This window comes from Lysobacter yananisis, assembly GCF_031199375.1.
In the GTDB taxonomy this organism is placed as follows: domain Bacteria; phylum Pseudomonadota; class Gammaproteobacteria; order Xanthomonadales; family Xanthomonadaceae; genus Lysobacter; species Lysobacter yananisis.
In genome coordinates this window covers 5,831,598-6,055,130 of sequence record NZ_CP133568.1, presented here as the reverse complement: position 1 = coordinate 6,055,130, position 223,533 = coordinate 5,831,598, and the positions used below count along the sequence as shown (strand labels likewise).

Below are 223,533 nucleotides of genomic sequence, written 5' to 3'. Positions count from 1 at the left end.
GTTGGCGTTGTCGAGCAGGGTGGTGCGGTTCAACGCCGCGGCCAGGCGCGGGATGATCGCCTTGCGCACGTCGCTGGCGCCGCCGAGGCTGAAGGGGCCGCTGTCGCAGCTGAGCACGTCGGCGGTGCTGGGCTTGGCGAAGGCTTCGCCGTTGTTGAAGCGCAGCAGGTTGTCGCCGCCCACGCGCGCGGTCAGCACGCCGAAGCCGGACTGGGTGTCGACGGTGAGGGTGGTGCCGCGGTACTTGTTCCAGCACGCGTCGATGTAGCCGGTCAGGTAGTTCTGGAAGCGCGCGGCCTGGTAGTGCGCGCTCATCGCGCGCAGGTTGCGGCCGTCGGGACCGCGCTGGATCAGCGAGTTCCAGGCCGAGCCCTCCTGCGCGGCCTGCTGCTGCAGCGAGTAGCAGATCGGGTCGAGCGAGGCCGCCGGCAGGCCCGGGATCGTCTCGACCCGGCCCGACAGCGAGCGCAGCGACAGCCCCAGCGGCGCGGCGACGAAGTCGACGTAGCTGATGTTGGAGAACAGCTCGTACTCGTTGAAAGTGAATTCGGCGAAGGTCCAGTTCTTGTTGAAGTTGGTGTCGCTGGTGTTGAGGAAGCTGGGGTGCACCACCGCCGGGCCCGGGTTGACGTAGAAGTTCAGCTTGCTGCCGGTGACCAGATAGATGCGCGCGCCGTACATGCGCGGCACCGACACGCGCACGGTGCTGCCGTTGGCGCCGAGCGGGATCGCGCAGTCGGCGCCCAGCGGCGTCACCGGCGCGGACGGCGAGGGCGGGTAGTAGGCGCTGCCGTCGGCGCGCACGAACACCGGCCGGCCGTTGTCGAAGCCGGTGACGTAGGCATAGGCCGTGTTCTGGCCGGACGCGTTGAGCAAGGCGAGGTTGAAGCGCGCCGGGGTGGCGGCGAGCGCGCCGCGCGGCAACAGCGGGACGGCGAGCGCGGCGGCGCTGGCGCCGAGGAAGGTGCGGCGGGTGACCATCGGGTGCGGCTCCTGGGCTGGGCAAGCGCGGCGGCGCGAGCAGGCGCCGGCGGAGCGCGGCGCACGACCAAGCCGGTGGCCTGCGTGGACGGACGTGGGCGCGGGAAGCGCGCCCACGGGCCGCACCTTGTCCCGTGGCTGACAGCGCTGTCAGTGATCGCGGCCGCAGATCGTCCACGCCGGGGCCGCGCGCGGCGGCGCGGATGCGGAAGAAAGCGATTACCGTCGAACCTGAATGCGCGAAGCCGGGTTTACCGCATCTGCCGGCTTGGCCCGCGCGCGGCGCGGCCTCCGCCAAAAGAGGGTTCAGCGCGGGGCGCGGTTGCGCGATCATCGGCGACCCTGTGGCCGTCGCGTTGTCCGCGCCGGCGCGGGCAGGACAGCACCAGGAATTCAGGATCGCGGCTTCCCCCCGGCCGCGCAGCGCAGGACGAACCGCCGATATGCCAGCCGCCACGACTCCCCACCGCCCCTCGCGCCTGCGCGCGCGCCTGGCCGCCGCGCTCGCGGCGGCAGCGCTGGCCGCGCCGATCGCGGCCGCGGCGCAGGGCGCGGCCGCCGCGCGCGCCGGCGCCAATCTCGACGTGCTGCACTACACCGCGCGGGTCGAGCCGGACATCGCCGGCAAGACCCTGCGCGGGCAGGTCTCGATCCGCCTGGCCCTGCGCGCCGAGGGCGCCCAGCAACTGGAGTTCGACGCCGGCGAGCTGGAGATCGAGAAGGTCTCCGAACGCGGCCGCGCGCTGGTCTTCGAGAAGGTCGAACAGCGCCTGCGCGTGCGTTTGCCGCAGCCCGGCAAGTCCGGCGAGCGCCACGAGATCGACGTGGTCTATCGCGGCGCGCCGCGTTACGGCCTGGAGTTCCATCCCGAGCGCGGCGAGGTCTATACGATCTTCTCCACCAGCCAGTGGCTGGTGTGCATCGACGCGCCGTCCGAGCGCGCCAGCCTGGACCTGACCCTGACCGTGCCCAGCGGCCTCAAGGCGGTCGGCAACGGCCGGCTGGTGTCGAAGTCCGCGCTCGGCGGGCGCCGCGATTCCTACCGCTGGCGCCAGGACCAGCCGATGCCGAGCTACGTCTACGGCTTCGCCGCCGGCCGTTACAACGAAGCCGGCGGCACCGGCGAAAACGGCGAACTGCGTTTCCTGTCGGCCGAGCTGGAGGGTCCGCAGCTGCGCAAGCTGTTCGGCGACAGCGCCGACATGCTGCGCTTCTTCGGCCGCCGCGCCGGCATCCGCTACCGCGGCACCTACAGCCAGGTGCTGGTGGCCAAGACCGTCGGCCAGGAGCTCGACGGCTTCGCCCTGCTGTCGGAGGCCTACGGCCGCGAAGTGCTGGAAAAGCCCGAGGCGCAGGGCCTGATCGCGCACGAGCTGGCCCACCAGTGGTGGGGCAACATGGTCACCAACCGCGACTGGGGCCAGTTCTGGCTCAACGAAGGCTTCGCCAACTTCATGGCCGCGGCCTACCTGGAGCACCGCTTCGGCGAAGCCGCGTACCGCGAGCGCGTGGACAGCTGGAAGCGGCGCGTGGACAAGCTGCGCGAGAGCGGCAAGGACCATGCCCTGGTCTACGCCAACTGGAACAAGCCCACCGCCGACGACCGCGCCGTGGTCTACCAGAAGGGCGCCTACGTCCTGCACCTGTTGCGCGAGGAACTCGGCGAACGCGCGTTCTGGCGCGGCGTGCGCACCTACACCCGCGCCTACTACGGCCACTCGGTGACCAGCGCCGACCTGCGCCAGGTCATGGAGCGCGCCAGCGGCCGCGACCTGTCGGCGTTCTTCGCCCGCTGGGTCGACGGCGCCGAACCCGCCCCCGCGATGCCGTCCAGACCCGACCCCGCGAAGTAACCCGAAGCCCTGTAGGAGCGGCGCAAGCCGCGACCGCGAACGCTGCGGTCGCGCCGCCGCTTTGCGCCCGACGAAAACGCCGCCCGCCCGACCGGCCCTCCAGGCCGCATCCGCGCGCGCCGCCGGCCGCCCCGCGCCAACCCGCCGCCCGTCACGCTTCCGGCTTCACATTTCCAGTCCTCACGCTGTGCGCCAACGGTCGTCTTGGCTTTAGGCTAGGGGATCGCCCCGCCCGCCACCGCCAGGACTCCCGCCATGACCCAGCCCCGCTTCGCCCCCCGCCATGCCCGTCCGCGCCGCGCTCCGCTGTACCGGGCGACGATGTGCGCCCTGTGGCTCGGCGGCAGCCTGTGCGCCGGCGGCGCGCTCGCCCAGGACGCCGGGCCCGCGCAACCGCCGCCGGCGCAGGCCAGCGAAGCGCGCACCCTGGAAACCGTGTCGGTGCTCGGCTCGCGCCGCGCCCAGCGTTCCTCCGACACCACCTCGATCTCGCCGGTCGACGTGCTGCCGATGGCCAAGAACGCCGAGGAAGGCGCGCAGTTCGACCTCGCCCAGTCGCTGCAGTACGCCGCGCCCTCGTTCAACTCGACCCGCCAGAGCGGCGCCGACGGCGCCGACCTGGTCGACTCGGCCGCGCTGCGCGGCCTGGGCTCGGACCAGACCCTGGTGCTGGTCAACGGCAAGCGCCACCACACCACCGCGCTGCTGAACCTGTTCGGCGCGCGCAACCGCGGCAACACCGGCACCGACCTCAACACCATCCCGTTGATGGCGATCGACAGCGTCGAGATCCTGCGCGACGGCGCCGCCGCGCAGTACGGCTCCGACGCGATCGCCGGGGTCATGAACATCTCGCTGAAGAAGCGCAAGGGCTGCGAGGCCGTCGCCGGCTACGGCCAGTATTCCAAGGGCGACGGCGAGAACTGGCTGGCCACCGCGTACTGCGGCTTCGGCCTGGGCAGCGACGGCAGCATCGGCATCACCGGCGAATGGCAGGACCGCGGCCGCTCCGACCGCTCCGAGCCGGCCGGCAGCCCGCGCATCATCGGCGACTCCAAGGTCAAGAATCAGACCCTGTTCCTCAACGGCGACAAGCCGCTCGGCGAGAACCTGGATCTGTACTTCACCCTCGGCGCGCAGCGGCGCGACGCGTCCTCGGCCGCGTTCGCGCGCGAGGGCATCGGTTCGGAGGACATCCCCTCGCGCAACTCCGCGGCGATGTACCCGGACGGCTTCGTGCCGTTCATCGACGGCGACATCGACGACCGCTTCGGCATCCTCGGCCTGCGCTGGTCGCTGGGCGAATGGAACGCCGACCTGTCCTACACCTACGGCTACAGCAAGCTGCGCTACACCATCAACAACACCCTCAACGCCTCGCTGGCGAATCTCGACCTCATCAACGGCGGCAAGGGCGTCAGCCCGCGCAGCTTCGACGCCGGCGGCTTCTCGTTCGAGCAGAACACGGTCAACTTCGACGTCAACCGTTTCTACGACCATATCTTCCGCGGCCTCAACGTCGCCTTCGGCCTGGAGCGGCGCGACGAGCGCTACAAGATCTTCGCCGGCGAGCCGGGTTCCTACCTCGACTACGACGGCGACTCCGACGGCGGCAACGCCGGCAGCCAGGGCTTCCCCGGCTTCCGCCCGGGCGACGCCGGCGGCCACAGCCGCGACAGCTGGGCCGCCTACGCCGACGTCGAAGCCGACTTCACCGAGCGCTTCACCGCCGGCGTGGCGGTGCGCTACGAGGATTACAGCGACTTCGGCAACACCACCACCGGCAAGCTCGCCGCGGGCTTCCGCGCTACCGACACGCTGATGTTCCGCGCCTCGGCCAGCACCGGTTTCCGCGCGCCGTCGCTGCAGCAGAAGTATTTCTCCTCGACCATCACCGACTTCGTCAACGGCCAGCCGGTCGACGTGGTGATCGCGCCGAACGGCGGCGCTCTGGCCAACCAGGCCGGACTGCCGGCGCTGACCAAGGAGAAGTCGCGCAACTACACCCTCGGCCTGACCTGGTCGCCGACCGCCGACACCTCGCTGACGCTGGACGCCTACCGCATCGACATCGACGACCGCATCGTGCTCAGCGGCCGCTTCGGCGACGACGATCCGGTCATCGGCGACGCGCTGCGCGCGCTGCAGGTCGGCCAGGCGCAGTTCTTCGTCAATTCGGTCGATACCCGCACCGAGGGCGTGGACTTCACCTTCAACAACGAGCGCGAACTCGGCAACGACTTCAAGCTCGGCACCTTCTTCGCCCTCAACCTCAACCGCACCAAGGTCCGCGCGATCCGCGCGCCGCCGGCGCTGGTCGGGCGCGAGGACGTGCTGTTGTCCGAGCGCGAACGCTTGTTCATCGAGCAGGGCGCGCCGCGGTCCAAGGCCGTGCTCGGCTTCGACCTCAGCCGCGGTGCCTGGGAAGGCAACTTCAAGGCGATCTACTTCGGCCCGCAGACGCTCGGCACCTTCACCGGCACCGCCGGCGGCGTGCCCAACGCGCGCTACAAGGCCAAGGCCTCGGCCGACCTCAGCGTGACTTACGCCTTCAGCGACAACACCAAGCTCACCGTCGGCGGCTCCAACCTGTTCAACGTCAAGCCGACCCGGCAGGACCCGAACGAGACCGACAACGGCCACATCTTCGACAGCGTCCAGTTCGGCCTGAACGGCACGGCGTATTTCGTGCGCCTTTGGCATAAGTTCTGATCGCCGCGGCGGGTAGGATCGGGTCATGCACGAAGACCTGATCGCCCACCTGCACGACCTGTCCGCCGGCTTCGGCGCGCTCGACGCGCGGCGGATGTTCGGCGGGCACGGCGTGTACCGCGACGGCACGATGATCGGGCTGTTGTCGGACGAGACGTTGTATCTGAAGACCGACGAACACACCCTGCCGCGTTTCCGGGCGGCGGGGTGTTCGCCTTTCCTGTACGCGCGGCGCGGCGAGACTGTGCCGACCAGTTACTGGACGGTGCCGGAACAGGCGATGGAATCGCCGCAGGACATGCGGCCGTGGCTGGCGCTGGCGTGGGAGGCCGCGATGCGGAAGGCGGCGAAGAAGCGTCCGGCCAAGAAGCGCGCGGCCAAGAAGCGCGCGGCCAAGAAAGTCGCGAAGAAAAAGCCGCAGGCCTGATTCGACTGTGGATATCCGACTGTAGGAGCGGCGCGAGCCGCGACTGCGACAACGCAACTACGCCGCAACCTTCGCCGTAGCTGCGTTGTCGCGGTCGCGGCTTGCGCCGCTCCTACAGGTAGCGAACCGAAGCAACGCGGTGGCTTAGTCCTTTTCGACCGCCAGCAGCCAATCCAGGAACGCCCGCGCGGCCGGCCGCAGCCGCCGGTGCGCCGGATAGATCGCGTAGTACGACCAGCGCGCGGTCATCTTCGGCCCCGGCAGGCGCATCAGCTGGCCCGAGCGCAGGTAGGGCACCACGATCTGCTCGCGCGCGAGCGCCGCGCCGAGGCCGTGCGCGGCGGCCATCAGCGCGTCGGTGGTGTCGCTGAAGGTGTAGCGCTCTTCGAGCTTGCGCCCGTGCACGCCGGCGGCGCGGAACCAGTCGTGCCAGCCCTGGCGGGCGTGGTCGGCGATCAGCGGCAGCTCGGCGATTTGCGCCGGCTCGGCGATCGCCTCGACCCCGGGCGTGCGCGGCGAAGTCACCGGGAACAGCGCGTCGGCCATCAGGAAGTGCGAGGTCAGCCCCGGCCAGTGGCCGGCGCCGTGGCGGATGCCGAGGTCCGGGCCGCTGTCGTCGAAACGGGCCAGGGCGATTTCGGTATCGACGCTGAGCTGGATGTGCGGGTGGGCGTGGGCGAACTCGGGCAGGCGCGGCAGCAGCCAAGTGTAGGCCAGCGAGTGCAGGGTGGTGATGCGGACCCGGTCGCGCTCCTCGCGCGCCAGGCGCAGGCTGCGCAGCACGCCGTCGACGTCGGCCAGCGCGGTGCCGGCGGCATCGGCCAGCTGCCGGCCCTGCGGGGTCAGCGCGACCCCGCGCGCATGGCGCTGGAACAGGCTTACCCCGAGCCGGCTTTCCAGCTTGCGCACGTGGTGGCTGACCGCGCTGGCGGTGAGATGCAGTTCTTCGGCGGCATGGGCGAAGTTCTGGTGGCGCGCCGCCGCCTCGAACGCCGCCAGGGCCGGAAGCCAGTCCGCTCGCAGGGCCATCGGAGCCTCAAGTCAGATTTGTGCCTGGGTGCGAAAGTATGCGCTTGCGTCGGATTGGCGGCCAGTCAGAATAAGCCGCAGGGAAAAGCCAGATTATCGTCGCAGCTGCCCGAACCCCGTCGCGCCCGCGCCTTACGACGTCCGCACATGAGCCTCATCGACCTGCTTGCGACCTCCGCCGAACTGCCCGACGCCTGGCGCTCGAGCGTGGTCGGCCGCTTCGGCGGCGCCAACCTCAAGCTGTTGCGCATGGACGCCGGCGCCTACGAGGAAGAGACGCACGATTTCGCCGAAGGCCTGCTGGTGCTCGACGGGACGATGCGCCTGAGCGTCGGCGGCGAGGTGGTCGATGTCGGTGCGGGGCAGCTGTATGTCGTGCCCGCCGGCGTCGCCCACGCGGTCGCGCCGGGCAGCCGCGGCACGCTGGCGATCCTGGACGTCTGAGCGCGCCGTCCGGCGTGCGCGTCGCCGCACTGGCGTGCAGCGAGCCGGCGTGCAGCGAACGGGCGCGGAGTCGGTACGAATCCGGATATCCGCCGACCCGCCGCGTAGCGACACTGCGCATGGAGGCCGCGCGCCGCCGGCTCGGCGTTCCCATCGCGCGCAACGGCGCCCGTCGCCGCTGCGCCGACCGCGTCGCCGCGAGGCCGGCGCGGCCGTGATCCCCCGCGGGCGCCGCATCGCGCGGCCGCCTGTTCCGAACCGATGTCTCCGAGGATCTTGCGCATGCGTTCCCCCGAACTCGCCGCCACCGTGACGCCCAACGGCTCCGCGCCCGCGCCCGTCGCTGCCACGGACTCCGCCCGCGCCGGCTGGCGCACGCCGCTGGAACTGACCGTGCTCGGCGCGATCTGGGGCGGCTCGTTCCTGTTCATGCGCGTGGCCGCCAAGGACTTCGGCGCGCTGCCGCTGGTGGAGATGCGCCTGGGCCTGGGCGCGCTGATCCTGCTGCCGTTCCTGTGGAAAGCGCGCGAGTCGTTTCGCGGCGCGAAGATCTGGGCCAAGCTGGCCTTGATCGGCGTGATCAACTCGGCGCTGCCGTTCGCGTTGTTCGCCTGGGCCGCGCAGCGCGCGCCGGCCGGCGTCGGCGCGATCACCAATTCGATGGCGGTGCTGTTCACCGCCCTGGTCGGGTTCCTGTTCTTCGGCGAGAAGATCGGCGCGCAGCGCGCGATCGCGTTGCTGGCCGGGTTCGCCGGCGTGGTGGTGCTGGCCAGCGGCAAGACCGCCGGCGCCAGCATCGGCTGGGCGGTGGCGGCCGGTTGCGCGGCCGCGTTCCTGTACGGCATCGGCGCCAACCTGGTGCGGCGCCAGCTGACCGGCCTGCCGGCCGCGGCGGTGGCGGCGGCGACGCTGGGCAGCTCGGCCCTGCTGACCCTGCCGTTCGCGATCGCGAGCTGGCCCACCCACGCGATCCCGGCCAAGTCGTGGCTGTCGGCGAGCATGCTCGGCGTGCTGTGCACCGGCATCGCCTTCGTCATGTACTACCGGCTGATCCAGCGCATCGGCGCCGGCCGCGCGGTCGCGGTGACCTACCTGGTGCCGCTGTTCGGCGTGGCCTGGGGCTGGATGCTGCTGGACGAGCCGCTGACCCTGAGCATGCTGATCGCCGGCGCGCTGATCCTGGGCAGCGTGGCGATGAGCCAACGGGCGGCGAAGTAAAGCGCCGCCGCCGGCCGTCGTTCCCGCTTCCGCAGGAATGACGGGCAAAAGCAGAAGCGCCGCAAGCCTCGCGACGTCACCCGCCGTCATTCCCGCGAACGCGGGAATCCAGAGGCTTCAGAGTCATGCTTCGATGAAGCCCTGGATGTTCGGCTCCGCCGAAGTAAAGCGGAGCCCGCGTTCGCGGGAATGACGAGCAAAGGCACAAGCGCCGCCGCCCTCGCGATGCTTCCCACCCCGATTCCCCACGACCGGAGCCCCCGCGTGACCCCGATCCAGCACCGCGTGCAGTTCGACTTCGAAGTGGAATTCACCAACGGCGGCGGCCTGCAAGGCCAGGGCTTCCGCCTCGACATCGACGGCGACGACATCGCCGACGCCGAACTGGCGGCCTACATCGTGCGCGACCTGCGCCTGCTGATGGCCGGGCCGGTGCGCATCCTCAACAAGACCGTCCTGATCGAGGCGCACAAGCGCGCGGCCGGCGCGCTGGAAAGCGGCGCGGTGCGCTACGTCGACCTGAGCCACACCATCGAGGACGGGCTGGTCACCTATCCCGGCCTGCCGCCGGCGCATATCTGCGATTACCTCAGCCGCGAGCAATCGCGCGAGGTCTACGCCGAGGGCACCCAGTTCCAGATCGGCCGCATCGACATGGTCGCCAACACCGGCACCTACATCGATTGCCCCTCGCATCGCTACGCCGACGGCAAGGACCTGTCGCAGATCGGCCCGGAAGACTGCGCCGATCTCGACGCGCTGGTGGTGCGCGTGCCCGAATCGCTGCGCGCGATCGACGATTCGCATTTCCGCGGCCTGGAGCTGCGCGGCCGCGCGGTGCTGGTGCACACCGGCTGGGACCGGCATTTCGCCACCCCGGCCTACGGCGTCGGCCATCCGTTCCTGACCGAAGCCGCGGCGCTGTGGCTGCGCGACTGCGGCGTGCGCCTGGTCGGGATCGACTCGGTCAACATCGACGACACCTCGGGCAAGTCGCGGCCGGTGCATTCGACCCTGCTCGGCGCGGGCATCCTGATCGTCGAGCACCTGCGCAACCTGGCAGCGCTGCCGGACACGGGTTTCAGCTTCAGCGCGGTGCCGCCGAAGGTGAAGGGGATGGGGACGTTTCCGGTGCGGGCGTTGGCGAAGCTGCGGGGGTAGCGCGTCGCGGCGGAGAGGAAAGCATCGGGCCTGAAGGCCCTCCCACAAGAGCCACGGCTTTTGTGGGAGGGCCTTCAGGCCCGACGCCTTTGTCTCGGCCGAAGCCGAACCTCAGCGCTGCAGATAGTCCTGCAACGCCGCGATCGCCAATCGCACCTTCGCCGGCTGCGGTTCGCGCTGCGCGGTCACCGCGAACACGCCCAGCGCCGGCATCCGCCACTGCGGCAGCACCAGCACCGCGCGGCCGTCGGCCACCAGCGGCATCGCGTCGGGCTCGGGCAGGCGCACGATGCCCAGGCCCTGCAGCATCATCTGCCCGACCACGCGCGAGTTGTTGGCGACGATGCGCCCGCTCACCCGCACCCGCCGCGACGGTTCGCCGTCGCGGAACAGTTCGACGTATTCGGGCTGGTTGATCACGCTCAGGATCAGCATCGGGTGCTCGGCCAGTTCCTCGGGCGAACGCGGCAGGCCGTGCTCGCGCGCATATTCGGTCGAGGCCACCAGTAGGTGCCGCCACTCGGCCAGGCGCCGCGCGACCAGGTTCGAATCCAGCAGCCGGCCGACCCGGATCGCCAGGTCGATGCGCTCGCCGATCAGGTCGATCTGGCGGTCGTCGGCGAAGATCCGCAGCGCCAGCGCCGGATGCGCGCGCAGCAGCGGCGCCAGCGCCGGCGCCAGGTGCTGGGCGAAGCCGACCGGCACGGCGATGCGCAGCTCGCCGCGCGGTTCTTCGCGCAGGTCGCCCAGGTGCCGTTCGGCCGCGCGCGCGGCGTGCAGCATCGCCGCGCAGTCCTCGTAGTAGGCCTGGCCGATTTCGGTGGTGCTGAGTTTGCGGGTCGAGCGATGGAGCAGGGCGGCGCCGGTCTCGGCCTCGAGCTGGCGCAGTTGCTGGCTGACCGCCGAGGGGGTCATGTCCAGCTCGCGCGCGGCCGCGCTCATCGAGCCCAACTCGACCACGCGGGCGAACACGGCCATGCGCTTGAGGCGGTCTATCGTGAAGTCCAGCTTCATGGTCCTAGTCTCCGGGGCCGGATTATCGGCGGACCTATTAGCGCACAGACTATATCCCGTCCTCAGACCCACGGGAGTTCCGCATGAACATCGTCCTTATCGGCGCCACCGGCTACGTCGGCCGCGCCGTGCTCGAAGAAGCCCTGAACCGCGGCCACCGCGTCACCGCCGTGGCCCGCAACACCGACTCGCTGCCGGCCCACGCCGGCCTGACCGCGCGCGCCGCGAACGTCGGCGGCGACGACCCGGCCGCGCTGGCCGCGGCGCTGCGCGGCGCCGACGCGGTCATCGCCTCGTTCAACGCCGGCGGCTGGCAGAACCCGAACCTCGGCGCCGACACCGTCGCCGGCTACGGCCAGATCGTCGCCGCGGCCAAGCAGGCCGGGGTGCCGCGCCTGCTGGTGGTCGGCGGCGCCGGCAGCCTGGAGGTGGCGCCGGGCCAGCAGGTGCTCGACCAGCCCGGCTTTCCCGACGAATACCGCGCCGGCGCCGAGGCCATGCGCAGCGTGCTCAAGACCCTGCGCGAGGAGCGCGAACTGGACTGGACCTTCCTGTCGCCGGCCGCGCACCTGGTGCCGGGCGAGCGCACCGGCCGCTTCCGCCTCGGCGGCGACCAGTTGCTGGTCGATGCCGCGGGCGAGAGCAAGATCTCGGTGCAGGACTACGCGGTGGCGCTGATCGACGAACTCGAACAGCCGGCGCATTCGCGTAAGCGGTTCACGCTGGCGTATTGAGCCGGCGCGAGGGGAGGGCGTTCGGGGCCGATGCGGCGGGTTCGTAGCTGCGGATCGAGAAGCGTCGGGCCTGAAGGCCCTCCCACAACGGCAGCGGCAGGGGACAGTGGGAGGGGCTTCAGCCCCGATGCTGCTCGCTCAGGTTGCCGTGTCGCATCGGAACGAAGGGCGTCGGGCCTGAAGGCCCTCCCACAATGGTGGCGACAGGGTGCAGTGGGAGGGGCTTCAGCCCCGACGCTGTTCGCTCAGGTCGCCGTGCCGCATCGGAGCGAAAGGCATCGGGCCTGAAGGCCCTCCCACGGCGGGCTCGGTGGGAGGGCTTCAGCCCCGATGCTGTTCGCTCAGGTCGCCGCGTCGCATCGGAGCGAAGGGCATCGGGCCTGAAGGCCCTCCCACGGCGGATGTGGGAGGGGCTTCAGCCCCGACGCTGTTCGCTCAGGTCGCCGCGCCGCGCCGCATCGCAGCGAAGGGCACCCTCCAGTCGACCGCGTTTCAGTCGCCGCGCAACTTGCCGATCAGCCGCATCGCCGCCGCCGGGTTGCGGTGCTTGGCGGCGCTGATGAAGTACACGAACACCTCGCGCGCCGCGGCCGCCGGCGTCGGTGCGGCGACGTGCGGCAGCTCGGGATTGTCCTCGCCGCGCGCCCACGCCCGCGCGCGCCGCGCCCAGTCGTCGAGTTCGTCGTCGGGATAGCCCGTGGCGACTTCCGCGCGCGAGCGCATCAGCCGCGCGTAGACGAAATCGCCGGTGATGTCGGCCAGCGACGGGTATTCGTCCGAGTCGGTGAACACCGTGGCGATGCGCCGCTCGCGCGCGAACTGCAGGTATTGCGGCGACAGGAAGCTGGGATGGCGCACTTCCAGCACGTGCTTGAGCGCGCGGCCGTCGAGCGTGCGCGGCAGCGCGTCGAGGAACGGCGCGAGGTCGTCGGCATCGAAGCGGCGGCTCGGCGCCAGTTGCCACAGGATCGGGCCGAGCCGTTCGCCGAATTCGGCCAGGCCGCCGTCGATGAAGGCGCGCGCCTGCGCGCTCGCCTTGGCCAGGGCGCCGGCCTGGGTGACCCGGCCCGGCGCCTTGAGCGAGAACGCGAAGGTTTCCGGCGTCTGCGCCGCCCACTTGGCGTAGGTGGCGGGCTTCTGCGCGCTGTAGAAAGTGCCGTTGATCTCGATGCTGCTGAGCTGGCGGCTGGCGTATTCCAGCTCGCGCCGCTGCACCAGCTTGGGCGGGTAGAAGTTGTCGCGCCACGGCGCGTAGGTCCAGCCGCCGATGCCGCAGCGGATGCCGTCGATCGCCTCGACGCCGGCCGCGCCGGCCAGCGGATCGTCGCCGGCGGGCTGGCTCGGCTTGGGCGGCGCTTTCTTCGCCGGCACGGGCGCGCCGAACAGATCGCCGGCGGCGGGCATGGAGTCGTTGCGCTTGCTCATAGGTTCCAGGGGTTGTAGGTGCCGAACCACCACAGCCGGCCTTCCAGGTCGCGGCAGGTATAGGCGCGGCCGCCGTAGTCCTGATCGGCGACATCGACCACGATCTGCGCCCCGGCGGCGCGGGCGCGCGCGGCGTGCTCGTCGGCGTCGCCGACCAACACGCAACAGGCCTGAGTTTCGCGCCCGCCGATCTCATCGGGTTGGACGATGCGCCGCGACCACTCGCTTTCGTTGTCCGGATCGACCGAGCCGAGCATGATCATGCCCGGCCCATAGGTCAGCTGGGCGTGGTGGACGATGGCGCCGTCGGCGTAGACCGCGTGTTTCTCGAACCCGAACGCGCGGCACAGCCAGTCGATGGCGGCGTGCGCATCGCGGTAGCGCAGACACGGAATGATGGTGCTGCCGGCCAAAGCGTTCATCGCAACTCCTGTGCGGCGGGGTGCGCGCGAGGCGCCCGTGACGTGACAAAACGCAGGCGACGAGCATAGCGCGGCGGGACTATCCTGGCATCTTCACGGTGCCGCGCCGCGGCGGGAGGAATCGGATGGCCAGTTATTCCGGCAGTTGCCATTGCGGCGCGATCGCTTACGAAGTGCAGGGCGAACTCAAGGAAGCCTACGACTGCAATTGCTCGATGTGCAGCCGCCGCGGCGGCCTGCTGTGGTTCGTGCCGGCGGACGCGTTCGAGTTGAAGACCGACCGCGCCGACGTCGCCACCTACCGGTTCAACAAGCACGCCATCGACCATCACTTCTGCACCCAGTGCGGCATCGCGCCGTTCAGCGAGGGCAAGATGCCCGACGGCGCGCCGATGGTCGCGATCAATGCGCGTTGCCTGCAGGACGTGGATCTGGGCGAGGTGAAGATCGTCAAGATCGACGGGCGTTCGTTCTGATCCTGCGAACGCGGCGCGCTCGCCGATGCCATGCCGCGGCGCGCCGTTTTGTAGCGGATCGCGCCGATACCGCGCGAGCGCCGCCGAACGCGTCGGTGCCGACGCCGCGGCGCCGCACCTTGCGTTTCCCCAGTGCGCGCGCCGCGCCGCGCGCGCGAGCGTGATTTCGGACATGTCCCAATAGGGCGGCCTCCGCACGGCCGCGTTAGTGATTATCGAGCGCCCAAGAAACGGCGCGGAGGTCGAGGCCGGGCCGCGCGGAACCTCGGAGATGCGCTCCGATATCCGGGCCCCTGGCACGTCGGCCGCATTCGGGATTTCCCGATCATCACATTGGGGTCAATCGCACTATGGGTAATCGTCACCCGCGTTCCAACGCACTTTCCCTGGCCACCGCGCTCGTCCTGGGCGCGTGCGCGTTCGCGCCGGCGTACGCCGGCGGCAAGGCCAATCTGGCCTCGCTCGAGGACGGCAGCCGTTCGTTCGGGCGCTTCGTCGTCACTTATCGCTCCGGGACCGCGCCGCGTCGCGACGCCGCCGCGCTCGAGCGTTCGCTCGGCAACGCCGCCTCGGCGCTCGGGCTGAACACGCTGCAGCGCCTGCGCCGCACCGCCACCGGGTCCGACGTGGTGGTCAGCCCGCGTCCGCTGAGCCGCGCGGAAGCGACCGCGCTGCTGCATACGATCGCCGCCGATCCCAATGTCGAGTCGGTGGAGAACGACATGCGCATGGTGCCGTACTGGACGCCTAACGACTCGCGTTTCCGCGAACAGTTCGGTTTCGGCAGCGGCGCCGGCGGTATCCGCGCGACCACCGCCTGGGACCTCGCGCGCGGCGCCGGCACCGTGGTGGCGGTGATCGACACCGGCATCGCTTCGCACAGCGACCTCAACGGCAATTTGGTCGGCGGTTACGACTTCATCAGCGCCCTGAGCGGGGCCGAAGCGCAGCAGTTCGGCGCGTTCTTCATCGCCGCCGACGGCAACGCCCGCGACGCCAATCCGGCCGATCCGGGCGACTGGAACGACAACCCCAACGCATGCCGGACCGGCAACTCGTCCTGGCACGGCACCCACGTCGCCGGCACCGTGGCAGCGGTCACCAACAACGCCAAGGGCGTGGCGGGCACGGCGCCGGCGGCCAAGGTCGTGCCGGTGCGCGTGCTCGGCCGCTGCGGCGGTTTCTCCTCGGACATCGCCGACGCGATCACCTGGGCCTCCGGCGGCGCGGTGCCGGGCGTCCCCGCCAATCCCAACCCGGCCGACGTCATCAACATGAGCCTGGGCGGCTCGGCGCCGGGAGCCTGTCCGCAGAGCTACAAGAACGCCATCGTCGGCGCGGCCCAGCGCGGCAGCATCGTGATCGTGGCGGCGGGCAACGACGACGCCAACGCGAGCACGGCGGTCAACAGCGACGGCCAGCCGGTCGGCTACACCATGACCAACTGCGGTACGGTCATCTCGGTCGGCGCGACCACCTCGTCCGGCGGCCGTTCCAGCTTCTCCAACTTCGGTCCGGGAGTGGACATCGCCGCGCCCGGCTCGGGCATCCTGTCCACCGTCAACAACGGCTTGCGCGGGCCGACCACCGAAGCCTACAAGGCCTACGACGGCACTTCGATGGCGACGCCGCACGTCGCCGGCGTCGCCGCGCTGGTGCAGTCGGTGGCGCGCACGCCGCTGACTCAGGAACAGATGCGCACCCTGCTGAAGAACACCGCGCGTGCCTTCCCGGTCTCGCCGGGCGCCAAGCCGATCGGCGCGGGCATCGTCAACGCCGACGCCGCGGTGAAGGCGGCCAAGGCGCTGTAAGCGGCGGGCCGGGTCGAACCGGTCTTGCAGCGAGAACCCCGGCGGCGACGCCGGGGTTTTCTTTTGCGCGGTGGCGGGCGAATGCGGCGCGCGTTGCGGCCGCGATCCGCATCGGCTCAGTGCGGGGCTTCGCAAGCCGCGGCCAGCCGCGCGCGCCCCCGTTCGGTCAACACCGCCACGCGGGTCTCGCCGCGTTCTTCCACCCGCACCCAGCCCGGCCCCGGAGTGTCGCCGATGGCCTCCTCGCCGAGCCAGGCCAACTCGCGCAGCAACACGCTCATGCGCAGGCCCAGGCGCTTGCACACGCGCGGCAGCGACAGGCCGTCGGGGTGCTGGGCGAGCAGCGCCAGCAGCGGCTCAGTCGACGCGGACAAGGCCGATGTCCTTGGCCGATTGCAGCTCGCGCCCGCGCGCCGGCACGTGCGGATGCACGATCACCGGGATCGACTTGGAGGTCGGCGTGCGCGCTTCGTCGGCGAAGCTCGACAGCGGCACCAGCGAATTGGTCTCGGGGTAGTACGCGGCCAGGCAGCCGCGCGGGATGTTGTATTCGACCAGCAGAAAGCGCGCGGCGGTGCGCTTGACGCCGTCGTCGCACAGGCTCTCCAGGTCGACCCAGTCGCCGGCCTTCATGCCGAGCGCGGCGATGTCGTCGGCGTGGATGAACAACACCCGGCGCTCGCCGAACACGCCGCGGTAGCGGTCGTTCATGCCGTAGATCGTGGTGTTGTACTGGTCGTGCGAACGGGTGGTGGCCAGGGTGAACACCGGCTGCTCGCGGCTGGCGCGGGCGCGATGCACCGGCAGGTCGGTCGGCACCGCGTGGGCCTTGAACAGCGCCTTGCCCTGCGGGTTGATCCAGCGCCGCTCGGCGGCGGCGTTGGGCAGATGGAAGCCGCCGGGCACGCGCACGCGTGCGTTGAAGTCGTGGAAGTCGTCGAACACCGCGGCGATCAGGTCGCGGATGCGGTCGTAGTCGCCGATCAGGTCGAGCCAGTCGATCCTGCTGCGTTCGCCGAGGGTGGCGTGGGCCAGGCGCGCGACGATCGCCGGTTCCGACAGCAGCTGCGGCGCCGCCGGCGCGTTGATGCCCGACGACAGGTGGACCATGCTCATCGAATCCTCGACCGTCACCCCTTGCGCGCCGGCGGCCTGCAGGTCGATCTCGGTGCGGCCCAGGCACGGCAGGATGTACGCGTCGCGCCCATGCACCAGGTGGCTGCGGTTGAGCTTGGTGGTGACGTGCACGGTGAGGTCGCAGCGGCGCAGCGCGCGATGGGTGGCCTCGGTATCGGGGGTGGCGGTGGCGAAGTTGCCGCCGAGGCCGAAGAAGGTCTTGCAGCGCCCTTCGAGCATGGCCTGGATCGCGCCGACGGTGTCGTGGCCGTGGTGGCGCGGCGGTTCGAAGCCGAACACGTCGCGCAGGCGGTCGAGGAAGGCCGGCGAGGGCTTCTCGTAGATGCCCATGGTGCGGTCGCCCTGCACGTTGCTGTGGCCGCGCACCGGGCAGGCGCCGGCGCCGGGGCGGCCGATATTGCCGCGCAGCAGCAACAGGTTGACGATCATGTGGATCGTCGCGACCGAGTGCTTGTGCTGGGTGATGCCCATGCCCCAGCAGCAGATGACGCTGTCGGATTGCGCGTAGATGTCGCCGGCGCGTTCGATCTCGTCCTGGCTCAGGCCCGACTCGGCGACGATCGTGTCCCAGGATTCGGCCGCCACTTCTGCGGCGAACGCGTCGAAGCCCTGGGTGTGTTCGGCGATGAAGGCGGTGTCGATCACCCGCGCCGCGCCGTCGCGCTGCGCTTGCGCGTCGAGCTCCAGCACCCGCTTGATCATGCCCTTGACCGCGGCGAGGTCGCCGCCGATGCGCAGCTGGAAGTAGTCCGAGGAAATGCGGGTGGAGCCGTTGTGCAGCATCTCCAGCTTGTCCTGCGGATCGGCGAATTTCTCCAGCCCGCGCTCGCGCAGCGGATTGAACGAGACGATCGCGGCGCCGCGCTTGGCGGCCTGGCGCAGCTCGCCGAGCATGCGCGGGTGATTGGTGCCGGGGTTCTGGCCGAAGATGAAGATCGCCTGCGCCAGCTCGAAGTCGCGCAACTGCACCGTGCCCTTGCCGACGCCGATCTGCGCCTTCATGGCGGTGCCCGACGGCTCGTGGCACATGTTCGAGCAGTCGGGGAAGTTGTTGGTGCCGAACTCGCGCACGAACAATTGGTACAGGAACGCGGCCTCGTTGCTGCAGCGGCCGGAGGTGTAGAACAGCGCTTCGTCCGGCGAGGCCAGCGCGCGCAGGTGTTCGCCGATGCGGGCGAAGGCTTCGTCCCAGGCGATCGGCAGGTACTTGTCGCTGGCCGCGTCCCAGCGCATCGGGTGGGTCAGGCGGCCCTGGTTTTCCAGCCAGTAATCGCTGTAGCGCGCCAGTTCGGCGACGGTGTGTTCGGCGAACAGTTCCGGCGTGGCGCGGTGCTTGGTCGCTTCCGCGGCGACGGCCTTGGCGCCGTTCTCGCAGAACTCGAAGGTCGAGGTGTGGTCGCGGTCGGGCCAGGCGCAGCCGGGGCAGTCGAAGCCGTCGGGCTGGTTGGCCGAGAGCAGGGTGCGCGCGCCGCTGACCGGCACGTCCTGCTCGATCAGGTGCTTGGCGACGCTGCGCAGCGCGCCCCAGCCGCCGGCGGGGCCGTCGTAGCGGCGGATCGGGTTCTTGTCGCTCATGAAAGCCGGCTCATCGGTTCGTATCCGTGGCGCGCGGCGCGGCGACGGCGTCGTCGCCGTCTTCCAGCAGCCGCTGCGGATGGGTGTAGACGGCATGCCCGTCGTCGCGGGCGAAGCCGATCAGGGTCAGGCCGGAGGTTTCGGCCAACGCGATCGCCAGCGCGGTCGGCGCCGAGATCGCGGCGAGCACGGCGATGCCGGCCTGGGCGGCCTTCATCGCCATCTCGTAGCTGGCGCGGCTGGTGACCACGCACACGCCGCGCTGCGGATCGGCGCCGGCCAGGGCCATCGCGCCGATCAGCTTGTCGAGCGCGTTGTGGCGGCCGACGTCCTCGCGCACGAAGCGCAGCGCGCCGTCGGCGTCGGCCCAGCCGGCGGCGTGGGTGGCGCCGGTCAGCGCGTTGAGCGGCTGGCTGCGGCGCAGTTCGCGCAGCGCGCGCTGCAGCGCGCTCGCGGCGATGCGCGGGCCGTCGCCGACCCGCGGCGGCGGCCGCAGCACCGCTTCGATGCTTTCGGTGCCGCACACGCCGCAGCCGCTGCGTCCTTGCAGGTTGCGCCGGCGCGACTGCAGCGCGGCGGCGCGCGCGGGCGGCACCCGCAGGCTCACGCTGATGCCTTCCAGCGAGGTGGCGATGTCCTCGATCGCGAGCTCGCCGGGCGCGCCGACGATGCCCTCGCTGAGCGAGAAGCCGAGCGCGAAATCGGCGATGTCCTGCGGCGTGCCCAGCATCACCGCGAACGGTTCGTCGTTGTAGGCCAGTGCCACCGGCACCTCGGCGGCGACCGCGTCCATCGCCACGCGCAGCTCGCCGTCGCGCAGCCGGCGCACGCGCCGGCGCACGGCGCCGTCGCCGGGCGCGGCCTGCGGTTCGGACAAGGACGGTTTCGCGCTCATCGCTCGCTCATCGGTTCGGCCGTCAGTGCAACAGCACGAAGGCTTTCTGCAGCGTCACCCACATGCCCCAGGCCAGCGGCACGCCGACCGCGGCCCAGGCCGCCAGCACCAGCGCCGGGTTGCCGCCGCGGCCGATCAAGGCCATCTGCTCGGCGCTGTAGGCGGCCTCGCCGTTGCGGCCGGTCTTCTCGTGGGCGAGGGCTTTTTCGCGCGCCAGTTCCTCCGGCGTCATGAAGTGCTTCTGCGCGATCGGCCGCACCGCGAGGTTGCACAGCAGCCCCAGCACCAGCATCGCCGCCAGGATATACATGGTGGTGTTGTAGACCTGCGAAGGCGGCAGGCCCAGGCCGAGCTGATAGTCGCGCATATAGTTGACCACCACCGGCCCGAGGATGCCGGCGGTGGCCCAGGCGGTCAGCAGGCGGCCGTGGATCGCGCCGACCATCTGGGTGCCGAACAGGTCGGCCAGATACGCCGGCACGGTCGCGAAGCCGCCGCCGTACATCGACACGATCACGCAGCAGATCGCCACGAACGCGGCGATGCTGCCGGCGCTGCCGGCCGACGGCGCGGAGGCGTACAGCACGAAGCCGAGCACGAAGAACACCACGTAGGTCAGCTTGCGGCCCAGGTAATCCGAGGCCGAGGCCCAGAAGAAGCGGCCGGCGATGTTGAACAGGCTCAGCAGGCCGGTGAAACCCGCGGCGATCGCGGCGATCGCCTTGAGCTGGTCCTCGCCGAGCGACTTGATCCCGCCGTCCACGCCGATCAGCCTGCCGCCGAACACTTCCTGCAGCATCGGCGAGGCCATGCCGATCACGCCGATGCCGGCGGAAACGTTGAGGCACAGCACGCCCCACAGCAGCCAGAACTGCGGGATGCCCCAGACCTTGCTGGCGTGCACGTGCTGTTGGGTGATCATCGCGTTGTCCTTGGCCGGCGGCGGCGTCCAGCCGGCCGGCTGCCAGCCGCTGGGCGGCACCCGGTAGCCGAACGCGCCGGCCATCATGAACACGAAATAGCCCGCGGCCAGGACCAGGAAGGTTTCGAACACGCCGACCGAATCGGGCGTGGCGAAGCGCTTCATCAACGCGTCGGCGAGCGGGCTGCCGATCATCGCGCCGCCGCCGAAGCCCATGATCGCCATGCCGGTGGCCATGCCGCGGCGGTCGGGGAACCACTTGATCAGCGTCGACACCGGCGAGATGTAGCCGAGCCCGAGGCCGATGCCGCCGATCACCCCCGAGCCCAGCCACAGCAGCCAGATCTGGTGGGTCTTGATGCCGATGGCCGAGATCACCAGCCCGCCGCACCAGCACAGCGCCGAGACCACGCCGGCCTTGCGCGGGCCGGCGCGTTCGAGCCAGCCGCCCCACAGCGCCGCCGAGCAGCCCAGCAGGACGAAGAACAAGGTGTACATCCAGCCCAGCGAACTGACTTTCCAGTCGCAACCGGTGGCGACCATGCGCGCGAAGAAGCCCATGTCGGCCGCGCATTCCAGCGGTTGCTCGATGCCGACGGCTTTCGACAGCGGCAGCCAGAACACGCTGAAGCCGTAGGCCATGCCGATGCACAGGTGGATCGCGAGCGCGGCCGGCGGCACCAGCCAGCGGTTGAAACCGGGTTTGGCGACGATGCGTTCTTTCGACAGCAAGCCTTCCGTGGCCGGTTGCGATGCGGCGATCGCCGCGCTTTGGCTGGACATGCGGACCCCTCTGGTATGACCACTGCAAATAGGCTGTCCAGGACATAAAGTGGGGGTGAGGCCCTGGTCGCGGACGCAGGCTAACCCAGTGCGGACGTGGCCGTATATCGATGAGTAGTCTAATAATCGGCTATGAAAAGCCGATTGAGGCTTCCGTGTGATGCCTGAATGGAACAGGCGTGCGCGAAGGCGCCGAAACCGTGCGAGGTCGGTCATGTTCAAGGTCCAGATCCAACCCAGGTGGACGCTGCACGCCGCCGATGGGCAGCCGCTGCCGGGCAAGCTGATCGAGTTGCTGCAGGGCGTGCACGCGACCGGTTCGCTGGCCGCGGCCTGTCGCCGAGCGGGGCTGTCGTACCGCTACGCCTGGGGCCTGTTGCAGCAGTCGCAGGCCTTGTTCGGCGCGCCGCTGCTGCGCATGGCGCGCGGCCGCGGCGCGCGCCTGAGCGCGCTCGGCGAGCGGCTGGTGTGGGCCGAGCAGCGCATCGCCGCGCGGCTGGCGCCGACCCTGGACAGCCTGGCCTCGGAGGTGGAAGTCGAACTCGGCCGCGCGCTCAGCGCGCAGGCCGCGCCGCCGCGCGTGCACGCCGCGCATGGCTTCGCGGTCGAGACCCTGCGCCGTTTCCTCGACGAGGCCGACGCTGCGGTCGACCTGAAATACCGCAGCCCCGGCGAAGCGCTCGATGCGCTGCGCGCCGGCGCCTGCGATCTGGCCGGCGTGCACCTGCCGATCGGCGAATTCGAGCGCGACATCCTCGCCCATTACGCCGGGCGCATCGACCCGCACGGCGACCGCGTGCTGCATCTGGCCACGCGCCGGATCGGCCTGATCCTCGCGCCGGGCAATCCCAAGCGCATCGGGGCCTTGGCCGACCTGCTGCGCAGCGACGTGCGTTTCATCCACCGCCAGCCCGGCTCCGGCGCGCGCCTGCTGCTGGAACGGATGCTGGCGCGGCAGGGCCTGTCGATCCACGAGGTGCGCGGCTGCGGCATCGACGAACTCACCCACGCCGCGGTCGCGGCCTATGTCGCCAGCGGCATGGCCGACGCCGGCTTCGGCCTGGAGACCCCGGCGCGGCGCTACGGGCTGGAGTTCGTGCCGATCGCCAGCGAGCACTACTTCTTCCTGGCGCGCGAAAGCACCCTGGATTCGCCGGCGTTGGGCGAGGTGCTGGCGATCCTGCGCAGCGAACGGTTTCGCGCCGAACTGGGCAAGCTGCCGGGCTACGACGCGGGCGGCTGCGGCGAGGTGCAGGACCTGTTCGAGGCGTTCGGCTCGGCGCGCGCGGTGTTCGGGTGAGCGCTGCGAAGCTGCGTGGTCCCGGCTTTCCACGCGGCTTCGATCCTTCCCTGCAGGAGCGGCGCAAGCCGCGACCGCGACAACGCGGCTGCGGCGGGCCTCGCCTATTGAGACCGCATCCGCCCCCTCTCGCCGTCATTCCGGCGAAAGCCGGAGCCCATTTTGCCGTTGCTCTTGCGGGGGCCTCTTCCGCCTCGGAGCAAGATCAAAATGGATTCCGGCTTTCGCCGGAATGACAGGTTTGAGGGGGGCAGCCTTTGTCGGAATGATGAAGATTGCGCGGAAAGCGCTCGGGCGCGTTCGCGGCGAAACCACCGTCGTGCGCGATGTCTCGTGAGCGGCTGCGGCTTGCGTCGTGGTTGTGTCGGCGCGGTCGCGACTCGCGTCGCTCCTACAGGGGCTTCGGGCGGGGCGCGGAAACGCAAAAAGGCGCGGGGAACCCCGCGCCTTTTGCGTTCGAATCGTAAGCCGCCTTCAGCGAATCGGCTCGTCCAGCATCAGTTCGCGCACGAACCGCACCGGCGGCGCGCCGTAGGACAGCACCTGGTCGTGGTAGGCCTTGATCTCGAACTTCGGGCCGAGCTTTTCCTCCACCGCGCGGCGCATGTCGAAATGCTCCTGCGCGCCGACGAAATAGGTCGGCAGCTGCGCCGAGGTCAACTGCGCGCGCACCCACTTGCCGGCGGCTTCGCGCTCCTGCTGGAAGGTCTGCTTGACCATGAAGTCCATGGCCTGCTCGCGGCTCCAGTCCTCGACCTGCACGCCCTGGTCGAGGATCGCGTTGCCGATGCTGCGCAGGTAGAACTTGAGCTGGACCAGACGGAACAGCGGGTCGTTGTCGAGATAGCCCGAGTCGGCCATCAGGTCCTCGGTGTACACCGCCCAGCCTTCGGCGAACACGCCCGAGCGCAGCACCGCGCGCAGGGTCGACGGCGCCTTGGCCGAGTGCGCGCCTTCCAGGTAATGGCCCGGCATGGCCTCGTGGATCGACAACAGGTGGATCATGCGCGTGTTGTATTCGCGCAGGAACGAATCCACTTGCTGGTCGTTCCAGTCGTCCGGGATCGGCGAGATCGCGTAGTACGTGTCCAGCCCCTTGTCGAGCGGGCCGGGCGAGTCGCAATACGCCAGCGCGACGCCGCGCTGGAATTCCGGCATCAGGATCACCTTGACCGGCGCGTCGGGCACGGTCACCAGGTTCTTGGCGCGGGTGAACTCGGTGGCCTGGGCCAGCGTCTGCTTGGCGAAATCGACGACCTTGTCGCGCGGCGCTTTTTCGGCGTAGGCCAGTTCCAGCGCCGCTTCGATCGCGGTCTGCTGCTGCTCGGGCGTCGGCTTGTCCGGCAGCGCCGGCGCGTTGGGCTTGTCCTTGAGCTGCTGGACCGCGATCGCGTACATCTCGCCGCGCACGCGCGCCAGCTCGGCCTGCGCGCGCTGCATGATCTGCGCGCGCGACAGCGAGGAGTTCAGCGAGAACTTGAGCTTCTCGTCGTACAGGGTCTGGCCGATGCGGAAGTTGCCGCGGGCGTTGGGCACCAGGGTCTTGTCCAGCCAGGCCTGCTGTTCGGCCACGGCCTTGCGCAGGCCGGCGACGGCGGCGTCCAGGCGCTTGCGCTGCGCGCCGCTGAGCTGGCCGGCGTTGGGCGCGATGAAGGTGTCGATCAGGCTCAGCACGCCGGCGTTCTGCTTGGCCACGGTCTCGGCGTGGATCTTCGGCACCCGCGCCGGATCGAGGTTGGCGCGGGCCTGGGCGAACACCTGCGGGATCTTCTCCATGCGCGCGGTCGCCGAGACCAGCCGCTGCGGCATCGGCGCGAAGTCGCGCGCCATCAGGTTGTAGATCGCGTCGCCGGCCAGGCCGCTGTAGACCTGCGGGTCCCAGGCCCAGCTCTGCAGGGTCTGCAGGTTCCACACGTCCGCTTGCAGGCGGTTGCGCAGGATCAGCGCGTCGACCTGGTTCTCGCGCGAGAGCCTGGCCGCGTCGATCGCGTCGAGTTCGCCGAGCAGCTTCTTGTTGAAGTCGAGCTGGGCCTGGCGGCCGGCGGCGCTGAGGTCGTCGATTTCGCCGTCGTAGCGGTGATCGCCGATCTGGGTCGCGCCGACCGGGTTGAGCTTCATGAAGCCGTCGAGCCAGCGCTTGGACAGCGCGGCGAAGGCGGCGTCCACGGCCGGATCGGCGGCGCTGGCGGCGGCCGGCGCGGCGGCGGCGGGCGCGGCCGGGGCGGCGGTGTCGTGCGGCTTGCAGGCGGTCATGGCCAGGGCGAGCAGGGCGGCGGAGAGGGCGAGGACGAGCGGCGAAGGGCGCAGCGGACGCATGGGCATCTCGGGGCAGTAGGACGGCGCGGGGCCGGTTGGCGCGCAGGATAGGGCATGGCCATGACCGGCTGCATGGGTCATTGGTCGGGGCGCGGCGGCGGGGTGGGTGGGGTCAAGGCAACCGGCAGGGGAGGCAAAGCGATGGGGCCGCCTGGGCTTAGGGGGAGCGGCGTGGGCTGTGGCTGCTGCGGGACGAGGCGCGCGGACCTGGCCGGGGGCAGCGCGCCTGGCTAGTGCGTCATTCCGGCGAACGCCGGAACCCATTTTGATCCTGCTTGATCTTTGATCCCGCTGGATCCCGCCGCGGGCGTCCGGGGCTCGGAGCGACAGCAAAATGGGTTCCGGCTTGCGCCGGAATGACGGATCAGGGGGGCGGGTCGGGCGTTCGGGGCGAGTTCGGCGCCTGGGGGCGCGATGACGCAGCGGGAAGCAGGTGGTATGCGTGCTCTTTGCGCAGTTGCCGTGTCGGCAGTCCGGTTTCGCGGCTTCGACGGGCCCAGGTTTCATAACCATACGGAATGCCCTCATGCGCGGCGTGGCGTGGGCGCGTGCCGGCGCGGGCGGCCGCTGCGGCTGCGATCGCCTTGTGCGGCGGGCTTCGCGACTGAACAGGGCGGTTCGCGATGCATGGCCGGCAGTCCCGCCGCTGGCGATATTTTCGCCAATCCGCGCCGCCGCTTCGATTGACATCGCTTTATCGCGATGCAACATAAGCCCCGTCGCCGGCCCCGGCCGCGACCTTCCTCCGCAACCGAATCCGCCGCCGTGAACGCACACCGCCCGACCGTCCTGCCGTCCGCCAGCCGCCGCGTTTCCGGCGGGTGTCGCATGGCGATGTGTCGGCGCTGAGACCGCCGCGCCCCGCGCACGCCGCTCGCCCGTTCCGTTCGCTCCCGCAGATCGTCCAGGTTGCCTCGCCATGTATCGCCGCACGTCCGCACGCCGCCGCCCTTTCCACGCAGCGTTCCGCGCACCGCCCGCTCGAATGCGCGCGGCCTGTAGCGGGCGGGTGAGGCTGGCGCGCTAGACGAGCGACCGCCGGCCGAGCCTGCCGACTCTTTCTACCGACCCGCGCGGCGGGCGACCTGCGGCTTGCGCCGCATTCGTCTCTCTCCCCTCCCAACGACCGCGCTGCGCAGCGCGCAGCGTCGGCGGCCGTGCGCCGTCGCGGGCCGGCTTTTTCTTCGCGCTTTGTCATTCGCTTCGCCTCCCCTCTCCCACGTCTTGCAGGAAACCTCCATGTCCCACGCCGTCCGCAATCCCGAAGCGCGTTACCGACGCCTGCCGCTGGCGCTCGCCCTGGCCCTGGCCGCGCCGCTGGCCCTGGCCGCGCCGCTGGCCCTGGCCGCGCCGCTGGCGCGGGCCGCCGACGCGGCCGCCGCCGACGACGGGGCCGCCGCCGATGCGGCCGATGCCGCCGGCCCCGGCGTCACCCTCGACGCGGTCCAGGTCACCGGCAGCAACCTCAAGCGCAGCGACGAGGCCGGGGTCAATCCGGTGCTGGTGCTCGACCGCGTGCAGATCGAGAAGAGCGGCAAGGTCACCGTGTCCGACCTGCTGCGCAGCCTCACCGTCAACAGCGGCAACAGCTTCAACGAGCAGTACACCGGCAGCTTCGCCAACGGTTCGGCCGGCGTCTCGCTGCGCGGGCTGAGCCAGAAGAACACCCTGGTGCTGGTCAACGGCTACCGCGTGGCCTCGTACGGTTTCGCCCAGGGCACCCAGGACAACTTCGTCGATCTCAACGCGCTGCCGCTGGGCGCGATCGAACGGGTCGAAATCCTCAAGGACGGCGCCTCGGCGCTGTACGGCTCCGACGCCATCGCCGGCGTGGTCAATCTGATCCTGCGCCGCAAGATCGAAGGCGTCGAACTCGACGCGTCCTACGGCGCGGCCACCGAAGGCGGCATCGACCAGCACAGCATCGGCCTGCGCGCCGGCCGCGGCGACCCGGCCAAGGACGGCTACAGCCTGCGTTTCAGCCTGGACGTGTTCCAGCGCGGCCAGCTCAACGCCGACGAGCGCGACCTGACCAAGAGCGGCGACTACCGCTCCGAACCCGGCGGCCGCCTGGCCGGCTGGTCCACCCAGGGCGGCGCGTTCCTGAGCAACCCGCGCGCGCCGGTCGCGTTCGCCTGCCAGCCGGGCACCCAGTCGCGCCCCTACAGCGACTTCGGCAGCCCGCTGCCGGGCAACGCCTGCGCCTTCAACACCCAGCCGTTCCGCACCCTGATCCCGGACGTGGAGCGCTATCAGGCGCTGGTCGCCGGCGACGTGCGCCTCAGCGACAGCGTGCAGGGCTTCGCCGAGATCCTCTACAGCACCAGCCACAACGGCGCCTACTTCAGCGCGCCGATGACGGTCGGCGCCGGCCTGCGCGCGTACGACCGCGGCACCGGCCGCCTGGTCGACATCCCGGCGGTGCTGCCGGTCGGCCATCCGAACAATCCCAACGCGACGCCGACCCCGTTCGAGTATTCCTTCCTCGACCTGGGCGCGCGCTACAAGATCAACAAGTCGCAGTTCTCGCGCGCGCTGGTCGGCCTGCGCGGCAACGGCGAGGTGTGGGACTGGGAGGTCGCCGCCAGCCATTCGGAAAGTCGCCAGCGCGAATACGTGCGCAACTTCCTCGACCGCTATGCGTTCGAGCAGGTGCTGGCCGACGGCAGCTACGACTTCCTCAACCCCTCGCGCACGCCCGGCGCGCTCGACGCGCTGCGCCTGTCCACGCGCCGCCCCGGCACGTACCGGCTCAGCACGCTCAGCGGCAAGATCTCCGGCTTCCCGTTCCAGTGGCGCGCCGGCGACGTCGGCGTGGCCGCGGGCGTGGAGTTCCGCGACGAAGCGCAGGACGCGCGCACCAGCCCGCAGGTGCTGTCGGGCACCGAGCTGCGTCCGGCGATCAACCTCATCGACGGCGACCGCCGCGTCGCCGCCGCGTTCTTCGAGTTCAGCCTCAAGCCGTGGGAGCAAGTGGAAGTGCAGCTCGCCGGCCGCGGCGACCACTACAGCGACTTCGGCAGCGCGTTCTCGCCCAAGCTCGGCGTGCGCTGGCAGCTCAGCGACGACTTCCTGCTGCGGCTGAACGCCTCGCGCGGCTTCCGCGCCCCGTCGCTGCCGGAGATCGCGCAGAGCACCACGATCAGCTACGGCTCGGTGATCGATCCCTTCGATCCGGTCCAGCCCGGCGCCTCGCGCGGCGTGACCATCCTGCGCGCCGGCAATTCCAACCTGAAGGCCGAGCGCTCCAGCAACGTCAACCTCGGCCTGCTGTGGGCGCCGGACGCCGACACCAGCCTGGGCATCGACCTGTACCGCATCCGCCAGGACGACCTGATCGCGCCGGACAACGTGCAGTTCGTGGTCTCCAACCCGGACGCCAACCCGGGCCGCATCACCCGCGACGCGCAGGGCCGCCTGCAACTGGTGGAGAACCGCTATTCCAACCAGGGCACGTTGACCACGACCGGCTTCGACGTGGAAGGGCGCAAGGTCTGGCGCGCCGGCGACGACAGCTGGACCCTGGACGGCACCTGGACCCGCTTGCTGAGCTACGAGCAGCCGCTGGTGGCGGGGCAGGCCAAGCAGGACGGCGCCGGCAACAACCTGTTCGGGGCGCTGCCGAAGTGGCGCGGCATCACCTCGCTGGCCTGGAACCGCGGCGACTGGAACGCGCAGCTGTCGTGGCGCTACATCGGCGGCTACGGCCAGAAGGTGGTCGATGCGCGCAGCAACCCGGGCCTGCGCGGCAAGGTCGACGATTACCACCAGTTCGATCTGTACGTCGGCTTTGAGGGCCTGCGCGACACCACGCTGTACGCCTCGGTGCAGAACCTCGCCGACAAGGCGCCGCCGTTCGATCCGGCCGGCGGCGCGCTGCCGTACGACATCACCCAGTACGACGCGCTCGGCCGCTTCGTCACGGTGGGGGTGAAGTACAAGTTCTGAGCCGCGGCGCGGCGATGTTCGACGAACGGGCGGGGGCTGCGGCTCCCGCCCGTTTTCGTTCGCGCGCGTTGCTCGCCGGCCCGGCTTGGGCGAGCCGGCGAACGCGTTTGGGTGAGCGCGCTCAGGCGCGCGCGCTGACGCCGGCGCGTTTGCGTGGGCACGTTTGCATGGAAACGTTTGGGCGTGCAGGTTTGCGTGTGCAGGTTCCGGCGCGCCTTGGCGACCCCGCGCCGCGAGTTCGCGCGTTCGATGCGGTGCGATCGGCGGATGCGCCGACCCGCGTCGCGATGGCATAGTGCCGCCAGCCAAGACGGCGATGGAGACGGAACATGGAGCAAGCGAAGATGCGGATCCCGGGCAAATCCGCGCCGGCGATGCGCTGGCTGTTGGCGGCGGCGCTGGCCGCGGCGGCGTTGGGCTGCGCCAAGCACGCGCCCGAAGCGGCGGCGACGAGCGACCAGGCCGCGGCGGCATCCGAAGCGCCCGCCGCCGGCGGCGGCGATCAGGCCAAGGCCGACCTCGGCGTGCTGCTGGCCTACGAACACCGAGTGCGCGTGCGCCTGTCCGACGACAAGATCGCCGCCCGCGCCAAGGCGGTGCAGGACGCCTGCACCGGCGGCAAGTTCGGCCCGTGCGCGGTGCTGGGCATGAACCAGAGCGGCGGCGATTCGCCCTCGGCCAGCCTGCAGGTGCGGGTGGTGCCGCAAGGCGTGGAGCCGTTGATCGCGCTGGCCGGGCAGGGCGACCAGATCGCCGAGCGCGGCATCCAGGCCGAGGACTTGGCGACGGCCGTGCGCGACAACTCGATGCGCCGCGACCGCCTGAGCCGCGAACACGCGCGCCTGCTCGAATTCCAGGAGCGGCGCGACCTGAAGATGGCCGACGTGCTGACCTTGTCCGAGCGCATCGCCGAGATCGAATCGCAGCTGCAGGCGGCCGAACAGGAAGCCGCGCAGCAGCAACGCCGCATCTCGACCCAGCTGATCAACTTCGAGTTCGGCAGCACCCTGGGCCAGGAACGCAGCAGCGAGATCGGCGAGGCGGTGCGCGACTTCGGCGGCATCGTCGCGGCGGTGGTCGCCTTCCTGATCCGCGCCCTGGCGGTGCTGCTGCCGCTGGGCATCGTCGGCGGCGCGTTCCTGTGGCTGTTGCTGAAGTTCCTGCGCGCGCGGCGGGCGCGGCGCAAGGCGGCCGGCGGCTGAGCGCGGCCGGGCGCGGGCCGGACGCCGGGCGCGCCCGGCGCCGGCGCGCGCTCAGCGCTCTTCTTCGGCCTCGAACTCGACCAGCACGTCCAGGTCGAACGCCAGCGCTTCCACCGCCTCGCGCACCTTGTTCGCGGTGGCGGCGTTGGGCGCGTCGATCTCCAGCTCGTGCACGCCGGGGCCGGTATCGTCGGGCAGGCCGGCGGAACTGGAGTCGGCATCGTCCATGTGCGGCATCAGGTCGGCGACTTCCTCGACGCGCTCGATGCCGTCGAGGCTGATGAGCAGATTGCCGATCGCGCGCGCGTCGTCGTCGTTGCCGGTGATACGCAATCGAAGCAGTGGCATGGCGGACACCTGGGTCGCGGGGATGCCTGGAGGCTAGGCAGCGGGCGGCTAAATCCGCGTGAATGCAGCGCGACGGCGGCGCTTCCGGCGGCCGTCGCCGAGCGCGCGCACGGCGTCACAGCGCGTTGCGCGAAGTCACACCGGCTGCATCGGGACGGAGTAGGGTAGCGGGCATGACCGGCACCCCCATCGACGAGTCCTCCGCCAGCGCCGCCGCCGCTCCCGGCGGCCTCACCCTGCGCCCGCTGGAACGCGGCGACCTGCATTTCATCCACGTGCTCAACAACAACCGCAGCGTGATGGGCTACTGGTTCGAGGAACCGTACGAGTCCTTCGTCGAGCTCGAAGAGCTGTACCGCAAGCACATCCACGACCAGTCCGAGCGCCGCTTCATCATCCAGGACGGCGCGATGGAGCGGATCGGGCTGGTCGAACTGGTCGAGATCGACCACCTGCACCGGCGCGCCGAATTCCTGATCATGATCTCGCCCGAACACCAGCGCCGCGGCCACGCGCGGCTGGCGACGCGGCTGGCGATCAACTACGCGTTCCGGGTGTTGAACCTGTACAAGCTGTACCTGCTGGTGGACGTGGACAACACCCGCGCGATCCGCATCTACGAGGACGCTGGGTTCCAGCGCGAAGGCGTACTGGTGGACGAGTTCTTCACCGACGGGCGCTATCACGACGTGGTGCGGATGTGTTTGTTCCAGCATCAGGTGCTGGGGCGGGTCGGCAAGTAGCAGGGCTTGCCTGCCCGATGCTGTTGCTGTTGTGTGCGACCTTCAGCCCGAGGCTCTTGTTTTTGCTGGGAGAGCCTTGAAGCTCGATGCTCTTGTTTTGGTGGGAGAGCCTTGAAGCTGGATGCTCTTGTTTTTGTGGGAGGGCCTTCAGGCCCGATGCTCTTGTTTCAGGTCGCCGCGATCTGAGCGAAAGGCATCGGGCCTGAAGGCCCTCCCACAAAAGCGAAGGCATCGGGCTTGAAGGCCCTCCCACAGAAGCGAAAGCATCGGGCCTTAGCCTCTCTCGCAGAGCAAGGCCTCGCTACCAGAGCAAGGCCCTCGCGCTACTGCGTCAGCCCTTCTTCTCGCGTACCGGCAGCGGCATGTTGCACAGGTTGATGTGCCCGGCCGGCTGCAGGTACCAGTCGTCGCGGCGGTTGCGCCGTGCTTCCACCAGCTCGGCGAACAGCGGCGTGTCGGTGCGCAGCACTTCGAGTTTGGCGCGCTGCGCTTCGGGCAGGTCGGCCGCCAGCGCGATCGAGACGATCGGCGCGCGCTCGGAGGGTTTCTCGTAGAAGCCCAGCGCGCCGGTGCCGCGCGGCAGCACCGACAGCAGTTCCATGCCCTGCACGACCCGGCCGACGGTGGTGATGTTGCGGTCCAGGTGGCGCGGCGACTGGCCGATCACCACGTACAGCTCGCTGCCGTTGCTGGAATCGGCGGCCATGTCGCGGCCGGCGCCGACGGTGCCGTAGCAGTGCGCCAGCCAGCTCGAACCGGTGGCGGAATCGCGCGCGGCCGGGAAGCCGTCGACGAAACCGGCCTGCTTCGCCCAGCCGTCGGTGTCGGGCAGCACGGTCATCTTCAGGCCGGCGCTCTTGCGCGCGAACTCGGCCGGCAGCTTGTCCTTGGCGCCGGGGCCGAGCGGCTTGCGTTTGGCCGCGTCCTCTTCCGGGTCGCCCCACTGGACCACGTAGTTGTCCTGCGAGCGGTTGACGCTCAGGCCGTTCCAATAACCGTTGTGCGCCAGCGCGCGGATGTTGGCGACGTGCTCGGGCGCGAACTGCGGCGCGAGTTCGATCACCGCGCGGCCGCGTTCGAGTTCCAGGTAGATCGTGTTGCGCGGGTCGAGCGCGCGCCAGTCGAAGGGCTGGCTGGCATCGAGGATCTGCTGCAGGGTGCGGCCCTTGGCGGCGGGCGTTGCGGGCGTGGCGGCCGCCGCCGCGGCGGTCGCGGCGGCCAGGGCCAGCGACAGGGCGAGCGGGGCGGTGCGGGCGATCGAAGTCATGGGCGTGGTCTGTCCGTCGTCGTGTCGGGCGGGGCGGGGATAGAAGGTAGCGGATAGGAGCCAGGAATTAGCAAGAGCCGGTTCGGCTATCTCCCATCCCCCATGCGCTATCTCCCAATGACTACCGGCACATTCGCTATAGCGAACTTCACAATAGTCTGAGCACCAGACTAGCCCAGGGGCGCCGCCCGTGACCGATCTCGACAGCCATTTGCGCAAGTTCCAGAAGGAGCTCAGCACCGGCACGGTGTCGCTGGCGCTGCTGGCGGTGCTCGGCGCGGCCGGCGAGCCGATGTACGGCTACCAGATCGCCAAGCGCCTGGAGCGCGAGGGCGAGGGCGTGCTCAGCGGCAAGCAGAGCGCGCTGTACCCGGTGCTGCGCAACCTCGGTGCGGCCGGCCTGCTCGACAGCCATGTCGAGCCGTCGGTGACCGGGCCGCCGCGGCGCTACTACCGCATCACCGACAGCGGCCGGGCGGTTCTGCGCGAATGGACGCAGGCCTGGCGCGCCACCCGCGATTCCGTCGATTCCGTCCTGCAGGGGCTCGAACCATGAACGCCATAGCCGGCACCGCCCATTACCCGCCCGAAGCCGACTCCGCGCCGGCCGGCGCGCCCCCCTCCGATCCGGCCGCGGCCGCGGCCGCCAGCGCCGCCGCCGGCCTGCCGAGCTCGATCCCCGAGTACCTGCAGCGCCTGCGCCAGGCCCTGCACGGCGCCGACCCGGCGCTGATCCAGGACGCGCTGTACGACGCCGAGGAGTACCTGCGCGCGGAAATGGCCGAGAACCCGCAGCGCAGCGAGGCGCAGATCATCGCCAGCGTCGCCGGCAGCTACGGCGCGCCGGACGAGGTGGCGGAGATCTACCGCGACACCGAGGCCAAGGTGCAGACCGCGCTGCGCCCGCCCAGGCCGGCGCAGCGTCGCTCGTGGCTGGGCCGATTCTTCGGCGTGGCGCTGGAACCGCGCACCTACGGCGCGCTGTTCTACATGCTGCTGTCGCTGGCCACCGGCACGTTTTACTTCACTTGGGTCGTCACCGGCGCCTCGGTGTCGGCGAGCCTGCTGATCCTGATCGTCGGCCTGCCGCTGCTGATCCTGTTCCTGGGCTCGGTGCGGGTGCTGGCGCTGGTGGAAGGGCGGCTGGTGGAGACCATGCTCGGCGAACGCATGCCGCGCCGGCCGCTGTACAGCGACCGCGAGCGGCCGTGGCTGGAGCGGATCAAGGAGATGTTCACCGACCCGCGCACCTGGGGCACGCTGCTGTACCTGCTGCTGATGCTGCCGCTCGGCACGGCCTACTTCAGCGTCGCGATCACCGCGCTGGCCTTGTCGCTGTCGTTGATCTTCGCCCCGATCGCGCAGTGGACGGGCCTGTTCCACGGCAACATCTGCCTGGATTACGCCTGCACCAACGCCGGTTCCTGGGGCGTGCTGCCCGAGGCGTTGCTGTGGCCGCTGTGCCTGCTGACCGGCGTGCTGCTGCTGTTCGCGACCCTGCACCTGGCCCGCGGCATCGGCTACCTGCACGCGCAGCTGGCGAAGGCGCTGCTGGTGCGCTGGGGCTGAAGTCGAGGGTGGCGCCGCGGATTCGCCGTCGCAGTTGCTTTTTGTAGGAGCGGCGCGAGCCGCGACCGCGCCAATTCGACTACGACGAACCTCTGCGATCCCCGTCCTGGTCGAACGCCGGACTTCCAACGGGCGTCATGGGTGCGGCGGCGCGGTCGCGGCTCGCGCCGCTCCTACAGGGGGCGATCCGGCTTCATCGGGATCCGCAACGAAAAAGCCCGGCGCATGGCCGGGCTTTTCTCGTTGCGGCCGCGCGGCTCAGGCCGAGTAGCGGGCGATGAAGTCGCGTACCTGCGGATACACCTGCTCGCGCCAGCGCCGGCCGCTGAAGATGCCGTAGTGGCCGGCGCCGTCGACGGTGATGTGCTGGCGCTGGGATTCGGCCACGCCGGTGCACAGGGTGTGGGCGGCGCGGGTCTGGCCCTGGCCGGAGATGTCGTCGAGCTCGCCTTCGATGGTCAGCAGCGCGGTGTTGTTGATCGCGCCGGGGTTTACGCGTTCGCCGGCGACGTCCCACAGGCCGCGCGGCAGCAGGTGTTCCTGGAACACGACGCGGATGGTATCGAGGTAGTACTCGGCCGGCATGTCGAGCACGGCGTTGTATTCGTCGTAGAAGCGGCGGTGCGACTCGGCGTCTTCCAGGTCGCCCTTGAGCAGGTCCTGGTAGAAATCCCAGTGCGACTGGAAATGCCGCTCCGGGTTCATCGCCACGAAGCCGCTGTGCTGCAGGAAGCCCGGATAGACGCGGCGGCCGCGGCCGGGGAAGTTGGCCGGCACGTGGTGGATCAGATTGTTCTCGAACCACCACAGCGGCTTGTGCTCGGCCAGGTCGTTGACCTGGGTCGGGCTCTCGCGGGTGTCGATCGGGCCGCCCATCATCACCAGCGAACGCGGCGTGGGTTCGCCGCGCGCGGCCATCAGCGACACCGCCGCCAGCACCGGCACGGTCGGCTGGCAGACGCTGATCACGTGCAGGCTGTCGGCACCGATCTGGCGGATGAAGTCCTGGATGTAGCCGACGTAGTCGTCGAGGGTGAAGGCGCCTTCCTCGTTCGGCACCATGCGCGCGTCGACCCAGTCGGTGATGTAGACCTTGTGGTCGCGCAGCAGGGTGCGCACGGTGTCGCGCAGCAAGGTGGCGTGGTGGCCCGACAGCGGCGCGACCACCAGCACCGGCGGATCGTCCTTGAGCTCGGCGATGTTGCCGGCGTCGTCGGCGTAGCGCTTGAAGCGCAGCAGCCGGCAGAACGGCTTGCGCGCCATCTCGCGCTCGATCACCGGATAGGCGTTGCCGTCGATCTGGATCGAATGGATGCCGAACTCGGGCTTCTCGTAGTCCTTGCCGATGCGGTAGAGCAGCTCGCACCCGGCCGCCACGCGCGAGGCGCCGGGCAGGGTCGACAGCCAACTGCCGGGCGCGGCGAACATCTTGGCGCCGGCATCGGCCCAGTAGGTCATCGGGGCCATCCAGGCGCGGCCGAGTTCGTGCATCTGATAGAGCAGCATTCGGGTCGGACTCTCAGTGGCGGGCAGGGCTGGCGGGAGAGGGTAAACGCAACCGGCGGCAACGATTTGCTGCGGCGCAGCATAACGGATTGCGATGGCCGTCGCGTGAAACCGCGGTTGCGGTCGCTGATAGGTGTGAGATGAGGCCGTTTCGGCACGTTTTCGGCGCGACCGGCTGCGCCGCGGTCGCAGCTTGCGCAGCGCCTGCAGTCAGAACCGAAGCTGCGGCCGCCCCTGTAGGAGCGGCGCGAGCCGCGACCGCGCCATCGCGCTTACGACGCCACCGCTACGCCAGCGACGATCTTCGGTCTCAGCCCGAGGTCTCCAACGCCGCCGTCCCGCCCGCCAGCGCCGGCCCCAGCCACAGGTGCGAACCCAGCGCCTGGAACCCGTGCGCGGCGAAGCGCTCGCGGTAGAACTTCGCCGGCCGGCGCTTGAAGCCGTCGGTGTCGCCTTCGATGCCGTCCTCGCGGGTAAAGGTTTCGAGGAACGCCACCCCGCCGCACAGCTCGGCCACGCCGGCCAGGCCGCGATCGAGCTCGCGCGTGTCCAGGTAGTGCATGACGTCGCTGCAGATCAGCAGGTCGACCGGCGCGCACGGGCGCAGGAATTCGAAATCGCCGAAGCGGGCCAGGTGCAGGTTGCGGGTGCGACCGAAGCGCGCAACCGCGTACTGGCTGGAGTCGAATCCGAGATACTGCAGGCGCGGACGCAGCTTCAGCAGCGGCGCGCGCCACGGGCCTTCGCCGCAGCCGATGTCGAGCACGCTGCGGATCGGGCGTTCCAGGTGGTACTCGGCGGCGGCCACGGCCAGGGCGACCTTGCGCGCCAGCCGCGCGGCGCCGCCGATGGCCTCGTGCTTGAGCGCGGGATCGCGGTACCAGCGCTGGAAGTAGTCGCGGTCGTAGTGTTTGCTCATGCGGTGTCGGCCGTTCGGTGAGGCGTCCGCGCGCCGCCTGCGGAGACGGCGGCCGGGCGCTGGGGCTGCGTGGAACGTGGCATCCTAGCGCGCCAGGGCGCGCCCGAGGCCGCTACGCCGGTTCGCAGCGCTCGCAGCCGGCCAGCGCGGGCGCGGTGCTCGCGGTTGCCGGCCGCGCCGCCAGCGACGTCCGGAGCGATCCGCCCGCGCCCCAGCACCGCCACCTGTTTCGTATCGGGAAGCCAGCGATGAACGCCTATCTGTGGACCAAGACCTTCCATCTCGTGTTCGTGATCGCCTGGATGGCCGCGGTCTTCTACCTGCCGCGGATCCTGGTCAACATCGCCGAGAGCCAAGGCGAGCCGGCGGTGCGCGCGCGGCTGGCGCTGATGGGCCGCAAGCTCTACCGCTTCGGCCACATCATGTTCGGCCTGGCGTTCCTGTGCGGCTTGCTGATGTGGCAGGGCTACCGCGTGTTCGGCGACGGCCTGCCGCAGATGTTCGCGGTCGGCGGCTGGCTGCACGCCAAGCTGACCCTGGTCGTGGCGCTGCTGGTCTACTACAGCTTCACCGGCCGCTGGATCAAGGGCCTGGACAAAGGCCGCGCGCTGCCGTCCTCGCGCACGCTGCGGCTGTTCAACGAACTGCCGCTGCTGGCCCTGATCGCGATCGTGTGGTTGGTGCTGGCCAAGCCGTTCTGAGTCAACCGAAGCCGCGAAGCTCCGCCGTCGCCACCCCGAAACCCGGCCCTCCCAGCCGGGTTTCGCTTTTAAGCCCCAGCAAGAGCGACGGAGCCGCGACCGCGACACCGCGCTCGCGTCGTAGCCGCGGATTCGCGGTCGCGGCTCGCGCCACACCTACAGTCGCTGCGCTGCGATTTCGGCGCGGCGGGAGGGGATCGCTGTGGTTGCTGGCGATGCCGGAACCCGTTTTGCCTTTGCTGTCGCTTCGCGCGCCGCCGCGATTTCCACAGCGCCTGTGGACAAGCATGCGGACAGACGCCGTGGAATCGGGTTCCACGCCTTGCGCCGCAAGCGTTTCGCGAAATTGATCAATTTTTGTCCATGCTTGGGGCAAACGCGCCGACTTGGCTTTGCACGGCAGTTTCACGGGTTCCACGCGCAGGCCGCGTCGGGTTTCTCACTCCGCGCGACGCCGCTGCGCTATCCACACGCGCTGTGGACAACCATGCGGACAGTTGCCGTGGAATCGGGTTTCACGCCTTGTGCGACGGGGCTTTCGCGACTTTGGACAGTTTTTGTCCAGGCTCGGGAAGGCCTGCAAATCCAGGGCGAACCGCGACGCCGTCGGCCGGGCGCGCGCTGCGCAAGCGGATTTCCGGCGCGGCGCTATCCACATTGCCTGTGGACAAACTTGCGGACACTGTCCGTGGAATCGGGTTTCACGCCTTATGCGACAAGGCCTGCGCAAGTTTGGCTAAATTTTGGCCAGTCGCCGGAAACGGCGAAAATCGCGTCGGCTTGACGGATCGCCACGCATCGCCTAGCCGGCGCGTCGCGCGCGGCGCATGAGCCGCGCAGCTGTCCACACCGCCTGTGGACAAGCTTGCGGACACTCGCCGTGGAATCGGGTTCCACGCCTTATGCCGCAAGGGTTCGCAAGGATTGGTCAAATTTTCGCCATCGGTGAGAAGCGCGGCTGGGGGCGGTCGCGGGCCAAAAAAGCCGGGGCAGGGGCCGCCGAACTCGTTCGGCTGTCCACGCAGGCGGCGAACAAGGCTGCGGACACGCGCCATGAGATCGGATCCCACGCGTTGGAGATCGGAGCCGGAGCCTTCGCGAGGGAGGCGGTCGTTTGTCCGGATCATGCGCGTGGCGCCGCACCTCAGATGGGCCGCAGCGGCTCCGCACCGAACGCGGGCAAGCCGCGACCGCGGCACCGCGCCGCGCGGCCGGCGCGATCGGCTGCCGTCCGCCGTCTTCGCCCGCCGCCGGCCGCAAGCGCCGGCCGGACGACGACGCGCCCTACAATGGCCGCCTCGCCGCCCGCGCGCGGCGAACCCGGCTTCAGCGCCGGCCCCATCGCCCTGGCGGATGCGAACAAAGGATGTTGACTTTTACTCCCAAGCAAGAGCGATGGATGATGTTGATCGTCCTGGCGCTCATTGCCATCGCGATGTACGCCGCCGCCTGGCAGTCGCTGTTCGGGCCGTCGGGCCGGAAAGAGGACGTCGAGGTGTGGTGGATCGTGGCCGTGTCGATGGCGTTCACGTACCAAGCCGGTTATCGCAACGTCCTCAAGAACCTGGGGCCGCTGGTGTTCGTGCTGGCGTTGTTGCTGCCGACGACGCTGCAGTTGATCGGCGTGGCGATCAGGTTGGTCCGGATCTATTCCTGATCGGCGATGCGGCGCGCACCGGCGACGCCGATGCGCGCGGCGCCCGCGCGCTGGATCTGGGCCGCGCGGGCGGGCCGGATCGAGGCCGCGGCCGGCGCTGGCTTTCGGCGCGCAAAAAAAACGGCGGCCCGCGCACGGGCCGCCGTAGGTTCTGTCTCGGCGCCGACCGACCGGCCGGCGCCCGCGCGGCTCAGCGCGCGCTCTTGAAGTCGTCGGGCTTGGGCAGGGTCACCGGCACCTGGTGCGTGTCGCAATCGCCCTTGGCGCACAGCGAGGCGCGCAGCTTGGGCATGGACTGCAGCAGGAAGTGGTAGATCGTGTTCTGCTCGACGCTGCCGCGCACCGCCGCGCTGCCGGGGCCGCGCGCCCAGATGCCGACATCGTCGCCGCCGTGGGTCTCGCTGCTGGTCGGCACCAGCGCTTCCTGCATGTAGTCGGGCGCCTCGGTATCGACCTTGGTCAGGTCCGGGCGGCCCTTCTCGATCTCCATCGTGCCGCTGACGGTGTGCGGGAAGGTGTGCGGGCCCTCGGGCTGCTGCGCGCTGGCGCCGGTGTAGCCCGGGCCGTTGCTGTAGTTGAGCGTGGTGTAGGGCTTGCCGAGCGAGTCGCGGGCGTAGTCGTTCGGGTCGCCGTCCTCGCCGCTGGTGCCGCGCACCTTGCCGAGCATCGGGTTGCCGCGGGTCGGATAGCCGACGAAGCTCAGGGTATGCGAGTGGTCGGCGGTGACCAGGATCAGGGTGTCGTCGGCCGAGGTCGCCTGGTTGGCCGCGTCGACCGCCTCGCTCAGGGCGATGGTGTCGGTCAGCGCGCGGTAGGCGTTGCCCATGTGGTGGGCGTGATCGATGCGGCCGCCTTCGACCAGCAGCACGTAGCCGTTGGGATTGCGCTTGAGCCGCTCGATCGCCGCGAGCGTCATGTCCTTCAGCGACGGCTCGCCGGCGCCGTCCTGCGGGCGGTCGTGCTCGAACTGCATGTGGTCGGGCTCGAACAGGGCGAACAGCGGCCGGTCCTTCGGCGCCGCGGCCAGCTGCTTGGCGTTCCACACGTAGCTGCCGCCGGGGTGGCGCTGCTTCCAGGTGGCGATCAGGTCGCGGCCGTCGAGGCGCTGGCCGACCTTGTCGTCGTATTCGGGATCGCGCTGTTCGACGGTCATGAAGTTGGCGCGGCCGCCGCCCATCAGCACGTCCGGGCCGGTGCCGTACGGGCTTTCGATCATCTGCCGGGCGATGTCGACGCAGCCGTCGGCCTTGGCCTTCTCCGGCAGGTCCATGTCGTTTTCCCAGTTGCGGTCGGCCGAGTGGCTGAAGGTCGCGCCCGGGGTGGCGTGGGTGACGCGGGTGGTAGTGACCACGCCGGTGGCCAGGCCGCTGCCGGCGGCGAGTTCCCACAGGGTCAGCATCGGCGCCTTCAAGGCTTCGGCGCAGTCGCCGCGCGCGCCCTTCTGGCCGATGCTGAGCACGCCGGCGCGGGTCTTCACGCCGGTGGCCATGGCGCTCATGGTGCCGGCCGAATCGGGGGTCTGCGAGTCGGTGTTGTAGGTCTTGCTCAGCGCGGTCGCGGGGAAGCGCTCCCAGCTCAGCCGGTTCTCCTCGCCGGGCGCGCCCTTGAGCTGGCCGGCGAGGATGCGCGCGGCGGCGACCGTGGTCAGGCTCATGCCGTCGCCGACGAACAGGATCACGTTGCGGGCCTTGGCCGCCGGCGCGCCGCGCTGCGCGGCCTGGGCGGCGCCGTCGCGGTACCACCAGGCCGGGGTCTCTTCCTGCGGGTGCTTGATCGTCGGCACGTCGATGACGACGCCGGCCGAGGGCGCGTCGGCGCGGGTGGCCGGCGCGGCGGCCGCGCAGGCGGTCAGCAGCGCGGGAACGAGGAGGACGGAGGCGGAACGCAGCTTGGACATGGGCGGGCCGGGCGATGGACGGACAAGCCGGCGATTATGCCTTGGGTGCGTGACGGCGAAAGGACCGCGCCCGGCGCGGGCTTTGCGGATCGTGGCTGGCGGGGCATCGCGGGCGGCGCGACGCGCGTCGCGCGAAAAAGGAAGGCGGCCATCGGCCGCCTTCCGCGTATCGCGAACCGCTCGCGCCGCGTCAGTCGCAAGCGTTCGAAGTCGGCAGCCGGGTGACCGCCTTCACCGAACAGCCCACGCCGTTGTTGCAGGCGCGAAGGCGGGTGTAGGTCTTGATGACGGCGGGATTGGCGATGCGGGTGGCGGTGCGCGCGCCGCGATAGAGCTCGTAAACCGGCTGGCCGATCATGTGGCTGAAATTGGGATCGTCGGAGGTCTGCAACTGGTAGAACTCGTTCAAGCCCGGCGCCGGCGACCAGTTGGCATAGGTGGTGGACGTCACCACCACCTCGCCGCCGGGGCCGTGGCCGATGTTCTGGCAGGTCTGCATGGTCGCCGACTGCGCCACGCCGGGCATGGCGATGTTGCCGCGCTTGCTGTAGTACGACACCGTCGGAAGCATCCAGTGCAGCGCCTCGACCATGTCGGCGGTGGCGTTGCCCAGCGGATGGCCGTTGTAGCTCTGGTACGGCGAGGACCAGCGGTTGATGCGCGCGCAGCCGCCGGTGGTGCAGCCGCCGGGCAGGCCGGCGCCGATCGCCATGATGGTGCGGAAGCCGCCGGCGGCGCTGACGAAGCCTTGCGCGTACTTGGACGGCGGGTGCGCGCCGCCTTCGCCCTCGTGCAGGCCGCCGAGGATGTGGCCGATCTCATGGGTGAAAGTGCGATCGCCGGCGGCGCAGCCGGCGCTGACCACGGCCACCGATTCGCGCCACTGGCTGAAGGCGCTCTGGTGCGCGGGCACGCTGGCGCGGCCGCAGGTCGCGGTCATGCGGTTGCCGTCGACCAGCAGCACCACGGCGTCGGCGTTGTACTGGATGCGCAAGGCGTCGAGGTTGCTGAAGCTGGCGAGGCTGTCGCGCATCTGGTCGTGGGTGGTGTTCCAGATGTCGAAGCCGGCGTCGGCGGGTTCGTTGAAGCTCGAAGGCAGCAGCGCGACCCGCTTGAGCCAGCCCAGGTGCACGGCGCTGCTGGCGAACGACAGGTTGGCGTCGGCGAACAGGCTCTGCACGTAGGCGTCCAGTCCCGGTGCCGGCGGGCCGCCGGCGGCGCCGCCATGGAGTTGGTTGACGCGGCCGGTGTACAGCACCAGCACGTCGACCGGATAGAGCACGTCCTCGGCATCGCTCTTGGCGCCGTCGCCGCCGCGCGCCGACGCCTGCGCGGGCGCGGGCGCGGCCAGCTTCGCCGGGACCAGGCCCGGATGCGGCTGGTGGATGCCTTCGGCGAGGTTGCGCGAAGCGAACGATGCGGGATCGATCTCGCGCACCACGGCGCTGCCCGACAGCGGGCCTTCCAGCACGTACTGGGCGGTGCCGGCGTCGATGCGGCCGTAGACGCGCTCGGCGTTCATGGTCAGCAGCACCTGTCCGCCGCCTTCGCTGTCGGCGATGCGGCCGACCCAGGTCGCCGCGCCGTTGCCGTGTTCGATCCAGCGCACGAACGAGGGCGCGAACCTGGCATCGGCGAACAGCGCCAGTTCCAGCGGCTCGGCGCCGGCGCTGCGCGCGTCGAGTACGGACTTGAGCTGCACTTCGGCGCGGCCGGCGCGGCGGGTGTGTCCGCTCAGCGCGCTGGCCGGCGCGCGTTGCGCGTCGAGTTCGCTTTCGAAACTCACCGCGGCGGCGGCCGCGTTGCAGGCAGGCGCCATCGTCAGCAGGAGCAGGCCTGCGATACAGAGTGATTTCATCTTCCTTCCCTCTTGGAAAACGTCAGGAATGTCCAACGCGGGCCGGTCCGCTGGCCGCTGTGGGCGATCGGTCGTCGGCCGCGCGGGCGCGGCGGGCCCGCGCGGCCGACGACAGCAGCCAGTGTAGGAGCGCGCTTTCTCAGGCGATGAGGCCGGCGACGGAACCGCCGCCGCGGCCGCCGCGGCCGACGCGATTGCGCGAACGCGCCGCCAGACGGACAGCGCGGCGGCGCGAGGGACAGGACGGCGGCGCGGCGCCGGCCGGGTGTGCTAAGTTAGTTCCGATATTTGGAACTATCGAAGCCATGGCGAGCGCGCGCCGCCTGTAGCAAGCTGTGAGCATGAGACCCCTGCATCACCCCGCCACCGCCGACATCGAACTGACCGCCGTGCTGTACGCGCTGGCCGATCCGGTGCGGCTGACCCTGGTGCGCGGGCTCAGCCGCGACAGGCCGGTGTCGTGCATCCGGGTCAGCGAGGAAAAAGAGCTGGGTTTGCCGCGGGCGACGCTGTCGCGCCATTTCGATGTGCTGCGCTCGGCCGGGCTGGTGCATACGGTGAAATCCGGAACGCAGTATCTCAACACCTTGCGCTGCGACGATCTGGAGCAGCGTTTCCCCGGCCTGCTGCGCGCGATCCTGTTCGTCGAAACCGACCCGGCGGCTGCGGCCAAGGGCGCGTCGCGCGCGCCGGCCGGCGCTGCCCGGGCCGCTCCGCAAGGCGCGGCGAAGCCCGCCGCGGCGTCCAAGCGCGCGGCCGCCGCGCCGCGCACGGGCCGGTCGCGCCCGTGATCGCCGCGGCGCGTGCGCGGCGGCGACGGGGCCGATTTGCCGATGCGGCTCACAGTCATGACGTTTGGTTGCGCGCTTATGCACTTGGATTCGTCGGCGCGGCGGCCAAGCTGTTTATCGTGTCGTCCCCCGGGTCCGCCCGGGCGCCCGCCCTCCCGCCCTTGTCGGCCCACAGCCCCGGATAGCCCGCGATGACCGCCTTGTTCTCCGCCTGGTTCCGCATCCCGTTCTGGCAACGCGTGGTCGCCGGCTTCGCGCTCGGCGCGCTGGCCGGCTGGGCGATGGGTCCGGCGGCGGAAACCTGGTTCGGGCCGCTGGGCGATCTCTACGTCACCTTGATCAAGATGATCGCGGTGCCGCTGGTGTTCTTCGCGGTGATCAACGCGGTGGCATCGCTGCACGGGCAGAAATCCATCGCCGCGCTCGGCGGCCGCACCTTCCTGTGGTTCGCGATCACCGCGGTGCTGGCGGTGGCGGTGGGCCTGGCGGTGGGCACGATCCTGCAGCCGGGCAGCGGGGTGATCGGGCTGGCGGCCTCCTCGGACTACAAGCCGCGCGACGTGCCCAGCGTGACCAAGGTGCTGCTCGACGTGGTGCCGAGCAATCCGTTCTACGCCCTGACCGGCATCGGCGCGACCAAGAACGCTGCCGGCGAGACCGTGCTGGCCGCGGGCAAGGGCTCGATCCTGCCGGTGATCTTCTTCGCCGGCCTGCTCGGCTTCGCCATGGTCAAGCTCGGCGAGAAGGTCGCCGGCGTGCGCAAGCTGGTCGGCGAGGCCAGCGAGCTGATGATCCAGGTCACCCGCTTCGTCCTGGAAGTGACCCCGATCGGCACCTTCGGCCTCATCGCCGCGCTGGTCGGCGCCTACGGCTTCGAGAAGCTGCTGCCGCTGGGCAACTTCGTGCTGGCGCTGTACCTGGCCTGCGCGCTGCACATCGTGGTGGTCTACAGCGCGCTGCTGCTGGCGCACGGGCTCAATCCGCTGAAGTTCTTCCGCGGCGCGGCGCCGGGCATGCAGGTGGCGTTCGTGAGCTCGTCGAGCTTCGCCGCGATGCCGGTGGCGATGCGTTCGATCGTGCACAACCTCGGCGTCAACAAGGACTACGCCGCGTTCGCCTCGCCGCTGGGCGCGAGCATCAAGATGGACGGCTGCGGCGCGATTTACCCGGCGCTGTGCGCGGTGTTCATCGCCCAATACACCGGCACGCCGCTGACCGCCGACCAGTATTTCATCGTCCTGATCGCCTCGGTGCTCGGCAGCTTCGGCACCGCCGGCGTTCCCGGCACGGCGGTGATCATGGCGACCGTGGTGCTCAGCGCCGCCAACCTGCCGCTGGAGACCATCGGCTATCTGTACGCCATCGACCGCGTGCTCGACATGATGCGGACCATGACCAACGTGACCGGGCAGATGCTGGTGCCGGTGCTGGTGGCGAAGGAAACCGGCCTGCTCGACCGCGAGGTGTACGAGGCGGCGTCGAGCAACGTGGGATTGGAAGAAGAGGGCAAGGCCTAGCCTCGCGATCCCTTCGCCGGCGCGCTCCGCCGCGCCGGCGCAGATACCTGTGGCCGCTCGTACCCGCAGCGCGCGCGTCGGCATAATGCCGCGCATGGACGCAACGCAGGCACGGCGCAGGCCGAGGACGAACCCCGCGCACACGCACGGCCGGCCGCGGCCGCGCGCTGGGCGCTGACGTGCCGCTGCGGATCGAACGGGTAGCGATGCAGGCGCGCGAGCGCGAACGGCTGCATGCGGCCGGCAGCGCCGGCGCCGCGACGCCTTCGCGGCTCGCCGGCGTGCTCGATTGGCTCGGCACCGCGTCCTTGGCGAGCTTACTGTTCCTGTTCGCGCTCGCCGCCGGCGCCGCGGCGTGGCTGCATGTCGCCGGCCGCAGCGGCCAGGCCGGGCCGGAGCTGGTCTGGATCGCGGTCGCCGCGCCCTTGCTCGGCATCGCCTTGGCCAGCGCGCGGGTCGGCCACGCGGCGCGCCAGCGGCACGCGCGACGCGCGCGCGCCTTCGGGGCGAGCTGGCGCGACGCCGAGGCCGGCGTGGTCGATGAGGAACACTACGACTTCCTCGAAGCCGCCAGCGTGCGCGAAGGCGAGACCGGCGCGCTGATCCATCTGCTGCGCGTGGACGAGCGCCGTTGCCTGGTGGTGTTCGACGAAGAAAGCTTCCGCCTGGCCGAACGCGGCGCCGACCCGTTGGCGACGCGGTCGGGTCCGCGCCGGCGCGCGGTGCTGCGCCGCGCGCCGCAGTCGCGGCGGGTGTTGTCGCTGCGCTTCGAAGGCGAAGCGCTGGCGAGCGAGCCGAGCGATGCGCTCGGCTGGGCGACGCCGGGTTGGGAGTGGGACGGGAGGCTGTGGGATCTGGAGTGGCCGCAGATCGAGCAGCGGTTGGCGCGGGGCGTGGAGTGAGGGCTTGGTCGCGGCGGAGACGAAAGCGTCGGGCCTGAAGGCCCTCCCACAAGAGCGGGCCAGCGCGGCGACTCTTGTGGGAGGGCCTTCAGGCCCGATGCCTTCCGCTCAAATCGCCGCGCTCACACCCGCGAGAAATTCCACGACAACATCCGCCCCTCGCGGTACGGCATCACCCCATGGAACGGCCGCGGATCGCGGTCGAACACCAGCGGCAGGAATTCGCGGTCGCCTTCCCACATCGGCAGTTCGTGCAGGCGGTCGAGGTCGGCCCATTCCAGCGTGCCCTCGGGATTGCTCGCGTACGGCTCGCCTTCGAACGCGGTAATCACGAACACGAAGCCCAGCCAGTCCTCGCCGCGCTTGCCGAAGCCGGGCCAGCTGATGGTGCCGCGCAGTTGCAGCGCGGTGCATTCGATCCCGGCTTCCTCGCGGATCTCGCGGCGCATGCCGGCCAGCACGTCTTCGTCGGGTTCGAGCTTGCCGCCCAGGCCGTTGTACTTGCCGAGCTGGTGGTCGTCGGGGCGGGCGTTGCGGTGGACCATCAGGACCTGGCGGCCATCGGGCGAGAGCACGTAGCCCAGGGTGGCCACGATGGGGGTATACGGCATGGGCGGGGATCGGCGCGGCGAAAGTCAGGCGCACAGTGTCGGCGATCGTGGGCGCAACGGCCAGCGCGGCCGGCCACCCCATGTGACTTCCGGCCCGCACCGGCGGACGCGGCTCGGGTTAATGTGCGCGGACCTGCGTCCGGCGCCGTCCGGCGCGGTTCACCACGACAGGACAGGGAGCCCCTCATGCGCAAGCGTCACCTCTGCGTGCTGCTCGCCGGCCTGACCACGCTCGCCTCCGCTGCGTTCGCGACCGCGTCCGCCGCCGAGAGCGACCGTTGGCAGGTACCGGTGGCGGTCAAGAAACTCGACAACGGATTGACCGTGGTCGTCTCCACCGACCACAGCTCGCCGACCGTCGGCGTCAGCGTGGTCTACCACGTCGGCATGCGCCTGGAGCCGAAGAACCGCACCGGCTTCGCCCACCTGTTCGAACACCTGATGTTCCAGGGCACCCCGGCCGCGCCCAAGGGCGTGTTCGACCAGGTCATCAGCGGTGGTGGCGGCCGCAACAACGGCTCGACCCGCCCGGACTTCACCAACTACATCGAGGTCGCCCCGGTCTCCGCGCTGGAACGCATCCTGTGGCTGGAAGCCGACCGCATGAAGACCCTGGACTTCAACCCGACCACGCTGAAGAACCAGCAGGACGTGGTCAAGGAGGAGATCCGGGTCAACGTGAAGAACCAGCCTTACGGCGGCTTCATGTGGATCGACATCGGCCAGCACGCGTTCAACAAGTGGGAGAACAACCACGACGGCTACGGCAGCTTCCAGGACCTGGAGAACGCCAGCCTGGCCGATGTGCAGTCGTTCCACCGCGATTACTACGGCCCCAACAACGCCGTGCTCGGCATCGCCGGCGACATCTCGCCGGAGGAAGCGTTCAAGCTCGCCGACAAGTACTTCGGCGCGGTCGCAGGGCGGCCGACGCCGGCGGCGCCGGACTACAGCGAAGGCCTCAACACCGCCGAGAAGCGGATCAACCAGACCGACGCGCTGGCGCAGGTGCCGGCGATCGCCGCGGGCTGGAAGATGCCCGCGCGCGGCAGCCGCGACCAGGCGCCGATGGCGGTGCTGGGCAGCGTGCTGGCCGGCGACGACGCCTCGCGCCTGTACCAGTCGCTGGTCAAGCGGCGCCAGATCGCGCTCAACATCGAGCCGCTGTACGGCCTGACCGACCCGTGGAGCTACAACGGCCCCACGCTCTACACCCTGTTCGCGATGTACAAGCCCGACAGCAGCGCCGACGCGGTGCTGGCGGCGATCGACGAGGAAGTGGCGAACATCGCCAAGAACGGCGTCGACGCGGCGACCCTGAAGCGGGTCAAGACCAAGATGCTGGCCGACTGGTACAACGGCCTGGAGCCCTTCATCGACCGCGCCGACGCGCTGGCGGTGCTGCAGACGCTGTGGGGCGACGCCAACGTGGTCAACAAGATCCCGACCTTGATCGAGGGCGTGACCTCCGCCGACCTGCAACGCGTGGCCAAGACCTATCTGACCCAGGCCAACCGCACCGTCATCGACCGTCGTCCGGCCGCATCCGCCCCGGCGCCCGCCGCCGCCGCGCCCGCCGCGGCCAAGAATTGAGGAGAGCGCCATGAGTCTGCTGAAGAACCCACTCGCGCTGTCGCTCGCGCTGATCCTCGGCCTGGGCGCCGGCGCGGCCAGCGCCGGCCCCGCGGCCAAGCTGCCCGAACGCCTGCCGCCGCTGGCGCCCGACAAGGCGCTGCCGGTGCCGCAGATCGCCCGCAAGACCCTGGCCAACGGCCTGGAAGTGTGGGTGGTGCCGCGCCAGGGCCTGCCGCGCGTGGACTACGTGCTGGCGGTGCGCAACGCCGGCTACGCCGCCGACGCGGCCGACGCCTCGGGCTTCGCCTCGCTGTATGCGGGCCTGCTGGTGGAAGGCACCGCCAAGCTCGACGCCAAGGCCATCGCCGAGACCGCGCAGGGCTACGGCGGCGCGATCGGCGCCAACGCGACCAACGACGGCGTGGTCCTCAGCGGCTACGCGCTGCCGTCGCAGGCCGCGCCGATGCTGCAACTGCTGTCGGACGTGGCCGAAGGCGCCAGCTTCCCCGACGACGAGGTCAAGCTGGCCCAGGCCAACGCGCTGCAGGGCCTCAAGGCCGCGCAGGCGCAGCCCGGGTTCAAGGCCACGCGCGCGTTGCTGGCGGCGGTGTACGGCGAGCATCCCTATGCGCGCAGCCAGCCGACCGAGGCGTCGATCAACGCGATCACCGCCGACAAGGTCCGCGCCGAACACGCGCGCCGCTTCCGTCCCGACCGCGCCTTGCTGGTGATCACCGGTCGGGTCGGCGCCGAACAGGCGTTCAAGCTCGCCGAAGCCTCCTTCGGCGACTGGAAGGCCAGCGGCGAACCGGTCGCCGACGTCGCCCCCGCGCCGCGCGCCGCGCCGGCGCAGCGGGTGTTCGTGCAGCGCGACGGCAGTGTGCAGTCGGCGCTGCGCCTGGGCCGCCCGGCCATCGCCGCGACCGATGCGGACTACGTGCCCGCGCAGTTGGCCGGCATCGTCCTGGGCGGCGGTTTCAGCAGCCGCCTGATGCAGAACCTGCGCGAGGACAAGGGCTACACCTACGGCGCCCGCGGCGGCCTCACCGCGCTGCGCGGCGGCGGCATGGTCCAGGTCTCGGCCGACGTGCGCAACGAAGTCACCGGCGCCTCGCTGGGCGAGTTCGTCTACGAGTTCGGCCGCCTCAACGACTACCCGGTGCCGGCGCAGGAGCTCGAAGACACCAAGCGCTACGTCGCCGGCGGTTATCTCATCGGCAACCAGCAGCAGCGCTCGGTCGCCTCCAGCCTGGCCGGCAACTGGCTGATCGGCCTGCCGCCGGAGTTCCTCGGCGAATACGTGCCGAAGATCCGCGCGATCGGCGCCGACCAGGTGCAGGCGATGGCCAAGAAGTACTACGCCGTCAAGGACCAGTCGATCGTGGTGGTCGGCGACTACAAGGCGGTGCAGGCGCAGCTCAAGGAGTACGGCGAGTTCAAGCAGGAGAAGTGAGGCCTGGCGTTGGACCTTCGCGATAAACCCCGGCCAAGGCCGGGGTTTATCGTTGCGCGAGGCGTTGCGCGAGGCGTTGCGCGAGGCGTTGCGCGAGGCGTTATGGCGTGGGCGCGGCGCGCCGTTGCGCGATCCGCGCGCCGAGCCAGCTGGCCAGCAGCGGCAGCAGTATGCCGGCGATCTGCATCCAGCGCGGATGGGTATAGATCGAGGTCACCGCGACCACGCCCAGCGCCACCACCACGCCGACCGTCAGCGCCGCGATGCGCTTGTGCCGGCGCGAGATCAGCGCCGCGACCAGGCCGCCGTCGAGCGCGCCGACCACCCAGCCGCCGAGCACCAGCAACAGCGCCGGCAGCGGCGCGTGGGCGATGTGGGCGTTCATCGTCGCCGGGTCCTGGGCGTTGGCGCCGGCCGGCAGCGGGTGCAGCAGGCCGTAGCCGGCCTCGAACAACAGCATGGTCGCCATGGCCAGCGCCACGCCGACCATCATCGCCAGAATCGTGCGTCCCATCGCCCATCCCCGAGCCGAGCCGGCGGCGCGCCGGCGACGCGGCGAGCATCGCGCCGCCGGCGCCGGCTTGCAAGCGCCGAGCCGCGCGCGCACGGCCCACGCATCGCTCGCGCATAATTGGCCGGCGCCAGCCCAGGAGTCCGTCGATGTCCGCCAGCCCCACCGTTTCGCCCCCGCGCCTGCTCGCCTTCGCCGGCAGCCTGCGTTCGGGTTCCTACAACCGCCGCCTGATCCCGGTGCTCGCCGAAGGCGCGCGCGCCGCCGGCGCCGAGGTCGAGCTGATCGAACTGCGCGACTACGCGCTGCCGGTCTACGACGGCGACATCGAGGCCGAGGCGATGCCGCAGAACGCGCGCCGCCTGCAGGAACTGATGGCGCGGCACGACGGCCTGCTGATCTCCACGCCCGAGTACAACGGCTCGATGCCGGCGCTGGTCAAGAACACGCTGGACTGGATCTCGCGTCCGCTGCCCGACGGCCGCTCGGGCACCACGCTGTTCGCCGACAAGGTCGCCGGCATCGTTTCCGCCTCGCCGGGGCCGCTGGGCGGGCTGCGCTCGCTGCTGGTGCTGCGCGACGCGCTGGCCAAGCTCGGCCTGATCGTGGTGCCGCAGCAGGTCGCGGTCGGCCAGGCCGGCGACAAGCTGCACGATTACGGCGAGCTCTCCGACGAACGCCAGCGCGAGGCCGTGCACCGCGTCGGCGCCGCCGTCGTGCGCCACCTGCGCGTGCAGGGAGCCGCAGCATGAAGGGCCAGCAACGCGAATTGAACCTGCGCTTCCTGGCCCAGCCGACCGACGTCAACTACGGCGGCAAGGTCCACGGCGGCATGGTGATGAAGTGGATCGACCAGGCCGGCTACGCCGCGGCGGTCGGCTGGAGCGGCAAGTACAGCGTCACCGTCGCGGTCGGCGGCATCCGCTTCGTCGCCCCGATCCGGATCAGCGACCTGGTCACCGTCCACACCAAGCTGATCCACACCGGCACCAGCAGCATGCACTTCGCCGTCGACGTCAAGGCGCGCGACCCGGGCCTGGACGACGGCGAACCCGAAGAGCGCCTGTGCACCCACTGCGTGATCGTGTTCGTGGCGATGGACACGGTCGAAGGCAAGCCGACCCCGGTGCCGCCGTGGACCCCGGTCACCGACGACGACAAGCGCCTGGCCGAGTACGCGCTCAAGGTGATGGAGCTGAGCAAGGGCATCGAGGCGACGGTGGAGCGGTACGTGCACGAAGGGTGAGGCCGGCGGGGCGCGCGCTTGGCGAGGCGCAATCCGCCGTTTTGCGAGCGCGCCACTACGCACGAATCGCATCAATCGTGCGCGTAACCTGCTTTCATCGCCGCGCAACGCGCGGCCTGTGTCACATCTTGGCTTTTCCGTGCTGGCCTGCCTCGTAGGTGCTCCATAGGATGGCCACGACTCTCCCTCACGGATGACGGATGTGGACGTGGCGTTTTTCGATCGTTTGTATCGCGGTTATTCGGCCGAACATTGGATCTCCGGCGAACTGTTTGCGCGTTCGTTCGAGGCCTTCAGGCTGCCGGCCGATTTCGGGTTCGATTTGGTGGTCACCAATCAGCTCAAGGCCAGCAAGGGCGAAGTCGAGCATGCGGACGTGTTTCCGTTCGCGTTCCAAGTCAAATCGCGATGGGTGACGGCCGAACAGATCAACACCGGGGCCAACAATCGACCGCAGGCGGAATTCGCCTACCGGCTCAAGCAGTCCGAGCTTGAGTTGCTGGAAGGACATCGCAACTCGGCCATCGCCTTCGTGTTCTATCTGACGCCCCAAATGCAGGCGCCGAGGATGTTCGTCGTGCATTCGCGCGACCTTGGGACGCTCAAGAGCGACGGCTTCCTGCGTGAGGTCAAGGACGGTTTCGAACTGCTGGTGCGCTTTCACGACCTGCCTCTGATCGGCCGGGACGAATTGATCGAAGAACTAGCGAAAGCCGATCACCTAAGCCCCGAGGGCATGAACAAGCTCAGGGCGAAACTACCGGAATGGTTGCCCAGCACCTGGAACGCCCATCCATATTTTTGTCTGGCTAAAGACGCAGAGGATGGCGGCAAACGAGAATGGGAATTCGCCATGTTCTGCACCGATCTGTCGGACTTTCCGAACATTCCCGATGCGCTCACCGGACAGCGCGCCGCAGCCCGGCACAAGGAACTCATCGCTGCAGCTGCCGCCGCAGGGCGTAACCCATAACGCGACAGGCCGCCCGGAGGCGGCCTGTCGGATGCGCGAAGCGGCGGGCGCCGCGGCGCGGAATCAGATCCCGTCGACCCGGCGCGCTTCCATGAACTTGCCGCTCCAGTAGCCGCTGTCCAGGCTCGAGACGGTCACGTCCTTGCCGGTGCGCGGGGCATGCACGAAGCGGCCTTCGCCGAGGTAGATGCCGACGTGGTCGACGCGGCCGCGGCGGCCGAAGAACACCAGGTCGCCTTCGGTCATGGCGTCGCGGTCGATCACTTCGCCGGTCTTGGCCATCTCGCGCGAGACGCGCGGCAGTTCGATGCCCAGGGCGTTGCGGAACACGTAGCCGACCAGGCCCGAGCAATCGAACCCCTGGTCCGGCGAGGTGCCGCCCCAGCGGTAGGGCGTGCCCAGCAGGGCCAGCGCCTTCTGCAGCATGCCCTTGATCCGGCCCTGTTCGGCGACCGGCAGGTCGGTCTTGCTCAGCGGGATGTCCTGGCCCTGGCCGAGCATGCGGTTCAGGTCGGTCGCCAGCATCAGGGCGCGGTCGGAGAGGGTCATCGCCTCCGGCAGCATGTGGCCGCCGCTGGCTTGCGGCGCGTCGGCCGAGTCGTTGCGCAGCGACGGGCCGCCCGGCAGCAGGGACGAGGCCATGCCGGCGGAGGCGGACTGGGCGAAGGCGGGAACGGCGCAGACCGCCAGGGCGGCGGTCAGCAGGAGGCGTTGGCTGGCCCGGCGGCCGGGGCGTCGGCCTTGGGCGGTGTCGCAAGATGCTTGGGGGGTGGCAGTCTGGCGGTTGTGGCGATGGGTCGAAGTCGTCACTTAGTAATCACAGAGTCGTCACCGGACAAGGACAATACCCGCCAGACGAGACAGTGTGGTTCAAATTTCGTTAGAGGATCGTAAACAGGTATGTGATTTTCCTCACATTTCTTGCGTGTACGCGACCGCAATCCTGTTCAGGTTGTCTCAGTACTACCGGAGAATCCGCTTGGCACCGCTGTAGTGATCGCGCCAGTACGGCCCGTCCAGCCGGTCCAGGCGGACGGTGCCGCCGCTGCTGGGGGCGTGCACGAAGCGGCCCTCGCCGACGTAGATGCCGACGTGGCTGACGCTGCCGGAGCTGCCGAAGAACACCAGGTCGCCGGCGGCCAGGCGCAGCGGGTCGATGCGCGGACCCTGGTAGCCGGCCAGGTCGCGCGAGGTGCGCGGCAGGTTCAGCGCCAGCATGTCGCGGTAGACGTAGTTGACCAGGCCGCTGCAGTCGAAGCCGCCTTCCGGGGTGTTGCCGCCGTAGCGGTACGGCGTGCCGACCAGGCTGAAGGCGCGCATCAGCACGGCGTTGGCGGCCTCGGGGTTGTCCGGGTCCACGTGCGGCCAGACCCGGGTCGGCTGGGCCGGCGGCGGGGTGCGGCGCACGGTTTGCTTGCCGCCGCCGCAGGCGGCGAGCAGGCCGCACAGGGCCAGGGCGAGCGCGGCGGCCAACAACGGCCCGCGGCCGCGAACTGGCGCGGGAGCGGTGTTGCCGGGATAATGCGCGGCCTTCGTCACGCCGATAGCTTGGCGGCTCGCGGCGGCGGCGACAAGACAATCCATGTGTCGTTTTGTGGCGGCCGGCGCAGCCCGGCTGTCGATTCCTCTACTTTCCCGGGCGCGCATTGCGCGTCCACCAGCCGGACTAGCCATGAAAATCGAAAAAGATCGCGTCGTGCGTTTCCACTACACCGTAGCCGAGCAGGGCGGCGAGCCCGTGGAGAGCTCGGAAGGCCGCGAACCGCTGGCGATCCTGATCGGCCACAACAACATCATCCCGGGCCTGGAAAAGGCGATGGACGGCCGCGAGGCCGGCGACAAGTTCGAAGCCGACGTGCCGGCGGCCGAGGCCTACGGCGAGCGCCAGGAAGGCCTGACCCAGCGCGTGCCGAAGAAGTACTTCAAGGACGCCAAGCTGGTCCCGGGCATGCAGGCGGTGCTGCCGACCAACTTCGGCCCGCGCGCGGTGACGATCCAGAAGGTCGGCATGAGCGTGGTCGACGTCGACCTGAACCACCCGATGGCGGGCAAGGACCTGCACTTCGCGATCGAGATCGTGGAAGTGCGCGAAGCCGCGGCCGAAGAGATCGAGCACGGCCACGTCCACGGCGACGGCGGCCACGCCCACTGAGCCGCGCGGCCCGTTCGGGCCGCTGGGGCGATACCGGACGGCCCGCGCTTGCGGGCCGTTCGTTTTGTGGGGCGGGTCGATCCGGTGCCGCATCGAGACCTGAGCGAAAGGCGTCGGGGCTGAAGCCCCTCCCACGAGCATGGGTTGAAGCGGCCGGGGCTTTGGTGGGAGGGCCTTCAGGCCCGATGCTTTCCGATCCGATCTGATCCGGCGACCTGAGCGAAAGGCGTCGGGGCTGAAGCCCCTCCCACGAGCATAGGCTGCAGCGGTCGGGGCTTTTGCGAGATGACCTTCGGGGCTGTTGTGGGAGGGCCTTCAGGCCCGACGCTCTCGCAGCCGACCGCCGTATCCATTCCCCTCCCACGCATACTCGCGGCGATTTTCCGCTGCCCGCTCCAGGCCTCTTGCCGATGACCGCATCCGTTCCCGAACTCGCGCCCGTGTCCGTCCCCGAGCGGGTGACCGCGCTCGATGCGCTGCGCGGGCTGGCCTTGCTGGGAATCCTGCTGAGCAACGTCGCCGCGTTCGCCGGGCCGTTGAACGAGTTGCACGACGGCATCGATCCGGCGCTGCGCGGCAGCGACCGGGCGCTGGCGACGTTCGTCTACGTGGCGATCCGCGACAAGGCCTGGACCCTGTTCGCGCTGCTGTTCGGCATGGGCTTCGCCGCCATGCTCGGGCGCGCGCAGGCGGGCGGGCGCGGGTTCGGCGCGGTGTACCTGCGCCGCAGCGCCGGTCTGGCGGCGATCGGCCTGATCCATGCCTGGGCGATCTGGGCCGGCGACATTTTGGTGACCTATGCGTTGTGCGCGTTCGCGTTGCTGGCGCTGCGCCGGCTCTCCGACGAGGCCTGGCTGGCGCTGGGCTGCGCGCTGTACCTGGCGGGCACCGGCTTCATGCTGCTGGTGGCCGCATCGCTGACCTTGCCCGGCGTGCCCCAGGGCGGCGCCAGGGAACTGGCGCGCGCGCAGGCCGAGCGCGCGGCCGAGGTCGCCGCTTATGCCCACGGCGATTACGCCGCCGCCGCCGCGCAGCGCGTGCATTTCTTCTTCGACACCACGATCGCGGGCTGGGCGGTGATGTTGCCGCTGGCGCTGGGCCTGTTCCTGATCGGCGCGGCGCTGATGCGCAGCGGCACGCTCGCCGATCCGGCGCGCCATCGCGCGCGCCTGCAGGCGATGCTGCGCTACGGCGGCGCGCTCGGCGTCGGCCTGACCGCGGCCAGCGTGGCGCTGGAGCCGGCGCCGACGGTGGCGGTGTACACCGCGTCCTCGGTGCTGGCGCAGACCCTGCACATCGCCGGCGGCCTGCCGTTGGCGTTGGCCGCGATCGCCGCGGTGGCGCTGCTGCTCGACGCCGGCGCGCGCTGGCCGTTGCGCTTCGCCGCGGCCGGGCGCATGGCGCTGACCCATTACCTGACCCAGTCGCTGGTCGCGACCTGGCTGTTGTACGGCCACGGCCTGGGCCAATGGGGCCGCTGGTCGTACAGCGCATTGATCCTGGCCGCGCTGCTGTTGTTCGCCGCGCAGATGGCGTTCAGCGCGTGGTGGTTGCGCCGGTTCCGGTTCGGACCGGTGGAATGGCTGTGGCGCGCCTACACCTACCGGCGTTGGCCGCCGCTGCGGGTCGAGCGCGGCCACGCACAACGGGTCTGAGCCGATCCGCGCGCAATACGACGGCCCGCCGAAGCGGGCCGTCGTCGCGCCGCCCCGCGGCGGCGCATGCCACTGCTACGCCGCGGTCAGTTGACGTTGACCGCGCTCCACACCCGCGCCAGCGCGGCGTACTCGGCCGAGTTGGCGCCGTACAGATCGGTCGCCGCCTGCAGGGTCCAGGTGCGCGCCTGCGGATAGGTGGTGCTGGAGACGAAGTAGCGGGTCAGCGCGCGGTACATGATCGCGCCCATCTTGTTGCGGCCGATGCCGGCGATCGCGGTGTCGCCGTTGCAGACCATCTGCGCCTTGGTGTAGTTGAAGCCGGCCGGCACGTTGGCGCCTTCCGAGCCCAGGTAGAACACGCGGTTGAGCACGCCGGAGGTGTAGTGCGGATCGAACGGGCCGCGCGCGTAGGTCTGCGAGGCGGTGAAGCCGCCGCTGGGGTAGCAGACCTTCGACGCGCCGTCGGCGTCCTGCTTGAACATCAGGCGCAGCGCCTTCTTGTCGCCGGGATTGCTGATGTAGACCTCTTCGCCGATCAGGTAGTCGCCCGGATCGTTGGCGTTGGCGACGCTGAACTCGACCAGGGTGCCGAAGATGTCGGAGATGCCCTCGTTGATGCCGCCGCTGTCCTTGATGTTGTAGTAGCCCAGCCGCGCGGTCGCGCCGGTGACGCCGTGGGTCATTTCGTGGCCGGCCACGTCGAGCGCGACCAGCGGACGGTAGGTGGTGCCGTCGCCATCGCCGTACAGCATCGACGAGCCGTCCCAGTAGGCGTTGACCAGGTTGGTCTTGTAGTGGATGTAGCTCTTGACCCCGCGGCCGTCGTTCTTGATGCCGTTGCGGCCGTGCACGTTCTTGTAATAGTCCCAGGTCGCGGCGACGCCGTAGTGGGCGTCGGCGGCGGCCGTGGCGCGGTCGGAGGTGGCGTTGTTGCCCCACACGTTGTCGGCGTCCTTGAACAGCGTGCCGCTGGCGCTGTTGCCGTTGCCGGCGTCGAGGGTCTGGCCGTTGCCGCGGCTGGGGTCGGTCATCTCGAACCCGCCGCTGACCGAGTTGGTGACGATGCCGACGTTGCCCAGGGTCAGGGTCTTGCCGGTGCCGTTGGCGGCCGCGGCGTGGACGTGGTCCTCTTCGTGCAGCAGCGTGCCGTTGCCCGCATCGATGAAGTAGCTGAGGTTGCCCGGCGCCGGGTCGTTGTTGCGCTCGCCGCGCACGTCGACCCGATAGGCCAGGGTCGGCGCGACGCCGCGCGCGAACACCACCAGTTGCGGCTGCGACACCGACGAAGCGGTGCCGTCGAACGCCGCGCCGGCCTCGACGCGGGCGCGGTCGGCGCCGATCGCAGGCTTCAGCGCGGGGCGGGCGAGAGTGCGCATGTCGTCGCCCTGGCTGATCGACAGCAGCTGGCCGTCGCGGCTGTGCACGACGAAGTCGCCGCCGACCACCGGCAGGCCCTGGTAGCTGCGCTCCATGCGCACATGCTCGGTGCCGTCGCGGTCGATCATGACGTCGCGGGCGCGGAAGCCGTCGGCGGCGACGCGATGCAGCTGATCGCCGGCGGCGCCTTCGAGCAAGCCGCGCGCGCGCGCCGCGGCGGGCGAGGCGTCGGCCTGCGCTTCGGAGCTGGACGCGGAGGCCAGTTCGCTGCCCGCGCGCGCGCCGGTGGCGGCGGCGAGCTGGGCGAACGGCGAGGAATGGCGCGCATTCGCCGCGTGCGCGTCGGCGACGGCGGCCTGCGCGCCGGCATTAGGCCGGGCGGCGTCGCGCGCGTCGGCGGTCGCGCCGGCGGTCGCGGCGGCGGTGGCGCCGATGCTGGAGGATTGGCTGGCGAGAACGGCGATGGCGGCCAGGATGGCGCCGCCGAGCAGGGCGATCTTCGGTTGCATATGCGTTTCCCCTTCGATACCAAGATGGAAGTGAGTTGGCCGCGCGCCGTTGCGCCGCGGTGCGCGCGGACGACGGCGGACTGCGCCGGCGCGGCGGATTGGAATAAGGAGCCGTCGCCGGAGCAGCCAGGGCACGTTAGGCCGCTGCGCGAGCTTGTTCGATGCTGAATCCAGTCGTGCGCGTCACACAATCGCGCAGGCCGATTCGCTGCGCGTCACATATCGCGGTTTGGTAATGATGCGAACGCGCCGGCGCGGCAAGGTCGCGCGCGAAGCGCGCGCGAACGCGAACGGCCCGCTTGCGCGGGCCGTTCGTGAGCGTCGCGGCAGCGGCGCGATGCGGCGATGGATCAGTTGACCTTGACCGCCGACCAGGCCCGGGCCACGGTCTGGTGTTCGGCCGAGCCGCTGTCGTACAGGTCGGCCGCCGCCTGCGACGTGACGGCGCTCGAGACGAAGTACTGAGTCAGCGCGCGGTACCGGATCGCGCCGAGCTTGGCCTTGCCGATGCCGATGCCGACGATGGCGGTGTCGCCGTTGCGGGCCAACGGGTTCTTGCGACCGCTGCCGTCGCCGGAGGGGGCGCCGGCCGGAGTCGCTGCGCGTCCGGACAAGCGGCGGGCGAAACGGTTGGCCGCGCCTGAGGCCAAGTGTGGATCGTACTTCGGCGTAGCCGCTGCCGAAGTACACCAGCGCGTCGATGCCCATGCCGTCGTAGCAAGCCGTTGCGGCGTTGCCACGAGTTGGAATCCGCGTCGACCGTGGCGGATCCTGGCGATGCAGGCCTTGGTCGAGGCTTAGAGCGGAAAAGCATGATCTAGATAACAAAAAATTAACGACAGCTCCTGAGCCCGCGTTGGCCTTGGGGGCAAGCAAGCGCGCGAGACAACAGCGGCTGCGGGCCTACCGTCGCCAGCGTCCAGGGCGCGCCGACGGCAGCGGCGGGTACGGACAGGCGCGTCCGTTGCGGCGCCGGATTCGCCATGGCCGACCGCCAACCGGCGCAAAGCCGGGGCCCCGCCGCACGCGGCGAAACGCATCACCGAAACCCTGTATCCGATCCGCATCGCATCTGCATCGCCACGCGCTCGTTACTATGTCGGCGGCGCCGCGCTGAACGCGCGGAGCGGTTCGAACCAAGCGACGGAGCACCATGGGCGCAGCGCAGGTGGATGTGGAATCGGCCGACCCCGTCGGGGCGCGGCGCGAGGACGTGGTGATCGTCGGCGCCGGCGTGATCGGCCTGGCCTGCGCGTTGATCCTGCTCGAGGACGGGCGGCGGGTGCGGGTGATCGACGCCGGCCGCATCGGCGGCGGCAGCTCGCACGGCAACTGCGGCACCATCACCCCGAGCCACGCCACCCCGCTGGCCGCGCCCGGCGTGATCGCGCAGGCGATCAAATGGGTGCTGACTCCGGACGCGCCGCTGTACCTGCATCCGAAGCTCGACCCGCAGCTGTGGGGCTGGCTGCTGCGTTTCGCCGCGCGCTGCAACGCGCGCGACTGGCGCGCCAGCGCCGAAGCGAAGGCGGCGCTGCTCAACGATTCGCGCGAGCGCCTGCAGGAATGGGTGGCGCGGTATGGGTTGGTGTGCGAATTCGACGGCTCCGGCGTCGATTACGTATTCCGTTCCGAGGCCGGCTACGCCCACGGCCAGCACGAACTCGATCTGCTGCGCGAATTCGGCGTCGGCGTGGAACTGATCGACGGCGGCGCCTACGAGGCCCAGGACCCGGCGTTCAAGCCCGGCGTGGTCGGCGCGATCCGCTTCGCCCACGACGCGGTGCTGCGTCCGGACAGCTACGTCGCCGAGCTGGCGCGCGCGGTGCGCGAGCGCGGCGGCGAGCTGCAGGAGTACTGCGCGCTGAAAGACCTGCGCGAAGACGCCGACGGCGTCGCGCTCGACACCAGCCACGGCGTGCTGCTGGCGCGCGAAGCGGTGGTGGCGCTGGGCGCGTGGTCGCCCAAGCTGGCCGAGGCGATCGGCCTGCCGGCGCTGAAGGCCGCGATCCAGCCCGGCAAGGGCTATTCGATCACCTACGACCGGCCCGAACTGCTGCCGCGGCGGCCGGTGGTGCTGAAGGAACCCAAGGTCTGCGTGACCATGTGGGACAGCGGCTACCGGCTCGGCAGCACCATGGAATTCTCGGGTTACGACGAAAGCCTCAACCCGCGCCGGCTGGCGGCGCTGGAGCGCGGCGCGGCGCAGTTCCTGCACCAGCCGCTGGGCCCGGTCGAGCGCGAGCGCTGGTACGGCTGGCGGCCGATGAGCATCGACGACGTGCCGCTGATCGGCCGCGTGCCGGGCCGCCAGCGCCTGTGGATCGCCAACGGCCACGGCATGATGGGCGTGAGCATGAGCGCCGGCACCGGCCAACTGCTGGCCGACCTGATCGGCGGGCGCGCGCCCGCGATCGACCCGCATCCTTACCGACCGGAGCGTTTTGCGTGAGCGAATCCGAGCAAGCACAGTTCGATCTGATCGTCGTCGGCGGCGGCTCCGGCGGCCTGGCCGGCGCGTTCCGCGCGGCCGAGCACGGCGCGCGGGTGGCGCTGCTGGAGCCGAGCCTGCTCGGCGGCACCTGCGTCAACGTCGGCTGCGTGCCGAAGAAGGCGATGTGGCTGGCGGCCGACATCGGCGCCAAGCTGCGCATGGCCCAGTCGCTGGGCTTCGCCGTCGACGCGCCGCCGCAGCAGCCGTGCGAGCTGGACTGGCCGACCTTCATCGTCCACCGCCAGCGCTACATCGCCGGCATCCACGACAGCTACCGCAAGCGCCTGGACAAGGCCGGCATCGTGGTCGCGCCGATGCGCGCGCGCCTGCTCGATGCGCGCACGGTCGAATGCGAGAACGGCGCGCGCATGGGCGCCGCGCGCATCCTCATCGCCACCGGCGGGCACGCGGTCAAGCCGGCGATCCCCGGCGCGGAACTGGGCGGCACCTCCGACGACTTCTTCCAGTGGACCGCCGCGCCCAAGCGCGTGGCCATCGTCGGCGCCGGCTACATCGCGGTCGAACTGGCCGGCGTGCTGCAGGCGCTCGGCAGCCAGGTCGAGCTGTTCGCGCGCGGCCAGCGCTTGCTGGAAGGCTTCGACCACGAGCTCACCGCGCAGCTGGCCGACGACTATTGCCAGAGCGGCGTGCGCCTGCATTTCGGCCACGCCGTGGCCGCGCTGGAAGCCGACGGCGCGCGGGTGCGGGTGCGCGGCGTCGACGGCGCGCTGAGCGAGGCGTTCGACAAGGTGCTGTTCGCGACCGGGCGCAAGCCCAACACCGCCGGCCTGGGCCTGGAAAACGCCGGCGTGGAGCTGGACGCGAACGGCTTCGTCCGCATCGACGAACTCAACGCCACCAGTGTCGCCGGCATCGACGCGGTCGGCGACGTCACCCCCGATCCGCCGCTGACCCCGGTCGCGATCGCCGCCGCGCGCCGGCTGATGGACCGGCTCTACGGCGGCGGCAGCGCCAAGCTGGACCGCAACGACATCCCCACCGTGGTGTTCGCCCATCCGCCGATCGGCAAGGTCGGGCTGACCGAGGACGAGGCGCGGGCGCGATGGGGTGACAATCTGCACATCTATCGCGCCGGCTTTCGGCCGATGCTGTACGCCCTGGCCGAGTCGCCGCAGCGCAGCCTGTTCAAGCTGGTCTGCGTCGGCCAGGAGCGCCGCGTGGTCGGCATCCACCTGCTCGGCGAAGCCGCCGACGAGATGCTGCAGGGCTTCGCGGTGGCGCTCAAGCGCGGCATCACCCTGGACGACCTGCGCGACACGGTCGCCCTGCATCCGACCAGCGCCGAGGAAGTGGTGCTGATGCGCTGAAGTCCGCGCGCCTCGTGCCCGGTCGGCCGACAACCAACACAAGACGGGGCGGGCACATGGGCGAGGGCGGAGCGAAGGGAATGCGGCGCGTTGCGATGCGCGCGCTGGCGGTCGCGGCGATGACGGCGGGGGCGATGACGCCGGCGGGCGCGGCGGCCGCGGCGGCCGCGCAGCCGCGCTTCGACATCGACGACCTGCTCAGCGCGCCGCAGCCCGAGCAACTCGTCGCCGCGGCGAAGGCGCCGACCATCGCCTGGGTCGCCAACGAGCGCGGCGTGCGCAACCTGTGGACCGCGCGCGCGCCGGACTTCGCGCCGCGCAAGCTCAGCGGCTACGACGAGGACGACGGCCAGCTGCTGACCGGCCTGCAGCTCAGCCGCGACGGCCGCTGGCTGGCCTACGTGCGCGGCGGCAGCGCCGATGCGGCCGGCAACAACAGCAATCCCGACTGGAATCCCGACGGCCGCGAGCAGGCGGTGTGGGTGGTCGCCAGCGACGGCAGCGGCAAGCCGCAGCGCATCGCCGCCGGGCGCGCGGCGATGTTCGCGCCGGGCGGCGACGCCGTGCTGGTGCAGGGCCGCGGCCTGGGCTGCTACGCATTGCCGGGCGCCGCCGCGCCGGCATGGTGCAAGGAGGCCTTGCTCAAGACCCGCGGCGCCAACAGCGCGGCCGAGTTCTCGCCCGACGGCAAGTCGCTGGCCTTCGTCAGCAACCGCGGCGACCACGCCTTCATCGGCCTGCTCGAACTGGAGCGGCGCGCGGTGCGCTGGCTCGGCGCGGACTTCAACAACGACGCCAGCCCGGCGTTCTCGCCGGACGGGCGCCGGCTCGCGTTCCTGCGCACCGACGCCAACCGCGCGGGCGAATCGTTCGACCTGACCAAAGCCAATCCTTTCGAAATCTGGGTGGCCGACGTCGATACCGGGCTTGCGAAGAAAGTCTTCCGCTCCAGCGACAGCGCCGGCGGCTACGCCCAGTTCAACGGCGCCGACCCGCTGATGTGGAGCCGCGACGGCCGCCTGATCTTCGCCTCCGAGCAAAGCGGCTGGCTGCACTGGTACGCGCTGTCGCCCGAGGGCGGCGCGCCGCGACCGTTGAGCCGCGGCGAGTGCGAGGCCGAGACGGTCGCGCTGGCCGAGGACGGCGCGTTCGTGTTCAGCGGCAACTGCGCGCAGATCGACCATCGCCAGGTGTTCAGCGTCGATGCGCAAGGCAAGGCGCAGACACTGCTGACGGCGAAGGAGCAGATCGCCGTCGAGCCGCTGCCGCTGGCCGGCGGCCAGTGGATCGCGCTGCGCCACGCCGACGCGCTGCGGCCGACCGCGATCGCGGTGATGCCGCGCGCGGGCGGCGAACCGCGGCGGATCTTCCCGGCACAGCTGCCCGGGCGGTTCCCGCTGGCGCAGTTGGTGCGGCCCAAGACCATCACGCTCACCGCCGGCGACGGCATCGTCTCGCATGCGACCGTGTTCGAGCCGCCGGCGTCGTTCAAGGGCCAGCGCCCGGCGCTGGTCTACGTGCACGGCGGGCCGATCCGGCAGATGCTGCCGGGCTGGCACTACAGCGGCTATTACTACAGCGACTACGCCAGCAACCAGTGGCTGGCCAGCCGCGGTTACGTGGTGCTGGCGCTGAACTACCGCGACGGCACCGGCTACGGACAGAAGTTCCGCCTCGCCGACAAGCAGGGGCCGCGCGGCGCGTCCGAGTACCAGGACGTGCTGGCCGCGCAGGCCTGGTTGGCCGCGCGCGGCGACGTCGACGCGCGCCGCATCGGCATCTACGGCGGCTCCTACGGCGGCTTCCTCACCGCCACCGCGCTGGCGCGCAACTCCGACCTGTTCGCCGCCGGCGTCGACCGCCACGGCGTGCACGACTGGCGCGAGAGCGCCAAGGGCGGCGACAACAGCGGCCTGTGGGGGCTCAAGCCGGACGAACTCGAACTGGCGTTCCAGTCCTCGCCGGTCTCGCGCATCGACGGCTGGCGCTCGCCGGTGCTGATCGTGCACGGCGACGACGACCGCGCGGTCAAGTTCTCCCAGGGCATCGACCTGGTCGAGCGCCTGCGCGAACGCAAGCTGCCGGTGCAGACGCTGGTGATTCCCGACGAAGACCATCTGTTCCTGCGCCACGCGACCTGGCTGCAGGTGCATCGCACCACCGAGGCGTTCTTCCGGCGGCAGCTCAAGCCCGAGGACTGAACGCTCGCGCGGGCGCGCGACCCAGGAGGCGGCATGAAAGGAATCCGCGAACGCGCCCGCATGGCGCGCATCGTCGCCGCCGCGCTGGCGTCGTCGCTGGCCACGGCCTTGGCGGCGCCCGCCTTCGACATCGACGACCTGCTCGCGCCGCCGCAGCCCGAACAACTGGTCGCCGCCGCCGACGCGCCGCTGATCGCCTGGGTCGGCAACGAGCGCGGGGTGCGCAATCTGTGGGCGGCGCGCGCGCCGCGCTTCGAACCGCGGCGCCTGAGCGCCTACGACCGCGACGACGGGCAACTGCTGAGCGGACTGCAGCTCAGCCGCGACGGCCGTTGGCTGGTCTACGTGCGCGGCAACAAGGCCGATCCGTCCGGGCAGCAGGGCAATCCCGACGGCGATCCGGACGGCCGCGAGCAAGCGGTCTGGGCGGTGGCCACCGATGGCGGCGACGCGCCGCGGCGCGTCGCCGCGGGCGGCGCGGCGTTGTTGTCGCCGCGCGGCGACGCGGTGGTGGTGCAACAGTCGCGCGCGCTCGCCTGCCACGGCTTGCCGGGCGTCGCGCCGCCGTGGTGGTGCAGGCCCGCGCTGCTGAACCTGCGCGGCCGCAACCGCGCCGCCGCGTTCTCGCCCGATGGCCGCACGCTGGCCTTCGTCAGCGACCGCGGCGACCGCGCCTTCGTCGGCGCGCTGGATCTGCACGCGCGCGCGGTGCGTTGGATGGGCCCGGACTTCAACCGCGACAGCGAGCCGGCGTTCTCGCCCGACGGCCGCCGCATCGCGTTCCTGCGCATCGCCGCCGGCCGTCCGCAGGCGCCTTACGACCTGAGCCGGGCGACGCCGTTCGAAATATGGACCGCCGATGTCGCCGACGGCCGCGCGCGCCGGGTCTTCGCCAGCGATGCGCGCGCCGGCGGCTACGAGCAGTACAACGATGCGGCCACCTTGCTGTGGGCCGGCGACGGGCGGCTGCTGTTCGCTTCCGAACACGACGGCTGGCGGCGCTGGTACGCGCTGTCGCCCGAAGGCGGCGCGCCGCGCGCGCTGAGCCGCGGCCGCTGCGAAACCGAGACCGTGGCCTTGGCGGCCGACGGCGCCCTGGTGTTCAGCGGCAACTGCGCGCAGCCCGATCATCGGCAACTGTTCGCCGTCGACGCCGGCGGCCGCCAGCGGCAACTGACGCCGACGCGCGGGATCGCCAGCGAACCGGTCGCGGTCGCCGGAGGACAATGGCTGGCCCTGCGCCATGCCGATGCGCAGCTGCCGACCGCGATCGCGGTGTTGCCGCGCGCCGGCGGCGCGCCGCGGCGGATCTTCCCGGCGCGGCTGCCCGAACGCTTCCCGCTGGCGCGGCTGCGCGCGCCGCGCGCGATCGAACTCACCGCCGCCGACGGCCTGCGCACGCGCGCGTTCGTGTTCGAGCCGCCGGGTCCGGCGCGCGCGCGTCGCGCCGCCATCGTCTACGTCCACGGCGGGCCGATCTGGCAGACGCTGCCGGGCTGGCACTACGACAGTTACTTCGCCCACGACTACGCGATGAACCAATGGCTGGCGAGCCAGGGCTACGTGGTGCTGGCGCTGAACTTCCGTTCCGGCACGGGCTACGGCCAGGCGTTCCGGCTGGCGGCGCGGCAGGGCCCGCGCGGCGCTTCGGAGTATCGCGATGTGCTGGCCGCGCAGGCCTGGCTGGCCGCGCGCGCGGATGTCGATCCGCGCCGCATCGGCATCCACGGCGGTTCGTTCGGCGGCTTCCTGACCGCGCTGGCGCTGGCGCGCGATTCCGCCAAGTTCGCCGCCGGCGTCGGCCGCCACGGCGTGCACGACTGGCGCGAGGCGGCCAAGGGCGGCGACAACAGCGCGCTGTGGGGCCTGCGGCCCGATGAGCTGGAGCTGGCCTGGCGTTCCTCGCCGGCCTTCGACGCGCCGCGCTGGCGTTCGCCGCTGCTGCTGATCCATGGCGACGACGACCGCGCGGTGCGCTACGTCCACAGCCTCGCGCTCGCCGCCGAGCTACGCGCCCGCGGCGTGGCCGTGGAAACCCTGGCCCTGCCCGACGAAGACCACGTTTTCGCCCGTCACGCCAGCTGGCTGCGCGCGCATCGCAGTACCATGGCGTTCTTCCGCCGGCACCTGCCGACCGGCGAGGACGCCGCCGAACCATGAACATTCCCGCCCCCGCCTGGCCCGTGTTCCAGCTGCACCGCGGCCACGCGCCGCTGCTGATCAGCCTGCCGCACGACGGCTCGATGATTCCCGACGAATTCTCCGCGCGCATGGTCGAGTCCGCGCGGCATGCGCCGGACACCGACTGGCACGTCTCGCGCCTGTACGATTTCGCCCGCGAGCTCGGCGCCTCGATCCTGGTGCCGCGCTATTCGCGCTATGTGGTCGACCTCAACCGCCCGCCCGACGACACCTCGCTGTACCCGGGCCAGAACACCACCGGCCTGTGTCCGGCGGTGCAGTTCAGCGGCGAGGCGGTCTACCTCGACGGCCAGGCGCCGGACGAAGCGGAAGTGGCGCAGCGCGTGGAGCTGTACTGGCGGCCGTACCACGAGACCTTGGTCGCCGAGCTCGACCGCATCCGCGGCGAGCACGGTCGCGCGCTGCTGTGGGAAGGCCATTCGATCCGCGGCGAAGTGCCGTTCCTGTTCGACGGCCGCCTGCCCGACCTCAACCTCGGCACCGCCGCCGGCCACAGCTGCCAGCCCGCCACCCAGGCGCGCCTGGAAGCGGTGTTGGCGGGGCAGGGCGAGTACGACTGGGTCGCCAACGGCCGCTTCAAGGGCGGCTACATCACCCGCCACTACGGCGATCCGTCCATCGAAGTCGAAGCGGTGCAGTTGGAGCTGAGCCAGCGCAACTACATGGACGAGGATTCCTTCGCCTACGACGACGCCAAGGCGGCGAAGCTGCAACCGTTGTTGCGCGCTTTGCTGCAGGCGGCGCTGGATTCGCAGCGCGGATGAGTTCGGCGCGCGGCGGCGAGGCTCTCGCGGACCCACCCGCGCCGGCGCCGCTGGCGCCGGCCCAGGCGCGCGCGCTGCACCTGCACGCCCAGGGCCTGCTCGCGCGTCCGCGCCGGCGCGCGCGCAAGGCCGACGCGCTGGCGGCGATCGCGCGCATGCAGCTGCTGCAGATCGACACCATCCACGTGGTCGCGCGCAGTCCGTACCTGGTGCTGTTCTCGCGCCTGGGCGCGTACGAGCCGCGCTGGCTGGAAGAGTTGCTGGCGCAGCGGGCGATCTTCGAGGTGTGGGCGCACGAAGCCTGCTTCGCGCCGATGGACGATTACCTCTTGCATCGCAACGCGCTGCACCAGCGCGAACACCACTGGGCGATCCGCAACGCCCAGCGCCATCGCGCCGGCCGCGGCGGCGAGATCGACCGCCTGCTCGCGCACATCCGCGAGCTCGGTCCGGTCAAGTCGTCGGACTTCGAACGCGAGGACAAGGGCCAGGGCGGCGGCTGGTGGGGCTGGAAGGACGAGAAGCGCTGGCTCGAAGCCGGTTTCGCCCTGGGCGAACTGATGGTGGCGCGGCGCGAAAACTTCCAGCGCGTGTACGACCTCGCCGAGCGCGTGGCCGGCGTCGCGGTGCCGGACTGGGACCGCGCCGTGATCGAGCCGGCGCAGGTACGGCGCGACACGATCCTCAAGTCGGTCGCCGCGCTCGGCATCGCCCAGGCGCGCTGGATCGCCGACTACTACCGGACCAAGCCGCGCCTGCGCGACCGCGACCTCGACGCGCTGGTCGCGCAGGGCGCGTTGCTGCGGGTCGCGGTGAAGAGGTGGGACGCGCCGGGTTACGTCCATCCCGAGCATGCCGAGGCGCTGGCCAAGGCCGCCGCCGGCCGCCTGCGCGCGACCCGCAGCGCGCTGCTGTCGCCGTTCGACCCGGTGGTGTGGGACCGCGAACGCGCGCGCGAATTCTTCGGCTTCGACTACACCCTGGAGTGCTACACGCCCGAACCCAAGCGCCGTTACGGCTATTTCGTGCTGCCGATCCTGGCGCGCGGGCGGCTGGTCGGGCGATTGGACGCCAAGGCGCATCGCGCGGCCGGCGTGTTCGAGGTCAAGGCGCTGTACCTGGAAGAGGACGTCGAGGGCGACGACGCCCTGGCCGCGGACATCGCCGCGGCGATCGACGAATGCGCGCGCTGGCACGGCACGCCGAAGGTCAAACTCGGCCGCTGCCGGCCGGCGGCGTTCGCCAAGCCGCTGAAGGCGGCGCTGGCCGCCGCGGCGCGCGCGGAGTAGGCGCGCGCAGGATTGGCGCGCAGGTCAGGCGCGTTCGGCCAGGAACAGGTAGGCGGCCAGCAGCCCCAGCAACGGAATCAGGTTCAACACCAGCGCCGGCACCGCCAGCCCGCGGCGTTCGCCGCGGAACAGCGCGACGATGGCGAGCAGGCTGCCGAACAGCCAACTCGCGGCGCTGTACATGATCGCCTTGCCGGCGCAGTGCAGGCTCCAGTCGCCGCATTCGCCGTCGGGGGTCAAGCCGAACACCACCAGCCAGGCCGCGGCCGGGCCGAGCAGCAACGCGCACCAGGCCAGCGCGCCGAACAAACGGCCGCGCGAGGGTTCGGGATCGATCAGGTCGTCGGGCGCGGACAGGCCGTAACCGGCGCGGCGGTCAACGGCCATGGCGGCGGCCCGCGCGTTCGGCGCTCATCGGCAATCGCCCGCGCGCGGCGGGCAGGGCAATGCGGCATCCTTTCATATCGATCTCCTGGCCGGTTATCGATGCGCGCACCTTGGCGCATCGGGCGGCAGCGCGGCGTGACGGCCGCGGGGGGTGGGCGAGGAGTGAGCGGGGAGAAGTGAGGAGTGAGCGAAAGCAGCGACTCGCTCTTGCTCGCTCCTCACTTCTCCCCGCTCACTCCTGGCTTTCAAACTTCCAGCGTCGCCAGATCGCCCTTCGTCTCCAGCCAATTCTTGCGGTCGCCGGCGCGCTTCTTCGCCAGCAGCATGTCCATCAGCGACAGGGTCTGGGCGTTGTCGTCGACGGTCAGCTGGACCAGGCGGCGGGTGTCGGGGTGGATGGTCGACTCGCGCAGCTGCGAGGCGTTCATCTCGCCCAGGCCCTTGAAGCGGGTGACGTTGACCGCGCCGCTCAGGCCTTTCTTGCGGTCGCCCTTCTCGCGCTCGATCTTCTCCAGCAGCAGGCGCTTTTCCTCTTCGTCGAGGGCGTAGAACACGTTCTTGCCCACGTCGACGCGGAACAGCGGCGGCATCGCCACGAAGATGTGGCCGGCCGCGACCAGCGCCGGGAAGTGGCGCAGGAACAGCGCGCTGAGCAGGGTGGCGATGTGCAGGCCGTCGGAGTCGGCGTCGGCGAGGATCACGACCTTGCCGTAGCGCAGCCCGGCGATGTCTTCCTTGCCCGGATCGCAGCCGATCGCCACCGCCAGGTCGTGCACTTCCTGCGAGGCCAGCACGCTGCCGGACGCGACTTCCCAGGTGTTGAGGATCTTGCCGCGCAGCGGCAGGATCGCCTGGAAGTCCTTGTCGCGCGCCTGCCGCGCGCTGCCGCCGGCCGAGTCGCCTTCCACCAGGAACAGCTCGGTGCGCGAGAGGTCCTGCGAGGTGCAATCGGCGAGCTTGCCGGGCAGGGCCGGGCCCTGGGTGATCTTCTTGCGGACGATCTGCTTTTCGGTCTTGAGTCGCGCGCTGGCGCGCTCGATCGCCAACTGGGCGATCTTCTCTCCCAGTTCGGTGTGCTGGTTCAGCCACAGCGAGAACGCGTCGTGCGCCGCGCCCTCGACGAAGCCGGCGGCCTGGCGCGAGGACAGGCGCTCCTTGGTCTGGCCGCTGAACTGCGGGTCGGTCATCTTGATGCTGAGCACGAACGCGACCCGGTCCCACACGTCTTCCGGCGCCAGCTTGACCCCGCGCGGCAGCAGGTTGCGGAAGTCGCAGAACTCGCGCAGCGCGTCGGTGAAGCCGGTGCGCAGGCCGTTGACGTGGGTGCCGTGCTGGGCGGTCGGGATCAGGTTGACGTAGCTTTCCTGGGTCAGCTCGCCGTCCGGCGCCCAGGCCACCGCCCAGTCGACCACTTCGGTGTCCTTCTTGAGCTGGCCGACGAACAGGTCCGGCGGCAGCAGCTCGCGCTGCGGCTGGCCTTCGCGCAGCGCGCCGGAGAGGTAATCGCGCAGGCCGTCCTCGTAGTACCACTCCAGCCGCTCGCCGGTGGCTTCGTCGAACAGCTTGACGTTGAGGCCCGGGCACAGCACCGCCTTGGCCCGCAGCACGTGCTTGAGCGCGCGCAGGCTGAACTTGGGGCTGTCGAAATACTTGGGGTCGGGCCAGAAGCGCACGCGGGTGCCGGTGTTCTTCTTGCCGACGCTGCCGACGATCTCCAGCGGACTGGCGCGTTCGCCGTCCTTGAAGGCCATGCGGTATTCGTTGCCTTCGCGCTTGATGTAGACGTCCACATGCTTGGACAGCGCGTTGACCACGCTGACGCCGACGCCGTGCAGGCCGCCGGAGAAGGTGTAGTTCTTGTTGCTGAACTTACCGCCGGCGTGCAGGCGGGTCAGGATCAGCTCGACGCCGGGCACCTTCTCTTCCGGATGGATGTCCACCGGCATGCCGCGGCCGTCGTCGGCGACCTCGCAGCTGCCGTCGGCGTAGACGGTGACCTCGATGCTGCGGGCGTGGCCGGCGAGGGCTTCGTCGACCGCGTTGTCGATGACTTCCTGGGCCAGGTGGTTCGGCCGCGCGGTGTCGGTGTACATGCCGGGCCGGCGCTTGACCGGGTCCAGGCCGGAGAGGACTTCGATGTCTGCGGCGTTGTAGCGACTGCTCATGAAACCTGCGTCAGTAGTAAGGAGTGGCGTCCGGGGCGGCGCCGGGGGCGGCGCGGTGCCGGCGGGCGGGCCGGGCCGGCGACGGCGGCGCATCGGCGGGGCCGGGCGCGGGGCGCAGCGAGCATGGCGACCGGGGGCGGCCGGGTCAAGCGATGCCGCGCGGGCCGGCGCGGGCGCACATTCACGCCCGCCGCCGTCTCGCCGGTTGCGACCGCGGCTGCGACGGGCGTTCCAGGGCGCGCAGGTTGCGGTCGCGGGTCAACGACGCGGCCACGCCGCCGGCTTGATCTGGCGCAAGCCGCGCCGGCGCGGGCGCTGTCATCCTGCGCGCCGTTCCCAACCCCATGTCCGAGTCCCACGCCACAGGAGGGCATCGTGTCCGCCCAGGACCAGTACTACGACCTGCAGCAGAGCTACGGCCGCTGCCTCATCCGCAAGGGCTTCATCGAACGTTTCTACGAAATCTTCATGGCCAGCCATCCCGACGTGGCGCCGATGTTCGCCCGCACCGATTTCCAGAAGCAGCGCCTGGCCCTGCGCCGCGGCATCAGCGTGGCGATCTTCTACGCCGCCGGCAGCGCGGTGGTGAAGCGCACCAGCGAGCAGATGGCCGACGTGCACGCGCGCGCCGGCCGCACCCCGGTGCGGCCGGAACTGTATCCGTACTGGATCGACAGCCTGCTGCGGGCGGTGCGCGAGTTCGACGAGCAGGCCGACGAGGCGCTGCTGGCGCGCTGGCGCCAGGCCATGCAGGCGGTGACCGGGATGTTCGGTGCGCGCTATTGACCGCGTCCTGGGCGCCGCCGACGCGGTCCTCAGGCGCCCGCGGCGATTGAAAAACCGGCCCGTCGCCCCCATCCCCTGTACCGTCTACCGCAGTCGTGCGACCCGTGCGGCTGTTCGTTCAGCCCCTGGCGAGGCGGCCGGGGCTAGGGTTCGCGACGTCGCGGCAGGGATGCCCCGGCGCGCCCGCGAGCCGGGTTTCCGCCCAGGTTCCGGTCATTCCACTTTTCGGAGGTATGCCATGAAGATCCGCAAGCTGCTGCTCCCCGCCGCCGTGGTCGCGGCCCTGGCCGTGCTGGTCGCGCCGAGCGCGTTCGCTCAGCAGGGTCCGCAGGCCGACCCGAAGTCCGAGGAGGCCAAGAAGGCCGAAGACGCGAAGAAGGCCGAGGCCAAGAAGAAGGCCGAAGCCGACAAGCGGCAGAAGTCCGGCGACCGCGGGGTCGAGCCGGAGGAAGAGGGCAACAAGTAAGCCTGTCCTTATGGCAGCGTCGAAAGGTCGCCGCCGCCGTGAAATTCATAAACCCCGGCCCGATCGGCCGGGGTTTTCTTTTTCGGCGCCCAGCGTAAGAGGGCGCCGACGTTACGCCGGATTAGGCGATTCAAGCGCGATTCGCTCCTGCCGGGGAGCGCGGCGATCCGCTTGGTATCGATCGGCGCTACTTTTGTTTTTCGGCTTGCCGCGGAAGTTCGTTGCGCCAGGCGCGGCGCTAGGATCGATCTGTCGAACCGGCCTGCCGGGCCGGTGGTATCCGGGCAGATTCGTCATGAAGAACATGGTGATAGCGATATTGCGCGTGGCGGTCGGGCTGGCGCTGGTCTGGGTCGGCTTGTCGTGGGCCGTGCTGTCGATGGTGCCGATAGACGAGGGCGAGACCTTCGGATGGCGATCGCTGGGAGTGTTCACGTTGGTCGTCGCCGCGATCGGTTTCATGTCGGGTTTGATTTCCGGTCGTTATCTGCTCGTGCCGGCGCTTTTGCTGTCCACGGTGGGATGGCTGTTGCTGATCAATGTGCTCCAGTGGCCCGAGATCAAGGGCGGCACCGGCACGTTCATGAGCGGTGTGATCGAACGAGCGCCGCAGGTGCTGTGGTGCAATGCATGCCTGGCGTTGGGCATTTCAATGGGGTACCGGCTTGCGCGCCGATGGAAATGGGTGGCGCCGGCGCGGAACTGAGCCTTTGTGGCTACTGCGGCTAGGATGGTGCCAATCTCACCTGGAATACCGCTCGATGCGCCGCGCCGCCGCCTGCTTCTGCCTCGCCCTGGCCTCGCTGCTCGGCCTGCCCGCGGCTGCGCGCGAGCCGCGCTACACGGTGCTGCGGGTCGACACGCGCAGCCAGCCGCTGGCGCTGTACTGGGACGACGAGCGCGGCCGCCCGTTCCATCGTTTCAAGACGCTCGACGCCTGGCTGCGGGCGCGCGGCCAGCGCCTGCGCTTGGCGATGAACGCGGGCATGTTCGAGCCGGACTATTCGCCGGTCGGCCTGTTCGTCGCCGACGGGCGCGAGCGCGCGCCGCTGAACCTGCGCGCCGGCGAGGGCAATTTCTATCTCAAGCCCAACGGCGTGTTCCTGCTCGACCGCGACGGCAAACCGCGGGTGATCGAAGCCTCGCGCTATCCCAGATTCGCCGACAGCGCGCGGCTGGCGACCCAGTCGGGCCCGTTGCTAGTCGCGGGCGGGCGCATCCATCCGGCGCTGGACCCGCAGTCGCGCTCGCGCCACCGGCGCAACGGCGTCGGGGTGAAGGGCGACGAAGTGATCTGGGCGATCAGCGACGACAAGGTCAGCCTGTACGAATTCGCGCGCTATTTCCGCGAGGAACTCGGTTGCCAGGACGCGCTGTACCTGGACGGCACGCTGTCGTCGCTGTATGCGCCGCAGTTGAAGCGCGCCGACCGGCGCGGCAAGCTCGGGCCGATCCTGGCGGTCACCGAACCGCTGGAGTGATCCGATCCACGGCGGCGCCGAGGCGCCGCGACAGGAGTCCTTCATGGCGATCCGCATCGTTCGACTCGGCACCGTGCGCGGCCCGCGCGAAGGCTTGCGCATCGGCACCGTGCGGCGTCCGCCGCGCGGCGTGCCCAAGTCGGAATTCGCCAAACAGGACTGGTACGACGTGTGGTTTCCGACCCTCGCGCCGAGCCTGGAGACGATGAAGCAGGCCCAGGCCGCGCGGACGCCGGCGCAGTGGAACGCGTTCGTGCGCAAGTACAAGGCCGAAATGAAGGGGCACGACGCGCAGCACGCGCTGGAGCTGCTCGCGGCGATGTCGCACGGCAGCGATTTGTCGGTGGGCTGTTATTGCGAGGACGAATCGCACTGCCACCGCTCGATCCTGCGCGAGTTGCTGGCGGACAAGGGCGCGGCGCTGGCCTGAGCCGTCGCATCCGCGGCGCTCGTCGGCCGGCTCGGCCGGGCGCCGGTAGCGGAATCCTCGACCTTGGGGATGAGGCTGGGGCTACTTGAGCGGCGCTTGCCACAGCGCCCGCCGCGAGACGACGCGCCGGCCTACGATCGGGCCATCTCGACGGATCGGGGAGGGTGGGATGAAGAACGCAATCTTCGCGGTCGCAGGCGCGTTGGCCGGCCTGGCGATCCAGGCCGTGGGCATGCAGCTGACGCTGGCGGCCCTGTTGTCCGGATGGGACGGACCGTTCAGCGGCGGCGGTCTGTTCGCCGCGACGACGCTGCTGCTGCTCTTGCTGCCGACCGGCGTCTGCGCGGGCGCGGTGGCGCGCCGCTACCTGTTCCTGGTCCCGGCGCTGCTGTTGCTGGCGGTCGGTTGGGAGATGTACCTGGGGATCAGCGGCGATGTGGCCGATACGATCGCCGGGAATCTGGACGTGCTCGACCTGGTGGACGGCCTGACCTTGTTCGTGTGGGCGGCCATGGCGCTGGCGGTCGGAATCGTGCAGGGCTGCCGCCTGTCCTGGCGGGCGTGGCCGAAACCCGCCGCCAAGACCGCTTGAGGCTGCGCCGCCGGGACATCGTCCGGGCGCCGGAGCCGACCTTCGGCGCGGGCCGCCGCGACCGGCCGGTTGCGGCCGATGCTGCGCCGCACCGATTCCGCCCGGATTCGCGGAACCCGCGCAAACCCTTGCCGTGCAAGGCTTTGCGCGGCTTCACCACGGCCCGCGCCGGTGTCAAGCAGTCGCGGGTTCACGCGCCAACCTGTAAACTGCGGCTTTCCAGCGGCTGCAAAATCCATGACTCCCCTGATCTTCGTCACCGGCGGCGTGGTGTCCTCGCTTGGCAAGGGCATCGCGGCGGCCTCGTTGGCGGCCATCCTCGAAGCGCGCGGTCTGCGCGTGACGATGATGAAGCTCGACCCCTACATCAACGTCGACCCGGGCACCATGAGCCCGTTCCAGCACGGCGAGGTCTACGTCACCGACGACGGTGCCGAGACCGACCTCGACCTGGGTCACTACGAGCGCTACCTGCGCACGCGGCTGAGCCGCAAGAACTCGATCACCACCGGCCGGATCTACGAGAACGTGATCCGCAAGGAACGCCGCGGCGACTACCTCGGCGGCACCGTGCAGGTAATTCCGCACATCACCGACGAGATCAAGCGCCTGATCGTGGAAGCCACCGAAGGCTTCGACGTGGCCCTGGTCGAGGTCGGCGGCACCGTCGGCGACATCGAGTCGCTGCCGTTCCTCGAGGCGATCCGCCAACTGCGCACCGAGCGGGGCCCCGAGCACGCGTTGTTCATGCACCTGACCCTGGTGCCGTTCATCGCCGCCGCCGGCGAGCTCAAGACCAAGCCGACCCAGCATTCGGTCAAGGAACTGCGCTCGATCGGCATCCAGCCCGACGTGCTGCTGTGCCGCAGCGAGCAGCCGCTGCCCGACAGCGAGCGCCGCAAGATCGCGCTGTTCACCAACGTGCCGGAAAAGGCGGTCATCTCGGCCGTCGACCTGGACAACATCTACAAGCTGCCGCAGTGGTTTCACGAGCAGGGCCTGGACGCGATCGTCCTGGACCGCCTGCGCATCCAGGCCGGCCCGGCCGATCTGGCCGAATGGAACGAAGTCGTCGACGCGACCACCCATCCGGTCGATGAAGTCACCATCGCCGTGGTCGGCAAGTACATCGACCACCAGGACGCGTACAAGTCGCTGGCCGAGGCGCTCAAGCACGGCGGCCTGCGCCAGCGCACCAAGGTCCAGCTGAAGTGGCTGGAATCCAGCGAAGTCGAGCGCCACGGCGTGGACGCGCTGGCCGGCGTCGACGGCATCCTGGTGCCCGGCGGCTTCGGCGACCGCGGCTTCGAGGGCAAGGTCGCCACCGCCAAGTACGCGCGCGAAAACAAGGTGCCGTACTTCGGCATCTGCTACGGCATGCAGGCCGCGGTGGTCGATTACGCCCGCCACGTGGTCGGCCTGGACGGCGCCAACAGCACCGAGAACGACAAGCACAACCCGCATCCGGTGATCGGCCTGATCACCGAATGGCGCACCGCCACCGGCGAAGTCGAGCGCCGCAGCGAAGCCAGCGACCTCGGCGGCACCATGCGCCTGGGCCTGCAGGACCAGCGGATCAAGCCCGGTACCCTGGCGCGCGAGCTGTACGGCAAGGACGTGGTCGGCGAACGCCACCGCCACCGTTACGAGTTCAACAACCGCTACCGTACCCAACTGGAAGACGCCGGCCTGGTGATCGCCGCCAAGTCGATGGACGACCTGCTGGTGGAGATGGTCGAGCTGCCGCGCAGCCAGCACCCGTGGTTCCTGGCCTGCCAGGCGCACCCGGAATTCCTGTCCACGCCGCGCGACGGCCATCCGCTGTTCATCGGCTTCGTCCGCGCCGCGCGCGAGGCCAAGGCCGGCGGCAAGCTGTTGCGCGAGGTCAAGGGTTGAAACCTCCTCCGCCCGGCTCGTCCGATCCGGCGGAGACCGCGCAGGCCGCTCCGGCGTCGGGACGGCCTGCCCGCGACGGCGCGCGCAGCGCCGGCAAGTGGCTGATGCTGCTCGCCCTGGGCGTACTGCTGGCCGGACTGGTGGCGTACCAGCTCATCCTCGGCGATGGCCTGGACAATTACGGCACGGTGTTCTTCCCGCTGGCGCTGGTCGTCGCCTGCATCGCGGTGCCGCTGGCGCTGATCGGCGCGGCCATGTGGCTGGCCGGGGTCGCGCGCGCGCAGCGCGCCGGCAAGCCGCGGCCATGACCTCCATGCTTGTGCCGGCCGCTGGCAGCACCCATTGGATGGCCGTCGGACCCGGATTTCCCCCGCGCACGCGCGAGCGCGCAACCATGAACCTAGGAAACAAGCGATGAAACTCTGCGGCTTCGATGTCGGCCTGGACCAGCCGTTCTTCCTGATCGCCGGCCCCTGCGTGATCGAATCGATGCAGTTGCAGCTCGACGTCGCCGGCCAGCTCAAGGAGATCACCTCCGCGCTCGGCATTCCCTTCATCTTCAAGTCCAGCTTCGACAAGGCCAACCGCACCTCGGCGACGAGCTTCCGCGGCCCGGGCCTGGAGGAAGGCTTGAAGGTGCTGGCCGAGGTCAAGCGCCAGATCGGCGTGCCGGTGCTGACCGACGTGCACGAATACACGCCGATGGCCGAGGTCGCCTCGGTCGTCGACGTGCTGCAGACCCCGGCGTTCCTGTGCCGGCAGACCGACTTCATCCAGAACGTGGCGCGCGCCGGCAAGCCGGTCAACATCAAGAAGGGCCAGTTCCTGTCGCCGTGGGAGATGAAGCACGTCACCGCCAAGGCCAAGGCGACCGGCAACGAGGCGATCATGGCCTGCGAGCGCGGCGCCAGCTTCGGCTACAACAACCTGGTCAGCGACATGCGCTCGCTGAGCGTGATGCGCGACACCGGCTGCCCGGTGGTGTTCGACGCGACCCATTCGGTGCAGCTGCCCGGCGGCATGGACGGCAAGTCCGGCGGCCAGCGCGAGTTCGTGCCGGTGCTGGCGCGCGCGGCGATCGCGGTCGGCGTGTCGGGCGTGTTCATGGAAACCCACCCGAAACCCGAAGAAGCGCTGTCCGACGGCCCCAACGCGGTGCCGCTGCCGAAGATGCGCGGCCTGCTGGAGACCTTGGTCGAGCTCGACCGGATCACCAAGAAGAACGGGTTCCTGGAGCAGGATTTCTGATGCCCGACCCAGCGCGGCCCGATCCGACCGCCGAAGCGGCCGCGGCCCATGCCGCGGCCGCGATTTTCAGTGTTTCCCGCCATTGCAGCCGCCGCCCACGCGCGCGGCGGCGCGCCTGAGCCGGCGCCGATGGCCTTTTCCGAATCCGAACGCCAGCGCCTGCTCGCCCTCAAGGGCGTCGGCGAAACCGTGATCGCGCGCCTGGAGCAGGCGGGCTACGGCTCGCTGAACGCGCTCGCCGGGGCCGACCCGGCGCGCATCTGCGCCGACGTCGCCGGTATGCTGCGCGCCAGTTGCTGGGGCAACAGCCCGCAGGCGCGCGCCGCGATCTCGGCTATCGTTGGCCTGGCCCGCTCCTCGACTCTTCCCACTTCCCACCCTCGCTGACCCCTCCGACATGACCTCGATCACCCAGATCCACGCCCGCGAAATCCTCGACAGCCGCGGCAACCCGACCCTGGAAGCCGAAGTGACCCTGGCCGACGGCAGCTTCGGCCGCGCGATGGTCCCGTCCGGCGCCTCCACCGGCAGCAAGGAAGCCGTGGAACTGCGCGACGGCGACAAGACCCGTTACCTGGGCAAGGGCGTGCGCAAGGCGGTGGAGAACGTCAACACCACCATCGCCCAGGCGCTCAAGGGCCTGGACGCGACCGACCAGGCCGCGCTGGACAAGCGCATGATCGACCTGGACGGCACCGAGAACAAAGGCCGCCTGGGCGCCAACGCGCTGCTCGGCGTGTCGCTGGCCAACGCCCATGCGGTGGCGGCGAGCAAGAAGCTGCCGCTGTGGAAGTACCTCGCCGGCGACCGCGCGCCGGTGCTGCCGGTGCCGATGATGAACATCATCAACGGCGGCGCCCACGCCGACAACAACGTCGACCTGCAGGAATTCATGATCCTGCCGGTCGGCGTGGCGAACTTCGCCGAGGCGCTGCGCGCCGGCGCCGAGGTGTTCCACGCGCTCAAGTCGGTGCTGAAGGGCCGCGGCCTGAGCACCGCGGTCGGCGACGAGGGCGGTTTCGCCCCGGACCTGCGCAGCAATGAAGAGGCGCTGGAAACCATCCTGGAAGCGATCGGCAAGGCCGGCTACAAGGCCGGCGAGGACATCCTGCTGGGCCTGGACGTGGCGTCCACCGAGTTCTACGACAACGGCAAGTACCACTTGGTCGGCGAAGGCAAGCGCCTGACCAGCGAACAGTTCGTCGACTTCCTCGCCAACTGGGCCGCGCAGTACCCGATCGTGACCATCGAGGACGGCATGGCCGAGGACGACTGGAACGGCTGGAAGCTGCTGACCGACAAGATCGGCAACAAGGTGCAACTGGTCGGCGACGACCTGTTCGTGACCAACCCGAAGATCTTCGCCGAAGGCATCGACAAGGGCGTGGCCAACGCGATCCTGATCAAGGTCAACCAGATCGGCACCCTGACCGAGACCCTGGAAGCCATCGCCATGGCCGACCGCGCCAAGTACGCCGCGGTGGTCTCGCACCGCTCCGGCGAAACCGAGGACACCACCATCGCCGACATCTCGGTCGCCACCACCGCGACCCAGATCAAGACCGGCTCGCTGTGCCGCAGCGACCGCGTGGCCAAGTACAACCAGCTGCTGCGCATCGAAGAGCAACTGGGCTCGGCGGCGCGCTACGCCGGCCGCGACGCGTTCGTCTCGCTGCGCCGCTAAGGCGCGGCCGACGGAACCGGTATGGCCGAGAAGTCGCGCAAGGCGTGGCTGGGCGTGGTGGCGCTGGCGCTGCTGGCGCTGCTGGCCGCGTTGCAGTACCGGCTGTGGTGGGCCGGCGGCGGAGGCGGCGGCAGCGTCGCCGCGCTGCAGGCCCAGGTCGACGGGCAGACCCGCGAGAACCAGGGGCTGCAGCAACGCAACGACGCGCTCGCCGCCGAAGTCGAGGACCTCAAGTCCGGCGAGGCGGCGGTGGAGGAGCGCGCGCGCAGCGAGCTGGGCATGATCAAGCCCGGCGAGACCTTCTATCGCGTGGTCGAGGCCAGGCCGCAGCCGCCGGGCCCGAACGCCGCGGCCGCGGTCAACGCGGTGCAGAACGGCGCCGCCGCAGGCCAGGATGCGGCCGACGAGGAGCCGTCGCTGGAAGAGCAGGTCGACGAGCCGCCGACCGAGGTCCCGCCGTCGACGCCCGAACCGCATCCGATGCCGGCGCCGGTGCAGCATTGAGCCGGGCGGCGCGCCGTCGCTGCGCTGCCTGGCCCGCTCGTCGCGATGCCGCGTTCCATCGTCGCGATCGCGCGGCGCGCCGCTGCGGTTCGCGGCCCGAGGCGGCGGTTCGATCCCTCGTCGCGGCGATTGCACGCTCGGTCGTGGCGATCCCATACCCCGATGCGGCGATCCGACACTCCGTCATTCCGGCGAACGCCGGAATCCATTTCGCTTTCGCTTCCGCGACGCGCACGCGCCGTCGGCGGCCCGGGCTTCGATACCACGCGATGAGCACCGCATGATCTGGGCCGTCCTCCCCGCCGCCGGCCGCGGCCAACGCTTCGGCGGCGACACCCCGAAGCAGTACCTGCGCATCGCCGGCAAGCCGCTGATCGAACATGCGCTGACCGCGCTGCTCGCGCACCCGCGCGTGGCCGGGGCGATGGTCGCGCTGTCGGCCGGCGACGAATTGTGGCCGGGCTGGAGCGAACTGCTCGGCAAGCCGGTGCTGCGCTGCACCGGCGGCAACGAGCGCGCCGACTCGGTGCTGGCGGCGCTGCGTGCGCTGCCGCCGCAGGTCGGCGAGGACGCCCTGGTGCTGGTCCACGACGCCGCGCGCCCGAACCTGCGCGGCGAGGACATCGGCCGGCTGATCGCCGCCGCCGAGGCCGCGCCCGACGGCGCCATCCTCGGCGCGCCGCTGCGCGACACGCTCAAGCGCGCCGGCCGCGGCCGCATCGTCGGCACCGAGCCGCGCGAGGGCCTGTGGCGCGCGTTCACCCCGCAGGCGTTCCGCCGCGGCGCGCTGACCGCGGCGCTGGCCGAGGCCGCCCGCGCCGGCGTCGCCGTCACCGACGAAGCCTCGGCGATGGAGCGCAGCGGCGTCCAGCCTTGGCTGGTAGAAGGGCGCGAGGACAATCTCAAGGTCACCACGCCGGCGGATCTGGCGTTGGCCGAGTATCTGATCGGCCGGCATTGAAGGCGAGAAGTGAGCGCGGAGGAGTGAGGAGCGAGCGAAAGCGCGCTCCGCCGCTCCCGCTCCTGCTTTCGCTCACTCCTCACTTCTCTACACTCGCTTCTCGACCGCCGCTCCTGCTTTCGCTCACTCCTCACTCCTCTCCACTCACTTCTCGACAATGAACATCCGCATCGGCCAAGGCTACGACGTCCACGCATTCGGCGACGGCGACCACGTGATGCTCGGCGGCGTGCGCGTGGCGCACGAGCGCGGCGTGATCGCCCATTCCGACGGCGACGTGGTGCTGCACGCGCTGTGCGACGCGATGCTCGGCGCTTTGGCGCTGGGCGACATCGGCAAGCATTTCCCGCCCAGCGACGAGCGCTGGCGCGGGGCGGACAGCCGCGCGTTCCTGCGCCACTGCAACGACTTGATCGCGCAGCGCGGCTACGCGGTCGGCAACTGCGACGTCACCGTGGTGTGCGAGCGGCCCAAGGTCGGCCCGCACGCGCAGGCGATGCGCGAGTCGATCGCCGCGGACCTGGGCATCGCGGTGGACGCGGTCAGCGTCAAGGCCACCACCTCGGAAAAGCTCGGTTTCACCGGGCGCGGCGAGGGCATCGCGGCGACGGCCGTGTGCCTGTTGGTGGGCGCATGAGCGGCGACGACAACGGCCTGGGCGGGCTGCCGCGCGCGCACGGCGCGCCGGCGCTGCGCGCGCGCATCCGCAGCGCGCCGGAGGATTTCCGGGTCGAGGAACTGCCGTCGTTCGCCGCCAGCGGCAGCGGCGAGCACCTGCTGCTGACCGTGGAAAAGCGCGGCATGAACACCGCCTTCGCGGCCAAGCGGCTGGCGCAATGGGCGGGCGTGGGCGAGGTCGCGATCGGCTACGCCGGGCTCAAGGACCGCCACGCGGTGACCGTGCAGCGCTTCAGCGTGCACCTGCCCAAGCGGGTGGCGCCGGCGCTGGCCGAGCTGGAAAGCGACGAACTGCGCGTGCTCGAACATCACTGGCATGCGAAGAAACTGCCGCGCGGCGCGTTGGCGGGCAACCGCTTCGTGCTGGCCTTGCGCGACGTGGACGGCGAGCGCGACGCGGTCGAACGGCGCTTGCGCGCGATCGTCGCCGACGGCGTGCCCAACTATTTCGGCGAACAGCGCTTCGGCCGCGACGGCGACAACGTCGCCAACGCGCTGGCGATGTTCGCCGGCCGCCGCGTGCGCCGCGAGCAGCGCAGCCTGCTGTTGTCGGCCGCGCGTTCGGAACTGTTCAACCGCGCCCTGGCCGCGCGCGTGCGCGACGGCAGCTGGGCCGGCCTGCGCGACGGCGCCGGCCTCGACGGCGAGGTGTGGTCGCTGGCCGGCAGCCGCAGCGTGTTCGGGCCGGAACCGTGGAGCGAGGCCTTGGCCGAGCGCCTGGCGCGCAGCGACATCCATCCCAGCGGCCCGCTGTGGGGCCGCGGCGAACTGCGCAGCGTCGGCGCGGTGCGCGCGCTGGAACTGGCCGCGTTGCAGGACGAGCAGGCGCTGGCGCTGCGCGCCGGCCTGGAAGCGGCCGGGCTGGAGCAGGAGCGGCGCGCGCTGCGGCTGCGCGCGGAGTCGCTGCAGTGGCGCTGGCTCGACGACGGCGCGCTGGAACTGGGCTTCGTGTTGCCGGCCGGCGCCTACGCCACCGTGGTGCTGGCCGAGCTGGGCGCGATCGACGGCGCGCGCTGATCCGGCCGGCGTCGCGGTCGCGCCCGCGCACGGCGGGTTTGCGCTGGCCGCCGGGCGTGGATCGCACCGGCCCGAGGCCGCCGCCGACGGGTTTCCCGCGCGTTTGCGCTTGCCCTGGATTGCGCATTCGCGCGCGCCGCGCGACCGCTCGTCGGGTGGTGAATGCCGGCACTGGCCCGCGCCGACGGGCGGCGTATAAGCCGAATCGACAGCTGCGAAAACGCGGTTGCCGCCCGGCCTCGATTCCGCGTCCGGGCCCACACGTCAGGGAGCCGGAGCCATGAACGCCTGCTTGCGTATTGCCGTCCTGTCGTTGTCCGTCCTGGGGCTGGCCGCCTGCGCCGGGACCCAGAGCAAGAGCGCCTATGTCGAGCCGGCCGCGGTCGGCGCGCCGCAGTCCGCACCGCTGACGCGCGATGAGATCTATGTCGCTCAGGTCGAGCGCATCGCCCGTCGCCGCGGCATCGGCCTGGTCTGGGTCAATCCTCCGCCCAAGCGCGGCGCGGCGGTGGCGCAGGCCACCCACTGAGCGCGCCCGCGTCGCGCGTCGCGGCGCCGTCGCTCAGCGCCGGCGCTGCGGCCGCGCCAGCAACACCACCACCGCGCCGGTGCCGCCCTGCGCAGGCGGCGCGGAATGGAACGCCAGCACGTCCGCGCGCTGGCGCAGCATCCGGTCGACCAGGTTCTTGAGCACCGGCAGGCCGCGGCTGTCGAGGAAGTCGTTGCCGCCGCCGCGGCCCTTGCCGTGGATGATGCGCACGCAGCCCAGTTCGTGGCTGCGCGCGTCGTTGAGGAAGGCGCGCAGCAGCGCTTCGGCCTCGCGCACGGGGCTGCCGTGCAGGTCGAGCTCCTCCTGCGCCGAAATCTCGCCGCGGCGCAGCCGCGCGAACACCTTCGGCGGCAGTTCGTCGCGGCGATAGCTCAGCGCGTCGCCGGCTTCCAGCAATTGTTCGTCGAGGGCGTGGCGGAATTCCTCGCGCGCCAGGGCTTCGTCGCGCTCAGCCATGCGCGGACGCGGGCGCGGCTTGGGCGCGGCCGGCGGCAGCGCGGCCTCGGGCAGGCGGCGGACCTCGCCGATGGCGGCGCGGAACAGCGCCGCGTCGTCGTCGTCGCCGGCGTCTTCGGGGCGGTCGGGGTGGGACGTCATCGGCACAGGATAATCGCCGCGCGGCGAAGGCGGCGCGCGGCGATCGGGGAAAAAGAAAGCCCCGGCCCTTCCATGGGACTTGCGGCCCGTCGGTATCGGGCCGTCACCGGGGAAACACGGATTGAAGCGCGCGGATTGGAGCACGCGGATCGAAAAGCGCGGCACGCGCTGCGCTGTCCCCTCGCGCCGTCGGCGCGCAGTCGAGGGTGCCGCGAACGCGTAGTTCATCACGCTGCGCGCGATGGGCGAGGGCGGTCCTGTCAGAAGTGACAGTCGCCGGGGCGCGGCGAAAGACGCGGCGAAAGGCCCGGGCCGAATGCATTCCGGCGTGCCTCGCAACGAGGATCGTCGAGGTGTGGCAGGGCATCGGCGCGGGGCGCGGGTGTCGCGCGGCACGCCGCACGACGTGCGCGCGCACGACAGCGAGCCGGCCGATTCGGCAAAGCCCGCGCCGGCCGCCGCGGCGTACGGCTACAACGCGATCAATCCCAGCGCGACCGCGCGCGCGCAGGCCGCGCGCCGGCCCTTGACCCCGAGCTTGCGCGCCACCTGCTGCAGGTGGAAGTTCACCGTGCGCTCGCTGATCTGCAGGATCATCGAGATCTCCCACGAGGTCTTGCCGACCGCCGACCAGCGCAGCACCTCGCATTCGCGCTCGCTGAGCTTGGGCGCGTGGCGCGGCCGGCGCAGCAGCCGGTCCATCGCCGCGTGCATGCAGCTGACGAAATACACCGCCTGGCCGAGGGTCGGCACCAGTTCGCGCGGATCGGCCAGCGCGTTGACGGTGAAGGTGGTGAACGACCACTGCGTGCCCGGCGACCAGCTCGGCACGGTGATGCCGCCGTGCAGGCCGAATTCGCCGGCCGCCATCAGGGTGCGGCGGCCGATCTGGTACAGCTGCGGGCGCGGTTCCCAGGTGGTGCGGCCGCGCGAGTTCCAGGCCACCGCGGGCAGGCCCTCGCGCGAGAGGGTGATGCGCGGGTCGCTGCGCTCGGCGTCGGGCGCGGCCAGCGCCGGGTAGGTCTTCGACCAGTCGCTGTCGAAGTCCTCGAAGAAGACGAAATCCGAACCGCCGGGCAGCGGCTCGCGCAGCTTGGTCGCGTAGCCGTGGTTGTGGAAGCCGACCGCGCGGGAAAAGGCCGAGGTCACCGACTTGACCTCGTCCAACGTCGCAGCGCGCAGCACTCGATCGATATGGTCCCAATACTCCATGCCGTGCCTGATCACCTGCGTTCCGGCGGGTTCGGGCCATCATACATACGCACGCCGCGTGCCGCCGATCTCAGATCGCAACCGGGCAGCAGCGCACCTTCGACGCGCCCGCGGCGAACCGCCGCGCCGCGCCGAAACGCGCGCCAGGCAAGGCCGCGGCCCGCTCGCGACACGCCCGCGCGGGAAGCCCGCGGCCCTATCGGGTATCATCCGGGGCTCCCCCACGTCTGTCTTTCCGTCAGCGGAGTCTCATGCGCGTATTGGTCAGCAACGACGACGGCGTCGACGCGCCCGGCATCCGCATCCTCGCCCAGGGACTGCGCGAGGCCGGGCACGAAGTGCTGGTGGTCGCGCCCGACCGCGACCGCTCCGGCGCGAGCAATTCGCTGACCCTGGACATGCCGGTGCGGGTCGCCCGCCTCGACGAGACGACCTGGCGGGTCTACGGCACCCCGACCGACTGCGTGCACGTGGCCCTGGCCGGCATGCTCGAGCTGGAACCCGACATCGTCGTCTCCGGCATCAACACCACCGCCAACATGGGCGACGACGTGATCTATTCCGGCACCGTCGCCGCGGCGATGGAAGGCCGCTTCCTCGGCCTGCCGGCGGTGGCGATGTCGCTGGCCGCGGCCGATCACGACGGCCGCCACTACGAAACCGCGGCGCGCGCGGCGGTCGAGATCATCGCCCGCCTGCGCACCGATCCGCTGCCGGCCGACACCATCCTCAACGTCAACGTGCCCGACCTGGCGTGGGACGAGATCGCCGGCTTCGAGGTCACCCGCCTGGGCAACCGCCACCGCGCCGAGGCCTGCATCCCGCAGCGCGATCCGCGCGGGCGCCAGTGGTGGTGGATCGGCCCGGCAGGCGCCGAGGCCGACGCCGGCGCCGGCACCGATTTCCATGCCGTGCGCACCGGCAACATCTCGATCACCCCGATCCATGTCGACCTGACCCGCTACCAGGCGCTGGAACAGGTCGCCAGCTGGGTCGGCGGCCTGGCCGCGTCGCTGGACGCGCCCAAGGCGGAGAGCGCGGCATGATCCAGCGCATGCGCCTGCAGCCGGAGGCCATCGGCAGCGGCCTGACTTCGCAGCGCGTGCGCGACCGCCTGGTCGAGCGCTTGCGCGAGGCCGGCATCCGCGACGAGCGCGTGCTCAACGCGATCCGCACCGTGCCGCGCCACCTGTTCGTCGACGAGGCGCTGGCGATGCGCGCCTACGAGGACACCGCGCTGCCGATCGGCCACAACCAGACCATCTCCCAACCGTGGGTGGTGGCGCGCATGACCGAGGCGCTGTTCGAGGACGGCCCGCCGGCCAAGGTGCTGGAGATCGGCACCGGCTCGGGCTATCAGGCCGCGATCCTGGCCGCGCTGGGGCTGGAAGTGCATACCGTCGAGCGCATCGGCGAGCTGCTGCGCACCGCGCGCAAGCGCTTTCGCCAGCTCGGCCTGAACGTGCGCAGCAAGCACGACGACGGCCGCATCGGCTGGCCCGAGAACGGCCCGTTCGACGCGATCATCGTCACCGCCGCGGCGCCGGCGCTGGTCGACGCGCTGACCGAGCAGCTCGCGCCCGGCGGCACCCTGGTCGCGCCGGTCGGCGCCGCGTCCTCGCAGTCGCTGCTCAAGCTGCGCAAGGACGCGGACGGCAACGTCGCCCAAACCACGCTCGCGCCGGTGGTGTTCGTGCCGCTGCTGTCGGGCATGATCGACTGACCCCCTGCGGCGGCCGCGCGGCCGCCGCCGACCATCCAGCGGCCGCGCGGCCGCTTCTTCGGCCGACTTCCCGCATGGCATTGAAAATCTTCGGACCGCTCTACGAGCGCACCATTTCCTGGGCCCGCCACCGCCACGCCCCGGCCTACCTGACCGGGCTGAGCTTCATCGAGGCGATCATCTTCCCGATCATGCCCGAGGTGATGCTGGCGCCGATGTCGGTGGCCCAGCCCAAGCGCGCGTTCTGGTTCGCGACCTTGAGCATCGTCGGCTCGATGCTCGGCGCCGTGGTCGGCTATGCGCTCGGCCATTACGCCTTCGAAGCGCTCAAGCCGATGTTCGCCGCGTTGGGCATGCTGCCCTCGATCGAGGCCGGCATCGCCACGGTCCAGGCCAAGATGGTCGAGTCGCCGTGGGCGGTGTTCACCTTCCTGGTGCTCGGCGGCTTCATGCCGATCCCGATGAAGGTGTTCACCTGGGCGTCGGGCATCGTCGGCGTGCCTATGCTGCAATACCTGCCCAGCATGTTCATCGGCCGGGCCAAGCGGGTGTACCTGCTGGCGCTCGCGATCCGCATCGGCGGCGAGCGCGCCGAAGCCGCGCTGCGCCGCTACATCGAGCCGATCGGCTGGATCGCCACCGCCGTGGTGGCGGTCGCGATCGCCGTGCTGGTCTGGCATTCACAACGCTGAGGCGCGCGTCCGGCGACACTGGCGCGCACCATCGCGGGACGGCGGGCCTGCACGGCCGGCCGGATCGAGACAGCGACACCACGCGCCCGGCGAGCGGCGCGGCAAGAGGACGATCATGAGCGAGACCAACCGAACCCCGACCCTGGCGATGGCCGCCTGTCTGCTGGCCACGCTCGCCCTGATCGGTTGTTCGAGTTCGGTCGTGCGCGAACCTTCCCGCGGCGGCTCGCGCGGCGGCCGCCCGGCGACGCCGGCGCAGCGCCCGTCGGTGGCCAAGCCCGGCGCGACCGTGGTCGTGCAGCGCGGCGAAGGCCTGTACCGGATCGCCGCCAACAACGGCATCCAGATGGCCGACCTGGCCGCCTGGAACGGCCTGTCGCCGCCGTACAACCTGTATCCGGGCCAGCGCCTGAAGCTGTATCCGCCGGGACGCGGCGGTTCGTCGTCCGCGGGTTCGTCCTCGGCCGGCTCCGGCGGCTCGCGTCCCAGCGCGCCCGCACCGGCGCCGGCCGCGCCGATCGACAGCGGCATCCGCTGGCGCTGGCCGGCCGACGGCCCGCTGCTGGGCCGCTACGTCGCCAACGAACCGACCAAGCAGGGCATCGACATCGGCGGCGCCCCGGGCACGCCGGTGCGCGCGGCCGCCGACGGCGTGGTGGTGTATTCCGGCACCGGCCTGGTCGGCTACGGCGAGCTGATCATCGTCAAGCACAACGAACAGTGGCTGTCGGCGTACGGCCACAACCGCAAGCGCCTGGTCAACGAAGGCCAGTTGGTGAAGTCCGGCCAGCAGATCGCCGAGATGGGCCGCAGCGGCGCGGCGCGCGACCAGTTGCACTTCGAGGTGCGCTACAACGCCAAGCCGGTGGATCCGTTGTTGTACCTGCCGGCGAAATGAGCCGATGCCGGCGCTAGGCGAGTACTTCCACGACGACGACGGCTCGCTGCCGGAGATAGAACTGCGCTTCGCCCAGCCCGCGCTGCTGGTAATGGCGTTGGAGTACCTGTTCGGCCTGCCCGGCGCGTGCGACGCATCGCGCGATATGGCCTGCGTCTGGAGCCGCGTCCACGATCGCGAAGAACCCTATCGCGGGCCGCAGGACGCGCGGCGGGTCGTGTCCGGCGAGATCGAGGTCTTCTACCGGTTGTTGCGCGCCGCGCAGGTAGATGGGTGCGTGCTGCCGGATTTGGGCGTGTTCGTCTCCGACGAGGAGCTGATCCTGAATTACCGGATGGGGCCGCAATGGGGCGAGAGCGAGATCGGCGCGTTGTTGCGGTTGTTGGCGCGGTTGCGCAAACGCGGTGCGGAAGTCGCGGTGCCGTGGTGGGGCGAGTCGGGCGAACTGGCGTTCGCGCTGGCGTTGCAGACGGCAAGCGCTGGCCGCGGCGCGGCGGGCTGAGCGGAATGCGTCGGGCCTGAAGGCCCTCCCACAAGCGTCGAGGCGTCGCCAAATCGCGCGCCGGCGACGCGCAACGCAAAGCACAAGGATCGTCGACATGGCGGCAGCGCCCAGCGCAGCGAAAACCGAACCGCTCAGCGAATGCGAACGCGGCCGGCTCGCGGCGCGCAAGATGGGCGGTTGCGGGCTGGTCGGGATGCTCGCGTGCGTGGCGTCGATCGGCGGGATCTTTCCCCTCGTCGTCGTCGCCCTGGAGCCCGAAGGCCTGAGCTGGGGCGCGGCCGTGGCGATCGCGTTTGCCGTCGTCTGCGGCCTGGGCCTGATAGCGTTCGTGACGGCCAATGCCGACGACCGGGTCGAGGCCGACGCCGCTGCGGGAATCAAGCTGATCGTCACCGGGCGGATCGTGCAGATGCCCACCGACTCATCGGACGGCGGGCCGCCGTCGCGCTGCCTGTGGGTGGCGGTCGACGGGGGGGCGTCGCGGCCGCTGATTTTCCAGGCGGACGAGGCCTTGTACCGCGCGGTCCGTATCGACGACGCGGTGCGGATCGCCTATGTCCCGAACAGCATGACGATCATCCAACTGCGTACGGCCGGCTACGAGTACTCCATCTGCGATGAGGGCGAGGCGGGCGAGAAGCGGCCCGAGTAGCAACCCGGGCCGGAGCCGCTACGATCCGGCGCGGCACCGCGCCGATGCGGATCGTGGCGCTCACGGCGGCGGCGGATGCTCGTCGAACTGTCGAAGCACCGCGACGTATTGGTAGTCGCCATCGATCAGGTTCAACAGCCGCAGCGCCTTCGGCGCATAGGCGATGCGCACGCGCCGGTCGGTGCGCACGGCCTCGTAGCAGTGCCATGGCACCGAGAACCGCGTCGGCAGTTCCGGGTCGTCGCCGTCGAGGGCGATGTAGAGGCAGTAGATCGGCGGCCAGCTCTCGCCGTCGTCGCGTTCCATGACGCCGGTGAGCACGCCTTCGCGCCACAGTTTGATTCCGGCGGCGAGGTCGTCGCGCAGGTTGGATTGATCCAGCGATTCGCTCCAGGCGAGCAAGGCCATGAAGCCGATCGCCGCGGAGATTCCGGCGATCGCCCAGACGTTGCGGAAATCCGGATCGAAGACGATCGCGGGCACGAAGCAGACCACCCCCAGCGCGACGCACGACCACAGCACCCGCGGCGCTTCGCTCGATTGCTTGGCGCGCAGGAAATCGCGTTCGCGCGCATCCAGCGCTTGCGCGTCTCCGGCGACGAGCGCGGGCGCGGTTGCGGCGCCGTCGGGTGCGGCGCTGTCGGGTGCGATGAGGTCGGGTGCGATGCGGTCCTGGGTCATGCGCCACCTTGCGCGGGCGATCGCGGCGCTGCGCCGCGTCGGCGCCGTTATAACGCCGCGCTCGATCCGGCGCCAACCGCGCCGGGCCGCAGGCACGGCGAGGTCTTGCGGGTGTAGTCGCCGCCCCAGGTGCGCAGGCCGGCGGTGTCCACGTGCAGGCGGCGGCGGTCGTAGAAGCCCAGGCCGAAGCCGGTGGCGAGGCCGCGCCGGCGCCAGAACGCGCACAGCCTGGCGCCGTCGGTGTCGGCGGCCAGTTCCAGGTCGTAGGCGCCGCCGGCCATGTGGCGGCTCTGGCGGCTGCCGCCTTCGCAGCGGTTGAACTCGGGCGCGCGGTAGCCCGAGACGATGCGCGCGCCGTCGATCAGTCCGGCCGCGCGCAGTTCGGCCAGCAGGCGCAGGGTCGCCACGCTGCGCGGCCACGACGCGCGCGGCGGCAGGGCGAACTCGTCGGCGCCGCACCAGCGCCAGTTGCGCCCGCTGCGCAACTGCTGCGAAAGCGGCGCGACCGCGGCGACGCCGTGGCGGGCGAGGTGGTCGGCATAGGCGCGGACCTGCGCCTCGCGCCCGTCGCCGCGCCAGCGCTCGAAGCGCTGCTCGGGCGTGTCCGCGGCGCAGCCGGCCAGCAGCGATGCCGCCAGACTTGTCTTAAGCAGAGTTGAGACGCCGGCCGGCGCTCGCATTCAGGCGCCCAGCACGAATCCGGCGACCACGCGCCGGCCCTCGCCGGCGAGCACGTTGAAGGTGCGCGCGGCGGCGGCGTTGGTCATCGATTCCAGGCCGACCTTGCGGCCCAGGCTGGCGGCCAGGGTCGCCGCCGGCGGGAACGCCTGGGTGGCGCCGCAGCCGAGCACGATCAGCTCCGGCTGCAGCGCGAACAAGGGTTCCAGGTCCGCCAGGGTCAGCCCGCGCACGTCGCTGACCGCCCAGTCCTCGATCAGCGCATTCGGCGCCAGGATGAAGCTGCGCTCCAGCCGGCGGTCGTTGACCAGGGCCGCGCGGCCGTCGGCGCCGCGCAGGAAGAACTCGTGGTCGGGGCGTTCCAGGATCAGTTGCATGGCGGTGGGTTCGGGACTGGGGACCGGGGACCGGGGACCCGCAAAGGCTGGCAGGTCAGCGGGTTGCGTCAAGATCGCACGGAACTAGGTCATCGGGTCCCGGGTCCCGCGGGTCCCGCCGCTTACGCCCGCGGCAGCACGATCTGGCGCTTGTCCTTGCTCGGACGGTACAGCACCGCGGTATGGCCGATGCGCTGGACCAGGGCGGCGCCGGTGCGCTCGGCGAGGTCGGCGATCAACGTGTCGCGGGCCTCGCGGTCTTCGGCGCCGACCTTGACCTTGATCAGTTCGTGATGCTCCAGGGCCAGGTCGATCTCGGCGATCAGGGCATCGGTGACGCCTTTGCCGCCGACCTGCAACATGGCCTTGAGATCGTGGGCCTGTCCGCGCAGGAAACGGGTCTGGGCGGAGGTCAACAGGGTCGGCATCGGGACACGCGAACTAAGCGGAAAGGGCGCTCAGGGTATCATGGCGCCCCCACCCCCCATCCGGACCGGCGCCCCACGCTCATGGCGACGCGCAGCAAATCCAGCCAGCGCTGGCTGAAGGAACACTTCTCCGACCCCTTCGTGAAGAAGGCCAAGTCCGAGGGATTGCGCTCGCGCGCGGCCTACAAGCTGGAGGAACTGGTCGAGCGCGACCGCCTGCTCAAGCCGGGCATGGTCGTGGTCGACCTGGGCGCGGCTCCGGGCGGCTGGTCGCAGTGGGTCCGCCAGGAAATGGAGCGGCTGTGGCGGAAACAGCCCGGGCGGATCGTGGCCCTGGACATCCTGGACATGCCCGGCCTGGCCGGGGTCGAGTTCATTCACGGCGATTTCCGCGAAGATGCGGTCCTGGCCCAGCTGGAATCCACGCTGGACGGCCAGGTCGTGGACCTTGTGCTGTCCGACATGGCCCCCAATATGAGCGGGGTGGACGCGGTCGACCTGCCGCGGGCGATGCACCTCTCGGAGCTGGCGATGGACTTCGCCGACCGGCACCTGAGGGTCGAAGGCACCTTCCTGATCAAGCTGTTCCAGGGCGTGGGCTTCGACGAGTACGTGCGCGAACTGCGCCGGCGCTACGCCAAGGTCTCGATCCGCAAGCCGGCGGCCTCGCGCAAGCGCTCGCCGGAGGTCTATGCGCTGGCCCAGGGCAAACGGGCGACGCCGACCTGACCGGGGCCGCCCGGACAGGCCCGGCAGGCGGGGCTTGCTGAACGAGCCTGTTCGTGAACGGCGCCGCCGCCGGCAGATGTACCGGGGCGGTGGGTGTGAGAATCTGGCAGTTACCGCGGGCGCAAGAGGCGTTCGCGGCCACGGGCCCCGCGGGGCCGCAGGGTAGGAAACAAATGAACGATTTGGCCAAGAATCTGCTGCTCTGGGTGATCGTCGCCGTCGTGCTGATGGTGGTGTTCCAGGCGTTCGGTCCGCGCACCGCCGGCACCGAGGTGCTCGCCTACGACCAGTTCGTCAACCAGGTCCAGAACGACCGCATCAAGGAGGTCAAGATCTCCGACGATGGCACCACGATCACCGGTACGCGCAAGGACGAGAGCAAGTTCACCACCTACGCCACGCGCGACCCGTACCTGATCAACGACCTGATCAACCACAAGGTCGTCACCGAGCAGACCCCGCCGTCGAGCAGCCCCTCGCTGATCATGATCCTGGTCAACGTGCTGCCGTGGCTGCTGTTCATCGGCATCTGGGTCTATTTCATGCGCCAGATGCAGCAGGGCGGCAGCAAGGGCGCGATGAGCTTCGGCCGTTCGCGCGCCAAGCTGCAGGGCGAGGACCAGGTCAAGGTGACCCTGGCCGACGTCGCCGGCTGCGACGAGGCCAAGGAGGAAGTCGGCGAGCTGGTCGAGTTCCTGCGCGATCCGTCCAAGTTCCAGAAGCTCGGCGGCAAGATCCCGCGCGGCGTGCTGATGGTCGGCCCGCCGGGCACCGGCAAGACCCTGCTGGCGCGCGCCATCGCCGGCGAGGCCAAGGTGCCGTTCTTCTCCATTTCCGGTTCCGACTTCGTCGAAATGTTCGTCGGCGTCGGCGCCAGCCGCGTGCGCGACATGTTCGAGCAGGCCAAGAAGCACGCGCCGTGCATCATCTTCATCGACGAAATCGATGCGGTCGGCCGTCATCGCGGCGCCGGCCTCGGCGGCGGTCACGACGAACGCGAGCAGACCCTCAACCAGCTGCTGGTCGAGATGGACGGCTTCGAAGGCGGCGAAGGCGTGATCGTGATCGCCGCGACCAACCGCCCCGACGTGCTCGACCCGGCGCTGCTGCGCCCGGGCCGTTTCGACCGCCAGGTCGTGGTCGGCCTGCCCGACGTCAAGGGCCGCGAGCAGATCCTGCGCGTGCACATGCGCAAGCTGCCGCTGCACGAGGACGTCGAGCCGATGACCATCGCCCGCGGCACCCCGGGTTTCTCGGGCGCCGATTTGGCCAACCTGTGCAACGAGGCGGCGCTGTTCGCCGCGCGCGAGAACGCCAAGGAAGTGCGCATGGAGCACTTCGACAAGGCGCGCGACAAGATCCTGATGGGCGCCGAGCGCCGCTCGATGGCGATGAGCGAGGACGAGAAGAAGCTCACCGCGTATCACGAGGCCGGCCACGCGATCGTCGGCCGGATCGTGCCGGAGCACGACCCGGTCTATAAGGTCACCATCATTCCGCGCGGCCGCGCGCTCGGCGTGACCATGTACCTGCCGGAAGGCGACAAGTACTCGATGAACCGGGTGGCGATCGAATCGCAGCTGTGCTCGCTGTACGGCGGCCGCGTCGCCGAGGAGCTGATCTTCGGCGGCGACAAGGTCACCACCGGCGCGTCCAACGACATCGAGCGCGCGACCAAGATGGCCCGCAACATGGTCACCAAGTGGGGCCTGAGCGACGAGATGGGCCCGATCGCCTACGGCGAGGAAGAGGACGAAGTGTTCCTCGGCCGTTCGGTCACCCAGCACAAGAACGTGTCCAACGAGACCGCGCGCAAGATCGACGAAGTGGTGCGCGGCATCCTCGACAAGGCCTACGGCCGGACCTCGCAGATCCTCAAGGACAACCTCGACAAGTTGCACGTGATGGCCGAGGCGCTGCTGCAGTACGAGACCATCGACGCGACCCAGATCGACGCGATCATGGCCGGCCGCGAGCCGGGTCCGCCGGCGGACTGGGCGAAGTCGGGCAAGGTGTCGAAGGACGACAACCGTCCGGGCGGCGCGATCGGCGGGCCGGCGGCGCAGACCTAACGAAGTTGCGTTCAACGCGCCCCAACAAAACGCCGGGAACTCCCCGGCGTTTTGTTTTTTGCGCGACCTGAAACCAAAGCGTCGGGGCTGAAGCCCCTCCCACAAAAGCCGCCAGCCCCTCGCATGGCCTGGCTCTTGTGGGAGGGGCTTCAGCCCCGACGCCCTTGTGTCGGATCGGTCGATTCCCGGATCGCCGCATCCCCACCGGTTAGCATGCGGTTCTCCCAGCCCCCGGACCCGCCCCATGTTCGACCTGTCCCCGACCCTCGATTGCAACGGTCGCGTCCTCAAGCTCGACCGCCCGCGCGTGATGGGCATCGTCAACGTCACCCCCGATTCGTTCTCCGACGGCGGCGCCCACGACACGCTCGAGGCCGCGGTCGCGCACGGCCTGACGCTGGCGGCCGAAGGCGCCGACCTGCTCGACGTCGGCGGCGAGTCCACCCGGCCCGGCGCGGCCGAGGTGCCGGTGGAGGAAGAACTGCGGCGCACGATCCCGGTGATCGAGCGCCTGGCCCGCGAGACCGCGTTGCCGATCAGCATCGACACCTCCAAGCCCGAGGTCATGCGCGCCGCGGTCGCCGCCGGCGCCGGCCTGATCAACGACGTCTACGGCCTGCGCCGCGAGGGCGCGCTCGACGCCGCCGCCGCGCTCGGCGTGCCGGTAGTGCTGATGCACATGCAGGGCGAGCCGCGCTCGATGCAGCACGAGCCGCAGTACGAGGACGTGGTGGCCGAAGTGCATCGGTTCCTGGCCGAGCGCATCTTCGCCGCCGAGATGGCCGGCATCGCCAAGAAGCGCATCGTGGTCGATCCGGGCTTCGGCTTCGGCAAGACCCTGCAGCACAACCTGACTCTGCTGGCGCAGCTGGAGCGCTTCGGCGAGCTCGGCGTGCCGGTGCTGGCGGGGCTCTCGCGCAAGCGCAGCATCGGCGAGCTGACCGGCCGCGAGGCGGCGCGCGAGCGCGTGCACGGCTCGGTCGCCGCGCATCTGATCGCGGCCCAGCGCGGCGCGCGCCTGCTGCGCGTGCACGACGTGGCCGCGACCGTGGACGCGCTCAAGGTCTGGGAAGCGGTGGCCGCGCAGGCCCAGCCGCGCCGCGCGGCGGCGCCGGCGATGCCGAAGTGGCCCGACGAGGATTGACGGGCGAGACGATGCCGGCGGGCCGTGGCTGTTTTTTCGCCAATCCCGCCGAAGCCTTGTCGCATAAGGCGTGAAACCCGATTCCACTGCGTGTGTCCCAAAGCTTGTCCACAGGCTGTGTGGATAGCGGCGAGCCTGCGCGGCGAGGCGCTTGCAGCGAAACGCGAAAAAAGCAAGGTCTGCAGCGACGAGATTCGTCGCCGGCACGCGCGCGTGAGGCATGAATCGGTGTTGGACAAAAAATAGCCAAACTCGCTGAGGCCTTGTCGCATAAGGCGTGAAACCCGATTCCAACGCGTGTGTCCCAATGTTTGTCCACAGGCTGTGTGGATAGCGGCGAGCCTGCGCGGCGAGGCGCTTGCAGCGAAACGCGAAAAAAGCAAGGTCTGCAGCGTCGGGATTCGTCGCCGGCACGCGCGCGCGAGGCATGAATCGGCGTTGGACAAAAAATGACCAAACTCGCCGAGGCCTTGTCGCATAAGGCGTGAAACCCGATTCCACTGCGTGTGTCCCAATGTTTGTCCACAGGCTGTGTGGATAGCGGCGAGCCTGCGTGGCGAGGCGCTTGCAGCGAAACGCGGAAAAAGCAAGGCCGCAGCGTCGGGATTCGTCGCCGGCACGCGTGTGCGAGGCACGAATCGGCGTTGGACAAAAAATGGCCAAACTCGCCGAAGCCTTGTCGCATAAGGCGTGAAACCCGATTCCACTGCGTGTGTCCCAAAGCTTGTCCACAGGCGATGTGGATAGCGGCGAGCGCGCGCAGCGCGGCGAAACCGCGAAAAAAGCCAGCCCGCGGCGCCGCGTTCCGGCATCGATCAGCGCATGCGGGACCCGAATCGGCATTGGACAAAAAATCGCCAATCTCACGAAAGGCCCGCCGTATCAGGCGTGGAACCCGATGTCCTGGCGTGTGTCCCAAAGCTTGTCCACAGGTCGTGTGGATAGCGATGGCGCGGCGGCTTCGCGTGGCGCACGCCGGTGCGGGCGCGCGGCGCGAACGCTCGTGGGCGCGAAAACGGGCAGGGGATCGCTGGCCGCCGTTCCCTGGTGCGCTGCAGCAGGAAACGCGGGCGGCCGAAGCGTCGATCGCATCGCCGGACCCGCACGCGGCGTCGCGCGGCCCGGCCGGCGAACGCGACGATCTCGCCGAACGCCCGCCGCGGCCAGCGCGGACATCGATCCGCCTGCGCGCCTGCGCCCGCCCGTCGCGGCTGCTGCGCGAGGCCGGGCGGGCGATGCCGATGGCAACGGCAAAGTCAAGGAAATTCACTGGCGAATTTCTCGCCAAACCTCTTGCAATGCTTATGCCGCAAGGCTTCGCGCGCGCAATCGAAAAACTGTCCGCAGGCTTGTCCACAGGGGATGTGGACAACTGCAACGGACTGGTCAAGAAATGTGCAAATTCCCGTAAAGCCGCCGCCGGCGCGGGGCCGGGCGGCGGCGCCGAACGCCCGCCGCAGCGGGGTTGCGCAGCGGCCGCGCCCGATCGCCGCGGTGGCGCGGCCGCGGCGCGCCGGCTTCCGCGGGCCGCGCGGCTGTGCGAGGCTGCGCGTCGCCCACCGCCGTGCCCATCCGCCGTCCGCGCATGACTGCTTCCCACGACCCGCGCCCGCTCGCCATCGCCCTGATGGGCCCGACCGCGTCGGGCAAGACCGCGCTGGCGCTGGACTGGGCCGCGCGCCTGGACGCGGAAATCGTCAGCGTCGACTCGGCCCTGGTCTACCGCGGCCTGGACATCGGCGCGGCCAAGCCGCGCGCGGCCGAGCGCGCGGCGGTGCCGCACCACCTGATCGACGTGCGCGAGCCCTGGCAGGCCTATTCGGCGGCCGAGTTCGCCAGCGACGCGCGCGCGGCGATGGACCAGATCGCCGCGCGCGGGCGTCTGCCGATCCTGGCCGGCGGCACCGGCCTGTACTTCCACGCCCTGCTGCACGGCCTGTCGGACATGCCCGAAGCCGACCCGGCCACCCGCGCCGCGCTGGCCGAAGAGGCCGCCCGGCGCGGCTGGGCGGCGCTGCATGCCGAACTGGCCGCGCTCGATCCGCAGGCGGCCGCGCGCATCCACGCCACCGACGCCCAGCGGATCCAGCGCGCGCTCGAGGTCTGGCGCCTGTCCGGCCGCACCATCAGCGACTGGCGGCTGGCCTCGGCGACGCGCCCGCGGCTGCCGTTCCGGGTACTCAAGCTGGTGCTGGCGCCGGCCGACCGAGCGGTGCTGCACGCGCGGATCGAACGCCGCTTCGAGCAGATGCTGGCCGACGGCTTCCTCGACGAGGTCCGCGCGCTGCGCGCGCTGCCGGGGCTGGCCGCGCACCCGAGCCCGCTGGAGCTGCCGGCGATCCGCGCGGTCGGCTACCGCCAGGCCTGGGAACACCTCCACGGCGCGTTCGACGCCGCGCAGCTGCGCGACCGCGGCGTGTTCGCCACCCGCCAGCTGGCCAAGCGCCAGCTGACCTGGCTGCGCGGCGAACTTGACGCGCGCTGGTTCGATCCTTTGCGCGACGCGGCCGAACTGGAGCACGCCTTGAGGCTGTTCGCCGGCGCCCGGCTGCGCGCGCCGCGCCAGGGCGTCTAGCGGCGCCGCGCCGTCGCGCGCAAACCCCGACCCGGGTCGCAATGTTTGCTTGCACTTGCGTTAACATCGGGCGGGTCGCCCCTGTGGGGACAACAGCCGGCGATACGGAAGCGACCGTTTCCGGGCTCCCGGGCCTACCGCCCGGTCCCGCCGGCGGGGCGCGCCGTCCTAATAACTAGAACATGCTGGGGAATTAGAAGATGTCTAAGGGGCAATCCCTGCAGGATCCTTTCCTGAATGCGCTGCGTCGCGAACGCGTACCGGTCTCGGTCTACCTGGTCAACGGCATCAAGCTGCAGGGCACGATCGAATCCTTCGACCAGTTCGTGGTGCTGTTGCGCAACACCGTGAGCCAGATGGTCTACAAGCACGCCATTTCCACCGTGGTCCCCGCGCGCAACGTCCGCGTCGGCCCGGGCGGCGGCTATGTCCAGTCCGCCGACGGCAGCGACGGCAGCGACGAGAACGAATAAGCGCGCGCGGCGCCGCGGACGATTGAGAAACCGGCGCGGCGCCACCATCTGTCAGGGTTCTTCCCGGGCTCGGCCCGCCAGTCAGCTTCCTGATCGATGTTCGAGCGTTCCAAAAGGGGCGAGCACGCCCTGCTGATCCAGCCTCACTCCGGCGGCGCGCCGGAGGAGGACCTGCTGGAAGAGTTCGCCGATCTGGCGCGCTCGGCCGGCGCGTCCGTGGCCGCGGTGCTGACCGCGCGCATCGACCGGCCCAACGCGGCCATCCTGATCGGCAGCGGCAAACTCGAAGAGGTCAAGGCCGCGGCCGAGGCCAGCGGCGCCGACCTGATCCTGGTCAACCACCCGTTGAGCCCAGGCCAGGAGCGCAACCTCGAACGCGCGCTGCAGCGGCGCGTGGTCGACCGCACCGGCCTGATCCTGGACATCTTCTCCCAGCGCGCGCGCAGCGCCGAAGGCAAGCTGCAGGTCGAGCTGGCCCAGCTCAAGCACATGGCCACCCGGCTGGTGCGCGGCTGGACCCATCTGGAGCGCCAGCGCGGCGGTTCCATCGGCTTGCGCGGTCCCGGCGAAACCCAGCTGGAAACCGACCGCCGCCTGCTGCAGAAGCGCCTGGAGCAATTGCAGAAGCGCCTGGACAAGGTCGAGGTGCAGCGCACCCAGATGCGCCGCGCGCGGGTGCGCAGCGAACTGCCGCGGGTGGCGCTGGTGGGCTACACCAACGCCGGCAAGTCGACCCTGTTCAATGCGCTGACCGGCGCCGACGCCTACGCCGCCGACCAGCTGTTCGCCACGCTGGATCCGACCGTGCGCCGGATCGAGCTTGCGGGCGGCGGCGTGGTCCTGGCCGACACGGTCGGCTTCGTCCGCGACCTGCCGCACGAGCTGGTCGCCGCGTTCCGCTCGACCTTGTCGGAAGCGCGCGAGGCCGACCTGCTGCTGCACGTGATCGACGCCGCCGACCCGCTGCGCGACGAGCGCATCGCCCAGGTCGACGCGGTGCTGGCCGAAATCGGCGCCGGCGACCTGCCGCAGCTGCTGGTGTTCAACAAGATCGATCGCCTCGACGGCGTCGCCCCGCGCATCGACCGTCCCGGCGAGGAGCGCCACCGGGTGTGGTTGTCGGCGCGCACCGGCGAGGGCCTGGCGACGCTGCGCGACGCCCTCGGCGAGGCGCTGCAGCTGCGCCGGGTGCAGGGCGGACTGCGGATCGCGCCGCAGGACGCGCGCCTGCGCGCGCGCCTGCACGACCTCGGCGCGGTACGCGCCGAGCAGGCCGACGAGCACGGCTGGTGGGTCGAAGTCGACCTCGCCGTGGCCGACGCCCAGCGCCTGTTCGCCCAGGCCCACGGCGAGCCGTTGCGGCCCTTGCTTGAGACGGCGGAGACCCCCACCTAGAATCGACGGGTTCGCGCGCACTGAATGCGCGCGCGACCCGCCGCGGGCGCCCCAGCGTCCGCGGACCGGCGCCGGCCCTGCCGCGGCCGGTGCCGGTGGGAACCGCCTTGCTCGCGCAGGACGCTCCGCCCGGCCTCCACTTTCTTAGGAGCAGGCATGGCCTGGAACACCCCCGGCAGTGACAATTCCGGCGACAACCGACCGTCGCGGCAACGCAAACCCCAAGGCCGCGGCCTGGACGCCCTGATCGATTCCGCGCGCGGCCTGTTCGGCGGCGGCGGCGCCGGCGGCATCCTGCGCTGGGTCGGCGTGCTGGTCGCGCTGTGGCTGGCGTTCAACTGCTTCGTGCTGGTGACCGAGCAGGAGCGCGGCGTGGTCCTGCGCTTCGGCACCTTCTCGCGCGTGCTCCAGCCCGGCCCGCACTTCAAGCTGCCGTGGCCGGTGGAGAGCGTGCAGAAGGTCAACGCGACCCAGAGCAAGGCCTACAGCGAGAACGTGCCGGTCCTGACCCGCGACGGCAACATGGTCAACGTCGAGATCAACGTCCAGTACCGGATCGAGTCGCCGCGCCAGTACCTGTTCGGCTCGCGCGCGCCGGAAGAGGTGCTCAAGCAGGCCGCGCAGAGCGCGGTGCGCGAGCAGATCGGCCGCTCCGACCTGGACACCGTGCTCGGCGCGCGCAGCGTGCTGACCACCCAGGTGCGCCAGCGCCTGCAGTCCTCGCTGAAGGACTACGAGACCGGCCTGACCGTCACCGAGCTCAACCTGCCGAACGCGCGTCCGCCGGACGAGGTCAAGGACGCGTTCGACGAGGCCCAGCGCGCCAACGCCGACAAGTCCACCGCGATCAACGAGGCCCAGGCCTACGCCAAGAAGATCGTGCCGGAAGCGCGCGGCGACGCGCAGCGCATCCGCACCACCGCCGAGGGCTACAAGACCTCGATCGTGGCCCGCGCGCAAGGCGACGCGGCGCGCTTCTCGCTGCTGGTCGAGCAGTACAAGGGCGCGCCGGAAGTCACCCGCAAGCGGCTGTGGCTGGATGCGGTGCAGGAAGTGCTGTCCAACAACCGCAAGATCGTCGGCGGCGATTCGCGCCAGATCCTGCAGATTCCGCTGACCGACCGCGGCGGCGTGCCGGTGACCCCGGGCCCGGTCAGCGTGCCGCTGGCCCAGCCCGAACTGCTGCCCTCGGTGACGGCGACCGATTCTTCGCGGTCGTCGATCCCGTACAGCGGCCGCCCCGAGCGCCCGAAGACCCGCGATGAGGTGATGCGATGAGAGTTCCTGCCCTGATCGCAGCGGGCGTGGCCCTGCTGCTGGCCCTGCTGGGCTCGATGTTCGTGGTCAAGGAAGGCCACAGCGCGATCGTGTTCCGCCTCGGCACCGTGGTGCGCGAGGACGTCGCCCCCGGCCTGCGCTTCAAGTGGCCGCTGATCGAAACCGCGCGCACCTTCGACCGCCGCCTCAACGTGCTGCCGGCCGAGCCGGAGCGCTACCTGACCGCCGACAAGCTCGACATCAGCATCGATTTCTTCGCCCTCGGCCGGATCGAGGACATGCGCCGCTTCTTCCAGGCCACCGGCGGCAACGAGGAAGTCGCGGCCGAGCGCCTGAAGCCGATCATCCGCGACGCGCTGCGCAACGAGATCAACTCGCTGAAGCTGCTCGACGTGGTCAAGGGCGACCGCGAGGCGGTGATCGGCAAGCAGCTGACCGCGATCAACCGCGGCGCGGCGACGCTGGGCGTGAAGATCCAGGACATCCGGATCAAGCGCATCGACCTGCCGCAGGACAGCAACGTGCTGCAGTCGGTCTACAACCAGATGCGCTCGCAGCGCCTGCAGGTCGCCAGCCAGCTGCGCGCGGAAGGCTTCGAGCAGTCGCAGGCGGTGCGCGCGGCGGCCGATCGCGACAAGACCGTGCTGCTGGCCGAGGCCGAGCGCGACGCCCAGCGCCTGCGCGGCGAAGGCGACGCCGAGGCCGCGCGCCTGTACGGCGATGCGGCGTCGAAGGACCCGTCGTTCTTCACCTTCCAGCGCAGCCTGGATTCCTACCGCAAGGCGTTCGCCGACGGCCAGAGCGTGATCGTGCTCGACCGCGACGATCCGTACCTGCAGTACCTCAAGTCCGACCGCTGAGGCCGGCCGATGGCCGGCGAAGTGTGGCGGGCCTTGTGCCTGGTCGTGGTGCTGGAAGGCCTGATGCTGTTCGTCGCCCCGGGCGGCTGGAAGCGCGCGGCGGAACAGCTGCGCTCCTTGCCCGATCCGCACTTGCGTGCGGTCGGTGGGATCATGGTGGTGATGGCGCTGACCGGCTTGTGGTGCCTGCGCCTGGGGTGATTCAGGCGGGCCTTCGGACCCGCTGCCGACCGACCCGCCCGAACAACGGATGGGGCAAGGCCTTCAGGCCCGTCGCTTTCCGATCCGCGGCAGTGTCGCGACTTGAGCCGAGAGCGTCGGGGCTGAAGCCACTCCCACAAAAGCCGATGCATGACAGCCCCGCTGTTGTGGGAGGGGCTTCAGCCCCGACGCTCTTCGATCCGGCCCGAAGCGAGCTGCCACGACGGCCGCAACGACGAAAACGCCGCGCAAGCGCCTCGCGACCGCGGTCATGCGCGCGCCACGACGCGCATCGCAGTTCCTTTCGTATCGCCGCGCGCGCTGCGAATCCTTCCCCGCGAGTCCCTGAAACGTCCTGATTTCGCCCTGTCGCCGCGACCCGGGCGCGGCTAGACAGTGGGCGGCGAGGCATGCGCCGCCGCTGCACGACGGCGCCGCGTGCGGGTGCGATGCCATCCACCGGCAACATCCCCGACGGCCTCGCGGCCGTCGCAGGCGCGCTTGCGTCGCGACGGAATCTCATCCCACTTCAGGAGAACCGTCATGAAGGATTCTGAGCGTAGCCGTTTGCTTCGTCGCAGCGCGTTGGCGTTGGCCTTGATGTCCTTGACCAGTCCGGCCTGGGCGGCCTGCCTCGGCCTGGGCGTGCCCAAGGCCAACAATCTGTACCTGATGTTCGCCAACACCGCGACCCCGTACCTGGAGTTCGGCCAGCTGCCGAATTCGCCGACCAGCCCCGCGCAACCGTTCGCGCTGTCCGGCATCCCCAGCTACGGCGGCACCGCAGCGGCTCTGCAGACCGCCGTGCAGTCGGTGGTGGAAATGGATTTCTGCGAGTTCAACGTGCGCGTGCACGCGACCAACGCGTTCCCGCCGGCCACGCTGCCACGGCGCAACATCGTCGCGGTGACCACCCAGAACGCCATCGCCGACGGCCTGCTGTCCAAGCCGCAGCGGCTCGACACCGGCGACCTGTACCAGGTCGATTACTCGTACGTGTACGGCGGCACCTTCCAAAGCTGGCTCGGCGGCAGCGGCGGCGCGCTCAACGGCATCAACTCCACGGTCACGCGCTGGGCCAACGCGCTCGGCGGCTCGGCCGCGCTGGCGGCGGCCAACAACTACGGCGTCAGCAACTCCACCACCGTGCGTCCGGGCGAGGACAGCGCCTCGCGCCACATCATGTCGACCGGCGGCGCGGTCACGCCCGAGGATCGCGTCGGCTATCGCCGCCACTTCAGCGACACCTCGTTCTCGGTGCTGGCCAGCAACGTCGGCCTGTCGTTCAAGACCATGTGGAACTGGGACCTGGTCAATCCCAACGCGCAGACCGCGCACGCGCTGGAGATGACCGTGCTGTATCCCAGCGCGACGCCGCCGGTGATCGGCTGGTACTACGGGCAGTCGCCGGCCGAGTGCCATTCGCCGTGGAAGACGCCGACGGTGACCGGCCCGACCGGCCCGGCCCAGGCCTTCCACGACGGCATCTATTACCCGTACACGGTGCGCTGGGATACGCCGAATCCGTATTGGGGCAACGGCCCCTGCACCGGCGCGACCGGCGCGCCGGGCCAGGCGATCGGCGGCGCGTACTACCACATCGGCGCGACCTTCACCGACATCGATCCCAACACCACGGCGATCAACGCGCTGGTGGTCAAGGACATCCGCCTGTACGGCGCGACCAACAACCTGCTCTCGCTGAAGCCGCGCCTGCACGGCCTCGACGCCGGCACCTTCGATCCGTTCGGCAGCTTCCGCCTGAGCGTGTTCAATCTCGCCGAGACCGCGACCTTGCTGCGCAACGTGGAACTGCGCGAGTTGCCGCGCGTGGTCGGACTCAACGAGATGGTGGTCGGCGGCCGCATCGCCGACGCCAACGGCGAAGAGTTCCAGCCCTGGAACAGCCGCACCCTGGTGCGCGAGGCCAAGTTCGACGTCGGCCAGAGCCTGGCGATCCCGGTGGCCAAGGTCGGCCAGCAGCGCCACGTCAGCGAGGTGATCACCGCCGAGGACTGCCAGCGCCAGCGCGCCGGCGACGCCATCGCCGATCCGGCGCCGGTGCCGTGCACGCCGCGGGTCAACGTCGACCTGTTCCCCTCGACCACGCTGTACCTCACCGCCGACACGGTCGAGCCGAACGCCACCTTCTGGGACGCCAAGCAACGCAAGTACGTGACCGGGCCGCTGAGCACGCGCACCTACTACCAGGTCACCGGGCGGCGCCTGGACCAGAACAAGAACGGCGTCGACGACTTCATCGACGCGCACGCGCCGGCGGCGCAGGCCAAGTGAGGGCCCGGGCGTCGAGAAGTTGAGCGTTTCGTACGCCGGGCGCGTCGCAGCGCCCGGCGCAGCGGGCCCGGCGCAAGGCCGGGCCCGCGTTTTCGCGGCCCGCCACAGGCCGATGCGGAAGAGCCACCTGCCCGACATCGTCAGGTAAAGGCGCAGGGCTAGCGCCGGTGCTCGGCGAAGCGGCGCGCGCGCGTGGGGGCCGGCGGTGCGCGGGGCCGTGCCGCCGGCTGCGGCAGCCGTCGGCGCGGAAGAAGCGGGGAGGGTCGGCATCGCAGCGGCTCCGGGCGGGCGTGGCGCGTGCCGGAACGGTCCGGCGGCCGCCCCGGCGCGGCGCTGCGGGGCCGGCGCAGTCTCGCAGCGGCGCGGCGCGGCGCGCGCGGGGCGGGCAGGGCGACGGGCCGCGGTTGCGGAGCGACGGGCTGCGCCCGGCGGCGATGGACGGGGGCGCTGCGCTCGGGCCGAACGCGCGCTCGCGCGGTCCGGGCGCGCGGCCGCGGCCCGGAATGCCCCGAATCCGAGCGGCGCGGCGGCCTTCGCGTCCGACAAGCAACGGCCCGGCGGATCGTTCCGATGCGCCGGCCCCGGACGCGGCGCGCCCCAGGCTGAGCCGAATCTGTCCGCTGGCCCGCCCGGGGTGGCCTTGGCCGCCCGAAACCCGGATAATGCACAAAAGCCGGCCGGGGCCATCCCCGCCGGCTTTTTTCCGTTCATGGCCCTGTGGCGCGGCGAGGACTGCGACTGGGCGTGGGCGGACCATGCGGCGTCCGCCGCTTTCACAGCTAGGAGTTTGGACTCATGGGTCAGTCAGTCGTCGTTCTCGGTGCCCAGTGGGGCGATGAAGGCAAGGGCAAGATCGTCGACCTGCTGACCGAGCAGATCGGCGCCGTCGTGCGCTTCCAGGGCGGCCACAACGCCGGCCACACCTTGGTCATCGGCGGCAAGAAGACCGTGCTGCACCTGATCCCGTCCGGCATCCTGCGCGAAGGCGCGCTGTGCCTGATCGGCAACGGCGTGGTGCTCAGCCCGGCGGCGCTGCGCAAGGAGATCGACGAGCTGGAAGCCACCGGCGTGGAAGTGCGTTCGCGCCTGAAGATCAGCCCGGCGACGCCGCTGATCATGCCGTACCACATCGCCCTCGATCAGGCCCGCGAGAAGGCCGCCGGCGGCAAGGCCATCGGCACCACCGGCCGCGGCATCGGCCCGGCGTACGAGGACAAGGTCGCCCGCCGCGGCATCCGCGTCGCCGACCTGCATTACCCGGCCCAGCTCGCCGAGCTGCTGCGCAGCGCGCTGGACTACCACAACTTCGTGCTGACCAAGTACCTCGGCGTGGACGCGGTCGACTACCAGAAGACCCTCGACGAGGCGCTGGAATTCGGCGAATACGTGCAGCCGATGAAGTCCGACGTCGCCGGCATCCTTCACGACCTGCGCAAGCAGGGCAAGCGCGTGCTGTTCGAAGGCGCGCAGGGCTCGCTGCTGGACATCGACCACGGCACCTACCCGTACGTGACCTCGTCCAACACCACCGTCGGCGGCGCGCTCGCTGGCACCGGCGTGGGCGCGGACGCGATCGACTACGTGCTCGGCATCGCCAAGGCCTACGCCACCCGCGTCGGCGGCGGCCCGTTCCCGACCGAACTCGACGACGAAGTCGGCCAGGGCATCCGCGACCGCGGCCAGGAATACGGCGCCACCACCGGCCGTCCGCGCCGCTGCGGCTGGATCGACATCGTCGCGCTCAAGCGCGCGGTGGCGATCAACGGCATCACCGGCCTGTGCATCACCAAGCTCGACGTGCTCGACGGCATGAAGACGCTGAAGATCTGCATCGCCTACGAATACCGCGGCAAGCGCACCGAGTACGCGCCGCTGGACGCGGCCGGCTGGGACGAGTGCACGCCGGTGTACCTGGAGTTCCCGGGCTGGGACGAGAACACCCACGGCATCACCGAGTGGGACAAGCTGCCGCCCGCCGCGCGCGCCTACCTGCGCGCGCTGGAAGAGCTGGCCGGCTGCCCGCTGGCGATCGTCTCGACCGGTCCGGACCGCGACCACACGATGGTGCTGCACGATCTGTGGAAGTAAGCGCGCATCGCTGAAACACGAGAAAAGCCCCGCGAATGCGGGGCTTTTCTTTTGCGCGGCGCGCGAGGGCGCGCGATGCTCGAAGGCTAGCGGCGCGCGGCGCGCACCGGTCCGCCGCCGCTTCCCGCTGCCCGCGATGGCGGCGCCGCAGCGCGCCGGATTGGTTCCAGCCGCTCTACATTGAAACCGCCGCGCCGCGCCCAGCCGGCGCGCGCGGCTGCCTATTCTGAGTTCCCCGATCACACCGCGGCGCTCTCATGAACAAGCACATCCTCATCGTCCACGCCCACCCCGAACCGGCGTCGCTCAACGGCGCGCTCAAGGATGCGATGCATGCGCATCTGCTCGCGCAGGGCCACAGCGTCGAAGTCAGCGATCTGTATGCGATGGGCTGGAAAGCCGCGGTCGACGCCGCCGATTTCCCGCAGCGCGACGCGTCCGCGCGCTTGCGCGTACCGAAGGATTCGCATGCCGCCTTCGCCGCCGACGCGCTCACCGCCGACGTGCGCGCAGAGCAGGACAAGCTGCGTCGCGCCGATGCGCTGATCCTGCAGTTCCCGCTGTGGTGGTACTCGATGCCGGCGATCCTCAAGGGCTGGTTCGACCGGGTCTATTCCTACGGTTTCGGCTACGGCGTGGGCGAGCATTCCGAGCGCCACTGGGGCGATCGCTACGGCGAGGGCACGCTGGCCGGCAAGCGCGCGCTGGTGTCGGTCACCGCCGGCGGTTGGCAGCCGCACTATTCGCCGCGCGGGATCAACGGGCCGATCGACGACCTGTTGTTCCCGATCAATCACGGCCTGTTGCATTACCCCGGCTTCGACGTGCTGCCGCCGTACGTGGTCTATCGCAGCGACCGCGTCGATGCCGGGCAGTTCGCGCAGGCGCGCGACGGGCTGCTGCGGCGGCTGGACGGGCTGTGGAGCGATGCGCCGATCGCCTACCGGCGCCAGAACGGCGGCGACTACGCCGTGCCGTCGCTGGAGCTCAAGCCCGGCCGCGAGGCCGGCGGCGAACGCGGCTTCGGCTTGCACGTCGCGCCGGCGGCGTAGGGCGGGCCGCGCCTCCAGATGAGTCATGTTGCTGAACCCCTGCGGCCGTTCCACGCCTAGGCAGAAGCCCAGGGCGAAGCACATAATATTTGTGCTGTTCGTCACATTTTCTGTTTAGTTCGTTCAGGCGGCAATCGCCGCCCACCCCGCGGCGCCGCGCTCGGCCGAGCGCGACGCGCTCCCGCCCTGCAGCGGGAGGCGGTTGGGCGCGGCGGCGTACAGGGGGAGTCCAGCGACTCATGAGCATGTCTTTCGGGCGCGGTCCGCGTGGACCGCGCATGGCTTTACTCGCCGCGTTCCTGGCGGTGGCGGCGCTGTCGCCGGCCCAGGCCCAGGTCCAGCGCACCTTCGTCAACCTCGGCTTCGAGCAGCCCGACCTGGGCACGGGCGCCTGCGTCGGCTACTTCGCCGGCCCGCAGCAGGTGACCGGGTGGAACACCACCCATCCCAGCCGCGCCACCGGCGGCTGCGGCATCGTCGCCAATCCGGCCAACGGGCCGATCGTCGAGTTGTGGGGCAACAGCTTCAACAACACGCCGGCGCGCGCCGGCAAGCAACACGCCGAACTCAACGCCGACCAGGCCTCGCGGATCTACCAGAACATCTGCCTGACCAACAAAGAGGTGATCCGCTGGCGGTTGAGCCATCGCGGCCGCGATTCGGCCACCACGCCGGACGTGATGAGCTTCGGCGTCAACGCGTCGGGCAGCACCGCCACCGCGGTGAGCAGCGAGATCGCGCGCATCGGCACCACCAACAACGGCACCGACCGGGTCGATACCGCCGGCACGCCGTCGTCGGCTATCCAAGGCACGATCGCCATCGGCGGCACGGCCAACGGCTGGCGCGATTACAGCGGCAGCTTCACTTACAACGGCACCACCGGCGTGCAGCAGGTCGGCTTCGCCGCGCTGAGCAGCAGCGGCGGCATTTCGCTCGGCAATTTCCTCGACGAGATCCAGGTCACCCTGAGTCCCTACATCGAATTCGACGCGGCCAACTACACCGTGCGCGAAGGCCAGAGCGCCGGCCTGCCGCGGTTGCGGGTGATCGGCACCGTGCCCGCCGGCGGCATCGTGGTGCCGGTGCGCATCACCGGCGGCAGCGCGACCCGCGGCAGCGACTACACCGTGTCCAGCGGCAACGGCGACATCGTCAATGTGTCGATTCCGGCCGGCACCTACGACAACGCCACCTTCGACCTGCCGATCGCGGTGATCGACGACACGATCATCGAGGACAACGAGACCGCGACCTTCCAGGTGCAGAGCGACGCCAACGTCTACACCTTGGCCTCGACCACCACCTGTTCGACCAACGCTTCGGCGCAGGCGAGCGCGACGCTGACCATCGTCGACAACGACGTCGATCTGCGCACGAGCAAGCGGGTCGACAACGCCGCGCCCGCGGCCGGCGGCACGGTCGCTTACACCGTGACCTTCCTCAACAACACCGCGCGTCCGACCGTCGGCGACGCCAGCGCGCACGACGCGTCGGTGAGCCTGGCCGACGCGGTGCCGGCGGGCATGACCTTCACCTCCTGGACCTGCACGCCGATCGGCAGCGCGAGCTGTCCCGCGGGCAGCGGCACCGGCGCGATTTCCGCCACCGCGATCCTGCCCGCGGGCAACGCCGCGGCCGGCGCCGGCCTGACCTACGCCATCCAGGCCAAACTCGCCGACGGCCAGTGCGGCGCGATCGTCAACACCGCGACGGCCACCGCCAACGCGCCGTTCGCCGAGGGCGCCTCGGCGCAATCGGGGTTCGTCACTCCGGCGCCGGGCGGCAGCGCCGACAACAGCGCCAGCGTCAGCGTCGATCCGCAGTGCGTGTCGCTGTCGCTGAAGAAGGACGACGGACGCGGCACCTATACGCCCGGCGGGCAGAGCGATTACCTGCTGACCGCGTGCAACCCCGACGGCCCCGACGCGGCGGCCGGCGCCAGCATCAGCGACAACCTGCCGCGCGGCGCCAGCCTGCGCGCCGGATGGTCGTGCCGCGCGCTGTCCAGCGGCGGTTCCTGCCCGGCCAGCGGCGGCGCGGTGGGCGATACCGCGGTCCAGGTCGGCAATCTGCAGTTGCCGGTCGGCGCCTGTGTCGAGGTGACGGTGCCGGTGCGCTTCGGTGCGGCGCCCGGGGATTACTGAGGCGGAATCGACGGCCGCCCGCGATCCGGGACGGGACGCATCGGCAATCGGCAATCGGAACGGCGGGGCGCGAGCCTCGCCGTTTTGCGTTGGGCGGCGGCGAACGGCCGCGAGGCGGGTCGCTGGGTTGCGTGCGACCGAGGCCGCAAAACGGCAGACACGGACCCGGGCGGACGTTTTATTCAGCTTTTGCGCCAAAAGTGTGATCTGGTTCCGGCTACAGCGCCCCCTGGTTCTTGTTAGGCTCCTGAAGCCACGGTACGTGGCCGTATGTCGTTTCGCGCAACGGTAGGGGAGTACCGTCGCGCCGCAGCACCCTCCCGCCGCGCGGCGGGCCTCGGGGAAAGTCCGTCAGGTACTCAGGAGGAGTCGCTATGTCCGAAGCACAGCCGCAGTCGCTGGCTGCCCAGGTATTCGCCGATCCGGTCGCGGCCGAGCTCGCCGACGCCGTCGCCGCGGGCGACCGCGCCGCGATCCGCCGCCTGGTCGAGCGCGCGCCGGCCGCGTTGTCCGCGCGCGGCGACAAGAACGTGACCCTGCCGGAGTGGGCGGTGTTCAACCAGAGTCCGGAAGGGCTGGACGAATTGCTGGCGCTGGGCGCCGACCCGTCGCGGCCCGGCGTGGACGGTTCCACCGTCGTGCATCTGGCGGCGATGGCGCGCGATCCGGTCTACCTGGAAACGCTGCTCGCGCGCGGCGCCGATCCCAACATCGAGCACGCCCACACCGGCGCCGCGCCGCTGGCCGCGGCGTTGATGGGCGATCGCGAAATCCAGTTCCGCCGCCTGCTCGCCGCCGGCGCCGATCCGCGCCACGTCGACCGCATGGGCAACACCGCGCTGCACGTCGCCGGCAAGGTCAACCAGCCCGACCTCGCGCTGGAACTGCTCAAGGCCGGCACCGACCCGCATGCGCGCAACGCCCAGAACGTGAGCTTCCAGCGCTATGCGTTCATGACCCCGCCGAGCCTGCTCAGCGCCAAGGCGCGCGCCGACCGCGAGGCGCTGGCGGCGTGGATGCGCGAGCGCGGCATCGCGTTGGAAAGCGCCTGATCGCGCGCGACACCCTTTCAGGAACACGGTACGCCAAGGAATTCAGGAGACCGCAGCATGAGCCAGCAGACCGAACCGACCGCCGGCGCGCAGCCGCCGCAGTCCTTCGCCGACCAGGTGCGCGGCACCCAGGCCAAGCCGATCGACAAGACCCTGTCGCGGCTGATGGACGATCTGTACGACCAGGGACCCGGCATCGACGGCTTCAAACCGCTCGACGCCGAGCAACTGCGCGCCAAGGGCATCGACCCGGCGACGCTGGAGAACAAGGATTCGGGCTTCCTCGCCCGCATCTACGGCGACGAACACGGCCACTACGTGCTGGCCTATTCGGGCACCGACGAGGGCAAGGACTGGCTGACCAACTTCCGCCAGGGCCTGGGCTTCGAGGACGCGCAGTACAACCAGGCCATGGCGCTGGCGCGCGAGGCCAAGGTCGCGTTCGGCGACGAAGTGGTGATCACCGGCCATTCGCTCGGCGGCGGCCTGGCCGCGGCGGCCTCGATCACCAGCGGCATTCCGGCGGTGACCTTCAACGCCTCCGGCGTGCACGACAAGACGCTCGAACGCATCGGCATCGACGCCGACGCGGCCAAGCAGGAGATGGCCGACAGCGGCCAGATCCGCCGCTACGCGGTCAAGAACGAAATCCTGACCGACCTGCAGGAGCACAGCATTCCGCTCAAGTGGGCGATGCCCGACGCGGTCGGCCACAAGATCGAGCTGCCCGATCCGGACCCGCAGTCGTTCTGGCAGAAGCTCATTCCCGGCAGCGGCATCAAGCACGGCGTCGACATCCACTACATCGAGGCGGTGATCAAGGCGCAGGAGATGGCGACGCCGGGCGAACGCGGCCACGACGCCGGCCGCGCCGCGGCGGCGACCGGCGCGCGCGAGGCCGGACGCGACGCCCTGGCCGACGCCGCGCACCCGCACAACGGCATGTACCAGCAGGCCTTGCACGGCCTGCGCGGCCTGCCGCCGGGCGCATTGGAGTTCGGCGGCGAACAGGGCCTGCGCAACGCCGCGACCCACGCCGCGCTGGATGCCGGCGGGCAGGGCATGCGCAACATCGACCACATCATCGCCGGCCGCGACGGCCGCGGTTTCTTCGCGGTCGAAGGCGGCCTCGACGACCCGAGCCACCGCCGCGTCTTCCTCGACCAACAGCGCGCGGTCAGCGAGCCGCAGCACACCGCAGCGGTGCAGCCGCAGCCCGAAGCGGCGCCGGCGCCGCAGGAAAGCAAGCGGGCGGTGATGAACTGAGCGGCGCGCTGGCGGAAGGCCTGCCGATGCAGCGGCAGGCCTTTCGGGCCGTAGTGCCTGCTGCTGTGGGAGGGCCTTCGGGCCCGATGCTTTCGGCTCAGGTCGCTGCGTCGCATCGGAAAGAAAAGCGTCGGGGCTGAAGCCCCTCCCACAGCGACTTCGCCGCCGCCGCCGTTGTCGCGGTGTCGGCCCGCTGTTGTGGGAGGGCCTTCAGGCCCGACGCTTTGGGTTCAGGTCGCTGCGTCGCTTCGGAAAGAAAAGCATCGGGGCTGAAGCCCCTCCCACAGCGACTTCGCTGCTGCGTCGTCGTGCTGGTGGCCCGCTGTTGTGGGAGGGCCTTCAGGCCCGATGCTTTCGGCTCAGGTCGCTGCGTCGCATTGGAAAAAGAAAAGCATCGGCGCTGAAGCCCCTCCCACAGTGACTTCTTCGCCGCCGCGTCGTCGCGCTGGCGCCCCGCTGTTGTGGGAGGGCCTTCAGGCCCGACGCTTTGGGTTCAGGTCGCTGCATCGCATCGGAAAGAAAAGCATAGCGGCTGAAGCCCCTCCCACAAAGACTTCGCTGCTGCGTCGTCGTCGCGCTGGCGCCCCGCTGTTGTGGGAGGGCCTTCAGGCCCGACGCTTTCGGCTCAAGTCGCTGCGTCGCTTCGGAAAGAAAAGCGTCGGGGCTGAAGCCCCTCCCACAAAGACTTCGCTGCTGCGTCGTTGTCGTGCTGGTGGCCCGCTGTTGTGGGAGGGCCTTCAGGCCCGACGCTTTGGGATCAGGTCGCTGCGTCGCATCGGAAAGAAAAGCGTCGGGGCTGAAGCCCCTCCCACGAAGACTTCGCTGCCACCGCCGTCGTCGTGGTGTGGCCTGCTGTCGTGGGAGGGCCTTCAGGCCCGATGCTTTCGGCTCAGGTCGCTGCGTCGCTTCGGAAAGAAAAGCATCGGGGCTGAAGCCCCTCCCACAAAAGCCCCTCCCTTCGCGCATCGCTCCGCACGCCTGCGTACGGCGACAGTTCGAAACGTTGAAGCGTTCGCGCGACAGGTCGCGTTCGTTCTCTTCGATCCCTGCGCCTCGTCACCGACGCTCTCTCGTCCGCCTCGCACGCATCCCTGCCCGGATCGGCGAAAGCTGAGCGGCAGTTATCCGTTGCGCGCAAAAAACCGCGCGGCCGGTCTCGCGGTTACAAGTCGCGCACACTTTGGCGCATCGCATCGGGTATTCCGTGAGCGCGGTCGCGTCCGGACTCGAAGCCGGCGCCCGCGCGCAATGCAAATCGCACGATTGCCTCCGTACAGTTCCACCCGCACCGTCCGTCGTTCGCCGTCGCCGCGCCCAGGCGCGCGCGGGGCGAACGCCGCGCCGCTGCGGAACGGTTTAAACAACTCTTAAAACTCCGAAGTCAGCATCGCGGCGGCGAGCGCTCGTCCGCTGCGGCGCTCGGCTGTCCCGCGTCCTTCCCCACTCAATTAGGAACCCTTGTTCATGCGCATCGTTCGCATCGTTCCCTTGTTGTTGCTCTCGTTCCCGCTCGCGCTATCGGCCCAAGTCCGCAAAGAAGGCGAGGAGCGCGCCGACATGGCGCCGGCCAACTGGAGCGTCGGCATCGCCGCCGGCAGCCGCAACGAGCTCTACGCCGGCGAGGGCAACCACACCCGCGTGATTCCGTTCTTCGGCTACGAGGGCGAGCGTTTCTACCTGCGCGGCATCACCGCCGGCTATTACCTGGTCAAGAGCGACGAATTCGCCTTCGACGTGTTCGTGGGCGGACGGCTGGACGCGATGGACCGCAAGGATTTCGGCCGGCGCGAGCTGGCCAAGCGCGGCATCGACCGCGACCTGCTGTCCGATCGCGACGACAGCGTCGACGCCGGCGCCTCGGTCAGCTGGCGCGGCAGCGCCGGCGAACTGCAGCTGGAGGTCAAGGCCGACATCCTCGACGTCAGCGGCGGCTACGAGGCCGACGTGAGCTATCGCTATCCGATGCAGGCCGGCGAGTGGCTGCTGACGCCGGCGGTGGGCGTGAGCTGGATGTCCAAGGACCTGGCCAACTACTACTACGGCACCCTGGACAAGGAAGTGCGGCGCGGCGTGGTGAGCTATCGCCCCGGCAGCGTCACGATCCCGTCGGTGAGCCTGACCGTGGCGCGGCCGTTCGCGGAGAAGTGGCGCTTCATGGCCAACGTCGGCTATCAGGTGCTGCCGGACGAGATCAGCGACAGCCCGCTGATCGCCGAGGACACCGACGGCGTGGCGCAGGCGTTCTTCGGGGTGGTGCGCAGCTTCTGATCGCTGCGGACCGCCACCGCAACCCCTCTCCCGCATGCGGGAGAGGGGTTTGAGCAGCGTTGCGTCCGCCGTCGGCGACAGCGCTCAGTACAGCGGCGTTCCGGCCTCGTAGGCCTCCACGAACGCCTCCCAATCCAGCTCGACCTGCGCGGCGTACGCGAACGCGAACGCGCGGATCTCCGACTTCAGCCCGCTCTTGCTCGTCACCGCGTCGCTGACCTGCTTGTCGATGCTGTAGCTCACCACCGAGCTGTCGTAGTCCTGGTCGGCCAGCGCGTGCGCGCTCGCCAGCGCCTGGCCGAGGTAGCCCGCGGCGGTGTCGAGCTTGCCGGCGCTGTCGAGCTTGGCCGGATCGAAGTCTTCCTGGAACGGCGACTTTTCGTGCACGTAGAACGGCACCCCGGCGACGCTGGCGTGGCCGATCAGGACCTCGGCGTTGCTCACCTGGGCCTTGGCCGTGCGCGCCACGCGCAGGCCTTCGTGGCTGTCGTAGGCGCTGGCCGGCAGCCGGCCCGGCGCGGCCGCGGCGACCGCGCTGGCGGCTTCCTGCTTGAACTCCAGGATCACGTCGTCGGACGTCGACGAGGTCGCGCCCTCGATCAAGACGTAGTAACGCGCGCGGCCGAGGCTGCCTACGCCGGAACCGAGCTTCTGGCGCGCGTCCTTGAGCGTGTAGAACGCGGCCGGATAGCGCTTGGACGCGGCGATCGAGGACACGTAGCCGGCCATCGCGGTGTTGACCGCGCTGTAGGTCGGCGCCGGCAGCGCGACCAGGTTCGACAGCGCCTGCAAGCGGCGCGCGCCGCCGCTGACCGCGGTGTACTTCGACAGCAGGCTGGCGCGGGTCTTGCCGTCGGCCTTGTCGATGGTGTCGTCGACCGCGCCGGTGGTGGTGTCCTTGTCGAGGCGGAAGCCGCTCTCGCCGTTGTTGCCCTTGAACTCGCCCATCTGGTCGACGTACTTGCCGACCAGGGTGTCGATGGCGGTGCCGATGGCGGCGTCGCTGAGGCCGTTGTCGCGGCCGGCCAGGACCATGCTGGCGGCGAGCCGGCGCAGGTCCCACACGTATTGGCCGAGATAGCCTTCGTCGAAGTCGGCGACCTTGAACACCGCCTTGCCGCTGCTGTCGCGCGCGGCGTCGAAGTTGCCCAGGTGCATGTCGCCGCCGATCCAGGTGTAGCCGGTCTGCGCGCTGGCGTAGGCCGAGCCGGGCAGGGTGGCCATGTCCTGGAAGAACAGGTGCGCGGTGCCGCGGTAGAACGCGAACGGGCCGGCGGCCATGGTCGCCAGCTTGGTGTCGAGTTCGCCGCTGGCGCTGGCGGCGTAGGGATGGTTGTGGTCGCGGATCTGCTGCACGACCCAGCTCTTGCGCGCGCTGGCGGCGTCGGCGGGGACCTGCGCGCAGGCGGCGCAGACCAGGGCGAGGGCGAGCAACGAGGTGCGGATCGACGGCATGCGGGCAGTCCTTGGAAGAGCGCCGCGCGGGCACGGCGGCGCGGCCGAGTCGACCACCGGCATGTGTCAGTGGCGTGAATCGGGCCGCCGCGGCGGCCGGGGCCGCGGTGCGCGACTGGCGCGGCGGCGCGAAATCGGGTTGCATGGCGCCAGGACTCACCACGGCGAAAGCCCGAACAAGGACGCTCTGAATGAAATGGCTGCGCCGATTGTCGTTGCTCCTGGCCCTTCTCGCCGCGGCGGCCGCGGCGTTGTTGTTCGCCGTGGTCCAGCCCGGAGTGAGCCCGCGTCCTTCCGCGCCGCCGGCCGCCGACGCGCAGCGCCTGCGCGAGGACGTGAAGCGGCTGTCGGTGGACTTCTATCCGCGCAGCTACGACGTGCCCGGCCAGCTCGACCGGGTCTCGGCCTGGCTGCACGACGAGTTCCAGCGCGCCGGCGCGCGGGTGAGCTATCAGCCGGTGACCGTGGAGGGCCAGGCGTATCGCAACGTGGTCGCGCGCTTCGGCCCGGACGAGGGACCGCTGCGGGTGATCGGCGCGCATTACGACTCGTTCGCCGAGACCGGGATCGACAGCGGCGACGAACGCGGTTACTCGTTGTACACCCACACGCCCGGCGCCGACGACAACGCCAGCGGCGTGGCCGGCCTGCTGGAACTGGCGCGCATGCTCGGCCGCGCGCCGCCGTCGCGGCCGATCGAGCTGGTGGCCTACACGCTGGAGGAGCCGCCGCACTTCCGCAGCGAGCACATGGGCAGCGCCTGGCATGCGCGCGCGCTGCGCGCGTCCGGACGCGAGGTCGAGTTCATGCTGTCGCTGGAGATGATCGGCCGCTTCAGCGACCGCCCCGGTAGCCAGACCTATCCGGTGCGCGGCATGCATCGCCTGTATTCGGATCGCGGCGACTTCGTGGCGGTGGTCGGGCGCATGGGCGACTTCGGCCTGAGCCGCAAGGTCAAGGCGGCGATGGCCGGGGCCACGCCGCTGCCGGTGCATTCGATCAACGCGCCGCCGCTGCTGGTGCAGGGCGTGGACTTCTCCGACCACCGCTCGTACTGGGGCGAAGGCTTCCCGGCGCTGATGATCGGCGACACCGCGTTCCTGCGCAGCCGGCGCTATCACCAACCCGACGACACCTACGAGACGCTGGACTACGCGCGCATGGCGCAGGTGGTGCAGGGCGCGTACGCGGCGGCGACGGGGCCGTAGCGCGGTGGCGCCGGGCGTCGCCGGCGCGGCCGATCGAGGCATCGAACGGCCGCTGCATCGGTAGATCAATCGATGCGGTACACCCGCGCCTTCGGCATGTCCTCGTCGACCTGCAGGAACCAGCGCCCGGCCACGCCCGGCACCACCACGATCTCGGGCTTGGGGATCGGCTTCTTCAGGCTCATGCGGCCCTTGAGCACCTTCCACTGCTGGCCGTTCTCCAGTTCGAACACGGTGCCCGGCTCCCAGCCGGCGACATCGTGTTTGAGCCGGCTCTTGATCGGCTCGTCGTTGAGGCCGATGAACTGGCCCGCGCCCGGGCTGCGCTCGCGCGGCGCGCCGGCGCCGACTTGCGGGCCGGCGTCGTCGGCCTCGGCCTCGGCCGGCGCGGCGGCCGCGACGCCGGGCGCCGCGCCTTCGCTGGCGTCGGCGTCGGCGTCGCGCAGCATGCGGTTGAGCTTGGCCAGTTGCTCCTCGCTCAGGCCGACCTCCTGCAACTGCTGCGGGGTCAGCCGCCGCTCGATCTCGACATAGGGTTTGCGCGCCTGCGCAGCGAAGGACAACAGCAGCAGGGCCAGCAGCACGGACGCGAGCTTGAACGGACGCATGGGGGAATCGCCTGGAGGGAGAGGGGCGGGTGGACAGGTCCAGTGCCGGGACCGTGGCCGCGCCGCTGTGCGCAATTTATGGCTGTTTCGTGACAGCGCTGCGACAGCGTCCGGCTCGGTCGGGAGCGACCGCGGTCCGCGCAGTCGGCCGCGGTCGCACAGCCCGGCGGTATCGGCCGTGACCGCGGCCGCCAAGCGCGGGTGATCGAGCCTATGGCGCGGCCGCGACCGCCGCGGCGCGGGTTCAGCGCGGCGGTCACGAAGCGCGGCGCCGATCGCTACCGCGGTCGCGGAACCGGAAAACGCTTCGCCGCGCGTGCGCGCGGTCATGCTTCGCCGCATCGCCGTCTGGCTAGCGTGTGCCGCCGCCGATCCGGCGGTGTCAGGAGGACAGCCCCCATGAAGCACCTTTCCAAGCGTTCCGCGCTCGCTCCGCTGCTGCTCGCCGCGGCCCTGTTCGCGCCGGCGGCCTCGGCCGAACCGCATACCAACCTCGTCTACGGCAGCGGCGCCTGGGGCGACGAAACCACCGCCACCGTCATCGCCATCAACCAGGCGATCACCGTGTGCCAGCAGTCCGGCGGCAGCGTGCTGTTCGGCTATACCGTGGTCGCGCGCCAGTTCATCCATCCGAACTGGGGCATCACCGTGGCGATCCGCTGCCAGTATCCCTGAGCGCGGCGCGCCGCGCGCCGGCACGCACCCGGCGCGAACACGACGAGGGCCCCGCACGGGGCCCTCGTCGTGCTTCGGGCACGAGCGAGCGCTACAAGCGCCAGCCCAACACGTTCCAGTGCCACGCCGCCCACGCGGCCAGCGCGAACGCCAGCACCGCGGCGACATGGCGCAACTTGCGCCAGCGGCCGAAGTCGCGCGTGCGCAGCGCCGGCCACAGCAGGACGACATCGACCAGCGTCAACAGCAGCGGCAGCGTGCCCAGCCACAACGCCGCGCGCAGCGAACCGCCCGGATAACTGAAGACCGCGGCGTTGCCCGAAGCGACCAACTGCGCCAGCGCGACGCCGAAGGCGAGCGCGAACGCGATCCAGGCGCCGGCGGTCAACGCCAGCCAGCGCGCGCTGCGGTCCGCCGCCGCATCCGCGCGCGGCTGGCGCCGGCGCAGCCATTGCCCGCTCAGCACGCCGAGCGCGGCCAGCACGGCCAGCGCCAGCGAGGCATACAGCGTATTGGCGCTGTCGAGCGCGCCGGCGCGGTCGAACACGTCGTGGCCGTAGGGCGAAACGAAGCCGACCACGCGGCCGTTCTCGCGCAGGAACACCAGCCGGTCCGGACCTTCCACGGCGCGGAACACGTCGGGCTTCTCGGCGACCCAGCGCGAGGTTTCCTCGCCGGCCGACAGGGTCAGATAACCGTCGGCGGTGACGCCGATCTCGGCGTTGGTCGCGGTCAGCAGTTTCTCGAAGCGGCGGTAGTTGCGGCGCTCGCCGAGGTAGCGGCCGAGGTAGGGCTGGGCCGCGGCGGCCGCGCCCGGCGCGGGCAGCGCGGCCGGGCGCGCGCGGGCGAAGTAACGCTGCAGCAACAGCCCCGGCAGTTCCGCGGCCAGGCGCCGGCCGCTGTCGGTGTTGGTGGAGACGAACACGCCGAAGCCCAGTTCCGGCACCGCCACCAGGTTGGAGTGGAAGTACAGCGTGGCGCCGCCGTGTTCCAGGCTCAGCACCTCGCCGTAGCGGTGGCGGAAGAAACCGTAGGCCAGGCCGGTGGCGTCGGGCGCGGTGGCGAACAGCGGCGCGCCTTCGAGCCGGGCGAACGCCGTCGCCGGCACGATCCGGCGGCCGTCGAGTTCGCCGCGGCCCAGCAGCATGCGCAGGTAGCGCGCCATGTCGGCGGCATCGCTGGACACCGAGCCGGCCGGCGCGAGTTGCGCGATGTATTCGAACCCGCGTTTCTCGAAGCCGCCGCTCTTGCGCTCGTAGCCGTCCGACCACAGCCCGGCGAAGGCGGCGCCGCTGTCGCGCGGGTCGTGCGTGCCCAACGGCTCGCGGAAGGTGGTGCGCTGCATGCCCATCGGCTGGAACAGGTCGCGTTCGATCAGCGCCTCGAACGGCATGCCGGCGACCTGAGCCAGCACCGCGCCGAGCAGGGCCACGCTGTAGTTGGAATACACCGCGTGGGTCCCGGGCGCGCGCACCCGCGCCGGGCGGTGGCGTTGCAGGTAGTCGGCCAGGGTCAGCGCGTGCTGCGGGTCCTGCGCGAACAGGTGGCCGAAGGCGGAGTCCTCGTAACCGGCGGTGTGGGTCAGCAGGTGGCGCAGCAGCACCGGCGGGTAGCCGTCGTCGGGCAGCTTCAGCGCCGGCGGCAGGTAGTCGTTGACCGGCGCGTCCAGCGACAGTTTGCCGGCGTCGATCAGCTTGAGCGCTTCCAGGTAGGTGAAGGTCTTGGACACCGAGCCGATCCGGAACAAGGTCGCGTCCGCCGTCACCGCGCGCGCCGGTTTCTGCCCGGCCATGCCGTAGCCGCGCAGCAGCAGCGGGCCTTGCGCATCGACCACGGCGACGGTGACGCCGGCGATGCCGTAGCGGCGGCGGTAGGCCTCGACCACGCCGTCGACGTAGGCGCCCAGGTCGGCCGGGTCCAGGCGCGCGGCGGCGGCCGGCGTCGAAGGCGCCACAGTTGCCGGCGCCGCCGTCGGTGGCGCCGCGGGCGTCGCGGGCGTTTGCGCCAGCGGCTGCGCGCCGACGGAAGCGGCGAGCGTCATTGCTGCGGACAGCAGGTAAGTGCGGAGACGGGACAAGCGCATGGCGTCCTCGGCGATCAGCGATGGAAGGGAAGGGACGGCGCGGCGGTCGCCGGCGCCGGATCGCGGCGCCGCAACAGCCACACGCCGCGGGTCAGCAGCGGCAGCACGTACACCGCCAGCAACAGGTAGGACAGGCCGCGGTAGCCGCTGGCGATCAATGCGACCAGGCCGAAGCGGTCGGCGAGGAACACCGAGCCCAGCAACAGCGCCGCGGCCAGCGCCAGCCGCGCGCGCGGCGGCCATTCGCGGCCACGGCGCGCGCGCCAGGCCGCGGCGGCGCGCTCGTTGATCGCGTGCACCGCGCCGGCGCCGCTTTCGAGCAGGGCGGCGAACACCATCAACTGGAACAGCGCATGGAACCACGGCAGGCCGAGCCGTTGCAGCAGATAGTCCGACGGCAGGGCCGCGTTCGCGACCTGGGCCTGGAAGCCTGCCATGCAGACGAAGAACGCCAACGCCGGCAGCATCGCCAGCGGGCCGGCGAGCAGGCCGGCGACGGCCGCGTCGCGGCGTCCGGCGAAGTGCCGCGCCACCGGCAGGATCACCACCGCGCCGACCAGGTTGTAGCCGGCGTAGGTCAGGCCGTCGCCGAGCCAGCCGGCGGCGGGCGCGGCCGGCGCGGCGAACGCGGCCTGGATGCGGTCGCCGAACGCCGACAGCGCCAGCGCCGCGAACAGCGCGTACACGCCGTAGAGGAAGAACGACACCCACTTGAACACGCGCTCGACCGATTCGTTGCCGAAGCTGACCACCGCGGCGATCGCCGCGACCAGGCACATCGCGCCGGCCAGCGGCGGCCAGCCGAACACGGCCTGGCCGATCGCCCCCGCGGCGGCGCCGAACACCGCCAGCAGCACGATCAGCAGCGCCAGGTAGGCCAGTTCGAACGTCCACCACAGCGGGCCGAGCAGGCGCTGGAAGAAACTGCGGTAGTCGAAACTGCGCAGCGCCTGGGCCAGGACGAAGGTCAGCATGCACACCAGGCTCCACAGCGCGGTCGCCGCGGCCATCGCGTACACGCCGCCCCACGCGCCGGCCGGCAGGAAGAACTCGACCAGCTCGCGTCCGGTCGCATAGCCGCCGCCGATCACCACCGCCTTGAACGCGAAGCCCGGCAACAGGTAGCGCTGGAACCGCGAGCCCGGCGCCGCGCCCGCGCTCATGTCGGCGTCTCCACGCAGGCGCGCACCAGCGCGCGCAGCGCCTCGCCGCCGCGTATCGGGTCGGCCACCGGCAGGCCCAGGCGCTGGCTTTCGTCGCGCATCAGCGCCTGCGCCTGGTCCGCCGAAAGATGCGAAGTGTTGAAGCTGATCCCGGCGCAGCGGATCGCCGGATTGGTCAGGCGTCCGAGCCGCAGGTTCAAGTCGATGGTCTCCTCGATCGAGGGCACGGCGTGGCCCGGATAGCCGAGCAGTTCGCGCCGGCCGGGTTCGTGGCAGACCACGATCGCGTCGGGCTGGCTGCCGTGCAGCAGCGCCAGCGACACGCCCGCGTAGGCCGGGTGCGACAGCGAGCCCTGGCCTTCGATCACGTCCCAATGCGCGGAATCGGCGTCGGGGCTGAGCCATTCGGCCGCGCCGGCGGCGAAGTCCGCGACCACCGCGTCCAGCGGCAGGCCGCGTCCGGCGATCAGCACGCCGGTCTGGCCGCTGGCGCGGAAGTCGGCGTCGATGCCGGCTTCGCGCATCGCCCGGGCCAGGCTCAGCGCGGTGTATTTCTTGCCCAGCGCGCAGTCGGTGCCGACGGTGAGCAAGCGCTTGCCGGAACGCTTGCGTCCGCTCGCCGTCGGCAGCGCGGCGGGCGGTTCGCGCACGTCGATCAGGCGGCGGCCGTGGCGCGCGGCCGCATCGCGCAACATCGGCACCTCGGCCAGGCGCGTATGCATGCCGCCGATCAGGTCCAGGCCGTCGGCCAACGCTTGCAACAGCGGCGGCAGCCAGGTGTCGGGAATGACGCCGCCGACATTGGCCACGCCGATCACCAGTGCGCGCGCGCCGGCGTCGCGCGCCTGCCGCGGCGTCAGCGCCGGCAAGCCCAGGCCGACCTTCGCTTCGGGCAAGGCGTATTCGCCGACGCAGCGCTCGCGCGCCCAGTCGCGCAGGCCGAACGCGGTCTTGGCGAAGGCCGGATGGACGACGTCGCCGAGAAACAGCAGATACGGTTGGGGCAGGTCGAGCGAGGCGGGAGCAACGGACGCGGGGGTTGCAGCGGGATTGGACATGCGGACATTCCGTTGTAGGCCGGGTGGTGCGGGTGGAGGCGCTGATCAGCGCTGGAGCACCGATGGAGTTGGGTGTGTCGGCAGGTGGTTCGATACGTTCGCCGCCGCGGCCATCGCTGCGTCGGCGGCCGTGCCGCGCACAGCTGCGCGGCGGCGCGTTCAGAACCGCAGGTCGAACTCCAGCCCGACGGTGCGCGGCTGCACGCGATTGGCCCGCCATTCGACGATGTCGCCGGTGGCCGCGCTCTTGACCGGCGACAGCGCGCTGATGTCGCGCGCACCGGTCAGGTTGCGCACGTAGGCGCGCACCGTCCAGGCGTTGCGCGACACGTCGGCGTTGAGGTTGAGCTGGCCGCTGGCGGGCAGGGGCGCGGCGTCGGGGTTGCTGTCGACATTGGTCTTGCGCTTGCCGAGCCATTGGTAGCTCGCGCCGAGGTGGCCGTTGTAGCCCGCGCTCCATTCGAAGTAGTAATCGGCGGTCGCGGCGAAGGTCCAGCGCGGTATGCCCGGCAAGGCATCGCCCGGCAGGCCGCGCAGCGACGGCGCCGCGTCGACCAGGTAGGCGTCGGTGAACGAGCCGTTGACGCCGACCCGCAGGTCCGGCGTGAGCTTGAACATCGAGGTGAACTCCACGCCGCGGCTGCGCGCCTTGCCGCCGTTGGCCGCGTAGCTGATGCCGTCGCGGGTGGCGGCGGACAGCTGGATGTCCTTCCAGTCGATCAAGAACGCGGCCAGGTCGATCGACGCGCGCTGGTCGAAGAACAGCGACTTCCAGCCGATCTCGTAATTCACCAGGCGGTCGGAATCGACCGACGGCGGCACCCCGGGCACGGCGAAATTCGGGCCGCCGGGGCGGTAGCCGCTGGCGATGCGCGCATACAGCATGCTGTCGCGGTCGAAGTGCCAGCGCGAGCCGAGCAGATACGTGGTGACGTTCTCCGAGGAACGCCCGGGCGAGGTCGCCAGCGGCAGCAGGATGCCGTCGCTGACGATCTGCTCGAAGTTCTGCCGGTTGCGCGCGTGGCGCAGGCCGGCGGTGACGTCGAAGCGTTCGCTGAACTTGTAGGTCGCATTGGCGAACAGCGCGCGTTCGGTGTAGTCCGAGGGAATCTCGGCGATCGCCAGCGGGGTCACGCCCGGGATCGGCGCGCCGGCCAAGGTGGTGGCGCCGACGACCTGGCGGTTGGCGGAGGTTTCGCGGGTATAGAAGCCGCCGATCATCCATTCGAAGCGGTCGTCGGGCTTGGAGACCAAACGCAGTTCCTGCGTCCACTTCTCCAGCTCCAGCGCCAGCGAGAACTCCGACAGACCCGGCGCGGCGCCGAACAGCGGGAATATCGGGCCGTAGATCGGGCTCTCGTCGCTGGCCTGGTAGGTCTGGGTCTTGGAATAGCCGGTGGCGGAGACGAAATCGGCCCAGTGCAGGTTCCAGTCCAGGGTGGCGGCGAAGAAGTCGATCTTCTTCTCGAACGCTTCGGCGACCCGCTTGTCGGTGCCGTCGCGGCCGAACACCGGGCGGCGCGCGGCATCGAGCGTGCTCAGGCTGTTGTCGTCGGAGTCGACGGTCTGGTGCAGGCCGGTCAGCTTCAGGCTGAGCTCGTCGTTGGGTTGCCACAGCAGCGAGAGATGGCCGCTGCGCTGGCGGGTGTCGTTGATGTCCTTACGGCCGCTGGCGAGGTTGTCGTTCCAGCCCGGCGTGAACTCGTTGGCGAACGACGCGCGCAGCGCGAGCCGGCCTTCGATCAGCGGCGCATTGAGCCCGGCGCGCGCGCTCCAGCCGAGGTCGCCGGCGCCGGCGACGTTGGCGAGCCCGGCGCCGACGCGGCCTTCGAAGCCGTGCAGGTCCGGGTCCTTGAGCACGTACTTGAGCAATCCGCCCATCGCGCCGGCGCCGTACAGCGTGCCTTGCGGACCGCGCAGCACTTCCACCCGCTGGATGTCGTAGGGCAGCAGATCGAGCACGAAGCGGCTGGAGCGGGCGAAGTTGCTGCTCGAACCCAGCGGGGTGTCGTCGAGGTAGGTGCCGACCACCGCGCCCGCGCCGATAGTCGGGATGCCGCGCAGCGACACCGAGGTCTGCCCCGGCGAGCCGCCGTTGCTGATGGTCATCGCCGGCAGGTAGCCGTTGAGATCCGACAGCTGGGTGACGTGCTGGTTTTCCAGTTGCTGTTCGCCGACCACGCTGATCGAGGACGGGACCTTGCGCGCGTTCTCGGTGCGCTTTTGCGCGGTCACCGTGACCGCTTCCAGGGTCGCCGACGGCGCGGTGTCGGGCGCGTCGCGCGCGGCGCCGTCGGCGGCGTCCTGCGCGGCGGCGGCGGAGGCGGAGGCGGCCAGGGTCAGGCCGATGGCCAGGGTCAAGGCGGTGCGGGGGCGGCGACGGAGGGCGTGCGGCATGGCGGGTTCCCCGTAGAAAGGATGGTGTGGAGGGCGTCGGCTCGCAGCGGGCCGATGCCTGCGGCGCGGATCGGTGCGGCGTCGAAGCGGAGCGGGCAATCGGGCTTCAGCGCCAGACCTGCCCGAGCAGGCGGCGGAAGTTGCCGCCCAGCACGGCTTCGATGTCGCTTTCGCCATAGCCGCGGCGCAGCAGCGCCTGGGTCAGTTCGTAGATCTTGGTCGGGCGGTCGAAGCCTTCGATGTCGATGCGTTCGCGAAAGCCGTAGCTGGCCTTGTACGAGGCCTTGAGCGCCTTGAGCTGGTCGGCCGGCATCGCGTCGTAGCCGTACAGGTCGGCGTCCGAGCCGATGCCGACGTGCTCGATGCCGACCAGGCGGGCGACGTGATCGATGTGGTCGATCATGCTGTCGAGCGTGGTCGGCTCTTTCGCGCCGACGAACATGCGCACGCCGGTGATGCCCATGACCCCGCCCTTGGCGGCGAGCTTGCGGATCGCCTCGTCGCTCTTGAGCCGCGGGTGGTCGTTGAGCGCGCGGCAGTTGGAGTGGGTGATCGCGATCGGCCCCCGGGCCAGTTCGATCGCGTCGAGCGTGGTGCGGTCGCCGCAATGCGAGACATCGACCAGCATGCCGACCTTCTCCATCTCCGCGACGATCGCCACGCCGTAGTCGCTGAGCCCGCCGTCCTCGCGCTCGGTGCTGCCCGAGCCGATCGTGGTCTGGCTGTTGTAGGTCAGCTGCGCGCAGCGCAGGCCCAGGCCGTGGAAGAAGCGCACGTCCTCGACCTTGCGGAAATGCTCGGCGTTCTGCACGCCGGAGATCACCGCGATCTTGCCCTCGCGCTTGGCCCGGTCGAGGTCGGCGGCGCGGCCGACCAACACGAAACGGTCGCTGTTGCGCGCGAGCAGGCCGTGCCAGCCGGCGAGGTACTCGGCCACGCGTTCGCGCGCGTCGGCGCCGGTCAGGCCCCAGGAGTTGTGGAAGACGTTAATGCCGCTGAGGCGGAAATCGGCGATGCGGCGCGGGTCGAGTTCCTGCGCGTAGACGTCTTCGCGCATGTCCAGCCGCAGCGGCGCGAGCATGTCGATCACCAGCGCGCGCTCGACGATGGCGCGCACCCGCGGCGAATAACGCTTGAGCTGTTCGTGCGTGGGCTGCGGCGGCGCCGCGGCGGCGGCCGCATGCAGCGGCAGGGCGAGCGCGGCGACGGCGGCGGAGGCTTGCAGCAGGCGGCGACGGCTGAGGCGGACGGGCGCGGGCGTCATGGGCGTGGGACCTGGGTCGGGGGCGTGGAGGCCGCGGCGTCGGCCGCGGAACGGGACGCGGAACGGGACGCGACGCCGCCCGCGCCGCCCCAGACTTCGTCGGGGCAGTGGATGAGTCCGTCGCGATAGACCACCGCCGGCGAGCGGTCGGTCTGGATGAAGCTGGGGCCGTCGAGATCGACGAGTTCGCACAACTGGCCCAGCGCGAACGCCGGCGCGGCCGCCCAACTGGTGCCGAGCATGTTGCCGACCATGCAGCGCAGGCCCAGCGTGCGCGCGCGCGCGGCCATCGCCAGCGCCTCGGTGAGGCCGCCGCATTTGTCCAGCTTGAGATTGACGAAGTCGCAGCGGCCGGCCAGCGCGTCGAGCTCGTCCAGCCCTTGCACGCTTTCGTCGGCGGCCACCGCGACCGGGCAGTCCAACGCATCGAGGTCGGCTTCGCGGCCGCGCGCGAACGGTTGCTCCAGCAGTTCGACCCGATGGTCGGCCAGCGCCGCGATCAGCGGCGCGATGCGCTGCAGGGTGTAGGCCTGGTTGGCGTCGACCATCAACCGCACGTCGGGCCGCGCCGCGCGCGCGGCGACGATCCGGGCGATGTCGAGTTCGGCGTCGCCGTCGAGCTTGAGCTTGAGCAGGCGCGCCTGCGCCAGCGCGCGTGCGCCGGCCGCGACCTGCGCCGGCGCGTCGGCGCCGAGGGTGAACGCGGTCGGCAGCGGCCGCGGCGGCGCCAGCCCGGCCAGCGCCCACACCGGCCGGCGTTCGCGTTGCGCCTGCAGTTCCCACAACGCGCAGTCCAGCGCGTTGCGCGCGCCGCCCGGGGGCAGCAGGGTCTGCAACGCGGCGCGGTCGATGCCGGCCTCGATCGCCTCGCGCCGCGCTTCCAGCGCCGCGTGCATCGAGGCCGGATGGTCGTCGAGGTAGTACACGCCGCAGGCCTCGCCGCGGCCGCGATGGCCGTCATCGTCGCTCAGCGTCGCCACCAGCGCCGGCATCGCTTCGAAGCGGTGGCCGGCGATGGCGAACGGCGCCTTCAGCGGCAGCGGTTCGATGGCGAGCGACATCTGCAGGCGGGCGCGGCTGGGCATGGTCGGAAGGGTTGAAAACTAATTTTCCGAATCAGAAAATTATTTTTCTCCCGAGTCAAGTTCGGGCGACGAACGGAGCGATGCCGGCGCTAAAGCGCGGAAATTCCCGGGTTTCGTCTGCTGCGGCGCAGCAAGCGCTTGGGCGCGGCTGCGCGAAAAACGCGTGGCCGGCGTCGGCGGCGCGCTCGGTCCGCGGCCGGCGGCGTGCGAACATCGCCGACCGCCGCGCCGCGGCCGCGCCCTCGCGCGCGTTCCCGCGCCGCTGCCCGCCCGGACCCCGTCGCACCCATGAGCCCGACCTTGCGCAGCCTGCTCGACCAGTTCGACACCGACCCGTCGTGGCCGTCACCGCCGCGCTGGCGCGAACGCGCGCAGTGGCAGGAGCGGATCGAGCGGGCGAGCCTGGGCCTGGCGGCCGACGCCGCGGAGCTGCTGCGCGCGCGCGCCGACGCCGCGCAGGCGCGGCTGGACGCCGCCGACGCGCAGTGGGCCGCGACGCTGCGCGCGCGCATCGCCGCCGGCGAAGGCGCGCGGTTGCTGCGCGAATGGCTGCGCGAGTCGCCGCCGCACGCGGACGGCGAAGGCTACGACCCGCTCGATGCTCTGCTCGGCGCGGTGCTGGACCTGGCCGAACCTGAGGGCGAGGTCGCCGCGCCGGCGCCGCAGACGGTGTTCTACCAGCCCACGCCGGCGCGGCATCTGCTGGACCTGTTGGCGCGCCTGGAACTGGGCGCGGACGATGTGTTGATCGACCTGGGTTCGGGCCTCGGCCACGTGCCGCTGCTGGTCGCCGCGTGCACGCCGGCGCGCGGCCTCGGCATCGAACACGAGGCGGCCTACGTCGACAGCGCGCGCCTGTGCGCGCGGGCGCTGGGCTTGCGGCGCGCGGACTTCGTCCATGCCGACGCGCGCGCGGCCGATCTGTCCGCGGGCACGGTGTTCTATCTGTACACGCCGTTCACCGGCGACTTGCTCGCGCAGGTGCTCGAACGCCTGCGCGCGCTGGCGGCGCGGCGCGCGATCCGCATCGCCAGCCTCGGGCCGTGCACGCAGACGCTGGCGACGCAGCCGTGGTTGCGCGCGTCGCAGCCGTCGTGGGCGGCGGACCGGATCGCGTTGTTCGCGGCGGGGCCGTCGCTGCCGGGCTAGGCCGGCAGGCGAGGTAGCCGGTTGGGATCGCCGGGCGCGGCGTCCGCGCTCAGCCGGCGGTGCGCGGTGCGGCCGCCGGTGTCGTGGCGGCATCCGGCGTGGCCGGCCCCGCCGCGCGCACCGGCGAGGCCAGCGCCGCGGCCAGCAGCAAGGCCAGCGCGAACCAGCACGCCAGCTCATGCAAGGACCGCCGGCGGCGCCTCCTGCGCTCGGGATCGCGCCCGGCCAGTTTCAACCGGTACAGGCGATCCAGCCGGCTTGCGTCGCGGGCGCGCGGACGCGGCCACGCGACCTCGCCCGGCCCCTGCGTCCAGGCGGGCGCGCCGGCGCCGTCCGGCCGCGCATGCAGCGCGTGCGCCGCGTCGCTGCGATATCCCTCTCGCAAAGCATCCATGTCGTCCTCCCTGCCGTGGTGTCGGCCGGTCCTTGCACGCTGTGATCAACGCGCTCGCCGCGGCCGGGCGGACACCGCCGGCGACACCGCCCGGCGCGGCGCGCGCGGCGGGTTCAACGCGGTGCGACGCGGGCGCCGGCCAGCGCCGCCGGCGCGGGGTAAGCTGGCCGCCCCAGCGAGGACTTCGCCCATGCGCATCGACGGCGCCTGCCACTGCGGCAACATCCGCTTCGTCCTGGATTGGCGCGACGAGCCGGACGCCATCGCCGCGCGCGCCTGCGACTGCACGTTCTGCGTCAAGCACGGCGGCGTCTGGACCGCCCGCGCCGAGGCCGCGCTGCGCCTGAGCCTGCGCGACCCGCAACGGGTCTCGCGCTACGCCTTCGGCACCGGCACGGCGGATTTCCTGGTCTGCGCGCACTGCGGCGCGGTGCCGGCGGTGGTCAGCCGGATCGAGGGGCGGCTGTACGCGGTGGTCAACGTCAACACGTTCGAAGGTTTCGACCCGGCGCGGATCCAGCGCGCGCCGGCGTCGCTGGACGGCGAGACCGAGTCGGCGCGGCTGGCGCGGCGCCAGCGCAACTGGATCGGCGAAGTCGAAATCGTCGAAGGCGCCTGAGCGCGCAGCGACGCCGCCCGCCAGGATCGCGACCATGCCCGAACCGATGCCGCCGCCGCGCTCGTTGTACTTCCACGAAGACGACGACAGCCAGATCGAACTGCTGCCGCTGGCGGCGTGGGCGCATTGCAAGCGCACGCTGGCGGACCTGCACGACTTCGCCGAAGCCCACTTCGACGGCGCCGGCTATACCGAGCTGATGGTGCGTCCCGATGCGCCGCATCGGTTGGCCGAACTGCGGCTGCAACCCGGTGCGGTCGCCGCGGCGGCGGCCGCGCAGTTCCCGGCTTACGACGAAGTCTGGACCGGCTATTCGTCCTCGCGCACGCGCTGCCGCGGCGTGCGGGCCTGGGGCGAGGACGGGTTCGCCTTGTTCGCCGACGGCGATGAATCCAGCGTCGAGGGGCTGTGGCTGCTGGCCGATCGCTGGTGGCCGCGGCATGCGCCGCGGATCGCCGCGTTGCTGCGGTCCTTGCCGCGGGCGGGCGAGCTGTTGCTGGTGGATTGGCCCTGGGGCCATCTGTTCGCGTTAAGCGATGCGCCGGCGCTGGAGCGGTGGCTGGCGGAGCGGACGGCGGAGTCGTAAGCGGCGCGGAGCCGGCCTCGAACCGCGTCTGCGCGACCTCGGGGAAGCGCTGCGAACGCGCGGATTCCGTCTCGATGGCGCCGCCATCTTAACCCACGCCGCCGCGACTGGCGCTGAAGCGCCGGCGCGGGGCGATGCGCCAGCGGGTCCGTGGCGGCGTACCATGCCGCCTCGTTTCGCGACGGCGGCCTGGGGAGGCCGCCGGCTTCCGGTCCGCACCGCTTCGCAATTCGCAACGACCTCTCATTCGTCCACGCCGATGCCGGCGCCGTTTCGCGGCGCGGGCGGCATCGCGTCGGTTCCGGTTTTCCACGACACAGGAGCGACGATGGCAACGATTCCCGCACCGTACTGCGTTTCTTCCGACCCGGCTGCGCGCTGTTGGTGGAGCGAATTGTCCGAAGACAGCAAGCACGCTCTGATTCGCAGTTGGGGTGACGACGAGCGTGCGGACCCGATCGCCGCGACCGCGCGGCGCGCGGCGACGCTGTTGAAGCACTGCCTGCGCGAGCAGGCGCACGCGAACCGGCATTGGCAGCCCGACGACGGCCTGCAGCCGTTGCACGAGCACATGGCGGCGCAAGGGATCGCGCCGACGCAGTTGCACGGCTGGCCCGGTCCGCCGATCACGCGCCATTCGCAGATCTACGACCACGGCATGATCTGGAACATCAAGTACGCGCAGGGGCGGTGGGACATTCACTCCGAGTGGTGCTCGCCGGACGCTCGCGCCCTGGCCGAGCGTTGGGCCGCCAGCGGCTGAGGCCGCTCAGTTCGGTTGCGGTTTGCAGTCCGCGCCCATCGCGGCGGTTTCGTCGCTGGCGCAGACCTTGAACCCCTCGGCGATGCCGACGATCTCGCGCGTGGTCCCCGCGGCCAGCGCGAAGCGCTCGGTCGGCTGCGCGCAATGCGGGTCCGGCGCCGCGCCCGCGGCCGGCGCCGGGCAATCGCCGCGGAACAGGCTGTAGTGGCATTGCCCGCTGCGGCTGGCCTTGCAATCGAAACGGGCGATGCGTTCGGTGATGCGCACCCGGCTGTCGAGGATGTCGACGCCGTCGATCACGTTGTGGTGCTCGATGGTGGTGCCGCCGACGCTGCAGCCGAACAGGGCGCAGAGGTAGTACAGCAGGGCCATCAGGTTACGCATGTCCGACTCCTTGGTGCGTGGCGCGCCGGCGGCGCGGATGAGGCCGCGCGCCGGGCGGGCGCGCGCGGGCGCACGCGCCGGTGGGCGGCGCGGGCGGGGTGGTGGCGATGAGTGCGCTTGCGGGTGGTGCGGGCGGCGGTGGCGCGGTAGGTGCGTTGGCTGTTTCGGGCGTTGCGGGTGAGGCTTGGGGTGCGCAGCGGATTTTTCGGGCGTTGCGGTTCGCGCGGGCGACGATCGCCGTCCCGGCTACATGCTCTTGAACAAGGCCATGAAGGTCTGGCTTACGCTCAGCGTCTCCGGACGCCCGCGCAAGCGCACGGTGCCCTTGCCGCTGTCGTCGCGGACGATGCCGGCGATGGCCTTGAGGTTGACGATGGTGGAGCGGTGGATCTGCTTGAAGCGTTCGCCGTCGAGGCGGTCGAGCAGGTCGCGGATCGGCGTGCGCAACAAGGCTTCGCCTTCGGCCGTGACCACGGTGGTGTACTTGTTGTCGGCGCGGAAATAGACCACGTCGTCGACCAGGATCAGCCGGGTCTCGCGGCCGGCGCTGGCGGTGATCCAGGTCAGTGCGGGCTTGTCGTCCTGCGTCGGGCGGCGCGCGGCCAGTTCCCGGGCGATCTCGCGCAACGCGGCGTGGCGGTCGTCGCCGGGCGCGCGGCGCACGCGCAGGCGGCGCACCGTCACCGCTAGGCGGTCGACGGTGACCGGCTTGAGCAGGTAATCGACCGCGCCGTGCTCGAAGGCGTCGATGGCGTGCTGGTCGTAAGCGGTGACGAACACGATCTGGGTCGCGGGGCTGACGTCGGTCGCGGCCGCGGCGAGGTCCAGGCCGGTGAGGCCGGGCATGCGGATGTCGAGGAAGGCCACGTCGGGACGGTGCTCGGCCAGCGCTTCCAGCGCCTGCGCGCCGTCCTCGCATTCGGCCAGGATGCGCAGTTCCGGCCAGGCCTCGCGCAAGGCTTCGACCAAGGCCTGGCGCAGCAGGGTTTCGTCCTCGGCGATCAGGGCGGTGGGCGCGTTCGCGGGGCTTTCGGCGGTGTGCGGCTCAGACACGGGCCTGCTCCTCGCCGGACGGCGCCGGCACGACGATGGTGGCGGCGACGCCGCTGGGGAAGTTGGCGACGATCGACAGTTGCGCGCGGTCGCCGTAGACCAGCCGCAAGCGTTCGCGCACGTTGTTCAGGCCGATGCCGCTGCCGGAGTTGAGCGAGTTCAGGCCCATGCCGTCGTCGGCGACGGTGATCGACACGCCGGACTCGCCGCTGCGCGCGCGGATCCACACCGTGCCGCCGCCGGGCTTGGGCTCCAGCCCGTGCTTGATCGCGTTCTCGGCCAGGGTCTGCAGGATCATCGGCGGCAGCGGCAGGGCACGCAGGTCCTCGGGCACGTCGATCTGCGTTTGCAGGCGCTGGCCCATGCGCAGCTTGAGGATTTCCAGGTAAGCGCGCGAGCGTTCGAGTTCGTCGCCGAGGGTGGACAGCGCGTCTTCGGTGCGCGGCAGCGAGCGGCGCAGGAACTCGATCAGGTGGCCGAGCATCTCGTCGGCGCGCGGCGGATCGTGGCGGGTCAGGTATTGGGCGCTGGCCAGGGTGTTGTAGAGGAAGTGCGGCTCGACCTGGGCGTGCAGCAGGCTCAGCTTGGCGACCGCCAGTTCTTTCTCGGTGGCGGTGCGCGCGGCCTGGGTGCGCTCGCCGCGGTGGCGCTCGGCCACGCGCCGGGCGATGGCGCGCGACAGCGCCTCGGCGTTTTCCAGGTTGGTGCCCTGGTCGACGCAGAACCAGTCGCTCCAGGGGCCGACCTCGGGCTCGCAGATCAGGGTGATGCGGCTGCCGTCGGCGCTCGGGTCGATCGTGGCGAGGACTTGATTGCGGGCGAGTCCGTACTTCCACGAGTGCGGGTCCGCGCCCTGCAGGTCGAGCATCCGTGCCTGATCGGCGCGCTGGACCTTGGCGCGCACCTGCAGGCTGTCGCGCGCGCTTTCGATGTCCTCGACCCGCGGCAGGTCGCGGATCGCGGCTTCGAGCAGTTCGAAGGTCTCCTCGACCTCGAACGGCACGTCGATCTGGCGGCGCTGGCGGTTGGCGCGCGTGGTCGCGTCGACCCGCTCGGCGATCAGGCGCACCCGGCGCAGATGCGAGAACGCCTTGATCGAGACGTAGATCACCACCAGCAACGCGATCACGAACAACGGACCGGTGTCCATGCGGTTCAGCAGCGGGACCGCCGAGACGATCAACGCCAGCAGCACGAACAGGCCGAACCAGGCGGCGGCGATTCGGGCGACGAAGAACAGGTTGCGGATCACGGGGCGCGTCCATCGGGGAGGGCTGGGCGCAGGATAGTGGCCTGGCGCCACAAAGAAAGCGCAGGGCGACGAAACCCCGGGGATGGCGACCGAAACCCGGTCTTGGCGGGCGAAGCCGGAGGGCGGCTTGGGCGTTGAGGGTGTGGTTTGAGAGGAGGCGGGCGCGGGGAGCGGAATCGCCGAGGAGTGGGGCACGGCAGATGCCGGGTAGCCGGGCGGTGGCGTGGTTGGTGACGGTCGGGTGCGGGAGGGCGTGCGGACTTGATGCCGGCTGTTGGCCTGGACCACAGGGCGACTGTATCGCCGGGGGTGTTAGGTAGATGAGGTTGGCTGGGGCCAGACCGTCGCCCCTGCTTGTCGGCCGGGCCTGTCGTTGTGGCCCGCCGCCACGGTGGGGCGATACGACAGTTCGAAGCGCTGCTCCGCTTCGGCGGGGCGATGCGACGGTTCGAGAGGGGGCGTCGATTCGGCTGAGCGATGCGACGATTCGACAAGGGCGCCGATTCGTTATCGCTCCCGGCCTGCAGGCGCCGGCGCCGGATCAGGCCGCGACGATGTCCCCCCGCGGCAGGCCGCGGACGTGTTCATCGATCTCCCGCAGCAGACGGCGGTCGACCGTCGCCATGTGCTGGAGGCGGCCCGCGGACAGGAGCAGGACGAGGCCATGAACCCTCAACGCCACCGGCACTTCGAACGTCAGCCCGATCGGAACCACCAGCAGCGCCACCATCGCGGCAAGCGCCCAGGCCGCGGCCGCGCTGCGCAGTCGACGACGACCCTGGCGTAGCAACCCGGTCAATCCGGGTAGCGGCGACGCATTCCACTGTTCGCCCAAATAGCGGTGCGCATCCAGCGCGAAACGGGTCTCTGCCGCTGCGGCGCGGCAGTGGACCAGGGCCGCGACGAAGACCGCGCCCCCGGCGACGTAGGTGAGCCACAGCTCTCCGACTTTGGGCGCGAGGAATGCGATGCAGATCCCCAGCGCCAGCCACAACAAACCAGTCCGCGCGCATTCGAAAGCGCGTCTGGCCTGGCTTCGCAACGCCGACAGCTCCGGCGGGAACGGCCGCGTATCGCCCGCGGCATCGTCCGTCACGACGTCGCCGCCCGATCGCTCGGACGATACGGCTGACCGCCACCGGCCGGCCGCGCTGCCGCGGGGCAGATGCGCACGTACGTAGGAACCCAGCGCAGATTCGGATACTGCGTGATCGGCTTCCAGGTGCCGGTACGCCAGTTGACCGCGACCCAACCGTCCTTCGGCATGCCGAGCGTGCAGAACAGGAAGGGATTGTTGTTGTAGGGGACTTCGGCGTAGACGCCAGGAGATATCTTGTGAGCTACGGCCGGTAGAGGGCAGAAGGCCAACGTCAAGAGGAAAGCGAAACGACGTAAGCGCACGGAATTGCCTCCCGAGAGAATTGAGTCGACGGGATGCGGGGTCATCGTGATGTGCCGTGCGACAAAGTTTGCTGCCGAAGCTACGATCATCTTCATCCCTACGGTTACGGCGAAGCTCAGCACCGCCAGCGAGAACATCGTGCCGATGCCGCGCTGCAGCCAGCGGGCGAACATCGACTTGCTCTCGTCGAACATCAATGTGGGAGCTATTGCACTCGTTCCGGATAGCTGCAATCCGAGAAGTAGACTTCGCAAGAGGGGTCTTCAGCGCCCTTGCATTTCTCGATTCCGATCTCTGCGGCTTTCTCGATTGTGGCTGCGCCGTTGATTGTGAATCCGCGCGCTCCCCATACCATCACCGCGCATTGGCTGTAGTAAGAGAGTTTGACTTCGCACCGCGTACCGCCTTTTTCTTTGCAGGATTTGAGTGCGGCTCTCTCTGCCGCACTTTTTCGCTTCAAGCCAGATGCGGAGCCGATGCCGACGCTGTTGGGGGCGTCGTCCACTGCAATTGCACCCCAGCGGTCTTCCCAGATTTCCCGAGCTGGATGGATCGGCGACTGGCTTGCGCCAGTGCCTGGAACAGGAGCGCATCCCAGCCAGCCGATCCCCTGTTGGGGAATGGTTCCCGGAGGGCAAGCAGCAGCACTTCCGATCGAAAGGATCAGGAGCAGCGACCTGAGAGGGGTATGCATATCAAGATCCTCGGGTATTGGCGTCGTTGGGATTTTTGATCTCGTCCTTTTGAACTTGAGTCGAACTTGACCTGTTTACGGCATGTGTGTCGGTGCGATGGACATCAGGTCTGCCATTTCCTCCATATGCCGTGCCGGGATTGGTCTGGTTTGCATGTTGATTCCGGCCGGTGTTTTGCTGGTTGGGTTGGCCGGTAGGCGATCCGGCGTTGTAACCGTTATGGGCAGGCGCTTCAGGCCTGCCCGGCGCCGAATTCGCCCCAAACGCCGAGTAATGCATGAAGTTCCCCAACACCCCCTGGAAGAAACTCGATGCCATCGGCGGCACCGAAAGGATCAGCACGGTCAGGAAAATCCCCAGCCCGCCCTGCTGCAGCGCCATGGTGTTCACGCCCGGCGAGTCGCCCGCGCCCAGCGCCATCATCGTCATGTACTGCGCGGCGAAGTTCGCGGCCACCGCGCCGACCATCTTCATCGCTACGGTCACGGTGAAGCTCAGCACCGCCAGCGAGAACATCGTGCCGATGCCGTACTGCAGCCAGCGGGCGAACATCGATTTGGTCTGGTCGAACATCAGCGCGAGGATGAACAACGGGCCCAGGCCGACGAACAGGGCGAGGGCGAACTTGTACATGACCAGCAAGGCGCCGCCGACCACGGCCGGGCCGGCGACGCCGATGCCGGTCAGCATCAGGGCGCGGTCCTTGTCGTCCTTGATGCCGGGGTTGTCGAGCGCGGGCAGCGCCTCGATGGCGGCCATCGCCAGTTGCATGTTGGTCAGGCCGCGATCGATGGTCTGGGCCGGGTCCTGGTCGCGGCCGGTCACGCTTTCGGCGATGGCGCGCGGCAGATCGTCGGTGAGCGTGGCGTAGAGGCTGCTGGTGCCCACCGTTAGCGACGTGGCGACCATCACGATCAGCACGTTGCGCATCGAGCCGACCGCCAGTTCCATCATCGAGTTGCGCGACTGGCCGGTCATGACCTTGTAGCCCTGCATGAAGATCCACAGCGCCATCAGGCTGGTGGCCAGCGCGCCGACCCAATTGGCCATGCCGTGGACCATGGTTTCGCGGAACGCCAGGATCTCGTTGTCGAGGAACTCGAACACGATCTTGAAGAACACCCATTGCCCGAGGCTTTCGAATTGCGCGGACGGGCCGCGCAGCAGGTCCGGCAGCAGGGAGAGGGCGGCAGTGGATTGGTCGAGCATGCGTTTCGTCCTTGACGGAGCGAGGAGGCGGAGATCGGCCGCGATCAGCGCGGCCAGCCCTTGCGCTCGGTTTTGACCGCGTCCAGCGCGGCCTTCATCGTCGCGAGGCCGACGACGCCGGCCGCGACGCGTCCGTTCACGCCGCCGCCTCCGCTGCCTCCGCCACTGCCGCCGCCGTCCTTGCCGCGCAGCACTTCGTTGCTGAGCATGTCGCGCACCGCGCGCAGGTAGGCCAGGCGCGCGGCGTAGGCATCCATGTAAGCGCGGCTCTGCTGGCGATCGACTTCCATGCGCGAGAGCAGCGCCAGCAGCTTGTTGGTGTTGTCCTGCAGCTTGCCTTGTTCGTCGGCGCCTAGGTCGCTACGCTCGCGCTCGATTTCCTGCAGCCGCTGCTGGCGGGCGCGGGCCAGCGCGTACATCGTCATCGAGTATTTGTACTGGGCCAGCTCGGTCTTGACGATTTCCTGGCACAGCTGCCATTGCTGCTGCGCCGCGCCCGCGGCGGCGCCGGGGCTGGGACAGCGGTCGTTCACGGTCTTGGCGACCTGGTCGCTGGGCTGGGCGGGATTGAGCTTTTCTTCCGGCTCCTTGGCATCGTCGCCGCTCTTGCCCGAGCCGCCGATCTTGGCGAGCTTCTTCAGGTTCCCGTTGACGGTGCCGTCGTCGCCGATGCGCTTCTCGATTTCGGCTAGATGGTCGTTGGCGTGCTTGTCGTGCACCTCCCAGGCGTTCTGGGCGAGCGCGGTGCGGCAGTCTTTGCGCGCGATCCGCGACCGCCCGGATCTGTATCTGCCCGACAACGAACCGCCGCCCCGGCGATCGTGTCCTCGCTGTTGGAAACCGCCCTGCGCTAGGGCGTGGCGCTGCTGTCGCTGCGCGCAGGGACCGGCTGGCGGGCGATCGGCGCCGACGGCGATTGGTTTTAGCGCGCCGACGGCGGCGAGCCGTACGTGTTCGAACAACTGGTGCCGCTGCCAGGCGCGATCCAGAACTCCTTCCGCGGCGAGACTCTGCTGACCGTGTTCGCGCCGTTCTGGGCCGCGGTGGAGCGTGGCCGGACGGTTCACCGCTCGTCGCGGCGTTTCGACGACGCCCGCCTGATCGGCACGGCGGCGGGACTCGGCGCATTCGTGGTGCTGGTGGCCGAATCGCCCTGAGCGGCGTGGCCGCCGCCAGCGACCGCAACCCAAACTGCGCACGGACAGCGCGACACCCGACGGTGTCGGCGCACGCCGGGGTGGCCGACGCCTGGGCTATGGCCCGAAGTTGCGACCCACTTGGCAAAAATCGAGGTTTTGGCTAGCGTGTCGGCCACCGCGGACGGGCAAGGGGAGATGGGTATGCAGGCCACGACGCGCGTTTGGCTGGCGGTTTTGGCGGCGGTGCTGGCGTGTGCGACGTGGCCGGCGCCTGCCGGCGCGACGGCCACCGTCGTCGCCGTCGCAATCGAAGCGCCCGCTGCGGCGATGACGGAAGCGGCGAAGGCGGAAGTGGCGAAGGCCGGGCCGGACGAATCCGCGGTCGACGCGGTGGCTCCGGCAGCCGCCACCGGCGCCATTCCCGCCGACACCGCGATCTGGCTGGAAACCATGCAACCGCTGAGTTCGGCCACGCTCAAGCGCGGCGAGTCGTTCGCCTTGCGCGTCGCCGAGCCGGTGATGGTCGACGGCGTGGTTGTGGTGCCGGCCGGGACGGCCTGCCACGGCGAGGTCATCCATGCCGACCGCTCGCGCGGCGGCGGCCGCGCCGGCGAGTTGCTGCTGGCGGCGCGCTACATCGAACTCGACGGGCGCAGGGTCGGTTTGCGCGGGTTCCGCATCGCCGCGACCGGTCAGCAAAAGATGGGCGCGACCATGACCGTGGCGCTGGTCGGCGGGCCATTGGCGTTCTTCGTGCGCGGCACGGAGATCGAGATTCCGGCCGGAACCCGCGCCCAGGCACGCGTGGCCGGCGCTGCCGCAGCGCCCGCGGTTTCGCCGCCGCCTGCGCCGCCCGCACAAAACATTTCGCAACCGTCCGCATCCGCGGAGCGGTCAATCTCAGGGGAAGTCGTGCAATGAAGTTGAATGCCAGTGTGTTGTTGCTGTCCGTGGCGCTGCTCGCGCCGTGCTCGGCCTGGGCCGCGGAGCAGGCCGAAGCGGCCGCGCCGGCCGTAGCGACCGAGGAAGGCGCCGCGGACAAGGGTAAGAAGGCCAAAGCCAAGGTCGTGGAAATTTCGCCGCCACAAGACGGTAAGGGCAAGATCGTGTTCTTCCGTGCGCCGAAGTTCGTTGGCGGAGCGATCGGCTACAAGGTGCGCGAAGGCGAAACCGTCCTGGGCAATTTGTTTGCCGGCAAGTATTTCGTGGCCGAGGTCGAGCCGGGGGCGCACGAGTACGCCGTGCACTCCGAGACCAAGGACGTGCTGGCGTTGGAAGTCGAAGCCGGCGAAACCTACTACGTGCAGGGCGGCGTGAGCATGGGCGTGCTGGCGGGGCGGCCGAACCTGTCGCCGGCCACGCAGGCCGACTTCGATGCGATTTCGGCCAAGCTGAAGGAACGCTCGAAGTAAGCGGCTGGGTCGCGGTTCGAGGAATGGAAAAGCCCCGCGCATGCGGGGCTTTTCCGTTGCGCGTGCGGGCGGTTTGGAGCGTTGCTTCGGGCGTTCGGAACGCCGTGAATCGATTGTCGCGGTCGCGGTCGCGGTCGCGGTCGCGGCGTGCGCCGCTCCTACAGCTAGGCGATGCCGCAACGTAGCCCCTGCAGGAGCGCGCACGCCGCGACCGCGAAACCACAGCTGCGTCGCCGGCCGGTTTCCCAACGCCAAAAAAAGGCCCCGCAGATGCGGGGCCTTGGTTCTCGCGCGAGCCGCCGAAACTTACGCCTCGACTTCTTCCTTGTACGCATCCACCGGAATACAGGCGCACATGACGTTCTTGTCGCCATACACGTTGTCCACGCGCGACACCGGCGGCCAGTACTTCTGCAGCTTCAGCGACGGCAGCGGGAACGCGGCCAGTTCGCGCGGGTAGGCACGGGTCCACTCGCTGGCGCTGACCTGGGTGGCGGTGTGCGGGGCGTGCTTGAGCGGGTTGTCCTCGCGGTCCAGACGGCCGTCCTCGACCGCGCGGATCTCTTCGCGGATCTGGATCATCGCGTCGATGAAACGGTCGAGCTCGTGCTGCGATTCGCTCTCGGTCGGCTCGACCATCAGCGTGCCGGCGACCGGGAAGCTCAAGGTCGGGGCGTGGAAGCCGAAGTCGATCAGGCGCTTGGCCACGTCCTCGGCGCTGATGCCGGTGGCGTCCTTGAGCGGGCGCAGGTCGAGGATGCACTCGTGCGCGACCAGGCCGTTGCGGCCGGTGTAGAGCGTCTCGTAGTGCGGTTCCAGGCGCTTGGCGATGTAGTTGGCGTTGAGCAGCGCGACCTGGGTCGCCTTGCGCAGGCCTTGCGTGCCCATCAGGGTCACGTACATCCACGAGATCGGCAGGATGCTGGCCGAGCCGTAGCTGGCCGCGCTGACCATCCCGACCGCGCCTTCGCCGTCGACGGTCTTCGGCAGGAACGGCGCGAGGTGCGACTTGACCGCGCACGGGCCGACGCCCGGGCCGCCGCCGCCGTGCGGGATGCAGAAGGTCTTGTGCAGGTTCAGGTGCGAAACGTCGGAACCCCACTTGCCCGGCTTGGCCACGCCGACCAGGGCGTTCATGTTGGCGCCGTCGGTGTACACCTGGCCGCCGTGCTGGTGGATGATCTGGCAGATCTCGACGACTTCTTCCTCGAACACGCCGTGCGTGGACGGGTAGGTCATCATGATCGCGGCCAGGCGGTCGCTGTACTTCTCGGCGTTGCGGCGGATGTCCTCGACGTCGACGTTGCCGTTGGCGTCGGTCTTGGTCACCACCACGGTCATGCCGCACATCTGCGCCGAGGCCGGGTTGGTGCCGTGGGCGGAGTCGGGGATCAGGCAGATGTCGCGATGGCCCTCGCCGCGCGAGCGGTGGTAGGCGCGGATCGCCAGCAGGCCGGCGTATTCGCCCTGCGCGCCGGAGTTGGGCTGCAGGCTGACCGCGTCGTAGCCGGTGCATTCCACCAGCATCGCTTCGAGTTCGTCGATCAGCTGCTTGTAGCCGGTGGTTTGATCGGCCGGCGCCAGCGGATGGATGTTGCCGAACTCCGGCCAGGTCACCGGGATCATCTCGGCGGTGGCGTTGAGCTTCATCGTGCACGAGCCCAGCGGGATCATGGTGCGATCCATCGCCAGGTCCTTGTCGGCCAGCGAGCGCATGTAGCGCAGCAGCTCGTGTTCGCTGTGGTGGGTGTTGAACACCGGGTGCTGCAGGAACGCGGAGGCGCGACGCAGCGCGGCCGGGATCGCGTCGGCGGTGGACGCGTCGAGCGTGTCGATGTCGAGCTTGGCGCCGAACAGGCCGGCCAGCGCGGTGAGGTCTTCGCGGGTGACGGTTTCGTCGAGGCTGATGCCGACGCTGCCGGCGTCGATCTCGCGCAGGTTGATGCGCGCGGCGCGGGCCTGGGCGTGGATCGCGGCGGCGTCGACGCCGTCGATGCGCAGGGTGTCGAAGAAGCCGTCGGCGACCTTTACCCCGGCCTGGCGCAGCGCGGCGGCGAGGATCGCGGCCTGGCGGTGGACGCGGCGGGCGATGCGGGTCAGGCCGTCGGGGCCGTGGTAGACCGCGTACATGCTCGCCATGACCGCCAGCAGCACCTGCGCGGTGCAGATGTTGCTGGTGGCCTTCTCGCGGCGGATGTGCTGCTCGCGGGTCTGCAGGGTCAGGCGGTAGGCCGGCTTGCCGTCGCTGTCGACCGACACGCCGATCAGGCGGCCCGGCATCGAGCGCTTGTAGGCGTCGCGGCAGGCCATGAAGCCGGCGTGCGGACCGCCGAAGCCGAACGGCACGCCGAAGCGCTGGGTGTTGCCGACGACGATGTCAGCGCCGAATTCGCCCGGCGACTTCAGCAGCACCAGGGCGAGCAGGTCGCTGGCCACGGCCAGGATCGCGCCGCGCGCGTGCAGCGCGTCGGCGGTGGCCTGGTAATCGCCGAGGCCGCCGAAGGTGTCGGGGTATTGCAGCAGCGCGCCGAACACGTCGGCGCTCGCGGCCTCGCTGTCGTCGGCGACCAGCAGCTGGATCTCCAGCGGCTCGGCGCGGGTGCGCAGCACTTCCAGCGTCTGCGGATGCACGTTCTTCGAGACGAAGAAGGTATCGGACTTGGACTTGGCCGAACGCTTGGCCAGGGTCATCGCCTCGGCCGCGGCGGTGGCTTCGTCGAGCAGCGAGGCGTTGGCGATCTCCATCCCGGTCAGGTCGGCGACCATGGTCTGGAAGTTGATCAGCGCTTCCATGCGGCCCTGCGAGATTTCCGCCTGGTACGGCGTGTAGGCCGTGTACCACGCCGGGTTCTCCAGGATGTTGCGCAGGATGACGTTGGGGGTGTGGGTGCCGTAGTAGCCGCGGCCGATGAAGCTGCGGAGCACCTGGTTCTTCGCGGCGATGGCGCGGATCTTGGCCAGCGCTTCCACTTCGCCGATCGCCGGCGGCAGGGCCAGCGGCTGGGGGGACTTGATCGAGCCGGGGACGATGGCGTCGGTCAGCGCTTCGAGCGAGGCGTAGCCGACCTGCTCGAGCATGTGGCCGATTTCGGCGTCGTTGGGGCCGATGTGGCGCTCGATGAAGGCGTCGTGGTGCTCGAGATCGCGCAGGGTCGAATGAGTCATGGGCAGGGGGCGTCCTAAGGCAACGTGCGGTGCCGCACGCGAGGCGCCCCTCTGTCCTTTTGCCTGAGAGTTTGGAAGCGTGCTGCGGCGCAGGCCGCTTGGGGGAGGGGGGCCGCTGGGGCCGCTCCTGTCCGCGCTCGCTTCGTGCCCCTTCGGCGCCGGTTCCGTCCGCGATGCCGCTGCGGCCGGGCGGTCTCTCCAGAGTTTTGTACACGCGGCGGTCTGGGGCCTGAGCGATTACGGGCGTTGCGCCTTCGGCAGCGGCCGGCCGGGGTGCCCGGGGCGGACGCTTCTCCCACCGCGTGGTCGAAGCGGGGATTATAGCCGTTGGCGGGCAGGGGCGGGGGAGTGGCCTGGGCTTCCTGTAGGAGCGGCGCGAGCCGCGACCGCGGGGCGGCCGATTGCGCCGTAGGCGGGGTGTCGCGGTCGCGGCTTGCGCCGCTCCTACAGGGGCTTGCGGACAGATCCGAGCAACTCGGGCCGATAACGGCGGCACCGCGCGGGAGTATGCTGTCGGCCCCCATTCATGCGATGAGGCCCGGCCATGGCCGCGCGACCGTTCCGCCTGCTGCAACTCGACCACGTGGTGCTGCGCGTGCGCGACACCGCCGCGATGGTGGCGTTCTACTGCGAGGTGCTCGGCTGCAGCGTGGAGCGGCGCCAGGACGAGATCGGCCTGGTCCAGTTGCGCGCCGGCGACTCGCTGATCGACCTGGTCGACGTCGAGGGCAAGATCGGCCGCCTCGGCGGCGCCGCGCCGGGCGAGCAGGGCCGCAACATGGACCACCTGTGCCTGCGCGCCGAGCCGTTCGACCGCGAGGCCATCGCGGCGCACCTCGCCGCCCACGGCGCGCGCATCGGCGAGTTCGGCTCGCGCTACGGTGCCGAGGGCGAGGGTCCCTCGCAGTACCTGTACGACCCGGAAGGCAACATGGTCGAGCTCAAGGGCCCGCCCGACGCCCCGGTCGCGGCCTGAGCGCGGGCCGATGAGCGCAGATTCGATGAGCGCGGACCCGATGAGCGCAGACCCGATGAGCCGGGCTGGCCAGAGCCCGACCTGCCCGAGCGCGGCCGCATGAGCGCGGACGCCGCCAAAACGCCGATCCCGATCCGCCGCCTGGCCCTGCTGCTGGGCGGGCTGGCGATGTTCGGGCCGTTCTCGATCGACACCATCTTCCCGGCGTTTCCGGCGATGGGCGCGCAACTGGGCGCGGACAAGCTGCAGATGCAGCAGACCATCAGCGTGTACCTGGTGGCTTATGCGTTGATGAGCATCGTGCATGGGCCGCTGTCGGATGCGATCGGGCGGCGGAAGGTGATTTTGGGTGGGTTGGCGGTCTTTACGTTGGCTTCGGCTGCGTGTGCGTTGGCCACGGATCTGCCTACTTTGCTTTTCTTTCGCGCGGTACAAGGGCTGTCGGCGGGTGTTGGCCTGATCGTTGGCCGCGCCGTCATCCGCGACCTGCTGCACGGCGACGACGCGCAGCGGTTGATGAGCCAGGTGATGATGATCTTCGGCATCGCCCCGGCGATCGCGCCGGTGATCGGCGGCTGGATCCTGGGCTGGTCGCACTGGCCGGCGATCTTCTGGTTCCTGGTCGCGTTCTCGGTGGCGCTGTGGGCGGCGGTGGCGCTGCTGCTGCCGGAAACCCACCCGCCGCAGGCGCGCTTGGCGCTCAAGCCCAAGCGCCTGATGCGCGACTACGTGGCGATCTTCCTCAACCCGCGCTTCCAGCGCCTGACCGCGGTCGGCGCGTTCAACTTCGGCGCGCTGTTCCTGTACATCGCCTCGGCGCCGGCGTTCGTGCTCGACATCCTCAAGCTCGGCGAGCGCGACTTCGCCTGGTTCTTCGTGCCGACCATCGGCGGCATGGTCGCCGGTTCGTTCGTGTCCGGGCGCGCGGCCGGCAAGGTCAGCGGCGACCGCCTGGTCGACATCGGCTTCGCCTGCTGCGCGCTCGCCATCGCCTTGAACCTGGGCTACAACCTGTGGACCGACGCGCCGCGGGTGCCGTGGGCGGTCGCGCCGATGTGCATCGGCGCGTTCGGCATCGCCCTGGTGTTCCCGATCGTGACCTTGTCGATCCTCGACATGTACCCGCACCAGCGTGGCTCGGCGTCCTCGCTGCAGGCCTTCGCCGGACTGGTGGTCAACGCGCTGCTGGCCGGGGTGATCTCGCCGCTGCTGAGCGACAGCGCGCTGCACCTGGCGGTGGCGGCCTCGGGCCTGACCGCGGTGGGGTGGCTGTTCTGGCGCTGGGAAGCCTGGGTGTCGCGCAACCGCGTGGCGCGCGTGCCCGAGGACGCGGTGGTGATCGAGCCGCAGGATTCGTTGTAGCCGTCAGGTCGTGCTGCCGTGGCGGTCGTTTTCTGCAAAAGCGGCGCGCGGCGCGACCGCGAACCGTCGCTTACGGCGCAAACGGGCAACCCCGCAGTCGCGGCTTGCGACGCTCCTGCATTCGGATACCGGCCACCGGCCAAGCCCGGCAAGCCCATGCCCGGCTTCGGGGACTAAGCTGTAGCCACCGCGGCGCGCACGGCGCCGCACCGGCAGCCAGGCCGCGCCACGCGCTCCCAGCCATGTGCATTCGCTCATGCAGGAGCAACCGCCATGGCGCAACGCGTTCCCTTCCACCTGTTCGACGTCTCGGTGCGCGAGCGCATCGAACTGAGCCCGTCGATGCTGCGTTTCGTCTTCGCCGGCCCGTCGCTGGCGCAGGCGCGCAGTTTCGGGCCGGACCAGCGCATCAAGATCTTCTTCCCCAACGCCGCCGGCGAGCTCAGCGTGCCGCGCGGCGAGGACTGGTACGCGCGTTACCGCGACCAGCACGAAGCCCAGCGCGCGCCGATGCGCACTTACACCATCCGCGCGCTGCGGCCGGACGCGACCGAACTGGACGTGGACTTCGCCGCTCACGGCGACAGCGGTCCGGCCTCGAGCTGGGCGCTGCGCGCGCGCCCCGGCGACCGGGTGCTGCTGCTGGCGCCGCACGCCAGCCAGGACGATAGCGGCGGGGTCGAATGGCGCCCGCCGGCGGACGTGCGCGAGGTGCTGCTGATCGCCGACGAGACCGCGCTGCCGGCGGTGGCCGGCATCCTCGAATCGCTGGCCGCGCAGCCGCGCCCGCCGAAAGTGCGCGCCTACATCGAAGTGCCGCTGCGCGCCGACGTGGTCGATCTGGTCGGCCCGGGCGACATGCGCATCCATTGGCTGCCGCGCGCCGAACGGCGCGACGAACCCCCGGCCGACTACGGCGCGCGCCTGGTCGAAGCGATCCGCGCGGCGCAGCTGACGCCGGCGCAGGCGGGCGAGGGCGGCGAGGCGTTGGCGGAGGTGGATGTGGACCGCGAGATCCTGTGGGAACAGGCGGCGGCGACCGCCTCGGGCTTCTACGCCTGGATCGCCGGCGAGGCGGGAGCGGTGATGGCGATCCGGCGGCATCTGGTCGGCGAGCGCGGGTTCGCGAAGTCGGCGATCAGTTTCATGGGGTATTGGCGCAAGGGGCGGGTGTTGGATTGAGGGAGGGTGAGGCTGCGGCATGCGTTGCTTTGGCCTTCGCCTCTGCTTTTGCTTGGTCGCAATCGTGCATACGGCCCTGTTCCGCAGACCCGGAGGGCGCGCGCATGGATGCGCGCGTGCGCCGTAGGGGCATGGATGCCCCTTACGGCGCATCCCCGCGAAAGGTGCTGGACCTAGTGGCTTTTGACCTAAAACAAGCGTTTTTCTTTGGCTACTTTCTTTTGTCGCGCTGACAAAAGAAAGTAGCTCGGCCGCTTGCGGACGAAAGCTTTTGATGGTGGCTTGTCGTCACACGACACATCGATAAGAGCGAAAGCAACACATCAAAATGGATTCCGGCTTTCGCCGGAATGACGGGCGAGGGGTTGCGTATCCGACTGTAGGAGCGGCGCGAGCCGCGACCGCGCCAACGCAACTACGTCGTGACTTTCACCGTTGCCGCGATGGCGCGGTCGCGGCTTGCGCCGCTCCTACAGGGGGCGTGCCGCGGTGGGTTCTGCCTTTCCGTGCGCGTACGGGTGACGACAAGCGAAGATCAAGGGCTTCCGTCCGCAAGCGGCCGGGTCACTTTCTTTGTCTTAAGCCACAAAGAAAGTAACCAAAGAAAAGGCCTTGTTTTTTCGGATCAAGAGCCACTATGGCTCATCGTGGCGCGGGGCCGCGCCATAAGGGGCATCCTGCCCCATGGCGCGCGTGCGCATCCATGCGCACGCCCTCCGGGGCTGCGGAGCGTGGGCTTTGCTTGGGGTTGCGTCCAAGCGAAAGGCAACAGCAACCGCAACAGCACCGCAGCGGCCTATGGCAATTTCAGCGAAAACTCACAGCAACCCCGGGTCGGTGATCCCGTGCGCGCCGGTCTCCACCCGCCCCGCGATGCGGCGGAAATACTCCGGATCGTTCGCGTCGGTCAGCACGAAGTCGTACCACTGGCAGCTCTCGTCGAGCCGGATCGGCCGGTAGCGCAGCGAGCCCGCGCCGAGCCGCTCCAGGCGCCGGTCGTACAGGCCGTACTGGTCGACCAGTTCCAGCCGCAGCGGCTTGCGGCCCGGGTTGCGCAAGGCCAGCACCAGCTTGCGGTGGCGCACGCGCAGGTCGGGGATCGTGGTCGCGCTGGGATTGGCGCCGTGCAGCGAGCCGCGGAATTCGCGGTAGAAGCCGTTCGGCCCGAACACTTGCAGCGCGTAGGCGCGCTCGCCGCCGCTGCGCAAGGGCCAGTCGCCGTTGAGCGAGCGGCCGGGTTCGATGGTGTAGCGGCGCGGCACCGCGTCGGGATCGAGCAGGTCGTAGACGTGGAACACCGCGGCGGCGCGGCCGCTGTTGCCGAAGCTCAGGCGCAGCGAGCGCGCGTCGCGGTCGAAGCGCTCGCCCACGTGCAGGTCGTACGGCAGCGCGCGCGAGGGCTTGATGCCGGCGTCCTGCCGCGCCGCGCTCGGCGTCGCCGGCGGCTTGGGCGCGGGCAGTTTGCTCTGCTCGGCGACGATGCGGTCGGCGTCGCCGGTGTAGGGCAGGGTCGGGATCGGTTCGTTGTTCGGGTTCTCGAAGTTGAACGCGGTGGTCAGGTCGCCGCAGACCGCGCGCCGCCACGGGCTGATGTTCGGCTCGATCACGCCGAAGCGCTTTTCCAGGAAGCGGATCACCGAGGTGTGGTCGAACACCTGCGAATTGATCCAGCCGCCGCGGCTCCACGGCGAGATCGCGTACATCGGCACGCGCGGGCCCAGGCCGTAGGGACGGTCGTAGTAGACCGCCGGGTCGGCGGAGGTGCCGTGCGAGGGGCCGGTGCGGGCGAAGTGGTGCTCGCCGCGCAGGTCGACGGTGGAGCCGCCGAGCGGCTTGCGCTGCGCGTCCAGCGCCGGCGGCGCCGGCGGCGGCATGTGGTCGAAGAAGCCGTCGTTCTCGTCGAAATTGACGATCAGCACGGTGCGCGCCCACACCGCGGGATCGGCGGTGAGCGCGTCGAGCACGCGCGCGGTGTAGTCCGCGCCCCAGATCGGCGCCGACGGACCGGGGTGCTCGGAATACTTGGCCGGCGCGACCAGCCACGACACCTGCGGCAGCTTGCCGCTGCGCACGTCGTCGGCCAGATCCTCCAGCGTCCAGGTCTTCAGCGCCTTTTCCGCCAGCGCCGAACCCGGCGCGGCCGCGCGGTACTGGCGAAAGCCTTCCAAGGGGTTGTCGGAGAAGTTGTCGTCCATGTCCTGGTACAGCTTCCAGCTGACCCCGGCGCGCTCCAGCCGCTCGGGATAGGTGGTCCAGAAATAGCCTTCGCCGGCCGGGCCGGAGTCGTCGAAGGTGTTGACGATGGCCGGGCCGCCGCGGTCGGCGGCCGGGTTGTTGGTGCCGGTCCACAGGAACAGGCGGTTGGGATTGGTGCCGGTCAGCTGCGAGCAGTGGTAGGCGTCGCACAGGGTGAAGGCGTTGGCGAGCGCGTACTGGAACGGAATGTCGGCTTCCAGGTAGTGGCCCATCGAGCGCTCGGTCTTGGCCGGCAGCCACTGGTCCATCTTGCCCTGGTTCCAGGCCGCCTGGGCGTCGGGCCAGGTGTGCGGCGTGCCGCCGATGCGCTGCGCGCTGGTGGTCTTGGTATCGATGTGCCAGGGCTGGATTTCGCGGCCCTTGGCGTCGGTCTGGCGCCACACCGGCTTGCCGCCGGGCAGCGGGATCGGGAAGCGGTCGCCGAAACCGCGCACGCCGCGCATCGCGCCGAAGTAATGGTCGAAGGAGCGGTTCTCCTGCATCAGGATCACCACGTGCTGGACGTCGTGCAGGGTGCCGGTGACGCGCGCGGCGGGAATCGCCAGCGCTTTCTGGATCGACGGCGGGAACAGGTTGAGGGCGAGGCCGGCGGCGGTCGCGCCGGCGGCGCCGCGCAGGAAGCCGCGGCGCGAGGTGTCGTGTTGGTCGGTCATGGCGATCCGGGCGTGGGTCCCGCTCGAGAGCGGAGGCTGGGGGATGCGGTGGGCAGTACCGCTTCGGCAGCGTGCTGCGGGCGTATGGCAGTGCGGTGACGGTTCGCGGACCGCGGCGCCGACCTGTGGCGGCGTTCGCGCCGCGGTTGTGCGCGATGGCCCGTCCGGCCCCGCGCTGGCATACTCCCGGTTCAGTCAAAGCAAGGGAATGTCATGAACGAGACCGCCATCCCCGACGTCGCCCTGGTCGACAACACCGAACAGCGCACTCCGCTGGTGCTGGTGCTCGACTGCTCGGGCAGCATGACCGGCCCGCCGATGCAGCAGTTGAACGAAGGCCTGAAGCTGCTGGAGGACGAACTCAAGAGCGACGTGATCGCGGCCAAGCGGGTGCGCGTGCTGGTGGTGCGCTACGGCGGCTTCGACCAGGCCGAGCCGGCCGGCGACTGGTGCGACGCGATGGACTTCACCGCGCCGGTGCTGGAAGCGGCGGGCACCACCCCGACCGGGCGCGCGATCGACCTGGCCCTGAGCGAGATCGAAAACGAGAAACAGCGCTTCAAGGCCGCCGGCGTGGCCTATACCCGGCCGTGGCTGTTCCTGATGTCCGACGGCGCGCCGACCGACGCGTGGGAAGCCTCGGCGCAGCGCGCGCGCGATGCGGAAACCGCCAACAAGGTGGCGATCTTCCCGATCGCGGTCGGGCAGGGCGACGAGCGCATCATGAGCCAGTTCAGCAGCAAGGGGCCGGGCGGGGTCAAGCGCCTGCAGGGCCTGCAGTTCCGCGAGCTGTTCCTGTGGCTCAGCGCGAGCATGCAGGTGGTTTCGCAGTCGCGTCCGGGCGGCGCCGCGCAGCTGCCTTCGACCGACACCTGGTCCTCGGTTCCGACCTGAGCGGGGCGCGCATGGGCTGGCGGATCTATGCCGCATCGGCGGTCGGCACCTCGCACCTGGACAAGGGCATTCCCTGCCAGGACGCGTGCGCCTTCCACGTCGAGGGCGAATTGTTGGCCGCGGTGGTCTGCGACGGCGCCGGCTCGGCCGCGCGCAGCGACGTCGGCGCGCGGCTGATCGCCGACGGTCTGGCGCGCGCGCTGGGCGAGCGGCTGGCGCGCGAACCGGAACTGCTGGCGGGGCCGCGCGAGGACTTCGCCGCGGCCGCCGCCGAAGCGGTGGCGCAGGCGCGCGCGGCGCTGGTCGAGCGCGCCGACGCCGACGGCCGCGCGCTCGGCGACTACGCCGCGACCGTGGTCGGCTACGCCGGCGACGCGCAGGGCGGCTGGTTCCTGCACATCGGCGACGGCATCGGCGTGGCCGAGGCCGTCGACGCGGACGCCGCGGCGCCGGTGGTGTCGCTGCCGGCCAACGGCGAGTACGCCAACGAGACCTGGTTCGTCACCGGCGAAGGCTGGCGCGAGCAGTTGCGCGTGCTGCGGGTGCCGGCGCCGACCGCGCGCCTGGCGCTGATGTCCGACGGCGCGATGCCGTTCGCGATGGCGCGCGGCAACGCCGCGCTGTATGCGCCGTTCATCGATCCGGTGTCGCGCTACCTGGCTTCGGTGGACGAGGACACCGGCAGCCGCGCGCTGCACGGCACCCTGGCCGACCCGCGCACGCACGGCATCACCTCCGACGACAAGACCCTGCTGATCGCGCTGCGGGGCTGAGAACGCCGGCGATGAGCAGCCTCACCACCGGCAGTCCCATCCACATCGGCTCGCGCGCCACGCGCCTGGGGCCGCTGATCAAGAGCGGCGGCGCCGGCAGCGTCTACCTGCTCGGCGACGATCCGCGCAGCGTGGCCAAGATCTACCACGCGCGGGTCGATCCGCCGAGCTACACCGACCGGATCGAGGCGATGCTGCAGCTGCGGCCGAAGCTGCCCGACCAGTACGAGGACGGCAAGCGCTACGTGCAGATCGCCTGGCCCGACGCGACCGTGCGCGACGCGCAGGGGCGCTTCGTCGGCTTCGCGATGCCGGCGCTGGACGTGGATGCCACTTCCGAGCTCGAGCAGATCCTGCAGGAGCGCCAGGCGCGCGCGGCCGGACTGCCGGTCGGGCTCGGCCACAAGGTCACCCTGGCGGCGAACCTGGCCTCGGTGCTGGCGGCGCTGCACGCGCAGCACCATTACGTGGTCGACCTCAAGCCGGTCAACCTGCGCTTCTACCGCGCCTCGCTGTACATCGCGCTGCTGGACTGCGACGGTTTCAGCATCCAGGGCCGCGGCCGCCGCTTCCACGCGCCGCAGTACACGCCCGACTACCTGGCGCCGGAGTACCAGATCCGCGCGCTCGACGAGGCCGGCGAGGAAACCCAGGACCGCTTCGCCCTGGCGGTGGTGATCTTCCAGCTGCTCAACTTCGGCATCCATCCCTACAGCGGCCGGCCCGCCTACGACCGGGTGCCGACCGACGTGCCCGGGCGCATCCGCGAGCGTTGCTACGCCTATTCCCAGCGCGGCAATCCGATGATGGCGCCGAACCCGGTCAGCGGCCACGCGCTGATGCCGCGCGAGTTGCGCGACCTGTTCGACCGCGCGTTCGGCGACGATCCTTCGCAGCGGCCGAGTTCGTCGCAGTGGAGCGAATGCTTGCGCGCCTATGCCCAGCCTTCGCGCGGACTGATCGTGATCTGCGCCAACAACCGCGAGCACCAGCACTACGCCGGCCAGCCGTGCGCGGCCTGCGTGCGCCACGACCTGCTCAACGTCACCGCGCGCACCGCCGCGGCGCGGCCGCGGCCGGCGCCGCACGCGCGCGCGCCGCGACCGCAGCCGCAAGCGCGCGGCTGGTGGCGCACCGCTGCGCCCGCGCAACCGGCGGCGACCGCGCCGCCGCGGCTGCGGGTCGCGCGGCCGCAACCGCCGATGCAATGGAATCCTTACTACGCGCCGCCGGCGGGCGCCGAGCGCGCCGGCGCCGTCGCGCAGCGGCTGGCGCGCGCGCCTGGCCGGACGCGTGCGCGCGCTGGCCGCGCTGGCCGCGCCGCTGGCGTTCGGCTATGGCGCGAGCCAGGTGCAGCGTTTCTACGAATCGCTGCGGGTGGCCACGCGCACGCCGCTGGACGGCTGGATGAACCTGATCCTGTTGACCTTCCTCGGCGCCGGCTTCATCGCGCTGTGCTACGTGTTCGTGATCGCGATTCCGCGGCGGCTGGTGCGCCTGTGAGCTGGCGCCGGCCGAACTACCGCTGGCAGATGCGCGCGCCGACCCGCTTCCCGCTGGTCAAGTCGCTGGTGCTGGCGTTCTTCACCGTGCTGGTGCTGGCGCCGGCGACCGCCTGGGTGATGTCGCTGCCGATGTGGGCGATGGACACGCTGGGCTATCTGCTCGCCTCCTCGGCGCAGCCGCGCATGCGCTGGTTCGGCGCGGCGATGCTGCTGGCCGGCGTGCCGTCGCTGGCGGCGGTGGGCTGGCGGGCGTGGCGCGATCGCGATCTCGACGCCGGAGTGATGGCGGGCGTCGCGACGGTGGCGTGGCTGGTGCTGATCACGATGGTGTTGCGCTGACCGCGCATTCGCCGATCGCCGCGAACGGCCGCGCGCGCAAGCGGCGCGCCTGAGCGCAAGGACGAACCGAGGCAGCGGGCCTGAAAGCCCTCCCACAACCGCTGGGGAGGTCCGGTCAGCGGCGGCGCGCATCGCGCGCACGAGCTTGTGGGAGGGCCTTCAGGCCCGTTGCCTTGGTGCCGGTCGGCGCCTTCGGTCCGACCCGTTCGCCTGCTTGCATCCGTCCCGCGCCGCGCGCCTGCGCGTCGATGGCCCATTTCCGAATTCCCGGTCCCGCACCAGGCAAGCTCCGGCCGGTGCGCGTCGGCCCCCTGCCTGACGCGCACCGGCCGGATCGCCGGGACCGGCTCCTGCAAGCCGGCCCCCCATCGGCCCGGGGCGCGCCGCCCGTTGCAGGCGGAGGCGCCGGATGCGTTGCCTGGACCGCCCTGGGGTGGCGGTCGAAGCGGGCCGATGCTTGCTCGTGGCGGCCGGTCGCGACCGGCCGCGTCGTAAGTCGCCGTCAGCCTCCCGCGTTGGGCAGTTCGGCCACGGTCGCGCCGACGATGCTCGGCTTGCGCGAGGTGGTGGCGCCGGAAAACGTCTGCGTCGCCGGGTCCGCGCTCCAGCCGGCGGCGACGCTGCCGCCTTCGGCTTCGAACACGAACGGCCCGATCCGCAGCCCGGTCGCGGCCTTGAACGGGTCGGCGAAGCGGCGGAAGGTCGAGGTGCTGGTGCGGATTGCGAACGAGGGCCGGTAGCCCACGCACACGCCGCTCTTCATCAACCCGAAGAAGCCGCGCTCGCCGAACACCGGCTGGCCGCGGGTTTCCACGGTGTCGCCGCCGAAGGCGCTGTAGCCGGGCATGAACGGCCCGTCGATCATCGAACGGGCGAACTCGCCGTCGAACCACTCGCCCGGGCGGATGGCGATGGTGTCCACCGCCTGGAAGTCCAGCGACAGCTCCAGCTTGTTGTCGAATTCGAATTCGTCGATGCGCTCCCAGCGGCCGTTGATGCGCACCTGCCAGAACAGCTGGCGGATGCGGCCGCGGCGGCCGGCCCAGGTCTGGGCGAAGTCGTAGGGCGCCTCGCGGTTGCTGAAGCCCAGGGTGACCCCGGCCGGGCCGCGGCCGGATTCGACCTGCGCCACCCACTCGTCGCAACTGCGCGCCAGCCGCCAGTCCGGGACCTTGGGCATGCGGATCAGGTTGAGGTCGGACAGGCGCACGTGGAAACGCTCGTCGCCGCAGCGGCGCTGGGCCTGGCCGAGCCCGGGCGACTGGCATTGGGCGACCAGCGCGGCGTAATGGGCCTGGGCCCGGTTCATCCCGGCCTGGGCGGCGACGATGCGCGCCTGGTGGCCGCGCCCGCGCTCGCTGCCGAGCCACTGGGTGAAGCTGGGCTGGTTGTCCTCGACCTGGGCGGCGTAGGCCGAGGCGGCCGAGGCGCTGGCCAGGGTGTACTGGTTGGTCGCGGTGGTCAGCGCGTCGTCGGCGTCGTTGAGGTGCTGGCGCAGGCTGCGGTAGTCGGTCTGGGCCAGCGCGGTGTTGAGGAACTGCTGGTAGGCCTGGTGCACGGTGTCGCCGCTGGAGACATAGGCGCCGATCGCGCTCCACTGCGGTGCGGTGGCGCAGAAGTCGTGCTGGGCGGCGTGGACGAAGCCGGCCTGCGGGCACGGCCAGTCCCAGGGCACGCTGGGGTAGATCAGCTGGAAGTCGTCCGGCGACAGGCCCATCGAATCGACCAGGGCGCGGTAGAGCAGGCCCCAGGGCTTGTCGTCGAAGTCGGCGTTGGCGGCCAGGCCGGCGTCGAGCCGGGCGAGTTCCAGCAGGCGCCGGTCCTGGGCGCCGTGGCGGAACTGCGACAACGGGCCGGTCTCCTCGTCCTGCGCCTCCAGCGACGGCGGCGACGCTTCGCCGACGTGGGAATACGGGGGCTCGAATTCGGACATGGTGCGCTCCTGCCTGGCTTTGCGCGCCGCGGGCCGCGGGCCCGGGAGGGCATCGCGGCGGCGGATCGCGGCGTGCGGCGATCCGTTGCCGCGCAGGCTGCGCGCCGGCCGGCAGGCGCGCCTTACGGCAACCTTACGGAGCGAGAAGTACTTTTATTTCAATGACTTGAACGCAATCCGGCGGCGCCGCCGCGCGGCGGCAGGCGGCCCGCGGAAGGTTTCGAAGCGGCCCCCGGCCCGGGCTCACGGCCGCTAACCCCGCGCTCACCGCCGCCCTACCGGGCCTCACCGGCATCTGCGACCGGGGTCGCGAAGGGCCGCAAAGGGCGGCGACCGTAAGGTTGCCGGAAGGTGCCGGCGCGGCCGCGCGGCCAAGGTGGCGTCGCGGCCGTTGCCGCAGCTTCGCGCCGGCCGCCCCGCTTCGACGGGTCGGACCGTCGGTCCGATCCGCGGGCCGGGCCGGCGCAGGCCCACCGTCTCGCGCACCTTTATTCCCGGAGAGAGAAACCCATGAACGCCACCCTCGTGAAGTGGTCGCTGACCGCCGCCCTCGCGCTCGCCGCGGTCCCGGCCCTGGCCGCCGAGCCGCTGCCGGCCTGCAAGGACCTGCCCCAGAACGTGCAGACCATGATCCGCGACTTCGACGTCTGCGCCCGCACCGCCGACCCGGCCAAGGCCTGCCTCCGGTCCAAGCTCAACGCCCGCGCCTACGACAACGCCCAGGGCCTGCTGCCGCCGCTGGGCGGGATCGGCGCGCAGTACTGGCGCGCCTCGCCGGCGCTGCTGGGCTCGCCGCAGGGCCTGGTCTACAACCTCGCTGTCGGCGCCAAGGGCAAGCCGATCAGCAAGCGCTACTACACCGGCGACAACTTCAAGGCGTTCTGCGAGATCGCCGGCAAGTGACCCCGCGCGGGCGGCGGCGCGGACGCGCCGCCGTTCCGCCGCCGCCCCTTCTTCGAGGACCACCGCCATGAACCCCGTCGATCGCGCCGCGTTCGTCCTGGGCCTGTGCCTGCTCGCCGGCGCCGCCGCCGCGGCCGCGCCCAAGGCCTGCACCAGCCTGCCGCCGGACATCAAGGAAGCCATGCGCACCATGTCGTTCTGCATCACCGCCACCGACCCGGTGGCCGAGTGCGGGCGCAACGGCATGGACGTGCAGATCTTCTCCAACAACGAGGGCAAGCTGCCCAACGCCGGCCGCGGCCAAGTCTACTGGGAGGGCAAGATCCGCCAGAACACCGGCGCCGCCGGGCAGCGCCGGCTGGTGTACCTGGTCACCGACGGGACCAAGAAGGTGGTCGCGGCGCGGTACTACACGCCGGACCACTACGCGAATTTCTGCACGATCAACTGAGGCCGGCGCGGCACGGACCGCGCCGGCGCGGGCGTCGCGCCCGAGCGCCGGGCATCGCGGACCCGGCCGCGCGCGGCGGGCGACGCGTACGCGCCGCCCGCCGCGGGGATGCGGACGCGGCTTACTTGCCCTTGCCCTTGGTCGGGGTGATCTGCGGATCGTTGCCGACCTGCGGATCGCAGGAGATCAGCTCCACGTCGTTGTAGTTGCTCTGGCGGTCGCGCACCAGCACGGTGAAGAAGATCAGCGTGGACACCGAGTTCTTGTTGAACAAGAACACCTTGCGCACGTTCTTCTCGCCCTCCTTGTCGTACTCGAACTCCGGCTCGCCGATCTGCTTGAAGGCGTCGGAGGTCAGCACGTTGACGATCTCGAAGCGCTCCTGGACCTGCGCTTCGAACGCGTATTCGATCCAGACCGGGCCGCCCTGGAAGGTCACCACGTCCGGGGCGAAGCTGTAGAAATAGTGGCCCTTGCCGGCGTTGCCGCCGAAACCGACATGGGCCACGGTCAGCTCGATGCGGTGGGTCGGGTACTTGCCGTCGGGCTTGTGGCGCTTGTGCTTGCGCGCGTACTTGTCGGCGATCGCCGCCGGCTTGGCCGCTTTGGCGGAATCGTTCTTGGCGGAGTCTTTCTTGGCCATGATGGGGTTTCCTGTGGTCATGGTGGCTGCGGAGCGGTTTCGTAGAGGGCCACGAAACCGGGATTGCGGTAGCCGGCGCGCCGCAGCCAGGCGATCTGGCGCGCCGCGTCGGCGCGCTCGCCCAGGTGCACCTGACTGCGCGACCAGGCGTCCAGGACGATGCGGTCGCGGGTGTCGGCGACGGCGTCGGCGAGCAGGCGCTCGACCTGGCGGAAGTCGGCGCGCGCGCGCGCGGCCTCGCCGCCGGCGGCGTAGCGCTCGCCGCGCCAGGCCAGCGCACGGGCGAGGCTGGAGAGGTTGGGAATGTCGGCCGGCGCGTTGCGCTGCAGCGCCTGCAGGTCGGCGATGGCGGCGTCGGCGGCGCCGATGCCGGCGCGCGGATCGGCCTGGACCAGGCGCAGCCGCACCGTCGCGTCGAGCAGGCGCCATTCCGGCGGCGGATCGGTCTCGCGCATGATCGGCGCCAGCGTGCGCTGCGCCGCGCGCAGCCGGTCCAGCGCGCGTTCGCGCGCGCCGGCCATCGAGGCGACCCAGCCGGCATGGGCGTAGGCGTGGCCGAGGTTGCGCCGCCACACCTTGTTGTCGGGCTGCTGCTCGACCAGCGAGGCCAGCATGCGCACGGCCTCGGCGCTCTCGCGTTCGGCCTGTTCCATCTCGCCGCGGTCCAACGCCAGCACCGAACTGCGCAGCAGCGAGGTGGCCAGCTTGCGCCGCCATTCGTCGGCGTCGGGCTCGCTGTCGACCAGTTCGCGCAGCATCTGGGTCTGCGCCGCGTAGCCCTGCGCGGCCTCGGCCAGCAGGCCGCGTGCGTCCTGCGCGCTGCTCAGCCACGACAGGCTGTCGACCAGTTCGAAGCGCAGCGACTTGTCGTCGGGCTTGTCGGCCAGCAGTTGCCGCTTGATCGCCACCGAGCGCGCGAACAGCTCGCCGGCCTCGTCGCTGCGCTGGCCGCTGAAGGCCAGGGTGCCGAGGTTGTTGAGCGCGTAGGACAGCTCCAGCCGCCAGCGCGGATCGGCCGGCGCACGCTGGACCAATTGTTCGGACGCGCGCAGGTAGGCCTGCCAGTGGTTGCGCGCGCCGTCGAACCGCTTCTGCTGGTAATCGTGATAGCCCAGCCAGTAGGCGGTGGTGCCGGATTCGGCCAGCGCGTCCAACGACTGCGGCGCGCCGGCGACCGCGAGCGCGGAGGCCTCCTGCGCGCGCTCGAACGCGGCGCGCGCCTCGGCGAAGCGGGCCTGGTTCATCAGCACCTCGCCGACCGTGCGCAGCGCGCGCGCGTGGCTGACCAGCTCGCGCGGCTGCATGTCGGCCTCGGGCATGCGCTCCAGGTAGGCCAGCGCCTGGCTGCCGACGCTGTCGAGCAGCTTGAGGTTGCCGATCGGACGCAACTGCTCGGCCAGGTCGCCGAGCATGAAGGCGACCAGGCGTTGGGCCTGGTCGCGGCGCTCCTCGGCCTCGCGCCGCGCCTGCCAGGCCTGCAGGCCCAGGCCGATCGCGACCAGGGCCAATAGGCACAGAGTCCCGATCGCGCCGGCGCGCAGCCATTGCTTGCGCCGCTGCTGGCGCTCGGACGCGCGCAGGAACTGCAGGTCGTCGGCGTCGAGATCGGCCGGCAGGCGGCGCGCGGCTTCGCGCGCCTCGGCCAGCGGCCGGCCCGGATTGAGCAAGTGGTCGTTGCGCCGGCCCTCGGCGACCCAGCGCTTGGCCGCGCGCTGCAGGCGTTCGCGCGCCTGCAGCAGCTGCCGGTTCTCGCGCGTCCACTCGCGCGCGCGCGGCCACTGCCGCAGCAGCGCTTCGTGGGCGACGCCGAAGCCGGGTTCGCCGCCGCTGAGCTCGCCGACGAACAGGCGCGCGCGCACGAACGCTTCGGCCAACTCGCGCGCGGCCGCGTCCTCCAGGCTCGACCACGGCACCCGCCGGCCGGTGACCGCGTCGCTGTCGGGGCGGATCACGATCAGCGCCGCCAACACCCGCTCCAGCGCGGCTTGCGCCGGCGCCGGCAGCTCGGCGAAGGCCTGCTCGGCGCGGTGCGCCAGCGCGCCTTCCAGGCCGCCGAGTTCGCGGTAGGTCGACAGCCGCAGCACGCCGCCCTCGCCCTGGCGCTCGTACAGCGCCTGCAGGGTGTGCTGCAGCAGCGGCAGCGAATCGGGATGCTCGGCGGCGGCGTCGCGCAGCAGGTCGTCCAGGCGCAGCGAGCTGTCGGGGTCTTCCTCGAAGCTCAGCCCGGCCAGCGCCGCCGGCGCGCGGATGATCTGGCCGATCTCGCCGATGCGCGGGGTCAGCAGGTCGATGTGGCCGTCGCCGGCCTTGAGTTCGGCCAGGCCCGGGATTTTCTCCACCAGCGCCGGGTAGAAGTCGCTGCGGGTGATCGCGATCGCCGCAACCCGCGCGCTCGCGCACAGCGCGTGGAGCGCGGCGCCGAAGTCGCGGCGGTCGCTGTCGTCGATGCCGGGCGCGGCGACCGCGGCCTCGGCGTGGTCGACCACCAGCAGCAGGTGGGCGCGCTCGGCCGACGCCGCGGTGCGGCGGGCGAAGGCGTCGTCGATGCGCGCGCGCACCGCGTCGGGCGCGCCGCGCAACTGCCGTTCCAGCCATGCCGCCTCGCTGTCGAGGAACACCGGGCGGCCGTCCAGCGACCACGCGCACAGCGCCTGCGCCAGCCGCGCCAGCAGGTCGCCGCCGCGGCAGGCGCCGAGGTCGAAGTAGGCGCTGGCCAGCGCGTGCAGGCCGTCGAAACCGCCGTCCTGGCGCAGCAGCGGCAGCACTCCGGCGCGCAGCAACGAGGTCTTGCCGCAGCCGCTGGCGCCGGAGACCAGGACGAAGCGGCGCTGGTTGTCGATCTGCTCGCGCAGCGTCGCCAGCAACTCGGCGGTGGCGCGGCTGCGGCCGAAGAACACCCCGGCGTGGCCGTGATCGAACGAGCGCAGGCCGACGTAGGGACTGCCCTGGGTCCATGCCGCCGCGCGCGGCAACCCGCTGCGGTAATCGTCGGGGAAGGCCACCGGCGCGATCAGGCGATAGCCGCGCTTGCGGATGGTCTCGATGAACTCCGGTTCGCGGCTGCTGTCGCCCAGGCGCCGGCGCAGCTGGGCGATGGTCTTGTGGACCGGATTGTCGCCGTAGAAGGTGCCGCGCCAGATCTCGATCAGCAGTTGCTCGGCGCTGACCACCTCGCCGGCGCGCTCGGCCAGCGCGATCAGCACCTCCATCATGCGCGGTTCCAGCGCGGTGGACTGGCCGTCGCGAACGATGGTCAGGCGCTCGGGCTGCACCAGCAGCGCGCCGATGCGGAACTGCGAGACGCTGGCCAGGTTCTTGATCCGATCGATGCGTTGGGGCATCGCAGCGTGCGCTCGCGTGTCGTGCTTCAGGTCGTCGGGGGCGGTGCCGCGCGAAGCCTCAAGCGCGCCCCGCGTCCGCGGGCGCGGCCGGAGCCGGCGCGGCGGGCGAGGGGCCGCCGTGGGCGCTGCGCCCCTTCGCAGCGCCGAGCGGGGTGTGTCGCTGCGCGCAAACTAACAAACCTTGTCGCTTGCGTCTGTATCGAAAACGCAACTTCGGTGCGTTCGCCGGGCGCCTGTGCAGTATCCGGCGCTTGGGTGCGATCGGTGTCCGGTTGCGGTCGCAGTTTGCGTAACGCGCGCGCGAGAAAGTCGGCCGCAGCCGCGGCGGCAAGGAACGTGGGGCGGCGAGGCGCGGCGGGATGCGCCGGGACCGGCGATGCCGGCGTGCGAGTGCGGATACGCCGAAGCAAACACCGGACGCAGAAGGGCGGAGATAAAAAAAGCCGGCCGGGGGCCACCCCCCGCGGCCGGCACAGGCTTGCGGCCGAGGGGGATCAGCCGCAGCAATCGCGCGTCGACGAACGTCGCGGCCGTGCGCGGTCGGGACGTGGGTCGAAAGCGAGATGGTCCGCGAAGCCGCGACAACGGCCGCGGGACCGCGAAGGCACAGAAGGATCGCCGGCACGCGCGGCGAAGGCGTCGCGGCGTCCCGACGCGAACATCGGCGCCGCCCGCGACGGGCGGCAGGGACGCGCAGCGATGCGGATCGAACAGTCGGGTGGCGACGACATGGCTGCGACCGTAGCAGCGCGCGCCGATGGCGAACTTGACGCGGCTCACAGCGCCGAGCGCAGGCGTGCGCCGGGGTATGGCGGCCGCTCGGCGCGACTGCAACAGGATTACATCGCGGCGTACGCGGTGGCCGACTTTCGTCGTACGCGCGGTTTCGCGGTCGCGGCTCGCGCCGCTGCTACAGGGACTGCGCCGTGGCCTGTTCGACCGTAGGCGCTGCGCAAGCTGCGATCGCGACAACCGACCGACGACGAAACCCTGAAACCGGGCTGCGTGTCGCCGAACTCAACCCGCGCACTCCTGCGTCCGCAGCGCCGGCGCCGGCTTCTGCCGCAGCGCCTGCGCCACCGCCACGCCGAGCAGGGTCAGCCCGCCGCCGATCCAGTGGTACGCGCGCAGCGGTTCGTCGAGCAGGCACACCGCCAGCAGCGCGGTGAACACCGGGGTCAGGTTCATCAGCACCGCGGTCTTGTCGGTGCCCAGCCGCAGCAGCCCGTGCATCCAGAACCACGGCGCCAGGGTCGAGGCGAGGATGCCGGCGTAGAGCACCAGCGGCAGGTTGTGCGCGGTCAACGCCACCGACGGCGCCAGCGCGAATCCCGGCAGCAACAGCACCGTGCCGCACAGCACCTGCAGGTACAGCGACTCGCCGTTGGGGATCGGCAACGCCCAGCGCTTGACCAGCACGCCGTACAGCGCATACGAGAACGCCGCCAGCATCATCATCATCTCGCCGCGGCCCAGGCCCTGCTGCAGCAGTTGCGCCGGATGGCCGCCGCTGAGCAGCCAGGTCAGGCCGGCGAACGACACCACTGCGCCGATCAGCATGCCCGGCGACGGCCTGGTCTTGAGCAGGACCATGCCGATCACCATCGTCATCGGCGGAATCGCCGCCACCACCAGGCCCATGGTCATCGCGCTGACGCTGTGCGCGGCGAAATAGGCCAGCGACTGATACAGCACCATGCCCAGCGCGGCCAGCACCAGCAACTTGCGCCAGTACGGCCGCACCTGCGCGCGCAGCTTCCACACCCGCGGCAGCATCAGCGGGGTCAACACCAGCAGCGCGACCAGCCAGCGGTAGAACGAGATCGCCGCCGGCTCGATCGCGCCGGCCGAGAGCTTGCTGACGATCGTATTTCCGGCCCAGATCAGGGTGGCCAGGATCGGCAGTAACAGGGGCATCGCAACATCCTTCCGTACAACGGCACAACGTGGGGGCAGGCTATTCTAGAATGTCGGCTAGCCGGCAAATGCCGATAACCCGACACGCCGTAGCGAGGCCCGGACAAATGCGCCGCAGCCGCCAGTTCCATTACCCCTACCGTTCATTGCCCGGCCCGCTGCTGCTGCGCTACGAGGCGCTGGCGGTGGACACCGAAAGCGCGCTGCACCGCCATCCCTGGGGCCAACTGGCGTTCGTGGAGTCCGGCAGCATGGCCTTCGTGGTCGAAGGCGAGCCCTTGTTCGCGCCGCCGGGCTACGCCGCCTGGATCCCGGCCGGCATGGACCACACCTCGCACAACCGGCGCGAAGCCAAGTGCCGCCTGATCAACATCGCCGAGCGCTACACCCCGGCGTTGCCGGCCGCACCGGGCATCGTCCGCCTGCACCCGCTGTTCCTGGCCGGGGTCGAGGACCTGTTCGACCGCGGCATCGAGATCCCCGACACCCCCGCCGACCGGCGCCTGGCGCGGGTACTGATCGACAAACTGCTGGCCACGCCGATGCTGCAGCGCTTCGTGCCGCACAGCGACGACCGCCTGCTCGGACCGATCCTGGACGCCTTGCAGCACGCCCCGGGCGACAACACCACGCTGGAGGAATGGGCGCAGCGCGTGCACACCACCGAGCGCACCCTGAGCCGGCGCTGCCGCGACGAACTGGGCATGTCGTTCAGCCAATGGCGGCAGCGGCTGCGCTTCCAGCAGTCGATCCCGTTGCTGGAACTAGGGCGCAGCGTGCAGCAGGTATCGGCGCAGATGGGCTATGCCAGCGCCTCGGCGTTCATCGCGATGTTCCAGCAGTTCAGCGGGACCACGCCGCAGAAGTTCCGGCAGGGCAAGAAGGGCTAGCTCCCCGCACCCCGTCATTCCGGCGAAAGCCGGAACCCATTTTGATCTTGCCGTTGCCGTTGCCGTTGCCGCTGCTCTTTGCTTCGACGCACCCCCAAACAAAGCCCACGTCCCGCAGCCCCGGAGGGCGTGCGCATGGATGCGCACGCGCGCCATGGGGCAGGATGCCCCTTATGGCGCGGCCCCGCGCCACTTTCGAGCCATAGTGGCTCTTGATCCGAAAAAACAAAGCCTTTTCTTTGGTTACTTTCTTTGTGGCTTAAGACAAAGAAAGTGACCCGGCCGCTTGCGGACGGAAGCCCTTGATGTTCGCTTGTCGTCACAAGTACGCACACCCCAAGACGAATCCCACCGCGGTACGCCCCCTGTAGCAGCGGCGCAAGCCGCGACCGCGCCACGGCAAATACAGTGAAAGTTTCGCCGTAGTTGCGTTGCCGCGGTCGCGGCTCGCGCCGCTCCTACAGTCGGATACGCAACCCTCACCAGATCCAGCACCAAGCGCGCGAACGCAGCCTAGAGTGAGCTCACATACCCGCCCGAGCACCTCGCGCAGCCTCCGCGCCGCGCGCCCGCCTACCGCGTCTGCGCCGCCGCCGAAGCCGCCTGCGCCGCACGCTGCTCCGCGACACGCTTGCGCACCCCGTCCAACAGCGCATCCAACGCCGCGCGATCGTACACCTCGCCGCGCAGCACGAAGGTATCGATACGCCGCGTCGCGGCGATATCGCGCAGCGGATCGGCGTCGAGCAGCACGATGTCGGCGGCCTTGCCCGCCGCCAGCGACCCGTGCTCCCGGTCCTGTCCGAGGAAACGCGCGCCGTTGATCGTCGCCGCGCGCAGCGTCTGCAACGGCGTCAGGCCGCTCTCGACGAAGCGCTGCATCTCGTCGTGCAATCCCACGCCGGGATAGTTGAACGAATTGAGGAAGCCCGCATCGGTGCCGGCCAGAAGGTTCACCCCGGCTTGCTGCAGCAGCGGCAGGATCGCCGCGTTGCGCTGGTAGCGCTGGTGCCGGCGCGCGATCGCTGCGGCGTCGTCCTTGGCCGCGCGCTCGACCCGCCACGCATAGGTCGCCTGCAGGCCCGGGCCGATGTATTGCAGGTACGGGTCTTGCTTGTGATCGTCGCGGTCGAGATAGGTGGTGACGAAGCTGCCGTTGAGGGTCGGCGTCACCGCGGTGCCGCGCTGGGCCAGGCGCCGGTACGCGGCCAGTGCGGTCTTGCGGTCGAACGTGGCCTGGATGCGGTTCCAGCCTTCGCGGCTGTCGATCTCGCCGCGGCGCACCATCGCGCTGATCTGCGCTTCCTGCGAGGAACCGGCCTTGTACGCGTATTCGATATGTTCGATCGAACTCAGCCCGGCCGCGCTGACCTCGTCGATGGGCAGCACGAACGGCACGTGCGCCGACACCTTGAAGCCGCGCGCGCGCGCCTGCTTGAGCGCGTCGAGGAACAGCTCCGGCGACAAGGTGTTGTCGGTGATCTTGACGAAGTCGGCCTTCCAGCCCTGCAACTGGTCCAGCGCCTTGGAAATCTCTTCATGGCTGCCGACCTCGATGTCGCCGGGCCAGATCGACTTGTAGCCTTCCAGCTTCGGGCCGGAGGTGAAGATCGTCGGGCCGTCCAGGCGCCCGGCGGCGACCGCGTCGCGCCATTCGAACACGCTCGGGCTGAGGTCGCCGGCGGCGTCGCGCACCGCGGCGATGCCGTGGGCGACGTACAGCGGCAGCAGGTTCTTGTTTTCCTCGATCAGCTTGTCGCCGCCGCCGAAGTGCACGTGCATGTCCCACAGGCCGGGGATCGCGTACTTGCCGGCGGCGTCGATGCTGCGCTGCGCGTCGTAGCGGGCGGCGCGGGCGTCGGGCTCGACCGCGACGATGCGGTCGCCGCGCACCGCGATCAGACGGTCGGCGCGCAGCTTGCCGTCGATCACGTCGACCACGTGGGCGTGGCGGATCAGCAGGTCGACCGGCTCGGCGGCGGCGCGTCCGGCGGCGTGGGCGCCGCCGGACGCGCAGGCGAGGGCGGGCAGGGTGAGGGAGAGCAGGCGGATCGTGCGGGGCATGCGGGGCGGGCTCGTCGGAAGCGGCGGGAGGTCGCCGGTCAGGTCCGGATCATCGGCCGCGCCCGCGCCGCGCGCCAGTACCGGGTCGGGCGGAGGAGATGGATCGGTCGAGCTGTTTCGGCGCGGGCGGGGCGGGGCGGTCCGCGCCGTGGCAGTCGCGCATCGCGAGCTTGCGCGCCGCAATGTCGCATGCCCAAAGCGCGCAAAAAAGAACGGGCCGGCGAATGCCGGCCCGTTCGTTCGTGCGGTGGCGTCGTCGCGAGCGCGCCGATCAGCCCTTGGCCGGCTTGGCCGGCGCTTCGCTCTTCGCCGTCGGCTTGGCCGGCGATGCCGGCGCCGCGGTGCCCGCCGCCGAGGCCTGCCAGCCGCAGCTCTTGCCTTCGTTCTGCTGCTTGAGCCAGGTCTGCAGCGGCGCGAAGTACTCCAGCACCGCCGAGGCGTCCATCTTCTCGCCGCCGGTCAGTTCCTTCATCGTCTGCTGCCACGGCTGGCTCGCGCCCTTGCTCAGCATCGCCTCGAACTTGGCGCCGGCGGCCTTGTTGCCGTAGAAGCTGCACTCGTACAGCGGGCCCTTGTAGCCGGCCGCGTCGCACAGCGACTTGTAGAACTGGAACTGCAGGATGTGCGAGAGGAAGTAGCGCGTGTACGGGGTGTTGCCCGGCACGTGGTACTTGGCGCCGGCGTCGAAGAAGTCCTCGCCGCGCGCCTCCACCGGCGCCACGCCCTGGTAGCGCGCCTTCAGATCCCACCACGCCTTGTTGTACTGGTCGGGCTTGATCGAGCCGTCGAACACGCCCCAGCGCCAGCGGTCGATCATCAGCCCGAACGGCAGGAACGAGACCTTGGCCAGGGCCATGCGCATCTGCGCGTTGATCAGCGCTTCCTGGCTTTGCTGCGGGTTGGCGACCATGCCGACCGAGGACAGGTACTTCGGCGTCATCGCCAGCACGATGGTGTCGCCGATGGCCTCGTGGAAGCCGTCGTGCGCGCCGGTCTGGAACAGCGGCGGCTGCTTGTTGTAGGCCAGGTAGTAATAGACGTGGCCGAGCTCGTGGTAGATCGTGGTGAAGTCTTCTTCGTTCGGCTTGATGCACATCTTGGTGCGCACGTCGCCGGACATGTTCATGTCCCAGGCGCTGGCGTGGCAGACCACGTCGCGGTCGCGCGGCTTCACGAACTGGGTCTTGGCCCAATAGCTGTCGGGCAGCTTGGGCATGCCGAGCGAGACGTAGAAGTCCTGCGCGCGCTCGGTCATGCGCTTGGCGTTGGCGAGCTGCGCGTCGACTTCGACCTGCGCCTGCCCGGCCGCGTCGCGCTCGCCGGCCTTGTTCTGCTGCGCGTCGAGGATCTGCTGGTACTGGCGCGCCAGCGCGGCGTTGATGTCGAGGCTGCCGGCCTGCTGCTCGCTGTACGGCGCCAGCACGTCCCACAGGTTGCCCCAGTCCTGCTGCCACATGTTGCCGAGCAGGTGCGCGGGCAGCAGGCCGCCGGCGACCTGGCCCTTGTCGTTGCCGTACTTGGTTTCCAGGCGCGAGCGGGTGTAGCAGTGCAGCTGTTCGTACAGCGGCTTGACCTGGCCCCACAGGCGGTCGGTCTCGGCCGACAGCTCGGCCGGGCTCATGTCGTAGCCCGAGCGCCACAGCTCGCCGGTGTCGGCGTAGCCGAGGTTGCGCGCGCCTTCGTTGACCAGTTCGACGAAGCGCGTGTAGTCCTTGCGCATCGGCTTGGAGATGGTGTGCCAGCCCTTCCAGGCGTCGAGCTGGGCGTCGTAGTCGCGGCTGTTGCGCAGCACGTCTTCCAGGTCGCCGAGCTGGCGGCAGTCGGTATCGCCGGGGCCGCTGCAGTAGCTGCCCGAACCGTACATGCCTTCCATGCGGGTGGCGATCTGGGTCAGCTCGGCGAGCCGCGCCGGATCCTTCGGCGCCGGCATCGCGGTGCCGATCTTGAGCAGCTGGATCGCGCGCGCGGTGGCCGGCGACATCTGCTGGCCTTCGAACTTCTTGGACTGTTCGATCCAGCTGTTGAGCTGGCCGAGGTAGCGCTCGTTGGCCTTGGCCGACAGCAGCTGGCTGTCGTCGTTGATGTAGGTCGAGGACAGCCACTGCGCGGCGGTCATCTCCGGATACATCTTCTTGTATTCGTCGTTGACCCGGGCGATGAACTGATCCGCGGTCTCGCCGGCCGGCGCGGCGGCCGGCGCAGTGGCGCTCGGGGCGGTGGCGGGTTCCTTCTTGCAGCCGGCCAGGCCGATCACGGCCGCAGCGACGCCGAGCGCCAACAAGGCGCGGACAGGTTTCATGTGTGCTCTCTCCGGAAATAGTGCTGCGCTTGGCGCGCGAACCGGAAGGCTAGAGGGCGGGTCGGCGGGGCGCAAGCCGCAGTGCGATGCGGACGCGCCGGCGCCGGCCGTACGGCTGCGGTTGCGGGGAGTTTGCGCAAATCCGGCACAGTCGAGGCTGTGAAAACGATTACTCGATGCATCCGAAATGGCCGGGCTTGGCCGATTCGGGCCGTTGCTTGATGACGAAGTGCCGACGGGTTCGCGGAATTATGTAAATTTAAAGTTAAATGTAATCGGTTAGATTGTTAAATAATCGGTATTTCCAGCGCCTGCGCGCAACACTCGCGACCCGTGCCGCGCTTTCGTTCAGCCAAGGGAACGTCGCGTGAGCGGCCGGGCCGGGCGCTTGTCACGAAAACAGATTTGATTTGTGACGCGAAAACGGAAAAAGTGACGTCCAAGGGCAGCCGCTCGTCGGCGGCCCGGCCAGGGTGGGGATCCTGGTATCGAGCATCGGCTGCATTGGATAGGGAGTGAAACAGACCTTGGGCTCTTCCGCGCACAGCAAGTTGCACACGGCCACGTTGACGGCACTGCCGTTGCGCGGGGCCGATGGCGGGGCCCGGCTGTTCAGCGCCGACCTGAGCTGGGCCCAGGCGCCGCAGGCCCCGGTCCGCAGCCGCCGTCTTTACGTACGCCGCGCCGTCCGCATCGTCCTGTTCGCCTTGCTGGCGCTGGCGGCGGTGGGCGTGGTGGTGATCAACGGGCCGGCCGACGCCGGCCCCAACCGCAGCGCCGCGCGCGCCTTGCCCGATCCGGTCAGCGAGGCGGAGGTCGAAGTCGACCGCGCCGTGGCGCTGCCGGCCGCGCCGGTCGCGGCATCGCGCGACAGGCACGAGCGGCTGGCCGCGCACTGAGCGCGCCGCGCGGGAACTCGGGGGAGAGTGGCGCCTTGGATGGCGCTTCAGGGGAAGGGAAGCACGGTGGCAACGCAACACGGGGCCGGCGTTATGGGGATAACCCGCTCCGCAAGGTTCGAATGGCGTCGGCGCCAGGGAGGGCGTCGGTGGCCGCTCGCTGCGGATTGCCGAGCGATGCGACGCCCACTTTCGTGGCATGAGCTTCCCGCTGTTGTGGGAGGGGCTTCAGTCCCGACGCTCTTGTGCCCGATCGCGGTGCCGCTGCAAGCGTTCGGCGACCTGAGCGAACAGCGTCGGGGCTGAAGCCCCTCCCACGACAGCGGGCCGCAGCGCGCCTCGGCGCGGGCGCCGCCGCTTAGGCCGCCTGCGTGCGCTGCGGCGCTTCCACCAGGCCGCGCTCGGCCAGCCACTGCCATGACGTCTGCGCGTCCTGTTCGACGTAGGCCTTGGCCGAGCCCAGGCGGAAGGTGTAGCCCCAGGCGTCCATGTCGGCGTACATGCGTTCGCGCCCGACGCCGGGCAGGGCGTCGGCCAGCACGGTCTGCAGCACCAGCACCGCGTCCTCTTCCTCGACCGAATCGGTGGCGTCGGTATGCACCGCCGCACGCCGCTGCGGCGGCAGCACGATCAAGTGGCAGGCCTCGTGCAGCATCGAATGCACCGGGGTGTCCGCGCGCGCGTAGACGGTGCTGGCGATGATGCCGGCCTCGCTGTCGCCCCAGTAGCTGCCGGGAATCGCGTCGCCGTCGGCCACGCGCACCAGAGCCAGCCCGTAGCGGGCGAGCAGGGCGTGGGCGTGGTCGAAGTCGATGTCGGCGAGGGTGAGCATGCAGGACGTCTTGCTTTGTGTAGGAGCGGCGCGAGCCGCGACCGCGCCACTGGGCATGCGACGCGAACGACTATCTTGCAGTCACGGCTTGTGACCGAAGGAAATCCCGCGGAACGCCGCTGCTACAGGTAGATCGCGTTGCGGACGCCGAGGCCGGGAGGTCGGCCTCCGCGCCTCGGGCTCAGGCCGGCGTCGAGCCCGGCGCGTCCGGCAAGGCCACCGAGATGTCGAGCACGTCGTGCTGGCCTTCCTTGACCACATCGACCTTGACCGCCTCGACGTCGACGTTGACGTACTTGCGGATCACTTCCAGCAACTCGCGCTGCAGCATCGGCAGGTAATCGGGGCCGCCGCGTCCGGCGCGTTCGTGCGCGACGATGATCCGCAGGCGGTCCTTGGCGACCGCGGCGGTTTGCTTCTTGGCCAGCAGGAAGTCGAACAGACCCATGAGTTCAGCCTCCGAAGATCTTGCTGAAGAAGCCCTTCTTTTCCACTTGGGTGAAGCGCATCGGACGGGTGTCGCCGAGCAGGCGGGCGACGGCGTCGTCGTAGGCCTGGGCGGCGTCGGATTCGGTTTCCAGGATCACCGGCTCGCCCTTGTTGGAGGCGTTGAGCACGTCGCCGGATTCGGGGATCACGCCGACGGTCTTGAGGCCGAGGATTTCCTCGACGTCGCCGATGCTGAGCATCTCGCCGGTTTCCACCCGCTTGGGGCTGTAGCGGGTCAGCAGCAGGTGTTCCTTGACCCGCTCGCCGTTCTCGGCGCGGCGGGTCTTGGACGAGAGCAGGCCGAGGATGCGGTCGGAGTCGCGCACCGAGGACACTTCCGGATTGACCACCACCACCGCCTGGTCGGCGAAGTACATGGCCAGGAACGCGCCCTTCTCGATGCCGGCCGGCGAATCGCAGACGATGTAGTCGAAGCCTTCGGCGGTGAGGTCCTCGAGCACCTTCTGCACGCCTTCCTTGGTCAGCGCGTCCTTGTCGCGGGTTTGCGACGCGGCCAGGATGAACAGGTTCTCGAAGCGCTTGTCCTTGATCAGCGCCTGCTTCAGCGAAGCCTCGCCGTTGACGACGTTGACGAAGTCGTACACCACACGGCGCTCGCAGCCCATGATCAGGTCGAGGTTGCGCAGGCCGACGTCGAAGTCGATGACCGCGACTTTGTGGCCGCGTCGGGCGAGGCCGCAGGACAGGCTGGCGCTGGTCGTGGTCTTGCCGACGCCGCCCTTGCCCGAAGTGACAACAATGATCTCGGTCAAAATTCGTTCCTCCGTTCGTGCGGCGTCAATCCAGCGCCGCAATCTTGATTTGTTCGTCTTCCAGCCAGACCTGCACGGGCTTGCCGCGCAGCTCCTTGGGGATGTCTTCGAGCACTTTGTAGCGGCCGGCGATGGCGACGAGTTCGGCATGGAACTCGCGGCAGAAGATGCGCGCCTTGGCGTTGCCCTGCGCGCCGGCGAGGGCGCGGCCGCGCAACGGGCCGTAGATGTGGACCGAGCCGTCGGCGATGACCTCGGCGCCGGCGCCGACCGTGGTCAGCACGGTCAGGTCGCGGTTGTCGGCGTAGATCTGCTGCCCCGAGCGCACCGGCGCGGATTGGATCATTCCTACCGATGAAGCCTGCGCGACGGGCGGCGCGCCGGCCGGAGGCCGCGGCGCGCGGGCCGGTTCGGCGGCCGGCGCGGGCGCCGGCGCTTCGCGTCGCGGCGGCGCGGCGGCTTCGGCGACGGCGACGCCATCCGCGCGCTCGTACGAGGCGCGGAACTTCGCCAGCAACGGCAACCCCAGCGCCTGCGACAGCTTCTCGATCTCGCTGGTGCCGTAGGCCAGCGCCACCGGCAGCACGCCGGCCGCGCGCAGCCCGTCGAGCAGGGCCTGGGCGGACGCGATGTCGGGCGCGTGGCTGAGGCCGCCGAAGTCGATCACCACCGCGGCGCGGCCGAACATGTTCGGCGCGCGCTGCACGCGGCTGCGCATTTCCTCGACCAGACGCGGTACGTCGAGAGAGCGGATGCGTAGGTTGGCGATGCCGACCTGGCCGATCTTGAGTTCGCCGGCCTGTTCGTAATCCACGGCCACGCTCACGGGCAGGTCCCGGTGGGGCGCGGCGCGTCGGCCTGGAGCGGCGCCACCGGCACCCGCGGACGGGTCAGCCAGCCGGCGTCGGGCAGGGCGTCGCCGTAGGTCTGGCGCACCCATTCGAAACTGCACAGCGGCTTCATCAGCATCGCCGCGCGCACGCCGGCCTCTTCCATCACGTGCTGGCCGACTTCGCGGAAGCCGAAGCTGCCGTGGAACAGCAGGGCCGGGTCGTTGCCGCCTTCCAGGAACACCTCGCAGGCCAGCTGCGGATAGCGCAGCTCGGCGTAGCTCTGGGCGTCGGCGTAGAAGGCGCGGCCGACGCCGCCGCCGCGGCGGCGGCTGGCGACGACGATGCGGTCGATATAGAAGAAGTCCGGATAGCGCTCGTGGAACCAGCGGAAATTGCTGCTGTCGTGGCCGGCGCCGGAACCCACGCCGATCAGGAAACCGGCCAGGGTGCCGTCGCGTTCGGCGACGCGGAAATATTCGGCGGTGTCGAAGAAGTGACGCAGACGCGCCGCATCCAGCGGCAGGATCGCAGGCCCGGCGGCGTTGTTGAGGGCAAGGACGGAATCCAGCTCGTGCTCGCGCACGTCGCGGACGACGATCGACATTCCAGGCTCCAGATAGTTGCAAGCCGGCGCGAAATCCGTGCCGGCGCCCGCGATTATCGCACGGGGGGCGGCCGCGGGGCGAACGCCCGGGGCCATGACTTTCGGACGGCTCCGCCCGGGTGCCGGTACCGTTAGCATGCGTTCATGCTGGCCCGCCTCACCCCCACCCAACTCATGCGCTTCGCCGGGCTGTTCACCTGGGGCGTGGCCGGCTGCTGGCTGGTGATCATGTGGCTCGAGCCGGAGGCGGCGACCTCGCTGCCCGGCGGCAGCGAGCACACCTTCTTCCTGCTGATCCTGCGCTGGGTGGCGATCCACTTGGCCTTCGGCGCGGTGTACTGGTGGGCCAGCCGCGGCCTCGGCCAACGCCGGCCCGGGCCGGCCGACCACGCCCTGCTGCTGGTCCTGACCGCCTGCGCGATCGGCGTGGGCTATTTCTCCAACAGCGGCATCGGCAGCATCCTGCTGATGGTCGTGGCCGGGCTGCTGCCGTGGCTGCTGCCGCTGCGGGTCGGGGTGGCGTGGTTGGTGCTGAGCAACCTGTCGATCATCCCGGTGTTCGTCATCGCCATCGGCCAGCCGCTGCTGGTGGCGATCGTGCAGTCGGTGGCCTACGCCGGCTTCTCCAGCCTGGTCTTCGTCAGCTCGCTGGTGGCGATGCAGCAGGCCCAGGCGCGCGAGGACCAGCGCCGGCTCAACGCCGAACTGCGCGCGACCCGCGCCTTGCTGGCCGAGAGCGCGCGCATCAACGAGCGCACCCGCATCTCGCGCGAGCTGCACGACCTGCTCGGCCACCACCTCACCGCGCTGAGCCTGAACCTGGAAGTGGCCGGGCACCTGTCGGAAGGGCGGGTCAAGGAACACGTGCAGCAGGCGCATACTCTGGCCCGGCTGCTGCTCACCGACGTGCGCGAGGCGGTCAGCCAGCTGCGCGAGAACGGCGCCATCGACCTGTCGCTGGCGCTGCGCCCGCTCGCCGAGAACGTGCCCGCCCTGGACATCCGCATGGACATCGAGACCCCGCTGACCCTGGACGACCCCGAGCGCGCCCACGTGCTGCTGCGCTGCGCCCAGGAGATCATCACCAACGCGGTGCGCCACGCCGGCGCCCAGCACCTGTGGATCGACGTGCGCCGCAACGACGGCCACATCGTCATGAGCGCGCGCGACGACGGCCGCGGCGCCGACCACCTGATCGCCGGCAACGGCCTGCGCGGCATGCGCGAGCGGCTGGTCCAGCACGGCGGCCAACTGCGAATCGAAACCCGGGCCGAGGCCGGCTTCAGCCTGCGCCTGACCCTGCCCGCCACCGCGGCCGCCATGGGCCGCGAAGGAGCCCTGACATGATCCCCAGCCCCATCCGCGTATTGCTCGTCGACGACCAGACCCTGGTCCGGCAGGGCGTGCGCTCGCTGCTCGCCCTGGCCGAGGGCATCGAAGTCGTGGCCGAGGCCGGCGACGGCCGCCAGGCGGTCGAGATGATCCCGAACCTGCGCCCCGACGTGGTCCTGATGGACATGCGCATGCCGGTGATGTCCGGTCTGGAGGCGCTGCAGGCGCTGGCCCGCAGCGGCTACCTGCCGCCGACGATCATCCTGACCACCTTCGACGACGACCAACTGGTGCTGGCCGGGCTCAAGGCCGGGGCCAAGGGCTACCTGCTCAAGGACGTGTCGCTGGAGCAACTGGTCGGCGCCATCCAGGCCGTGGCCGAGGGCGGCTCGCTGGTGCAGCCGGCGATGACCCAGCGCCTGCTGTCGGGCCTGGAGCACATGCGCAACGAGTTCGTCAGCCTGGACCGGCCCGACCCGCTGACCGAGCGCGAGACCGAGATCCTGCGGCTGATGGCCGGCGGCTTCTCCAACAAGGAGATCGCCAACTCGCTCGGGGTGGCGGAGGGGACGATCAAGAACCACGTCTCGAACATCCTGTCCAAGCTCGGCGTGCGCGACCGCACCCGCGCGGTGCTCAAGGCGTTCGAGCTGCAGTTGGTCTGAGCGCCGGCGGCGCGCGTCGGGCGCCTCGCCCGCGCGCCCGGCGGCGGGCAGGGCGGTTCCCTGCCGTTGGCGGCGGACGCCGGCCGGCGGGCCGGAGTCGCGGTCCGCGAGCGCCCAAGCCTTCGCCGCGGAAGGGCCTTCGGGCCCGACGCTTTCGTTCCGGCGCGCTACTTTCGTCGTAGATCCGATGCCCACGCGCGTTGCCGCGCCGCGCACGCAGGCGCGCACAAGCCCGCGAGGCGCCGATCCGACTTGACCGGATTTGCGCTTACGCGCCTTTCGTGCCCCGGCGACAGGCCCGCATACCGGTGCGAATGCAGCGCCCAGACGGCACAAAGCCGGCCAGTTGCGCGCTTTTCGCGGCCCGGGCCGGCCGCGATGCGACCCGATGGGCTTTCTTGCCTGTGACGGCTGCCCTTGCCGGGATTTATCTTGCTACGATTGCGGGTCTGCGCCCCTGGCCCGCACCTGGGCCCGGCCCTGGAGAACCCTGAATGACCCGTCTGATCGAGATTCTGATTTCCCTGGCGATCGTCGCCGTGCTGTTCCTGGTCGTCGGCATCGTTCTGCCGTCGAGCCGCCACCTGTCGCATTCGGTGGAGACCAACCGCAAGCTGACCATCGTCTTCGACACCTTGAACAGCCTGCGTCGCTTCAAGGAATGGAACCCGCTGGCGGCGCGCGACCCGAATATGGAGATCAAGCTGGTCGGCAAGGAAGAGGGCGTGGGCGCCCGCCTGGAATACTCCTCCAAGGAACGCGGCCTGGGCCAGGGCAGCTGGGAAATCGTCAAGAGCGAACCGGGCAAGCTGGTCGGCTACAAGATCACCAACCCCGAGCGCGGCGAGAACAAGCGCAGCGAGTTCACCCTCAAGCCGACCGGCCGCAACAACCGCAACGTCGAGATCACCCAGACCTACGACGTCGACTACGGCTTCAACCTGCTCGGCCGCTACTCCGGCCTGTACGTCAGCAGCAGCGTCGGCGAAGACATCAAGATGGGTCTGTCGCGCCTGAGCAACCTGCTGGCGACCGTGCCGAACTACGACTACGCCAAGCTGTCGGAAACCGACCCGAACAACGCGCCGAAGGTGGCCGAGCGTCCGGCCGAGAACATCCTCAGCGTCAACGCCGCGGTCGAGCGCAACAACGACAAGATCAAGGGCCAGATCCACGCCAACATGGAGTGGATCAACAAGGTCATCGCCGCGAACGGCCTGGAAGCGGTCGGCCCGGTGCGCATCGTGACCAACGAGTTCGGCACCGAGACCTACGACTTCGACACCGTGCAGGTCGTGCGCAAGAAGGGCGACACCGCCACTGGCGACGCCACCGCGCTGGAAGTCAAGGTCGAAGGCCCGGTCAAGGCTTCGCTGCTGCCGGCCTCGAAGGTCGTCGTCGCCACCAGCGGCGGCCACAACTTCGCCGCGCTGCCGCCGGTGCGCGACGCCGTGCGCGCCTGGGCGATGACCCGCGGCTACTCGACCACCGACCGTCCGTACGAGAGCTGGAAGGCCGGCATCGACCAGAGCTTTGACCCGGCCCTGGGCCAGTTCGACGTCTACTGGCCGGTCAAGTAATCCCACCGCCCGCCTAGCGCGGGCCGGTTGCGACAACAAAAACGCGCCGCGGCTTTCCGCGGCGCGTTTTTGTTTGCGCGGACATCCAGGAAAGCGTGAGCGATGCGCCGCGCGCAGCGCGACCGCACAAGCCACGATCGCGACCAACGCACCCGCCGCGCGAGCCGCGCCAGCAATCGGGGCTTCGGCCAACTCGACGAGCGCAACAGCCATTGCGGTTGCCGTTGCTCGTGCCCGCCCCCGAGCGCGATGCAGCCGTTCCGCAGCCCCGAAGGGCGTGCGCATGGATGCGCACGCGCGCCATGGGACAGGATGTCCCTTATGGCACGGCCCCGCGCTCGTTTCGAGCCCTAGTGGCTCTTGATCCGAAAAAACAAGGCCTTTTCTTTGGTTACTTTCTTTGTGGCTTAAGACAAAGAAAGTGACCCGGCCGCTTGCGGACGGAAGCTCTTGATCGTGGCTTGTCGTCAATCGCCACCACGGCAAAGGCAAGAGCAGCAGCAAAGTCGTGTGGATCCCGGCTTTCGCCGGAATGACGGTCTGGGAGGTTCGTTGCTTCAAAGAACGACGGCGGGGCTGCGCCGCTTCGGTTGGATTCCGGCTTTCGCCGGAATGACGGTTTGGGAGGTTCGTTGCTTCAAAGAACGACGGCGGGGCTGCGTCGCTTCGGTTGGATCCCGGCTTCCGCCGCAATGACGGTCTGAGAGCTCCCTCGCTCCAAGCTGCGCCGGCAAGCAGAAGCGCCATCCTCGATTCATGCCAAAGAACGCCGAACCCATTCCAACACAAATCATGACCGCCCCCTCACTGCGCCCGCCCACACTAACGCTGCTATCGTTGAACACCCTCCATCGCAAGCGTTCGCCCACATGAGCGCCCCCCCTCCCGAATCCCGCCCCACCGCATCGCTGTCCGCGCGCTTGCTCGCCGCCGCCGGCGCGATCCTCGCCGCGTTCGCGGTGGCCCTGTCGGCCTACGCCGCGCACGCGGCCGCCGATCCGCACGCGCAGGCGCGCCTGCACAGCGCGGCGGTGTTCGCCTTCGGCCACGGCATCGCCCTGGCGGCGCTGGCGCCGCAGGCGCGACGCGCCTTCACCCGCGGCGTGTTGGGCGCGTTGCTGCTCGGCGTGGTCGGCTTCGCCGGCAGCCTGGCCGCGGCGCACTTCTTCGGCGTATCGACCCGGCTCGCGCCCTACGGCGGCAGCCTGATGATCCTGGCGTGGCTGGCCTACGCCGCCGACGCGGTGCGGCGCTGACGTGCCGCGCCAGGTCCGCGGGTTCGACGCGCAGGCCGCGCACGCGCATCTGAGCCGCAAGTGCCGCCGGCTCGGCGCATGGATGAAGAAGGTCGACCGGCTCGAGAACGGGCCGATCCCGGACGATGCGCGTTGGCGCCAGCGTTTCGATCCGGTCGATGCGCTGGCGCGCGCGATCTTGTTCCAGCAGCTCAGCGGCAAGGCCGCTTCGACCATCGTGGGCCGGGTCGAGGCGGCGATCGGCAGCGCGCGCCTGCACCACGACACCTTGGGCCGCTGCGACGACGCCACCCTGCGCGCCTGCGGGGTATCCGGCAACAAGCTGCTGGCCCTGCGCGACCTGTCGGCGCGCGAGGCGCGCAGCGAGATTCCCGACCTGCGCGCGATGGCGCATATGGACAACGACGCCATCGTCGCCACGCTGGTGCCGATCCGCGGCATCGGCCGCTGGACGGTGGAGATGATGCTGATGTTCCGCCTCGGCCGTCCCGACATTTTGCCGGTGGACGATCTGGGCATCCGCAAGGGCGCGCAGTTCGTCGACAAGCTCGACGCGATGCCGGCGCCGAAGGCGTTGGCGCAGATCGGCGAGCGTTGGGGGCCGTATCGGACCTATGCGAGTTTGTATCTGTGGCGGATCGCGGACATCGGGTCGGGGGTGGCGAAGCCGGTGGATCGGTCGCAGGGGTGAGGGGGGAGTAGTCGTGGCTTGCGTTTGGGGTGCGGTTCGGGGCGTTCTTGCGGTCGCTTGCTGTAGGAGCGGCGCGAGCCGCGACCGCGCCGTCGCGCCTGCAGCGAAAGTTACGGCGTAGTTGCGTTGCCGCGGTCGCGGCTCGCGCCGCTCCTGCAGTCGGATACGCAACTTCACGGCCGTCGTTCCGGCGGAAGCCAGAATCCGTTTCGACTTTGTTGTTGTTCTTGCCTTTGCCGTGGTGGCGAGTGGCGACAAGCCACGATCAAGAGCTTCCGTCCGCAAGCGGCCGGGTCACTTTCTTTGTCTTAAGCCACAAAGAAAGTAACCAAAGAAAAGGCCTCGTTTTTTCGGATCAAAAGCCACTATGGCTCACAGCGGCGCGGGGCTGCGCCATAAGGGGCATCCTGCCCCATGGCGCACGCGCGCATCCATGCGCGCGCCCTCCGGGGCTGCGCGGCGGAGGCTTTGCTTGGGGTTGCGTCCGGGCGAACAGCAACAGCGAGATCGAAGTCGGTTCCGGCTTTTGCCGGTTTGCCGGAATGAGGGGGCGAGGGACGTGCGGCTTCGGGATGCGGCGGCGGGGCTGCGTTGCTTCGGTTGGATGGCGGCTTTCGCCGCAATGGCGAGGTGGGCTGTTGCAGAGACCAGGCCGCTTCGGCGTCCAGGCGGTTCAGTGCGCGGCGGCGAGCAGGATCAGCGACGCGGGCCGCTGGGTCGGCGGATGCAGGGGTTCTTCCAGGGCGCGCAGTGTCAGGCCGCTGCGCTGCAGTAGTGCCAGCCAGCCGCCGAGGGTGCGGAAGTACCAAGGCGCCGGTTCGCCGAAGTCGCCCTCGCAGCCGGCCCAGCTGCCGTCGCGCCAGCCGTCGCGGTAGGGCGCGTCGGCGTTGGCGGTGGGCGGGTGCAGGGTCTGGATCAGGACGTGACCGCCTTCGTTCAAGTGCGCCGGCAGGGCCGCGAGCAGGGCGTCGACGGCGGCGCCGCCGAGCAGGGAGAAGTTGCACACGATCAGGTCGAAGCGCGCGTCGAGCGCGCCGGCGGCGATGTCTTCGTAGCTCAGGCAGGCGTAGCGCTGCGGCGGCGCGGCGGGATCCGCGCGGCGCGCGGCCTCGATCAGCGCGGGCACCGCGTCGTTGCCGCGGGCGTCGATGCCGTGGGCGAGCAGGGCGCGGGTCAGCCAGCCTTCGCCGCAGCCCAGGTCGAGCGCGCTGCGCGGCCGCAGGCGCGTGGCGGCTTCGACCACGGCGCGGTCGGTGACCAGGCGGCGGCTTTCGATCGCCTGCGTGCGCACGCTACGGGTCCACGGCGCGGCGTTCTCGCGCCAGGCGGCGAGCACGCGCGCGTCGCTGTGGCGGACGTCGTCGCCGCTCATCGCATCGCCCGCGGTTCAGGCCGGCGGCGCGTAGCGCCAGTGCCAGGGTTCGTAGACGATGCCGTGCGGGTTGCCGCGCGGGTAGCTCATCGCGAAGCCGTGGCCGCCGGCGTGGTCGCGCAGCCAGGCGAAGGCGGGCGTGCGTTCGAACGCCTCTTCCGCCGGCGGTTCGCCGGGCGCGCCGATGTCCAGCGCCAGTCCGCTGTGGTGTTCGCTGTAGCCCGGCGCGGCGTTGACGGTGAGGATCTCCTCGACGCTCTGGCCGCGCGCGCGCTTGCGCTCGAAGATGCCCAGTTGGTAATCGTGGCTGCGATAGCCGGAGATCGATTCGAGCGCGATGCCTTCGCGCAGGGCCGCGTCGCGCAGGTGGGTCCAGGCGCGCGCGGCGGCCGGATGCAGCCACAGCGGCCGCCGGTAGCGGTCGAAGCCGGCCAGGGCCAGACGGTCGGGTTCGGCGATCAGCTCCAGGCCGGTGCGCGCCTGGTAATCGGCGGCGTCGAGGCCGAGCGCGTCGAGACGCTGTTCGAGCCGGTCCAGCGGCAGTTCGACGACCCGCAGCAAGCCTTCGCGGCGGTAGTCGACGATGCGTTCGAGCGCGTCCAGCGCGGCGTCGATGCCGTCCTCGCGCATCAGCCGGTGCACCAGCGGCAGCACGCCCTCGGGCAGGTCGGCGGCGAGGAAGCGGCCGTCGCGCTTGCGCCGCAGCACGTGGCGCGCGCGCGCCAGGGCGCGGGCGTCGGCGTTGCTGCGCGCGCGCAGCAGGCCGCCGGGCCAGATTTCGATGTCCGGGGTGTTGATCAGGACGTGGCCGTGTCCGCGCATGCGGGCAGGGTAGCGCGCATGGCGGAACGTTGCCATGGCAGCGCGGGGGAGCGGGCTTGCGTCGTGGTCGCGATGTTGCAGACGGGGCGGAGCTGCGGCCGCTCCCTGTAGGAGCGACGCAAGCCGCGACCGCGACACTACCGATACCGCGATCGCTTCGAAGCGCCTCCGCCGCTCAGCCCGGCCGCTTGAAATACAGCCGGGTGCCGAGCACGCCCGGATCGTGCTCCACCGCGACCAGTTCCCAGCCTTGCGCGCCCTGGCGGTCGAGTTCTTCCTGGATGCGCTCGCGCATCGGCGCTTCGAACAGTTTGTAGGTCAGTTCGACGACCAGGTGCTTCCATTGCGGGTTCATGCGTCTTCCTCGGGCGATGGGGGCGGCGGCGGTTGCTGGCGCGGCAAGCGGCCGTTCCTGCGCAGCGCCTCGCGCAGCACATATTCGATCTGGGCGTTGAGCGAACGCAACTCGTCGTCGGCCCAGCGTTGCGCCGCGGCCAGGACCTCGGCGTTGATCCGCAGCGGATAGGCTTTCTTCTCGCTCACCGGCGGCCGGTCCGCGGGTCGTCGCGCGGGGCGCGGTAGTCGCGCTTGAGCCGCGACAGCGCAATCAGCATCGTCACCGCCAGGCCGTTGACCGAGACCAGCAGCAGCACGGTGACGACGAGGATGCGGTTGTAGTCGCCATGGGCCCAGTAGAAACCCAGCGCGGCCAGGAACATCGAGATCGCCACCAGCGCCAGCAGCCGGGCGAAGCGCGCGGCCGCGGCGGCCGGGTCGCGCAGGCGCGCGGCGTCGAGGCCGTTGATCAGGCGCAGGTTGCCGCGCGCGACCAGGACCGCGGCGACCAGCACCGGCAGGCCGCTGACCGCCATGATCAGCGGCAGCACCAGCGCGTTGTCGGGCAGGTTCATCGCGCGGTCCTCAGTACAGGCTGCCGGTGTTGACGATCGGCTGGGTGCCGCGCTCGCCGCACAGCACCACCAGCAGGTTGCTGACCATCTGCGCCTTGCGCTCCTCGTCGAGCTGGACCACGCCGTTCTTCTGCAGTTCGGCCAGGGCCATCTCGACCATGCCGACCGCGCCGGCGACGATGCGGGTGCGCGCGGCGATCACCGCGTTGGCCTGCTGGCGCTGCAGCATCGCCTGGGCGATCTCGGCCGCGTAGGCGAGGTGGCTGATGCGCGCGTCGATGATGTCGACGCCGGCGTCGGCGAGGCGTTCCTGCAGTTCCTGCTTGAGGTGCAGCGAGATTTCGCTGGCGTGGCTGCGCAGCGACAGTTGGCCGTCCTCGTGCTGGTCGTAGGGATAGCTGGTGGCCATCGCGCGCAGCGCCGATTCGGACTGGATGTGGACGAAGGTTTCGTAATCGTCGACGTTGTAGACCGCTTCGGCCGAATCCACCACCTGCCACACGATCACCGCGGCGATCTCGATCGGGCTGCCGTCGAGTTCGTTGACCTTGAGCTTGCCGCTCTCGAAGTTGCGCACGCGCTGGCTGACCTTGCGCTTGGCGTACAGCGGGTTGTTCCAGCGCAGGCCGTTGTCCTTGACCGTGCCGACGTACTTGCCGAACAGGCTCAGCACCGCGGCCTGGTTGGGCTCGACCATGTACAGGCCGGCCAGGCAGACCAGGGCCAGCACGGCGAGCGCGACGAAGGCGAGCGCGCCCACGGTGACCGGGCTGTCGGGGCCGGTGACGGTGGCGATGAAGCCGTAGCCGCAGCCGAGCAGGACCAGCAGCAGGACGAGCAGGGCCGGGATGCCGGGCAGGGACTGGATCGGGTTTTCTTTCATGGCGGCTCGTCCTTGGGGTTCTGATGGATATTGATATCAGATTGATATCAGGTCGTCAGCGGCCGTCTGTCGGGACGATGGGGCCTGGAGCCGCTGTGTAGGAGCGGCGCGAGCCGCGACCGCGGGGTGGCCGCTGGCGGCGGAACTGTTGGGAGCTGGATCGGGGAAGCGTCCGATTGGACGGGCTTCGGGGAGGGCGCTTGCGTGCGTCGCTGCGGTTGCTCGCGGCTCGCGCCGCTACTGCAGGAAGTGAACCGGTTTACGGGGCGATCCGGTACAGCGGCGCCGGGATGAACTCGCCGGTGGCGTACAGGAACCGGCCGTCGGCCGACCAGCCCAGGGCCTCGGCCTGCGGCAGCCACGGCAGTTCGCTGACCCGCGGCGCGCCGGCCACGGCCTGGGCCCAGTCCTGCTGCGGCTGGCGCGGGTACAACAACAGGTAGCGGTAGGTCATCACCGCCAGGGTGCGGCCGTCGGGCGAGACGTCGGCGGCGGTGACCTGGCCCTGGATCCTGGCCCGGAACGGGTTGTTCTGGCGCAACTGCGCGTCCGGCTCGGGAATGCCGGCCAGCTCGCCGAGCCGGGTCGCGGTCTGCAGCGCGTTGCCGGCCGGCATCAGCGGCAGCGAGAACAGCTCCGGCGGCTGGCGCTTCTTGGAAATCAGCAGGACCTGGCGGCGCGCCACGTCCACCGCGACGGCCTCGCAGTCGCGCGCGCCGTCGGGCCAGCGGAAGGCGATCGACCAGGCCGGCTTGAGCCGCGCGTTCTCGATCTTGTCGGGCTCTTCGATGACGTGCAGTTGCAGGCTGCGGCGCAGCCCGCCGTTGTCGCCGGTGTCGGCGATCAGCAGGTAATGGCGGCCGTCGAGCTCGAAGGCGGCCATGTCCTCCCAGTCGGTCTTGATCGCGCCCTCGATCCGCGCGGTGGCCAGGCGGTCGCCGTTCTCGGCCACGGCGAACAGGCGCTCGGGGTTGCCGCCGTCGTCGTGCATCCACAGCACGCCGGGGTGGCGGCGCGAGGCGGCCAGGCCGCTGATCTCCGACAGCTGCGGGTCCAGCATCATCCCGGCCAGCTCGCGGCTGCCCGGCGCCGGCGGCTGCGCGCGCTGCGCGCGCCACCACGCCAGCCCGCCGGCGAGCGCGGCCGCGAGCAGCGCGCCGGCGGCCAGCCAACGCCAGCGGCGCGGCGCGCGCGGGGCGCCCGGGACGGCGGAGACAGCAGGGGCGGCGGCACGCTCGGCGTGCCGTTCGGACGCGGGGGACATGGGCCACAGCATCGCATGCGCCCCCGCCGCCGCCATAGCCCGGCAAGGCCGCGGCGGACGCGGAAAGTTAGACTAGGCTCATCCGCCCCCACCGTTTTCGAGGTTGCACGCCATGACCACGCTCGGCACGCCGTTGTCCCCGCACGCTTACCGCGTGCTCCTGCTCGGTTCGGGCGAACTGGGCAAGGAGGTGGCGATCGAGCTGCAGCGCTTCGGCGTGGAAGTGATCGCCGCCGACCGCTACGCCGACGCGCCGGCGATGCAGGTGGCGCACCGCAGCCACGTGCTCGACATGCTCGACGGCCAGGCCGTGCGCGCGCTGATCGCGGCCGAGCGGCCGAACCTGATCGTGCCGGAGATCGAGGCGATCCACACCCAGACCCTGGTCGAGCTGGAAGACGAGTTCGCCCGCCGCGGCAGCGACACCCGTGTGGCTCCTACCAGGATCATCCCGACCGCGCGCGCCGCGCGCCTGACCATGGACCGCGAAGGCATCCGCCGCCTCGCCGCCGAGACCTTGAAGCTGGCGACCTCGCCGTACCGCTTCGTCGACACGCGCGAAGACTACCGCGCCGCCGTGGCCGAGATCGGCCTGCCGTGCGTGGTCAAGCCGGTAATGTCGTCCTCCGGCAAGGGCCAGAGCCTCGTGCGCGGCGAAGCCGACATCGACAAGGCCTGGGACTACGCCCAGACCGGCGGCCGCGCCGGCGCCGGCCGGGTCATCGTCGAGGGCTTCATCGACTTCGACTACGAAATCACCCTGCTGACCGTGCGCCACGCCGGCGGCACCACCTTCTGCGCGCCGATCGGCCACCTGCAGCGCGACGGCGATTACCGCGAGAGCTGGCAGCCGCAGCCGATGAACCCGGTGGCGCTGGCGCGCGCGCAGGAGATCGCCCGCGCCATCACCGACGACCTCGGCGGCTTCGGCGTGTTCGGCGTGGAATTGTTCGTCAAGGGCGACGAGGTCTGGTTCAGCGAGGTCTCGCCGCGCCCGCACGACACCGGCCTGGTCACCCTGATCTCGCAGGACCTGAGCGAATTCGCATTGCATGCGCGCGCGATCCTCGGCCTGCCGATCCCGACCATCCGCGAGCACGGCCCGTCCGCGTCCTGCGCGGTGCTGGCGCAGGGCCACGGCGTGCCGGTGTTCTCCGGCGTCGACGCGGCGCTGGGCCAGGTCGACACCCAACTGCGCCTGTTCGGCAAGCCGCGGGTGGAAGGCCACCGCCGCGTCGCGGTGACCTTGGCCCTGGGCGGCGACATCGACGAGGCCCGCGCCAAGGCGCGCGAAGCCGCCGCGCAGTTGCGGATCGAATTGCGCTGATCGTGGTCCAAGCCGCACGACCCTTCGCACCGGAGCGACGATGAACGAGACCCAGGGCTACGCCGTGTTCTTCTTCCCGCAGGCGCTGGAGGCGCTGGGCGAGGCCATCCGCCCCTACCTGCTCGACGGCCCCGGCGGCCCGCACGTGCTGTGCAAGGAGATCGACACCGGCGGCGCCTTCACCGAGATGACCCTGGAAGGCCGCACCTCCGAAGGCCGCGACCTGACCCTGGAACTGATGGTGCCCGGCAACATGGTGCGGATGATCGTATCCGCGCACGGCGAGGGCTCGTTCGGCTTCGGCCCGCGCAACGCGCCGCGTCCCGCGGCGAAGCCGGCCGCGGCGGCGTCCATGCCTGCCGCCGCGCCGGCGTCGTCGCCGGCGCAACCGCAATCGCCGCCGGTGGTGCCCGCGCCGGACGCGCCCGCGCCGGCGGTGCCGGACGCGCCGTCGCCGGTGATCGCGAGCGAAGGCAAACCGAAGTAAGCGCACGCGGCGGGAATTGTTTTTTGTGGGAGGGGCTTCAGCCCCGATGCTTCGCATTCCGGTCGCGTCGCGACCTTAAAGAAGAGCGTCGGGGCTGAAGCCCCTCCCACAACAGCCCGGGTGCGGCGCGCGGGCGGGGTGGTGGCTCGCTCCCGCCTCCTGGTTTACCCTGCGCACGGCCGCGAGAACGCGGCCGTTTTTCTTACACAAGGATTCGTGCCATGCAAGGCAACACCATCACCCTGTACCGCCCGGTCGGCCCCAACGAGTTGGCCCGCCTGCGCGAGAACGCCTTCAAGCGCTGGCCGCCGCGTTTGCCGGAGCAGCCGATCTTCTATCCGGTGACCAACGAGCGTTACGCCGCCGAGATCGCCGAGCGCTGGAACGTCAAGGACAGCGGCTACGGCGCGGTGACCCGTTTCGAGGTCGACGCGCAGTTCATGGCCCGCTACCCGATCCAGAAGGTCGGCGGCGCGCACCACACCGAGTGGTGGGTGCCGGCAGAGGAACTGGACGCGCTCAACGATCACATCGTCGGGCTCATCGAAGTCGTGCGCGAGTTTCGCGCCGAGTAAGCAGGAAAGGGCCTTCGGGCCCGATGCTTTTTGCAGTGGGAGGGCCTTCAGGCCCGATGCTCTTCGTTCCGACGCCGCGATCTGAGCCGAGAGCGTCGGGGCTGAAGCCCCTCCCACAGTCGTCGGCCTCATCGAGATCGTGCGCGAGTTTCGCGCTGAGGGAGTCGGGACGGGCCCGCCTACTGTGGGAGGGCCTTCAGGCCCGACGCTTTTCGATCCGGTCGCCGCGACCTGAGCCGAAAGCGTCGGGGCCGAAGCCCCTCCCACGGCAGCAGGCCGTGCGGACCGGGACAGTTCGCTGCGATTGCGGCAGAACTTGGCGTCCGCCGATGCGGCCCTCAGTCCACCGCGCAGCCGCCTTCGATCCACGCCTGCAAGCCACTGCCGACCGCGACGAAATCCACCTCGCTCATGCTGCCGTGCCCGACCACGAACACGGTCGGCGGCGTCAGCGCGGCGTGCACCACGACCGCGCGGCCGCCGCCGTCGTCGCCGACGGTCAGATAGCCCGGGCAGTATTCGCGGCTCTCGTAGGTTTCGTTGCGTTCGACGATCTCGTCGGCCGGATACAACCGCACCGCGCCGATCTCGCGGCCGCCGTGGGCGAGCACGAACGCGCGCAGCGGCGCGGCGAGCGCCGCGCCGTACCACCGTTCCACCCGCGCCAGCGCCAGCGCCGCCTCGCTCATGCCTGCGTCGCGAAGTGGCGGGTCACCGCGGCGACGATCTTTTCGATGTCGTGCGCATAGAACCCCGACGAGTTGAAGGTGTTGAACTCGATCACCTTGTAGCCGTCGTCGGTCAGCGCCACGTCCATGACGCAGGTGCGGTGCGGCAGCCAGCCGTCGGCCAGCGATTGCGCGGTCTCGTACAGTTCCGGCCGCGCCACCGCGTTGGCCAGGCGCTGGCCGGCGATGCGGTAGGACGAGCCGTCGACCACGCGGCCGTCGACCACGAAGAAACGCCACTCGCCGTGCAGTTTCTGCACCGGCGCGACGATCACTTCGGTGTCGGCGTCGAAGCTGTAGTTGCCCGAGTCGACGCTGCTCATCCAGCGGCGGATCTCGCGGGCCACGGTCACCGTGCCGTCGAAGTGCTTGAGGTCCTGCACCGGCCGCACGAACCACACGCTGTCCTCGTCCTCGTCCTGCATCGCCGCCATGCACTCGCGCACGCTCATCTGCCGCACCTGCTGGTTGAGCATGTCGTCGCGATGGCGGTTCCAGGCATCGACCCGGAACGCGGCCTCATCGAAGCACAGGCCGCGCCAGCCGCGCTTCTGCGCCAGCCGGGTGAGCTTGGTCGCGCCGTAGGGAATCACCACGCCGTCGAGCGGCGGCACTTCGTTGCCGAGATCGTCGGAGAACGGGACGACGAGAACGTCCTGCACGCGCGCGCCGGCGTCTTCGGCGGCGGACCAGACCCTGCGGATCTGCTCGTCGGCGATGAAATTGGTCTGGATGGCCCAGGTGACGGGCGTGCTCATGTCGGATCCCTCGCGTTGCGCGTTCGCCGCCGATCCTGCGGCGGCGCGCCATGCTAGCGCCTCGACGCCGGGACTAAACGCGCCCGCCGTTCGGCGACGACGGAAGGTCTGTGCGAAGCGCCGGCGCGCGATGGCGCTCGCGACGATGGCGCGGCGACCGTCGGCGGATGGCCGCCGGCGGCGGGTTCACTTCGCCAGGTCCACCCACACCAGATGGTGATCGCTGGCCTCGGAGATCTTCGCGTCCGGCGTTCCCGCCTTCGGCCAGAACACGCCCGTACCCTCGACCTTCCAGCCGCGCGACGGCAGCACGTAGTCCAGCCGCAGCGTTCCGGCCTTCGGGCCGAAGTCGCCGGTGTGGGTGGCGATGTCGCCCTTGCGCGCGAAGCCGTAGCCGCGCGCGCGTTCGCCGGCGCCTTCGCTGCGCGGCACGTGGGTCGAATCCACGCGCGGATGGTCGAGCAGTTGCCTGATCGCGCCGGGCACGCCGTCGCCGTCGACCGGGTCGGCGTTCATGTCGCCGACGATGACGAAGCGCGCGTCCGCGGCGAGGCCGCCGCAGCGGCCCTGGTCGTCGCACAGCCACGACGGCGAACCGCCGTCGAGGTAGCGCGCCCACAGCGCGATCTCATCGAAGTTGCGCGCGCCGTTGCGGTCTTCGGGGCCGTCGAACACCGGCGGGGTCGGATGCGCGGCGAGGAAGTGCAGCACACCCAGCGGCGTCTTCACCGGCACGTCCCAATGCGATTTCGACGACAGCCGCATCTGCGGCCACACCGCCGCGGAGTACCACGGCTTGCCGGTGGACGGATCGCGCGGCTGGCGCGCGTTCGGCAGGTTCGCCCACTTGAAGGTCTGGAAGCTGCGCACCGCGGCGGCGTCGATGGGGTACTTCGACAGCACCAGCATGCCGTACTGGCCCGGGTGCAGGCCGTAGCCCCAGGCGTCGTTGCCGCGCGCGCGGTCGCCGCGCGCGGCGTCGCCGGCCTTGCCGTCGCCGTCGAGGTCCAGGCCGCTGGGCACGCCGGTGTTGACCGGGGCGAGGTAGCGATACGGATAGCGCAGCGCCTCGCCGCCGCCGGGCTGGGCGACTTCGAGGTAGTCGCGCTGGAACAGCTCGGCCGCGCGCTGCTGCGGGTCGTAGTCGAATTCGTTGAGCAGGACCAGGTCCGGGCGCACTTGCTGCAGCACCGCGGCGATCTTGCGCGCGTTGTCGTCGCCGGCTTCGAAGCGCTTGACCAGGCCGCCGTCGGCTTCGTCGTACAGCGAGGTGTTGTAGGTGGCCACGCGCAGCCGCGCGGGCGCGTCGGTCGCGTCCTGGGCGCGGACATAGGCCTGGGGATCGCCGTGGACGTTCACTTGCGTGCAGGCCGCGAGCAGGGCCGCGGCGAGCGCGGCGCAGGGAAGAAGGAGTCTGGACATGCGCGCGATGATCGCATGGGCGAAGGTTGGCAGCGTTACAGGCCGGGGCGGGTTGCAGGAGGCGGGGAATCGATCGGGGCGACGCGGAACCAGGGCAATGGCCGGGCGCTTCGATGCCGCCCGCCGCCCGTTCGCATCGTCGCCTTGCGGCCTTGCGCCAAAAAAAACGCCCCGGACAGGCCGGGGCGTTCTCGTGCCGCTTGCGCGGCGAGTTACAGCGTGCAGCCCATCGCCGAGTACTGGGCCTTGCTCTGCTCCAGCGCGGTCTTGCAGGCGCTGGCCAGGGCGGCCTTGCCCTGCGGGGTCGAGGCGGCCTGGGTCCAGGCGGTGCGGCTCTGCTCGAGCGCGCCTTCCAGACCGGCGCGCTGCTCGGCCGGGACCTTGTCGGTCAAGCAGGCCTGGACCTTGGTCAGGTAGTCGTCGCATTCCGGCACGCCGACGCTGGCGGCGGTCGGGGCGGCGGCCGGCGCGGCGGCATCGGCCGGGGCGGCCGGAGCGGCGTCGGTCGGAGCCGGCGCCGGGGCGGCGGCGTCGCCGGCCGGGGCGGCCGCGGCGTCGGCGGCCGGAGCGGCGTCGGCGGGCTTGTCGGCGGGCTTGTTGCAGGCGGCCAGCGCCAGGGTAACGGCGGCGGCCAGGAACAGGACCTTCACTTTCATTGCGGACTCCATGTGGCGGTAGGTGATGAGGGTGGCGGCTCCATTGCCAGGCCAGCGAGTGGCGCCATCCCGCACGTCGTGGTTACGACGCGGCTACGAGATACACGACCTGAACGTGACGCGTGTTACGAATGTGTAAAAACCCGCCAATCGCGGCCATCGAAGGCCTCCAACGGTCGGAACCGGCGCTTGTAGTCCATCTTCGGATGGCCGGCGATCCAGTAGCCCAGGTACAGATGGCGGCGGCGCTCGCGCCGGGCCCATTCGATCTGGCGCAGGATCGCCAGCGTGCCCAGGCTGCGGTCGGCGAGGTCGGGGTCGTAGAAGGTGTAGACCGCCGACAGGGCGTCCTCGACCACGTCGGTGACCGCGACCGCGAGCAGGCGGCCGTGGCCGGCCTCGCGCAGTTCCAGGAAGCGGTTCTCGCTCCAACTGCCGATCAGGAACTGGTCGAACTCGATCGCGCCGTGGCCGTCCATGCCGCCGCCGCTGTGGCGCGAGGCGAGGTAGCGCTTGTACAGCGCCAGTTGCTCGGGCGTGCGTTCGGCGCGGTGCACGCGCATCTCCACCTGCGCGTTGCGCGCCAGGCAGCGGCGCTGGCTGCGGTCGGGCACGAAGCGGTCGACCGGGATGCGCACCGCGACGCAGGCGCGGCAGCCGCTGCAGTGCGGGCGGTAGACGATGTCGCCGGAGCGGCGGAAGCCCCAGCCCAACGCGTGCGGATACCACTCGCGCAGGCGCGGGTCGCGCGGATCGAGCACCAGGTCGCGGGCGATGCGCTCGGGCCAGTAGCCGCAGGCGTGCTCGCCGGTGTGGAACAGGCGGAGGTCGTCGCTGTCCGGCTGCTGCGGTTGCGTGCCCATGACGGCAGCATAGCGCCGGGTCGGTGAGTTGCGCATGCAATGGCTCCCGGTTCGAGAACGAAGGGCGATGGCGCGGTCGCGGACGCCGGCGGCGCGCGCGCCGGCCGCGCCGCGGCTGGCGCCAGGCTGAACCGGCGCGGGTCCTTGTCAACCGCCACGCGGCCAGGGCGTTGATCCGGTCATCGGCGCCGCGGTGGCGCCCGCCCGCAGGAGTCCACGATGAATCGTTTTCCCCTCTACCTCGCCGCGATGACCGCGGTCGCGATGTTCGCCGGCGCGGCGACCGCGGCGTTCGCCGCGCCGCAGGCCGGCGGCGACGGCGCGCAGCGCCCGCGCATGAAGATCGACGCCAACGGCGACGGCGTGATCACGCGTGAGGAAGCGGCCAAGTTCCCGCGCCTGGCCGAGCGCTTCGACGAGCTCGACAAGAACCGCGACGGCAAGCTCGACGCCAGCGAGCGCCCGCAGCGCCGCGGCGGCCGCGAGCACGGCGGCCGTCACGGCGGCGCCGGCGGCGCGGCCCGGCTCGACACCGACGGCGACGGCCGGATCAGCCAGGCCGAGGCGGCCAAGTCGCCGCGCCTGGCGAAGAACTTCGCCGCCATCGACGCCAACAAGGACGGTTACATCGTGCGCGGCGAACTGCGCGGCTACTTCCAGCGCGAGCGTCCGAAGTGGGAAGCCGAGCGCGCCCAGCGCTTCGACGCCAAATTCGCCGAAGCCGATCTCAACCGCGACGGCAAGCTCAGCAAGATCGAAGTGCAGGAAAAGATGCCGCGGCTGGCCGCGCAGTTCGCCTTCCTCGACGAGAACCGCGACGGCTTCCTGAGCAAGACCGAGCTCAAGCCGGACGGCAAGCGCTGACCTCGCAGCGCCCGGGCGCGTTCGCGTCCGGCCGCGCAACCCTCCCTAGCTGTAATTCGGGGCGCCGTGAGGGCGCCCCTTTCTTTTGCGCGCCGCGCGCGGCTCAGCCGAAGCGGCCGTCCTTGTACAGCACCAGCGCGATGCTCGCCAGCAAGGCCACGTTGCTCCAGACGATCGCCGGTCTGCCCAGCAGCCAGCGGTAGCCGAAGCCGGCGCGCGGGTCTCGACCGCTCTCGCGCTGCGCGCGGTCGAGCAGCGGCCCGATCTCGCGCGGCAGCCAGCGCAGCATCTGCCAGTTCATCAGCGCCATCGACAGCAGCAGGAAGGCCGCCGGCGCCAGCCAGCCGCGGCTGAGGGCGAGCGCCGCGAGCAGGCCGAGGCAGACCAGCGCGGCGCTGACCGACATCGCGATCATCATCCGGTAGATCCGCCGGCGTTCCTGCGCGCCGCGCGCGTAGCGCAGCAGGATCTGGGTCATCGCCAACGCGCCGAGGGCGCCGCCGATGGTGCCGCCGATTACGCCGCCGAGCTGCACGCTCCAGCGCGCGCCGTGCTCCAGCGCCTCGCCGCCGCCGGCGGCCGCGAACGGCGCGAGCAGGCGGTCGAGCAGGGCGGCCGCGCCGCCGCCGGCGACGCCGCCGCTGGCCGAGGACGCGCCCAGGCCGAACTTGCCGGCCAGGCTCGAACCGGCCGCGCCGCCGGCCAGGGCCGCGGCGGCGATCGACGGCGGCGCGATCAGGCCCAGGCTGGAGGCGACCAGAGTGGTGAAGCCGACCGACGGCGCGCTGGCGCGGGCGAACGCGGCGAAGCGCTCCATCAGCTCCTCGCGCACCGCGCCGCGCGCGCGCGACAGGCGCTTGCGCACCGCCGCGTCGCTGAGCCCGAGCAGGGCCGCGACCTGTTGCGAACTCTGGCCTTCGCGGTAGTACAACAGCAGCACCTCGCGGCTTTCGTCGGGCAATGCCGAGATCAGTTCGGCGGCGACCCGGGCGCGTTCGGCCTCCAGCAGCGTTTCGATCGCACCGGGGGCGGGATCGGCGGCCAGTTCGATCGCCAGTTCCGCGTCCTCGACCGCGCGCGGCTGGCGCACCCGCGCGCGCAGGTGGTCGCGGGCGAGGTTGCGGGTGATCTGGCGCAGCCACGGCAGGAAGCTGGACGGGTTGTGCAGCTTGCGGATGTTCTGCCAGGCGCTGAGGAAGGCCTCCTGGGCGATGTCCTCGCTGGCCTGGACGTCGCGCACCATCGCCAGCGCGATCGCGGTGACCGAGTTCTGGCAGGCGCCGACGATGCGCGAATAGGCGGCGCTGTCGCCGCTCGCCGCCAGCGGCAGGTCGTGGCCGATCAGCGAGTCCAGGACCTGCGCGTTCATCGCGTGCGGCGTCCAGCGGGGCGGCGGTGGGCGGGGCTGCGCATGCGTCGGGCTCCTGGGTTCGGCGGCATCGGCGATGCCTGCGGTCCAAGACGGCGGCGGCGGGAGAATGTGACCGTTGCGGCGGCGGCTATTGTGGGAGGGGCTTCAGCCCCGACGCTTTTCTGTCGGGTCGCCCGGAACTGCATGGCGACCTGGGCCAAGAGCGTCGGGGCTGAAGCCCCTCCCACAACAGCCGCCTCCCACAACAGCCGCCTCCCACAACAGCCGCCTCCCACAACAGCCGCCTCCCACAACAGCCGTCTCCCACAACAGCCGCCTCCCACAACAGCCGGCTCCCACAACAGCCGGCTCCGGCAAGGAAGCCCGGCTGGGCTCACCCCATCGCGCGCACGGTCTTGACCGTCTTGACCACGCGCCACTGTCCCTCGACGCGCTCGACCTGCAAGGTCTTGTACACCGCCACCGAACGGTTGTGGTACGCGCTGTACTCGACCGTGCCGGCGTCTTTCGACGTCGGCCGGAACGCATGCACTTCGATCACTTCCGCCGCCTGGCCGTCGCGCGCGCGGCTGCCGCTGGCTTCGTCGGCGATCTCCTCGCACTGGCTGGCCGGCAGCAGGCGCAGTCGGGGCCGCGCCAGCGCGGTCAGCAGCGGGCGCGGGGCGTCGCGGCGGTCCACGCGCAGGCATTGGGTCGGCTGGTCGGCCTCGGCCAGTTGCGCGGCGAACACCGCCTGCGCCAGCGCGCGCGGGGTCGCGGCGACGCTGCCGTCGAACGCGTGCGTCGCCAGCGCGGCCTCGGCCGGTTCCACCGCCGGCGTCGCGGCGGGGCGGGTGCGGATGCCCTGGAACAGCGCCAGGCCCATCGCCACCGCGATGCACACCAGCAGGCCGATCTTGATCCGCAGCGCGCGCTTGTCGCCGGGACGGCGCGCCAGTTCGGCGTCGGAACGGAAGCGGTACGGCGCCTGGTGGCTCTGCTCGCCGCGGGTGCTGTCGATCAGCCCGGCCTCGCGCAGCAGGTCGCGCGCGCGCAACTGGTCTTCCGAGCGGATCACCCACACCGTCGGCCGCTCGCCGGCGTCTTCGCGATAGCTGAAGCTGGAGCGGCGGTTGCCCTTGTAGGAGCGGTCGTTGGTGACCCGCACCTCGATCCCGGCCTCGCGCAGCAACTGCGCGACGCCTTCGACGTTCTCCAGGCGCGAACTGGTGAAAACCTGCCTCATGTCATTCCTTCGCCGGTACGTGCGCGGCCGCGTCCGGATCGGCGACGACCCGGATCAAACCTTCCTGCGCGGTGCTGGCGACCAGCCGCCCGTCGCGGTCGTAGATCTGCCCGCGCGCCAGGCCGCGCGCGCCCTGCGCGCTGGGGCTGTCGATCGAATACAGCAGCCATTCGTCGGCGCGGAACGGACGGTGGAACCACAGCGCGTGATCGAGCGAGGCCATCTGCACGTTGGGCTGGTAGTAGCTGATGCCGTGCGGAAAGGTCGCGGTGCCGAGCAGGTGGAAATCCGAGGCGTAGGCCAGCAGCGCGCGGTGCAGCTCGGGCGCGTCGCCGACGCGTTCGCTGAGGCGGAACCACACCTGCTGATACGGCGGGCGCTTGGGCGGATTGAGTTCGTCGCGCGGATACACGTGGCGGAATTCGAACGGCCCCTGGCGCGAGAGCCAGCGCTGGACCTTGGTCGGCAGCGTCGCCATCACCTGCGGCGGCACCGGCGGCGCCGGCGCGATGTCCTCGGGCTTGGGCACTTCCGGCATCGACAACTGGTGCTCGCCGCCGTCCTGTTCGACCTGGAACGAGGCGGCGAGGAAGAAGATCGGCTGGCCGTGCTGGATCGCGGTGACCCGGCGCACCGAGAAGCTGCCGCCGTCGCGGGTGCGGTCGGCCTGGTAGACGATCGGCGCCTCGATGTCGCCGGCCTTGAGGAAATAGGCGTGCAGCGAATGCGCCGCGCGCGGCGAATCCAGGGTGGCCTGGGCCGCCGACAGCGCCTGGCCCAGGACCTGGCCGCCGAACACGTACTTGGTGCCGATGTCGCGGCTCTGGCCGCGGAACAGGTTGTCTTCCAGCCGCTCCAGCGACAGCAGTTCGATCAGTTCGGAGACGGGGGAGGAAGTCATCGGCCGGCCGGGTGGGGAGGTCGCGGGGAGTATAGCGGGACGGCGGACACGCTCCGGGCGCGCCGCGGCGGTGCGGCAAGGCTTGCGCCGGCGGCCGCGCGGATCAGGGGCGAAGCCGCTCCAGCCCGCACGCGGCCAGCACCTGCGGCCAGGGGAAGCGCGGGCCAGGATCGCGCTTGCGCCGCACCCGTACCGACGGATCGTCGCTGGCCTCGACCGTGGCGGTGTCCAGGTCCTCGTGGCCGGCGATCCAGCGCAGCGACGGCAGCGTCGCGCGCAGTTGCGCGAGCAGCGCCAGCAGGGCGTCGACCTGCGCCGGCGGATAGGCCTCGTCCATCGCCTGGTGGCGCGAATCCAGCCAATGCGGGTAGCGCCCGGTATTGACCAGTTCGATCCCCAGCGAACGCGGGTTGTAGCCGCGCACGTGGTGGGCGATGCGGTCCCCGGCGACATAGCGCAGCGTGGCGCCGTCGCGGTCGATGTAGTAGTGGCCGCTGTTGCCGGTGCCCGAGGCCGGATACAGCACGCGCTCGCCGTATTCGCGCGCCGCGGCCAGGTCCGGCAGCTCGGTGCAATGGATCACCACCAAGTCCACCGAGGCCGGATCGCGCGCGTCCAGCCGGGTCTCGTAAGGCAGCGGCGCGAGGACGGAGTTCAGGGGCGGCATGGGCCCGGATGCTACCATTCCGGCCTTGTCCGGAGCCTCGCCATGACCGCCTTGCCGCTTGCAGACTCCGCGCTGGGAACGTTGATGGCCACGCTGCCGCGGCCCGGCCGGGTCGAGTGGATCGGCCTGCGCCCGGCGCGCGGGCAGGCGATGCGCGAGGTCGAGCAGGCGCTGGCCGAGGCCGGCAAGGGCCTGGCCGGCGACCGTTACCAGGGCGGCAGCGGCAAGCGCGGGATCACCCTGATCCAGGCCGAACACCTGCCCGCGATCGCGGCCCTGGCCGGGCTCGAGTCGGTCGCGCCGGCGCTCCTGCGCCGCAACGTCGTGGTCTCGGGCCTGCCGCTGGTCGCGCTCAAGGGCCGGCGTTTCCGCCTCGGCGAAACCCTGCTGGAAACCACCGAGTCCTGCGACCCGTGCTCGCGGATGGAAGCCGCGCTGGGCCCGGGCGGCTACAACGCGATGCGCGGCCATGGCGGCTGGTGCGCGCGCATCGTCGAAGGCGGCCGGATCCGCCTGGGCGATGCGCTGGTGCCGGTAGGCGATGCGGCGGTTTGAATGCGTTCGACGCGCGCAGGCGGCGATGCGCGATCGATCGGCTTCGGCGCCAAGACGCTCGTTGCGCGGTCGATGTTCCAAGCGACGCGGTCCGCAACCGATCGGCCCTGGCGCCAAGATCATCGTTACGCGCTCGATGCTCCACACGGCGCGATCTGCAACAGCTCGACCCCGGTTCCAAGATGATCGCTATGCGCTCGATGTTCCACACGGCGCGATCTGCCACTGCTCGGCCCGGCTCCAAGATGATCGTTACGCGCTCGATGTTCCACGCGGCGCGATCTGCAACTACTCAACCTCGGCTCTAAGATGATCGTTACTGGACACTGCATCCTGTCTCATGGCTTCGAAAGCGGCCCCGACGCCACCAAGGTCGCGGCCCTGGCCGAAGCGGCGCAACGCCAAGGCTGGACCGCCGAGCGCCCCGACTACACCGACCTGGACGCGCGCAGCGACGTCAGCCCCTACGGCGACGTGTACGCGCGCATCGAGCGCTTGCTCGCGCTGGCGCGCGAAGCCGCCGAGCGCGGGCCGGTGGTGCTGGCCGGTTCGAGCCTGGGCGCCTACATCTCCGGCGCGGTGTCGATGCAGGTGCGGCCGGCCGGGCTGTTCCTGATGGCGCCGCCGATCCACATGGGCCCGGCGCCGGCGCTGCAGGCCGCCGACGTGCCGTTGAGCCTGCTGCACGGCTGGAACGACGAACTGATTCCCGCCAGCGACGTCATCGCCTGGGCGCAGCCGCGCCGCGCGCGCCTGCTGCTGGTCGACGACGGCCATCGCCTGTCCAACCACGTCGACGCCAGCGCCGCCGCGTTCCGTCGCCTGCTGCAGAGTCTCGACAACGCATGAGCAAGTTCTACGCAAGCTGCGGCAAGGGCCTGGAATACCTGCTGGCCGACGAACTGGCCGCGCTGGGTTGCCAGCGCGCCACCGCTGCCACCGCCGGCGCCAACGTCGAAGGCACGCTCGCCGACGCCCAGCGCGCGGTGCTGTGGTCGCGCCTGGCCAGCCGCGTGCTGTGGCCGATCGCCGAATTCGACTGCCCCGACGAACACGCGCTGTACGCCGGCGTGGCCGCGTTGCCGTGGCCCGAGCACATGGACGCGGTGCACACCCTGGCGGTGGACGCGCACGTGTCCGGCGAGGCGATCACTCACGCGCGCTACGCCGCGCAGCGGGTCAAGGACGCGGTGGTCGACGTGATGCGCGCGCGCACCGGCGCGCGCCCGGACGTCGACACCGAAGCGCCGGACCTGCGCCTCAACTTGGTGGTGCGCAAGGGCCGCGCGGTGCTGTCGATCGACCTCGGCGGCGGCCCGCTGCACCGGCGCGGCTGGCGCCAGCATCAGGGCGAGGCGCCGTTGAAGGAGAACCTCGCCGCGGCGGTGCTGCTGCGCGGCCAATGGCCGAAGGTCTACGCCGCCGGCGGCGGCCTGTTCGACCCGATGTGCGGCAGCGGCACGCTGCTGATCGAAGGCGCGCTGATGGCCGCCGATGTCGCGCCGGGCCTGTTGCGCCACGGCCTGTTGCCGCCGACGCGCTGGCGCGGTTTCGATTTCGCCGGCTGGCGCGCGCTGTGCGATGAAGCGCGTTCGCGCGAGACCGCCGGCTTGACCGCGCTGCGGCCGGTGTTCGCCGGCAGCGATATCGATCCGCAGGCGATCCGCGCGGCGCGCGAGAACGAGGCGATGGCGGGGCTGGCGGGGTTGATCCGCTGGGACGTGGCGGCGGTGGAGTCGCTGCAGACCGTGCCGGAGCCGTTGCGTGCGACCGCTGCTGCGCACGCCGACGTTGCGGCGCAAGCGAGCGTCGCTGCGCAAGAGGCATCGCGAGCCTCCGAGCGTCATCCCCGGGAAGGCGGGGATCCAGGGCTTGATCGCGACGATGCTGGCGGGGTGGAGAAGAGCGCCGGGGTGGAGCGTGGCTTCGCTGGTAGGGCGCCGGCGGAAGGGGATTCGGCTACCCCAGTTGGCCTCGCCGTCTGCAACCCGCCTTACGACGCCCGCCTCGCCGCCGACCCCGCGCTCTACCGCGCGCTCGGCGAAGCGCTCAAGCGCCTGGTTCCGTCCTGGCGCGCCAGCCTGCTGTGCGGCGATCCGGCGCTGGCCCAGGCCACCGGCCTGCGCGCGAGCAAGAAGTACCAGTTGTTCAACGGCGCGATCGAATGCGCGTTGATCGTTTGCGATCCGATCGCCCGCGTCGGCCACGCCGAACAGCGCGCCAAGGAGCAAGACGCCGCGCCGCAGCCGCTCAGCGAAGGCGCGCAGATGGTCGCCAACCGTCTGCGCAAGAACCTGCGCAAGCTCAAGTCCTGGCGCCAGCGCGAAGGCGTGAGCTGTTTCCGCGCCTACGACGCCGACCTGCCCGAATACGCCGCGGCCATCGACGTCTACGCCAGCGACGAGGCGACGCCGCGCACGTACCTGCACGTGCAGGAATACGCCGCGCCGGCCGACATCCCCGAGGCCGACCAGCGCCGCCGCCGCAACGAACTGCTCGCGGCCGCGCGCGAGGTGTTCGAGGTGCCGCGCGAGCGCATCGCGGTCAAGACCCGCGCGCGCGGCAAGGGCGGCAGCAAGTACGGCCAGTTCGACCAGCGCGGCGAGTTCGTGCCGGTGCGCGAGGGCGCCGCGCGCTTGCGCGTGAACCTGTTCGATTATCTCGACACCGGCCTGTTCCTCGACCACCGACCGATCCGCCTGCGCATCGCCGAAGAGGCGCGCGGCAAGCGCTTCCTCAACCTGTTCGCCTACACCGGCGCGGCCAGCGTGCAGGCCGCGGTCGGCGGCGCCGCGCACACCGTCACCGTCGATCTCTCGGCGACCTACCTGCAGTGGTGCGCCGACAACCTGCGCGAAAATGGCCTCGGCGGCGCCCAGCACCAGTTGATCCACGCCGACGCCATCGCCTGGCTGGAGGCCGAGCGCGGCCGCTTCGACCTGATCTTCTGCGACCCGCCGACCTTCTCCAACTCCGCGCGCGCCGACGACTTCGACATCCAGCGCGAACACGTGCGCCTGCTGCGCGCGGCGGTGGCGCGGCTGGCCGACAACGGCGTGCTGTACTTCTCCAACAACTTCCGCCGTTTCCGCCTGGATGCCGACGCGGTGGCGCAGTTCGCCCGTTGCGAGGAGATCACCGCCGCCACCATCCCGCCGGATTTCGAGCGCGACGCGCGCATCCACCGCTGCTGGCGCCTGGAGCCGCGTTGATGATCCTCGACCGTAGCCGTCGTTTTCGCCGCCACGCCCGAGGGCGCGCATGAAGCCGCAACCCAAGCCCGGCGCCTGGACCTTCTTCCGCCAGTGGCTCAAGAACCCGTTGCGGGTGGCCGCGGTGGCGCCGTCCAGCGCCGAACTGGCCGCGGCGATGATCGCCGAACTGCCCGACGACGCGCGCCGGGTGATCGAACTCGGCGGCGGCACCGGCGCGATCACTCGCGCCTTGCTCGACGCCGGCATCCGCGACGAAGACCTGCTGGTGCTGGAGCTCAACGAGGAACTGCACGCCCATCTGCAGGTGCGTTTCCCGCGCGTGCCGGTGCTGCTCGGCGATGCGCGCATGCTGCCGTCGCTGGCGCGCGAACAGGGCTACCTGGGCGGCGGACCCGCCGATGCGGTGGTGTCCGGGCTCGGCCTGCTGACCATGCCGCACCCGCTGCAGCGCGACATCATCGCCGCCGCGTTCCAGTGCCTGCGCCCGGACGGCGTGTTCGTGCAATTCACCTACGGCCCGGCCGCGCCGGTCGCCGATGCGGTCGCGCGGCAACTGTCGCTGCGCGTGCGCCGCGGCGAGTTCGTGCTGCGCAACGTGCCGCCGGCGACGGTGTATGTCTATTCGCGCGAATCGGTGCCGTAACCGGCGCAGGCCCCTGTAGGAGCGGCGCAAGCCGCGACTGCGGGGTTGCCGCTCGCGGCGCGGGTTTCGGCGTGGCTGCGTTTTCGCGGTCGCGGCTGCGCCGCTCCCTCACCGACCTCTCGGTTGCTTTCGTTCTGTTTTTGTTACGGATGATTGCGGTTTTGGCGGTATTGTTCTGAATGTGTGGTGGCATCCTATGCCCAGCGCCAATCCGGCGATCCCCTAGGAGCAAGGCCCATGGCCACCACCGCCACCACTTACGCCCGCGTCGGCCGCAAGCTGCGCGGCCAGGCCACGTCCGACGGCGCCGGCGTGCGCCTGACCCGGATCATCGGCGGGCCGCAACTGCCGGATCTGGACCCGTTCCTGCTGCTCGACGAGTTCGGCACCGACCAGCCCGAGGACTACCTCGCCGGTTTCCCCGAGCACCCGCACCGTGGCTTCGAGACGGTGACCTACATGCTCGACGGCCGCATGCGCCATCGCGACAACCACGGCAACGAAGGCGTATTGGTGCCCGGCAGCGTGCAGTGGATGACCGCCGGCCGCGGCCTGGTGCATTCGGAGATGCCCGAGCAGGAACAGGGCCGCATGCGCGGCTTCCAGCTGTGGGTGAACCTGCCCGCGCGCGAAAAGATGACCGAACCGAAGTACCAGGAGTTCGCGCCCGACCGCATCGTGCAGTTGGCGCCGGCCGACGGCGTGCGGGTCAGGCTGATCGCCGGTGGCCTCGGCGACGCGCGCGGCCCGATCTCGCAGCCGGCGACCGATCCGGTCTACCTGGACGTCGAACTGCAGCCCGGCGCGGCGTGGGAATACGAACTGCCCGAAGGCCACAACGTCTTCGCCTACGTCTACGAAGGCGGCGTGTCGGTCGGCGACAGCACCGACGCGCGCGCGGTCGACGCGCAGGAAATGGCGGTGCTGGCCGGCGGCTCGACCTTGAAGCTCGCCGACATCGGCCGCGGCAGCCGCCTGATCGTGGTCGGCGGCCGCCCGCTGCGCGAGCCGGTGGCGCGTTACGGTCCGTTCGTGATGAACACCAAGCAGGAGATCATGCAGGCGTTCGTGGATTTCCAGGAAGGCAAGTTCTGATCGGTTCGCCGCGGCATCGTCGACGAGGCGACGCCGCGGCGAGCGTAGCGCAGAGGAAGGCCACGCTTCGGCGTGGCCTTTTTCGTGTGCGCGCGGCGTTGTCGCGCGGCGGTGCGTGCGCGTCGATTAAGCAGTCGCAAGCGTGTTGATCGTGCGTACGGGCCTGCGAACGAATCGGATCGAAACGGGGTGGCCGCCCGAGTGGGTGCGGGCTCTTCGCGCGAGCGGGTGTTGCGCGGCCGTTACGACGCCGCGCTGGCCGGGCGGCCGGAGCGCGCGCGTTGTCCTGGATGCACCGACCCGCCGCATCGTCGCGGCCTTCACCGCGTCGCGGACACGACGCGGCTTCCACCAGGAGCAGCACGCCATGGCCACCCGCATCGACCCGCGCCAATTCGTGATCGTCGCCAGCTACGTCTCGCCCGGCGTCGCCGCCGGCGCTGGCGGCTTCGTCATCGTCGGCGGCAAACTCAAGAAAGTCCCGCCGCGCGGCCTGCGCCAACTGCAGGCGGTGTACCAGATGCTCGAGGCAGCGGATGGCGTCGGCGACGCGAAGATCGCGGCGCAGTTGCAGCAGAGCGCGATCGACCTGGCGGGCGTGGCGGTGGGGCAGAGGGCGGCGCGGTAACCCAGGCGCGTCGAATATGCGTCGCCGAACGGCGGGGCTTGGGCGGGTTCCATCGAAACCCTGCCGACTTCACGTCAAACCTCGTTGTTGTCATTCCGGCGATAGCTGGAATCTAAAAGATCTTGCCGTTGCTGTTGCCGTTGCCGTTGCCGTTGATGTTGCTATTCGCTCGGACGCAACTCCACGCGAAGCCCACGTCCCGCAGCCCCGGAGGGCGTGCGCATGGATGCGCACGTGCGCCATGGGGCAGGATGCCCCTTATGGCGCGGCCCCGCGCCGCTGTGAGCCATAGTGGCTCTTGATCCGAAAAAACTAAGGCCTTTTCTTTGGTTACTTTCTTTGTGGCTTAAGACAAAGAAAGTGACCCGGCCGCTTGCGGACGGAAGCTCTTGATTTTGGCTTGTCGTCACAAGTACGCACACACGAAGACGAAGCCGACCGCGGCACCCCCCCCCTGTAGGAGCGGCGCAAGCCGCGACCGCGCCATCGCAAACACAGTGAAAGTTTCGTCGTAGTTGCATTGTCGCGGTCGCGGCTCGCGCCGCTCCTACAATCGGATACGCAACCCATCGCCCGTCATTCCGGCGAAAGCCGGAACCCATATTGACCTTGCCGCTGCTTTCGCCGTTATCGATGTGTTGCGCGACGACAAGCCGCCATCAAAAGCTTTCGTCCGCAAGCGGCCGAGCTACTTTCTTTTGTCAGCGCGACAAAAGAAAGTAGCCAAAGAAAAACGCTTGTTTTAAGGCAAAAGCCACTAGGTCCAGCACCGGGCGCGGGGCTGCGCCATAAGGGGCATCCTGCCCCATGGCGCACGCGCGCATCCATGCGCGCGCCCTCCGGGGCTGTGGAGCGTGGGCCACGGGCGAGGTTGCGTCCGAGCCAATAGCAACGGCAACAGCAACAAGGACAACAGCAACAGCCGGATCAAAATGGATTGCGGCGTTCGCCGCAATGACGGGCTAGGGCCGGACTATGCTCTTTGCCAGGTGAAGCCACGACCTGCGCTGCATCCCGCCCACGCCGCGATTCGCCGACGCGACCGGCCGCCCAAGAAAAAAGCCGCGCGAACGCGCGGCTTTTTCCGTGCGAAGACGACGCTCAGTCGTCCTTGCCCAACCACCGATACACCGCCCCGCCGATCAAACCGCCCACGATCGGCGCGACCCAGAACATCCACAGCTGGCTCAGCGCCGCCGCGCCGGCGAACAGCGCTACGCCGGTCGAGCGCGCCGGATTCACCGACGTGTTGGTCACCGGGATGCTGATCAGATGGATCAAGGTCAGCCCCAGGCCGATCGCGATCGGGGCGAAGCCGGCCGGCGCGTTCTTGTGGGTGGCGCCGAGGATGATCACCAGGAACATCGCGGTCATCACTACTTCGGTCAGGAACGCCGCCGAGGCCGAGTAGCCGCCCGGCGACATCAGGTCGTAGCCGTTGCTGGCGAAGGTGCCGGCCGCGTTGGGATCGATGACGAAGCTGCCGGTGCCGCTGGCGATCTGGAACAGCACGAAGCCGGCGAGGATCGCGCCGAGCACCTGGGCGACGATGTACGGCAGCAGGTCCTTGGCCGGGAACCGGCCGCCGGCCCACAGGCCGAAGCTCACCGCGGGGTTGAAGTGGCCGCCGGAGATGTGGCCCAGCGCGTAGGCGCCGGTCAGCACGGTCAGGCCGAAGGCCAGCGCCACGCCGAGCAGGCCGATGCCGAGCGGGTTGCCGGCGCCGCCGAAGTTGGCCGCGAGCACGGCGCTGCCGCAGCCGCCGAGCACCAGCCAGAAGGTACCGATGAACTCCGCACCCAGTCGCTTGATCATGATCGTCTTTCCTTGGTGGATAAAAGGCGGCTCTCTCGCGAGAGGCAGCGGCCCCGGGATCGACGATCACGCCTGGTGTGCGCCTGTCTGGCAGGGAGCGGCGTTGACGCAGACCCTGTTCAGCCAGGCCGATTCTCATGCTGCTCGAACCTGAAAAAATGTGCAATCCGTCACAAAATTTCAGACTGAACCGGCAAAACGACGCCACCGTCGCGAGGACGGTGGCATCGAACCATTCGGGTTGTGACGGCCGGGTTTACTTGCGGCTCAGTCGGGCCGACTGAAATCGCAGCCCCTCGGTCTGACCGAGGGCCTCCTTGAGCTGGTCCGCCGACTGCGCCTGCACCCAGATGTGGGCGAGCTTGCCGTTGCCGACTTCGATCAGGGTCTCGCGCGCCTGCACATCGGGCTTTCCGGCGATCTGGCTGCGATACCAGTGGATCTGCTTGCCGTCGATGGTGGCCTCTTCGACGCGGTCGCCGCGTCGCGGCTGGAACGGCGACTTGTCGGCGATGTACAGGCCGAACGCCTCGCTGCCGTCCTCGCGCAGCGCGCGGCAGAAATCCGAGTCGGCGGTGCCGCGGTATTCCCAGTGCAGGCCGGTCGAGGCCGGCAGCAGCGGGCAATTGCCCTGCGGCGGTTCGGCCGACGGCGCTTCCTGGGCCTTGGCGCTGGCGCACAAGACGAACAACAACCCCAGCCACGGCAGTGCGCGGCCCTTCCCCCATGACTTCACGACACGTCCCCCTGGAACACGGATGTTTGGTCTAAGCGGTGTTGCGAGCCTTCCGCTGTGACCATAGTCGAGTTTGTGGGGATTGACAAACGCTGCCGCGCAGTCATGCGGCAGTTTCGGTAAAAGTTTCGGGCGCGACGGGAAAAGGGCGTGGGCCGGGCGAGCTCAGCGCTCGGGCAAGGGGATGAACTCGTGTTCGCCCGGGATCTGGCCGAAGCGGCCTTCGGCCCAATCCTGCTTGGCCTGTTCGATGCGCTCGCGCGAACTGGACACGAAGTTCCACCACAGGTGGCGCGGGCCGTCGAGCGGCTCGCCGCCGAGCAGCATGGCCTTGAGCGGGGTCTTGGCGCGCAGGCGCGGGCGGGTGCCCGGATCGAGCACGACCAGATGCTTCTCCGGCAGATCGGCGCCGTCGAGCTGCGACTCGCCTTCCAGCACGTACAGGGCGCGCTCGGCGTGGCTGTCCTCGATGTCCAGTTCGCTGCCGGGGTCGAGATCGATCGCGACGTAGAGCGTGTCGGCGAACACCCGCACCGGCGATTCTTCGCCGAAGCCGCGGCCGGCGACGATGCGCAGCCAGGCGCCGTCGCGGCGCTGCTGCGGCAGGGTCGCGGCCGGGTGGTGGTGGAAGGCCGGCGCGGTTTCCTCGAACGAGCGCGGCAGCGCGACCCAGGTCTGCAGGCCGTGCACGGCCTGGCCGGCGGCGCGCGGCGCGTCGGGCGTGCGTTCGGAATGGGCGATGCCGCGGCCGGCGGTCATCCAGTTGACGTCGCCGGGATGGATGTCCTGGACGCTGCCGAGGGTGTCGCGGTGGCCGATCGCGCCGGCCCACAGGAACGTCACCGTGGCCAGGCCGATGTGCGGATGCGGACGTACGTCGATGCCCTGGCCGGGCGCGAATTCGGCCGGGCCCATGTGATCGACGAACACGAACGGCCCGACCGAGCGGGCCTGCAGGCTGGGCACGGCGCGGCGCACCTGGAAACCGCCGAGGTCGTGGACGCGCGGGGCGACGATCGTGGTCATGGACGGGCTCTCCTGCAGGACTGATGGCTGCAGATTGGCACGTCCTGGCTGCAATCTTGCAACTGGGTGCGCAACTCGGTGTTGCAGGAGATGGAGTGGTGTGGCGGCTTGATCGAAAGGCGTCGGGCCTGAAGGCCCTCCCACAAGAGCGGTCGCATCGGCACTGAAGAGGCCGGACTGCTCTTGTGGGAGGGCCTTCAGGCCCGACGCTTTTCGCCCAAATCGCAGGGTTATTCAGCTTCGAGCTTCACCGTCGCCTGCGGCGGCTCGGCGAAATCCAGCGACTGCAGCTCGAACGTCCACGCGCCGGCGCGCTGGCGCGGTTGCGGCGCGGAGGTGTCGAACGACAGCGCGGTCTTGGCGCCGTCGCCGCCGCTGAGTTCGAACGCCAGCACCGCTTCGCCGGCGCGGATGCACTGCAGGCCGGGACGGCAGCGCGAATCGCTGGTCACTTCGACGAAACGCAGGCGCGAACGGTCGGGCAGGGCGACGCTGTCGCCGGGGCGCAACTGCGTCGCTTCGCCGGCGGCGAGCGCGCGGTCGCCGCCGGCGCCGGCATGGGCGCAGGCGGACAGCGCGAGCGCGCAGGCGAGCGAGGCGGCGAACGGGGCGGATTTCATCGGCGGGCTCCTGGCGGCGGCCTGGTCTTGTGGCGATGCGCGCCGGGCGGCGCGCGGCGGGCTGGCGCGGCCGATCCTCGGCGATCCGCGTCGCGCCGTCCAGCCGCGGATGGCGCGCCTGCGCGCACGATCACTTTCGCGCGCCGGCGTGGGCGTTCGTGCGCGCCGGCGCGGCGTCGGCATGCAGCATCCGCGCACGACCGAAGGCCGCGTTCAGCGGTCGCGTTCGATCCGCAGCGTGGCGCGGCCTTGCGCGTCGAGGTCGACGATCATGCGCCGGTCGTATTCGGTTTCCGGCATCGGCTCGACCGCGCAGGCGCACAGCGCGGCGGCGATGTCGGGCGCGGTGTTGCTGTGGCCGACCACGAGCGTGGCGCCGGCGGGACGCTCGCGCCGCAGTTGCGCGGCGAATTGCGCGGCCGGCGACTTCGCGTCGTAGACGATGGGCGTCAGGCCGTGCCCGCGCGCGGCGGGTTCGCCGGTCTGCAGGGTGCGGCGGTAGCCGGTGACGTAGACCGCGCCGAGCGGTTCCTCGCGCAGGCGCGCGGCCAGGCGCTGCGCGCGCTCGAGGCCGGCGGCGGAGAGCGTGGGGTCGCGCGGGTCGTCGCTGGCTTTCTCGGCATGCCGCACCACGATGTAGCGCGCGGCGGGGGACGACGGCGCGGCCGGCGCGCTGGCGCAACCGGCGAGGGCCGTGGCCGCGGCGACGGCGACGGCGAAGGCTGCGATCCGATCCATGCTGGCTCCTGCGGTTGTCTGCGAGTCCGCAGCTTACTTGAGCAGGTCGGCGCCGGCCTGGGCGATGCGCCCGTCCTGCGCCGCCTGCGCGCCGGACACGCCGATGCCGCCGATGGTCTGGCCGTCGAGCAGCAGGCGCACGCCGCCTTCGATCGGCAGCGAATGCGGCAGCGCCAGCACGACGTGGTTGCCGTCTTCGAGCAGCTTCTGGTGGAAACTGCTGTCGCGGCGATAGTCGGCCGCGTGCACGGCCTTGCCGATGGCGACCTCGACGCTGGAATTGGGGGTGCCGTCCATGCGCTGGAAATGCATCAGCCGGCCGGCTTCATCGACGACGGCGATGGAGACCGTCAGACCCTGCGCGCGGGCCTCGGCCGCGGCGGCCGCGGCGATGCGCTCGGCGGCGGCGAGGTTGAGGACGGTGCGTTGCGGCAGTTGGGTCTTCAGCGGCGTGGCGGCGTGGCTGGGCATGGCGGCGAGCAGCAGGACGGCGAGCGGGAGCGAAGTGCGGAGCATGCGCGCGGCTCGGGAGGGCGGGTGCGCAGGCTACGGCGCGCTGGGTAGCGGCGACAGTGCTTTTTGTACTGCGGTTTGCGAGACGGGTTGAGGGGGCGTCGTAGGTGCGGTGTCGCGGTCGCGGCTTGCGCCGCTCCTACAGGGGCTTGCGGCGGGCGTCCGCGTTGCGTCGTGCGCTGCCTGTAGGAGCGGCGCGAGCCGCGACCGCGCGGCGGCCGGTCGCGCCGCAGGCTCGATGTCGCGCTCGCGAACCGAGGCGTCGCGGCCGCGCTCCATGGGCTCGGCGTATCGCGAGCCCCGGAACGCTCAGTGCTTGGTATCGAGCAGGGTCAGCAATCCCTTCGCCGCCGCCAGCCGCGCCGGCGCGTCGGGCAGTTCGAGCTTGATCCGCAGTTTGTCGGGGCCGTCCATCTGGTAGAGCTTGGGCTGGCCCTGGATCATCTTGATGATCGACAACGGGTCGACGTTCGGCCGTTCGACGAACTGCAGGCGCCCGCCCTTGTCGCCGAGGTCGAGCTTGCGGATGCCCAGCGCGGTCGCGCCGAGCTTGAGTTCGGCGACCGCGAACAGGTGCTTGGCCGCATCCGGCAGCAGGCCGAAGCGGTCGATCATTTCCACCTGCAACTCGCGCAGCTCCTCGCTGCTGCGCGCGCCGCTGACGCGCTTGTAGAGGGTCAGGCGGGTGTGCACGTCGGGCAGGTAGTCCTCGGGAATCAGCGCCGGGATGTGCAGCTCGACTTCGGCGCCGCGCGCGTCGGTGGAATCCACGTCCGGCAGCTTGCCCTGGCGGATCGAGCGCACCGCGCGTTCCAGCAACTCGGTGTACAGGCTGAAGCCGACCTCGGCCATCTGCCCGCTCTGGTCCTCGCCGAGCAGTTCGCCGGCGCCGCGGATTTCCAGGTCGTGGGTGGCCAGGGTGAAGCCGGCGCCGAGTTCGTCCATCGACGCGATGGCCTCCAGCCGCTTTTGCGCGTCGGCGGTGATCGAGCGCTGGTCGGGGATCACCAGGTAGGCGTAGGCGCGATGGTGCGAGCGGCCGACGCGGCCGCGCAACTGGTGCAGCTGGGCCAGGCCGAACTTGTCGGCGCGGTTCATGATGATGGTGTTGGCGTTGGGGATGTCGATGCCCGACTCGATGATGGTCGTGCACAGCAGCACGTTGAAGCGCTGCTTGTGGAAGTCGAGCATCACGCTCTCCAGCTCGCGCTCGGCCATCTGGCCGTGGGCGATGCCGATGCGCGCTTCCGGCACCAGTTCTTCGAGCTGGCGCTTCATCCGGCCGATGCTTTCCACGTCGTTGTGCAGGAAATACACCTGGCCGCCGCGCGAGAGCTCGCGCTGGAACGCCTCGCGCAGCTGCATGTCGTCCCAGGGCACGACGAAGGTCTGCACCGCCAGCCGGTGCGCCGGCGGGGTGGCGATGATGCTGAGATCGCGCAGGCCGGCCATCGCCATGTTCAGCGTGCGCGGGATCGGCGTGGCGGTGAGCGTCAGTAAGTGCACGTTGGCGCGCAGCGCCTTCAGCGCTTCCTTCTGGCGCACGCCGAAGCGCTGCTCTTCGTCGACGATGACCAGGCCCAGGTCCTTGAAGCGCACGTCGTTCTGCAGCAGCCGATGGGTGCCGACGACCACGTCGATCTTGCCTTCGGTCAGTTTCTCCAGCTCGGCCTTGATCTCCTTGCCGGTCTTGAAGCGCGACAGCACTTCGACCTTGAGCGGCCAGTCGGCGAAGCGGTCGCGGAAATTGCGGTAGTGCTGCTCGGCCAGCAGCGTGGTCGGCACCAGCACCGCGACCTGCTTGCCGGCGGCGGCGGCGACGAAGGCCGCGCGCACCGCGACTTCGGTCTTGCCGAAGCCGACGTCGCCGCAGACCACGCGGTCCATCGGCTGGCTGCTGCCGAGGTCGCGGATCACCGCCTCGATCGAGGAATGCTGGTCGGGCGTTTCCTCGAACGGGAACGCCGCCGCGAACGGCTCGTACATGGCCCGGTCGACGTCCAGCGCGAGGCCGGCGCGGGCCTGGCGCTTGGCCTGAATCTCGAGCAGTTCGGCGGCGACGTCGCGGACTTTCTCCGCGGCCTTGCGCTTGGCCTTGGTCCACTGCTCGCCGCCGAGCGAATGCAGCGGCGCGGTTTCCACCGACGCGCCGGAGTAGCGGCTGATCAGGTGCAGTTGCGCGACCGGCACGTACAGCCGGTCGCCCTTGGCGTATTCGATTTCCAGGTATTCGCCGGGCTGGCCGCCGGCTTCGAGCACGATCAGGCCGCGGTAACGGCCGACGCCGTGGTCCTCGTGCACGATCGGCGCGCCCTCGGACAACTCGCCGAGGTCGCGGATGATCGCCTCGGGCTCGCGCCCGGCGCGCTTGCGCCGGCGCGGCTGCGAGGCGCGTTCGGGGAACAGCTGGCGTTCGGTCAGCACCGCCAGCGCCGGATCGTCGGTGGCGAAGCCGTCGTCCAGCGGCGCCACCGCGATCGCGAAGCGCGCATCGCCGGCCTGGAACGCGCTCCAGTCGGCGACCACGTCCGGGCGCAGGCCGGCCGATTGCAGCACTTCCAGCAGCGCCTCGCGGCGGCCGGCGCTGTCGGCGGCGACCAGCACGCGGCCGGGATAGCTCGACAAGAACGACTTCAGCGCCTGCGCCGGCGCGGCGTCGCGCGCGGCCACCGGCAGGCTCGGCGCCGGCTGGTCGCCGAGCGCGATCGCGCGCGAACGCTGCGCGTGCTGCTCGCCGCACAGTTCGATGCGCGCGCCCTGGTTGAGCCGTTCGCGCAGGCCGACCGGGCTCAGATAGAGCTGGTCCGGCGGCAACAGCGGCCGTTCGATGTCGTGGCGGCGCTGCTCGTAGCGCTGGCCGGTCTGGGCCCAGAACGCGTCGGCGGCCTCCAGCGCGCCGTCGGCGATCACCGGCAGCGCGTCGGCGGAAAGATAATCGAACAGGGTCGCGGTCTGTTCGAAGAACAGCGGCAGGTAGTACTCGATGCCCGACGGCGCCAGCCCGGCCTTGAGGTCCTGGTACAGCGCGCTGCGGCGGGTGTCGAGGTCGAAGCGTTCGCGCAGCGCGTCCAGCGCGCGCTTGAGCGAGGCCTCGTCCAGCGGCACTTCGCGGCCCGGCAGCAGGTGCACGCGCTGGATCTTGTCGAGCGAGCGCTGCGATTCGGGATCGAACGCGCGGATGGTCTCGATCTCGTCGTCGAGCAGCTCGACCCGGAACGGCGAATCCGCGCCCATCGGGTAGACGTCGAGCAGGCCGCCGCGCACGGCGAAGTCGCCGGGATCGAGCACCTGCGGTACGTGCCGGTAGCCGGCCGATTCGAGCCGGCGCTTTTCGCCGTCGAGGTCCAGGCGCTGGCCGACGCGCACGTCGAAGCTGCCGCCGACCACGTGGCGCAGCGGCGCCAGCCGTTGCAGCAGGGTCTGCACCGGCACCACCACGATGCCGCGCTTGAGCGTGGGCAGGCGGTGCAGCGCGGACAGGCGCTGCGAGACGATGTCCGGATGCGGGCTGAAGACGTCGTAGGGCAGCGTTTCCCAATCCGGGAACGGCAGCACCGGCAGCGCGCCGTCGTGGGCGCCGGCGGCGCCGAGCAGGGTGCGCAGGTCGGCTTCGAGTTGGTGCGCGCCGTGGTTGTCGCGGGCGATCGCCAGCAGCGGGGCGTCGTGTTCGGCGGCGGCGCGGGCGATCGCCCAGGCCAGCGCGGAGGGCGAGGCCGGCGCGCGCCACCAGGCGCGCTGCTGGCCGGTCTTGGGCAGAAGAGCGGGCACGTGCGGAGGAGTTCGCTGGGGGCGGCTAGGTTAGCCGCAGCGGAAGGGGCCGTCACCCCGGCCGCGGCCGGCGCCGGAGTGGGGCGGAGACGGGGTTCGAATTGGGGACGGACCGCGCCGAAACAAGCGTATCGCGTGCCGGCGCGGCCCGCCGCTGCGGCCGGTCATGCACGGCCGGTGACTTTTGTGAGCCCGCGCGGCAGTCGCCTGCGCGGCAGCGGATGTACGGTCGCAGCGCGCGCAAGCGCCGGTGCTAGCCTGCGCGAGCGGCCGTTCGCGCGGCCGCGCAAGCGACTCCATGGACAGACGAACCATCCCGAAGGACCTCAAGGAGGCAGGACATGCAAAGGAATCACCGTCATCGCGCGCTGCGGCGCGCCGCCGTCGCCGCGCTCATCGTGGCCGGCTGTGTGTTTTCGTTGAGCAGCCTGGCGCTGCCGGTGCCCCCGCCCAACGGCGGCGGCTGGTTGATCTACACCTACTACGCCAAGAACGAGAGCGGCCAGGACGTGGTGGTCGGCATGCGTTACCAAGGCGGTTGCCCGGGCCTGCAGCCGCACAACTCCGGCGTGACCACCCCGCGTTTCACCTACCAGTACGTGTCCTGCGGCCAGAACTGAGCCGCCCGCACGGGCCGCGGCCCGGTCGCGGCCCGTGCGTTGGTATCCGATCCGCCGAGATGGGTTCCGTCGCGCTTCGGGCCGCGGGGCCGCGCCGGGGCGCGCGCTTTGCGCGCACGGTCGCGGAAGCGCGGACGCCGGCACGCTATACCGGCCTGCCCACCCATCGTTTCAAGGAGGAAATCCCGCATGTCGAATCGTTCCCGCATCGCCGTATTGCTGGCCGCCGCGCTGGTGTCCGCCTCGGCCTGGGCCGTCGGCCCCAACCCGCCGAGCCCGGTGTCGGTCACCAGCTATTACAACGACGCCGCGCGCACCCAGTTGGTCGGGGTCAGCATGTACGGCGATTGCCCCGGCGCCAACGGCCAGGTGATCGGCCAGTACGGCCCGTATTCGGACAACACCACGGTCCTGTGCGACGACATCGGCAACGTGCCGATGCCGTTCTGAGCGGCCGGCGCGGATAGCGCAATTGAGTGAAACGCGTCCGTCCGCCGTCGCCGCGCGTGGCGGCGGACGGCGCGGATCGGTGTGGGGCGAGCGGATCGGTGCGGAGTGAATCGAAGCGGGGCGGCGGGATACGCGCGGCGCCGTCATTTCGCGCCCAGCGCGACAGCGCGGCCTTCAAGACAGGCGATCCCGACGGCGACAGCGCAAGCGGCGCGATCCAGGATCGCGCGATTCGAGGCGATGCGATCCGGAACGGCGCGGATCAGCCGCCGGCGGTCCCTTCGGCGGGGGGCTTGCTGCGCAGGTCCAGCGAGACCCGGATCAGGCCCGGCGAATCCTGGTGGAACTCGCGTTCGAAGCCCAGCGACTGGGCCAGCGACAGCATCGGCGTGTTGTGCTCGAACACGTCGCCGTAGAGCCGGTGGACCTTCTTGCCGCGGGCCCACTTCACCAAGCGGGTCATCAGATAGCGGCCCAGGCCCATGTTGGCGATGTAGCGGCTGACCAGGATCGCGAACTCGGCGTCCTGGGTGCGCTCGTCGATGGCGACCCGCGCCACCGCGCCGACCAGGGCCTCGCCCGGCGGCAGCGGCTCGGCCGCGACCAGGGCGAACTCGGTGCGCGGGTCGACCCGGGTGAAGCGCTCGGCCATCTCGGGGGTCAGCTCCTTGAGCGCGTACAGGAAGCGCTGGCGCACTTCGTCGGGCTGGAGCAGGGCGAATCCGGCGCGCAGAGGCTCGGCATCTTCGGGCCTGACCGGGCGGATCAGGACCTCGCGCCCGTTGGGAAGACGCTGGCGTTCATGCCAGGGCGGTAGACGTTCACGCGTGGCCATGGGCGGATAGTGGCACATTGTGACGAACTTGGCCCTTCATCCGGATCGCGGCCTCATGCCGGGACCCCAGCGACGCTGAACAGCCTGAATGCGCGTCCGGCAAGGTGAAGGGTGGGCCCTGCCGGGCCGTTACGGCGGTTTGCGGGTGCGGCCGTCGCTGAACGGCGGCGAGCGGCTTCCGCATGATGGCCGCGTGAAAGCGGGCTGGCAATGGCTGCCCGACGGGCGTGGCGTCGGTGCCGGGGAGGCCGCTGTGGGCGGACGGCCGGCACGGGGGCGGTGGCGGGTGCGTCGGGGGCCTAGGCTTCGCTGGGACTGCCCGGGTCTGAGAGGAAAGCATCGGGCCTGAAGGCCCTCCCACGGTTGTCGGCCGGGCGCGAAGCCGGCGCGTGCCGGGGCAGGGCGCCGGCGGCTCCGGATTCCAGCGTTCGCGGGAATGACGGCGCTTGGTTTTCGCCGAAAGCTTAAGCAACGTCGGTCCCGCGAACGTGGGAATCCCTGGGCTGCATCGAAGCGCGACCTCCCGTGCCGGCCTGAGCCTCCGCCCGCATCGGCACGACCCGGCAACCACGCCGGCCGGTCTCGACCCCGCGAACGCAGGCTCATCGCCGCGCCCTCGCGAATGCTGCCTGCGCGCATCGCCCGTGCCCGCCGCGCACGCGTCAGCGCGGGCCTTACCTGGGCCACTCAACCGCCAGCATCGGCAATGCTAGACTCCGCCGCCTCGGACCCAAGGAGCAGTTCAGTCATGGCAGGTGGTGGTGATTCGACCCGCGCGATCTTGTTCGCGCTCGGCGCCAATTTCGCGATCGCGGTCGCCAAGGGCGTGGCTGCGTTCTTCACCGGCTCCAGCGCGATGCTGGCCGAGACCGTCCACTCGCTCGCCGACTGCGGCAACCAGGGTCTGCTGATCCTCGGCCTCAAGCAGGCCAAGCGCCCGCCGTCGCCGGATTATCCGCTGGGCTACGGCAAGGCGATCTACTTCTGGTCGTTCCTGGTCGCGGTGATGCTGTTCACCGTCGGCGGCATGTTCTCGCTGTACGAAGGCATCCACAAACTGCAGCACCCCGAGCCGCTGAAGCAGTGGTGGTGGGCGGCCGGCGTGCTGGCGTTCGGCATCGTCGCCGAGGCGATCTCGATGCGCGCCTGCCTGCAGGAAGTCGACAAGGCGCGCGGCCAGCGTTCGCTGTGGCAATGGTTCCGCGAGAGCCGCCAGGCCGAACTCGTGGTGATCTTCGGCGAGGACCTGGCCGCGCTGCTGGGCCTGGTGCTGGCGCTGGGCGCGGTGATGATGACCGTGGTCACCGGCAACCCGATCTGGGACGCCATCGGCACCGTCAGCATCGGCGCGCTGCTGATCATCGTGGCGGTGTTCGTCGCCATCGAGGTCAAGGCGATGCTGATCGGCCAGAGTGTCGATCCGCTGCGCCAGCAGCAGATCCGCGAGTTCCTCGACGCGCGCCCGGAGATCGGCCGGGTGATCAGCCTGATCACCCTGCAGTTGGGCAACGAAGTGATGGTCTCGGTGCAGGCGCAGATGCGCGAGGAGCACAGCGTGGCCGGCCTGACCGAGCAGATCAACACGGTCGAGCGGGCGATGAAGCAGGCGTTCCCGGAAGTGCGCTGGAGCTTCTTCGAGCCGGACCACAAGCCGGCGGCGTGAGCCGCGGCGATGCGCGAAACAGCCCGGCCTCGCGCCGGGCTTTTCGTTTGCGCGCCGCGCGGCGGCGATAATCGCGCCAGGTCCGCGATCGCGCGGCGAATCGGGCGAATCGGGCGAATTTGGAGAATCGGGGGAATGCGATGAATACCGGCAAGGCGGTGCTGTTGTCGGCCGCGATCGTGGCGGCGATGCTCGGCGCGGTCGGCGGCGGCCTTTACCTGCTCGACCGGCGGATCAAGCAGGCCGGCGGCCACACGATGACCGTCCCGCTGCCCGGCGGCGAGGCGGGCAAGACCGGCGCGCCGCGCGGCGCCAAGGCGTCGGCCTCCCGCTGCGGCCAGGACGACGGCGACGACTGCCTGGCCAAGGCCGCGCTGGCCCCGGCCGCGCCGGCGCTGGAGCGTAGCCGACGCGCGGTGGCGCGCATCGCGCTGGAGCCGATGGCGGCCGACGAACTCAAGGCCAGCAAGGTCGGCGGCCGCGCCTACTGGGCGGCCGGGCGCGAGTATCCGCGCGATCCGCAGGGCCGGCCGATGAGCCTGCTGGCGCAGATCGATCTGGCCGCCGCGCCGAAGATGCCCGGTTATCCCGAGCGCGGCCTGCTGCAGTTCTTCATCAGCGGCGACGACTACTACGGCGCCGCGCTCGACGCCGCCGACCGCGGCGACCGCATGCGCGCGCTGGCGCAGCAGAAAGGCTTCCGCGTGGCGTATTGGGCCGATGCGTCGGCGCCCGCGCTCGCGCCGCCCGCGGGCGCGGCCAGCGACCGGTTGCCGTTCGATCCGGCCAAGCCGAGGCGGATGACGTTCGCCGCCGATTACGAAAGCATCGGCAACAGCGACGTCGAGGCGAACGAGGTGTTGGGCGGCGATCCCGCGGAGCTGGCCGAGCGGTACCTGCGCGAGCATCCGCAGGCCAAGGACAGCCCGGAAGAACTCACCGACCAGGTCGCGGACTACCTCGACCGCGGCGGCCACAAGCTCGGCGGCCACCCGCAGTTCACCCAGAGCGACCCGCGCGAATCCGGCGACCGCCGCGTGCTGCTGTTCCAGCTCGACAGCGACGACGAGATGATGTGGGGCGATTCGGGCATCGCCAATTTCTTCATCGATCCCGACGACCTGGCGCGCGCGGACTTCAGCCGCGTGTCGTATCACTGGGACTGCTACTGAGGCGGGCCTGAGCGGCGGTCGGCGGCCAGGCCTCGCGCGAGGCTAGACCTCACACGAGGCTAGACCTCGCACGAGACCGGTTCGCAGTGGGCGTCGATCATGCAGCGTTCGTAGCGCGCGCAGCAGCCGGCCGGGTCGCCGCCGGTTCGCAGGCAGGCGCGCAGCGTCGCTTCGCACTTCAGCACGCCGTGCCCGCTGCAGCCGGCGGCGGCGACCGGAAATGCGGTCGCGCTGGCGCCCAGGGCGAACGCGAAGGCGAAGGCGAGCAGGGCGAGGTGCTTGCTGAGCATGGCCGAATCCTTGGTCTGAGCCCGTCGTTGGGCTGCCTCGGTCTTACGGCAGCGCGTGCGGACACGGCAACCGCCGTTCGGCCGATCGCGCGGATCAGGCATCGGGCGCGCCACCGCAAAGTGGCTTCGGCGCGACAAGACCCGGCGATTGCTGCGCATCCTCGTGCGCGCGCGGATGCGCCGGAGTGCAACCGCGGATGGGCGGCGCTACGGAGAGAGCGAGAACGTCGGCGTGATTTTCGCTGCGCTGCAGCGCGCGATTGCGGGAGACGCTTGCGCGCCCGGCCGCACGTCGGCCGATCCGGGTTGCTTCTGTCTGGCTGCTTCTGTCTGGCTGCTTCTGTCTGGGCTGCTTCTATTCGGGCTGCTTCAACCATTGCACCGCGCCGGCGGCGTCCGCGCTTTCGCCGAGCGTGCGCGCCAGCGTCGGCAGGACCGCCTGCAGTTGCTGGTCGAAATGCCATGGCGCGTTGAGCACCAGCAGCCCGCTGCCGTTCATGCGCAGCGGCGAGTCGTCGGCGCGCACCAGCAGTTCGGCGGTCATGACCGACTTGGCCGGCAGGGTCGCGGCGCGGCGGTAGAACGGCTGCAGCGCGCGCCGGCGCTTGATCGGGTACCACAGCGCGTACACGCCCTGCGGCCAGCGGCCCAGGGCGTCGCGCAGCGCGGCCAGGGCGGTGTCGAACTCGGCCAGTTGCGCCTCGAACGGCGGGTCGATCAGGACCAGGCCGCGGTTGTAGCGGGTTTCGCCGATGCGCGGCGGCAGCAGCGCCTTCATCGCCGCGTAGCCGTCGCGCTGGTGCGCGGCCACGCGCTCGTCGCCGGCGAAGGCGTGCTTGAGCTGGGCCGCCTCTTCCGGCTGCAGTTCGCAGGCGGCGATGCGGTCGTCGGCGCGCAGCGCGTGCGCCAGCAGCCACGGCGAGCCCGGATAGGCGGCCGCGCCGTGCGCCTGGCGGCAGGCGCGCACCGCGGCGAGGTAGCGGCCGATCAGCGGCTGCTTGGGCGCCTCGGCCAGCAGCCGGCCGATCCCGCCCTCGGCCTCGCCGGTGCGCTGCGCCGAGTTGCCGTCCAGCGCGTACAGCCCGCGCCCGGCGTGGGTGTCCAGGGCGAACAGCGGCGCCGGCTTGGCGGTCAGCGCATCGCACAGGGCGAGCAGGGCGATGTGCTTGAGCACGTCGGCGTGGTTGCCGGCGTGGAAGGCGTGGCGGTAGTTCATGCGGCGACCGGGAAAGAGGGGAACCCGGGACGGCGGGGCCGACCTGGGATGGGGCATTATGCCGCCTGTGCCGTCCGCGGTCGGGCCGACGGCGGCAGGGCATCATGCCCCGGCGTCGCCGCCGTTGCCCGATCGGCCCGGTTTCCCTTCATTTCCCTGCTCCGATCCATGCGCATCCTCCTGGTAGAAGACGAATCCGCCATCGCCGACACCGTGCTCTACGCGCTGCGCGCGGAAGGCTTCGAGGCGGTGCATTGCCTCACCGGCGGCGAGGCCCTGCGCGAGGTCGCGCGCGCGCCGTTCGACCTGGCCGTGCTCGATATCGGCCTGCCCGACATCGGCGGCTTCGCCCTGTGCCGCGAGTTGCGCCGCGGGCGCGACCTGCCGGTGATCTTCCTGACCGCGCAGAACGCCGAGGCCGACCGCATCCTCGGCCTGGAGATCGGCGCCGACGATTACGTCACCAAGCCGTTCTCGCCGCGCGAACTGGCGACCCGCGTGCGCGTGGTGCTGCGCCGCGCCGGCGCGGGCAACGGCGGCGCCGGCGTCGCGGCCGCGGCCGATCCCGAGCCCGGTTTCGCCCACGATCCCGAGGGCAAGCGCATCCGCTACCGCGGCCAGGCGCTGGACCTGACCCGTTACGAATACGGCCTGCTGGCCGCGCTGCTGCAGCGCCCCGGCGCGGTGCTGTCGCGCGCGCAGCTGATGGACCGGGTCTGGGGCGACGCGCTCGACAGCGGCGACCGCACCGTCGACACCCACATCAAGACCCTGCGCGCCAAGCTGCGCGAGATCGCCGCCGAGGCCGACCCGATCCGCACCCATCGCGGCCTGGGCTATTCGCTGGACAACGGCTGAGCCGCGCATGCGCATCGGGCTGCGGATCTTCCTGGGGTATTTCCTGATCGTGGCGCTGGCCGCGACCCTGCTGGCGCGGGTGTTCGTGGCCGAGGTCAAGCCGGGCGTGCGCCAGGCGATGGAAGACACCCTGGTCGACACCGCCAACGTGCTGGCCGAACTGGCCGCCGACGATTTCCTGGCCGGGCGCATCGACCAGGGCGATTTCGCCAAGCGCGTGCGCGCGCTGTCCGCGCGCGACGTCGGCGCGGCGATCTGGGGCTTCCGCAAGCGCTCGTCGAGCTACCGCGTCTACGTCACCGACGCGCGCGGCATCGTGGTGTTCGACAGTTCCGGGCGCGACGTGGGCCAGGATTATTCGCGCTGGAACGATGTCTATCTGACCTTGCGCGGGCGCTACGGCGCGCGTTCCAGCCCGGACGCGGCCGGCAATCCCGACGACACGGTGATGCACGTGGCCGCGCCGATCCGCGACGACGACGGCCGCATCGTCGGCGCGCTGAGCGTGGCCAAGCCCAACAGCGCGATCGCGCCGTTCATCGCCCGCAGCCAGGGCGTGGTCGCGCGTTGGGGCTTCGTGCTGATGGGCGCGGCGTTGCTGGTCGGGGTCGGCGTGTCGTGGTGGCTGTCGCGCCAGATCGGGCTGTTGCGGCGCTACGCCAACGCGGTCACCGCCGGCGCGCGCGCGACCGCGCCGGACGCGGCCGGCGAATTCGGCGACCTCGGCCGCGCGCTGGAGACGATGCGCTCGCGCCTGGAGGGCAAGCAGTACGTCGAGCAGTACGTGCACACGCTGACCCACGAGATGAAGAGCCCGCTGGCGGCGATCCGCGGCAGCGCCGAACTGCTGGAATCGCCGCTCGGCGAGGGCGGTATGGCCGATGCCGACCGCGCCCGCTTCGCCGGCAGCATCCGCGCCCAGGCCGAACGCCTGGCGCAGATGATCGACAAGCTGCTGGCGCTGGCCGCGGTCGAACACCGCCAGAGCCTGGAGCGGCCCGAGCCGGTGGCGCTGGCGGCGATCGCCCAGGAAGCGGCCGGGCATTGCGCGCAGCGCCTGCGCGACAGCGGCGCGAAACTGCTGCTGGACCTGGAGCCGAACCTGCCGGCGGTGCAGGGCGACGCGTTCCTGCTGCGCCAGGCGCTGGTCAACCTGATCGACAACGCCGCCGACTTCTCGCCCGCGGGCGGCGAGATCGCGCTGCGCCTGCGCCGCGACGGCGACCGCCAGCGCATCGAAGTCGGCGACCGCGGCCCGGGCGTGCCCGATTACGCGCTCGGCCGCGTGTTCGAGCGCTTCTATTCGCTGCCGCGCCCGGCCGGCGGCAGCCGCAGCAGCGGGCTGGGCTTGTGCTTCGTGGCCGAAGTCGCGTCGCTGCACGGCGGCGAGGCGGCGCTTGCGAATCGCGAGGGCGGCGGCGCGCAGGCGAGCTTGAGCGTGCCGGGGTGAGTTCGCGGCTTTTGCGCTCGGGATAGCGCGCATCGCACGCCGAACATCGAGCGCCGAACGCCGAACGCCGAACGTCAAGCGTCGAGCGTCGAGCGGCCGCGCACCTGCACGCATTCGCTTGCGTCCGAGTGCGCCCGCAGACCCACAAGCCGTCATTCCGGCGGAAGCCGGAACCCATTTTGATCTTGTTCCGATCCGGTACTCGCGCGAGCGCAAAAGCGAAGCACGTGCAACATCAAAATGGGTTCCGGCTTTCGCCGGAATGACGGGGGTGAGGGTTTCGCAGCGGGAAAACGCGTCCGGTTCCGTCCCGAGCCAGCGCGGCTTCGTCGCCCCCAGCCGCATTCCGTCGCCCGCCGATGGCACCGCCGCCGCCACGGTGCGAGCCTGCGACCACACCGCAGGCGAGGCGACCGATGTGAACGCGACCGATGTAACGGCGACGGATTCGAGTCGGCCGGATTCGAATCAGCCAGATTCGAATCGGCCAGGCTCGAAACGGCCAAACTCGAAACGGCCACGGCATTCGACGCCGACGCGCGCGCAGCGGCTCTCGGCGGCGTTCGCGCTCCTGCTGTGTGCGACCCAGGCCGTCGCCGCCGAACCCGTCGCCGCCCGTCCCGGCGCGAACGCGACCGAACCCCGCGCGGCCGGATTCTGCGCCGTCGGCAGCTACCGCCTCGACGACGGACGCGCGCTCGACATCGGGCCCGGCGTCGAAGGCCAACTGCGTTGGCGCAGCGACGACGGCCGCACCGGCGCGCTGGCGCCGGCCGCGCACGGCGCCTGGATCAGCACCGTGGGCTGGACCGGGCGCGCCGACGGCCATCGCGTCCGCTTCGATTGCGCTCACGGTCGCCTGCGCTTCGACGACACGCCGGGACAGCGCGTGCGCACGATCCAGCGCGACACGCGCTTTCGCGGCAGCGGCGTCGAGCTCGCCGGCCGCCTGACCCTGCCGCCGGGCGAGGGCCGGGTGCCGCTGGTGGTGCTGGTGCACGGCGCCGAACACGATTCGGCGTTGCAGCGCTACTCGTTGCAGCGCGAGTTCGCCAATGCCGGCATCGCCACCTTCGTCTACGACAAGCGCGGCACCGGCGCCTCCGGCGGCCGCTACACCCAGGACTACCTGACCCTGGCCGTGGACGCCGTCCACGCCCTGGACGAGGCCCGCCGCCTCGGCGGCGCGCGCATCGGCCGGGTCGGCTACCAGGGCGGCAGCCAGGGCGGCTGGGTCGCGCCGCTGGCGGCGCGGATCGCGCCGGTCGATTTCGTCGTGGTCGGCTTCGGCCTCGCGGTCTCGCCGCTGGAGGAAGACCGCGAAGCGATCGCCTTCGATTTGCGCCGCGCCGGATTCGGCGAGGACCCCGCGGCGATGGCCGGCGCGATGGCGATCGCCGACGCCACCGCGGCGCTGATCGACAGCGGCTTCGCCGAAGGCTACGAGCGGCTCGCCGCGGTCAAGGCGCAGTACGCCCAGGCGCCTTGGTATGCGTCGGTGCGCGGCAACTTCACCTGGTACCTGCTCGGCAACGACGCCGACACCATCCGCCGCGACGCGCCGGGCCTGGTCCGCGGCGTGCCCGCGCACTACGACCCGATGCCGGTGCTGCGCGGCCTCGACACTCCGCAGCTGTGGGCGCTGGGCGGCGAAGACCGCGACGCGCCGCCGGGCGAAACCCTGCGCCGGCTGGCGGCCTTGCAGCGCGCCGGCAAACCGATCGCCAGCGCGGTGTTCGCGCGCGCCGACCACGGCCTGTACGAATTCGAGACCGCGGCCGACGGCGAACGCGTGTCCACCCGCCAGCCCGACGGCTATTTCCGCCTGATGACCGACTTCATCCTCGGCAAAACGCTGCAGCCGCGCTACGGCGAGGCCGCGGTATGCGCGAACGCGGCCTGCGCCGGCCGCTAGCGTCGGCCGCCGCGCTTCACTCTTGCTTCACCGGCGCCACACCGCCTCGCCATCGCTGCCCCGCACAAGCGCATCAACCTTGCTGCCAACGTCGCGGACAAGGAGTACGACATGCGGGTGTGGTTGAAGATGTTGATGGTGCTGGGGCTGACCCTGGCGATCCTGGTGCCGCTGCTGATGATCGGCGGGGTCATCGACGAACGGCAGGGCTATCGGGCCCAGGCCGTGGCGACGGTGGCGCGCAGCTACGCCGGCGCGCAGGCGTTCTCCGGTCCGGCGCTGATCGTGCCCTACGAGGACACCTGGATCAGCGAGGAGAAGGACGAGAAGGGCGTGATCAAGCGCGTCGCCCACCGCGAGCAGGGCCGCTGGACCTACTTCCCGGGCAAGCTCGAAGTCGAGGGCGAACTGGTCCCGCGCGAGCGCCGGCTCGGCCTGTACAAGGTGCTGGTGTACGAATGGCAGGGCAAGGCCAAGGCCGGTTTCGTCGCCAACATCCCGGCCGATCCGGTGGCCGAGCCGGGCATGACCGTCAACGGCATCGCCCGCACCATCGGCAAGCCCTGGATCAGCTACGGCTTCGCCGACGTGCGCGGCCTGCGCGATCCCAAGCTGCGCCTGGACGGCCTGGACGCGGCGGTCGAGGACGGCCTGGGCGCGCGCGACGGCGGCGGTATCCACGCCCGGCTCGGCGCGCCGGCGGCGGCGACCCAGCTGAAGGTGCAGACCGAACTGGAGTTCACCCTGGGCGGCACCGAATCGCTGGCGCTGGTGCCGCTGGGCAAGGACAACCGCTTCTCGCTGCGCTCCAAGTGGCCGCATCCGAACTACGGCGGCAGCTTCCCGCCGAGCTCGGACAGCATCGGCAACGACGGTTTCCGCGCCGACTGGCGGGTGTCGTCGGTGGCGACCAACGCCCAGCGCCAGTACCTGGCCGGGGTGACGTTGCCGACGGTGGGCCTGTCCGGCCGCGGCGACGAGGGCCCCGAGGCGGCCGCGGAGATCGGCAGCGAGATCAACGCGATCCAGGTCACCCTCAAGGACCCGGTCAACGTCTACTCGCAGGCCGACCGCGCGACCAAGTACGGCCTGCTGTTCGTGCTGCTGACCTTCGTCGGCTTCTTCATGTTCGAGCTGATCAAGCAGCTGCGCATCCACCCGATCCAGTACGGCCTGGTCGGCCTGGCGCTGGCGATCTTCTTCCTGCTGCTGGTGAGCCTGAGCGAGCACATCGAGTTCGGCCTGTCGTACCTGATCGCCAGCGTCGCCTGCATCGGCCTGCTGGTGTTCTACCTGAGCGCGGTGCTGCGCAGCCTGCCGCGCGCGCTGGGTTTCGGCGCGATGCTGGTGACCCTGTACGGCGCGCTGTACGGCCTGCTGATCTCCGAAGACAACGCCCTGGTGCTCGGCGCCGGCCTGCTGTTCGCGATCCTGGCCGCGATCATGGTGATCACCCGCAAGGTCGACTGGTACCAGCTCGGCGCCAGCGCGCCCAAGCGCCGCGAGGCCGCGGTGCCGCCGCCGCTGCCGGAGCGCGATGCGGCGCAGTAATGCCGCATCGCCAACCGCCGCCGCGCGCCAGGGATGGCAAGGCCAGGGAAGGCGCGGTTGCGGAAGGCATAGGCAAGGAAGGTGAAGCCAAGGAAGGCGTCACCCAAGCAAGGCAGCGCCAGGAGGGCGACGCCATGGACGGCAAGGCCAGGGAAGGCAGCGCCAGGGACGGCGATGAAAGAGAAAGACGCCTGCGCCGCCCGGGCCAAGCAAGGCGACGCCAGGCAGGGCGAGGCCATGGACGGCAAGGCCAGGGACGGCGATGACGGCGGTGGGTCCCGCGGGCCCACCGCCGTTTTTTTTGCGGACGACGCGGCCCCGCCGCGCCCGGCCCGCGCTTTCACTAAGATGCCCGGATGAAGAAGGCCATGCCCACGATCCGCAGCTACACCGGCGCCGAGATCGCGCCTTACCTGAATGCGATCGCCGCGCTGCGCATCGCGGTGTTCCGCGATTGGCCCTACCTCTACGACGGCGACGCCGCCTACGAAGCCCAGTACCTGCAGGTCTACCGCGACTCCTGGCGCGGCGTGGCGGTGCTGGCTTTCGATGGCGAGCGCATCGTCGGCGCCTCCACCGGCCTGCCGCTGATCGACGAGATGGCCGAGATCCGCGCCGCCTTCGACGGCCATCTCGTCCAGGCCCAGCACGTGTTCTATTGCGGCGAATCGGTGCTGTTGCCCGAGTACCGCGGCCTCGGCGTCGGCCATCGGTTCTTCGACGCGCGCGAGGCGCATGCGCGCGCGCTCGGCGATTTCCGCTGGACCGGTTTCTGCGCGGTCGAGCGCGAGCCCGGCGATCCGCGCCGGCCGCCGTTCCATCGCGGCAACGAGGCTTTCTGGAAGAAGCGCGGCTACACCCACCGGCCCGAGTTGGTGGCGAAACTGCCGTGGAACGAAGTCGGCCGCGGCGAACGCGAGCATTCCCTGAGTTTCTGGCTGCGGCCGCTGGAGCGCGCGCGATGACCGACTCGACGATCCGGGTGGCGGTGGCCAAGTACGCCATCGGCGCGCCGCGCGACTTCGCCGAATTCGCCGACAAGCAGGCGCAATGGCTGAGCCAGGCCCGCGCCGGCGGCGCGCAGCTGGCGGTGCTGCCCGAGTACCTGTCGCTGGAACTCGGCGCGACGTTCGGCGCGGCCACCCAGGGCGACCTGCACGCCTCGCTGGTGGCGATCCAGCAGTACCACGACGCCTGGCTGGCGCTGTTCGGCCTGCTCGCGCGCGAGCTGCGCCTGCACGTCGTCGCCGGCAGCTTCCTCTACGACCACGAAGGCCGCGGCCGCTACCGCAACCGCAGCTACGCCTTCGCGCCCGACGGCGGGCGGCTGTGGCAGGACAAACTGCAACTGACCGGCTTCGAGAAACAGGCCGGAGTAATCGAGCCGGGCGACGCGCTCAAGACCTTCGACCTCGCCGGCGAGCGCGCCGGCATCGCGATCTGCTACGACATCGAATTCCCGCTGCCGGTGCGCGCGCAGTGCGAGGCCGGCGCGCGGCTGCTGATCGCACCGAGCTGCACCGACACCCAGGCCGGCGCCACCCGCGTGCGCGTGGGCTGCCTGGCGCGCGCGCTGGAGAACCGCGCCTTCGTCGCCCAGGCGGTGACCGCGGGCGAGGCGCTGTGGAGTCCGGCATTGGACACCAACACCGGCGAGGCCGCGGTGTACGCGCCGATGGATGCGGGCCTGCCGGCCGACGGCGTGCTGGCGACCACCCGCGGCCACCAGCGCTGGGCCTTCGCCGACCTCGACTTCGCCGCGCTGGAGGCCAGCCGCGAACGCGCCCAGGTCGCCAACGACCGCGATTGGGCGGGGCAGTGGAAGCCGGCGATCGCGCGCGCGCAGCGGACGCAGTGGGACGAGGGGCAGTAAGCGACGCAGCGAGCGTGCGCGATGGCGGTCGCGGCTTGCGCCGCTCCTACAGCCAGCCCATGCAGGAGCGATACAAGCCGCGAACGCGAAGTTTCACCCGCGACGCAACCGCCATGGCCTACCTGTAGGAGCGGCGCAAGCCGCGACCGCGAAATTTCAGTCACGACGCAACCGCCAAGGCCCGCCTTCGCGTGCGGCGAAAACCGCGACATCCCGACAGCGACGCAACCGCCCCCCACCCTCAACCGAACAACGTCACCCCAGGCACCAGCCACAGCGAAATCCCCGCCAGGGTCGAGCCGATCACCGTCGCCGCCAGCACGTCGCTGGGATAGTGCAGCCCCAGCACCACCCGCGACGCCGCCACCGAGGCGGTGAACGGCACCAGGATCCAACCCAGCGCCGGATAGTGCGCCATCGCCACCAGGCTGAAGGCGACCGCGTGCAGGGTGTGCCCGGACGGGAAGCTGAACTCGTCCAGCGGCGCGACCCAGGCATGGATGCGCTGGTCGGAAGCGAACGGGCGCGGGCGCCGGGTCCAGCGCTTGAGCGCCTTGTACAGCGCCAGCGCGATCACGCCGGTCGCGGCCAGGTGCACGGAGGCGCGCAGGCCGTCGTAGCCGTCGGCGAGCACCAGCACCGCCATCAGCGC

The 223,533-nt window shown here is 70.5% G+C and carries 211 protein-coding genes, 6 pseudogenes and 1 riboswitch (2 of these 218 running past the window's edge); of the genes and pseudogenes, 127 read left to right on the top strand and 90 right to left on the bottom strand.

Features of this window, described 5'->3' with window-relative positions:
* Window positions 1-981 carry the 5' portion of a glycoside hydrolase family 64 protein gene (locus RDV84_RS25085; protein ID WP_309152004.1) on the bottom strand. 207 nt of this gene lie to the left of the window's left edge, so only the first 981 of its 1,188 coding nucleotides appear in the window; its start codon is at window positions 979-981; its stop codon lies off the left edge, out of view.
* Between the two features lie 443 nt (window positions 982-1,424).
* On the opposite strand from RDV84_RS25085, the gene RDV84_RS25080 reads away from it, so the two are divergent.
* From RDV84_RS25080 to RDV84_RS25070, 3 genes are all read left to right on the top strand, one after another.
* Complete coding sequence (locus RDV84_RS25080) at window positions 1,425-2,834, top strand: M1 family metallopeptidase (protein WP_309152003.1); 1,410 nt, start codon at window positions 1,425-1,427, stop codon at window positions 2,832-2,834.
* 255 nt (window positions 2,835-3,089) lie between these two features.
* Window positions 3,090-5,546 (top strand): TonB-dependent receptor plug domain-containing protein, encoded by a 2,457-nt coding sequence (locus RDV84_RS25075; protein ID WP_309152002.1) that lies wholly within the window; start codon window positions 3,090-3,092, stop codon window positions 5,544-5,546.
* 25 nt (window positions 5,547-5,571) lie between these two features.
* Window positions 5,572-5,973: a TfoX/Sxy family protein gene (locus RDV84_RS25070; protein ID WP_309152001.1), complete on the top strand. Its 402-nt coding sequence runs from the start codon at window positions 5,572-5,574 to the stop codon at window positions 5,971-5,973.
* Between the two features lie 144 nt (window positions 5,974-6,117).
* Here RDV84_RS25070 and RDV84_RS25065 read toward each other — a convergent pair whose 3' ends face one another.
* Window positions 6,118-7,002: a LysR substrate-binding domain-containing protein gene (locus RDV84_RS25065; protein WP_309152000.1), complete on the bottom strand. Its 885-nt coding sequence runs from the start codon at window positions 7,000-7,002 to the stop codon at window positions 6,118-6,120.
* A gap of 147 nt (window positions 7,003-7,149) precedes the next feature.
* Between RDV84_RS25065 and RDV84_RS25060 the strand changes: the two genes are divergently transcribed.
* The 3 genes from RDV84_RS25060 to RDV84_RS25050 all read left to right on the top strand — a co-directional run bounded on the left by RDV84_RS25060 (window position 7,150) and on the right by RDV84_RS25050 (window position 9,825).
* Window positions 7,150-7,446: a cupin domain-containing protein gene (locus tag RDV84_RS25060; protein WP_078998293.1), complete on the top strand. Its 297-nt coding sequence runs from the start codon at window positions 7,150-7,152 to the stop codon at window positions 7,444-7,446.
* 282 nt (window positions 7,447-7,728) lie between these two features.
* Window positions 7,729-8,664 (top strand): DMT family transporter, encoded by a 936-nt coding sequence (locus RDV84_RS25055; protein ID WP_057946756.1) that lies wholly within the window; start codon window positions 7,729-7,731, stop codon window positions 8,662-8,664.
* 264 nt (window positions 8,665-8,928) lie between these two features.
* Window positions 8,929-9,825: a cyclase family protein gene (locus RDV84_RS25050; RefSeq protein ID WP_309151999.1), complete on the top strand. Its 897-nt coding sequence runs from the start codon at window positions 8,929-8,931 to the stop codon at window positions 9,823-9,825.
* A gap of 111 nt (window positions 9,826-9,936) precedes the next feature.
* Here the strand turns inward: RDV84_RS25050 and RDV84_RS25045 are convergent, their stop codons facing one another.
* Window positions 9,937-10,839, bottom strand: coding sequence for a LysR family transcriptional regulator (locus tag RDV84_RS25045; RefSeq protein ID WP_309151998.1), 903 nt, complete (start codon window positions 10,837-10,839; stop codon window positions 9,937-9,939).
* An 83-nt stretch (window positions 10,840-10,922) separates the two neighbouring features.
* Between RDV84_RS25045 and RDV84_RS25040 the strand changes: the two genes are divergently transcribed.
* Window positions 10,923-11,573, top strand: coding sequence for an NAD(P)-dependent oxidoreductase (locus RDV84_RS25040; RefSeq protein ID WP_309151997.1), 651 nt, complete (start codon window positions 10,923-10,925; stop codon window positions 11,571-11,573).
* A gap of 492 nt (window positions 11,574-12,065) precedes the next feature.
* Here RDV84_RS25040 and RDV84_RS25035 read toward each other — a convergent pair whose 3' ends face one another.
* A complete protein-coding gene (locus RDV84_RS25035) occupies window positions 12,066-12,998 on the bottom strand; it encodes a DUF72 domain-containing protein (RefSeq protein ID WP_309151996.1) in 933 nt (310 codons plus the stop codon).
* Window positions 12,995-13,420, bottom strand: a complete 426-nt coding sequence (locus tag RDV84_RS25030) for a VOC family protein (protein ID WP_057946759.1) — start codon at window positions 13,418-13,420, stop codon at window positions 12,995-12,997. The genes RDV84_RS25035 and RDV84_RS25030 overlap by 4 nt, the downstream gene beginning before the upstream one ends.
* 125 nt (window positions 13,421-13,545) lie before the next feature.
* Between RDV84_RS25030 and RDV84_RS25025 the strand changes: the two genes are divergently transcribed.
* Complete coding sequence (locus RDV84_RS25025) at window positions 13,546-13,896, top strand: GFA family protein (protein WP_309151995.1); 351 nt, start codon at window positions 13,546-13,548, stop codon at window positions 13,894-13,896.
* Window positions 13,897-14,246: 350 nt separating this feature from the next.
* Window positions 14,247-15,707, top strand: a complete 1,461-nt coding sequence (locus tag RDV84_RS25020) for a S8 family peptidase (RefSeq protein ID WP_309151994.1) — start codon at window positions 14,247-14,249, stop codon at window positions 15,705-15,707.
* Between the two features lie 116 nt (window positions 15,708-15,823).
* On the opposite strand, the gene RDV84_RS25015 is transcribed toward RDV84_RS25020, so the two are convergent.
* From RDV84_RS25015 to RDV84_RS25000, 4 genes are read right to left on the bottom strand one after another with little or no spacing between them, the layout of a single operon-like run.
* Window positions 15,824-16,081: a hypothetical protein gene (locus RDV84_RS25015; protein WP_309151993.1), complete on the bottom strand. Its 258-nt coding sequence runs from the start codon at window positions 16,079-16,081 to the stop codon at window positions 15,824-15,826.
* Complete coding sequence (locus tag RDV84_RS25010) at window positions 16,065-18,419, bottom strand: FdhF/YdeP family oxidoreductase (protein ID WP_309151992.1); 2,355 nt, start codon at window positions 18,417-18,419, stop codon at window positions 16,065-16,067. The genes RDV84_RS25015 and RDV84_RS25010 overlap by 17 nt, the downstream gene beginning before the upstream one ends.
* 10 nt (window positions 18,420-18,429) lie before the next feature.
* Window positions 18,430-19,314 (bottom strand): formate dehydrogenase accessory sulfurtransferase FdhD, encoded by an 885-nt coding sequence (gene fdhD, locus RDV84_RS25005; RefSeq protein WP_425606185.1) that lies wholly within the window; start codon window positions 19,312-19,314, stop codon window positions 18,430-18,432.
* A gap of 22 nt (window positions 19,315-19,336) precedes the next feature.
* Window positions 19,337-21,019, bottom strand: coding sequence for an OFA family MFS transporter (locus RDV84_RS25000; protein WP_078997323.1), 1,683 nt, complete (start codon window positions 21,017-21,019; stop codon window positions 19,337-19,339).
* Between the two features lie 214 nt (window positions 21,020-21,233).
* Here RDV84_RS25000 and RDV84_RS24995 point away from each other — a divergent pair, with 214 nt between their 5' ends.
* Window positions 21,234-22,319, top strand: a complete 1,086-nt coding sequence (locus RDV84_RS24995; RefSeq protein ID WP_309151991.1) for a substrate-binding domain-containing protein — start codon at window positions 21,234-21,236, stop codon at window positions 22,317-22,319.
* 474 nt (window positions 22,320-22,793) lie between these two features.
* Here RDV84_RS24995 and RDV84_RS24990 read toward each other — a convergent pair whose 3' ends face one another.
* Window positions 22,794-24,626, bottom strand: a complete 1,833-nt coding sequence (locus tag RDV84_RS24990) for a DUF885 domain-containing protein (RefSeq protein WP_425606342.1) — start codon at window positions 24,624-24,626, stop codon at window positions 22,794-22,796.
* A 1,248-nt stretch (window positions 24,627-25,874) separates the two neighbouring features.
* Between RDV84_RS24990 and RDV84_RS24985 the strand changes: the two genes are divergently transcribed.
* The gene (locus RDV84_RS24985) at window positions 25,875-28,583 is read left to right on the top strand and encodes a TonB-dependent receptor (protein WP_309151990.1); all 2,709 of its coding nucleotides are present in this window, start codon (window positions 25,875-25,877) and stop codon (window positions 28,581-28,583) included.
* 329 nt (window positions 28,584-28,912) lie between these two features.
* A complete protein-coding gene (locus RDV84_RS24980; RefSeq protein ID WP_057946767.1) occupies window positions 28,913-29,785 on the top strand; it encodes a DUF4349 domain-containing protein in 873 nt (290 codons plus the stop codon).
* A gap of 51 nt (window positions 29,786-29,836) precedes the next feature.
* Here RDV84_RS24980 and RDV84_RS24975 read toward each other — a convergent pair whose 3' ends face one another.
* Complete coding sequence (locus tag RDV84_RS24975) at window positions 29,837-30,133, bottom strand: hypothetical protein (RefSeq protein WP_309151989.1); 297 nt, start codon at window positions 30,131-30,133, stop codon at window positions 29,837-29,839.
* Between the two features lie 173 nt (window positions 30,134-30,306).
* On the opposite strand from RDV84_RS24975, the gene speG reads away from it, so the two are divergent.
* Together speG and RDV84_RS27180 are read left to right on the top strand one after the other, a co-directional pair.
* Window positions 30,307-30,876: a spermidine N1-acetyltransferase gene (gene speG / locus RDV84_RS24970; RefSeq protein ID WP_309151988.1), complete on the top strand. Its 570-nt coding sequence runs from the start codon at window positions 30,307-30,309 to the stop codon at window positions 30,874-30,876.
* A 33-nt stretch (window positions 30,877-30,909) separates the two neighbouring features.
* Window positions 30,910-31,062 carry a DUF6053 domain-containing protein gene (locus RDV84_RS27180; protein ID WP_425608187.1) on the top strand — a complete coding sequence of 51 codons (153 nt, stop codon included), beginning with the start codon at window positions 30,910-30,912 and terminating at the stop codon, window positions 31,060-31,062.
* On the opposite strand, the gene RDV84_RS27175 is transcribed toward RDV84_RS27180, so the two are convergent.
* Window positions 31,044-31,094 carry a DUF6053 domain-containing protein gene (locus tag RDV84_RS27175; protein WP_354520814.1) on the bottom strand — a complete coding sequence of 17 codons (51 nt, stop codon included), beginning with the start codon at window positions 31,092-31,094 and terminating at the stop codon, window positions 31,044-31,046. The two genes, RDV84_RS27180 and RDV84_RS27175, sit on opposite strands and share 19 nt — an antisense overlap.
* A gap of 113 nt (window positions 31,095-31,207) precedes the next feature.
* A complete protein-coding gene (locus RDV84_RS24965; protein ID WP_309151987.1) occupies window positions 31,208-32,143 on the bottom strand; it encodes a peptidylprolyl isomerase in 936 nt (311 codons plus the stop codon).
* 190 nt (window positions 32,144-32,333) lie between these two features.
* On the opposite strand from RDV84_RS24965, the gene RDV84_RS24960 reads away from it, so the two are divergent.
* Complete coding sequence (locus RDV84_RS24960) at window positions 32,334-32,699, top strand: PadR family transcriptional regulator (RefSeq protein ID WP_057946771.1); 366 nt, start codon at window positions 32,334-32,336, stop codon at window positions 32,697-32,699.
* Window positions 32,696-33,712 (top strand): sensor domain-containing protein, encoded by a 1,017-nt coding sequence (locus RDV84_RS24955; protein WP_309151986.1) that lies wholly within the window; start codon window positions 32,696-32,698, stop codon window positions 33,710-33,712. The genes RDV84_RS24960 and RDV84_RS24955 overlap by 4 nt, the downstream gene beginning before the upstream one ends.
* Window positions 33,713-33,970: 258 nt before the next feature.
* Here the strand turns inward: RDV84_RS24955 and RDV84_RS24950 are convergent, their stop codons facing one another.
* Together RDV84_RS24950 and RDV84_RS24945 are read right to left on the bottom strand one after the other, a co-directional pair.
* Window positions 33,971-35,218 carry a polyhydroxyalkanoate depolymerase gene (locus RDV84_RS24950; RefSeq protein ID WP_309151985.1) on the bottom strand — a complete coding sequence of 416 codons (1,248 nt, stop codon included), beginning with the start codon at window positions 35,216-35,218 and terminating at the stop codon, window positions 33,971-33,973.
* Between the two features lie 310 nt (window positions 35,219-35,528).
* Window positions 35,529-36,137 carry a class I SAM-dependent DNA methyltransferase gene (locus RDV84_RS24945; protein WP_250444122.1) on the bottom strand — a complete coding sequence of 203 codons (609 nt, stop codon included), beginning with the start codon at window positions 36,135-36,137 and terminating at the stop codon, window positions 35,529-35,531.
* Between the two features lie 248 nt (window positions 36,138-36,385).
* Between RDV84_RS24945 and RDV84_RS24940 the strand changes: the two genes are divergently transcribed.
* Window positions 36,386-36,838, top strand: coding sequence for a CopD family protein (locus tag RDV84_RS24940; protein ID WP_057946773.1), 453 nt, complete (start codon window positions 36,386-36,388; stop codon window positions 36,836-36,838).
* A gap of 1,399 nt (window positions 36,839-38,237) precedes the next feature.
* Window positions 38,238-38,495, top strand: a complete 258-nt coding sequence (locus tag RDV84_RS24935; RefSeq protein WP_057946774.1) for a hypothetical protein — start codon at window positions 38,238-38,240, stop codon at window positions 38,493-38,495.
* Between the two features lie 190 nt (window positions 38,496-38,685).
* Here RDV84_RS24935 and RDV84_RS24930 read toward each other — a convergent pair whose 3' ends face one another.
* Together RDV84_RS24930 and RDV84_RS24925 are read right to left on the bottom strand one after the other, a co-directional pair.
* Window positions 38,686-40,392, bottom strand: a complete 1,707-nt coding sequence (locus RDV84_RS24930; protein ID WP_078997332.1) for an alkaline phosphatase — start codon at window positions 40,390-40,392, stop codon at window positions 38,686-38,688.
* Window positions 40,393-40,582: 190 nt separating this feature from the next.
* A complete protein-coding gene (locus RDV84_RS24925; protein ID WP_309151984.1) occupies window positions 40,583-42,250 on the bottom strand; it encodes a M12 family metallo-peptidase in 1,668 nt (555 codons plus the stop codon).
* Window positions 42,251-42,591: 341 nt separating this feature from the next.
* Between RDV84_RS24925 and RDV84_RS24920 the strand changes: the two genes are divergently transcribed.
* The 3 genes from RDV84_RS24920 (at window position 42,592) to RDV84_RS24910 (ending at window position 45,460) form a co-directional block, all read left to right on the top strand.
* Window positions 42,592-43,041 carry an ArsR/SmtB family transcription factor gene (locus tag RDV84_RS24920; protein WP_309151983.1) on the top strand — a complete coding sequence of 150 codons (450 nt, stop codon included), beginning with the start codon at window positions 42,592-42,594 and terminating at the stop codon, window positions 43,039-43,041.
* Window positions 43,042-43,232: 191 nt separating this feature from the next.
* The gene (locus RDV84_RS24915) at window positions 43,233-44,558 is read left to right on the top strand and encodes a dicarboxylate/amino acid:cation symporter (RefSeq protein ID WP_309151982.1); all 1,326 of its coding nucleotides are present in this window, start codon (window positions 43,233-43,235) and stop codon (window positions 44,556-44,558) included.
* Between the two features lie 179 nt (window positions 44,559-44,737).
* Window positions 44,738-45,460, top strand: a complete 723-nt coding sequence (locus RDV84_RS24910; protein ID WP_309151981.1) for a hypothetical protein — start codon at window positions 44,738-44,740, stop codon at window positions 45,458-45,460.
* 122 nt (window positions 45,461-45,582) lie between these two features.
* Here the strand turns inward: RDV84_RS24910 and RDV84_RS24905 are convergent, their stop codons facing one another.
* The gene (locus tag RDV84_RS24905; RefSeq protein WP_309151980.1) at window positions 45,583-46,071 is read right to left on the bottom strand and encodes an NUDIX hydrolase; all 489 of its coding nucleotides are present in this window, start codon (window positions 46,069-46,071) and stop codon (window positions 45,583-45,585) included.
* 186 nt (window positions 46,072-46,257) lie between these two features.
* On the opposite strand from RDV84_RS24905, the gene RDV84_RS24900 reads away from it, so the two are divergent.
* A complete protein-coding gene (locus RDV84_RS24900; protein WP_309151979.1) occupies window positions 46,258-47,664 on the top strand; it encodes a M16 family metallopeptidase in 1,407 nt (468 codons plus the stop codon).
* A 10-nt stretch (window positions 47,665-47,674) separates the two neighbouring features.
* Window positions 47,675-49,099 carry a M16 family metallopeptidase gene (locus tag RDV84_RS24895; RefSeq protein ID WP_309151978.1) on the top strand — a complete coding sequence of 475 codons (1,425 nt, stop codon included), beginning with the start codon at window positions 47,675-47,677 and terminating at the stop codon, window positions 49,097-49,099.
* Between the two features lie 100 nt (window positions 49,100-49,199).
* On the opposite strand, the gene RDV84_RS24890 is transcribed toward RDV84_RS24895, so the two are convergent.
* Window positions 49,200-49,613 carry a hypothetical protein gene (locus tag RDV84_RS24890; RefSeq protein WP_309151977.1) on the bottom strand — a complete coding sequence of 138 codons (414 nt, stop codon included), beginning with the start codon at window positions 49,611-49,613 and terminating at the stop codon, window positions 49,200-49,202.
* A 146-nt stretch (window positions 49,614-49,759) separates the two neighbouring features.
* Here RDV84_RS24890 and RDV84_RS24885 point away from each other — a divergent pair, with 146 nt between their 5' ends.
* The 3 genes from RDV84_RS24885 (at window position 49,760) to RDV84_RS24875 (ending at window position 51,829) form a co-directional block, all read left to right on the top strand.
* Window positions 49,760-50,362 carry an NADPH-dependent FMN reductase gene (locus RDV84_RS24885; RefSeq protein ID WP_123649085.1) on the top strand — a complete coding sequence of 201 codons (603 nt, stop codon included), beginning with the start codon at window positions 49,760-49,762 and terminating at the stop codon, window positions 50,360-50,362.
* On the top strand, window positions 50,359-50,856 hold the full coding sequence (locus RDV84_RS24880; RefSeq protein WP_057946784.1) for an acyl-CoA thioesterase: 498 nt from the start codon (window positions 50,359-50,361) through the stop codon (window positions 50,854-50,856). The genes RDV84_RS24885 and RDV84_RS24880 overlap by 4 nt, the downstream gene beginning before the upstream one ends.
* A gap of 208 nt (window positions 50,857-51,064) precedes the next feature.
* A complete protein-coding gene (locus RDV84_RS24875; RefSeq protein ID WP_309151976.1) occupies window positions 51,065-51,829 on the top strand; it encodes a hypothetical protein in 765 nt (254 codons plus the stop codon).
* A gap of 63 nt (window positions 51,830-51,892) precedes the next feature.
* On the opposite strand, the gene RDV84_RS24870 is transcribed toward RDV84_RS24875, so the two are convergent.
* Entirely contained in the window at window positions 51,893-52,471 is a 579-nt protein-coding gene (locus RDV84_RS24870; RefSeq protein WP_078997339.1) for a C40 family peptidase, read from the bottom strand.
* A gap of 321 nt (window positions 52,472-52,792) precedes the next feature.
* Window positions 52,793-53,413 carry a C40 family peptidase gene (locus tag RDV84_RS24865; RefSeq protein ID WP_078997340.1) on the bottom strand — a complete coding sequence of 207 codons (621 nt, stop codon included), beginning with the start codon at window positions 53,411-53,413 and terminating at the stop codon, window positions 52,793-52,795.
* An 88-nt stretch (window positions 53,414-53,501) separates the two neighbouring features.
* Between RDV84_RS24865 and RDV84_RS24860 the strand changes: the two genes are divergently transcribed.
* Together RDV84_RS24860 and RDV84_RS24855 are read left to right on the top strand one after the other, a co-directional pair.
* Window positions 53,502-53,981 carry an FKBP-type peptidyl-prolyl cis-trans isomerase gene (locus tag RDV84_RS24860; RefSeq protein ID WP_057946794.1) on the top strand — a complete coding sequence of 160 codons (480 nt, stop codon included), beginning with the start codon at window positions 53,502-53,504 and terminating at the stop codon, window positions 53,979-53,981.
* Window positions 53,982-54,391: 410 nt separating this feature from the next.
* Entirely contained in the window at window positions 54,392-55,636 is a 1,245-nt protein-coding gene (locus tag RDV84_RS24855; RefSeq protein WP_309151975.1) for a DUF418 domain-containing protein, read from the top strand.
* Window positions 55,637-55,722: 86 nt separating this feature from the next.
* Here the strand turns inward: RDV84_RS24855 and RDV84_RS24850 are convergent, their stop codons facing one another.
* Both RDV84_RS24850 and RDV84_RS24845 read right to left on the bottom strand, forming a co-directional pair.
* Window positions 55,723-57,525 carry a M4 family metallopeptidase gene (locus RDV84_RS24850; RefSeq protein WP_309151974.1) on the bottom strand — a complete coding sequence of 601 codons (1,803 nt, stop codon included), beginning with the start codon at window positions 57,523-57,525 and terminating at the stop codon, window positions 55,723-55,725.
* 350 nt (window positions 57,526-57,875) lie between these two features.
* Window positions 57,876-58,265 (bottom strand): M4 family metallopeptidase, encoded by a 390-nt coding sequence (locus RDV84_RS24845; RefSeq protein WP_309151973.1) that lies wholly within the window; start codon window positions 58,263-58,265, stop codon window positions 57,876-57,878.
* Window positions 58,266-58,678: 413 nt separating this feature from the next.
* On the opposite strand from RDV84_RS24845, the gene RDV84_RS24840 reads away from it, so the two are divergent.
* From RDV84_RS24840 to RDV84_RS24815, 6 genes are all read left to right on the top strand, one after another.
* On the top strand, window positions 58,679-59,977 hold the full coding sequence (locus RDV84_RS24840) for an NAD(P)/FAD-dependent oxidoreductase (protein ID WP_250444091.1): 1,299 nt from the start codon (window positions 58,679-58,681) through the stop codon (window positions 59,975-59,977).
* Complete coding sequence (gene gorA / locus RDV84_RS24835; protein ID WP_309151972.1) at window positions 59,974-61,347, top strand: glutathione-disulfide reductase; 1,374 nt, start codon at window positions 59,974-59,976, stop codon at window positions 61,345-61,347. Before RDV84_RS24840 ends, gorA begins: the two co-directional genes overlap by 4 nt.
* A gap of 134 nt (window positions 61,348-61,481) precedes the next feature.
* Window positions 61,482-63,548 (top strand): prolyl oligopeptidase family serine peptidase, encoded by a 2,067-nt coding sequence (locus tag RDV84_RS24830; protein WP_309151971.1) that lies wholly within the window; start codon window positions 61,482-61,484, stop codon window positions 63,546-63,548.
* 33 nt (window positions 63,549-63,581) lie between these two features.
* Complete coding sequence (locus RDV84_RS24825; RefSeq protein WP_309151970.1) at window positions 63,582-65,708, top strand: prolyl oligopeptidase family serine peptidase; 2,127 nt, start codon at window positions 63,582-63,584, stop codon at window positions 65,706-65,708.
* A complete protein-coding gene (gene hutG / locus RDV84_RS24820; RefSeq protein ID WP_078998982.1) occupies window positions 65,705-66,514 on the top strand; it encodes an N-formylglutamate deformylase in 810 nt (269 codons plus the stop codon). Before RDV84_RS24825 ends, hutG begins: the two co-directional genes overlap by 4 nt.
* Window positions 66,511-67,803 carry a winged helix-turn-helix domain-containing protein gene (locus RDV84_RS24815; protein ID WP_309151969.1) on the top strand — a complete coding sequence of 431 codons (1,293 nt, stop codon included), beginning with the start codon at window positions 66,511-66,513 and terminating at the stop codon, window positions 67,801-67,803. Before hutG ends, RDV84_RS24815 begins: the two co-directional genes overlap by 4 nt.
* A 24-nt stretch (window positions 67,804-67,827) precedes the next feature.
* On the opposite strand, the gene RDV84_RS24810 is transcribed toward RDV84_RS24815, so the two are convergent.
* On the bottom strand, window positions 67,828-68,190 hold the full coding sequence (locus tag RDV84_RS24810; protein WP_309151968.1) for a hypothetical protein: 363 nt from the start codon (window positions 68,188-68,190) through the stop codon (window positions 67,828-67,830).
* A gap of 245 nt (window positions 68,191-68,435) precedes the next feature.
* Entirely contained in the window at window positions 68,436-70,355 is a 1,920-nt protein-coding gene (gene parE, locus RDV84_RS24805) for a DNA topoisomerase IV subunit B (protein WP_309151967.1), read from the bottom strand.
* Window positions 70,356-70,730: 375 nt separating this feature from the next.
* Between parE and RDV84_RS24800 the strand changes: the two genes are divergently transcribed.
* The 16 genes and pseudogenes from RDV84_RS24800 to RDV84_RS24725 all read left to right on the top strand — a co-directional run bounded on the left by RDV84_RS24800 (window position 70,731) and on the right by RDV84_RS24725 (window position 82,627).
* Entirely contained in the window at window positions 70,731-71,141 is a 411-nt protein-coding gene (locus tag RDV84_RS24800; RefSeq protein WP_057946806.1) for a globin family protein, read from the top strand.
* Between the two features lie 238 nt (window positions 71,142-71,379).
* Window positions 71,380-71,607 carry a hypothetical protein gene (locus tag RDV84_RS24795; protein WP_057946807.1) on the top strand — a complete coding sequence of 76 codons (228 nt, stop codon included), beginning with the start codon at window positions 71,380-71,382 and terminating at the stop codon, window positions 71,605-71,607.
* A gap of 295 nt (window positions 71,608-71,902) precedes the next feature.
* The gene (locus tag RDV84_RS24790) at window positions 71,903-72,313 is read left to right on the top strand and encodes a hypothetical protein (protein WP_078998987.1); all 411 of its coding nucleotides are present in this window, start codon (window positions 71,903-71,905) and stop codon (window positions 72,311-72,313) included.
* A gap of 55 nt (window positions 72,314-72,368) precedes the next feature.
* Window positions 72,369-73,088 carry a phosphodiester glycosidase family protein gene (locus tag RDV84_RS24785; RefSeq protein ID WP_309151966.1) on the top strand — a complete coding sequence of 240 codons (720 nt, stop codon included), beginning with the start codon at window positions 72,369-72,371 and terminating at the stop codon, window positions 73,086-73,088.
* Between the two features lie 43 nt (window positions 73,089-73,131).
* A complete protein-coding gene (locus RDV84_RS24780; RefSeq protein WP_309151965.1) occupies window positions 73,132-73,518 on the top strand; it encodes a DUF488 domain-containing protein in 387 nt (128 codons plus the stop codon).
* A gap of 169 nt (window positions 73,519-73,687) precedes the next feature.
* On the top strand, window positions 73,688-74,110 hold the full coding sequence (locus tag RDV84_RS24775) for a hypothetical protein (RefSeq protein ID WP_309151964.1): 423 nt from the start codon (window positions 73,688-73,690) through the stop codon (window positions 74,108-74,110).
* Window positions 74,111-74,347: 237 nt separating this feature from the next.
* Window positions 74,348-76,006 carry a CTP synthase gene (gene pyrG, locus RDV84_RS24770; protein ID WP_309151963.1) on the top strand — a complete coding sequence of 553 codons (1,659 nt, stop codon included), beginning with the start codon at window positions 74,348-74,350 and terminating at the stop codon, window positions 76,004-76,006.
* Entirely contained in the window at window positions 76,003-76,314 is a 312-nt protein-coding gene (locus RDV84_RS24765) for a hypothetical protein (RefSeq protein WP_309151962.1), read from the top strand. The genes pyrG and RDV84_RS24765 overlap by 4 nt, the downstream gene beginning before the upstream one ends.
* A gap of 106 nt (window positions 76,315-76,420) precedes the next feature.
* Entirely contained in the window at window positions 76,421-77,254 is an 834-nt protein-coding gene (gene kdsA / locus RDV84_RS24760) for a 3-deoxy-8-phosphooctulonate synthase (protein WP_057946814.1), read from the top strand.
* Window positions 77,255-77,383: 129 nt separating this feature from the next.
* Complete coding sequence (locus RDV84_RS24755; RefSeq protein ID WP_057946815.1) at window positions 77,384-77,641, top strand: Pathogenicity locus; 258 nt, start codon at window positions 77,384-77,386, stop codon at window positions 77,639-77,641.
* Window positions 77,642-77,651: 10 nt separating this feature from the next.
* A complete protein-coding gene (eno, locus tag RDV84_RS24750) occupies window positions 77,652-78,938 on the top strand; it encodes a phosphopyruvate hydratase (RefSeq protein WP_078999001.1) in 1,287 nt (428 codons plus the stop codon).
* Window positions 78,939-78,981: 43 nt separating this feature from the next.
* Window positions 78,982-79,343 (top strand): annotated as a pseudogene (gene ftsB / locus RDV84_RS24745) (cell division protein FtsB); the annotation flags it as partial.
* Between the two features lie 379 nt (window positions 79,344-79,722).
* The gene (gene ispD / locus RDV84_RS24740; RefSeq protein ID WP_250444050.1) at window positions 79,723-80,403 is read left to right on the top strand and encodes a 2-C-methyl-D-erythritol 4-phosphate cytidylyltransferase; all 681 of its coding nucleotides are present in this window, start codon (window positions 79,723-79,725) and stop codon (window positions 80,401-80,403) included.
* A gap of 157 nt (window positions 80,404-80,560) precedes the next feature.
* Window positions 80,561-81,040 (top strand): 2-C-methyl-D-erythritol 2,4-cyclodiphosphate synthase, encoded by a 480-nt coding sequence (gene ispF / locus RDV84_RS24735; protein WP_057946818.1) that lies wholly within the window; start codon window positions 80,561-80,563, stop codon window positions 81,038-81,040.
* The gene (gene truD, locus RDV84_RS24730; protein WP_309151961.1) at window positions 81,037-82,098 is read left to right on the top strand and encodes a tRNA pseudouridine(13) synthase TruD; all 1,062 of its coding nucleotides are present in this window, start codon (window positions 81,037-81,039) and stop codon (window positions 82,096-82,098) included. Before ispF ends, truD begins: the two co-directional genes overlap by 4 nt.
* A 280-nt stretch (window positions 82,099-82,378) precedes the next feature.
* Entirely contained in the window at window positions 82,379-82,627 is a 249-nt protein-coding gene (locus RDV84_RS24725; RefSeq protein WP_057946820.1) for a hypothetical protein, read from the top strand.
* Window positions 82,628-82,660: 33 nt separating this feature from the next.
* On the opposite strand, the gene RDV84_RS24720 is transcribed toward RDV84_RS24725, so the two are convergent.
* Both RDV84_RS24720 and RDV84_RS24715 read right to left on the bottom strand, forming a co-directional pair.
* Window positions 82,661-83,245, bottom strand: a complete 585-nt coding sequence (locus tag RDV84_RS24720; RefSeq protein ID WP_057946821.1) for a Smr/MutS family protein — start codon at window positions 83,243-83,245, stop codon at window positions 82,661-82,663.
* A gap of 471 nt (window positions 83,246-83,716) precedes the next feature.
* Complete coding sequence (locus tag RDV84_RS24715; RefSeq protein ID WP_269433009.1) at window positions 83,717-84,472, bottom strand: helix-turn-helix transcriptional regulator; 756 nt, start codon at window positions 84,470-84,472, stop codon at window positions 83,717-83,719.
* Between the two features lie 236 nt (window positions 84,473-84,708).
* Between RDV84_RS24715 and surE the strand changes: the two genes are divergently transcribed.
* The 6 genes from surE (at window position 84,709) to RDV84_RS24685 (ending at window position 88,927) form a co-directional block, all read left to right on the top strand.
* Window positions 84,709-85,503 carry a 5'/3'-nucleotidase SurE gene (gene surE, locus RDV84_RS24710; RefSeq protein ID WP_309151960.1) on the top strand — a complete coding sequence of 265 codons (795 nt, stop codon included), beginning with the start codon at window positions 84,709-84,711 and terminating at the stop codon, window positions 85,501-85,503.
* Window positions 85,500-86,180: a protein-L-isoaspartate(D-aspartate) O-methyltransferase gene (locus RDV84_RS24705; RefSeq protein ID WP_057946824.1), complete on the top strand. Its 681-nt coding sequence runs from the start codon at window positions 85,500-85,502 to the stop codon at window positions 86,178-86,180. The genes surE and RDV84_RS24705 overlap by 4 nt, the downstream gene beginning before the upstream one ends.
* Window positions 86,181-86,260: 80 nt before the next feature.
* Window positions 86,261-86,872: a YqaA family protein gene (locus RDV84_RS24700; RefSeq protein WP_057950021.1), complete on the top strand. Its 612-nt coding sequence runs from the start codon at window positions 86,261-86,263 to the stop codon at window positions 86,870-86,872.
* Window positions 86,873-86,987: 115 nt separating this feature from the next.
* The gene (locus RDV84_RS24695) at window positions 86,988-87,770 is read left to right on the top strand and encodes a peptidoglycan DD-metalloendopeptidase family protein (RefSeq protein ID WP_425606186.1); all 783 of its coding nucleotides are present in this window, start codon (window positions 86,988-86,990) and stop codon (window positions 87,768-87,770) included.
* 4 nt (window positions 87,771-87,774) lie between these two features.
* Entirely contained in the window at window positions 87,775-88,272 is a 498-nt protein-coding gene (locus RDV84_RS24690) for a hypothetical protein (RefSeq protein WP_309151959.1), read from the top strand.
* Window positions 88,273-88,369: 97 nt separating this feature from the next.
* Window positions 88,370-88,927 carry a hypothetical protein gene (locus RDV84_RS24685; RefSeq protein ID WP_309151958.1) on the top strand — a complete coding sequence of 186 codons (558 nt, stop codon included), beginning with the start codon at window positions 88,370-88,372 and terminating at the stop codon, window positions 88,925-88,927.
* Window positions 88,928-88,987: 60 nt separating this feature from the next.
* Here RDV84_RS24685 and RDV84_RS24680 read toward each other — a convergent pair whose 3' ends face one another.
* The 4 genes from RDV84_RS24680 to yhbY all read right to left on the bottom strand — a co-directional run bounded on the left by RDV84_RS24680 (window position 88,988) and on the right by yhbY (window position 91,091).
* Window positions 88,988-89,704 carry a hypothetical protein gene (locus RDV84_RS24680; RefSeq protein ID WP_309151957.1) on the bottom strand — a complete coding sequence of 239 codons (717 nt, stop codon included), beginning with the start codon at window positions 89,702-89,704 and terminating at the stop codon, window positions 88,988-88,990.
* Window positions 89,656-90,288, bottom strand: a complete 633-nt coding sequence (locus RDV84_RS24675; protein ID WP_309151956.1) for a D-Ala-D-Ala carboxypeptidase family metallohydrolase — start codon at window positions 90,286-90,288, stop codon at window positions 89,656-89,658. Before RDV84_RS24675 ends, RDV84_RS24680 begins: the two co-directional genes overlap by 49 nt.
* Window positions 90,289-90,663, bottom strand: a complete 375-nt coding sequence (locus RDV84_RS24670) for an Mth938-like domain-containing protein (RefSeq protein WP_057946830.1) — start codon at window positions 90,661-90,663, stop codon at window positions 90,289-90,291. It abuts the gene before it with no gap.
* A gap of 122 nt (window positions 90,664-90,785) precedes the next feature.
* Complete coding sequence (gene yhbY / locus RDV84_RS24665; protein ID WP_123649054.1) at window positions 90,786-91,091, bottom strand: ribosome assembly RNA-binding protein YhbY; 306 nt, start codon at window positions 91,089-91,091, stop codon at window positions 90,786-90,788.
* Between the two features lie 81 nt (window positions 91,092-91,172).
* Here yhbY and rlmE point away from each other — a divergent pair, with 81 nt between their 5' ends.
* The 24 genes and pseudogenes from rlmE to RDV84_RS24580 all read left to right on the top strand — a co-directional run bounded on the left by rlmE (window position 91,173) and on the right by RDV84_RS24580 (window position 113,986).
* Window positions 91,173-91,820: a 23S rRNA (uridine(2552)-2'-O)-methyltransferase RlmE gene (gene rlmE / locus RDV84_RS24660; protein ID WP_309151955.1), complete on the top strand. Its 648-nt coding sequence runs from the start codon at window positions 91,173-91,175 to the stop codon at window positions 91,818-91,820.
* A 173-nt stretch (window positions 91,821-91,993) separates the two neighbouring features.
* Window positions 91,994-93,892, top strand: coding sequence for an ATP-dependent zinc metalloprotease FtsH (ftsH, locus tag RDV84_RS24655; protein WP_057946833.1), 1,899 nt, complete (start codon window positions 91,994-91,996; stop codon window positions 93,890-93,892).
* A 244-nt stretch (window positions 93,893-94,136) separates the two neighbouring features.
* Entirely contained in the window at window positions 94,137-95,036 is a 900-nt protein-coding gene (gene folP / locus RDV84_RS24650) for a dihydropteroate synthase (RefSeq protein ID WP_309151954.1), read from the top strand.
* 965 nt (window positions 95,037-96,001) lie between these two features.
* A complete protein-coding gene (locus tag RDV84_RS24645; RefSeq protein WP_309151953.1) occupies window positions 96,002-96,625 on the top strand; it encodes a hypothetical protein in 624 nt (207 codons plus the stop codon).
* Window positions 96,622-97,611: a tRNA (adenosine(37)-N6)-dimethylallyltransferase MiaA gene (gene miaA / locus RDV84_RS24640; protein ID WP_309151952.1), complete on the top strand. Its 990-nt coding sequence runs from the start codon at window positions 96,622-96,624 to the stop codon at window positions 97,609-97,611. Before RDV84_RS24645 ends, miaA begins: the two co-directional genes overlap by 4 nt.
* 200 nt (window positions 97,612-97,811) lie before the next feature.
* Window positions 97,812-98,084, top strand: a complete 273-nt coding sequence (gene hfq, locus RDV84_RS24635; RefSeq protein WP_057946835.1) for an RNA chaperone Hfq — start codon at window positions 97,812-97,814, stop codon at window positions 98,082-98,084.
* Between the two features lie 96 nt (window positions 98,085-98,180).
* The gene (gene hflX / locus RDV84_RS24630; RefSeq protein WP_057946836.1) at window positions 98,181-99,479 is read left to right on the top strand and encodes a ribosome rescue GTPase HflX; all 1,299 of its coding nucleotides are present in this window, start codon (window positions 98,181-98,183) and stop codon (window positions 99,477-99,479) included.
* A 156-nt stretch (window positions 99,480-99,635) separates the two neighbouring features.
* Complete coding sequence (gene hflK / locus RDV84_RS24625) at window positions 99,636-100,757, top strand: FtsH protease activity modulator HflK (protein ID WP_078999039.1); 1,122 nt, start codon at window positions 99,636-99,638, stop codon at window positions 100,755-100,757.
* The gene (gene hflC / locus RDV84_RS24620) at window positions 100,754-101,617 is read left to right on the top strand and encodes a protease modulator HflC (protein WP_057946838.1); all 864 of its coding nucleotides are present in this window, start codon (window positions 100,754-100,756) and stop codon (window positions 101,615-101,617) included. The genes hflK and hflC overlap by 4 nt, the downstream gene beginning before the upstream one ends.
* Window positions 101,618-101,626: 9 nt before the next feature.
* Window positions 101,627-101,818, top strand: a complete 192-nt coding sequence (locus tag RDV84_RS24615; protein ID WP_057946839.1) for a DUF2065 domain-containing protein — start codon at window positions 101,627-101,629, stop codon at window positions 101,816-101,818.
* A 600-nt stretch (window positions 101,819-102,418) separates the two neighbouring features.
* Entirely contained in the window at window positions 102,419-104,113 is a 1,695-nt protein-coding gene (locus tag RDV84_RS24610) for a hypothetical protein (RefSeq protein ID WP_139382058.1), read from the top strand.
* Window positions 104,114-104,908: 795 nt separating this feature from the next.
* Window positions 104,909-106,201, top strand: a complete 1,293-nt coding sequence (locus RDV84_RS24605) for an adenylosuccinate synthase (protein ID WP_057946841.1) — start codon at window positions 104,909-104,911, stop codon at window positions 106,199-106,201.
* Window positions 106,202-106,458: 257 nt separating this feature from the next.
* Window positions 106,459-107,253, top strand: a complete 795-nt coding sequence (locus RDV84_RS24600) for an NAD(P)H-dependent oxidoreductase (RefSeq protein ID WP_309151951.1) — start codon at window positions 106,459-106,461, stop codon at window positions 107,251-107,253.
* A 278-nt stretch (window positions 107,254-107,531) separates the two neighbouring features.
* Window positions 107,532-109,400, top strand: coding sequence for a hypothetical protein (locus RDV84_RS24595; protein WP_309151950.1), 1,869 nt, complete (start codon window positions 107,532-107,534; stop codon window positions 109,398-109,400).
* A gap of 374 nt (window positions 109,401-109,774) precedes the next feature.
* Complete coding sequence (locus RDV84_RS24590; protein ID WP_057946844.1) at window positions 109,775-110,452, top strand: ankyrin repeat domain-containing protein; 678 nt, start codon at window positions 109,775-109,777, stop codon at window positions 110,450-110,452.
* A gap of 57 nt (window positions 110,453-110,509) precedes the next feature.
* A complete protein-coding gene (locus RDV84_RS24585) occupies window positions 110,510-111,718 on the top strand; it encodes a Tle-like phospholipase domain-containing protein (RefSeq protein ID WP_309151948.1) in 1,209 nt (402 codons plus the stop codon).
* 26 nt (window positions 111,719-111,744) lie between these two features.
* Complete coding sequence (locus tag RDV84_RS27170) at window positions 111,745-111,858, top strand: DUF6053 domain-containing protein (RefSeq protein WP_425606187.1); 114 nt, start codon at window positions 111,745-111,747, stop codon at window positions 111,856-111,858.
* Between the two features lie 58 nt (window positions 111,859-111,916).
* Window positions 111,917-111,991: a DUF6053 domain-containing protein gene (locus tag RDV84_RS27165; RefSeq protein WP_425606343.1), complete on the top strand. Its 75-nt coding sequence runs from the start codon at window positions 111,917-111,919 to the stop codon at window positions 111,989-111,991.
* 54 nt (window positions 111,992-112,045) lie between these two features.
* Window positions 112,046-112,129 (top strand): annotated as a pseudogene (locus tag RDV84_RS27160) (DUF6053 domain-containing protein); the annotation flags it as partial.
* Between the two features lie 50 nt (window positions 112,130-112,179).
* On the top strand, window positions 112,180-112,254 hold the full coding sequence (locus RDV84_RS27155; RefSeq protein ID WP_425606344.1) for a DUF6053 domain-containing protein: 75 nt from the start codon (window positions 112,180-112,182) through the stop codon (window positions 112,252-112,254).
* Between the two features lie 57 nt (window positions 112,255-112,311).
* Complete coding sequence (locus RDV84_RS27150) at window positions 112,312-112,386, top strand: DUF6053 domain-containing protein (RefSeq protein ID WP_425606346.1); 75 nt, start codon at window positions 112,312-112,314, stop codon at window positions 112,384-112,386.
* 57 nt (window positions 112,387-112,443) lie between these two features.
* A complete protein-coding gene (locus RDV84_RS27145; protein WP_425606347.1) occupies window positions 112,444-112,518 on the top strand; it encodes a DUF6053 domain-containing protein in 75 nt (24 codons plus the stop codon).
* Window positions 112,519-112,557: 39 nt separating this feature from the next.
* Entirely contained in the window at window positions 112,558-112,650 is a 93-nt protein-coding gene (locus RDV84_RS27140) for a DUF6053 domain-containing protein (protein ID WP_425608186.1), read from the top strand.
* Between the two features lie 532 nt (window positions 112,651-113,182).
* Window positions 113,183-113,986 carry a MipA/OmpV family protein gene (locus RDV84_RS24580; RefSeq protein ID WP_057946846.1) on the top strand — a complete coding sequence of 268 codons (804 nt, stop codon included), beginning with the start codon at window positions 113,183-113,185 and terminating at the stop codon, window positions 113,984-113,986.
* Window positions 113,987-114,070: 84 nt separating this feature from the next.
* Here the strand turns inward: RDV84_RS24580 and RDV84_RS24575 are convergent, their stop codons facing one another.
* Window positions 114,071-115,441, bottom strand: coding sequence for a DUF2252 domain-containing protein (locus RDV84_RS24575; protein WP_309151947.1), 1,371 nt, complete (start codon window positions 115,439-115,441; stop codon window positions 114,071-114,073).
* A 191-nt stretch (window positions 115,442-115,632) separates the two neighbouring features.
* Between RDV84_RS24575 and RDV84_RS24570 the strand changes: the two genes are divergently transcribed.
* A complete protein-coding gene (locus RDV84_RS24570; RefSeq protein WP_309151946.1) occupies window positions 115,633-116,649 on the top strand; it encodes a M28 family peptidase in 1,017 nt (338 codons plus the stop codon).
* Between the two features lie 65 nt (window positions 116,650-116,714).
* Here the strand turns inward: RDV84_RS24570 and RDV84_RS24565 are convergent, their stop codons facing one another.
* On the bottom strand, window positions 116,715-117,257 hold the full coding sequence (locus RDV84_RS24565; RefSeq protein ID WP_309151945.1) for a hypothetical protein: 543 nt from the start codon (window positions 117,255-117,257) through the stop codon (window positions 116,715-116,717).
* A 399-nt stretch (window positions 117,258-117,656) separates the two neighbouring features.
* Here RDV84_RS24565 and RDV84_RS24560 point away from each other — a divergent pair, with 399 nt between their 5' ends.
* A complete protein-coding gene (locus RDV84_RS24560) occupies window positions 117,657-117,932 on the top strand; it encodes a hypothetical protein (RefSeq protein WP_078999053.1) in 276 nt (91 codons plus the stop codon).
* 91 nt (window positions 117,933-118,023) lie between these two features.
* Here the strand turns inward: RDV84_RS24560 and RDV84_RS24555 are convergent, their stop codons facing one another.
* The 6 genes from RDV84_RS24555 to RDV84_RS24530 form a co-directional block, all read right to left on the bottom strand.
* Complete coding sequence (locus RDV84_RS24555; protein ID WP_309151944.1) at window positions 118,024-120,009, bottom strand: serine hydrolase domain-containing protein; 1,986 nt, start codon at window positions 120,007-120,009, stop codon at window positions 118,024-118,026.
* A 20-nt stretch (window positions 120,010-120,029) separates the two neighbouring features.
* On the bottom strand, window positions 120,030-121,178 hold the full coding sequence (locus RDV84_RS24550) for a hypothetical protein (RefSeq protein WP_309151943.1): 1,149 nt from the start codon (window positions 121,176-121,178) through the stop codon (window positions 120,030-120,032).
* Entirely contained in the window at window positions 121,175-122,236 is a 1,062-nt protein-coding gene (locus RDV84_RS24545; RefSeq protein ID WP_309151942.1) for an N-acetyltransferase DgcN family protein, read from the bottom strand. The genes RDV84_RS24550 and RDV84_RS24545 overlap by 4 nt, the downstream gene beginning before the upstream one ends.
* Window positions 122,237-122,395: 159 nt before the next feature.
* The gene (locus RDV84_RS24540; RefSeq protein ID WP_309151941.1) at window positions 122,396-124,633 is read right to left on the bottom strand and encodes a TonB-dependent receptor; all 2,238 of its coding nucleotides are present in this window, start codon (window positions 124,631-124,633) and stop codon (window positions 122,396-122,398) included.
* Window positions 124,634-124,739: 106 nt separating this feature from the next.
* Complete coding sequence (locus RDV84_RS24535) at window positions 124,740-125,897, bottom strand: dipeptidase (protein ID WP_309151940.1); 1,158 nt, start codon at window positions 125,895-125,897, stop codon at window positions 124,740-124,742.
* Window positions 125,894-126,982, bottom strand: a complete 1,089-nt coding sequence (locus tag RDV84_RS24530; RefSeq protein ID WP_309151939.1) for a dipeptide epimerase — start codon at window positions 126,980-126,982, stop codon at window positions 125,894-125,896. Before RDV84_RS24530 ends, RDV84_RS24535 begins: the two co-directional genes overlap by 4 nt.
* Window positions 126,983-127,270: 288 nt before the next feature.
* On the opposite strand from RDV84_RS24530, the gene RDV84_RS24525 reads away from it, so the two are divergent.
* The gene (locus tag RDV84_RS24525; RefSeq protein ID WP_309151938.1) at window positions 127,271-128,131 is read left to right on the top strand and encodes a class I SAM-dependent methyltransferase; all 861 of its coding nucleotides are present in this window, start codon (window positions 127,271-127,273) and stop codon (window positions 128,129-128,131) included.
* A 49-nt stretch (window positions 128,132-128,180) separates the two neighbouring features.
* On the opposite strand, the gene RDV84_RS24520 is transcribed toward RDV84_RS24525, so the two are convergent.
* The gene (locus RDV84_RS24520; protein WP_309151937.1) at window positions 128,181-128,525 is read right to left on the bottom strand and encodes a hypothetical protein; all 345 of its coding nucleotides are present in this window, start codon (window positions 128,523-128,525) and stop codon (window positions 128,181-128,183) included.
* Between the two features lie 190 nt (window positions 128,526-128,715).
* Here RDV84_RS24520 and RDV84_RS24515 point away from each other — a divergent pair, with 190 nt between their 5' ends.
* The 3 genes from RDV84_RS24515 (at window position 128,716) to RDV84_RS24505 (ending at window position 130,493) form a co-directional block, all read left to right on the top strand.
* A complete protein-coding gene (locus RDV84_RS24515) occupies window positions 128,716-129,144 on the top strand; it encodes a GFA family protein (protein WP_309151936.1) in 429 nt (142 codons plus the stop codon).
* A gap of 34 nt (window positions 129,145-129,178) precedes the next feature.
* Entirely contained in the window at window positions 129,179-129,730 is a 552-nt protein-coding gene (locus tag RDV84_RS24510; protein ID WP_309151935.1) for a hypothetical protein, read from the top strand.
* A 328-nt stretch (window positions 129,731-130,058) separates the two neighbouring features.
* Window positions 130,059-130,493 (top strand): hypothetical protein, encoded by a 435-nt coding sequence (locus tag RDV84_RS24505; RefSeq protein ID WP_309151934.1) that lies wholly within the window; start codon window positions 130,059-130,061, stop codon window positions 130,491-130,493.
* Between the two features lie 6 nt (window positions 130,494-130,499).
* Here RDV84_RS24505 and RDV84_RS24500 read toward each other — a convergent pair whose 3' ends face one another.
* From RDV84_RS24500 to RDV84_RS24465, 8 genes are all read right to left on the bottom strand, one after another.
* Complete coding sequence (locus RDV84_RS24500) at window positions 130,500-130,877, bottom strand: hypothetical protein (protein WP_309151933.1); 378 nt, start codon at window positions 130,875-130,877, stop codon at window positions 130,500-130,502.
* Window positions 130,878-131,123: 246 nt separating this feature from the next.
* Complete coding sequence (locus tag RDV84_RS24495) at window positions 131,124-131,930, bottom strand: LytR/AlgR family response regulator transcription factor (RefSeq protein ID WP_309151932.1); 807 nt, start codon at window positions 131,928-131,930, stop codon at window positions 131,124-131,126.
* Window positions 131,923-133,182 (bottom strand): histidine kinase, encoded by a 1,260-nt coding sequence (locus tag RDV84_RS24490; protein WP_241833808.1) that lies wholly within the window; start codon window positions 133,180-133,182, stop codon window positions 131,923-131,925. Before RDV84_RS24490 ends, RDV84_RS24495 begins: the two co-directional genes overlap by 8 nt.
* Window positions 133,183-133,723: 541 nt before the next feature.
* Window positions 133,724-134,278 carry a hypothetical protein gene (locus RDV84_RS24485; protein WP_309151931.1) on the bottom strand — a complete coding sequence of 185 codons (555 nt, stop codon included), beginning with the start codon at window positions 134,276-134,278 and terminating at the stop codon, window positions 133,724-133,726.
* Window positions 134,275-134,778, bottom strand: coding sequence for a hypothetical protein (locus RDV84_RS24480; RefSeq protein WP_309151930.1), 504 nt, complete (start codon window positions 134,776-134,778; stop codon window positions 134,275-134,277). The genes RDV84_RS24485 and RDV84_RS24480 overlap by 4 nt, the downstream gene beginning before the upstream one ends.
* 11 nt (window positions 134,779-134,789) lie before the next feature.
* Complete coding sequence (locus RDV84_RS24475; protein WP_309151929.1) at window positions 134,790-135,278, bottom strand: DUF4189 domain-containing protein; 489 nt, start codon at window positions 135,276-135,278, stop codon at window positions 134,790-134,792.
* A 1-nt stretch (window position 135,279) separates the two neighbouring features.
* A complete protein-coding gene (locus tag RDV84_RS24470; RefSeq protein ID WP_309151928.1) occupies window positions 135,280-136,488 on the bottom strand; it encodes a TrbL/VirB6 family protein in 1,209 nt (402 codons plus the stop codon).
* A gap of 44 nt (window positions 136,489-136,532) precedes the next feature.
* Window positions 136,533-137,450: a hypothetical protein gene (locus RDV84_RS24465; protein WP_309151927.1), complete on the bottom strand. Its 918-nt coding sequence runs from the start codon at window positions 137,448-137,450 to the stop codon at window positions 136,533-136,535.
* Between RDV84_RS24465 and RDV84_RS24460 the strand changes: the two genes are divergently transcribed.
* The 3 genes from RDV84_RS24460 to RDV84_RS24450 all read left to right on the top strand — a co-directional run bounded on the left by RDV84_RS24460 (window position 137,439) and on the right by RDV84_RS24450 (window position 139,039).
* The gene (locus tag RDV84_RS24460) at window positions 137,439-137,645 is read left to right on the top strand and encodes a hypothetical protein (RefSeq protein ID WP_309151926.1); all 207 of its coding nucleotides are present in this window, start codon (window positions 137,439-137,441) and stop codon (window positions 137,643-137,645) included. The two genes, RDV84_RS24465 and RDV84_RS24460, sit on opposite strands and share 12 nt — an antisense overlap.
* Before the next feature lie 183 nt (window positions 137,646-137,828).
* Window positions 137,829-138,548 carry a hypothetical protein gene (locus tag RDV84_RS24455; protein ID WP_139382065.1) on the top strand — a complete coding sequence of 240 codons (720 nt, stop codon included), beginning with the start codon at window positions 137,829-137,831 and terminating at the stop codon, window positions 138,546-138,548.
* On the top strand, window positions 138,545-139,039 hold the full coding sequence (locus tag RDV84_RS24450; RefSeq protein WP_078999099.1) for a DUF2846 domain-containing protein: 495 nt from the start codon (window positions 138,545-138,547) through the stop codon (window positions 139,037-139,039). The genes RDV84_RS24455 and RDV84_RS24450 overlap by 4 nt, the downstream gene beginning before the upstream one ends.
* Before the next feature lie 306 nt (window positions 139,040-139,345).
* On the opposite strand, the gene gcvP is transcribed toward RDV84_RS24450, so the two are convergent.
* Window positions 139,346-142,204: an aminomethyl-transferring glycine dehydrogenase gene (gene gcvP, locus RDV84_RS24445; protein ID WP_309151925.1), complete on the bottom strand. Its 2,859-nt coding sequence runs from the start codon at window positions 142,202-142,204 to the stop codon at window positions 139,346-139,348.
* A gap of 208 nt (window positions 142,205-142,412) precedes the next feature.
* Window positions 142,413-142,512: riboswitch (glycine riboswitch) on the bottom strand.
* A 236-nt stretch (window positions 142,513-142,748) separates the two neighbouring features.
* Here gcvP and RDV84_RS24440 point away from each other — a divergent pair.
* The 3 genes from RDV84_RS24440 (at window position 142,749) to RDV84_RS24430 (ending at window position 145,724) form a co-directional block, all read left to right on the top strand.
* Window positions 142,749-143,180, top strand: a complete 432-nt coding sequence (locus RDV84_RS24440; protein WP_250443839.1) for a VOC family protein — start codon at window positions 142,749-142,751, stop codon at window positions 143,178-143,180.
* Window positions 143,181-143,279: 99 nt separating this feature from the next.
* The gene (locus tag RDV84_RS24435) at window positions 143,280-144,542 is read left to right on the top strand and encodes a multidrug effflux MFS transporter (RefSeq protein WP_250443835.1); all 1,263 of its coding nucleotides are present in this window, start codon (window positions 143,280-143,282) and stop codon (window positions 144,540-144,542) included.
* Between the two features lie 273 nt (window positions 144,543-144,815).
* On the top strand, window positions 144,816-145,724 hold the full coding sequence (locus tag RDV84_RS24430; RefSeq protein ID WP_309151924.1) for a siderophore-interacting protein: 909 nt from the start codon (window positions 144,816-144,818) through the stop codon (window positions 145,722-145,724).
* A gap of 818 nt (window positions 145,725-146,542) precedes the next feature.
* Here RDV84_RS24430 and RDV84_RS24425 read toward each other — a convergent pair.
* Complete coding sequence (locus RDV84_RS24425; protein WP_309151923.1) at window positions 146,543-148,633, bottom strand: phosphocholine-specific phospholipase C; 2,091 nt, start codon at window positions 148,631-148,633, stop codon at window positions 146,543-146,545.
* Window positions 148,634-148,846: 213 nt separating this feature from the next.
* Here RDV84_RS24425 and RDV84_RS24420 point away from each other — a divergent pair, with 213 nt between their 5' ends.
* The 3 genes from RDV84_RS24420 to RDV84_RS24410 are packed head-to-tail and all read left to right on the top strand — an operon-like array spanning window position 148,847 to window position 152,144.
* Window positions 148,847-149,527, top strand: coding sequence for a vWA domain-containing protein (locus RDV84_RS24420; RefSeq protein WP_057946872.1), 681 nt, complete (start codon window positions 148,847-148,849; stop codon window positions 149,525-149,527).
* Window positions 149,528-149,538: 11 nt separating this feature from the next.
* Window positions 149,539-150,300 (top strand): PP2C family serine/threonine-protein phosphatase, encoded by a 762-nt coding sequence (locus RDV84_RS24415; protein ID WP_078997253.1) that lies wholly within the window; start codon window positions 149,539-149,541, stop codon window positions 150,298-150,300.
* An 11-nt stretch (window positions 150,301-150,311) separates the two neighbouring features.
* Window positions 150,312-152,144, top strand: coding sequence for a hypothetical protein (locus RDV84_RS24410; RefSeq protein WP_309151922.1), 1,833 nt, complete (start codon window positions 150,312-150,314; stop codon window positions 152,142-152,144).
* Window positions 152,145-152,646: 502 nt separating this feature from the next.
* Here the strand turns inward: RDV84_RS24410 and RDV84_RS24405 are convergent.
* Window positions 152,647-154,077 (bottom strand): hypothetical protein, encoded by a 1,431-nt coding sequence (locus tag RDV84_RS24405; RefSeq protein ID WP_309151921.1) that lies wholly within the window; start codon window positions 154,075-154,077, stop codon window positions 152,647-152,649.
* A gap of 510 nt (window positions 154,078-154,587) precedes the next feature.
* On the opposite strand from RDV84_RS24405, the gene RDV84_RS24400 reads away from it, so the two are divergent.
* Together RDV84_RS24400 and RDV84_RS24395 are read left to right on the top strand one after the other, a co-directional pair.
* Window positions 154,588-154,980, top strand: a complete 393-nt coding sequence (locus tag RDV84_RS24400; protein WP_309151920.1) for a hypothetical protein — start codon at window positions 154,588-154,590, stop codon at window positions 154,978-154,980.
* Window positions 154,981-155,047: 67 nt separating this feature from the next.
* Window positions 155,048-155,431 (top strand): ribonuclease domain-containing protein, encoded by a 384-nt coding sequence (locus RDV84_RS24395; protein ID WP_309151919.1) that lies wholly within the window; start codon window positions 155,048-155,050, stop codon window positions 155,429-155,431.
* A 121-nt stretch (window positions 155,432-155,552) separates the two neighbouring features.
* On the opposite strand, the gene RDV84_RS24390 is transcribed toward RDV84_RS24395, so the two are convergent.
* The 3 genes from RDV84_RS24390 to RDV84_RS24380 form a co-directional block, all read right to left on the bottom strand.
* Window positions 155,553-156,074, bottom strand: a complete 522-nt coding sequence (locus RDV84_RS24390) for a hypothetical protein (protein WP_309151918.1) — start codon at window positions 156,072-156,074, stop codon at window positions 155,553-155,555.
* Window positions 156,075-156,091: 17 nt separating this feature from the next.
* Window positions 156,092-159,415, bottom strand: a complete 3,324-nt coding sequence (locus RDV84_RS24385) for an nSTAND1 domain-containing NTPase (protein ID WP_309151917.1) — start codon at window positions 159,413-159,415, stop codon at window positions 156,092-156,094.
* A 1,017-nt stretch (window positions 159,416-160,432) separates the two neighbouring features.
* The gene (locus tag RDV84_RS24380) at window positions 160,433-161,332 is read right to left on the bottom strand and encodes a DMT family transporter (RefSeq protein WP_309151916.1); all 900 of its coding nucleotides are present in this window, start codon (window positions 161,330-161,332) and stop codon (window positions 160,433-160,435) included.
* Window positions 161,333-161,439: 107 nt separating this feature from the next.
* Here RDV84_RS24380 and RDV84_RS24375 point away from each other — a divergent pair, with 107 nt between their 5' ends.
* Window positions 161,440-162,222, top strand: a complete 783-nt coding sequence (locus tag RDV84_RS24375) for a helix-turn-helix domain-containing protein (RefSeq protein WP_309151915.1) — start codon at window positions 161,440-161,442, stop codon at window positions 162,220-162,222.
* 573 nt (window positions 162,223-162,795) lie between these two features.
* Here the strand turns inward: RDV84_RS24375 and RDV84_RS24370 are convergent.
* On the bottom strand, window positions 162,796-164,286 hold the full coding sequence (locus tag RDV84_RS24370; protein ID WP_309151914.1) for an amidohydrolase family protein: 1,491 nt from the start codon (window positions 164,284-164,286) through the stop codon (window positions 162,796-162,798).
* A gap of 271 nt (window positions 164,287-164,557) precedes the next feature.
* Window positions 164,558-166,585, bottom strand: a complete 2,028-nt coding sequence (locus RDV84_RS24365) for a M2 family metallopeptidase (protein ID WP_309151913.1) — start codon at window positions 166,583-166,585, stop codon at window positions 164,558-164,560.
* A gap of 515 nt (window positions 166,586-167,100) precedes the next feature.
* Here RDV84_RS24365 and RDV84_RS24360 point away from each other — a divergent pair.
* A complete protein-coding gene (locus RDV84_RS24360) occupies window positions 167,101-167,484 on the top strand; it encodes a hypothetical protein (RefSeq protein ID WP_309151912.1) in 384 nt (127 codons plus the stop codon).
* 358 nt (window positions 167,485-167,842) lie between these two features.
* Here RDV84_RS24360 and RDV84_RS24355 read toward each other — a convergent pair whose 3' ends face one another.
* The 5 genes from RDV84_RS24355 to RDV84_RS24335 all read right to left on the bottom strand — a co-directional run bounded on the left by RDV84_RS24355 (window position 167,843) and on the right by RDV84_RS24335 (window position 171,015).
* Complete coding sequence (locus RDV84_RS24355; RefSeq protein WP_309151911.1) at window positions 167,843-168,316, bottom strand: hypothetical protein; 474 nt, start codon at window positions 168,314-168,316, stop codon at window positions 167,843-167,845.
* Between the two features lie 181 nt (window positions 168,317-168,497).
* Window positions 168,498-168,764, bottom strand: a complete 267-nt coding sequence (gene minE / locus RDV84_RS24350) for a cell division topological specificity factor MinE (RefSeq protein WP_057946887.1) — start codon at window positions 168,762-168,764, stop codon at window positions 168,498-168,500.
* 4 nt (window positions 168,765-168,768) lie between these two features.
* Window positions 168,769-169,578: a septum site-determining protein MinD gene (gene minD, locus RDV84_RS24345; protein WP_123648983.1), complete on the bottom strand. Its 810-nt coding sequence runs from the start codon at window positions 169,576-169,578 to the stop codon at window positions 168,769-168,771.
* 25 nt (window positions 169,579-169,603) lie between these two features.
* A complete protein-coding gene (gene minC / locus RDV84_RS24340) occupies window positions 169,604-170,398 on the bottom strand; it encodes a septum site-determining protein MinC (protein ID WP_425606349.1) in 795 nt (264 codons plus the stop codon).
* Window positions 170,399-170,400: 2 nt separating this feature from the next.
* On the bottom strand, window positions 170,401-171,015 hold the full coding sequence (locus RDV84_RS24335) for a GNAT family N-acetyltransferase (RefSeq protein ID WP_057946890.1): 615 nt from the start codon (window positions 171,013-171,015) through the stop codon (window positions 170,401-170,403).
* 144 nt (window positions 171,016-171,159) lie between these two features.
* On the opposite strand from RDV84_RS24335, the gene RDV84_RS24330 reads away from it, so the two are divergent.
* The 5 genes from RDV84_RS24330 (at window position 171,160) to RDV84_RS24310 (ending at window position 176,539) form a co-directional block, all read left to right on the top strand.
* Window positions 171,160-172,362 carry a sensor histidine kinase gene (locus RDV84_RS24330; protein ID WP_057946891.1) on the top strand — a complete coding sequence of 401 codons (1,203 nt, stop codon included), beginning with the start codon at window positions 171,160-171,162 and terminating at the stop codon, window positions 172,360-172,362.
* Entirely contained in the window at window positions 172,359-173,012 is a 654-nt protein-coding gene (locus RDV84_RS24325; RefSeq protein WP_309151909.1) for a response regulator, read from the top strand. The genes RDV84_RS24330 and RDV84_RS24325 overlap by 4 nt, the downstream gene beginning before the upstream one ends.
* A gap of 494 nt (window positions 173,013-173,506) precedes the next feature.
* Window positions 173,507-174,592: a polyketide cyclase gene (locus tag RDV84_RS24320; protein ID WP_057946893.1), complete on the top strand. Its 1,086-nt coding sequence runs from the start codon at window positions 173,507-173,509 to the stop codon at window positions 174,590-174,592.
* Window positions 174,593-175,461: 869 nt separating this feature from the next.
* Window positions 175,462-175,848, top strand: a complete 387-nt coding sequence (locus tag RDV84_RS24315; protein WP_309151908.1) for a DUF423 domain-containing protein — start codon at window positions 175,462-175,464, stop codon at window positions 175,846-175,848.
* 1 nt (window position 175,849) lies between these two features.
* Window positions 175,850-176,539, top strand: a complete 690-nt coding sequence (locus RDV84_RS24310) for a DNA-3-methyladenine glycosylase family protein (RefSeq protein ID WP_309151907.1) — start codon at window positions 175,850-175,852, stop codon at window positions 176,537-176,539.
* A 673-nt stretch (window positions 176,540-177,212) separates the two neighbouring features.
* Here the strand turns inward: RDV84_RS24310 and RDV84_RS24305 are convergent.
* From RDV84_RS24305 to RDV84_RS24275, 7 genes and pseudogenes are all read right to left on the bottom strand, one after another.
* Window positions 177,213-177,911, bottom strand: a complete 699-nt coding sequence (locus RDV84_RS24305; RefSeq protein WP_309151906.1) for a class I SAM-dependent methyltransferase — start codon at window positions 177,909-177,911, stop codon at window positions 177,213-177,215.
* Window positions 177,912-177,926: 15 nt separating this feature from the next.
* Window positions 177,927-178,733 (bottom strand): M15 family metallopeptidase, encoded by an 807-nt coding sequence (locus RDV84_RS24300; protein WP_309153773.1) that lies wholly within the window; start codon window positions 178,731-178,733, stop codon window positions 177,927-177,929.
* A 175-nt stretch (window positions 178,734-178,908) separates the two neighbouring features.
* A complete protein-coding gene (locus tag RDV84_RS24295; RefSeq protein ID WP_057946898.1) occupies window positions 178,909-179,088 on the bottom strand; it encodes a DUF4177 domain-containing protein in 180 nt (59 codons plus the stop codon).
* Complete coding sequence (locus tag RDV84_RS24290) at window positions 179,085-179,276, bottom strand: type II toxin-antitoxin system antitoxin (protein WP_309151905.1); 192 nt, start codon at window positions 179,274-179,276, stop codon at window positions 179,085-179,087. Before RDV84_RS24290 ends, RDV84_RS24295 begins: the two co-directional genes overlap by 4 nt.
* Complete coding sequence (locus tag RDV84_RS24285) at window positions 179,273-179,644, bottom strand: hypothetical protein (protein WP_309151904.1); 372 nt, start codon at window positions 179,642-179,644, stop codon at window positions 179,273-179,275. The genes RDV84_RS24290 and RDV84_RS24285 overlap by 4 nt, the downstream gene beginning before the upstream one ends.
* Before the next feature lie 10 nt (window positions 179,645-179,654).
* Window positions 179,655-180,356: pseudogene (locus RDV84_RS24280) on the bottom strand (SPFH domain-containing protein); the annotation flags it as partial.
* A gap of 430 nt (window positions 180,357-180,786) precedes the next feature.
* The gene (locus RDV84_RS24275) at window positions 180,787-181,791 is read right to left on the bottom strand and encodes a hypothetical protein (protein WP_309151902.1); all 1,005 of its coding nucleotides are present in this window, start codon (window positions 181,789-181,791) and stop codon (window positions 180,787-180,789) included.
* A gap of 112 nt (window positions 181,792-181,903) precedes the next feature.
* Here RDV84_RS24275 and purT point away from each other — a divergent pair, with 112 nt between their 5' ends.
* The 4 genes from purT (at window position 181,904) to RDV84_RS27130 (ending at window position 184,415) form a co-directional block, all read left to right on the top strand.
* The gene (gene purT / locus RDV84_RS24270) at window positions 181,904-183,118 is read left to right on the top strand and encodes a formate-dependent phosphoribosylglycinamide formyltransferase (RefSeq protein WP_309151901.1); all 1,215 of its coding nucleotides are present in this window, start codon (window positions 181,904-181,906) and stop codon (window positions 183,116-183,118) included.
* A 40-nt stretch (window positions 183,119-183,158) separates the two neighbouring features.
* Window positions 183,159-183,605, top strand: a complete 447-nt coding sequence (locus RDV84_RS24265) for a hypothetical protein (protein ID WP_078997274.1) — start codon at window positions 183,159-183,161, stop codon at window positions 183,603-183,605.
* 221 nt (window positions 183,606-183,826) lie between these two features.
* Window positions 183,827-184,180 carry a hypothetical protein gene (locus RDV84_RS24260; RefSeq protein ID WP_309151900.1) on the top strand — a complete coding sequence of 118 codons (354 nt, stop codon included), beginning with the start codon at window positions 183,827-183,829 and terminating at the stop codon, window positions 184,178-184,180.
* Between the two features lie 139 nt (window positions 184,181-184,319).
* Window positions 184,320-184,415 (top strand): DUF6053 domain-containing protein, encoded by a 96-nt coding sequence (locus tag RDV84_RS27130; protein ID WP_425606188.1) that lies wholly within the window; start codon window positions 184,320-184,322, stop codon window positions 184,413-184,415.
* A gap of 103 nt (window positions 184,416-184,518) precedes the next feature.
* Here the strand turns inward: RDV84_RS27130 and RDV84_RS24255 are convergent, their stop codons facing one another.
* From RDV84_RS24255 to RDV84_RS24235, 5 genes are all read right to left on the bottom strand, one after another.
* On the bottom strand, window positions 184,519-184,869 hold the full coding sequence (locus RDV84_RS24255; RefSeq protein WP_309151899.1) for an SMI1/KNR4 family protein: 351 nt from the start codon (window positions 184,867-184,869) through the stop codon (window positions 184,519-184,521).
* A complete protein-coding gene (locus RDV84_RS24250; RefSeq protein WP_309151898.1) occupies window positions 184,866-185,666 on the bottom strand; it encodes an ATP-grasp domain-containing protein in 801 nt (266 codons plus the stop codon). Before RDV84_RS24250 ends, RDV84_RS24255 begins: the two co-directional genes overlap by 4 nt.
* A 186-nt stretch (window positions 185,667-185,852) precedes the next feature.
* Complete coding sequence (locus RDV84_RS24245) at window positions 185,853-187,088, bottom strand: endonuclease/exonuclease/phosphatase family protein (RefSeq protein ID WP_309151897.1); 1,236 nt, start codon at window positions 187,086-187,088, stop codon at window positions 185,853-185,855.
* A gap of 212 nt (window positions 187,089-187,300) precedes the next feature.
* Complete coding sequence (locus RDV84_RS24240) at window positions 187,301-187,744, bottom strand: hypothetical protein (protein ID WP_198944608.1); 444 nt, start codon at window positions 187,742-187,744, stop codon at window positions 187,301-187,303.
* Between the two features lie 125 nt (window positions 187,745-187,869).
* Window positions 187,870-188,607 (bottom strand): arginyltransferase, encoded by a 738-nt coding sequence (locus RDV84_RS24235; RefSeq protein WP_057946909.1) that lies wholly within the window; start codon window positions 188,605-188,607, stop codon window positions 187,870-187,872.
* Between the two features lie 219 nt (window positions 188,608-188,826).
* Between RDV84_RS24235 and RDV84_RS24230 the strand changes: the two genes are divergently transcribed.
* On the top strand, window positions 188,827-189,471 hold the full coding sequence (locus tag RDV84_RS24230) for an EF-hand domain-containing protein (RefSeq protein ID WP_057946910.1): 645 nt from the start codon (window positions 188,827-188,829) through the stop codon (window positions 189,469-189,471).
* 103 nt (window positions 189,472-189,574) lie between these two features.
* Here RDV84_RS24230 and RDV84_RS24225 read toward each other — a convergent pair whose 3' ends face one another.
* Window positions 189,575-190,840 (bottom strand): RNA polymerase sigma factor, encoded by a 1,266-nt coding sequence (locus RDV84_RS24225; RefSeq protein WP_309151896.1) that lies wholly within the window; start codon window positions 190,838-190,840, stop codon window positions 189,575-189,577.
* The gene (locus tag RDV84_RS27120; RefSeq protein WP_425606189.1) at window positions 190,837-191,070 is read right to left on the bottom strand and encodes a DUF6053 domain-containing protein; all 234 of its coding nucleotides are present in this window, start codon (window positions 191,068-191,070) and stop codon (window positions 190,837-190,839) included. The genes RDV84_RS24225 and RDV84_RS27120 overlap by 4 nt, the downstream gene beginning before the upstream one ends.
* Here RDV84_RS27120 and RDV84_RS27115 point away from each other — a divergent pair.
* Entirely contained in the window at window positions 190,976-191,242 is a 267-nt protein-coding gene (locus RDV84_RS27115; protein ID WP_425606190.1) for a DUF6053 domain-containing protein, read from the top strand. The two genes, RDV84_RS27120 and RDV84_RS27115, sit on opposite strands and share 95 nt — an antisense overlap.
* On the opposite strand, the gene RDV84_RS24220 is transcribed toward RDV84_RS27115, so the two are convergent.
* The 3 genes from RDV84_RS24220 to RDV84_RS24210 all read right to left on the bottom strand — a co-directional run bounded on the left by RDV84_RS24220 (window position 191,217) and on the right by RDV84_RS24210 (window position 193,636).
* On the bottom strand, window positions 191,217-192,068 hold the full coding sequence (locus RDV84_RS24220; protein WP_309151895.1) for a hypothetical protein: 852 nt from the start codon (window positions 192,066-192,068) through the stop codon (window positions 191,217-191,219). The two genes, RDV84_RS27115 and RDV84_RS24220, sit on opposite strands and share 26 nt — an antisense overlap.
* A gap of 1 nt (window position 192,069) precedes the next feature.
* Window positions 192,070-192,969, bottom strand: coding sequence for an acyl-CoA thioesterase II (gene tesB, locus RDV84_RS24215; RefSeq protein ID WP_078997281.1), 900 nt, complete (start codon window positions 192,967-192,969; stop codon window positions 192,070-192,072).
* Between the two features lie 103 nt (window positions 192,970-193,072).
* Entirely contained in the window at window positions 193,073-193,636 is a 564-nt protein-coding gene (locus RDV84_RS24210; protein ID WP_309151894.1) for an N-acetylmuramoyl-L-alanine amidase, read from the bottom strand.
* A gap of 42 nt (window positions 193,637-193,678) precedes the next feature.
* Here RDV84_RS24210 and RDV84_RS24205 point away from each other — a divergent pair, with 42 nt between their 5' ends.
* The 7 genes and pseudogenes from RDV84_RS24205 (at window position 193,679) to RDV84_RS24180 (ending at window position 199,772) form a co-directional block, all read left to right on the top strand.
* The gene (locus RDV84_RS24205; protein WP_309151893.1) at window positions 193,679-194,191 is read left to right on the top strand and encodes an MOSC domain-containing protein; all 513 of its coding nucleotides are present in this window, start codon (window positions 193,679-193,681) and stop codon (window positions 194,189-194,191) included.
* 312 nt (window positions 194,192-194,503) lie between these two features.
* Entirely contained in the window at window positions 194,504-195,040 is a 537-nt protein-coding gene (locus RDV84_RS24200) for an alpha/beta hydrolase (RefSeq protein WP_101943793.1), read from the top strand.
* Window positions 195,037-196,047, top strand: a pseudogene (locus tag RDV84_RS27110) (THUMP domain-containing protein); the annotation flags it as partial. The gene RDV84_RS24200 and the pseudogene RDV84_RS27110, both read left to right, overlap by 4 nt.
* Before the next feature lie 51 nt (window positions 196,048-196,098).
* Window positions 196,099-197,403: pseudogene (rlmKL, locus tag RDV84_RS27105) on the top strand (bifunctional 23S rRNA (guanine(2069)-N(7))-methyltransferase RlmK/23S rRNA (guanine(2445)-N(2))-methyltransferase RlmL); the annotation flags it as partial.
* A gap of 49 nt (window positions 197,404-197,452) precedes the next feature.
* On the top strand, window positions 197,453-198,049 hold the full coding sequence (locus tag RDV84_RS24190) for a class I SAM-dependent methyltransferase (protein WP_078997284.1): 597 nt from the start codon (window positions 197,453-197,455) through the stop codon (window positions 198,047-198,049).
* Between the two features lie 237 nt (window positions 198,050-198,286).
* The gene (locus RDV84_RS24185) at window positions 198,287-199,144 is read left to right on the top strand and encodes a pirin family protein (RefSeq protein WP_309151891.1); all 858 of its coding nucleotides are present in this window, start codon (window positions 198,287-198,289) and stop codon (window positions 199,142-199,144) included.
* Window positions 199,145-199,286: 142 nt separating this feature from the next.
* Complete coding sequence (locus RDV84_RS24180) at window positions 199,287-199,772, top strand: hypothetical protein (RefSeq protein WP_309151890.1); 486 nt, start codon at window positions 199,287-199,289, stop codon at window positions 199,770-199,772.
* A 1,101-nt stretch (window positions 199,773-200,873) separates the two neighbouring features.
* Here RDV84_RS24180 and aqpZ read toward each other — a convergent pair.
* The 8 genes and pseudogenes from aqpZ to mfd form a co-directional block, all read right to left on the bottom strand.
* A complete protein-coding gene (gene aqpZ / locus RDV84_RS24175) occupies window positions 200,874-201,587 on the bottom strand; it encodes an aquaporin Z (protein ID WP_309151889.1) in 714 nt (237 codons plus the stop codon).
* A 256-nt stretch (window positions 201,588-201,843) separates the two neighbouring features.
* Entirely contained in the window at window positions 201,844-202,323 is a 480-nt protein-coding gene (locus RDV84_RS24170; protein ID WP_309151888.1) for a hypothetical protein, read from the bottom strand.
* Window positions 202,324-202,488: 165 nt separating this feature from the next.
* On the bottom strand, window positions 202,489-203,349 hold the full coding sequence (locus tag RDV84_RS24165) for a pirin family protein (RefSeq protein ID WP_250443733.1): 861 nt from the start codon (window positions 203,347-203,349) through the stop codon (window positions 202,489-202,491).
* A gap of 172 nt (window positions 203,350-203,521) precedes the next feature.
* Window positions 203,522-203,587 (bottom strand): annotated as a pseudogene (locus RDV84_RS27100) (DUF6053 domain-containing protein); the annotation flags it as partial.
* Window positions 203,580-203,969, bottom strand: coding sequence for a hypothetical protein (locus RDV84_RS24160; protein ID WP_309151887.1), 390 nt, complete (start codon window positions 203,967-203,969; stop codon window positions 203,580-203,582). The gene RDV84_RS24160 and the pseudogene RDV84_RS27100, both read right to left, overlap by 8 nt.
* Before the next feature lie 213 nt (window positions 203,970-204,182).
* Complete coding sequence (locus RDV84_RS24155) at window positions 204,183-204,707, bottom strand: SixA phosphatase family protein (RefSeq protein ID WP_309151886.1); 525 nt, start codon at window positions 204,705-204,707, stop codon at window positions 204,183-204,185.
* Window positions 204,708-204,740: 33 nt separating this feature from the next.
* Window positions 204,741-205,223 carry a GlcG/HbpS family heme-binding protein gene (locus RDV84_RS24150; RefSeq protein ID WP_309151885.1) on the bottom strand — a complete coding sequence of 161 codons (483 nt, stop codon included), beginning with the start codon at window positions 205,221-205,223 and terminating at the stop codon, window positions 204,741-204,743.
* A 306-nt stretch (window positions 205,224-205,529) separates the two neighbouring features.
* Complete coding sequence (gene mfd, locus RDV84_RS24145; RefSeq protein ID WP_309151884.1) at window positions 205,530-208,988, bottom strand: transcription-repair coupling factor; 3,459 nt, start codon at window positions 208,986-208,988, stop codon at window positions 205,530-205,532.
* Between the two features lie 341 nt (window positions 208,989-209,329).
* On the opposite strand from mfd, the gene RDV84_RS24140 reads away from it, so the two are divergent.
* Both RDV84_RS24140 and RDV84_RS24135 read left to right on the top strand, forming a co-directional pair.
* The gene (locus RDV84_RS24140; RefSeq protein ID WP_309151883.1) at window positions 209,330-209,608 is read left to right on the top strand and encodes a hypothetical protein; all 279 of its coding nucleotides are present in this window, start codon (window positions 209,330-209,332) and stop codon (window positions 209,606-209,608) included.
* Between the two features lie 189 nt (window positions 209,609-209,797).
* Window positions 209,798-210,058, top strand: a complete 261-nt coding sequence (locus RDV84_RS24135; RefSeq protein WP_309151882.1) for a hypothetical protein — start codon at window positions 209,798-209,800, stop codon at window positions 210,056-210,058.
* 262 nt (window positions 210,059-210,320) lie between these two features.
* On the opposite strand, the gene RDV84_RS24130 is transcribed toward RDV84_RS24135, so the two are convergent.
* A complete protein-coding gene (locus RDV84_RS24130; protein WP_309151881.1) occupies window positions 210,321-210,893 on the bottom strand; it encodes a GNAT family N-acetyltransferase in 573 nt (190 codons plus the stop codon).
* A gap of 748 nt (window positions 210,894-211,641) precedes the next feature.
* On the opposite strand from RDV84_RS24130, the gene RDV84_RS24125 reads away from it, so the two are divergent.
* Complete coding sequence (locus RDV84_RS24125; protein WP_078996420.1) at window positions 211,642-212,556, top strand: cation diffusion facilitator family transporter; 915 nt, start codon at window positions 211,642-211,644, stop codon at window positions 212,554-212,556.
* A gap of 140 nt (window positions 212,557-212,696) precedes the next feature.
* A complete protein-coding gene (locus RDV84_RS24120) occupies window positions 212,697-213,728 on the top strand; it encodes a YwqG family protein (RefSeq protein WP_309151880.1) in 1,032 nt (343 codons plus the stop codon).
* A 59-nt stretch (window positions 213,729-213,787) separates the two neighbouring features.
* Here the strand turns inward: RDV84_RS24120 and RDV84_RS24115 are convergent, their stop codons facing one another.
* Both RDV84_RS24115 and RDV84_RS24110 read right to left on the bottom strand, forming a co-directional pair.
* Window positions 213,788-214,018, bottom strand: coding sequence for a hypothetical protein (locus RDV84_RS24115; protein ID WP_309151879.1), 231 nt, complete (start codon window positions 214,016-214,018; stop codon window positions 213,788-213,790).
* A gap of 355 nt (window positions 214,019-214,373) precedes the next feature.
* Window positions 214,374-215,234: a 23S rRNA (adenine(2030)-N(6))-methyltransferase RlmJ gene (locus tag RDV84_RS24110; protein ID WP_078996422.1), complete on the bottom strand. Its 861-nt coding sequence runs from the start codon at window positions 215,232-215,234 to the stop codon at window positions 214,374-214,376.
* 156 nt (window positions 215,235-215,390) lie between these two features.
* On the opposite strand from RDV84_RS24110, the gene creB reads away from it, so the two are divergent.
* The 6 genes from creB to RDV84_RS24080 all read left to right on the top strand — a co-directional run bounded on the left by creB (window position 215,391) and on the right by RDV84_RS24080 (window position 222,881).
* The gene (creB, locus tag RDV84_RS24105) at window positions 215,391-216,092 is read left to right on the top strand and encodes a two-component system response regulator CreB (protein ID WP_425606352.1); all 702 of its coding nucleotides are present in this window, start codon (window positions 215,391-215,393) and stop codon (window positions 216,090-216,092) included.
* Between the two features lie 7 nt (window positions 216,093-216,099).
* Entirely contained in the window at window positions 216,100-217,542 is a 1,443-nt protein-coding gene (gene creC, locus RDV84_RS24100; RefSeq protein WP_309151878.1) for a two-component system sensor histidine kinase CreC, read from the top strand.
* Between the two features lie 271 nt (window positions 217,543-217,813).
* Window positions 217,814-219,457, top strand: a complete 1,644-nt coding sequence (locus RDV84_RS24095; RefSeq protein WP_309151877.1) for an alpha/beta hydrolase family protein — start codon at window positions 217,814-217,816, stop codon at window positions 219,455-219,457.
* A 111-nt stretch (window positions 219,458-219,568) separates the two neighbouring features.
* The gene (gene creD, locus RDV84_RS24090; RefSeq protein WP_309151876.1) at window positions 219,569-221,008 is read left to right on the top strand and encodes a cell envelope integrity protein CreD; all 1,440 of its coding nucleotides are present in this window, start codon (window positions 219,569-219,571) and stop codon (window positions 221,006-221,008) included.
* A gap of 368 nt (window positions 221,009-221,376) precedes the next feature.
* A complete protein-coding gene (locus RDV84_RS24085) occupies window positions 221,377-221,973 on the top strand; it encodes a GNAT family N-acetyltransferase (RefSeq protein ID WP_309151875.1) in 597 nt (198 codons plus the stop codon).
* A gap of 11 nt (window positions 221,974-221,984) precedes the next feature.
* Window positions 221,985-222,881, top strand: a complete 897-nt coding sequence (locus tag RDV84_RS24080) for a carbon-nitrogen hydrolase family protein (protein WP_309153772.1) — start codon at window positions 221,985-221,987, stop codon at window positions 222,879-222,881.
* Window positions 222,882-223,122: 241 nt separating this feature from the next.
* Here RDV84_RS24080 and RDV84_RS24075 read toward each other — a convergent pair whose 3' ends face one another.
* Window positions 223,123-223,533 carry the 3' portion of a phosphatase PAP2 family protein gene (locus RDV84_RS24075; protein WP_057946935.1) on the bottom strand. Its footprint extends 141 nt past the window's final position, so the window shows 411 of its 552 coding nt (coding positions 142-552); the start codon falls outside the window, past its right edge; it ends in the stop codon at window positions 223,123-223,125.

Coding starts and splice junctions, on each gene's coding strand:
- RDV84_RS25080 (WP_309152003.1), top strand. CDS start 1,425: ATGCCAGCCGCCACGACTCCCCACCGCCCCTCGCGCCTGCGCGCGCGC.
- RDV84_RS25075 (WP_309152002.1), top strand. CDS start 3,090: ATGACCCAGCCCCGCTTCGCCCCCCGCCATGCCCGTCCGCGCCGCGCT.
- RDV84_RS25070 (WP_309152001.1), top strand. CDS start 5,572: ATGCACGAAGACCTGATCGCCCACCTGCACGACCTGTCCGCCGGCTTC.
- RDV84_RS25065 (WP_309152000.1), bottom strand. CDS start 7,002: ATGGCCCTGCGAGCGGACTGGCTTCCGGCCCTGGCGGCGTTCGAGGCG.
- RDV84_RS25060 (WP_078998293.1), top strand. CDS start 7,150: ATGAGCCTCATCGACCTGCTTGCGACCTCCGCCGAACTGCCCGACGCC.
- RDV84_RS25055 (WP_057946756.1), top strand. CDS start 7,729: ATGCGTTCCCCCGAACTCGCCGCCACCGTGACGCCCAACGGCTCCGCG.
- RDV84_RS25045 (WP_309151998.1), bottom strand. CDS start 10,839: ATGAAGCTGGACTTCACGATAGACCGCCTCAAGCGCATGGCCGTGTTC.
- RDV84_RS25040 (WP_309151997.1), top strand. CDS start 10,923: ATGAACATCGTCCTTATCGGCGCCACCGGCTACGTCGGCCGCGCCGTG.
- RDV84_RS25035 (WP_309151996.1), bottom strand. CDS start 12,998: ATGAGCAAGCGCAACGACTCCATGCCCGCCGCCGGCGATCTGTTCGGC.
- RDV84_RS25030 (WP_057946759.1), bottom strand. CDS start 13,420: ATGAACGCTTTGGCCGGCAGCACCATCATTCCGTGTCTGCGCTACCGC.
- RDV84_RS25025 (WP_309151995.1), top strand. CDS start 13,546: ATGGCCAGTTATTCCGGCAGTTGCCATTGCGGCGCGATCGCTTACGAA.
- RDV84_RS25020 (WP_309151994.1), top strand. CDS start 14,247: ATGGGTAATCGTCACCCGCGTTCCAACGCACTTTCCCTGGCCACCGCG.
- RDV84_RS25010 (WP_309151992.1), bottom strand. CDS start 18,419: ATGAGCGACAAGAACCCGATCCGCCGCTACGACGGCCCCGCCGGCGGC.
- fdhD (WP_425606185.1), bottom strand. CDS start 19,314: ATGAGCGCGAAACCGTCCTTGTCCGAACCGCAGGCCGCGCCCGGCGAC.
- RDV84_RS25000 (WP_078997323.1), bottom strand. CDS start 21,019: ATGTCCAGCCAAAGCGCGGCGATCGCCGCATCGCAACCGGCCACGGAA.
- RDV84_RS24995 (WP_309151991.1), top strand. CDS start 21,234: ATGTTCAAGGTCCAGATCCAACCCAGGTGGACGCTGCACGCCGCCGAT.
- RDV84_RS24985 (WP_309151990.1), top strand. CDS start 25,875: ATGTCCCACGCCGTCCGCAATCCCGAAGCGCGTTACCGACGCCTGCCG.
- RDV84_RS24980 (WP_057946767.1), top strand. CDS start 28,913: ATGGAGCAAGCGAAGATGCGGATCCCGGGCAAATCCGCGCCGGCGATG.
- RDV84_RS24975 (WP_309151989.1), bottom strand. CDS start 30,133: ATGCCACTGCTTCGATTGCGTATCACCGGCAACGACGACGACGCGCGC.
- speG (WP_309151988.1), top strand. CDS start 30,307: ATGACCGGCACCCCCATCGACGAGTCCTCCGCCAGCGCCGCCGCCGCT.
- RDV84_RS24965 (WP_309151987.1), bottom strand. CDS start 32,143: ATGACTTCGATCGCCCGCACCGCCCCGCTCGCCCTGTCGCTGGCCCTG.
- RDV84_RS24955 (WP_309151986.1), top strand. CDS start 32,696: ATGAACGCCATAGCCGGCACCGCCCATTACCCGCCCGAAGCCGACTCC.
- RDV84_RS24950 (WP_309151985.1), bottom strand. CDS start 35,218: ATGCTGCTCTATCAGATGCACGAACTCGGCCGCGCCTGGATGGCCCCG.
- RDV84_RS24945 (WP_250444122.1), bottom strand. CDS start 36,137: ATGAGCAAACACTACGACCGCGACTACTTCCAGCGCTGGTACCGCGAT.
- RDV84_RS24940 (WP_057946773.1), top strand. CDS start 36,386: ATGAACGCCTATCTGTGGACCAAGACCTTCCATCTCGTGTTCGTGATC.
- RDV84_RS24935 (WP_057946774.1), top strand. CDS start 38,238: ATGATGTTGATCGTCCTGGCGCTCATTGCCATCGCGATGTACGCCGCC.
- RDV84_RS24930 (WP_078997332.1), bottom strand. CDS start 40,392: ATGTCCAAGCTGCGTTCCGCCTCCGTCCTCCTCGTTCCCGCGCTGCTG.
- RDV84_RS24925 (WP_309151984.1), bottom strand. CDS start 42,250: ATGAAATCACTCTGTATCGCAGGCCTGCTCCTGCTGACGATGGCGCCT.
- RDV84_RS24920 (WP_309151983.1), top strand. CDS start 42,592: ATGAGACCCCTGCATCACCCCGCCACCGCCGACATCGAACTGACCGCC.
- RDV84_RS24915 (WP_309151982.1), top strand. CDS start 43,233: ATGACCGCCTTGTTCTCCGCCTGGTTCCGCATCCCGTTCTGGCAACGC.
- RDV84_RS24905 (WP_309151980.1), bottom strand. CDS start 46,071: ATGCCGTATACCCCCATCGTGGCCACCCTGGGCTACGTGCTCTCGCCC.
- RDV84_RS24900 (WP_309151979.1), top strand. CDS start 46,258: ATGCGCAAGCGTCACCTCTGCGTGCTGCTCGCCGGCCTGACCACGCTC.
- RDV84_RS24895 (WP_309151978.1), top strand. CDS start 47,675: ATGAGTCTGCTGAAGAACCCACTCGCGCTGTCGCTCGCGCTGATCCTC.
- RDV84_RS24890 (WP_309151977.1), bottom strand. CDS start 49,613: ATGGGACGCACGATTCTGGCGATGATGGTCGGCGTGGCGCTGGCCATG.
- RDV84_RS24885 (WP_123649085.1), top strand. CDS start 49,760: ATGTCCGCCAGCCCCACCGTTTCGCCCCCGCGCCTGCTCGCCTTCGCC.
- RDV84_RS24880 (WP_057946784.1), top strand. CDS start 50,359: ATGAAGGGCCAGCAACGCGAATTGAACCTGCGCTTCCTGGCCCAGCCG.
- RDV84_RS24870 (WP_078997339.1), bottom strand. CDS start 52,471: ATGGCCTCGTCCCTGCTGCCGGGCGGCCCGTCGCTGCGCAACGACTCG.
- RDV84_RS24865 (WP_078997340.1), bottom strand. CDS start 53,413: ATGGATTGTCTTGTCGCCGCCGCCGCGAGCCGCCAAGCTATCGGCGTG.
- RDV84_RS24860 (WP_057946794.1), top strand. CDS start 53,502: ATGAAAATCGAAAAAGATCGCGTCGTGCGTTTCCACTACACCGTAGCC.
- RDV84_RS24855 (WP_309151975.1), top strand. CDS start 54,392: ATGACCGCATCCGTTCCCGAACTCGCGCCCGTGTCCGTCCCCGAGCGG.
- RDV84_RS24850 (WP_309151974.1), bottom strand. CDS start 57,525: ATGCAACCGAAGATCGCCCTGCTCGGCGGCGCCATCCTGGCCGCCATC.
- RDV84_RS24840 (WP_250444091.1), top strand. CDS start 58,679: ATGGGCGCAGCGCAGGTGGATGTGGAATCGGCCGACCCCGTCGGGGCG.
- RDV84_RS24830 (WP_309151971.1), top strand. CDS start 61,482: ATGACGCCGGCGGGCGCGGCGGCCGCGGCGGCCGCGCAGCCGCGCTTC.
- RDV84_RS24825 (WP_309151970.1), top strand. CDS start 63,582: ATGAAAGGAATCCGCGAACGCGCCCGCATGGCGCGCATCGTCGCCGCC.
- hutG (WP_078998982.1), top strand. CDS start 65,705: ATGAACATTCCCGCCCCCGCCTGGCCCGTGTTCCAGCTGCACCGCGGC.
- RDV84_RS24815 (WP_309151969.1), top strand. CDS start 66,511: ATGAGTTCGGCGCGCGGCGGCGAGGCTCTCGCGGACCCACCCGCGCCG.
- RDV84_RS24810 (WP_309151968.1), bottom strand. CDS start 68,190: ATGGCCGTTGACCGCCGCGCCGGTTACGGCCTGTCCGCGCCCGACGAC.
- parE (WP_309151967.1), bottom strand. CDS start 70,355: ATGAGCAGTCGCTACAACGCCGCAGACATCGAAGTCCTCTCCGGCCTG.
- RDV84_RS24795 (WP_057946807.1), top strand. CDS start 71,380: ATGAAGATCCGCAAGCTGCTGCTCCCCGCCGCCGTGGTCGCGGCCCTG.
- RDV84_RS24790 (WP_078998987.1), top strand. CDS start 71,903: ATGAAGAACATGGTGATAGCGATATTGCGCGTGGCGGTCGGGCTGGCG.
- RDV84_RS24785 (WP_309151966.1), top strand. CDS start 72,369: ATGCGCCGCGCCGCCGCCTGCTTCTGCCTCGCCCTGGCCTCGCTGCTC.
- RDV84_RS24780 (WP_309151965.1), top strand. CDS start 73,132: ATGGCGATCCGCATCGTTCGACTCGGCACCGTGCGCGGCCCGCGCGAA.
- RDV84_RS24775 (WP_309151964.1), top strand. CDS start 73,688: ATGAAGAACGCAATCTTCGCGGTCGCAGGCGCGTTGGCCGGCCTGGCG.
- pyrG (WP_309151963.1), top strand. CDS start 74,348: ATGACTCCCCTGATCTTCGTCACCGGCGGCGTGGTGTCCTCGCTTGGC.
- kdsA (WP_057946814.1), top strand. CDS start 76,421: ATGAAACTCTGCGGCTTCGATGTCGGCCTGGACCAGCCGTTCTTCCTG.
- RDV84_RS24755 (WP_057946815.1), top strand. CDS start 77,384: ATGGCCTTTTCCGAATCCGAACGCCAGCGCCTGCTCGCCCTCAAGGGC.
- eno (WP_078999001.1), top strand. CDS start 77,652: ATGACCTCGATCACCCAGATCCACGCCCGCGAAATCCTCGACAGCCGC.
- ispD (WP_250444050.1), top strand. CDS start 79,723: ATGATCTGGGCCGTCCTCCCCGCCGCCGGCCGCGGCCAACGCTTCGGC.
- ispF (WP_057946818.1), top strand. CDS start 80,561: ATGAACATCCGCATCGGCCAAGGCTACGACGTCCACGCATTCGGCGAC.
- truD (WP_309151961.1), top strand. CDS start 81,037: ATGAGCGGCGACGACAACGGCCTGGGCGGGCTGCCGCGCGCGCACGGC.
- RDV84_RS24725 (WP_057946820.1), top strand. CDS start 82,379: ATGAACGCCTGCTTGCGTATTGCCGTCCTGTCGTTGTCCGTCCTGGGG.
- RDV84_RS24720 (WP_057946821.1), bottom strand. CDS start 83,245: ATGACGTCCCACCCCGACCGCCCCGAAGACGCCGGCGACGACGACGAC.
- surE (WP_309151960.1), top strand. CDS start 84,709: ATGCGCGTATTGGTCAGCAACGACGACGGCGTCGACGCGCCCGGCATC.
- RDV84_RS24705 (WP_057946824.1), top strand. CDS start 85,500: ATGATCCAGCGCATGCGCCTGCAGCCGGAGGCCATCGGCAGCGGCCTG.
- RDV84_RS24695 (WP_425606186.1), top strand. CDS start 86,988: ATGAGCGAGACCAACCGAACCCCGACCCTGGCGATGGCCGCCTGTCTG.
- RDV84_RS24690 (WP_309151959.1), top strand. CDS start 87,775: ATGCCGGCGCTAGGCGAGTACTTCCACGACGACGACGGCTCGCTGCCG.
- RDV84_RS24685 (WP_309151958.1), top strand. CDS start 88,370: ATGGCGGCAGCGCCCAGCGCAGCGAAAACCGAACCGCTCAGCGAATGC.
- RDV84_RS24675 (WP_309151956.1), bottom strand. CDS start 90,288: ATGCGAGCGCCGGCCGGCGTCTCAACTCTGCTTAAGACAAGTCTGGCG.
- RDV84_RS24670 (WP_057946830.1), bottom strand. CDS start 90,663: ATGCAACTGATCCTGGAACGCCCCGACCACGAGTTCTTCCTGCGCGGC.
- yhbY (WP_123649054.1), bottom strand. CDS start 91,091: ATGCCGACCCTGTTGACCTCCGCCCAGACCCGTTTCCTGCGCGGACAG.
- rlmE (WP_309151955.1), top strand. CDS start 91,173: ATGGCGACGCGCAGCAAATCCAGCCAGCGCTGGCTGAAGGAACACTTC.
- ftsH (WP_057946833.1), top strand. CDS start 91,994: ATGAACGATTTGGCCAAGAATCTGCTGCTCTGGGTGATCGTCGCCGTC.
- folP (WP_309151954.1), top strand. CDS start 94,137: ATGTTCGACCTGTCCCCGACCCTCGATTGCAACGGTCGCGTCCTCAAG.
- miaA (WP_309151952.1), top strand. CDS start 96,622: ATGACTGCTTCCCACGACCCGCGCCCGCTCGCCATCGCCCTGATGGGC.
- hfq (WP_057946835.1), top strand. CDS start 97,812: ATGTCTAAGGGGCAATCCCTGCAGGATCCTTTCCTGAATGCGCTGCGT.
- hflX (WP_057946836.1), top strand. CDS start 98,181: ATGTTCGAGCGTTCCAAAAGGGGCGAGCACGCCCTGCTGATCCAGCCT.
- hflK (WP_078999039.1), top strand. CDS start 99,636: ATGGCCTGGAACACCCCCGGCAGTGACAATTCCGGCGACAACCGACCG.
- hflC (WP_057946838.1), top strand. CDS start 100,754: ATGAGAGTTCCTGCCCTGATCGCAGCGGGCGTGGCCCTGCTGCTGGCC.
- RDV84_RS24615 (WP_057946839.1), top strand. CDS start 101,627: ATGGCCGGCGAAGTGTGGCGGGCCTTGTGCCTGGTCGTGGTGCTGGAA.
- RDV84_RS24610 (WP_139382058.1), top strand. CDS start 102,419: ATGTCCTTGACCAGTCCGGCCTGGGCGGCCTGCCTCGGCCTGGGCGTG.
- RDV84_RS24605 (WP_057946841.1), top strand. CDS start 104,909: ATGGGTCAGTCAGTCGTCGTTCTCGGTGCCCAGTGGGGCGATGAAGGC.
- RDV84_RS24600 (WP_309151951.1), top strand. CDS start 106,459: ATGAACAAGCACATCCTCATCGTCCACGCCCACCCCGAACCGGCGTCG.
- RDV84_RS24595 (WP_309151950.1), top strand. CDS start 107,532: ATGGCTTTACTCGCCGCGTTCCTGGCGGTGGCGGCGCTGTCGCCGGCC.
- RDV84_RS24590 (WP_057946844.1), top strand. CDS start 109,775: ATGTCCGAAGCACAGCCGCAGTCGCTGGCTGCCCAGGTATTCGCCGAT.
- RDV84_RS24585 (WP_309151948.1), top strand. CDS start 110,510: ATGAGCCAGCAGACCGAACCGACCGCCGGCGCGCAGCCGCCGCAGTCC.
- RDV84_RS27170 (WP_425606187.1), top strand. CDS start 111,745: ATGCAGCGGCAGGCCTTTCGGGCCGTAGTGCCTGCTGCTGTGGGAGGG.
- RDV84_RS24580 (WP_057946846.1), top strand. CDS start 113,183: ATGCGCATCGTTCGCATCGTTCCCTTGTTGTTGCTCTCGTTCCCGCTC.
- RDV84_RS24575 (WP_309151947.1), bottom strand. CDS start 115,441: ATGCCGTCGATCCGCACCTCGTTGCTCGCCCTCGCCCTGGTCTGCGCC.
- RDV84_RS24570 (WP_309151946.1), top strand. CDS start 115,633: ATGAAATGGCTGCGCCGATTGTCGTTGCTCCTGGCCCTTCTCGCCGCG.
- RDV84_RS24565 (WP_309151945.1), bottom strand. CDS start 117,257: ATGCGTCCGTTCAAGCTCGCGTCCGTGCTGCTGGCCCTGCTGCTGTTG.
- RDV84_RS24560 (WP_078999053.1), top strand. CDS start 117,657: ATGAAGCACCTTTCCAAGCGTTCCGCGCTCGCTCCGCTGCTGCTCGCC.
- RDV84_RS24550 (WP_309151943.1), bottom strand. CDS start 121,178: ATGAGCGCGGGCGCGGCGCCGGGCTCGCGGTTCCAGCGCTACCTGTTG.
- RDV84_RS24545 (WP_309151942.1), bottom strand. CDS start 122,236: ATGTCCAATCCCGCTGCAACCCCCGCGTCCGTTGCTCCCGCCTCGCTC.
- RDV84_RS24540 (WP_309151941.1), bottom strand. CDS start 124,633: ATGCCGCACGCCCTCCGTCGCCGCCCCCGCACCGCCTTGACCCTGGCC.
- RDV84_RS24535 (WP_309151940.1), bottom strand. CDS start 125,897: ATGACGCCCGCGCCCGTCCGCCTCAGCCGTCGCCGCCTGCTGCAAGCC.
- RDV84_RS24530 (WP_309151939.1), bottom strand. CDS start 126,982: ATGCCCAGCCGCGCCCGCCTGCAGATGTCGCTCGCCATCGAACCGCTG.
- RDV84_RS24525 (WP_309151938.1), top strand. CDS start 127,271: ATGAGCCCGACCTTGCGCAGCCTGCTCGACCAGTTCGACACCGACCCG.
- RDV84_RS24520 (WP_309151937.1), bottom strand. CDS start 128,525: ATGGATGCTTTGCGAGAGGGATATCGCAGCGACGCGGCGCACGCGCTG.
- RDV84_RS24515 (WP_309151936.1), top strand. CDS start 128,716: ATGCGCATCGACGGCGCCTGCCACTGCGGCAACATCCGCTTCGTCCTG.
- RDV84_RS24510 (WP_309151935.1), top strand. CDS start 129,179: ATGCCCGAACCGATGCCGCCGCCGCGCTCGTTGTACTTCCACGAAGAC.
- RDV84_RS24505 (WP_309151934.1), top strand. CDS start 130,059: ATGGCAACGATTCCCGCACCGTACTGCGTTTCTTCCGACCCGGCTGCG.
- RDV84_RS24500 (WP_309151933.1), bottom strand. CDS start 130,877: ATGCGTAACCTGATGGCCCTGCTGTACTACCTCTGCGCCCTGTTCGGC.
- RDV84_RS24480 (WP_309151930.1), bottom strand. CDS start 134,778: ATGTTCGACGAGAGCAAGTCGATGTTCGCCCGCTGGCTGCAGCGCGGC.
- RDV84_RS24475 (WP_309151929.1), bottom strand. CDS start 135,278: ATGCATACCCCTCTCAGGTCGCTGCTCCTGATCCTTTCGATCGGAAGT.
- RDV84_RS24470 (WP_309151928.1), bottom strand. CDS start 136,488: ATGCTCGACCAATCCACTGCCGCCCTCTCCCTGCTGCCGGACCTGCTG.
- RDV84_RS24455 (WP_139382065.1), top strand. CDS start 137,829: ATGCAGGCCACGACGCGCGTTTGGCTGGCGGTTTTGGCGGCGGTGCTG.
- RDV84_RS24450 (WP_078999099.1), top strand. CDS start 138,545: ATGAAGTTGAATGCCAGTGTGTTGTTGCTGTCCGTGGCGCTGCTCGCG.
- gcvP (WP_309151925.1), bottom strand. CDS start 142,204: ATGACTCATTCGACCCTGCGCGATCTCGAGCACCACGACGCCTTCATC.
- RDV84_RS24440 (WP_250443839.1), top strand. CDS start 142,749: ATGGCCGCGCGACCGTTCCGCCTGCTGCAACTCGACCACGTGGTGCTG.
- RDV84_RS24435 (WP_250443835.1), top strand. CDS start 143,280: ATGAGCGCGGACGCCGCCAAAACGCCGATCCCGATCCGCCGCCTGGCC.
- RDV84_RS24430 (WP_309151924.1), top strand. CDS start 144,816: ATGGCGCAACGCGTTCCCTTCCACCTGTTCGACGTCTCGGTGCGCGAG.
- RDV84_RS24425 (WP_309151923.1), bottom strand. CDS start 148,633: ATGACCGACCAACACGACACCTCGCGCCGCGGCTTCCTGCGCGGCGCC.
- RDV84_RS24420 (WP_057946872.1), top strand. CDS start 148,847: ATGAACGAGACCGCCATCCCCGACGTCGCCCTGGTCGACAACACCGAA.
- RDV84_RS24415 (WP_078997253.1), top strand. CDS start 149,539: ATGGGCTGGCGGATCTATGCCGCATCGGCGGTCGGCACCTCGCACCTG.
- RDV84_RS24410 (WP_309151922.1), top strand. CDS start 150,312: ATGAGCAGCCTCACCACCGGCAGTCCCATCCACATCGGCTCGCGCGCC.
- RDV84_RS24405 (WP_309151921.1), bottom strand. CDS start 154,077: ATGTCCGAATTCGAGCCCCCGTATTCCCACGTCGGCGAAGCGTCGCCG.
- RDV84_RS24400 (WP_309151920.1), top strand. CDS start 154,588: ATGAACGCCACCCTCGTGAAGTGGTCGCTGACCGCCGCCCTCGCGCTC.
- RDV84_RS24395 (WP_309151919.1), top strand. CDS start 155,048: ATGAACCCCGTCGATCGCGCCGCGTTCGTCCTGGGCCTGTGCCTGCTC.
- RDV84_RS24390 (WP_309151918.1), bottom strand. CDS start 156,074: ATGGCCAAGAAAGACTCCGCCAAGAACGATTCCGCCAAAGCGGCCAAG.
- RDV84_RS24385 (WP_309151917.1), bottom strand. CDS start 159,415: ATGCCCCAACGCATCGATCGGATCAAGAACCTGGCCAGCGTCTCGCAG.
- RDV84_RS24380 (WP_309151916.1), bottom strand. CDS start 161,332: ATGCCCCTGTTACTGCCGATCCTGGCCACCCTGATCTGGGCCGGAAAT.
- RDV84_RS24375 (WP_309151915.1), top strand. CDS start 161,440: ATGCGCCGCAGCCGCCAGTTCCATTACCCCTACCGTTCATTGCCCGGC.
- RDV84_RS24370 (WP_309151914.1), bottom strand. CDS start 164,286: ATGCCCCGCACGATCCGCCTGCTCTCCCTCACCCTGCCCGCCCTCGCC.
- RDV84_RS24365 (WP_309151913.1), bottom strand. CDS start 166,585: ATGAAACCTGTCCGCGCCTTGTTGGCGCTCGGCGTCGCTGCGGCCGTG.
- RDV84_RS24355 (WP_309151911.1), bottom strand. CDS start 168,316: ATGCTCACCCTCGCCGACATCGACTTCGACCACGCCCACGCCCTGCTC.
- minE (WP_057946887.1), bottom strand. CDS start 168,764: ATGGGTCTGTTCGACTTCCTGCTGGCCAAGAAGCAAACCGCCGCGGTC.
- RDV84_RS24335 (WP_057946890.1), bottom strand. CDS start 171,015: ATGTCGATCGTCGTCCGCGACGTGCGCGAGCACGAGCTGGATTCCGTC.
- RDV84_RS24330 (WP_057946891.1), top strand. CDS start 171,160: ATGCTGGCCCGCCTCACCCCCACCCAACTCATGCGCTTCGCCGGGCTG.
- RDV84_RS24325 (WP_309151909.1), top strand. CDS start 172,359: ATGATCCCCAGCCCCATCCGCGTATTGCTCGTCGACGACCAGACCCTG.
- RDV84_RS24320 (WP_057946893.1), top strand. CDS start 173,507: ATGACCCGTCTGATCGAGATTCTGATTTCCCTGGCGATCGTCGCCGTG.
- RDV84_RS24315 (WP_309151908.1), top strand. CDS start 175,462: ATGAGCGCCCCCCCTCCCGAATCCCGCCCCACCGCATCGCTGTCCGCG.
- RDV84_RS24305 (WP_309151906.1), bottom strand. CDS start 177,911: ATGAGCGGCGACGACGTCCGCCACAGCGACGCGCGCGTGCTCGCCGCC.
- RDV84_RS24300 (WP_309153773.1), bottom strand. CDS start 178,733: ATGCGCGGACACGGCCACGTCCTGATCAACACCCCGGACATCGAAATC.
- RDV84_RS24295 (WP_057946898.1), bottom strand. CDS start 179,088: ATGAACCCGCAATGGAAGCACCTGGTCGTCGAACTGACCTACAAACTG.
- RDV84_RS24285 (WP_309151904.1), bottom strand. CDS start 179,644: ATGAACCTGCCCGACAACGCGCTGGTGCTGCCGCTGATCATGGCGGTC.
- RDV84_RS24275 (WP_309151902.1), bottom strand. CDS start 181,791: ATGTCCCCCGCGTCCGAACGGCACGCCGAGCGTGCCGCCGCCCCTGCT.
- purT (WP_309151901.1), top strand. CDS start 181,904: ATGACCACGCTCGGCACGCCGTTGTCCCCGCACGCTTACCGCGTGCTC.
- RDV84_RS24265 (WP_078997274.1), top strand. CDS start 183,159: ATGAACGAGACCCAGGGCTACGCCGTGTTCTTCTTCCCGCAGGCGCTG.
- RDV84_RS24260 (WP_309151900.1), top strand. CDS start 183,827: ATGCAAGGCAACACCATCACCCTGTACCGCCCGGTCGGCCCCAACGAG.
- RDV84_RS24255 (WP_309151899.1), bottom strand. CDS start 184,869: ATGAGCGAGGCGGCGCTGGCGCTGGCGCGGGTGGAACGGTGGTACGGC.
- RDV84_RS24250 (WP_309151898.1), bottom strand. CDS start 185,666: ATGAGCACGCCCGTCACCTGGGCCATCCAGACCAATTTCATCGCCGAC.
- RDV84_RS24245 (WP_309151897.1), bottom strand. CDS start 187,088: ATGTCCAGACTCCTTCTTCCCTGCGCCGCGCTCGCCGCGGCCCTGCTC.
- RDV84_RS24240 (WP_198944608.1), bottom strand. CDS start 187,744: ATGAAAGTGAAGGTCCTGTTCCTGGCCGCCGCCGTTACCCTGGCGCTG.
- RDV84_RS24235 (WP_057946909.1), bottom strand. CDS start 188,607: ATGGGCACGCAACCGCAGCAGCCGGACAGCGACGACCTCCGCCTGTTC.
- RDV84_RS24230 (WP_057946910.1), top strand. CDS start 188,827: ATGAATCGTTTTCCCCTCTACCTCGCCGCGATGACCGCGGTCGCGATG.
- RDV84_RS24225 (WP_309151896.1), bottom strand. CDS start 190,840: ATGAACGCGCAGGTCCTGGACTCGCTGATCGGCCACGACCTGCCGCTG.
- RDV84_RS24220 (WP_309151895.1), bottom strand. CDS start 192,068: ATGAGGCAGGTTTTCACCAGTTCGCGCCTGGAGAACGTCGAAGGCGTC.
- tesB (WP_078997281.1), bottom strand. CDS start 192,969: ATGACTTCCTCCCCCGTCTCCGAACTGATCGAACTGCTGTCGCTGGAG.
- RDV84_RS24210 (WP_309151894.1), bottom strand. CDS start 193,636: ATGCCGCCCCTGAACTCCGTCCTCGCGCCGCTGCCTTACGAGACCCGG.
- RDV84_RS24205 (WP_309151893.1), top strand. CDS start 193,679: ATGACCGCCTTGCCGCTTGCAGACTCCGCGCTGGGAACGTTGATGGCC.
- RDV84_RS24190 (WP_078997284.1), top strand. CDS start 197,453: ATGAAGCCGCAACCCAAGCCCGGCGCCTGGACCTTCTTCCGCCAGTGG.
- RDV84_RS24185 (WP_309151891.1), top strand. CDS start 198,287: ATGGCCACCACCGCCACCACTTACGCCCGCGTCGGCCGCAAGCTGCGC.
- aqpZ (WP_309151889.1), bottom strand. CDS start 201,587: ATGATCAAGCGACTGGGTGCGGAGTTCATCGGTACCTTCTGGCTGGTG.
- RDV84_RS24165 (WP_250443733.1), bottom strand. CDS start 203,349: ATGACCACGATCGTCGCCCCGCGCGTCCACGACCTCGGCGGTTTCCAG.
- RDV84_RS24160 (WP_309151887.1), bottom strand. CDS start 203,969: ATGAAATCCGCCCCGTTCGCCGCCTCGCTCGCCTGCGCGCTCGCGCTG.
- RDV84_RS24155 (WP_309151886.1), bottom strand. CDS start 204,707: ATGGATCGGATCGCAGCCTTCGCCGTCGCCGTCGCCGCGGCCACGGCC.
- RDV84_RS24150 (WP_309151885.1), bottom strand. CDS start 205,223: ATGCTCCGCACTTCGCTCCCGCTCGCCGTCCTGCTGCTCGCCGCCATG.
- RDV84_RS24140 (WP_309151883.1), top strand. CDS start 209,330: ATGCAAAGGAATCACCGTCATCGCGCGCTGCGGCGCGCCGCCGTCGCC.
- RDV84_RS24135 (WP_309151882.1), top strand. CDS start 209,798: ATGTCGAATCGTTCCCGCATCGCCGTATTGCTGGCCGCCGCGCTGGTG.
- RDV84_RS24130 (WP_309151881.1), bottom strand. CDS start 210,893: ATGGCCACGCGTGAACGTCTACCGCCCTGGCATGAACGCCAGCGTCTT.
- RDV84_RS24125 (WP_078996420.1), top strand. CDS start 211,642: ATGGCAGGTGGTGGTGATTCGACCCGCGCGATCTTGTTCGCGCTCGGC.
- RDV84_RS24120 (WP_309151880.1), top strand. CDS start 212,697: ATGAATACCGGCAAGGCGGTGCTGTTGTCGGCCGCGATCGTGGCGGCG.
- RDV84_RS24115 (WP_309151879.1), bottom strand. CDS start 214,018: ATGCTCAGCAAGCACCTCGCCCTGCTCGCCTTCGCCTTCGCGTTCGCC.
- RDV84_RS24110 (WP_078996422.1), bottom strand. CDS start 215,234: ATGAACTACCGCCACGCCTTCCACGCCGGCAACCACGCCGACGTGCTC.
- creC (WP_309151878.1), top strand. CDS start 216,100: ATGCGCATCGGGCTGCGGATCTTCCTGGGGTATTTCCTGATCGTGGCG.
- creD (WP_309151876.1), top strand. CDS start 219,569: ATGCGGGTGTGGTTGAAGATGTTGATGGTGCTGGGGCTGACCCTGGCG.
- RDV84_RS24085 (WP_309151875.1), top strand. CDS start 221,377: ATGCCCACGATCCGCAGCTACACCGGCGCCGAGATCGCGCCTTACCTG.